Genomic DNA, 230,686 nt, shown 5'->3' with positions numbered 1-230,686 from the left:
AGATTTAAAGCCAGTTCTTGCGTTTGAAGTAGAGATAAGGTGCCAGCCCTGCCACGATCATCAGTGCAATCGCCCCCGGGTAGCCGAAGGACCAACGCAGCTCAGGCATAAACTCAAAGTTCATCCCATAGCTTGAGGCCACCAGCGTCGGCGGCAGGAACACTACCGATACCACCGAGAAGATCTTGATGATGCGGTTCTGTTCGATGTTGATAAAGCCCATCGCCGCCTGCATCAGGAAGTTGACCTTCTGGAACAGCGATTCGTTATGCGGCAGCAGGGATTCGATATCGCGCAGCACTTCCCGCGCCTGCTCCAACTGGCTGGTTGGCAAACGCGCCTTGCGCACCAGGAAATTCAGCGCGCGTTGGGTATCCATCAGACACAGGCGTACCTTCCAGCCGATATCTTCCAGTTCCGCCAGCGTGGACAGCGCTTCATCATATTCGTCGCCCTGGTGTCCTTCCATAATCACCCGGCTGAGCTTTTCCAGATCGCTGTAGACGTTTTCAATCTCGTCGGCCAACTGCTCAATTTTGGTTTCAAACAGATCCAGCAGCAGCTCGTAGGCGTTGCCGTCCACCATTCTTAGGCTGCGCGCACGCATTCGGTAAAGCCGGAAAGCGGGCAGTTCGCGTTCACGCAGGGTATACAGGCGGCCATCGCGGATGGTGAATGCCACGGTAGAGTTGCCCGCGTGATCTTCGGCGTCTTCGTAGTAGAAAAAGGAGTGGATATGCAGGCCGTCATCGTCTTCGAAGAAACGGGCCGAGGCTTCGATATCATCCAGTTCGGGGCGTGTCGCCAGGCTTTGGCCCAACTCATTTTGCACGCGCTCGCGTTCGCCCTCCTCCGGCTCGACCAGGTCAACCCACAGCGACGAGGTCAAATCATCTGAGTCATCCAACTCCAGACGGGATAAGCGGCTGTTATCTAATTTAAAAGCGCTTAGCATGTGCCAAAACTCCCTAATGGTAACGGGGTAGACAACGCATTGAAGCACAGAAAGCGAGGGAAGTATGCAATACCGGCTCGTTCCAGACCATGAAGAGATCTGACTCGGAGCGACGCTGGGGAGGGTCGCCGACAACCACGAAGGGTATCAGCGCAATGGGATAGCCTTAGAAGTTGTACCTGGTGTCCAGGTCTGTGAGCCAGTATCTACTGGGTGTGTCCAAGGCGTGTGTCCTCATTGATATTCGTGCGCGCATGTTACGCCGAGAAGAAAAAGCCTGTCAACCGGTTAGGGTGGATAATCGCGCAACAATTCAGCACGCTTGAGGCCGGTTTGTAACACTCCCGCAACCTGGACCACGCCTGAAGGAAAACCGCGTCGCGATCTCTGACCGCAGCCACGAATCTTGCTAAGATTAGCGCACAGAAATATTGCGGATTGACGAAATGAAACAGATTACCGCCCACGACTTGACGACCATGAGCGAACAGGCAGCCACACTGCCGCGCCTGCGTGCCCACCGTACCTTACATGAAGAGCTGAGCGATACGGTGCAGCGCCTGGCAATTGCCATGGAGCCTGGCACCTATATTCGCCCACACCGCCACCCGCAGACCTGGGAGTTACTCACCCCGCTGCGTGGCCGTTTCGTAGTGTTGCAGTTCAATGACGAAGGCGTGGTCACCCAACGTACCCTGCTGGGTGAAGAAACCAAGGTGCTGGAGATGCCGGCGTTTACCTGGCACGCCGTGCTGTCTGTCGATCCGGGTGGCGTGGTGTTTGAAGTGAAGCAGGGCCCTTATCAGGCGCTCGGCGAGGAAGACTGTATGCACTGGGCTCCGCCGGAAGGTGGCGAGGGGATCGAAGCAGTGATGCGCTGGTATGCGACGGCCAAAGTGGGCGATCGTTTCGCACACTGAACCCCTCACCCTAACCCTCTCCCAAAGGGCGAGGGGATCGATCGAGCTGGCCTGAAAGAACGGTGATCCACCATGAGCTTTTGTTGGCTCACCTTGGATGAAGGGAGGCTCAAGTTTTGCTGAGATTATCTTCTTGCTTCCAACAGAGCAGGGGCTATCAGCTCCCTCTCCCAAAGGGCGAGGGGACCGATCGAGTTGGACTGAAAAAACGGTGATACATCATGGACTTTTGTTGACTCACCTTAGATGAAGGTAAACTCAATTTTTGCTGAGATTATCTTCTTGCTTCCAACAGAGCAGGGACTTTGAGCTCCCTCTCCCTGTGGGAGAGATACCGTCTTGTCGGCTATCCGGCAAGCGGTATTTCCGCATTAAATGTCTTTCCTGATTTCACCACACCATAGGCCAGTTGCAGCAACTTTCGCATCGCCGCACACACTCTTTCTTTGCCCGACTTCCCACGCAACTTCAGCCTTTCTGTTAAGTCTTTAACCACAACATTGTATTGGCCTGCCACTACCGCGGGCATGTATAACGCACTTCGCAGCTCACCGTGCCCCACTTTCGATAACCGGCTTTTCCCTTTAAACATCCCCGACTCACATCGCTGTGGATTCAGTCCTGCGTACGCTACCAGGGCCTTGCTGCTGGTGAACCGACGCAGGTTTCCTGCGAAGGCCAGCAGGCTGGAGCTCAGCATCTCTCCCACTCCAGGGATACTTTTTAGCAACTCGCTGTCCCGTTTCAGGTCAGGGTTATCATCGATGTGCTGACTGATTTTCTTTTTCGTTTCTCGTATCAGTTCATCCAACGTGGCGATGTGCTCATTGAGTGAAGGGACGATGACTGCTTCGGCCACCTCCAGGCGATTTTCTTCCATCTGACGCATCTCTTCCAGGTTCTTAAGATGCCTGACCAACGCGGTCAACTGGCGCTCGCTCAACGGGGCTGGGAACCACGGGGCAGGCTGATGCAGTGCGCAGTAGCGGGCTATCATCGCTGCATCGCTTTTGTCCGTTTTGTTCCGGGCCAGTTCTGTATTGCCGAAGGAATGGATACACGCCGGGTTCATCAGACTGACGTGGTAGTTGTTGTCTGCCAGATAAGTGGCCAGTTCCGTGCTGTAGCTCCCGGTGGCTTCCATACAGACATGACAGTCGCCAAAGCGGCTCAACCAGGCTGCGAACTCGCGGCATCCAGAAGGGGTATTGGCAAACTTTTTGGTTTTATACTTCTGATTGTCCAGCAGTACGGCGACATCAAATTTGTGTTTAGCGATATCAACGCCGACAGGGGTTCTACGCATTATGGCACTCCATAACCATGTCTGAAATTTATCGCCGGACCATCCTTATATGTAGGTGCTCATAGGCACAGGATACCGTTCGGTCTACAAGGCGACAGGGAAATAGACAGCCGGGGCACAATCTCTCCCACGGGCTCATAGGCACTAGGGTTAGGGGGAGCTCACCGGCTATCTCCCGATGATCAGTCGGGGATCTTCTCCGCTAAGGCGGAGAAGATCAAGACATAAGGGTTGGGGTGAGGGGATGTTACACCGTTTCCAGCTTGGCGTAGGCGGCTACCAGCCACTTGATGCCTTCACCCTGAAACGCGATCTGCAACCGGCTGTGTTCACCGCTGCCTTCCAGGTTGACGATGGTGCCCTCACCAAATTTGGCATGGCGCACGCGCTGTCCAAGCTTGTAACCAGTGTCGTTTTCACTGATCGGCGTCCCCATCCGGCGGTGGCTTACCGAGCGGGAGACGCTGGCCCGCAGGCGCACCTCTTCCACACAGTCTTCCGGGATCTCACCGATAAAGCGTGATGGCCGGTGATACACCTCTTTACCATACAGGCGGCGGGTTTCCGCATAGGTCAGCGTCAGCTTTTGCATTGCACGGGTCAGGCCAACATAGGCCAGGCGGCGCTCCTCTTCCAGGCGGCCACCTTCGTCCAGCGACATCTGGCTTGGGAACATCCCCTCTTCCATGCCGACGATAAACACCTGGCGGAACTCCAACCCTTTGGCCGAGTGCAGGGTCATCAGCTGCACCGCGTCCTGATAGGCATCTGCCTGCCCTTCCCCTGCTTCCAGCGCGGCATGGGACAGGAAGGCCTGCAACGGCATCAGATCCTGATCTTCATCCTGGTAGCTGTATTGCCGCGTGGCCGTGACCAGTTCCTCAAGGTTTTCGATACGCGCCTGACCCTTCTCGCCCTTTTCCTGTTCATACATAATGAACAGCCCGGAATCGCGGATCACCCGGTCGGTTTGCACATGCAACGGCATTTCAGCGGTTTCGTGGGCCAGTGAGTCCACCAGCTCCAGAAAACGCTGCAGGGAGGACGCTGCACGGCCCGCCAGCACCTTATCTTGCAGCAGCGCACGCGTAGCCTGCCACAGCGTCAGTTGGCGGTCTCGTGCCGCCTGGCGCACTACGTCGAGGGTACGATCGCCAATGCCGCGCGTTGGGGTATTCACAACGCGCTCAAAGGCCGCATCATCGTTACGGTTGGCGATCAACCGCAGATAGGCCAGGGCATCCTTGATCTCCTGACGTTCGAAGAAGCGCATGCCGCCGTAAATGCGGTATGGCATGGCGGTTTGCAACAAGGCCTCTTCCAGCACACGCGATTGGGCGTTGCTGCGATACAGGATGGCACAATCATTCAGCGCGCTGCCGTTGTCCTGCCAGGCCTTGATGCGGTTAACCACAAAGCGGGCTTCATCCAGCTCGTTGAACGCACAGTAAATCGAGATCGGCTCGCCTTCGGCCCCTTCGGTCCACAGGTTTTTGCCCATGCGCCCGTCGTTATTGGCGATCAGGGTGTTGGCAGCCTTCAGGATGGTGCTGGTCGAACGGTAGTTCTGCTCCAGACGCACCGTTTCTGCACCGGGAAAATCCTTCAGGAAACGCTGGATGTTTTCCACCTGCGCACCACGCCAGCCGTAGATCGACTGGTCATCATCCCCCACGATCATTACGTTGGCCTTACCCCCGGCCAGCATGTGGATCCAGGCGTACTGGATGCGGTTGGTGTCCTGGAATTCGTCCACCAGGATATTGGTGAAGCGCTCACGATAATGATTGAGGATATGTGGTTTGTTCAGCCACAGCTCATGAGCGCGCAGCAGCAATTCGGCAAAATCGACCAGCCCTGCACGATCGCAAGCCTCTTGATAAGCCTGATAGATCCGCAACCAGGTGGCTTCCACCGGGTTGCCGTAGCTTTCGATATGCTGTGGACGTAGGCCATCGTCTTTCTTGCCGTTGATGTACCACATCGCCTGGCGCGGCGGCCATTGCTTCTCGTCAATGTTCAGCGCCCGCACTATGCGTTTCAGGAGGCGCAGCTGGTCTTCACTATCCAGGATCTGGAAGTCCTGCGGCAGGTTGGCATCCATATGATGAGCGCGCAGCAGGCGGTGTGCCAAGCCGTGGAAGGTGCCGATCCACATGCCGCCCTGGCTGGTACCAATCAGGTGTTCGATACGGTGGCGCATCTCTGCCGCCGCCTTGTTGGTGAAGGTCACCGCCATGATGGAGTACGGCGAGCAGTTCTCCACCGCCAGTAGCCAGGCAATGCGATGCACCAGCACCCGGGTTTTGCCGCTGCCTGCACCGGCCAGCACCAACAGGTTGCTGCGTGGCGCAGCCACGGCTTCACGTTGTTTATCATTCATGCTGTCGAGCAGGTCGGAAACGTCCATAGGCACCATTGATTGGTAAAGGGAAAACCCGCTTCCACGCGCTTTCCACTGGGAATTTATACAGAGTTCTGCTGGGATTATAACAATGCTGTCAGCGATGCCAACTGCGAAATCTCAATATGTGGTAGCAGGCGGCTGTCAGCTACCTGCATCAGGCTCCGCTGACGGTCGTTGATCCAACAGGCTTGCAGGCCCGAACGCAGCGCCCCGGCAACGTCGGTGGTCAGGTCATCCCCGACGTGCAGGATTTGTTCCGGTGCCACGCCCAACCTTTCGACCGCCAGTTGATACATATCCTGATACGGCTTGGCGCGGCCATCTGGCCCGGAGCGCAGCACAAACTGGAAGTATTGCTCCAACCCGCACTGGGCCGGATCGGCATTACCATTGGTGATCGCCACCAGCGGATAACGTTGCCCCAGCGCCCGCAAGGTCGCGTGAGTGGCTTCTGGCACATCGATCCGGCTACGCCACAGGGCAAAGTTCTGCATGGCGGCATCGGCACCGATGGACGCTTCAGCATCGCGCAGCCCCTGACGGCTCAACGCCAAGTGGACCGCCCGCCAGCGCCATTGGGTAACGTCGTGGTAAATCTCCGGATCCTGTTCACGCAGTTCCTGCCGCAAACGGTGGAAGTCCGCCGACTGAAAGTGGCTTAATCCCGGATGGTAGTTCTGCAAAAAGGCCACCGACTCATGCTCGGTCTGCTTGATCACCGGGCGGTTGTCATACAGCGTGTCGTCCAGATCGAAAGTCAGCGCGGCCAGTGGGCGTAACGGACGGTAAAAGTGCATCAGGATTTCCCTCGTTTGGCGCGTGGATGCGCGGCATCGTACACGTTCGCCAGATGTTGAAAGTCGAGGTGGGTATAAATTTGCGTGGTGGTCAGGTTGGCGTGCCCCAGCAACTCCTGCACCGCGCGCAGATCGCCGCTCGATTCCAGCATATGGGTGGCAAAAGAGTGGCGCAGCTTGTGCGGATGGATATGGCTGTTGACGCCCTGCTTGACGCCCCACTCGGCAAAACGTTTTTGCACGTTGCGCGCCGAGATGCGCTTGCCCTGATTGGAGAGGAACATGGCATCATCCTGCGGTGCAAACAGATCGCGCAGCGCCAGCCAGTGCTCCAGCCAGGTAACCGCCGTACGGCCTATCGGCAATTTACGTTCTTTGCTGCCTTTCCCCAGCACCCAGATCTCACCGCCGCCCAGATCGACATGGCGGCAATCCAACCCCACCAGTTCGGCCAGACGCAGCCCGGCCCCGTACATCACTTCCAGCATCGCACGATCGCGAACCGCTAGCGGATCGTTGAGATCGATGTTCAGCAGTTGGTTCATTTCGTCGACGTCGATATTCTTCGGCAAATGACGGCCACTGCGCGGCGTGCGGATGCCTTTGGCGGGGTTGGCGCTTATCACGCCCTGGCCGACCAGCCAGTCCAGAAAACTGCGTAATGCGGAGAGGCGTAGCGCCAGGCTGGAAGACTGTAACCCGGCGCGCTTACTGCGGGCTGCCAGCTGACGCACTCTGGCGGCATCCAGCATCGGCCATTCGCTGATGCCCAGCTCGATTGCCATGGCGATCAACGCCTGCAGCTGGCGCGAATAGCTGATCTGAGTCAGTGGGCTGAGTTGCCGCTCCACCTTTAAATAACGCAGGAAAGCGTCCACCGGCGGTTGCAGGTTGGCCGCGACGCCGGTCATGCGCGTTCTATCCAGCGTTCCAACAGTTTTGGCAACATACGCGCCAACTGGCCGAGCATCACGGTGCCCATCCCCTGTTGATAATGTTGAGTATCGCGGCTGCTGAAGATCACCATGCCAAGATCGCCCTGATCCCCAAGCAATGACAGCGCCACGGAGCCAACCTGTTTGGCCTGCGGCAGCAACAGCAGCAGTTCGGGGCCATTGAGGTTGCCGAGGTAGTGATAGCGATCGCCCAGGCGTTGAATACGCAGCGGCTCAAACGCCGAGCGCGTCAGGCCAAGATGGGTGAAATCCGACGGTGCGCCAATATTCCAGCGATCGGCAAACAGGCGGATATTCGCCCCTGCCAGCCCAAACCCGCGCGCCCAACGCTGCAAGCGGTTGAGCATATCCTGCAGGCTGCTGGCGGTGGCCAGGTCAGCCTGTAGATGCAGCAGGCGGCCAAACAGCGATTCGTTGGCACTGGCCTGCTCCATCAACAAGGTGATCTCTTCTTCCAACTGGGTGATCTGGTTGCGCTGACGCGCCAGATGCCACTCCACCAAAGATACCGTGCCCCGCACCGGGTGAGGCACTCGCATCTGTTCAACCAGCCGTGCATTGCGCATAAAGAAGTCCGGATTCTGCATCAGAAATTGCATCACCGTGTCATCATCAAGCTCAACGCCCATGGCTATCCGATCGTCAACCTGCTTCATAAGTGAATAAATCCGTCATAAACATGGGTGGCCGGGCCGGTCATGAATAACGGCTCCCCTGGCCCCTTCCAGCGAATATGCAGGCTACCGCCAGGCAGTTCGACATGCACCTCTTCCGCCAGTAGCTCTTGTTGAATGCCCACCGCCACGGCAGCACAGGCACCACTGCCACAGGCCTGCGTTTCACCGGCACCACGCTCATAAACCCGCAGTTTGATGTGCTCACGGTTCACAACCTGCATAAAGCCGATGTTGGCACGTTCCGGGAAGCGATCGTGTCCTTCCAGTACCGGCCCCAGCAGTTCCACCTTGGCGGTTTTCACGTCGTCCACCTGCAACACACAATGTGGGTTACCCATTGAGACCACGCCGCACAGCACCGTATGTTCCGCCGCGCGCATGATGTAGGTCTTTTCCGCTTTGGTGGCGCGAAACGGCACGATCTGCGGATCGAAATTCGGTTCACCCATATTGACGCACACCAGGTCATCATCGGTAACGCTAAGGATCATGCGCCCGGTCTGGGTACTGACGCGGATATCACGTTTGTTGGTCAAGCCTTTCAAGCGCACAAAGCGGGCAAAACAGCGGGCGCCGTTGCCACACTGGGCCACTTCGCTACCGTCAGCATTGAAAATACGGTAATGGAAATCGAGTTCGGGATCGTACGGCGGTTCTACCACCAGCATCTGGTCAAAACCCACGCCCAAATGCCGGTCGGCCAGACGGCGGATCAGCTCAGGTGAAAAATAGACGTTCTGTGTAACGGCATCGACCACCATAAAGTCGTTGCCTAAACCGTGCATTTTGGAGAACTGCATATCATACTCCGCTATCTGGACGACGTACCGTCTGATATTTATGGTGGCATCAACCACCATAAAGGCTCATTACTGATTGCTCATCGACGGTTGCTGCTGAGTGCCAGCGGGTTCTTGTTGGTTTTTGCTAACGGTGCCAGCACTGGTTACCGGTTGCTCTGCCGGTTTGTCCTGCGGTGGAAAATACAGCGGGCCCTTCAGGCCACAGCCAGAGAGCCCGGCCAGCAAAACGGCCATCAGCGCATAGCGTAGTTGTTTTTTCATTTGCATTAATGCCTGTAATTCATGCGTCCAAGCTCACTATAATCGCAGGTGGATCATGAAAAGCAATAGGAATCGAATATGAACGATAGCGAGTTTCACCAGTTGGCCGACCAACTGATGCTGAATATTGAACAGACCCTGGACGATTTTGATGGTGATGCGGATATCGATTACGAAACTAACGGCGGGGTGATGACGCTAAGCTTCGAAAACGGCAGCAAGATTGTGATCAACCGTCAGGAGCCGTTGCACCAGGTGTGGCTGGCCACCAAGGCCGGTGGCTATCACTTTAGCTATCGTGACGAGAGCTGGCATTGCGATCGCAGCGGCCGGGAATTTTATGAGTTGCTGAGTGAGGCGGCCAGCACACAGTCCGGCGAGACGGTCAGTTTTAGTTGAGTTTTGCTGAGGGGCGCAAGCTACTGCGCCCTCAAGCATTAATGCAGCTGGAACTGTTGCTTCAGAGGCTGTGCGGCATTGCCGTCGGCGACCGAGATACACAGATTCGACAGCGCATTGCTGCGGAATGGGATCACCTGGGTACGGCCATCGATATGCACAATCTGATAGAACTGCGGCAGGTTGAAGTTGATAAAGCTGGAGCCGTAGGTAAAGCGATCGTGTGAGGAGGAATAGAAGCGGCTGACGTCGCGCACCAACTCCTCTTTGCTCCCTTCACAGTGGTGATAAACCTCAACCCGGTTCGACTCATCCAGAATGTAAATGTTGAAGCCTTTATCATCCGTGGTGTCTTCAAAGAAGAACTGGATGATCCCCTCACTGGCAAAACCATCAACCACCGGTGGCAAATGCACCTGATCGGTTTCCACCTTGATCGACAGGCCATGCAGTTTGTTGTTGGAGATCGCCCCGTAGAACTCCACGGCGTTTTCCAGCTTCTGCACCGACACGCTCAGGCGTTCGAAGAACAGGCCCCAGGTTTGCCCGGCCACACGCACCGCTTTAAACCGGCCCGGCTCCAGGCGAGTGCTGGAAAGACGCAGCTCGATACACTCGGAAACCAGTTGTTGAATGCGGGTACGGATCAGGCCACGTAAGTGCTGGCTGTAACAGAACACCTCCACCGATTCCGGCGGTGCCGCATCCTGATGCATCTTGCCCAGAATGGTCTTCAACGCTTCAAGCACCGACTGCTCACCGCTGAAATGCAGGGTACGCACTTCGTTCCATGAGTTGCGATACAGCAGATCGATACTGCCAACCAGGCATTGTTGCTGCTGGCCAAAGCTGAACACGTCCAGCTTACGGAAATCGAAATGCACCACCTGATTACGGAAAGCCGCCGTCGGGTCGTTTTCCAGGTTGACGATAATCGCCAGATGGCGGATTTCACACGGGCTGTAGAGCGCTTTCGGCGTCGGAGCGGCCAAGCGCAGCGGGAAATGGTGCGACACGTCGGTAACCAATTCCTGCAGTTTGGCGGTGTCGCAGATATTGCCACTCTTGATATGCAAGCGGGTGCGCGAAGTGAGCAGGCCGTTGAAATAGGCCCAGGCCACCAGCTTGTTGAGATAGCGGTTATATTCCAGCGGCTGATGGCTGACGATCGAGCTCATCTCCGGTGCCTGGTTATACAGGTACCAGCCGGTGCGGTTGGCGCGGCCAATCGGCACGTGAATAAAGGTCAGGTCGTTTTCTGACAGGTCGGGTGAAATCTGCGGGTTCACCAGCGTCACCTTACCCGGCAGTGCCTCAAAGGCCGCGTACAGTTTACGGGTCAACACTCCGATATCCTGCGGGCTGGCACTGACGCTGAGGTTGTTGCGGCGAGCGAAGCGGATCAGGTTGCGATAGCTTTGCATCATCGCATCCAGCAGTTCGTTGTGGGCTTCGCGCACCCGTTCGATCTTCCAGTTAGCCCGATTATCGAGGATCTCCAACCGCTCTTCGTCCCAGCCCCACTCACTGACCAGTTGGCTGAGGATTTCCCGCCGCCAGCCGATAGTGGCGTTGTTGGACTGCGACAGCTTCTCGCAGACCTTCAGATAGAAGCAGCGGCGAACCAGGTCAAGGCGGGTGGTATCGTTGATTTCCGTCAGATAGTGGGTGACGCGCTCCAGCATCATGCAATAGGCATCAAGGCCAAAGCAGACGATCTCCCCCTGGTGCAGACGATGTTTGATCCCCATCGCCAGCAACTGAGTTTTCGGATATTCCCATGAATAGGCTTCAAGCAGCAGCGTTTTCAGCACCGCCTTGTAGGGCGAATCAATGCTCTTATACAGCTGCCACAGGCTGGCACCGAAGTACTCTTCAGCGGAGAGCGTGCTCAATCCGCCGAGATCCAGCCACTCATTCGGGGTTAGTACCCCCTGGGAATAGAGCGAAAGCACATATTCATCGTAATGCGCTTCCTCTTCGCCCGGCACCATGTTCCACAGGATACGTTTCCCTGCCAGACGCACGGCCGTGCGGTAGAACTCATCGAGCAACAGAATATGTTGGGTCGAGCCGCAGTCTTCTCCGCCCAGGCTGCCGCTTTCGTTATGGCGGAAACGGTTTTCGTCGATCAGGAAGAAGCTGACTTCCACCCCCATCGAGGCCGCCCATTTCTCCAGCAGGCTGCATTTTTGCTGCAGGCGGCTGCGTTCTTCGTTGTCTAGCCAAGATTGGTGGCAGACCCAGATATCCAGATCCGAAGTGCAGCTCTGGCCGATCGAGGAGGTGCTGCCCATGGAATAAAGCGCCGTAATCGGCAGTTCACCCGTGGCCATTTTTTCAAACGGGCTACCCCATTTGTCTTCTAGATCATTGAGATAGGCTTGTTGGGTTTCATCAGGCGTGTAGATACAGATGCCATGGGGAACGTTACCGTTGAGGTAGCCCGGCATCAGTGGATGATGGTGGTGCAATAAGGTAGGCAGCAGACTGTAGACCCGTTGGAACGCGGGCTTCATGGCCGCCAGGGCACGATCGACACGTAGTTGGTTGATCGCATCCAGTCTTTGTTTCAGTGTCTCGATGTAGAGGTACAAGACGTCTCGCCTGATTATCCCGATGCTTGAAAAAAACCCGTATTCCCGCTGCGTCTTTAGTTTAGAAGAATTTTTGACGACTTATTGCTGGAAACGTGATCAATCTAACACCTTGCTGATTGACCGTAAAGGAGGTAAAGCGACACACTTATCCTAGCACTTCTATAAATGATTTACCCGCTGTGTGAACTGCCGCCAACTTCTCCTCACGCCCCTTTGATTCCGTTGTCCTTTCTCCGCCTGTGGCTTCTTGCACTGACAGTTTTGATCCTCAGTGGTAGGATGGACGGCGAATTATAAAAACGGTAACCAGCATGTTAGACAAAATTATTCGAATTGCCACCCGTCAGAGCCCACTTGCCCTATGGCAAGCACACTACGTTCAGCAGCGTCTGATGGCTAGCCACCCTGGCCTGCAGGTGGAACTGGTGCCTATGGTCACGCGCGGCGACATCATTCTGGATACGCCGCTGGCCAAGGTTGGCGGTAAGGGCCTGTTCGTCAAAGAACTTGAGCTGGCTCTGCTGGAAGGCCGGGCAGACATTGCCGTGCACTCGATGAAAGACGTCCCCGTCGACTTCCCCGCTGGCTTGGGGCTGGTCACCATCTGTGAACGTGACGACCCGCGTGACGCTTTCGTCTCCAATAACTTTGCCTCGCTCGATCAACTGCCGCTAGGCAGCGTGGTCGGTACCTCCAGCCTGCGCCGTCAATGCCAGCTGCGTCGCCGTCGCCCGGATCTGATCGTACGCGATCTGCGTGGCAACGTCGGCACAAGGTTGGGTAAACTGGATAACGGCGATTACGACGCCATTATTCTGGCCGTGGCCGGGCTAAAACGTCTGGGTCTGGAACAGCGTATCCGCTGCCCGCTGAGCGCGGAAGAATCCTTGCCCGCCGTCGGCCAGGGCGCAGTCGGTATCGAGTGCCGCCTTGACGATGACGTCACCCGAGCTTTGCTGGCCCCTCTCAACCATCGCGAAACCGAAATTCGTGTCCGCGCAGAACGGGCGATGAACACCCGCCTGGAAGGAGGCTGCCAGGTTCCCATCGGCAGCTATGCCGAACTGACAGGCGATGAGCTGTGGTTACGTGCGCTGGTCGGTGCCCCCGACGGCAGCCAGATGGTCTGCGGTGAACGCCGTGGCCCGTCGGCACAGGCTGAGCAAATGGGTATAGAACTGGCAGAAGAACTGTTGGCTGCCGGTGCCCGTGAGATCCTGCATGACGTTTATCAGGGAAATCCTCCGGCATGACCATTCTGGTAACCCGCCCTTCTCCCGCCGGGGAACAACTGGTGAGCCGCCTGCGCGCACTTGGCCGGGTTGCCTTTCACGCGCCGCTGATCGACTTCGCCCCCGGTAACGATCTTGTCCGCTTACCTCAGGGGCTGGCAGAGTTGCAGGCGGGCGATCTGGTGTTTGCCCTGTCGCAGCACGCCGTCAGCTATGCCAGTTCGGTCATCAATCGTGCCGGGCTTCAATGGCCTGGCCAGTTATCCTATTATGCTATTGGCCGCACCACCGCACTGGCAATGCATCGCATCAGCAGCCTGCCGGTAGACTATCCGCGTGAACGTGAAATCAGCGAAATGCTTTTGCTGCTACCCGCGTTGCAACAGCTCACCGGTAAACGAGCGTTGATCATGCGAGGTAACGGCGGCCGCGAGCTGCTAGGCGAGACGCTGGCTGAGCGAGGGGCAGTGGTAAGCTATTATGAATGTTATCAACGCAGCCCGGTGCATTATGATGGCAGTGAGCAAAGTGCCCATTGGCAACGCGCCGGTATCGATACGCTGGTAGTGACCAGCGGTGAAATGTTACAACAGCTCTATACTTTAGTTCCTGATTACTATCGCTCTTCCTGGCTGTTACGTTGCCGCCTGATAGTGGTCAGTGAACGTCTTGCTACCCTTGCCCAGGAGCTGGGTTGGAGCACGATTCGGGTAGCTGAAAACGCAGATAATGACGCGCTGATCCGCGCGCTACAATAACCTGACTATGGGATGTGCCACTATGACGGAACAAAACACTCCATCCGCCGCGGTTGAAGAATCAAACCCAGCGGTTGAGAGCCCCCAGCAGCCAGCCGCTGACCACCGGAAAGGCAAGAACACCGGCCCGGTATTAGGTGCGATTGCCATCGTGCTCGTCATCGCTCTGGGTGCTGGCGGCTATTATCACACGCACCAGCAGGCGCAGACATTGATTGCCGCCAACCAGGCTTTACAGCAACAGTTGGCAGAACTGAAGCAGAGCCAGCAGCAGGGAAAGAGCGCACTGGAAGGCTTGCTGCAACAGCAGGGTAAAACGCTGGAGGCCACCGATCGCGAGCAAACTTCGCTGGTGCGTCAGCTCAATGAACTGCAAGATAAGGTTGCCACCATTTCCGGCAGCGATGCCAAAACCTGGCTGCTGGCACAGGCGGACTTCCTGGTGAAAATGGCAGGCCGTAAACTGTGGAGCGATCAGGATGTCACCACCGCGGCTGCGCTGCTGAAAAGCGCCGACGCCAGCCTGGCAGAGATGAACGATCCGAGCCTGATCGATATTCGCCGCGCCATCACCGAAGATGTCGGTACCCTTTCCGCCGTGGCGCAGATAGATTTTGACGGCATCATCCTGAAGGTCAACCAGCTGTCCAATCAGGTCGACGACCTGCGTCTGGCGGATAACAACCGTGATGAACGGCCAATGGATGAAGACGACGGCGAACTGTCCAGTTCGTTGAGCGAATGGCGTCAAAACCTGACCAAGAGCTGGCACAACTTTATGGCGGACTTTATTACCGTCCGCCGTCGTGATAGCAGTGCTGAACCGCTGCTGGCGCCGAATCAGGATGTCTACCTGCGTGAGAATATCCGTTCGCGCCTGCTGGTTGCCGCACAGGCTATCCCTCGTCATCAGAACGAAGTGTATAAACAGTCGCTGGAAACGGTATCAACCTGGGTACGCGCCTACTTCGATACCACCGATCCGGCTACCAAGGCGTTCCTGGAAGAGTTGGACAACCTGAGCCAGCAATCGATCTCCATGGACGTACCGGGCCAGCTGAAAAGCCAGCCGATGCTGGAAAAACTGATGCAGACCCGGGTGCGTAATCTGTTGGCCCAGGCCCCTGCCACTCACCAGGAGGGATAAGCCATGTTACGCGTGTTATTCCTGTTTCTGGTGCTGATTGCCAGCCTGGTGCTGGGGCCGATGCTGGCCGGGCACCAAGGCTATGTGCTGATCCAGACCGACAATTACAACGTCGAAACCAGCGTCACCGGTCTGGTGATTATGGCGGTGCTGCTGTTCCTGGCGCTGTTTGTCATCGAATGGATCCTGCGCCGCGTCTTCCGCACTGGCGCGCGCACCCGTGGCTGGTTCCTTGGCCGCAAACGCAGCCGCGCCCGTAAACAAACCAAAGCGGCGCTGATCAAACTGGCGGAAGGGGATTACAAGCAGGTAGAGAAACTGCTGACCCGCAATGCCGATCATGCCGAGCAACCGGTGGTGAACTACCTGCTGGCGGCAGAAGCTGCACAGCAACGTGGCGATGATTTCCGCACCAATCAGTATCTGGAGCGTGCCGCAGAGGCTGCCGATACCGACCAGTTGCCGGTAGATATTACCCGCGTGCGTATTCAGTTGGCTCAGGGTGAAGCCCATGCGGCACGGCACGGCGTCGATAGCTTGCTGAACCAGGCACCGCGTCACCCGGAAGTGCTGCGGCTGGCGGAGCAGGCCTATCTGCGTACCGGAGCTTATGCCTCACTGCTGGAAATTCTGCCTTCGATGAGCAAAATCAACCTGCACAGTGAAGAAGAGCTGCAGGCTTTACAGCAGCAGGCCTATATCGGCCTGATGAATCAGGCCATGGCCGATGAAGGCAGTGAAGGGTTGAAGCGCTGGTGGAAAGATCAGAGCCGTAAAATCCGCCACGAAATCCCGCTACAGGTAGCGATGGTGGAACATCTTATTGAGTGTAATGACCATGAACTGGCACAAAGCATTGTGCTGGACGGTCTGAAACGCCAATACGACGAGCGGCTGGTGTTGTTGATCCCACGTATCAAATCTGGCAACCCGGAGCAGTTGGAAAAAGCGTTACGCCAACAGATCAAGCAGCATGGTGCGACACCGTTGCTTAACAGCACGCTGGGTCAGTTACTGATGAAACACGGTGAATGGCAGCAAGCCAGTGATGCGTTCCATGCAGCACTGCAACAGCGGCCAGATGCCTATGACTACGCCTGGCTGGCAGATGCGTTGGATAAGCTGCACCGCAGCGATGAAGCCACACAGATGCGCCGTGAAGGGCTGATGTTAACGCTCAAGCAAAACGGCGAGTAACTTCCCCGGTTGGCTTGTCAGGGCTCAGCATGCCGTGCTGGGCCCTTTTTTTTGCCTGAAACTTTCCTTGGGGCAAAAAAAACACTTGCCGCGAGACAAGTGTATAAAAGAAGCAATCAGGTCTAGGACAACTGGGGTGGTGCCTCACTCAACGTTTTGCCCGGAGTGTGATGAAGCCGTTGCAAGCAACCCTTTCATCGTTCAGGTGGGCAATAGGCACCCTAAAATCGGCTCTGCATCATTCCTGGGTTTATGAGGCCTAAGGCGAACATAAGAAGTGGAATGAGCATCTACGATAGAGGTATTGCACTTGGCGTGCCAACTTTTAACTGCTGAGTGCCAACAGGCAAAAAATTAACTCATCATTTTGAATTTAAACGATTTTAAATTATCTCCATTGACCCCTCTGATTTTTCCCTCCCGTTCGCTGCGATTTGCCCCTCTACGGATCCTGTCGCCTTAAAACGACGGGTTAATGAGAAGTCTCTTTTATTGATTAAAATCATCAGGTTAAATGTCTCAAACTGACGACAACAGGCATGCCCATAAAGGACAAAAGGAGACAGGTTGAAATTTCGCAGGGTTTGCCAAGATAAAACCGCTCGATAAAACGACTCGCGATAAAATAAAACGCTGGTTTAATATTTTTGCGAGGCACATCACAAAATACTTGATCGATTTGGCGGCCAGGTGTAGCCTATTTGTGTGACGTGAGTCACACTATTAATAACTCTCTGGGGACTGCCACTATGAAACTGATTAACAAAATCATCACCGCTTTCAACAACGTAGACTTCTCATTCGGCACCATCAATCTCTGATTGCCGACGTAACGCCTGCCTGAAATAAAACGACTGTTATCTGGGGCAAGAACGGCATGATGCCGATATGCTCCAGAAGTCGTTGCATTGTTTATCCTCCATTTTTGCACCCTGCCATTTTGCCAGCGCTTATCTCTGCTTCCTTCTGATCATTCCCTTGTAAGGCCAGCTCTAAAGTTGTCTGCTTCCCCTCACCCCAACCCTCTCCCACAGGGAGAGGGAGCTGCCCTGAGCCCTTGATTAGCCCGTACCGCTTCGGAGAGTGATGAGTTAGAAGAAAGACAGGGTTATACGCAGAGAAATCAACGAACTCGATCGGTCCCCAAAAGAAAGGAAGTTGTCCGGATCGCCCGATTAGCACGTACCACTTCGGAGAGTAATGAGTTAGAAGAAAGGCAGGGTTATACACAGAGAAATCAACGAACTCGATCGGTCCCCAAAAGAAAGGAAGTTGTCCGGATCGCCCGATTAGCACGTACCACTTCGGAGAGTAATGAGTAAGAAGAAAGGCCGGGCATTACTCAGAGAAATCAACGAACTCGATCGGTCCCCTCTCCCTGTGGGAGAGGGTTAGGGTGAGGGGCCAGCACGATATCTCAGGTATCGGACGCCCACCCTTTCCGCCAGTATAAAAAGCAAAAAACCCGCTCATTGCTGAACGGGCTACACAAATCCTAGACGTAAAAAAGCCCGCTTTTAAAGCGGGCTTTCTTGAAATTGGTCGGCGAGAGAGGATTCGAACCTCCGACCCACTGGTCCCAAACCAGTTGCGCTACCAAGCTGCGCTACTCGCCGATTTCTTGTTGCTGATACTACCGAACTTTCCAGCCTATGTCTATGTAAATATTAAATTTATCAGACATTTTGTGTGTGGTGCGAAGAGAGGGACTTGAACCCTCACGTCCGTAAGAACACTAACACCTGAAGCTAGCGCGTCTACCAATTCCGCCACCTTCGCACAGTCACAAAACAGCTTTCAATTCTTGTACTTTACCCTAGGTAAAGTGGGGTGGCTAATGGGGCTCGAACCCACGACAACTGGAATCACAATCCAGGGCTCTACCAACTGAGCTATAGCCACCATAACTACTTTATCTACTGCTTACTTCACGCGGTAATCATACCACCGCAGCTCCTGCGCACAAAATTAATGGCGCGCCCGACAGGATTCGAACCTGAGACCTCTGCCTCCGGAGGGCAGCGCTCTATCCAGCTGAGCTACGGGCGCGTAGCGCCGTTGCGGGTGGGGATACTACGGTTTTATGCCCATCCTGTCTAGTGCTTTTTCTCAGAAATGTTGAGTTCGCTGACCCTTTGCTCACTCTTGCAGCAGAAAGAGCCCGACAGGGCCCTTTTCTTAAGCTTAGCGCTGACTTTCTGTCCGCTTTTCAGGCTCATGATGGACTTTGTGCATACCGAATACAAAGTAGCACAGGCTCACCGCAGCCAGGAAAATCATCCCCACCACCAACGAAATCCGCGTATCCGGATTGATCCCCATGCCAACCAGCACACAAATCAGGAAAGCGATGGTCAGGTAGTTCATGTAAGGGAACATAAATGACTTGAAGCTGTGAGTCTTCATCGCTTCTTTGTGGGCTCGGCGGAAGTAGATCTGGCTGATCAACACCACGAACCACGGCATCATGCCCGGCAGCACGCTGGCGCTATAGACATAGACGAACACCTGCTGAGGATTGGGAATAACGTAGTTCAGCGCCGACCCCACCAACAGGCAAATGATGGTGATGGCAATACAGTTGACCGGCACGCCGCTGGCAGAAAGCCTGGTCAATGCCGCAGGCAGTTGACGGTTCTTGGCCAAGGCATAGAGCATGCGGCCGCCGCTATACATGCCGCTGTTGCAGCCGGAGAGTGCGGCGGTCAGCACCACAAAGTTGATGATACCCGCAGCGGCAACAATACCAATCTTGGCAAAGGTCAGCACAAACGGGCTGCCAGCGGTGCCGATACCGTTCCACGGGAAGATGGTGACAATCACGAAGATGGCACCGACATAGAAAATCAGAATACGCCACAGGATGTTGTTGATCGCCCGTTTGAGCGTTACCTGCGGGTTTTTGGCTTCCCCGGCGGTAATACCGACCAGCTCAACTCCCTGGTAAGAGGCCACCACGATACACAGCGCAAACAGGAAGCCTTTCCAGCCACCAGCAAAGAAGCCGCCGTGAGCCGTCAGGTTGGCAAACCCGGTCGGCTGCCCGCCGTTGCCGAAGCCGAAGAAGATCACCCCCAAGCCCACCAGGATCATCACGATAATGGTGGTAACCTTGATCATGGCAAACCAGAACTCCAGCTCACCGTACAGACGCACCGCCGCCAGGTTGGCTAACGCGACCATGGCGACCGCAATTAACGCTGGCAGCCACTGCGGTATCTCAGGGAACCAGAACTGTACATAGACGCCGATAGCCGTGATTTCCGATATCCCCACGGCAAGCCACATAAACCAGTAGCCCCAGGCGGTGAGATAGCCGAAAAAGGGGTTCATGTATTTGTGCGCATAGACGGCGAAAGAGCCCGCTACCGGCTCCAGGAACAGCATCTCCCCCATCGAACGCATGATGAAGAACACAAACAGGCCGGCGATGATATAGGCCAGCAACACTGAAGGCCCTGCCCATTTTAGCGTACTGGCCGATCCCATAAACAGACCCACGCCAATCGTCCCACCCAGGGCGATCAGCTCTATATGTCGCGCTTCTAACCCGCGATGTAAACCTTGTGGTTTTTCTTTGCTTGCCATAAATCCTCAGTCATATCTTTTATGATGTTGTTTGCCTGCCGATCGGTGCCGGTCATTATTGTTTTAGACAAGTTGAGTGTAATTCATCCCCCACCCGCGCAAAACGCTACTTGGCGAGCAATCCGCACCATGTAATGACGAGGAAGTGACACTAGGGCCTGGGGAAATTTGCGGGCGTTATGGTTTCGCATTTTGCCGCTATAAGCAAACCGCGAATTAAAACCTTATGGAATAAGTGACGAGGGAATGATTGACCGAGGTTATAGCTTTGACCACGTTATGGCCGACAGGGAGATTATTTGCGCAAAACAGACGCTGGAGCAACAGATGGGCTGCTCCAGCCGGAGGATCACATCTTGCCGGTATAGTAATAGCCGACGAACTTGAGTAGCCGAAGCTGGCGGCGTATACGGCTCGGCTGGCTGAGCAGGCGATAGAGCCACTCCAGGCCCAGATTCTGCCACACCTTGGGGGCACGCTTCACATGGCCGGTAAACACGTCATAGGTGCCGCCAACCCCCATATACAGCGCCTGTGGATGTACCTTGCGGCAATCCCGCATCAGGATTTCCTGCTTGGGCGATCCCATTGCCACTGTCACGATAGCCGCGCCGCTGGCACGAATGCGTTCAAACAAGGCATCCCGCTGTTCTGGTTTGAAGTAGCCATCCTGGCTGCCAACCAGATTCACATTCCACTGACTACGCAGCTTCTGCTCGGTCTCTGCCAGCACCGAAGGCTTGCCGCCAACCAGAAACACCGGCGTACCTTCCTGCCCGGCACGCTGCATCATGGCTTCCCACAGATCGGCCCCAGCCACACGCGACACCTCCGCGCCAGGATACTTGCGGCGGATGGAGCGCACCATGCTGATGCCATCGGCATATTTATACTCCGCCTCATCCAACAGGGCATGCAGCGCCGGATCGGTTTCTGCATTGAGGATTTTCTCGGCGTTCATCGCCACCAGGGTGCCTTGCTTGACCCTGCCACCGTCGAACAGAAAATCCATGCACTGCGCCATGTTGCGAAAGCCCCACAGGCTGAAACCACGCAGCTCATACTTGGGAACCGAAATGTTTGCTTCCATTGTCACTATTACCTTGGCACAAGGGAGTTGGCTGCTGGAGCCAACGCGCGCTTGCGCATAATTCGAGTCTTGATAAGCCCGGCAGCATCAAACAGCCAGTACAGTAATTTTGCCAATATCAGGCAGGCACCAAAAATAATGCAGAAGAACACCACGCGTGAGACAAACGAATCGACCCCCTCACGCGCCAGCACGATGATATTAAACACCGCACCAAAGCAGAACCCTTGCAAAATCGCCGCCTTAAAGCGGTTCTGTTCACTTTTGCCAAGCTCATACAGCCAGTCGAACCACTTGATGATCAGGCCCACCACAATGGCGCCCAGTGGGATAAACAGCACTCCACCCATCACCACCAGCGAGCCAATCAGCGTTGGGGAAATCGCCAGCCCGGAGTGGTTGTCCAGCACTTCCCAGGTAAAGTAGTTGGCAGTATTCAGCACCAGATCCGGCCGCCCCGGCCACAGCCAGGCAGGGATGAAGACATAGAAATCACGCACGATCGGGGCCAACCCCTGGAAATCGATCTTGTCGTAATTTTGCAGCAGTAGCCCCAGGTTCTCCCACGGCGAGAAGGTATCACGGGTCAGATACAGGAAAGTGTAGAACGCTTCCGGGCCGCTGACATCCAGGCTATAGCGTTTCAACGCCAGCCAGAACATGCCGACGATGCCGAACACCCCGGCGGCCACCAGCATCCACAGCGAGATCCAGCCGCGCACAATGCCGATAAACAGGAATAGAGCGAACGCGATGATGATGTTGGCACGGGTGCCGCCCACGATCACGTAGGTCAGAATGCCAAACGCCACCGTGGCCGCCAGGAAGAAGAACCAGGCGCGCAGATCCTGTTTCAGGAAATAGACCACCAGCATCGCCGGGATAAAGAAGTAGAAGAAGCGCTTGAGCGCCACCCCTGACACATCGCTGGAGAAGATTTGGCTGTAGGAGTTAAGCTTGAACAGCAGGAAACCGTTCTGCATAAAGAAGATGCCCACGGTGCCGATCGCCACCAGCGCCAGCAATATCCAGGTGATATGCGTCTCAACCCGGTTCATGGTGAACACCGGCTTATGCGGCTGGCCAGTGCGTTTACGCAACCGCGTCTTGTAGCTGACGTAGTAAATCGCGTAGAAGGCGGTAGCCGAAAGGATGGCGTAAAGCAGGAACTCTACCGGCACCACGGCCACGTCAAACTGGAATACCAGCAGGCAGGTCAGCGGGAAGCCAAAGTAAAACGTCAGCAGATAGAGCAGGGAAAAGAAGACGTTAAAGTTGAAGCGGACGCGCCGAAACTCCTGATAGGTCAGGGTCAGCACAAATAGCGCCCCGATCAGATAGACGACAAACAGCCCGCCAAACTGTGCCAGCGTCATGGGTTTTCCCCCGCCGCCAGCGCCAATGCCTGCTGCCAGCCATCCACGTAGTTCGGATTGAAAAAGGCGATAGACTGCTTATCCAGCGTTGCCAGTTGGCGCTGTGATTCGCGCACCACGGCTTCATCCAGCGAGTCGCCATAGAACAGCACCGGCAGATGCTGCTCAGCCAGATCCTGCCAGAACGGGTTCTTGCGGCTCAGTACAAAAGGCACGCCAAACTGGATCAACAGGCACAGCGTACCGATCCCCTGCTGACGGTCGAAAATGAAGTAGCCGAGATCGCACTCACGCAGAATATTGAGATAATCGTCAAACGCCACCTGTTGGGTCAGCAGTTGCAGATTCTGTTCGGAGAACAGCTTCAGGCCCGCCGCGCGCACCTGGGCAATATAGGCGTCGTTATTGGCCGGATAGCCCATCGGCAAAATCACCCGCACCTTGTCACCAAATTGCTGATGGATCGCCTGCAACGCCTCAATATGGCGGTTGGTGGTATCACCAGAATTGCCCACCAGGATAGTCATCGGCCCAGCCAGGTTCTTTTCAACTTCGATACCCGTCAGGGCAGGATCCATCCGCGTTGGGAAATACAGCAGCGAGGCCGGAACGCGTGCGTGCCGCTGCTGATAGTGGATCAGGTCGCCTCGGGTAGCAAACACGTGGCCCACCCGCCCTTGGGCAATGCGGCGCAGCACGTAGAACAGGCGGTATTTCCAACTGGTGGCGTTTTCATACAGATCGGCCCCCCAGATATGCCAGCTCACCTGGCGCGGCTTGATCTTGCCGCTCAGCAAGGCCAGCCACAACGTTGCGTTAAACTGGCCATGCAGGAACAGGCGAGTGTCACGGTTGGCCTTGGCACGGGCAATCACTGCCTCTGCCAGGCTCTTCTTGCCAGGGAAAGCCTCGATGGTCAACTTTGGAAAGTGGCCCAACGCGGCCACGTCTTTGGCTGCCACCATGAAGTGACACACTTGTTCTGCGGGCAGGCGGTCAGCCAGCACGTCATTAAAGAAGCGCAGCACCGTCTGATTATGATGCGGGATATCAGATCCCAGTACGTGGATTAGTATGGTCATACTCGTCTACGATAAAGAATAAATACGCAGCTACAGAGCGCAAAATACACGATGTAGGTTGCCATATAGGCCTGTGCCGCCCCTAATGCGCCGTGCAGCGGGATCAGCCAGTGCGAGAACAGCGTCAGCAAGGCAAACTGGCTGACCTCTGTCAGAATATAAAAACGGAGCGACGCCTTGGCGATCACCAGGTAACCGAAGACGTAGGCCCCGACTTTCAGCACGTCCCCCACCAGTTGCCAGGCAAACAGATCGCGCATGGCAACGAATTTCTCAGAGAACAGCAGCCAGATGGCGAAGTCACGCAGCAGCCAGACGGTAAAGCTGGCAGCGGCGACCGCAGGCAGCACAAACTTCAGCGAGCGCACGATCTCCCGCGAAATGGCGCTTTTCTCTTGCAGGCGCGACAGCGTTGGCAGCAGGTAAACGGTGAAAGAAGCGGTAATAAACTGCAGGTAGGCATCGGAGATACTGCTCACCCCTTGCCAGATCCCCACTTCGTCCCAGCCGTAATGTTCCGCCAACAGGTTACGCATCATTACATAGGCAACCGGCAAGGTCACGGAGGTGATCAGCGCCATCAGGGTAAACTTACCGAGATGGCTGGCCAGCGCCTTATCCCAGGCCAGCGCCAGATAACGCAGCGGCAGCGCCTTGCGCCGCCACAGCATGAAACCAGCAGGCAACACCACCAGGGCAGGAACCAGAGCCAACCCGGCCAACGCGCCTTCATAACCGCCCAGCTTAAAGCATAGCGTAAAGGCCACCACACCTATCAGGCTACCGGCGATCACCGCCAGCGCGTTACCCATCGCATCGCGATAACCTTTGAGGATCGCCAGGAACAGGTTGGCGTAGGCAATCCCCATCTGGATAAACGCCACCGCCCGCACCACGTTCACATAGTCACCATGGCCAAACAGCCCACGGCTGATCGGCTCGGCAGCAAACAGGAACACCAGCGCCAGCAGGGTTGAGAAACCCAGCACGATGCTGGACGCGGTGCCCACCGCCATACGCAACCGCTGCGGATCCTGATGGTATTCCGCCACATACTTGGTGATACCGTTAAAAATTCCGGCACCCGACAGCACGCCCAGCACGGTGATCAACTGGCGGAAGTTACCCGCCTGCCCGACCCCGCTGGGGCCGAAGGCCACCGCCAGCATTTTTACCACCAGCAACCCCACGCCGATCTTGATCAGCGTGGAGCCCGCGGTCCAAATCGATGCTTTTGCCAGCGACATATCAGGCGAGGAAGCTCAGAATGGTATTGATCACCGTACGTTGATTGACGTCTGACATGTTAAAGAACAGCGGCAGACGCACCAGGCGCTCGCTCTCTTTGGTGGTGAAGCGGTCTTCGCCGGAGAAACGGCCAAACTTCTCACCCGCCGGGCAGGCGTGCAGTGGGATGTAGTGGAACACCGACATGATTTCGGCTTCTTTCAGGTAGTCGATAAACGCGGTACGATCCTGCACGTCTTTCAGCTTGATGTAGAACATATGGGCGTTGTGCACGCAGTTGGCCGGAATGACCGGCAAGGCGATACGCCCTGAGTCTGCCAACGGTTTCAATGCATCGTAATAGTTCTGCCACAGCTTCAGGCGGCGCTGGTTGATCGTCTCGGCGGCCTCCAGCTGTGCCCACAGATAAGCGGCTTGCAGATCTGACATCAGATAGCTGGAACCAATATCGCGCCAGGTATATTTGTCTACCTGACCACGGAAGAACTGGCTGCGGTTGGTGCCTTTTTCACGGATCACTTCGGCACGATCGATCAGGGCCGGGTCGTTAATCAGCGTCGCGCCACCTTCACCGCCAGCGGTGTAGTTTTTGGTCTCATGGAAACTGAAGCAACCGATATGGCCGATAGTCCCCAAGGCTTTGCCTTTATAGGTCGACATCACGCCCTGCGCGGCATCTTCCACCACCATCAGGTTGTACTTCTTCGCCAGCGCCATGATGGTGTCCATTTCACAGGCTACGCCAGCGTAATGCACCGGCACGATGGCACGGGTTTTATCGGTGATCGCCGCTTCGATCTTGGTCTCATCGATGTTCATGGTGTCTGGACGCAGATCGACAAACACCATCACCGCCCCGCGCAGCACAAAGGCGTTAGCGGTGGATACGAAGGTATAGCTCGGCATGATCACTTCATCACCCGGCTGGATATCCAGCAGGATGGCGGCCATTTCCAGTGACGCGGTGCAAGACGGCGTCAGCAGCACTTTTGGGCAGCCAAAATGCTGTTCCATCCACTGCTGGCAGCGACGGGTAAAACCACCATCACCACAGAGTTTGCCGCTGCTCATCGCAGCCTGCATATAATCGAGTTCCGTGCCAACAACCGGTGGAGCGTTAAATGGGATCATGTAAACCTCTATAGAACCAATACGCGGTGCTTTCTAGGGTGGCACCGTGCCGTTGATAGAGCCGTAACGCGGCAATATTACTTATTTGAGTCGCGATCCGCAGGCGCTGCAGCCGTTGCTGCTGGCACCAGGCGATCGCGGCAGTCATCAGCCGAGAACCGGTCCCTTTACCTTGTACACCTGGAAATGCCGCCAGCAGGCCGATACGCGCCTCTTGCTGGCCAATATCACGCAGGCTGACAAACCCTTCTGGCTCCCCATCGCTACCCAGCACCAGCAGGCACTGATGGTCAAACGTCCCCAGCACCGCTTTTTCAATCCAGGTGGCGTAAAAACGCCCGCTGTCCTGCGGCTGATACCAAGGCGCGCGAAAACGGCTGGCGGCAAAAACCTTGGCCGCCACCGAACGCAACAGTGGAATATCTTCGAGCTGGGCGATGCGGATGGCCGGTAAATTCAATGCACAATCTGTGCCAATTGCCAGGGCAAAGTCCACTTCGCCCTCTACCAGCCGAAACCCCGCGGCTGCCAAACCATCGGCCAAATCCAGACGCTGGGCCGGGATCTTGGCCTGAACCAGCGCAAACGCATCCAGTTCAGTTGCCGTAAGCGCAGGAGCCGCCTCGTCAAAATGCAATTTGGCGCTGGTGAGTTGGAAATACTCGCTTTCCCAGCCCAAAGGCTCAATATTGGCGTGGACGGACATGCAGTAAATCCAGTAAGTATTTGCCATAGCCGGTTTTGGCTAACGCCTGCGCCGAGCGTCTTACGCCATCATCATCCAGCCAACCGTTACGCCAGGCGATCTCTTCCAGACAGGCAATCTTGAACCCTTGGCGCTTCTCTACCGTCTGCACAAAGGTACTGGCTTCGATCAGGCTGTCGTGGGTGCCGGTATCGAGCCAGGCAAAACCACGCCCCAGCAGCTCGACGCTCAGTTCGCCACGCTCCAGATACATCTGGTTGATGCTGGTAATTTCCAACTCGCCGCGTTCGGAGGGCTTCACCTGCTTGGCGAAATCCACCACCTGGTTGTCATAGAAATAGAGACCGGTGACCGCCCAGTTGGACTTCGGCTTCAGCGGTTTTTCTTCAATCGACAGCGCGCGGAAGTTATCGTCGAACTCCACTACGCCAAAGCGCTCTGGGTCCATGACCTGGTAACCGAATACCGTGGCACCTTTCAGACTCTGGACCACGCTTTTCAGTTTCGGGCTGAAGCCCTGGCCGAAGTAGATATTGTCGCCCAGCACCAGGCAGCACGGCTCGCCGCCGATAAACTCTTCGCCAATCAGGAAGGCCTGTGCCAACCCGTCCGGGCTCGGTTGTTCGGCGTAGCTGAGGTTGATGCCAAACTCTTCACCGCTGCCCAGCAAACGGCGAAACGAGGGCAGATCTTCAGGCGTAGAGATAATCAGAATATCGCGGATCCCGGCCAGCATCAGCACCGAGAGCGGATAGTAAATCATCGGTTTATCGTAAATGGGCAGCAACTGCTTGGAGACGCCGCGGGTGATCGGGTGCAAACGCGTCCCCGAACCGCCGGCTAGAATAATACCTTTCATCATGACTCCTGAACTTCCGCTAGCCGCACGGCGCTTATAGCCTTCCGTGCGTTTATCTAGATAGGATTATTGGTTTAGCCCTAAACGCTCGCCTGCATAGGAACCGTCTTGCACGCGGCGCCACCAGGTTTCATTGTTCAGATACCAGGAAACCGTTTTGCGGATGCCGCTTTCAAAGGTTTCCTGTGGGCGCCAACCCAGTTCACGTTCAATTTTGCCCGCGTCGATGGCATAACGCATATCATGGCCTGGGCGATCTTTAACGTAAGTGATCAGATCGCGATATTTCGCCACGCCCTGCGGTTTGTTCGGTGCCAGTTCTTCCAGCAGATCGCAGATGGTCTGTACCACTTCGATATTTTTGCGCTCGTTGTGGCCGCCGATGTTATAGGTCTCCCCAATCACACCTTCTGTCACCACCTGATATAACGCCCGCGCATGGTCTTCCACAAACAGCCAGTCACGCACCTGCGCACCATCGCCGTAGACCGGCAGCGGTTTGCCGGAGATGGCATTAAGGATCACCAGCGGCACCAGCTTCTCTGGGAAGTGGTAAGGGCCGTAGTTGTTGGAGCAGTTGGTCACGACGGTAGGGAAACCGTAGGTACGCAGCCAGGCGCGCACCAGGTGGTCGCTTGAGGCCTTGGAGGCAGAATACGGGCTGCTTGGCGCGTAAGGCGTGGTTTCGGTAAACAGATCGTCGGTACCGTGCAGGTCGCCGTACACTTCATCGGTAGAGATATGATGGAAACGGAAAGCCTGCTTTTTCTCTGCCGCCAGCGCCTGCCAATAATGGCGGGCAGCTTCCAGCATGGTGTAAGTGCCCACTATGTTGGTTTCGATAAAGGCCGCCGGGCCGTCGATCGAGCGGTCAACGTGGCTTTCTGCCGCCAGGTGCATCACGAAATCCGGCTGGTACTGCGCAAATACGCGGTCTAGTGCGGCGCGGTCGCAGATATCTACCTGCTCGAAAGCATAGCGCTCGTTGTCCGCTACACCCGCCAGCGACTCCAGGTTACCGGCATAGGTGAGCTTATCAACCACCACCACGCTATCGCGGGTCCCCTCGATGATATGTCTTACCACGGCAGAGCCGATAAATCCGGCCCCGCCGGTGACCAAAATACGTTTCAACGCCAAACTCCTTTGGTGTCCACGATCCAGGACTGCTTAATCTCTTCCGGCCTGATGGCCTTGAATTCTTTATGATCGACCAGCATGACGATCACATCCGCCTGCTGTAAGGCCTCAGGCAGTTTTTTCAGCGTAACGAGGCCCGCCAGTGACTTCGGCAATTGCTCAACGTTAGGCTCGACCGCCAGGGTTTCACCTACGTGCCAGTCGGCAATCAGGTGGGCTACTTCAACCGCCGGGCTTTCACGCAGGTCGTCGATATTAGGTTTGAACGCCAAACCGAAGCAGGCAATTTTCACTTCAGAAGCGCGCTTGTTGGTGGCCGCCAGGCAATCTGCCACGGCTGCCTTGACCTGATCGACCACCCAGAGCGGTTTGCCGTCGTTTACCAGGCGCGCAGTATGGATCAGACGAGCCTGCTGCGGGTTCTGCGCCACGATGAACCAAGGGTCAACGGCGATACAGTGCCCGCCCACGCCTGGGCCAGGTTGCAGAATGTTGACGCGCGGGTGGCGGTTGGCCAGGCGGATCAGTTCCCACACGTTAATGCCCTGCTCGGCACAGATCAGCGAAAGCTCATTGGCAAACGCGATGTTAACGTCGCGGAAGCTGTTTTCCGTCAGTTTGCACATCTCGGCGGTGCGCGAGTTGGTGATCACACACTCACCTTCGAGGAAAATCTTGTACAGCGCGCTGGCGCGCTCGGAGCATTTTGGCGTCATCCCGCCGATCACGCGGTCATTCTGGATCAGCTCAACCATTACCTGCCCAGGCAGCACGCGCTCAGGGCAGTAGGCAATGTTCACGTCGGCCTGCTCACCGGCATCCTGCGGGAAGCTCAGATCGCTACGCGCCTCTGCCAACCACAGGGCCATCTGCTCGGTAGCGCCCACCGGTGAAGTAGACTCCAGGATCACCAGGTCGCCTTTTTTCAGTACCGGTGCCAATGACTTGGCGGCGGCTTCAACGTAGGCCAGATCGGGTTCGTGATCGCCTTTGAACGGCGTTGGTACGGCAATCAGGAACGCATCGGCCGCCAGCGGTTTAGTCACCGCCTGCAGGTAACCGCCTTCTACCGCTTCTTTTACCACGCGATCCAAATCAGGTTCGACGATGTGGATGGCACCGCGGTTAATGGTATCTACCGCGTGCTGGTTAACATCTACGCCCACCACTTTCTTCTTGCGGGAAGCAAACGCCGCCGCCGTTGGCAAACCGATATAGCCCAGGCCAATAACTGAAATAGTGTTAAAACTCATAGTGTCACCTGATGATTCTTTAAAGCTTCGAGGATACGTTGGCAGGCATGCCCGTCACCGTATGGGTTATGCGCCCGGCTCATGGCGTGGTATTCGCCTTCGTCTGTCAATAACCGGGTTACCGCATCAACAATTTTAGCTACGTCCGTTCCCACCAGCTGTACCGTGCCGGCATCTACCGCTTCTGGCCGCTCGGTGGTATCACGCATCACCAACACCGGTTTCCCCAGCGATGGCGCCTCTTCCTGAATGCCGCCCGAGTCGGTCAGGATCAGATAAGATCGCGTCATCAGATAGACAAACGGCAGGTAATCCTGCGGATCGATCAGAATGATGTTATCGATCCCCTTCAAAATACGGTTAACCGGCTCGCTGACGTTCGGGTTGAGATGCACCGGATACACCACCTGCACGTCAGGATGCTGAAGAGCAATCTCGGCCAAGGCGCTACAGATGCGCTCAAACCCACCGCCGAAGCTTTCGCGACGGTGCCCAGTCACCAGGATCAGCTTTTTGTTGGCATCCAGGAAAGGATAACGCTGGTCAAGGCTGCTGCGCAGCTCTGGGTTGTGCATGATGCGGTCGCGCACCCACAGCAACGCATCGATCACGGTGTTACCCGTGACGAAAATATGGTCGTCCCGCAGCGATTCACGTAACAGGTTCTGCCGTGAATTTTCGGTTGGCGAGAAGTGATACATCGCCAAATGCCCCGTTAACTTGCGGTTGGCCTCTTCAGGCCAGGGAGAATAGAGATTACCGGTACGCAGGCCCGCTTCCACATGCCCCACCGGGATACGCTGATAAAACGCCGCCAAGCTGGTCGCCATGGTGGTCGTCGTGTCACCGTGAACCAACACCACGTCCGGCTTGAAGTCCTCCAGTACGCCTTTGATCCCTTCCAGAATGCGGCAGGTGATTTCACTCAGCCCCTGGCCCGGTTTCATAATATTCAGGTCGTAATCCGGTACGATTTCAAACAAACGCAGTACCTGATCCAGCATCTCGCGATGCTGTGCCGTAACGCAGACTCTTGACTCAAAGGCATCATCCTGAGCCAGAGCATGTACCAGAGGTGCCATTTTGATGGCTTCCGGTCTGGTGCCAAAAACAGTCAACACTTTCACAGCGAATCTCTTTTGGTCGGTGAAGTGCAGGCGAACCTGCAAAGTTGGGCACTCAGTGCCCAACAGCGAAATTTTTATATTATTAGTTAACTACGTGGCCGGCGTACCAAGGCGACGCCCGCACCAATCAGGCCACCGATTGCGCCCCACATAATCAGCCAGAATACCCGGCGTGGACTATCACGTTTCACCGGCTCTTCCGGCGTACGTAAATAGCGGTAGGTCTGGAATTTGGCATCCAACGTCGGGCCAACGTTCAGAGTTGCCAGCATCGCCCGGTTCTGATCGTAACTCACATCGTAAGCCGGGCCGGAGGCCTGTAAACCTTCCAGACGCGCCTGCAGCATAGGTTTGCCCAGCAGGAACAGATCGGAGTCTGGCAGCTGTTCGGCTGGCGTATCGGTCTGCGTACGGCTAATCCCCTGCTGCTCGGCGATTTTCAGCGCCTGCTGCACGGTCTTGAGCTCACGCTGATAAACCGCATCGGCTACCGCTTCCTGGCGTTTGACCTGTGCACTCATCGAGGTGGTACGCGCCGCCCAGGCTCCCTGGATCTCTTCATTCAGATGCTGCGCCGCGCGGTGGCTGGCAAAGGCAACATACTGACGCAGCAGATGGTTGGAGTCTGGCGCGGTCTCGGCGGTGAGTTTCACGCTATCATTCAGCACTTTTTTGTCGTCGCGCGGCGTGAACTGGATATTGTTAATCAGGTCATCAAGCAACGCCGCATCGGCACGGGCATCCCCTTCCTGGCGCTGCTTGTAGTAATCGCTTTGCAGCCAGAAATCACGGCGCGTGTCATAGGCGGCCAACTGCATGATAAATTCATTATAGGCTTCATCGGCGATGCCTGGCTGATCGCTGGCAACCGCAGGCAGCGTGCGCTGATCCAGGTTACGCAGGAACTGCTGCTGAGAGTAATATCCCCCCAGCGCATTCACCGTTGGCTTATCGGTGATCGCCGTAGCGCTCCACTCCTGTTTCACCAGGTAGGAAACGATCAGCGCGACGGCAGCAAACAACACCGCAAAACCGATAATCCATTTTTTGCCGCGCCACAGGGTGCAGCACAGACCGCGGATATCGAGTTCGTTATCGACCACCGGGGTATTCTTGTCAGACGTTGTTTCAGGATTCATCACTGCCCTAAAGCCTCAGTTAAGGTACTTGCTTATTGTTCGTTGCATTCCGCAGGCGGCGCTTGAGACGTTTGATATAGCGCGCGACCCGCCATGCACGTTTAATGCAATAGCCATACAAGAAGAATGCAAGCAAGAATAATGCCAACATAACCCATTCAGGTATGAAAGTCAGACGTTCGCCTATCACACCAACCGCCGCCAGCAGCGCTGCGGCTAGGGTGATGAGCACAAAAGCCTGACGAGGCGTAAAGCCCGCTCGCATAATCAAATGGTGGATGTGTTGACGGTCTGGCGAAAACGGGCTCATGCCCTTACGCAGACGGCGATACATGATGGCAATCATATCCATCAACGGAATGGCGATAATCCACAGCGCGGTGACCGGTTTGATCGGATGATTTGGCCCTTGCGAGCTTTGCACCAGCAGCCAGATGGCGGTAAAACCGATCAGCGTACTCCCGGCGTCACCCATAAAGACTTTATAACGACGGCCAAGGATGCCGAGGTTGAGCAGAATATAGGGAACAATGGCCGCCAGCATCGCGAAGCACCAGAAGGCAAGCTCGCTATGGCCGCCTTGATACAGCAGGATCCCCATCGCGCCGAACGACACGCAGGAGAGACCGCCGAGCAGGCCGTCGATACCGTCGACCATGTTAAAGGCGTTAATCGCCGCCCAAACGGCAAACAGCGTCACCAAATAGCCAAACGGCCCCAACTGCATTTCCCAGCCACCAAACACATAGCCGAGGCTGCGCAGATAAAGGCCAGCAAATACCATCATGGCGATGCCGACCAGTGCCTGAATGGTGGCGCGGATCTTGACGCTGATATCGAAGCGATCGTCCAGCGCCCCGACGAAGACCAGGACACCGGCGCAGGTGAGATAGAGTTTGCTGTGCGCAATCGTCTGGTCGGTGATCAGGAAGGCAAAGCAGATGCCAGCGTAAACAGAAATCCCACCCACCAGCGGGATCAGCCCCTGATGACGTTTGCGATAATTAGGCTTATCAACCAAACCAATAGGTTTTGCTGCCTTGCGAGCAACAAATAAAAAAGCCAGAGAAAACAGAAAAACAAAAAGAATTTCAGTACTCATGGTGAGTAAGTTCACGGTTAACAAATCTCTGAAGAAGATGAGGCAGCTTAACATGGGTAAAAAACCGCGCCACATGACCAAGCGACCTTTCAGTCATTTCCTATGACATAGACACTTATCAATGCCCAAAACGTGTCTTGCTTCAACGCATTAATGCAAAAACAGGCACAAATAAGATAAGTTCTCAATAAGTCACAAGAATAACTTACTTTCCTTTACTGTTACTTATCGTATCCGCCAAAAGCAAAAAACGCCACGACTAGGCGTGGCGTTCCTCGAATATTTTACTTATTTATGAGCGTTTCATCATGTCGAAGAATTCATCGTTGGTTTTGGTCATCGCCAACTTGTTAATGAGGAACTCCATCGCGTCGATCTCACCCATTGGGTGAATGATCTTGCGCAGGATCCACATCTTCTGCAGTTCTTCAGAGGTAGTGAGCAACTCTTCTTTACGCGTACCGGAACGGTTGTAATCGATAGCAGGGAACACGCGCTTCTCGGCGATTTTACGCGCCAGATGCAGTTCCATGTTACCCGTACCTTTAAACTCTTCGTAAATCACTTCGTCCATCTTCGAACCGGTATCAACCAGTGCGGTAGCGATGATGGTCAGGCTGCCGCCTTCCTCAACGTTACGAGCCGCACCGAAGAAGCGCTTCGGACGATGCAGGGCGTTGGCGTCCACACCACCGGTCAGCACTTTGCCTGAGGCAGGTACTACGGTGTTGTAGGCACGCGCCAGACGGGTGATGGAGTCCAGCAGGATGATCACGTCTTTTTTGTGTTCGACCAGGCGCTTGGCCTTCTCGATCACCATTTCGGCAACCTGTACGTGGCGGGATGCGGGTTCGTCGAAGGTAGAAGCGATCACTTCGCCTTTTACCAGACGTTGCATCTCGGTCACTTCTTCCGGACGTTCGTCGATCAGCAGCACCATCAGCACGCAGTCTGGATGGTTGTATGCAATGCTCTGCGCAATGTTTTGCAGCAGCATGGTTTTACCGGCTTTCGGCGGTGCCACAATCAGGCCACGCTGGCCACGGCCGATTGGCGCTGCCAGATCCAGTACGCGAGCCGTCAGATCTTCGGTAGAGCCGTTGCCGCGCTCCATACGCAAACGTGAGTTGGCGTGCAGCGGCGTCAGGTTTTCGAACAGGATCTTGTTACGGGCGTTTTCCGGTTTGTCGTAGTTGACTTCGTTAACTTTCAACAGGGCAAAATAGCGCTCGCCTTCTTTTGGCGGACGAATCTTACCGGAAATGGTGTCACCTGTGCGGAGGTTAAAGCGGCGGATTTGGCTGGGAGAAACGTAGATATCGTCGGGGCCTGCGAGGTAGGAACTGTCTCCGGAACGGAGGAAACCAAATCCATCCTGCAATATCTCCAGCACGCCATCACCGAAGATATCTTCTCCGCTTTTCGCATGTTGCTTGAGTATAGAGAAGATAATGTCCTGTTTGCGCAGGCGGGCCAGGTTTTCCAGCCCCATATTTTCGCCGAGAGTAATCAGCTCAGAAACCGGCGTATTCTTTAATTCGGTAAGATTCATAGTGGGGGTTCTTAAACTCGGGGTGTGTCTCGAACTAGTATCGTGAATGGTATGGCAGCGTGTTATACCCATAACCTTTCAAGCTACAACGTGAAATTCATAGGGTATGCGTGCCTGTTACTGGACGTTCGATCGCCGGGCTGCTGGGCCGCCGCAGTAAGAAATGGCTTAGCTGGGGCGCACACGCTGACGGTTTAAGATCGAAGGTGCCTTAAAACTGATTTTTTTGTAAAACCGCTTGATCGTCAAAACACGGGCTCGGTTCACAGTAAAATGCTAGTGCCGATGGTTCAACGTAGAGTAACGCTTAGATTCAGACTCTTTAGATTTAATACTTATGGCAAGTTCAGAATGCAGTATGGTTAAACTTAACACGCTTCTTGGCAGGCGTCTAGCGGTGAATGAAAATCCCCCTCCAGACGCCCGTCACGGGGCTTCCCGCCCTAATTACAGATTCGCGTCCAGGAACTCTTTGAGCTGGCCCTTGGACAGCGCGCCGACCTTGGTCGCTGCCACTTCACCGTTCTTGAACAACAACAGCGTCGGAATACCGCGGATGCCGTACTTAGGCGCGGTAAGCGGGTTTTGATCGATGTTCAGTTTGGTAATGGTCAGCTTGCCGGCGAACTCTTCGGCAATCTCGTCGAGGATCGGAGCAATCATCTTGCACGGACCACACCATTCAGCCCAGAAATCGACCAGGATTGGCCCTTCGGCTTTCAGCACATCGGAATCGAAGCTGTCGTCAGTCAGGTGAATAATTTTATCGCTCATGTTCTACTCCACAGGATTAGGTCTACCTTGTTGGTGTAGCATCAAACCAACTCAGGTGATTTTATTTCACCGCTTTTATTTCAACGGATATGCTTTCGTAAAGCAATAGTTAGCTGATATTCTACCACACTATGAGCAAAACACACTTGACCGAACAGAAGTTTTCCGACTTCGCCCTGCACCCGTTAGTCCTTGAAGCCCTTGAGAAAAAAGGGTTTCACAACTGCACGCCCATCCAGGCGTTGGCATTGCCGCTCACCCTCAGTGGGCGCGACGTTGCAGGTCAGGCGCAAACCGGTACCGGAAAGACGCTGGCATTTTTAGCGTCTACTTTTCACTATTTGCTGTCCCACCCGGCGAAAGAAGGTCGCCAGACCAACCAGCCGCGCGCCTTGATCATGGCGCCTACGCGTGAACTGGCGGTGCAGATCCATTCCGATGCAGAAGCGCTGTCGCAGTCTACCGGGTTGAAGCTTGGCCTGGCCTACGGCGGTGATGGCTATGACAAACAGCTGAAAGTGCTGGAAAGCGGCGTAGATATTCTGGTGGGGACCACCGGCCGTTTAATCGACTACGCCAAACAAAATTATATCGATCTGGGTGCTATCCAGGTTGTGGTGCTCGATGAAGCCGACCGCATGTACGATCTGGGCTTTATCAAAGATATCCGCTGGCTGTTCCGCCGTATGCCTGCGGTCGATCAACGCCTGAACATGTTGTTCTCTGCCACCCTGTCCTATCGCGTACGCGAGCTGGCCTTTGAGCAGATGAACAATGCCGAATATGTGGAAGTTGAACCGGAACAGAAAACCGGCCACCGCATTCAGGAAGAGCTGTTCTACCCTTCCAACGAAGAAAAAATGCGCCTGCTGCAGACGCTGATCGAGGAAGAGTGGCCGGACCGCTGCATCATCTTCGCCAACACCAAGCACCGCTGTGAAGACATCTGGGGCCATCTGGCTGCCGATGGTCACCGCGTAGGCCTGCTGACCGGCGACGTGGCGCAGAAAAAACGCCTGCGTATTCTGGACGACTTCACCAAAGGTAACCTGGATATCCTGGTCGCCACCGATGTCGCCGCACGCGGCCTGCATATTCCGTTGGTGACTCACGTCTTCAACTACGATCTGCCGGATGACTGCGAGGACTACGTGCACCGCATTGGCCGTACAGGCCGCGCGGGCGAAAGCGGTCACTCCATCAGCCTGGCCTGTGAAGAGTACGCGCTGAATCTGCCAGCCATCGAGACTTATACCGGCCACAGCATTCCGGTGAGCAAGTACAACAGCGATGCGCTGCTGAGCGATCTGCCAGCACCGAAGCGCCTGGTGCGCCCTCGTGGCAACAACGGCCCACGCCGTAACTCTTCCGCGCCACGTCGTGGTGGTGCGCCGCGTAACAACCGTAAACGTTCGGGCTAATAGACGACTATGCCAGGTTCCAGCACCCTCTATGCCGCCATCGATCTGGGTTCCAACAGTTTCCATATGTTGGTGGTACGTGAGGTGGCTGGCAGTATCCAGACGCTAGCTCGCATCAAGCGCAAAGTGCGCCTGGCGGCCGGACTGGATCAGCACAATCACCTGTCACAGGAAGCCATGCAGCGCGGCTGGCAATGTTTGCGGCTGTTCTCGGAACGCCTGCAGGATATCCCGCGCGATCAAATTCGGGTCGTCGCCACCGCAACGCTGCGCCTGGCCAATAACGCAGCCGAATTCCTGCAAACCGCCGAAACTATCCTTGGCTGCCCCGTTCAGGTCATCAGCGGCGAAGAAGAAGCCCGCCTGATTTACCACGGCGTTGCCCATACCACAGGCGGCCCGGATCGGCGTCTGGTGGTCGATATCGGGGGTGGCAGCACGGAGTTGGTCGTAGGGACAGGGGCGCAGGCCGCGCAGCTGTATAGCCTTTCAATGGGCTGTGTCACCTGGCTCGAACGCTTCTTCAGCGATCGTAATCTGGAGCGGGATAACTTCGAAGCCGCCGAACAGGCCGCGCGTGAAATGGTACGGCCGATCGCCCCACAACTTCGTCAACATGGCTGGCAGATTTGCGTCGGCGCTTCCGGTACCGTGCAAGCGCTACAGGAAATCATGGTGGCGCAGGGGATGGACGAACGTATTACCCTGCCCAAGCTGCGGCAGTTGAAACAACGAGCCATTCAGTGTGGCAAGCTGGAAGAGCTGGAAATCGAAGGGCTGACGCTGGAACGTGCTTTGGTGTTCCCAAGCGGCCTGTCGATACTGCTGGCCATTTTCCAGGAGTTAGGCATTGAAAGCATGACGCTGGCCGGTGGCGCTCTGCGCGAAGGGCTGGTGTATGGCATGTTGCATCTGCCGGTCGAGCAGGATATCCGCAGCCGCACGTTACGCAACCTGCAACGCCGTTACCTGCTGGATATCGAGCAGGCCGAACGCGTCAGCCAGTTGGCCGCGAACTTCTGTTTGCAAACCACCAACGAATGGCAATTGGATACGCGATGTCGTGAGCTACTGCATGCGGCCTGCCTGATCCACGAAATTGGCCTGAGCGTCGATTTCAAACAGGCTCCTCAACACGCCGCCTATCTGGTCAGCCATCTTGATTTACCCGGCTTTACCCCGGCGCAGAAAAAACTGTTAGCCACCCTGCTGCAAAACCAGAGCAATGCCCTCGATCTGCCGCTGCTGAGCCAACAGAACGCCGTGCCACCCCGCGTGGCACAGCGCATGTGTCGTCTGTTACGTCTGGCCATCATCTTTGCCAGCCGCCGCCGTGACGATACCCTGCCCGCGGTACGCCTGCGTGCCAACGATGAAGAGTTGCATGTGATTTTGCCGCGCGGCTGGTTGGAACGACATCCGCTGCGCGCAGAGGCGCTGGATCAGGAAAGCCACTGGCAGAGCTATGCCCACTGGCCTCTGTTTTTGGAAGAGCAGTCTTAAGAGCATTTCCCCCTTTTCTGCAACCGTCTCTTTAACCGTTTTATGTGAAAGCGCAACTCAATGGCTGGCTCTGTCCTAAGAGGTTGCGTGATAACAAGGCTAATTAAAGAGACTTTTAATGACCTCCTATGTTATTAAAGAATAGTTTAATAACGCACAATCTTATTAAAGGGGGTTTTAATGAAGCGTATTTCTGGTCGATTTGTGACAACTCAGAGTCATCAGGAAACAGTCAATGCCTTCGTACCAGCGCCTTTACCACCAACTGCTCCGCCCATTGTTGCCAAATCCTATCAGGAACTCAATAATCGAGCTGAATTGGCTTTAGCTAGACTATCGGCTATGTCCGGTCTGGTTACATCTGGAGAATAGTTAATTTACAGTGCAATACGTAGAGAAGCTTTACTCACCTCCCAGCTTGAGGGGACACAGGCAACACTGACTGACGTTTTTGATGAGGAAGCAGGGCTGGCCGTAACAAACGTGAATGATGTTGAGGAGGTCACCAGGTACCTGCAAGCATTCAAGTTTGTGCGTGAGCAGATACTCTCGCCAACAGGATTACCTGTATCAGTCCGGTTACTAACACAAGCCCACAAAGTTCTTCTGGCTGGTGTTCGGGGTACAGATAAGCAACCCGGTAGTGTACGGACCAGTCAAAACTGGATTGGTGGCACGCGGCCAGGTAACGCGTCGTATGTCCCTCCTCCCCCAAAGGAAATTACCAATTTACTCGCAGAGCTGGAGCTTTTTATTCACGACGAGCAACCAACATTACCCCCGTTGGTGAGGATAGCGCTGATACATGCCCAGTTCGAAACCATTCACCCTTTTCTTGATGGTAACGGACGCATAGGTCGTCTGTTGATTGCCATGTTACTCGAAACGTGGAAGCTTCTGCCTGAACCACTATTGTATGTATCAGGATATCTGAAGGCCAATCAGGCTGAGTATTATCGCTGTTTATCTGAAACAAGGAGAAATGGTGATTGGGAGTCTTGGGTATCATTCTTCCTTGAAGGCGTTGAAATTGCCGCAGGGGAAGCACAACAGAGCATCATTCAGATAGCCTCACTGATTGCTGTCGATCGGAAAAAAGTTCTCGATACGGCATCCAGTACATTACAAACGTTGCGTCTTTTTGAATTACTACCAACAATGCCAAAATTAACGGTAGAAAGAGCCCAGGCAGAGTTAGATGTCACGTTTCCTACAGCGAGCACGGCCATTAAAGCACTAGAGAATGCGGGGATACTGGTGGAAACTACAGGTCGAGTGAGAGGTAAAAGCTATGTCTATCAAGCCTACGTAGATACTTTACGTAATGAATAATAGCAACAGGGCGTTTTCGCGCCCAGACCCTCAGCTACCGCCCTTAGCCTTGGCCAGCATCGCCTTCACGCTGGCCAAATGGCTCTGGCCCTTCTCCATCCGCTCCTGCGGGCTAACGACTTTGCGTTCCGACTCCCAGGCCAGATCGTCCTGCGGCAGTTCCAACAGGAAACGGCTGGGTTCCGGCCGCACCAACTCACCGTATTGGCGACGTTCGCGACACAGGGTAAAAATCAGCTCTTTCTGGGCGCGGGTGATCCCCACATAGGCCAAACGCCGCTCTTCATCGACATTATCCTCGTCAATGCTGCTCTGATGCGGCAATAACCCCTCTTCCATCCCCACCAGGAACACATAGGGGAATTCCAATCCCTTGGAAGCATGCAGGGTCATCAGCTGTACCTGATCCAGCTCTTCATCGCTTTCGCCACGCTCCATCATGTCACGCAACGTAAAGCGCGTGACCACCTGGGTCAGCGTCATCGGTTCATCCAGATCGTTGCCTTCCAGCATCTCGGTCATCCAGCCAAACAGCGTGTTGACGTTTTTCATGCGCATTTCGGCCGCTTTCGGGCTGGGCGAGGTTTCAAACAACCAGCTTTCATAGTCGATGCCGCGGATCAGATCGCGCACCGCTGCCACCGGCTCACGCTCCACCATTTGGATGATCCCTTCCATCCAGTGGGTGAAACGCTGTAAAGACTCCAACCCCCGCCCGGTTAGATACTGACCAAGGCCAAGATCGAAGCTGGCGCGGAACAGGCTCTTGTTACGCTGATTGGCCCACTCCCCCAACTTTTGCAGCGTCGCCGGGCCAATTTCCCGCTTCGGCGTGTTGACGATACGCAGGAAGGCGCTGTCGTCATCCTGGTTGGTCAAAACCCGCAGATAGGCCAGCAAATCCTTGATTTCCGGGCGCGAGAAGAACGAGGTGCCGCCAGAAATCTTGTACGGAATGCGGTTCTGCATCAGCATTTTTTCAAACAGCCGCGACTGGTGGTTTCCGCGATAGAGGATCGCATAGTCGCCGTAGTTGGTTTTCTTCACAAAGTGATGAGCGATCAGTTCCCCCACCACCCGCTCGGCCTCGTGATCTTCATTGTTGGCCGTGACCACCTTCAACTCTTCGCCGTAGCCCAGCTCAGAGAACAGGCGTTTTTCAAAGACGTGCGGGTTGTTGGCAATCAGGATATTGGCAGCTTTCAGAATACGTTCGCTGGAACGGTAGTTCTGCTCCAGCTTGATCACCTGCAACGCCGGGAAATCTTCCTTTAGCAGTACCAGGTTCTGCGGACGAGCACCGCGCCAGGAGTAGATCGACTGATCGTCATCCCCCACCACGGTAAAGCGTGCGCGGTGACCCACCAGCAGTTTCACCAGTTCGTACTGACTGGTGTTGGTGTCCTGATATTCATCCACCAGCAGGTAGCGGATACGGTTCTGCCAGCGCTCACGCACCTCCTCATTACGCTGTAGCAACAAGGTAGGCAGCAGGATCAGATCGTCAAAATCCAGGACGTTACAGGCCCTCATGTGATCGTGATACAGCCCGTAGCAGTGGGCGAACAGTTTGTCCCGCTCGGAGCGCGCCAGCCCCATTGCCCGCTGCGGATCCACCAGATCGTTCTTCCAGTTGGAAATGGTCGAGATCAGCTGTGCCACCAGAGTCTTGTCGTTTTCCAGCCACTTCTCGGTCAGTTCCTTCAACAACGCGAGCTGGTCTTGATCGTCAAACAGCGAGAAGTTGGACTTCATCCCCAACGCGGCATATTCGCGTTTGATCACTTCCAGCCCCAGCGTATGAAACGTGGAGATCATCAGGCCACGCGACTCTTTGCGCCCCATGGTTTGCGCCACACGCTCTTTCATCTCACGCGCCGCCTTGTTGGTAAAGGTTACGGCGGCAATATGCCGCGCCTGATAGCCACATTGGTGGATCAGGTGGGCGATTTTATTGGTGATCACACGCGTTTTGCCGGAACCGGCACCGGCCAGCACCAGGCAAGGCCCGGTAACGAATTCGACGGCTTGTTGTTGGCTGGGGTTTAATCGCATGGCGCTTTGTTGCTCAATATTGGAGTGCTGGGGAGAGGGATTGTAGCAGAAAGCGCCAAACAGATTTAACAGGTATAATGGCGGCAAATTCTACACGACTGATTGGATTATTAAGATGGCAAAGACCGCTAGCGCGCTGCACATCCTGGTGGATAACGAAACACTGGCCAACGAACTGTTGGCCAAACTCAAGCGCGGTGTCAGCTTCGATACGCTGGCGCGCAAATACTCGAGCTGCCCGTCCAAGCGCAACGGCGGCTCCCTGGGTGAGTTCAACAAGGGGACTATGGTCGCAGCCTTCGATAAGGCGGTGTTCAGCATCCCGTTGCTCAAGCCCTATGGCCCGGTGAAAACCCAGTTCGGCTATCACATCATCAAGGTACTTTATCGCAACTAGGCCCCTCACCCTAACCCTCTCCCACAGGGAGAGGGGACCGATCGAGCTAGCTATCAGTTACAGGGAATTACCTCGCCACAGTACCCAATCAGCTCCCTTTACGTAGGGAATTGAACGATCACGGCACCAATTAAGGCCCCTTTTACCTAGGGACAGATCGATCACAATACTTGACCACAACACCGGACCAGCTCCCTCTCCCTGTGGGAGAGGGTTGGGGTGAGGGGTCAATGATTACTGTGCACTGGCTTCCGGTGCTGCGGTAGCCGCTTCCGCCGGTTTTGGCTCTTCGCTCACTACGGCCGGTGCTGGCGCCATGATGCCGTTATAGGTTTCCTGTAGCTGCTTCATATTCATCTCCGGCTCCCCCTTAGGCTGTAATAGCACCAAGGTGGCATCCTGCGACAGTTGCAGCTTCAGTTCCTGATTCAGCGATTCCAGCGTCAGCGACGACAAGAAGGCCTGACGCAGCTTCTGGTATTGCTCCGGAGCGATATCCACTACGCCACTTTGCTGTGAACGCAGACGCTGGCTCATCAGCACGTCGGTATCAGTGCGGGCATAGGTGGCAAACAGTTTGCTCAACTGATCGGTTTTCTGTGCCAGCAAGGCATTGAACTCATCCTGAGACAGGCCGTTGTTACGCACATTAGCCAATTCGCGGGCAATAAAGGCCAGTCCGCTGTTCAGATTATCATTCGGTGAATTCAGATGGATCGCACACTGGGCGCGTTGGTACTGCACCCGGCAGTCAAAGCCCAGCTTGATGTTTTTCTGCTCGCTCTTTTGCAGCACCTGCTGAATGTGCCAGAACAGGGCTTCACGGGCCATATCACTGCGCCAGTAACGGCTCAGGCTTTGCGAATCGCGAATCGGATGCCATGGCGTATCCCACATGATCGACAGCGTATCCTGCTTCACCTGATCGCTGATCAGACTGACTGGCTGCGGCGGCAGAGGAGTCAGGGTTGGCATAGTTGCCGGCGCTTCGCGCTTGCCTTGGAGAGGCGAGAACGCCTTGTTGATCTGTTCGGTCAGGCTACGGCTATCAACTTTACCCACCACGTATAACGTCATGGCATCTGGGGTATACCACTGCTGATAAAATTTCTGCAGTTGCTCGATATTGACAGGCCGCTTGACCGATTGGCCCGGATCGTGTGCCAGTAACGTTGAGCCTTTCAGGCGATAACGCCACCAGCTGTCTTTGGGATCCGGCGGGAAGATACCGATAGGATCCATATTGGCATTCATCACCGCCTCTACCGTTGGCTCATCGATAGCCAGCTTACCCGTGGTATCCGCCAGCCAGGCCAGCGCCTCTTTCAACAGATCGGGGCGGTTATTGGGCAGGCTAAGGTTGTAGATGGTGAAATCATAAGAGCTAATGGCTGGCGGCAATGGCCGTTCACTGTCCACGCTCTGTTGCCACAGCGACTGTAGCTGCGGCTGGGTAAAACTCTCGCTGCGCGTAATCGCAATACGCGGCAGCAAATGGGCAAAACCGATCTGCTGGGCCGACTCCACCAGCGATCCGGTATTGACCATCAACCTTAACTCAACGCGATCGCTCGGGCGCTGTGGTGTATCAAGGATCTGCCAAGAAAAACCGTTATTCAGCTGCCCCTGCTGCCAGGCAGGATCAGGTTGTAGCGCTTCAGCGTGCACGCTGCCGTTGGCCGCAACCAACAGCAGCCCACCCACTAAAAGACGAATTCTGGTGCCCTGCATGTGAACCCCTACTTAATGACTAGCCAATTTTTATGCAAATACGGATATTCCGTTCATTGGAATATAAGGCATCGTCTCGCCGCGATGTTGACGAGTACGGCCTGAACTGTGCGTGGCACAGCAACGATCACACCCTGAGTTTCACCGTAGGGCGGAAAGCGCAAAGTGTACCATTCTGTTAGACCGCGCGCCTTGGCGGATGTCACTCATCACAGTGAAAAATAATAGCTGTAGGGTGTTATGGAGAAAAAATGAACAAGAAGCAAGGGGGAATGACATCGGCTGCCATGGCAGCCGATATTGAAGATAGGAAAAAACTTAGGCAGAAGGCAGCTTTTTGTCAGTAGCAACCTTATCTGTTCTGTTATTCAGCACGTCTTGCAGCTGCTTCTCATCCAGTTGGTTACACCATTTGGCCACCACTACCGTTGCCACACCGTTTCCGACCAGGTTGGTCAAGGCGCGGGCTTCGGACATAAAGCGGTCGATACCGAGGATCAGCGCCAGACCGGCCAGCGGTAAATGTCCTACTGCCGAAATGGTCGCCGCAAGTACGATAAAGCCACTGCCTGTCACCCCTGCAGCCCCTTTCGAGGAGAGCAGCAGCACCACCAACAAGGTCACCTGATGCATGATGTCCATATGGGTGTTGGTTGCCTGGGCGATAAACACCGCCGCCATCGTCAGATAGATCGAGGTGCCGTCAAGGTTGAACGAGTAACCCGTCGGGATCACCAGACCTACCACCGATTTCTTGCACCCCAGATTTTCCATTTTATCGAGCATGCGTGGCAGCACCGATTCGGAAGACGAAGTACCCAGTACGATCAGCAGTTCTTCTTTGATATAGCGAATAAATTTGAAGATATTGAAGCCGTTGTAACGGGCAATCGAGCCCAGCACCACCACCACAAACAGCACACAGGTGACATAGAAGCAGACAATCAGCTGGCCCAGTTGCAACAGGGTGCCCACACCGTATTTACCGATAGTGAACGCCATGGCACCAAAGGCCCCCAGCGGCGCCAGGCGCATAATCATATTGATGATGCCGAAAATAACGCGGGAGAAGCTGTCGATGACGTTAAAGATCACCTGGCCCTTCTCACCCAGGCGATGCAGAGCAAAACCGAACAGCACCGCAAACAGCAGCACCTGCAAGATGTTGCCGCTGGCAAAGGCACCGACCACGCTACCCGGGATAATATCCAGCAGGAAAGGCACGATGCCCTGCTGCGAAGCCTGCTCGGCATAGACTGCCACCGCTTTGGCATCCAGCGTTCCCGCATCAACGTTCATCCCGGCACCGGGTTGCACCACGTTAACGATCACCAAGCCGATCAGCAATGCAATGGTACTGACGATTTCAAAGTACAGCAGGGCAATCGCCCCGGTACGGCCCACGGCCTTCATGCTTTCCATGCCCGCGATGCCGGTCACCACGGTGCAGAAGATCACCGGAGCGATAATCATTTTGATTAATTTAACAAATCCATCGCCCAGGGGTTTCATCTGGGCACCGAGTTCAGGGTAGAAATGGCCAAGCAGGATCCCCAGCGTAATCGCTGTTAACACCTGAAAATAGAGGCTCTTAAATATAGTTGTTTTCATTAGCACATCCTTTGGGGGGGGACAACGCGGCAGGCGGGCAATCACTCGTCCGTCCTGTTTATCGCTTGCGCGGAAAATAACACCCCCATAACAACATGGAAATAACTTGATGGAAAAATCCAGGCCTAATGGTGTGAATTTAAGAGCTGAAACGCGTCAGTCAGTGTACAAGTTCCGGCGTTACGTCAACTTTCCTTTGCATTAACTCAGATTGGGTAGCAGTAGAAACTAGTTTTTGACTGGGGAAATAAAGCGGCCTCTCCCGCCTGAAAAGTACCAGAGGGAGGATAAAAATTCAGCATCAGGTCAACCAGGTCACGCTTTGGCAACCGAGGTAAACTGCGCTTCAAACTCATGACGGGGCAAGGGTTTGGCAAACAGGAAACCCTGGCCAGTACGAATACCGTGCTGTAATAGCCAGTCTCGCTGCGCCGCGGTTTCCACCCCTTCCGCCATTACCGGCAGGTTAAGCACCTCGGAAATCGAGCTGACGATCCGCACCATCGCATCGTCCTCTGGCAGGCCATCGATAAAGCTTTTGTCGATTTTAATCAGATCGATCGGCAAGGATTTCAGACGATTGAGGTAATTCAGGCTGGCATAGCCCATGCCAAAATCATCCAAGGCGATCAACACGCCTAAATCATGCAACTGACGTAGTAATTCCAACGCCTCATCAAGGTCGTGGATACGCACCGTCTCGGTGATTTCCAGCAGCAGCTTATGCGGGTCGATCTGGTGCTCGGCCAGCAGCCGTTTCAACTGGGGCACAAAGTCTTTATGCTGCAGCTGGATCGGCGAAATATTTACCGCCAACGGCAACGTGATGCCCTGGGATTGCCACGCGGCCAGAATACGGCATGACTCTTCCAGCACCCAGTTACCCAGTGGCACGATCACGTCCAACTCCTCCGCCAGCGGGATCACATCCGCCGGGAGAATAATCTGCCCGTCTGGCAGTTGCCAACGCAGCAGGGCTTCCGCGCCGGTCACCTGATTGGTTTGCATATCCCACTGCGGTTGCAGGAATAGCGCAAACTGACCTTGCTCCAAGGCCTGCAGGATCTCGCTTTCCTGCGTCAGACGTTTTTGGGTTTTTTCGGTCAGGCAAGGTTCGAAGAACAGGATCTGATTTTTACCCTCACGATGCGCCGACATCATGGCCGAGGTGGCACTACGCAGCAGTTGCTCCGCGCTTTCCCCCGAATTGGGATAATGGGCAATGCCGATACTGGCGCTTGGCCGCAGCGGCATCTTCTGTTGCAGGTTCAGTGGCGCGTTGATGGCCGCCATCACTCTTCTGGCCAACTGCATGGCGTGAATGGGTTGCTCAATATTTTTCGCCAGGATGGCAAACTCGGCATTGCTCAGCTGTGCCAGCACGCAGTCCACGCCGATAACCTGACGCAGCTTTTTCGCCAGCGTCAGCAACAGCGCTTCACGCATGGATGGGTTCAGCGCGCCGGAGGCTTCATGCAGGGTTTCGATCCCCACGACCAACAGATTAAAGCGCGGTGGCCGCATACTGGCAGCAATATGCTCTTCAAGCAGCGCAGCAAACAGCACCGGATTGGGTAATTCGGTCATCGAGTTATGGGTGCTCAGGCGGCTCATGGCGGTATGCGCCTTGGCCAGCGTTTGCTGGTTGCGGTTGTAATTGCGCACCAGCAAGCCCAATTCATCGTCCTGATGTTGGGCTGGCAACATCAGTTGATGGTAAGGGAGATCTTCCTGAGGGACATTTTCCAGTTCGCGCGCCATGGCTCGCAATGGATAAACCAACAGCCGGTTCATGCACCAGCTAACGGCAATCGACAGGATCAGCGCCAACAGCAGATAGGTCGACAGCATGGTCGATAACGTGCTGAGGATAAACTGATACATGCGGTACGAATCGGCCTGCAACACCAGATAGGCCAGAGGCTGAGGGTTGGCAGGCACCCGCTCAAGCGAATAGAGCGGCACAGAAATCTGTACCGGCAGCTCAAAGATACGCGCCACTAGCGCAGGGACCGGGCGTTCCGGCGGGAAATTGGCATGCAGCGCCTGAAACTCGTTCGGCAGGACGATATCCGCTCGGGTGAGGATCCCCACTGGCTGCAGAGAGTTGAGCACGCGTTTGGTTTCCGGCACATCCATCCGCAGCACGGCTTCTGCCAGAGGCTGACGCACGGCCTGGGCTACATTCTCCAGTTGCTGAGCGTAGTCATCCCTGCGCTGATGCACAAAGTGGAATAACTGGATCACGATGAAGATACAGATCGTCACCAGTGCCACACCAGACACCGCCGCCATCTGCTTAATCGTTAATGAACGCCTGACCCGCAAAAACCTGCACTCCTAGATTGATAAGGACGGATAGAGAGTTATGCCCCCCTCACCCTAACCCACTCCCACAGGGAGAAGGGATTGAATGCTCTAAAACCTGACTCTTGTGCCTGACCGCAGCTCCATATCAGTTCCTGCAAGGAGGGACTGGGGTAAGGGGAAAAATTGCTTGCTGGATAAGCGGCTTGAGTATACTCGATTGCCCCGCGTGTTTTCCTTACCAACCGCCTGGTGGCAGCAGGAAAAGCGCGGGTTTCGGTATTATCCTAGCCGGAATAGCCACAGGGTAGCAAAACTACCCTGTGGGCGACACCACGAATCGACCAATTTCACGTTACTTGAAGTCGGCGTAAGGCGTCAGCGGCTGCGGTGGCAGATCGAGATCGCCCTGCCAACCGGCGAGCGAGTAACGCAGATAAATCAACGCATGGCTCGGGGTATAGTCTTTAGCCTGTTGAATATCGATGCCGGCCCCCAGCGTCCAATGGGAACTGAGGCGGCGTTCGATCAGAGCTCGCAGCGTGTAGCCCACGCCAGAGGAGGAGCCACCACTTTCCACTGCGTCCCTGTCTGGCAGGGAGCTTGGGATCAGTCCTTGCAGGGGATAGCGTTTTTCATCGTTGGTTTTCGAGTGCGAGATCGACACCGATCCCCCCACTTCCCACGACCAGTTTTCCGTGCGCTGGCGATAGTTCACCGGCACCGCCAGCGAAACATATTGCTGCGGGCTGTAATAGCCCCCCTGCCCAAGAGAGTAACCGCTCAAGTCCTTCTGATAGTGCCAGAGCATGGTGCTCAGCCCAACGGTGGCACGGCGGTTATCTTCGTTTATCACCTTATAGTAATAACCGGCCATCAAGCGCTGGCGCTGGTTATCCTCGACATTCTGGCCGGTAAGCTGATGAGCACTGAGATCGGCCCACACGCCGTTGGCTTCACCGCGATCGTAGCTGGCGCTCAGGTTGATACCGGTAGCACGTACGCCGCCCCAGGTAGTGCCGGTGTTCGGATCGCGCGTCCCGCCGAAGGCCAACAGCGAGCTGGTAATCGGCCGCCGCGAGGCGCCCAGCGTCCAACCGATATGATTCCAGTCACCGCTATAGGCCACGCCGCCGACCCAATCCACCACCTCAAATCCCATCGGGGTAGTGCCGATATCGGTTTGCCAATGGTCGTTGGCCCAACCGGCCGCCACGCTAGTGCCGGTGGTTTTTTGCCGTTCGTTACCGCTGCAACCCTGCGTGTTACAGGTGCCAAAGGTTTCGAAGTACTTGCCGTTATTATCGGTCGAGAAGCTGCCCGCGTTCAGTTGGACGGTGTCGGTACGCAGGAACGCCCGGCCGTCATACAGCGGCATATCCAACTGCAACATGGTGTCATGTGCCTGATAATCCGAGATGCCACCGGTACCGCTCGAACGCCAGTAGTCATGATCGAGCGTGACCCTGACGTCCTGTTGGCGATAAAGATCGGCGGCATCGGAGCGAATGCCGCGTTTTAGCCAGTCATCCGTCGCGTTATTGCGGGTCAGACGGGTATAACCGTCATTATCCTCAGGAACCGTTGGCGCAATGCCGCTGGCCACCATCGCCTGGCGATAATCCTGCTGCGCCGGTTGCGGTTGCAACTGCTTTTGTTCCAGCCTGGCAGCATCACGATACACCAAGGCTTTGGCCTGTCCCGGCGGCTCTTGCTGGGCAGCCACTTTTAACCGTGTGAAGATATCGGTCGCTTTCTGCGGCTCACCCACCGCCGTCCAGGCATTGGCAACACGGCGCTGGCCATTGATCGACTCGTCCGGTTGCACCGGTGCCGTTTGCAGCCGTTGGCGGGCCTCGCTCAGCTGACCTTGAGCCACATAGGCTTCAATCTCCCCCAAACGCGCATCCGGATTATTCGGCTCACGAGCACGCACCCGCTGATAATCCGCCAGCGCCTCGTCATACTCTCCCCGCTCCAGCGCCCAGTCAGCCAAGGTCAGGTCGATGCGCGTTGCCGGGGGCTGCTGGCGCAGATAGGCGATGGCTGCGGGTTCATCACCAGCAGTTCGGAGCCGTTCAGCATGATCGAGCGTGGCCTGCATCTGCAAACGCTGGGCCATCTCACGCATCCCGTCGTTCCACTGCGCTTTGGGCAAGGTATTCAACTGGGCCAACGCCTGGTTATCACGATCGCTGCCAGCCAGGTACAGCGCATAAGCGTAAACCTGCTGCGGATCGCCGGACTTCTTCGCGGCCAGTTGACGCATCAGCACGTCGGCCTGCTGCGGTTGCCCGGCCTGACGCAGAGTTTGCGCATAGTGGTAAGTCAGCCAGACGTCATCAGGATCCTTCTGGTGCGCCTGCCGGTACTTTTCCGCCGCCTCTGGCCACTGCTGTCGCTGGGCCAGTTCGTCGGCCTGCTGTTTGAGCATATCCAATTGCAGCCCGTCGAGGGTGCTGCGCAGCTTGTTCTGCTGCACGCGGGGCAGACCATTAAGGTAGGCCAGCGCTTTTTGTGGCGACTGCCGCTGGTAGATATTCACCAAACCCCGCACCGCGCTACCGCTGCCCGGATCCAGGCGCAGAGCCTGCTGATAATAGCGCTCGGCGGCAGCATCATCCTTACGGGCGACGGCAACGTCGCCCAGGCCGATCAACGCATCGCTGTCACTGTTATCAATCTGCCGTGCCTGCTGGTATTGTTGCTGTGCCAACGGCAGGTTATTGGCCTTTAACGCCTTGTCACCCGCATCGATCGCCAGCCAGTAACGGGTGGTTTTGATCAGGCTCTGCCATTTGCTGCTGTCGTAGTTATCCTTGTCTGCCTTCTGCGCCTGTTGGAACAGGCTCAACGCCTGCTGCCGGTTACCGGCGCGGGAATAGGCCAAGCCAAGTGCGCCAAGCACTTCGGCATCATTAGGCGCACTCGATAGCGCTTTTTTCAGTTCCGGGATTGCCGCACGACCGCCGCCTTTATTCACCTGCGCCAGCCCGGTCATGCGCGCGCGATAGGCCGGATCGGCCAACAGCGTCCGCTGGCGCGCCAGTTCCTGTTGCGCGCCAAGCGCCTGCTCACCGCTTTCAAACACACCGAGGAAGCGGTTCAACGCCGCCACGCTCTGCGGGCTGACGGGCAACGCTTTGACCTGTTCCAACCACAAGTCCGCCGCAGAACCGCGGCCTGCGGGATCGGCCGCCACTTGCTGTAACAGTTCATAGGCCTGAGCGTCGCGATCCTGGCTGAACAGCATCCGCGCCAGCGCCATGCGCAGCGTGATGTTGCCGGGATATTGCCGATCCAGCGCCTGTAGTTGCTTTGTCGCTGCTAATTCCTGGCCGGGTAGCCTGGCCACCAGACGCCAATACTCCACCGCCAGATCGAGCGTTGGCAGATTGCCGTGAAACAGCTCGTCGTACTGGGCTTTAGCCTCCGGCAAGCGCCCTGCGGCCGCCATCAGGCGTGCCTGTTGCAGCTTCTGGCGGGTTTCCGGCTGGGTCAGCAGCATGTTCATTTCTGCCTGGCGGAACACCGGCGATTGTGGTGCCACCCCCTTCAGCTTATCCAACTGTTGCTGCGCCAAGACCTGATTCCCCTGCCGCAACGCCAGGCGCATACGCGCCGCTATCACATCAGGATTATTCGGATCCATCAGCTCAAGACGATACAGCGATTGACGTACCAGTTCATCTTTGTTGCTGGCTTCGCCGATGCGTACCTGCTCAAGCAGCCATTGCTCCGGGGCAACGCTCTCGGCACTCTGCGCCTGCGGCAGCAAAGCCAGACTTAAAGGAAACAGGCTTAGCCAGCCTAGTGTGAAGTTGCGCATTGGCTACTCCAGGCGGGTTGAAGTTCACCCTGACGATTGAAACGATAGCGTTGCTGATCCCATCCCTGGCCGAACAGCAGCAAAGAGGCGCTGAAATAGGCATCATTACCCAGAGGGTTATCCTGAATACGTTGGCGTTGCACCGCCAGGGCATCAGGCTGTGCGGCCAATAACGGCAACATCGCGGCGGAGAAGCCTACCGGGCCAGTACCGTTGGCTTTTCCGCTAGCTGTATCGACCGTCTCCGGCACTGCACCAAGCTGGGCGGTAAGGCGTACCATCGGTTGGAACTGCTTCATCAGCGCCGCTTTATGAGGATCGTCGTCCGCCAACATCCCGGCCCAGAGATAAACGCGGATGGCGTCATAGCTGCCGACATCAGGTTTGACGGGATCGGGCTGCCAGCCTTTGCCCGCTTGCCACTCGGCCCAGTCTGGTGAAAATCCTTGCGGAGCCGTTTCCAACAGCAACCGCTGGCTGGTTTTCTGCATCGCTCGCCACGGCCCGTTCAATTGGGCAAAACGGGCCAGCAACTGCGGCGGTAAATAGCTAGGGTTCAAGCGCCAGCGGTCCTCGGCCACAAAACCCATCTTCCCCGGCAGCAGCATCAGCCCCAAACCGGGGATACTCGCCACCTCTTCACGGCCAATCCGTTGCAACAACAGCGTGCCCAATGTTTGATAGCGGCGGCTTTGCCACAGCCGCCCCGCCTCCAGCAGGTTATACGCAATCCACAGATCCGCATCGGCAGCCGAGTTGCTGTCCAGCACCTTCCAGGCCTTGTTATCATCCTGCCCCCACAACCAAGCCGGCAGATGTGCGCTCAGGTCACCAGAGGCGAGATTGTTCTCCGTCCACGCCAACAGCTTATCGAAGGCAGGCCGATCGTTGGCCACCAGCGCGAAGAACATGCCATAGCTCTGCCCTTCGGACGTGGTAATGCGCTTCGGGCTGCTGGGATCGATTACCCGCCCTTCCTCGCTAAGATAAAACCGTTGGTACTGCTGCCAGGCAGGCCAATCACAGCTTGCCGCCGTGCTGAACGCACAAAGCAGCATCAGACCAGGCAGCAGGCGGCGCAGGCAAATCCCCATCATGGCAATTAATCCCGATCTTCCGGTGACAGACGACGACGGCTAAAGGCCTTCAGACCACGCCGCAGCAACAGGGCCACCATTACCACCACCAGCGCGGCTATCGCGCCCAGCAACAGTGGATGCGTCGACAACGCGAACCAGATACGTTCCCACCACGGCAGATGGCCAACGTAGTAAACATCCCCCACACGCAAACTATCGACGCCGGACTCACGGATCACAGCCACGGAACCAAACATCGCCGCACGCTTACCGCTGTCTAACTGCGCATTGTTCAGTAACTCATAACCCCGTGGGCTGTCTGCCAGCAGGGCCACAATACTGCGCTGATCGTGGAACGGGGACTGCACGCCGATCACGGCCGCCATCGCTCCTTCCGAGCTGATGGTGGTTTTACTGCCCGGTGTGGCGTCGTCCTGCTGCACATCCATACTCGGCAGCGGCAGTTGGCGCATCGGCATTTTCACCCAGCTCAGCGTCGCCTCTACCAGCAGATTGATTTTCTTGTCATCACGCAGTTCCGGTGGAATGGTGCCGATCAGCAGGATATCGGCGTCCTTATCCTTGGCCTGCGACCAGTCATCGGACAGCGAGAAAGCCAGCGCCGGATAACCGGTTTGCGCCCCCATGTTACCCATGGCGTTGAGCAAGGCGCTCACTTGAGCGGGTTGTGGCTGTTTGTTCACCAGCACCAACGTTTGCGACAGATCTGCCAGGCGGCTGAAAGGGAAACCGGCGTTGGCAAAGGAGCGTAGATCGGGCATGGTAATAAAGTGACGATAGCCGGAGAAATCGATGGTGGAATTGCCGTCGATCACCGCATGGTTCGGCGCCAAGGAATAGGTTTCGCAACGCCCTTCGGCACCGCTGGCCAGCAGCGTGGTGTAATCGAAGTCAAAGCGCAACTGGTTGGTCGCCCCCAACTTCAGTACCGGAATATTGACCACCTTGTCAGAATCTAGCAATCCCTGGGCCAGCGGCAGGCGCAACAGCTGTGCGCCCTTCTCATGCTCCGGCACCAGGGCATAGGACTGCACAAACTGATTGTTCAGGCTGATGCTCAGGCGGGAACCATCTTCAATACGCGGCGAGGTATAGCGGTATTTCAGCTGCATATCGATGCCGTTGCTGTGGATCAGGAACAGATCCGGCGGCAGGTTCATCGACAGTGAGATCGGCCCAGGTTCGACGCCGTTAGTCTGCAACTGCTCGGCATATTGCTGCAGTTCGCTGAACTTCATCGCACGATCGGTACGCACCCAGTTTGGCGCATCGTACGGCTGGCGAACGGCCAACTGTTCAATCTTATCCACGCTCAGATTCTGGCCACGGAACAGAATATTGCCCTGGGCGATGCCCTTCACCGCCGTGATCAGGTCGTTATCATCACGGCCCTGCACCAACAGCAGCTTCACATAGGGGTTATCCGGGTGGCTGATCATCTCCACCGTCGGCCCGTTGACCGCCGGATAATCTTTCAAGAAGTCCGGGCGCTGTTTATTGGTGGCAAACACGATGGCGTGCTGGCTTGGCAAGCGGTTAAACAGCGTCGGGAAAGACTGGCCGCGCCATTGCGCCTGAGTGCCGAACCAGGAGGCCAGGATCCCCGCCGCCCGCTGTTGTTCCAAATCCGGCTGCCCGGCAAACACCATCGGCAGCGTTAATGGCCGATCGTCGCGGCTGTCAAAGAAGGGTTCCGGGAAGTGGGAAAGCTCATTTTTCACCGGCAGCGTCTGGTAACGCAGGCTCAGCGAACTGGATTTGCTGACGTCCAGCCACAGCGTGCTGTTGGCCGGGTTCTCACAGATGTTCTGGTAATGGCCGACAAACACCAGGCGAATGCGGTTAAAATCGGTGATATAGCGCGGATCGATCGGCAACTGGACACGATTCGGCTTACCCAACTGCTCCTTGGCGATGGTGATGACCCCCATCAACTCATCGTTGAGGTAGATCTTGACGTGCGACTCCACCGGGATCAGCGACGGTGAAGGGGTAAACTCCAGGTCCAGCAGCGCCTGCGAAACTACTTCGTCACTGCGCACGCTAAACTCAATCTGGCCTTCAGGGCGGGTGCCACGCAGGATAAAGGTGCCAGGCGGTGGTGCTACCTCGGTAAACGGCAGTTTTACATCGCGCACCGGCGCATCGGGTGCTTGCGGCACCACCACTCCCATAGGTTCAGTGAGCGGAGCTTCGGCCACGGTACTCGGGGGCGAAGTCACGCCAGCCGCTGGTGTGGGGGCCGTTTCCGCCTGAGATAAGCTACTGATGCCTAAGGCCAGCGCGGTAAACCAGTTTATTTTTCTCGTCATCGTATCATCATCAATGTTGGGGCCGGTTCGCCGGGCTTGCGAACGGGCAGTTACGATACACAGCCTATGCCACAGCCTCTGGGGCCGTAGGAGCGCGGTCTCTTCCTACGCCATGCGGAATAAATGACAGGATCCAGGTGGCCAGCGAGGTCAGGCCAAGCAGGATCTTGCGCAACGTTGGCGGCGCATAGTCCGCCATGCGCCGGTAGCCGTGAAAACCTAGCATCAGTACGTCCCGCAGGCTGTCCACTGGCCGGTCTTCCGGGAATGCGTCTTGCCACAGTGCCCAGGTATCCGCCCGGGCAAAGGTGCATTGAATAAATTCGATATGTTGGCGGGTCGAGAGTTCGACCAAGCGGACCCCCACCGAGCGGCCATGAGATCGTGTCACCACGCACGGGAAGCTGAACTCCTGCTGGCCACGTTTAAGCAGCAGCGCAATCTGGTCATGCTCTTGCAACCGATCCGCTACACGCATTTCGATACCCACGCCACCATCGGAGTAATCACGCAACGTACAGGGGAACAGATGTCCGTCAGCCCGGGCTATCGCGGCAGGCATGGCGATCTCTACGCGATGCGATTGCCGTACCTGCCTGGCCTCCACCGCCACGGCCACCGCTCCACCGAGGATGGTCATGTTATAGATCACCCAAATCAGGCTGATCACCACCGTCATCATCTCGTCCGTCGGGCCGTAGAAAAAGCGCCACACGCCAAAACCCAGGCCTGCCAGATTGAGTGTCACCAACAGCAGGTAAGGCCGGGTGATCACCCAATCAACGTGCTCTTGCGTAACCAGCCCGCCTTTGGCGGTGACGTTGAACTTGCCTTTATGCGGGTTGAACAAGGCCACGGTGGTCGGTCGAGCGATATACCAGGCCAGCACGGTTTCGTAGATTTCACTCCAGAAGGAGTGGCGGTATTTACCCTGAATACGTGAGTTGGTCAGGCTGGCGTGGATCATGTGGGGCAGCACATACAACGCAATCGCCAAGGCTGGCGCGAAGATGATGTAAGCATGCATCAACAAAAACGCCAGCGGCGCGGTCAGGAAGATCAGGCGCGGAATACCGGACAGGAAATGCAGCATCGCGTTGGCATAGCACAGGCGCTGGGCAAACTTCAGCCCTTTGCCCAGCAGGGGGTTATCCAAACGGAAGATCTGCACCATGCCGCGCGCCCAACGAATACGTTGGCCGATATGGGCAGACAGGCTTTCCGTTGCCAGCCCGGCGGCCTGCGGAATACGGATATAGGCAGAGGTGTGGCCAAGACGGTGCAGACGCAGCGAGGTATGGGCATCTTCGGTCACCGTTTCCACCGCGATACCGCCGATCTCATCTAATGCCGTCCGGCGCAAGATGGCGCAGGAGCCGCAGAAGAAAGTGGCATCCCACATATCATTGCCGTCCTGCACCAGCCCATAAAACAAAGTACCTTCATTCGGCGTCTGGCGAAAACGCCCCAGGTTGCGCTCAAACGGGTCGGGCGAAAAGAAGTGGTGCGGCGTTTGCAGCATCGCCAGCTTCTTGTCTTTAAAGAACCAACCCATGGTCAGTTGCAGGAAAGAACGCGTGGGAACGTGATCGCAGTCGAAGATGGCAACAAAATCACCGCTAGCGTGCTTGAGCGCATTGTTGATATTGCCCGCTTTGGCGTGTTCATGGGTCGGCCGGGCGATGTATTTCACCCCGACCTCGGCGGCAAAGGCTTTAAACTCTGGCCGGTTACCGTCGTCGAGGATATAGATGTTGATTTTGTCTTTCGGCCAGTCGATACCAAGCGCCGCATACACGGTGGGTTTCACCACGCCCAGATCTTCGTTGTAGGTCGGCACCAGCAGATCGACGGTCGGCCAGGTGTTACTGTCGGCAGGCATCGGCACCGGCTGGCGATTCAACGGCCACACGGTCTGGAAGTAGCCCAGCACCAACACGACCCAGGCATAGGTTTCCGCTGCCAGCAATAGCAGGCCGCAGGTCAGGCTGAGCGGATCGTCCCAGTTCAGCGTTGAGGTATAGCGCCACCATAAATAACGGCAGGAAACGGTCAGCGACAGCACAATCAGCATCAGGCTGGGTAACCGGCCCGGGATACGCCGCACCACCATGGCAATACACCACAACAGCAGCACAAAAATAAACTGGGCGGGCAGTTCAAAGGGCTGGGAAATGCACAGCAGAGCCAGCAGCCCGGCCAATAGGCCAGCAAAGATAAACAGCACCCGACGCACCCGGTGATTCATCCGATTAAGGCGTTGTACCGTACGCTCCTCCATTCCGGCACCCTGCAAGCGTTGCGGCAAGCTTTGCAACCAGTTGGCATAACGCAGTTGCAAACGGTGCCAACCGGCAAAGTAGGATCGTCCCATCGGTGCCGGACCGCTGTGGGTCACTAGCAGCCAAAACCCCTGTAACAAATAACGCAGTGCATCTGCCGGGCGTGGACGATGAGGAGAAATATGGGGGAACCAATAGCTTTGGCCTGCCTGCACCTTTTGCCAACTAGGGGACTCAAACCGCAGCAACAGCCAGCCGATGGCCACCATCAGGGTCGTGAGGCCAGCGGTAAATGCCGGAGCCCCCGCATGGCGATAAGCGCGGTAGCGTTGTTGCACCGCCCGGTGAACGGGAGGCACCAGCAGCAGGCTCAATACCCTGCTCATACCTCGGCGTCCTGCAGGTTGAGCAGACACCAGTTGGCCAGCGTCAGCACTTCGTCGGCCGCCAGACTTTCCGGTCGATACTCTCCCAGCGGCTGCTTGACCGCCATCGCTTCCGCCAGCGCTTCATCACGATGGATCACCAGCGGTAACAGACCTGCCAGCGTTTGCAGCCACAGCTGGTGCAGATCTTGTTGCAACGGACTGGCCGAGGAGTAGTGATTAATCAGCAGGTGGCACCCCGTAGGCAACGGTTGCTGATGTAGGCGCGCATGGCAATTCGCATCGGGGTTAAGCAACAGGAAAACCTGGTCGGCCAACGCCAGCTGCTGTTCAATCTGGGGACCGTCACCCGCCGGAATATCCAGCAAGATCCAGCGATACTGCCCAGAAGCACGCAGCTGAGCCAGAAAATCATGCCAACGTTGTGGAGTATCACTCTGTTGCTGCCGGGCTTTGACCCGTTCGGCTACGCTTAACTGGCCAAACGGCAGAAAATCGAGTTTTTTACCGTAACGCATTGCCCCTTGCTGCCAACCGATGCCATCCAGCTCTGCACGAGCCCAGCCCCGGTTCAGTTCGAAGGGCATATTAAAGTGTAATCGCAGCAGGTTGTCCGGTGACAGGTCAATCGCCAGTACCGACTCGCCCAACTGCTGTAGCGCCCAGGCTAACGCCGCAGTGATTGACGTGGTGCCAATACCGCCTCGAACCCCTTGCAGTGCAATGACCGGCATGACTCAAGCACTCCCCGTCTTGTTGGCCAGCTCCGCCAACAGCGGCCAGCGGACCATCATTTGTGCTAGCCGTTCCTGGCGTGCAATATCGATGTAGTTTAACTTGGGCAACGAAAAAGCGCGGCTCAAAGCCTGCAGATCGTCCTGAAGTTCTACCGAAGCTTTCTCCCGAAGCCCTCTTAACGCATCATTATTCATCTTGCCGCCTCATAAAATAGGCTAATGTTAAATGACTATAGCAACGTTCGGAAAAAATTGGGCCAATAAGATGAATCTTAACGGGTATTATCCCTCTAATGGCTAGATTTGCTATGCTAACTGTGACATTACGCTTTTAAAGTGACCCGATCGGGTTTGGTCTACGCCACTTTCAACAAAAGTAGAATAAATCTATGGCGCACTCTTTTTCATTAGGCATCCGACGGATTTGGCAAGAATTGTCGGCTATGCAAACCCCAGGCTTTTACTGGGTGAATATCGATCGCCAGAACGATGCCAATCTGTTTTGCCGGCAGATCATCGCCGCCCAGGAAGAAAATGCCCAGTTGGCACTGATTTGTAGCGGCAATCAGGCAGACATCTTATTGGCCACGCCTCTTTCCCCTGCGATTAAAAAATTCCCTTTATATAGCCTGCCAGAAAAAAAGGCGGCGCTACTGCATTTGGCTGACGATCTGATGCGTGAGCTAAAACCCAGCAACCGCTTACTGATCCTGTTGGCCCACGCTAGCCTGTGGCAAACTTTTACCAGCGATGAATTGCGCAACTGGGCCGCTCAACTCGGCCAATGGTTACACCAGCGGCAGTGTACGCTGGTGATACTCAGCCACGGCAGCGGCGTGAGTAAACTCAAAGGCCAGCTAGCCGCCGAGCACCGCATTCTCAACGGCCTGGCCAGCCTGCAGGGGCTGCAAGGCAGTGCCCAGTATCTGGTGCACTGGTGGAGCACGGCAAACGGCATCAATGCCAATCAGTTGTTCACCCTGACCGAAGGCCCGGAAGGCTGGCAAGGGGCAGACGACAGTAACCAACCCTCCCCTACCCCGGAACGCAACGACGAGGGCCTGTGCCTGGCGGAACAACGCATTCTCGAGGGCGCCCCGCCGCTATCGGCCAGTTGGCAACTGTTTGAGGACAATACCAAGTTGATGCAGCGTGGCATGCTGACCATCGCCGCCACGCTGATCTTCGCCCTGTATCAAAGTGACGAAATTGACGAGTTGGCCCATCAGATCCATAGCCTGCGCCGCAGCAGGGGCGACGGACTGAAGATTGTGGTGCGCGAGATGAGCGCCAGCCTGCGCTACAGCGACGAACGCCTGCTGCTGGCCTGCGGTGCCAATCTGATCGTGCCCCACGTGGCACCGCTTTCCAATTTTTTGACCATGCTGGAAGGTATCCAGGGCCAGCGACTATCGCGCCATATTCCGGCGGATATCGATAACCTGCTCGCCGGTTTGCGGCCAATGCAACTGAAAGGCTACCTGCCGCTGGAGGAATTCAGCCGGGCGGTGACTTCCCTTATGGAAAATACCCTGTTGCCGGAAGATGGCAAAGGGGTGATGGTCGCCCTGCGCCCAGCACCGGGGTTGAGCGCCCGCCAGTCGATGACGCTGTGCCATTTGCGGCGTTTTGGCGACATCATGACCGTGGCGCAGAATCGACTGTTCCTGTTCCTTTCCACCTGCCGGATTAACGATCTGGATACCGCACTGAAATTCGTCTTCCGCCTGCCAGTGAGTGAGGCGTTCAGTAACCGAGTAGTGTGGCATCTGGATGTAGATATTATCGATAAAATCAGGCTGATGCGGCAGCATATCGAGTTTTCGCTCCCCGCCAGCAAGCTGCAATCGGCCGCTGTCACCACCCACGCCGTAGAAACGGAACACCAGACCGAACGCCGGGAACCCATTCCCTTCACCCTGATGAGCCTCGGGCAGGAGGAACAGCCATGAACGCACTTGACGATATCGTGCAACTGGTGATCCTGTGCGCCATAGTGTTTATCCCTACGGGATACCTGCTGCATCGCCGTTTCCCTAACTGGCACCGATCTTGGCAGAATTTGTTGTTATCACCGCGCTATTTAAAGTCGGCAGGGCTATGGGTGCGCGCAGGTTCCACCTCTCAAATCAAGCGTAAAAAATAACCATGAGTGACGATAAAATAACGCAACCTAACAATACCTTATGGCGATACTGGCGCGGTCTTGGCGGCTGGAACTTCTATTTCCTGGCCAAGTTCGGCCTGCTGTGGTTCGGCTATCTGAACTTCCATGCGCTGCCCAACCTGGTGTTTATGGCCTTTTTACTGATGCCGATCCCGTCGCCGCGCTGGCACCGCTGGCGTCACCTGATCGCCATTCCTATCGGTATCGGTTTGTTTTACCACGATACCTGGCTACCGGGGATTAACAGCATCCTTAGCCAGGGCTCGCAGCTCACCGGTTTCAGCGCGGATTATCTACTGGAGCTGACCAACCGCTTTATCAACTGGCAGATGATTGGCGCCGCCTTCGTGCTGCTGATTGCCTACCTGTTCCTGGCCCAATGGATACGCATCACGGTATTTACCGTGGCGGCATTGGTGTGGTTGAACGTGGTCAATATTGCTGGCCCGGCGGTCTCCTTGCTGCCTGCCACCCATACCGCTACGGTGACGGATACCCCGTCTACACCGGCCACGGCGAGCACGCCAGGCGGCAATCTGCCTGCGGCCAATGGCCCACCGACCAATGCCAACCTCACGGCCTACCTGGAGCAGTTCTACCAGCAGGAAAAAGCCCGAGCGACCACCTTCCCGGCCGCCTTACCCGCCGATGCCCAACCGTTTGACGTGCTGATCATCAACATCTGTTCGCTGGCCTGGGCCGATCTGGATGCCGTCAATCTGCGCAACCATCCGCTGTGGGCCAAGATGGACATTATGTTCACCAACTTCAACTCGGCCACCGCGTACAGCGGCCCAGCGGCCATCCGCCTGCTACGCGCCAGCTGCGGCCAGCCTTCGCATCACGATCTGTATCAACCCGCCAATCAGCAGTGTTATCTGTTTGACAACCTGGCCAGGCTGGGCTTTAAACAACAGCTGATGCTGGATCACTCTGGCGTGTTCGGTAATTTCCTGAAAGAGCTGCGTGAGCAAGGTGATATGCAGGCTCCGCTGATGTCCCAGGCAGGGATCGGCAATGAGCTGGCCTCATTCGACGGTGAACCAATCTATAACGACCTGCAACTGCTCAACCGCTGGCTCGATCAGCAGAAACAGGGCGGCGATGCCCGCACCGCCACCTTCTTCAACCTGATCCCGCTGCATGACGGCAACCGCTTTGTCGGGGGTAAACAGACCGCCGATTATCAGCCTCGAGCGCAAAAGCTGTTTGATCAGTTGAACACCTTCCTTGATGAGCTTCAGAAATCCGGACGCAAGGTGATGGTGGTGATCGTGCCGGAGCACGGTGCGGCGCTGGCGGGCGACAAAATGCAGATGTCTGGCCTGCGGGATATCCCAAGCCTGAACATTACCCATACGCCGGTTGGTATCAAACTGGTAGGGATGCAGGCCCCGCACCAGGGCAGCCCGGTGGAGATTAAAACGCCGAGCAGCTATCTGGCGCTGTCTGAGCTGATTTCCCGTCTGGTGGATGGCAAGGTATTCAGCGCGCCAAGCGTCGACTGGCAAGTGCTGACGCAGAACCTGCCGCAGACTGCGGTGATCTCGGAGAATGACAATGCCATCGTGATGCAGTATCAGGGTAAGGCGTATATTCGCCTTAATGGCGGGGATTGGGTGCCTTATCCCCAGTAACTGGTGAAGGGAGTTTTGCGGTTATAGACTGAAACTGCAGACATTCCCTCACCGGGCTCAAAATATAGGGGCGCGGCATGTGAACTGAACCCCAAATGTTGGACAAACATCTGACATTTGGAGGTACAGTTCTGATGAAGTATTCACTTCAGTTCAAACTTGACGTTGTCCGGTACTATCTTGCCGGACTCGGCGGTCAAAAACAGACCGCTAAGAAGTTTTCTATTGCCCATGTCCAACTACGCAGATGGATTGCCGCTTATCAGCATCATGGGGAACAGGGGCTGCGGTTAGGACGCAAGCAACATTACACACCTGACTTCAGGCTCTCTGTTGTCGAATTCGCGCTTTTAAATCCGCTCTCTTTAGCGACAGTCGCCGCTAAATTCAATATTCCTTCTTACCTTACTGTGGAACGCTGGATTAAACTCTATCGGGAGAATGGGGCTGAAGCCCTCAACCTGAATAAGCGTAGTCGCCAAATGCGTCAGCATCCCAAAACCCCCCATGCCGATAAATCGCCTGATGAGTTGACCCCCGAAGAGATGCGGGAGGAAATCGAGTTTTTACGTGCGCAGAATGATTACATAAAAAAGTTGAGAGCCTTGATGCAACAGAAGGAAGCCCAGACTCGTCGAAAAGGGCAAAAATAATCAGAGCATTGAGGTCAGAACACCGTTTGGAGGTTTTGCTGTGGGCCGGAAAACTGCCGCGCAGTACGTATTACTATTGTTGTAAAAGCCATCAAGCACCGGATAAGTATGGTGAAACCAAGCAGCAAATAATGGCTGTTTTTAACGAGCATAAAGGCCGTTACGGCTATCGCCGGGTGACCAGTGTTCTTCGAAAGATGGGGGCTGTGCTAAATCATAAAACCGTGCAAAAACTGATGGTTGAGCTGCAATTGAAATCGCCCGTTCGCCGTAAAAAATACCGTTCGTACAAGGGACATGTCGGTAAAGTGGCCCCGAATACCTTGCAGCGCGATTTTACCGCTCTGGAGCCTAACCAAAAGTGGGTGACCGATATCACGGAGTTCCGGGTGGCGGATAAAAAGCTGTATTTATCGCCGGTACTCGACTTGTTTAACGGTGAAATCATTGCCTATGAGATGTCCCGTAAACCTGTGTTCAGTCTGGTAAAAACGATGCTGGATAAGGCGCTCAGTACGCTAAAAACGGAAGAAAAGCCGTTGCTGCACAGTGACCAAGGTTGGCACTATCAGATGGCGGCTTATCAGCATCAGTTGCAGGAAAATGGGATAGAACAGAGCATGTCTCGCAAGGGTAACTGCCTGGATAATGCGGTAATGGAAAACTTCTTTGGCCATCTGAAAGCTGAACTGTATTATTTACAACGCTTTGAGAGTGTGGAACAGCTGTCTGAAGAGATAGACATGTACATAGATTACTACAATAACCATCGTATCAAACAGAAGCTCAAAGGCCTGAGCCCTGTGGAGTACAGAACGCAGGCTTTGATGGTTGCTTAATTTTAAACCGTCCAACTTCTTGGGGTCAGTTCACATGCTGCGCCCCGTTTTGAGTTGATTGGGGAATTTTTGCAATCTTCGGTTAATTAGACCTGGCTCGAGACCAAAGCACCTTCGATCAGATATGGAAGACTCGCCCACCGCCTTCCGGCATCTCTACAGTCAGACTCAACTTCCCACCCATAGCTTCAATATAGCGTTTTAGCGTCGCTAACTTTACGTCATTACCACGCTGCTCTATTTGTGCAACCGCGGATTGGCTTACGCCCATAGCTTCGGCCAGGCTTTTCTGTGACAGTTGCAGCTCATCACGCATCAGTTGCAAACCTGTTTCTAGCATCATTTCGTCGGCCATTTCCTTGATACGGGCTTGGCTCTCAAGAGAACGGGCAGCGACTGCATCACGTAACGTTTTCATTTGGATACCTCTTGTGTGGCTAAATACGCCGTAAATTCATCATCCGCTATTCGGATCATTGTCTCGTAAAAACGCTTATCATTACTTTTATCACCAGCGCACAACACAATGGCTTGGCGTTTGGGGTCGAAAACAAAAAAGGCACGGATTGGGCGGCCCGAATACTGAACACGCAGCTCTTTCATATTCTTGTATCTTGAACCTTTTACCGTGTCAGCGTAAGGACGTGGCAGTTGAGGCCCATACGTCTCCAGGTTCATCAGGTCAGCCAGTACCTTCTCCTGCATCCCTTCTTCCTGCTCTTGCAACCAAGAATCAAATGTCGAGGTAAAAATAACAGTCCACAAAGCCCTCTCCTTTATAAGCTACAACTTATAATTAATTCTATAAGTCATAACTTATAGCGTCAACAATATCGACTAAAAAGTAATCACCATGGGATTTGCTTCGCATCTATAAGTAAAAAAACGCCGGTATCGCTACCGGCGTCAGATTGAAGATCGAGTGTTAATGTCGCTGAGGTAACCAGGCGCAGCACGCAGAGTATCTACGCTGCGAGCCCGGTTAGTAGTCTCAAGACCCGGTAGCTTCATCCTGGTCAACGGCAAAGCAGGCCACCATCTGATCGCCATACTGCTTGAGCTGCGGTTGCAGCTGGGTGCAGGTGCCAAAGGCACGGCGGCAGCGGGCGTTAAACGCACAACCCGGCGGTGGATTCATCGGGCTTGGTAGCTCGCCGGTCAGCTTGATACGCTCCCGGCGCATGTCCGGGTTCAGGCGCGGCGTAGCGGAAAGCAGTGCCTGAGTGTACGGATGGCGCGGATTGTTGAAGATGGCGTCTTTACTGCCCTTCTCCACGCAGCGGCCGAGGTACATCACCATCACTTCATCAGCAATGTGCTCCACCACCGACAGATCGTGGGAGATGAACACGTAAGACAACCCCAGATCCTGTTGCAGATCCATCATCAGGTTCAATACCTGCGCACGCACGGACACGTCCAGCGCAGAGACCGGCTCATCGGCAATCACCACGTCCGGGTTGAGCATCAGCCCACGCGCAATGGCAATACGCTGACGTTGGCCGCCGGAGAACATATGCGGGTAACGGTCGTAATGCTCGGTTTTCAGGCCGACCTTCGCCATCATCTCCAGCGCTTTCTCACGCCGTTCGGCGCTGCTCAACGAGGTGTTGATCAACAGCGGCTCCTCGAGGATCTGCCCCACCTTCTTACGAGGGTTAAGCGATCCGTAAGGATTCTGGAACACGATCTGGATCTTCTGGCGGCGCAGCTTCTCTGCCGTCACGTCCGGCTTAAGCAGATCTTGCCCCTGATAGTACAGCTCACCACCGGTAGGGATTTCGATCATGGTCAGCAGGCGGCCCAGCGTGGACTTGCCACAGCCAGACTCCCCAACCACCGCCAGGGTTTTACCACGCTCAAGGGTAAAGGAAACCCCGTCCAGCGCCTTCACCAGTCGTTCCGGGGCAAACAGCCCCTTCTTGACCGGGTAGTGTTTTTTCAGGTCAATGGCCTGCAATAAAGGGTGGTTCTGGCTCATACGGTCGGCCTCCCCGCATCATCCAGCGGTGTGTGACATTTAACCTGACGGCCGGGAATGCTGCGCAATTCCGGCTCTTCTTCGCGACAGTGTTGGGTAGCATACGGGCAACGCGGGTTCAGCAAGCAGCCTTCCGGCCGATCGTACTTGCCCGGCACCACACCAGGCAGCGAGGCCAAACGAGCCTTGTCGGTAGCAAACTCCGGCAACGCACGCAGCAGCGCCTGGGTGTACGGGTGGCGCGGCGAACGGAAAATTTCTACCGCCTTGCCAGATTCCACCACTTGCCCGGCGTACATCACGATGATGTGGTGCGCCGCTTCCGCCACCAGCGCCAGATCATGAGTGATCAGCAGCAACGCCATGTTTTCACGCTGTTGCAGCTCGAGCAGCAGCTCAATGATCTGGGCCTGAATGGTCACGTCGAGCGCGGTCGTCGGTTCATCCGCAATCAGCAACTTGGGCCGGCAGGCGATCGCCATGGCGATCATCACACGCTGGCTCATCCCGCCAGAAAGCTGATGAGGGTAAACGTCCAGCCGCGAGGCCGGATCGGGAATGCCTACCTGATTGAGCAGGTCGATAGCACGTTGGCGACGAGTGCGGCGATTACCGCCCTGATGCACCTTCAGCGCTTCCATAATCTGGAAACCGACGGTATAGCACGGATTCAGGCTGGTCATCGGGTCCTGGAAGATCATCGCGACTTCAGAGCCCACCAGCTGGCGGCGCTCTTTTTCCGAGATTTTCCGCAGATCCTGGCCGTTGAACTCCAGCTTATCGGCCATCACCTTGCCGGGGAAATCGATCAACCCCATGATTGCCAGCGAACTGACGGACTTACCGGAGCCGGATTCGCCGACGATGCCAACCACCTGCCCCTGTTCTACGCTGTAGCTGATTCGGTCTACCGCGCGGAACGGCGCACCTTCGTCACCGAAGTGCACCGAAAGCTTGTCTACATTTAATAACGCCATTCTCTCTTCCTCTGTTACTGCTTGAGTTTGGGGTCGAGAGCATCACGCAAGCCGTCCCCCATCAGGTTAAAGGCCAAAACCGTCAGCAGAATGGCCACCCCTGGGAAGGTCACAACCCACCAGGCACTTTGCGCGAACTGCAACACGTCGGAGAGCATAGTGCCCCACTCCGGCGTTGGCGGTTGCGCACCCATACCCAGGAAGCCGAGAGCGGCCATATCCAGAATGGCGTTCGAGAAACCGAGAGAAGCCTGCACGATCAGCGGTGCCAGGCAGTTTGGCAGGATATTGACGAACATCTGACGCGCCGCCCCAGCCCCCGCCACGCGCGAAGCCGTCACGTAATCGCGGTTCACTTCCACCAGCACCGCAGCGCGGGTCAAGCGGACATAGTGCGGCAAAGCAACGAAGGTCAGCGCCAGCGAGGCGTTAACGATCGAGGGCCCAAACACCGCCACCAGCACCAACGCCAACAACAGGCTTGGCAGTGCCAGCATGATATCGACCACGCGCATGATGATGGCATCGACTACGCCGCCGAAATAACCGGCCAACAGGCCGAATACCACGCCCATCACCAGCGAAAGCACCACCACCAGGCAGCCGACCAGCAACGAGAGCCTGGCACCGTACATCAGGCGCGACAGCACATCACGGCCGACATCGTCGGTACCCAGAATAAACTTCCAGCTGCCGCCATCCTCCCAGACCGGCGGTCTAAGCAGGGCATCACGGAACTGTTCGGCAGGCGCATGTGGAGCCAGGAACCCTGCCCCCACGGCAACCACCAGCATGACCACGATATAAACCAGGCCAACGACGGCCCCTTTGTTGCGCTTGAAATAGTGCCAAAACTCCTGGAACGGGGTCATTGGCTTCGGCGCACCTTTCACTACAGACTCGGTCATTTGAGACATCAGAGCGCCCCTTATTTCTTGTGGCGAATACGCGGGTTGACCACGCCGTAGAGCACGTCTACCAGCAGGTTAACCAGAATAATCATACAGGCGACCAACAATACGCCGCCCTGAACAACCGGATAATCACGGCGTTGCAACGCATCCATCAGCCAGCGGCCAAGCCCCGGCCAGGAGAAGATGGTTTCTGTCAGGATCGCCCCGGCCAGCAAGGTGCCGACCTGTAGGCCGATCACCGTCACCACCGGCAGCAAGGCGTTACGCAACGCATGCACCACGATCACCCGCATACGGCTCACACCCTTGGCGCGCGCAGTACGGATATAGTCTTCACCCAGTACTTCCAGCATGGAGGAACGGGTCATACGCACGATAACCGCCAGCGGGATGGTGCCCAACACGATGGCAGGCAGGATCATATGCATCACGGCGTCGATGAAATCACCCGGCTCACCCCAGAACAGGGTGTCGATCAGCATAAAGCCGGTCAGCGGTAGGCTGTCATCGAGGAAGACCGTATCGCTTATTCGCCCCGATACGGGCGTGAGGTTGAGCTGTACCGAGACCAGCATGATCAGCATCATGCCCCACCAGAAGATCGGCATTGAATAGCCGGTCAGGGAGAGACCCACGGCGGTATGGTCAAACACCGAACCTCGCTTGACGGCCGCCAGCACCCCCACCGGGATACCGACAATCACCGCGAAGAGCATCGCGCACAGGCCCAGTTCCAGGGTGGCCTTAAAGCGCGGCACAAACTCTTCCCACACGGAGATACGGCTTTTGAGGGACGTCCCCAAATCGCCATGCAGCACGTTGGTGACGTAATTGAAGTATTGGTGATAGAGCGGTTTATCCAGCCCCATCTCTGCCATGAGTTGTGCATGGCGCTCTGCGGAGATCCCGCGTTCCCCGGCCATAATGGTCACCGGATCGCCGGGGATCATATGGACGAATGCAAAAGTCAGCAACGTTATGCCGATAAACGTTGGGATAACTAACCCCAAACGTCGGAGTATGAACTGCAACATATCCCGAACTCTCTGTATAAAGTGCCTGGCAGCTCATCGTCCGCCAGGCTTATTAAAACTCACACGCTTCACGACATTCTTCTGGGGACGGGAATGCAGGGGCGCAACGTATTGCGCCCCTGCAGATTAACTATCCCAGTCCTTCAACCCGCCTTGGTAGGCTTAGTCCAGAGAAACGTTCTCAAAGTGATGTTTACCAAGCGGATCGACCACATAGCCCTTCACTTCTTTACGCACTGGCTCGTAAACGGTGGAGTGGGCAACAATCAGCGCCGGGGCCTGATCGTGCATGACTACCTGAGCCTGCTTGTAGAGTGCGACGCGTTTGTCGTGGTCTGCTTCGGCACGGGCCGGTTGGATCAGATCCTCAAACGGCTTGTAGCACCAACGGGAGTAGTTGGAACCATCTTTAGCGGCCGCACAGCTGAACAGCGTGGCGAAGAAGTTGTCTGGATCCCCATTGTCACCGGTCCAGCCCATCATGACCGTCTGGTGCTCACCGTCTTTGGCACGCTTGAGGTACTCGCCCCACTCGTAGGTGACGATCTTGGCATTGACGCCAATCTTCGCCCAGTCGGACTGGATCATCTCAGCCATACGACGTGCGTTCGGGTTATACGGACGCTGTACCGGCATCGCCCACAGATCGATGGAGAAGCCATCTGGCATGCCTGCTTCTTTCAGCAGCTCTTTGGCCTTGACCGGATCGTAAGTGTAATCTTTGATCTCGTCGTTATAGCCCCACATGGTTGGTGGGATCAGGTTCTTGGCAGGTTGACCCGCCCCCTGATACACCGCATCCACGATGGCCTGCTTGTTCACCGCCATGGTCAGTGCCTGACGCACCTTCACGTTATCCAGCGGCTTCTTCTCGGTGTTGAACGACAGGTAGCCGACGTTCAGGCCAGGCTGTTCCATCAGGTTGATGGTTTTGTCCTGCTTCATGCGAGCGATGTCTGCCGGGTTCGGGTACGGCATGACCTGGCACTCGTTTTTCTGCAGTTTGGCGTAACGCACAGAGGCATCTGGCGTGATGGAGAACACCAGGCGATCGATCTTCGGTTTGGTGCCCCAGAAACCGTCAAAGGCCTTGTAGAGGATTTTGGAGTCTTTCTGGTACTGCAACAGTTGGAACGGCCCGGTACCCACAGGGTTCAGGTCCACTTTCTCTGGCGTACCGGCTTTCATCATCTTGTCGGCATATTCTGCAGACAGAATAGAAGCGAAGTCCATGCCCAGGTCAGCCAGGAATGGCGCTTCTGGACGGGTCAGCGTGAAGCGAACGGTGTTGTCGTCCACTTTCTCGACTTTGCTGATCAGATCCTGCATGCCCATACCCTGGAAGTATTCATAGCTGCCGCCAGAAACCTTGTGGTAAGGGTGGTTTGGATCGAGCTGACGCATGAAGGAGAACACCACGTCGTCGGCATTCAGTTCACGGGTAGGTTTGAAATCTTTGCTGTCCTGCCACTTCACGCCTTTGCGCAGGTGGAAGGTATAGGTTTTACCGTCTTCGCTGACGTCCCACTTCTCTGCCAGGCCGGGTTCCAGTTCGGTGGTGCCCAGTTTGAACTCAACCAGACGGTTATAGATTGGCACTGAGCTGGCATCATAGGTGGTGCCGGAGGTGAACAACTGCGGGTTGAACCCTTCAGGAGAGCCTTCAGAACAGTAAACCAGCGTCTTTGCCTGCACGCTGGCCGCAACGGTCAGCGCAATCAGGCCGATACCGAATTTCAGAATCCCTGATTTACCCAAGGAACTTGTCATCGCTAGTGCTCCGTATGTGATGTGGTGTGTGTATTACCGCCAGAGCCTAATATTTTTTGTTACGCGGCCTGTGCGGTCAGTGCCCGAAGGCAGGAGGAATAAAAAGCGCGAGAATGCCGGATGGAACGCATCACGGCAGGGCGTTTGAGCGAGTGAATTCCACTCATACACCTCTCACTCTTATCCCTGAGGGTACCAAATTGCCAACTGTTTGGGGTGCCGTCAATATAACCAGTAGGGATTTACCTAGACTGTGAGAAACAGCAAGCAAACATAAAAAAAACCTTTCAGCAACATTTACAGCATTAAAACTTGTGCTACGGGTTAAATCTTGGCGTCATGAACCGGCTATCAGGTTCTATCCAGCATTAACCTCCAATAAAAAACCAAAAAAGATTATTGCTGAATGATGAATATCTGAGCGGTTATTTTTGTGATCCCGGTAAAAGACAGGAGGAAATGCTGGGGCACTACCCGAAAGAGGGAGCTGGGTGGAGGGGTTGTGCGTGAGGGATTTCTTACCATTTCGCTGGCTACTTGACCCCACGTTGCGAGTGGACTCGCAACCATTAAAAGAGCCCTCTTGCCAGCCTCTACTTCCCCTCACACTATTGATGCCTAGCTAGAGGTAGACATTTTTTGCCATACGGGCAGGAGTTGCTCGTCGCGTTGAGCGGGATGTCAAAGCTGTGCATACGGATCTTCAGGCGTTGTTGGCTTGCGGCATCGTTGATAAGGGTACAGCCGGGGTGATTTTCCCCTACGACCAAATCCATTTCGATTTTGTCATTGGCAAGGCAGCCTGAGCGATAAACTCCAAACGTAAAAAAGCCCGCTTAAAAAAGCGGGCTTTCTTGAATGTACTCATCGAGAGAGGATTCACTCGTATCGTCCATGATACTCGCCCCTTCGGGGTATCGCTGACGCGATATGCAAATCTGTTCCCGACAGATTTGTCGACCTCCGCGGAGGTTCTCATCCTCATAAACTCCAGACGTAAAAAAGCCCGCTTAAAAAAGCGGGCTTTCTTGAATGTGGTCGGCGAGAGAGGATTCGAACCTCCGACCCACTGGTCCCAAACCAGTTGCGCTACCAAGCTGCGCTACTCGCCGATGCGGGGCGCATCTTACTGCCGGGCCGTATACGCGTCAATCTCTTTTTCACCACCGCACACCAAGTGGCGCTAAAAGCGCCAAACAGGCCAGTATCTGAGCGGATACGGCCCTTCTGGTTCGGTTTACAGCACTTTGGCGTCCGCTTTACTCTGCGGCAGACGACACCAGTTATTGCTCTCAACAATACCACCGTCTGGCGAGGTGTAACCCAGGCAGCCGAGGATAGAGTCAAACAGTTCTACGTGACGGTGCGGCTGGCCCACACGCTGTTGGGTCTGCAACTGCTCAAACGCACTCTTGTGCTGTGGGTCTTCGAGGTATTTATCGGAAGCCCAGACGATCATCGGCACACGGAACTGCTCCGGCGGGGCCATTTCACGTGGCGTACCATGCAGGTGCGAGTTTTCACCAATGGATTCGCCATGGTCGGCCGCGTAGAACACGATAGCCTTCTTATCGCGCACCTGGTCAATCACGCTGTCGATAAAGGTATCGGTGTACAGCACCGAATTGTCATAGGCGTTAATCAGGCGCTCTTTGGAGCAGAACTCATCCACGCCCATACATTCCGGCTGATAACGAGCAAAACTGCGCGGATAGCGCTGTGAATAGAGGTAATGCGACCCTTTAGTATGCAGGATCACCAGATGCTTACCGTTGGGATGGCGGGCCAGCGACTCTTTCATCTCATCCACCAACAGCATATCGTCCACCGATTTACCGTCGTTACGCTTCTCTGAGGCGATCATTTCACGGAATGAATAATTATCTACATCAGTATTGTTGTAGAACCATACCTCGCTCTGCATCGCGAACAGTTCGGAACTGAAGCCCAGCTCTTTCAGTACGGCAAAGATATTCTGCTCTTTCAGGGTTCGCTGCGGGTTATCCGAGGTACCATGCTCGCGCACGAACATACAGCGCAACGAAAGCTTGGTAGAGGTATCACAAGATTCCCCACGAAATGCCACCAGGTTTTTCTCCTGCGACAGCTTTGGCGTGGTATCACGCTCATAGCCCAGGATGCCCATATGATCCCAGCGGGTGGTTTCACCGATGATAAACACCACGTAGGTGTCATCAATGCCCTCTGGCGCAACATAGGTAAAGTTCTTGCTGGGATCGAACATGTTGGCTGCATCCGAGCTTTCATCATAACGGGTATAGGCAAACAGCCCCAGTGCCGAAAGCCAGTTGGAAGGCAGATAAGAGTGCGCAACCACCCCCCCATAGCTCGGCAGATCGATATTGGTGATCTTTTCCTGTGCGCTTTGCTCTTTATCCAAGGTACGCAACGGCAGCCACACCAGCGCGACCACCGTCAACATGATCAACAGTGGCTTAATCCGCTGCCCTGGCGTTTTCATCTGTTCGATCAGGGTATCGCGCAGGTTATTGCTCCAGATGCACAACAGCGGCAAAGCGCTGACCACGATCATCCACAGCACAAAATTCAGCCCGACCACCTCTTTGGAGAGATCGATATCGGTGGTCATCACCGAAACGATAATCCCATAGCCAATCACCACGTTGAAGAACGTCATGTAGTAACTGGCAGCGACGGAGATCAATACCAGCAAAGAGGCGACGATGCGGTAAAACAGCCGGCCCCCGAGGGATACCAGCCGCATGATAAAGAAGGTGAACAGGACAATGGCAATGACTTCTGTCACCGCAGAAACCACCTTGATCCCCTGAATGCCGTGCGCAAAAGAATCAAAACGACGATAGAAAACGGAAAGGTTTAAAAAGATGCCGATATAGATCGCTAACAATAACGATAAATTCTGCTGTGATAGCGATTTAACTTTGTTCATGTAACGCAGTGGCTCCGGGCTTCAAGTTCTGAAACCATCAGACAGTCGATATGCCCTCAGGTTCAGCCGATGGGCAATAAGCATCATTCTGCAGAACAGAATCAAGAAAAATCTCAGTAAACGAGCATTTTTTGCCAATTTTGTGAGAAAAATAGCGGGGAGACAGGACTTGTGAATGGGGGAGCACTGTCCCCCTCTTTCACCGGTTATTGGCAGAGAACATTATTTAATGTTAAGGGTTACATCGATATTGCCGCGCGTGGCGTTGGAGTAGGGGCAGACCACATGGGCTTTCTTCACCAAGTCTTCCGCGACGCTACGCTCAACGCCCGGCAAGCTGATATCCAGCTGAACCTCAATGCCAAAACCGTTGGGGATCTCACCGATACCGACGGTGCCCTCGATGGAGGCTTCAGCAGGGATTTTCACTTTTTCCTTCGAGGCGACAAACTTCAGTGCCCCCAGGAAACAGGCCGAATAGCCCGCGGCAAACAGTTGCTCAGGGTTGGTAACCTCCCCACCGGCGCCGCCCATCTCTTTCGGCACGCCTAATTTCACGTCCAACACGCCGTCGGATGAGGTTGCACGGCCGTCTCGGCCACCGGTTGCCTTGGCATGGGCGCGATAAACCACTTTCTCAATAGACATAGATCGTTCCTTTTCGGGTTGGTGACCCGATCCAGTGTAGACCATTCTGCGCGTAGCCCAGGCTCGCACAACCGACGTTAAGCACGGTATGCTAAGTTCTATCTATCGGATGCCACAGGGAAATCAAAGCATGACTGACACCTTGGCCGAACGCGCCCGCCGCTATGCCACCAAAGCGCATGGAGCGATCGATCAGCGCCGCAAATACACGAACGACCCGTATATTGTGCATCCACAGGCAGTGATGGAGATTGTCAGCAGCGTGCCGCACAGCGAAGAGATGCTGGCTGCGGCCTGGTTGCATGACACTGTGGAAGATACTCCCTCTACGCTGGCCGATATCGAAAGCCATTTTGGCCTGCAGGTTGCCAGCCTGGTCGCTATGCTGACCAACGTCAGCGTCGGCAGCGCGGAAAATCGCTATCAACGCAAGAACCGCGATCGTCGCCACAGCGCCAATGCCTCCCCACAGGCCAAAACCATCAAGCTGGCCGATTTGATCGACAACACCCGTTCCCTGCTGCAATACGATAGCCACTTCGCCAAAACCTACCTGGTGGAAAAACAGCGCCTGCTGGAAGTGCTGACCGAAGGCGATCCACAGCTGTGGCGGCAGGCTAGCTATATCATCGAACAGGGCTTGCAGGCGCTGCAGCTGCCTCCGCATAACGTCCCGGCCCGTTGGTTTGACCATGCCCGGCAGCGATATCAGGCAAACGAGGTGGTATAAGCTTGAGATAGGAGGGAGACATAAGCACTGCTATGGCCCCTCACCCTAGCCCTCTCCCACAGGGAGAGGGGACCGATCGAGTTGCCTATCAGTTACCGAAATTACCTGGCCATTGCCCCCAATTAGCTCCCTTTTAGGCAGGGAACAAAACGTTCGCAGCCCCCAACCGCAACACCGTGGCAGCTCCCTCTCCCTGTGGGAGGAGACCGATCGAGTTGACTATCATTTGCAGAAATTACCTGGCCATTGCCCCCAATCAGATCCCTTTTAGGCAGGACAAAGCGATCGCAGCACCCGACCGCAACACCGGGGCAGCTCCCTCTCCCTGTGGGAGAGGGTTGGGGTGAGGGGCCTGTTTTCCTGAGTAATTACTTGATCTTCAAGCTGCTGCCGTTGCTGTGGATCACATCACGATACCAGTAGAAACTCTTCTTGCGACGGCGCTCCAGGCTGCCGTTACCTGCATCATCGCGATCGACATAAATAAAGCCGTAGCGCTTCGCCATCTCCGCTTTGGAAGCACTGACAAGATCGATCGGCCCCCAACTGGTGTAACCCATCACCTCAACTCCATCGTCGATCGCTTCCGCAACCTGCACCAGATGATCGTTGATATAGTCAATGCGGTAATCGTCGTTGATGCTGCCGTCGGCCTCGATGCAGTCTTTCGCCCCCAGGCCGTTCTCGACGATAAACAGCGGTTTCTGATAGCGGTCATACAGCACGTTGAGCAGATAGCGCAGCCCCACCGGGTCAATCTGCCAGCCCCATTCCGAGCTTGCCAGATGCGGGTTAGGCACCATGTTGAGGATATTGGCCCGGGCGGTCTGGTTCTTTTCTTCGTCGGTGGTGACACAGCCACTCATATAGTAACTGAAGGAGATAAAGTCGACGGTTTCGCGCAGCGCCTGCTTGTCTTCCTCGGTGATCGTTACCTGAATGCCGTTCTCACGGAAGAAGCGCTTCATATAGGCCGGGTACGCACCGCGCACCTGCACGTCACCAAAGAACATCCAGTCGCGGTTCTGGCGCTGGGTTTCCAACAGGTCTTCCGGCTTGCAGCTCAGCGGATAAAGAATACCGCCCAGCAACATATTGCCGATCTTACCGTCCGGCACGATCTCATGGCAGGCTTTTACCGCCTTGGCGCTGGCTACCAACTGATGGTGGATCGCCTGGTAAATCTCGCTTTTGCTGCTGTCTTCCGGCAGACCCACGCCGGTGAACGGCGCATGCAGCGACATGTTGATCTCATTGAAGGTCAGCCAGTGTTTGACCTTGTGCTTGTAACGCTCGAACACCGTGCGGGCGTAACGCTCGAAGAACTCAATAAGTTGGCGATTGCCCCAACCGCCATACTTTTGCGTCAATGCATAGGGCATTTCGTAATGCGACAGGGTGATCAACGGCTGAATGCCGTATTTTGCCATCTCGTCGAACAGTCGATCATAAAATGCCAGCCCGGCTTCATTCGGCACTTCTTCGTCCCCTTGCGGGAAGATACGCGTCCAGGCGATCGAGGTACGCAGGCACTTGAAACCCATCTCGGCAAACAACGCGATATCTTCAGGGTAACGGTGGTAGAAATCGATCGCCACATCCTTGATACCGCTGTCTCCGGCAACGCGCGGCGTCAGCCCGCCAAAGATCCCTTGGGGTTGCAGATCTGACGTCGAAAGGCCTTTGCCATCCTCCAGATACGCGCCTTCTACCTGATTTGCCGCGACCGCGCCGCCCCATAGAAAATGCTGTGGAAATTTGCAACTCATCGCTTTCTCCTCAATAAACCTGATTAACGTAATAGTGTCAGCAGCGGTGCCTGTTCCTGCACCGGGCTTTGGCCGCTGGTGAGCACATCGACATAGTCGTCACTGTTGCTGATGATGATCGGCGTGGTGGTATCGAAACCTGCGGCACGGATCGCCTCTTGGTCAAACTCGATCAGCAGATCGCCCTGTTTAACGCGATCGCCCTCTTTGATGTGGGCGGTAAAATTCAGGCCGTTAAGCTTGACGGTATCGATACCCACGTGGATGAGCACCTCAGCCCCCTCATCCGATTCAATGCCGATGGCGTGCTTGGTTTTGAACAGCGATGCCACATAGCCATTGACTGGGGCCACCACACGGCCCTGGTGCGGCATAATGGCCACGCCTTTACCCAGCAGGCCGCTGGCAAAGGTGGCATCCTGAACCTGTTCCAACGGGATGATGTCGCCAGCAATCGGGCTGGTGACCTGCTGCTTGCGGTTGAGAGATGCCTGTGGAGCTGGGGCCAGGGCCGCTTCAGCCGGTTGTTCCGCTGGCGGTACGAGGCCGAACAGATAGCTGGCAATGGTCGCAAACACAAACGATACCAAGGTACCGGCAATCGCCCCCAGGACCGTCGCATCAAAGCCGCCCGCCGGAATGATCTGGGCAAAGGTGAAAATACTGACCAAACCAAACGAGTAGGTTGCCGTGTGGAAGTAACCGATCACCGCACCACCCAGCGCCCCGCCAATACAGCCGAAAATAAATGGCCGTTTGTTTGGCAGCGTGACCCCGTATACAGCAGGCTCAGTAATACCGAAGATACCGGCGGTAACGGCAGAGCCCGCCATCACCCGCAGCTTGGCATCGCGGGTACGCAGCATCACGCCCAACGTAGCCCCCACTTGCCCCATCACCGCAGGCAGCAGTAGTGGAGACAGAGTGTCACGGCCAAACACGCTCATATTGTTGAGCATCAGCGGTATCAGCCCCCAATGCAGGCCGAAGATCACACAGACCTGCCAGGCCGCGCCCATAAAGGCACCGGCCACGATCGGGTTGAAGGCATAGATAGCCTGATAGCCATTGGCCAACATCAGGCTCAGCCAGGTAGCCGCCGGGCCAATCAGCAGGAAGGTGAGCGGCACGGTGATCACCAGGCACATCAACGGCGTCACGAAATTACGCAGTGCGCTGTGCAACACGCGGTTAAATAACGGCTCCAGGCGGCAGGATACCCAGGCGGCAAAAATGATCGGAATGACCGACGAGCTGTAGTTGATAAAGGTAATAGGGATGCCGAGGAAATACTCCGGCTGGGCACCCGGAAGCTGAGCCGCCTCAAAAGCCCCCATCATCAGCGGATGCGTCAACGCTCCACCAATAGCCATGGTGACAAAAACGTTACCGCCAAATTTCTTACCTGCGGTGTAACCCAGCATGATCGGTAAGAAATAGAACAGCGCGTCACTCGACGCAAACAGCAGCTTGTAGGTGCCGCTACTCTCCAACAGCCAACCACAGGCCAGGCTCAACGCCAGGAAGCCCTTCAGGATCCCCGAAGCCGCCATCACACCAAGCAACGGGGTAAAAATGCCGGAAACCACGTCGATAAAGCGGCTGAGCAGGTTTTCCTGTTTATCTTCTTGTGCATTGGCGGGCGTTTCCTCACCCGCACCAAGCTGCGCATTCAAGGCGTTATAAACCTCCCCGACGTGGTTACCTACCACCACCTGAAACTGGCCACCGCTTTCCACGACCATGATGACGCCCGGATTTTTCTTCAGCGCCTCCGCATCCGCCTTACCGTGTTCTTGCAGTTTAAAACGCAGGCGGGTGGCGCAATGCACCAGGCTTTTCACATTGTCGCGGCCACCGACGCCGGCCAAGATCTCACTGGCTAATTCCTGATATTTCATGGTTGCATCCTTAACGCTTAACCTTGCTGCTCCCCAGACACGGTGATGGCCAATCGTCGTGGAGGAATTCAGCGCAAAAAAAAACCTAAACCTCGCGGCCTCTGATCCCAACATGGGGAAACAGAAACTCGAGGTTTAGGTTTTGCCTGCCAAAGCAGTGACAACCCTAAATCGGTTGAGCTATGACGGTAACATTCTGTTTTTCAGTGCGGCAAGGCTTTCCGCCACAAAGTTGCCGAAGTGTGATCCGGTAGACAAAATCCCCTGTCATCCCTTCAGCACTTTTGTAGCGCTACCCAGCCACAAAAAACATTACATAATTTAACCTATTTCCGGAGTGTAATTTACAGTAAAGACATGTCTTAACACGCAACAAAACATAATCAATAAAGACTAAAACCATTAAATAACATCGAATTACGATTTATTTTCGACCTGTTTGTTTCATCATCCTTATCATTATACTCATTTTTGAGTAGCCTAAAAACCCTCTTAAAACCCGTATAAATACTAAGTAAAATCTTAATTAGCCCAGAAAACACATCAGAAGCACTAACTAAAGATGGACAAATATAGTTCGGAGTATTATTACTAGACTCCAGAAAATTTGTTTTAGGGAACGTAGTCGCCATGGCATTACGTACAGAGCTTGGGCGGGTGTTGATTACCGGTGCCGGTGGCCGAGTGGCTACCGTGTTCAGGCAGTTCGCTGGCCATCGTTACGATTTTCGCCTGGCGGAAAAAAAAGCTGGCCTGATCTCTCATTTGCGGCCCAATGACGAGGTACTGACGTTCGATATCACCGATATCGACGCTTGCCGGGCAGCCTGCGCCAACATCGATACCGTGCTACATTTGGCTGCCGATCCTTCGGCGGATGCCGATTTCTGTTCTTCACTGATGAACAACAACATCCTTGGTACATTCAACATCTTCCGGGCAGCGAAAGACGCAGGCTGCCAACGCGTGGTGTTTGCCAGCAGTGCACAAGCGGTGGAAGGCTATCCATTGGATTACCAGGTGCGCCCGGACGATGCGCCGAAGCCGAAGAATATGTACGGGGCCAGCAAGGCGTTTGGCGAAGGGATCGCCGCCTATTTTGCCCATCAGGAGGGGCTTTCTGCACTGTCGGTGCGGATTGCCAACTTCACGACGTTGGAAGCGGGGCAACAGATCAGCGCGCGGGATATGAGCGCCTTCCTGAGCCACCGGGATGCCGCCGATCTGCTCGATCGCTGCATCCGCGTTACCAACGTGCAGCATGCAGTGGTGCATGGCATCTCTAACAATCGCTATAAGCGACTGTCGTTAGAGGAGACCACTCGACTGCTGGATTACTACCCCGAGGACGATGCGTTTACCCTGCTCGGGTTTAGCTGAGTGGGCGCAGTACGCTGCGCCTCTGCGTTGTGAGCCCGGTGAGGAAATGTCTGCCGTTCACCACATTACGGCTTTTCAGCAATCTTGCGTAGGTACTCGTTATTTTTGAAGGCGATGATCACCATTTCAAAACAGACACGGGTAAAGACACCGCCAATGATCATGGCCAGTAGCCCACGGAAAAACTCACCATAGAACATCGACCCGATGCCACCGACCAGGATGCCCAGCAGGCAAAGCCAATAAACGCCGGTAATGATTTTCGGCGTCAGCATCGCATCAAAAAAGAAAATATTTTTCATTGTGTATCCCTTCATTCGTTAAGGTTGACCATTCCTGAGCGGCAAAGTGCCCTCAAGCTGGAATTAAGTATACTGGCCAAAGATGACAAAAGGTAAGAAGATGTGATGGATTGTTATCCCTACGTTTAAGGGCGTAGCGATGCTCAAATCTGATGTTACCTGGGAAAACTCCCGAGCCAGGTCAGATGAGCTACCCTTTCTGAATGCTAATCTGCCAGCGAGCATCAGCAGGAATGGGCAAGGTTTACCGGTGGTAGCTAGATTGCTGGTTTTCATAGCCCTTGAACCCCATATGCTTTAATGGGGTGACATGCCCGTCACTAGGGTTAGCGCCACCGCCGCAGGCTTGGCTGGCAAAAATTCAACCTGCGGGGGAGTTCTGCTATCATCCACAGGATTGGGGGGAATGCCCTGTGTTGCACAGTAGAGGTATGATTTAAAAATGGATACAGAGGCAAGTCGGACAACGCAAGTTTTGTCGGTTTTTGATTTTGACGGAACGCTGACTCACCACGACAGTTTTATCCCATTCCTGCGTTTCGCTTTTGGCCGGCGCGTATTTGCCCGTCGCTTATTGCGGCTGGCGCAGCCTGCATTTAAGCATATGCGCAAAAAACTCACCCGCGACGAGCTAAAAGAAACCCTGATTAAGGTTTTCCTGACCGGGGTTGATGAGCACTGGTTCCGCCAGCAGGCGGAAGCCTTTTGTTCGGCCTATTGGACCAAGCTGATGCGCCCTTCCGGGCTGATTGCGGTTGCCATGGAGGTCAGCTCCGGCGCTGAAGTCACGATTTGTTCTGCTTCACCAGCCCTGGTGCTACAGCCGTTTGCCGATCGTTTGGGCATCAAGCTGATTGGTACTCAGTTGGAAGTGGTCGACGGTAAACTCACCGGGCGCATCACCGGCCATAACTGCCGCTGTGGGCAGAAGGTTGAACGCCTGGAAAGTATCTACGGCCCATTGGGGAACTATCATCTCAGAGCCTGGGGCGATACCCGTGGGGACTACGAACTGTTGGCGGCTGCCCAGGATGCGCACTGGCGGCATTTCCATCCGGCCTGGTCAAAGCGCCGCTCTGCGATCAAAAGGTTGCGCGTGGCGGAGCCTAATGTCATCGGCAAGACGAACCAACAACGGTAACCATTACCAGCCCCAGCAACACTATTTCCCCCTAGCCCTTCCCTTGTGGGAGAAGGGCCAGGGCTCATGGCTACACAATAATCCGGTCCGCCTTGGCCGCGTCATGCCACTCTTTAAACTCTTCCAGCAGCAGATCGTACAAACGGTCTTCCTTCATCGTGGCAAAGTCGTCAATCGCGAAGAAGTTGGTGTTATCCACCCGGCGATCGGTGAAGGTATCCAGCTTTTCCAGCACGCCGTAATTCGAGCCACCCAGGCCGACAAACTTCCAGAAAATCGGATAATTGGCCGAACGCTTGATCGCCTCTTTGATCTGGCGCGTTTTGCTGATGCCACCGTCGGTAATAAACACCACATACACCGGCATATCGCTATGCTTAAACGTATCGATCAGCTCCTCCATCACCGGCGGCTCATTATTGGTGCCACCCAGTTTTGGCAGGATCTCCCACATTGAGCGCTTGCCGCTGCCCTGGATCGCCTTGATATAGCCATCAAGATTATCCAGCGTCACATCGGGATATTTGGCATGTTTTTCGGCAAAGCCCCAGACGTCCATCGAGCCGTCATCATCAAACTGTACGGCCAGCACGGCGATGCGATCCAGTACCGCCTGCACATTGCCCTTTTTGAACTGCCCGGTCATCGATCCTGAAGCATCCAGCACGAACGCAACCTTGGCTTTTAGCGACTGCAGATTGAATTTAGCCAGGCTGACAGTGACGTTCTTCGCCAGGCTCACCAAATGCGGGGCTTTATCCTGCAGTTTTTTCTCTAGGCTGACGGTCGGAGGCGGAGTAGCAGGCGCCGCTGGCTGAGCCACATCAACGCCATAGTTTAACGCCAGCGGCTCCAGGCCACCGTTAAACCCTTGCCCCAGTGCGCGCAGCTTCCAGTTACCAGCATGGCGATAAATTTCAGCGACAATCAGCGCCTTCTCCTGACGACCCGGGGTTTCTACGCTGTATTGGGCAACGTTCTGCGCATCCATTTTCAGGTGTTGCAGCCCAGAGATCGCGTCCAAGCCATCAATCACCAAAGTGATGGCAATTTTGCTAACATCGGCGTCAATTTTGCTTAGATCTAACGAGAGGGTGCTGCTTTGGTGGGTGGTTTGTAAAATGACGCTGCGGTTGGGGGTAGCGGTTTGATTGAAGAAGATAAAATCGGCATCGCCACGGACTTTGCCCTCGGCATTCAGCAGGAATACTGCGGTATCAGGCTCACTCTTAAAACCAGGGCTGGCGGGGTACTGCAGGGTCAGGTTGAGCTGGGTGCCATTGACCACCAGATTCTGGCCGGACTGTAAAATCATCAGGATAACCTCCTGTTAAAATAGCTTTTCCATAACGGGGATATTGATGGTGGGACTGGGCAAGGGGAGCGTGTAATCCCCCTCACCCCAACCCTCTCCCACAGGGAGAGGGAGCTGATGCGGAGCCATAATCAGATGCAGGGGTTAATCTGTAGCCCCTGACCTCGGTTCTCACACTGGCAACGAGCCTATCTTAGATATTCACGCCATGCTGTGAAGCCAGAGCGGACAGGCCACCGGCAAAACCTTGGCCTACTGCCTTGAATTTCCACTCGGCACCGTTGCGATACAGCTCGCCGAACACCATCGCGGTTTCGGTAGAGGCATCTTCAGACAGGTCGAAGCGGGCGATTTCGGTGCCGTTATCGTTGTTGAAGATACGCATGTAGCTGTTGCTGACCATGCCAAAGTTCTGTTTACGCGCTTCGGCATCATAGATGGTCACGGCGAAAACCAGTTTCTTGACTTCAGCAGGCACTTTGCTCAGCTCAATTTTGACCTGCTCATCGTCGCCATCGCCTTCACCGGTGCGGTTGTCGCCCTGGTGCTCAACGGAACCACAGGCACTCTTCTTGTTGTTGAAGAAGATAAAGCTGCTGTCGCCCAGCACCTTACCGTCATCACCAACCATAAATACGGAGGCGTCCAGGTCAAACCCTTGGCCATCGGTGACACGCGCATCCCAACCTAAGCCAGCCATGGCAATGTTCATGGTTGGTGCTTCTTTGGTCAGGGATACGTTACCGCCTTTTACGAGAGAAACTGCCATTTTAAAGCTCCTGCTTTGTAGGGGATGATACGGGCAGTAGTGTACTGCCCGTCATATTAACTAGCTTATCGATCAGGACGCGTTGATGCCGTACTGAGCACACACGGAAGCCAAGCCACCGGCATAACCCTGACCTACCGCGCGGAATTTCCACTCGGCGTTGTTGCGATACAGCTCACCAAACAGCATGGCGGTTTCGGTGGACGCATCTTCTGTCAGGTCGTAACGGGCCACTTCGGTCTGGTTGTCATCGTTCACCAAACGGATAAAGGCACCGGATACCTGGCCGAAGCTCTGACGACGAGCCTGCGCATCGTGGATAGTGACCACAAACACGATTTTGTCGACATCCGCTGGGATCATATCCAGTTTGATTTTCAGAGATTCGTCATCACCGTCGCCTTCACCCGTACGGTTGTCACCGGTATGGGTAACGGAACCGTCAGAAGAAGTCAGGTTGTTATAAAAAATGAAGTCAGCATCACCGCGCACTTTCCCGTTTGCGGCCAGCAGGAATGCAGAGGCATCCAGGTCAAAGTCTTGACCATCGGTGGAGCGTGCGTCCCAACCCAGACCAATCAACACATTCTTCATGGTTGGGGCTGCTTTACTCAGGGAAACATTACCGCCTTTAGATAAAGAAACACTCATTGTTCTAACCTCTCAAAAAAGTAAACTCATGCGAATTGATTTCAGCTGGATAGGAGATCAGCTCTCCTTTTTCTCCTCGGCGTCGGGTTTGCCTGGGAACATGACGCTCGCGATAATACCCACCGCAAGAACGCCCAGCACGACAAACAGGCTCGCCGTTGCTGAAATGCTGTACCCATGATGCCAGATGTGGTCGGTGGCATTAAGACCCAGTTTCACCGCAATGAAGAACAGCAACACAATAACGGCTTTTTCCAGATGCGTCAGGTACTGCTTCAGGGCTTCCAGCACAAAATACAACGTACGCAGGCCGAGGATGGCGAACATCATGGCGCTGTAGACAATCAGCGGCTCACGGCTCACGGCGATGATGGCCGGTACCGAGTCAAACGCAAACATCACGTCGGAAAGCTCAACCACAGCCACACACAGCATCAGCGGTGTAGCGTACCGCCAGGCTTTGGCACCACGGCCAATCGTCACATCTTTGTTTTCCGGTTTAGCCAACTCTTCATCAACTTCTTTCTGGCTTAACAGGAAAGCGTGGCCTCTGAGCTTCGGCCAAATCGGGAAGAACCGTTTCACCATGCGATACGCCAGGTGCTGCGAGTAGTCTTCGATCTCATCACCGTCATCGCCGCTGCGCAACATCATCACCGCCGTCCAGGCCACGATTAGTGCAAAGACAATTTCAACGTATGGCCCGAGGCTGAGCAAACCGGTACCGATGGCAACGAAGATGCCGCGGAACACAATAGCCCCGATAATGCCCCAGTAGAGCACGCGGTGACGGAAACGATCCGGCACGGCGAACCAGGAGAAGATCGCCATCATGACAAACAGGTTATCAACCGACAGCACTTTCTCTAAGGCATAACCGGTGACAAACAGGCTGGCCACTTCGGCGCCGTGGTGGATATACAGGAAACCGGCAAAGGCCATCGCTATGGCAACCCAGAACACAGACCATAGGGCTGCGCTCTTCAGCGAAATAGGCTTGTCATCGCGGTGCATAAACAAGTCGATAAAAATGGCCCCGACAGCCAATACAATGAAAACAATGACGGTTTCGGTCGGGAAGCCGATGTGCGTGGATACCATATTAACCTTCTGAAGATATTACATTAAAGACCGAATTCGGCCGCATCAAAGCCCAGAGCAGCCACGATTTCGCGTACCGCTTTTTGCTCATCCTGGTCGAAGTCACCGTCGCTTTTGGCTACGGCAATACCCACACGGATGGCCAGTTGGGCCGCTTCCGGCTGATCTTTCAGCGCCAGGATGTACTTCATGGTTTCGCCTTTGCCGATTTCGACATCGAACTCGAAGCTGGCGATCAGCTTGTTAAAGAATTCGATGACTTCAGAAGTCTCGAACACTTTCAGCTCATCAGATGCCTGGAGGAACCCAATCATCTTCTGTTTTTCTTCAGTGCTGACACCGCCGCTGGCCACGGAGATACGGGCACACACGGCCACGGTACCCTGCATGAACTTTTTATTCTTGAAACGGCTGACCTGCTTGGTCAGTTCGTCGCGGCTGGCATTGAATGCCCCTTTAACCTTGTTGAAAAAACTCATGGTGAAATCCTCTGTGAAATTGATTACTTTGACCCTGCTCTCCAGCTGAAACCCCAGCCGAAAGCCTGATCCATGTCACTGTGACCGTTAAAGAAGCGGTTAACACGCTCAACCTTGATGCTACCGTTCTCGTTAACCAGGCGCGCAATGGCGCACATGTTGCGGTTGTTCTGGCCTTCCGACATGCGGGTTTCAATCGGTGGCTGATCTGGCACATGCAATGTCACCACGCCGTCCGTTTTATCCCAGCTCGCGACCCCTTCGTAGATGAAGGCATAAACCAGCACTTCGCGGATATGTTTCCATTCGCGCCCGTTGATGTGCAGCCATTCGCCGTCCGAGATATCACCGGTGCGGTCATCGCCTTGCAGTTGGACAAACGGCTCGCGGTTGTAGTCACCAAAACGCTTACCGAGCGCCTGGATCACCGTTTTTTCCCCGTTGGCCATTTCAACAAACGCCCCGAGATCGAGATCGACGCCTTTGTTCGAACTGAACATCGCCCGTAAACCCGTCGGGCCGCTGCCGCGATGCCAGTTCAGGTTGATACGGATTTCCCCAAAGTTATCCCGCTTAGTCAGGCTGATAGCCGGTTTTTCTTTGGTTAACGATACTTTGCTCAGGCTGATTTTGGCTGGCTCCGGCGTTGGCGCAGGAGCCGCTGCCGGGGCATCCGCCACATCCACACCAAAATGTTCAGCCAGCGGTTTCAGCCCGCCGTTGAAGCCCTGAGCGATAAAGCGGAACTTCCATTCGCTGTTGCGACGGTAAAGCTCACCCAGGATCAATGCGGCTTCCTGGCGGCCATTCAGCTCAACGGTACCCACCAGCAGCACTTCGTTATCCGCTTCAATCTGGATCAGCAAACGTTGCAGGCCCGCGACGGTCTGAGCCCCTTCACAAGTCACTGTAAAGGCGACTTTCTGCACGTCTGGGTGCAAGCGGCTGACGTCTACCGCGAAGTTGGAGTTATGACCTTCATTGGTCAAAGACACCGTGGCGTCATCGCTCTTGGGCTGACCATAAAAGATCATGTCCGCGTCGCCCTTCACTTTGCCATCGGCATACAGGCGGAAAGCGGAGGCATCAACCGGTGCGCCGGAAAGCACGCGCACCTTCAGTAATTTAGATGGAACTGGGGCATTGGCCCCCGGAGTCATATTCATTAGCGCACCACGGTAGCAACGATGTCTGCATGCATGTCATCAATGGTTCTGCCACTGCAGGCTTTGCCATGCGCGGTAAAATCCCATTGGCCATTGTTACGACGAAGTGAAGCAATCACGATACCGGTATGAGCGCCCTGCTCTTTCAGCTCATAACGCGCCAGTTCCTTTTTGGCCTGATCGACCACGCGGCAAAACGCGTTTTCCACATCGTTGAACGACTGCCCACGGAAGCTGTTGACGGTAAAGGCCAGGTATTCCACCTGAGCAGGCAGTTTTGCCAGCTCGACCAGGATGACTTCGTCATCGCCATCACCTTCACCGGTCAGGTTGTCGCCGCTGTGCACCACAGCGCCGCAGCGAGACTTAAGCTGGCGGAACCAGATTGTGTCGAGGGTATTGCCATCTTTATCCAGCAATACGCAGCCAGCATCGAGATCGATGGCATCACTGCCGCCGCCGAACATCTTGCTCAACAGGCCGCCTTTCTTCTTGATCGGATCCCACCCCAGGCCGAAGTGCAGCTGGTTGATGGCAGATGACTGCTTGCTGAGCGAAACGGTCTGGTTCTTGGTTAATGACACCATGGTTTAAGTTCCTTCAAGTTGGTATTGAAAACAGTGATTTTTTTACACCAAATTCCATGAGTAAAAAATCATATCATGATGTTGTTCTTGCACAACCCATTTTTGATGCCCAACGGCTTTATTTTAGTTAATTCGATGTTTTAAATGGATTTATTTTTTTCACGCTTGGTAAAAACTTGGCTATAACATTCATTTTATGTGACTTTTTCACGTATATTTTCACTTCCAGACTGACATCATGTTATGATTGACATCGCCATTGGGTGGCCTCACCCCACAGCGATCCTTTTAACCATCAAGCCTTGAACGGAAAAAAACAAAAATGACACTCAAAATGTGGCTTATGGAAGGTTTATCTTCCCAGCGGGATATTATTCAGGGCATCGTTTCATTGGTGAAAGCCAAGCAAACTGCCGTGACGGTGGTTGCCTCACACCGTAATGAACGTAACGAGATCCTCTCCCAGGCAGACGTCGCCTTGTTCGAACCGAAAGAAGACGAACAGCGGCTACCCTTCATTCTGTCTACGGTGGAACAGTGCGGCATCAATGCCATCCACACGGGCCGTAACACGCAGTGGTTCGAAGCTCATCGCCAACAGATCGAGGCTGCCGGAGTCACACTGACCACCGGTGCCACCAGCCAGGCGATGTTTGAGCTGGCCGATGACAAAGTGGCATTTGCCCAGGCCATGGAGCGGCATGGCTTGCCGGTCGTCCCCTCTCTGCGCATTGAGTCAGTGGCCGAGCTGCGCGATCTGATTAGCCGTTCCCCTTTCTCTGGCGCGCAGCTGTGCGTCAAACCGGTGAAGGGTATTTATGGCATGGGATTTTGGCGTTTTGATGAAAGCGTAGGCCCGATGGCCGCCTTTACCCATCCGGAAAACCGCAAAGTGAACCCACAGCGCTACCTCAGCGCGCTGGCAGACGCTGGCGAGTTTGAGCCATTGGTGCTGATGCCTTACCTGCCTGGCCCTGAATACTCCGTCGACATGTTGGTTGATCGGGGCACCGTGCTGGCTGCCGTCGCACGTAGAAAAGAAGGGGCGCTGCAATATCTGGAAAACCACGGCGAGGCGTTTGAACTGGCTAAAGCCTGTGCTAACGCGATGCAGGCCGATGGCCTGGTCAACGTGCAAACCCGCAACGACACCAGCGGGCGCCCGGTACTGCTGGAAATCAACCTGCGCCCGTCTGGTGGTATCGGCTATACCCGTTTTAGCGGCGTCAATCTGTCGGGCCTGTTCGCCCTGTATAAGCTTGGCGTAATGAGCCAGCAGCAAGTGATTGATGAGGCTAAATCTGCATTCTCCCCAGCGATCGTCCGTTCTATTACCGATGTCGTCAGATATCACCCCGAGCTCGACAACCTGCTGGTGAAGGACTAACCCATGCTAAATACCTATTCCCGCACGCTGTCCTGCGGCACGCTGAAAGTAACCCCAACGGGCGGCACGATCGCGCTGGATGAGCTGTTTGACGTAGCCGAAAGGCGCAACCCGAAACGCGCGTTTCTGTTCGTCAGCAAAGTGTTGGGCCGCCATATTCCGGTGAAGCCGAGCGTCATGCGCGCCGTCTATCAGCAATTGGCCGCGTTGTTCCCGGCCTGCGATCAAGGCCCGGTGCTGTTTATCGGCATGGCGGAAACCGCCGTCGGATTCGGTGCAGGTGTGTTTGACGAAGTCCGGGGCAGCGTTAGCGATCCGGTATACCTCACCTCCACCCGCCATCCGGTAGAGGGGGGTGAGCTGCTGTGCGAATTCAAAGAAAATCACAGCCACGCCACGGACCACCAGCTTTATCTGCCACAGGATGCCGAACTGCGCCGCCGCGTGCTGGAAGCCAAAACCGTGGTGCTGATCGACGATGAGGCCACCACTGGCAACACCTTCATCAACCTGCTCCAGGCTTTACAGCAGGATGCCGGGTTACACAACATTGCCCGCGCCATCACCGTCACGCTGACCGACTGGAGCGGCGATGCGCTCGCCCAACGCAGCCCAATCCCGATCCAGTATGTGTCACTGGTTCAGGGTGACTGGCACTGGGAAAAAAATCCCGATGCTCCGGTGCCGGTGATGCCCGCAGTCAACGTTACCGCCACCGGCAGCGTGCCGATCACCGGTAAACAAAGCTGGGGCCGCTTGGGCATCTCATCGCCAAGTGCGGATCTGGGGCGCGATATTCAGACGCATCCAGGGGAGAAATTGCTGGTGCTGGGCAGCAGCGAGTTTGTCTGGGAGCCCTTCCTGCTGGCTGAACGCCTGGAAAAACAAGGGGCCGAGGTTAAATTCAGCTCCACCACCCGTTCGCCGATTGCCACCGGGTTCGCCATCCAGTCCGCCATCGCCTTTGGCGATAACTATGGGCTCGGCATCCCCAACTTTGTCTACAACGTGGCCCACCAGCAGTTTGACCGGATCCTGTTGTGCATCGAAACTCCTGTGGCAAGCGTTGATCCCGCGTTAATTGAGGCGTTAAAACAGGTCGCCCCAACCGTTGAGGTCGTAAGCTATGAATAAGCCGGTCATTTTCTCCGATCTGGACGACACCCTGTTCCAGACGCGCCGCAAGATGGTCGATGAGCTCGACCTGGCCCCGTATCGCACCGGCGCCTTGGATCGTAGCCTGGAACCCCGCAGCTTTATGACCGAAGAGCAGTCAATGCTGGTGGACTGGATGCTGGAACATGCGGAGCTGATCCCGGTCACCGCACGTGGAACGGAAGAGATTGCCCGGGTGAGTATCCCGTTCAAGTCATGGGCGGTTACCACACACGGTGCAGTGATCCTCACCCCACAGGGGCAGGCAGACCCGGCATGGCAGGCGCTGATGCTGGAAAAACTGCAACCTTATGCCGCTGACCTGCTGGCGATGCAGCGCAAGATCACCGAGCTGATGGCCGAACGCAACATCAATGGCTGGGCGCGTATCAACTATGAATACGGCGACACGCCGGTCTATCTGGTGATGAAGCACCGCGACAGCACCCGCCTGGACGAGCTTTACGCCATCGCCGATGAGATTGAGCAGTTGTTCCCCACCGAAGGCTATTACGTCCACCGTAACAGCAACAACGTTGCCTGGTTGCCGACCGTGGTAGAGAAAGGGCTGGCCGTCACCTTCTTGCTGGAAAAACTGCGCCTTGAACGCGGCGTGTTCCCGGTTATCGGGTTGGGCGACAGCCTCAGCGATCATCGTTTTATGAAGCTTTGCACCTGGTTTGGCCTGCCGCGCCAGAGCCAGTTTGCCGAAGCGATCTCCCGCCATATTTTCGGAGAGCAGTAATATGTCTGATTTTGTGCCCTTTTCCGGCTCATACCTGCCCGAGGACGTTCACTTTCTGCTGCAACCGGTAGAAATGGAAATGACGCCGGTCGATCAGAAAGAACAGCTGATCCAGTCCGGTGCCCGTCACTACTCGGAGATGTTGAGCCAGGAACCGGAGCCGACCCCTTCACACCTCGACCTGTTTGCCCGCGCACTCGATCAGGGTGCAGGACGCCTGGCAAAAGAAGTCTCGATGCTGGCCCTTGCGCTGATTGAGCGGTTCGGCGATACGCCGATAGTTCTGGCCAGCCTGGTGCGTGCCGGGGTTCCTCTAGGGGTGATGCTCCAGCAAACGCTGCGGGCCATGGGTAAAGAGTCGTATCACTACGGCATCAGCATCATTCGTGACCGGGGCATTGACTCGGTCGCGCTCGACTGGATTGAAGCGCGTCACGGCACCGAAGGGATAGTCTTTGTCGATGGCTGGACGGGCAAAGGAGCCATTACCGGCGAACTGATCCGCTCCCTCAACAACCGGCCTGGCTATCCTGCCCAGCCCCGCCTGGTGGTGCTTGCCGACCCGTGTGGGTGTTCGTGGCTGGCCGCCAGCGACGACGATTGGCTGATCCCGTTTGGCATTATGGGTGCGCCGGTTTCCGGCATGATTTCACGCTCCATCTGGTCAAACGAAGGCCTGCACGGCTGCGTACAGTGCGATCATCTCGCCCAGTTTGAATGCAGCCGTCTGCTGGTAGATACCGTGGCGCAGTATCGCGCGACGCTAGACACAGCGGCGCTTGAGCCCTGCACACAGAATGCAGAGAGAAAGGCTTACCTGAAACAACAAAGTGAGAGGGTGGTTAACCACCTCGCCGAAAAATATCAGGTTGCCAGCATTAACCGAATTAAACCAGGGATCGCAGAGGCTACGCGCGCTGTGCTACGCAGAGTACCGGATCACGTCTTGGTCCGTGCGGTAGACGATCCCGACGTCGCGCTGCTGGTCTATCTGGCACGCGAAAAGGGGCTGACCATTACCGAAGTCGGTGATGAGATCGGGCAGTACCGTGCGGTGACCATTATCAAGAAGGTGCTCTAATGAACCAACGTCTTTCCCCTTGGCGGCTGGGTGCTTCACTCTATATGCCCGCCACCAGAACGGATATCGCCGAGACGATCCTCAATAACAAGATCGCCGGTTTACGCTCTCTGATCGTCTGCCTGGAAGACGCGGTCAGCGACGAAGATCTTCCCCAGGCGCTGGACAACCTGCGCGAACTCACCCAGACGTTGGCCCAAGCCAAGGCAGCGGAGGGCAATGACCACTGGCCACTGCTGTTCGTGCGGCCACGTCATAAAGAAATGGGTAAACAGCTGCTGGCGAGCATGGATTTCAGCGCGGTGGACGGCTTGGTACTGCCCAAATTCACGCTGGCTTCGCTGCCTTACTGGTGGAACATGATGCAGGACTCGCACCTGTGCATGATGCCCACGCTCGAGACAGAAGAAGTGTTTGATGTAGTGCAAATGCGTGAGTTAGCCAACACCCTGCATCACCACCCGTGCTATCGGCGCATCATCGCCCTGCGTATCGGTGGCAACGATCTGATGAACGTGGTGGCGCTCAGAAGGCCGCGGAACCTGACGCTGTACGACGGCCCGATGGGCTATGTGATAAAAATGCTGGTTGCCGTATTTTCCCCACGTGATTTCGCCCTGACGGCACCGGTTTGTGAGCATATTGACGATCATCAGATTATGGATCGAGAATTGGCGCTCGATATCGCCCATGGCCTGGTCGGCAAGACGGCGATCCACCCGAATCAGATCGGCAAGATCGAAAAGGCGCTGATGGTGCAGGCCAACGATCATACCGATGCGCTGCGGATCCTCAACTCCTCACAGGCGGTGTTTAAATCGCAGGGAACCATGTGCGAACCGGCAACCCATCGCCGCTGGGCGTCAGAAATTCTGGCGCGTGCTCAGGTATATGGAATTGCCAACGAGTCATCTCAGGAAAGCCACCGGTTTAGCATCAACGCAGGCAGTCATTAATCATGCAACTCAATACGCGACAGGCACGGATTTATAAGCTGGCCATTTTACTCAGTGCGGGTAAACCCGTATCCGCTGACAAGATCATCACTGAGTTAGACTGCTCGGGGCCAACCCTGACACGCGTGCTTAAGGAACTGAGAGAGTCCTACGAGGCGGAGATCAAATACCGCAAGGCCACCCATTCCTATCAGTTGACGCAACCTGGGCATCTGGACAAGAAGAACTTTCGCCGTATGCAGGATGCGTTAGCGGCCAATTCTGAGCTGAAAACCGGTGAAGTCATCAGCCGTGTCTATCTGGATAAAGAGAAGAAGAAAGCCGTGTCGCTGTCATTAAAAATGTCGGTGCTACGCAAAATCGATCGCTTATCCAGAGTGACGGAAACGACCCGCAGCGAAGCGGTGGATATGATTGTTGAGCGCTGTATCGACGACCTGGTGCGCAGCATTCAGGCCAGCAAGCAAAAACCGTAATACCTTCCCCTCACCCTAACCCTCTCCCACAGGGAGAGGGGACCGACCGAGTAGATCTGAAAGCTCGGTAACGCACCTTGGGCAAGGGGACGATCGAGTTCACTGAGGCTCCCCACTTCCAGAAACAGCACAGACTAATCCACAACGCAGGACAGCTCCCTCTCCCTGTGGAAAAGTGCTACAACTCAACGACATCCACTCTATCAGCCCTGTTACAGATCAACTCCCGCCCCGACCACGACTCCGCGCTGGCTCCCTCTCCCTGTGGGAGAGGGTCGGGGTGAGGGGATAAAGCGATCGCAAAATCAACAAATCTACTCCTGCAAACATGGGTATTTCTGTTGAGATAACGACCAGAACACTTATTATGTAAACTCGGCACTCAATAAGGGAATACGATGAGAAGACTTCCGGTCTATCTGTTACTTGATACTTCGGGCTCCATGACGGGCGAACCCATTGAAGCGGTCAAAAATGGGGTGCAAACGCTGCTCTCCACCCTGCGACAAGATCCCTACGCCCTTGAAACCGCCTATGTTTCCGTGATCACCTTCGATTCTTCCGCACGCCAGGCTGTTCCCCTTACCGATCTGCTGAGCTTCAAGCTGCCAGAACTGGTGGCCAGCGGCACCACCGCGCTGGGTGAGGCTCTCTCACTGGTTGCCACCAGCATCAGCAACGAAGTGCAGAAAACCACCGCCGAGACCAAAGGCGATTGGCGCCCGCTGGTGTTCATCATGACCGATGGCTCACCCACGGATGACTGGCGCAAAGGCGTCAGCGACTTTAAAGCCGCCAGAACCGGCGTGGTCGTTGCCTGTGCCGCTGGCCACAGCGCCGAAACCAAAGTACTCCAGGAAATCACCGAGATCGTCCTCCAGTTGGATACGGCTGACTCCACCTCGATCAAAGCCTTCTTTAAATGGGTGTCGGCCAGCATCTCCGTCGGCAGCCAGAAAGTCGAGTCAGGCAAAAAGGAAGTTATTGGCCTGGACGATTTACCGCCACCACCACCCGAAGTTAACGTTGTTCTATAAAACATTTTCAAGGAGATTTTATGTCAGTCAGTTTGCGTAAAGGACAAAGCGTCAGCCTGCGTAAAAACGAACACGACCTTTCCTCAGTCACCATTGGGCTCGGCTGGGATATCAATGAAGAGAAGAAAGGTTTGCTGGGTGGTCTGTTTGGCAAGAAAGAGCCGGAGTATGATCTCGACGTTATCGCCTTCCTGTGTAATGCCCAAGGCAAAGTCGCCGACCTGGGCGATGTGGAAAACGGCCGGCCTTCGCTGGTTAACGGAGACATCATTTTCTTCAACAGCCAGCGCCATAAGTCTGGCCACATCTGGCTGACCGGCGATAACCGCACCGGCGCGGGTGACGGTGATGACGAGCAGATTATCGCCCAGTTGAACTCCCTCGATCCCAAGTACGAAAAAATCGTCTTCATCGTGCAGATCTATAACGGCCAGGAGCTGAAGCAGCACTTCGGCAAGGTGCAAAACGCCTTTATCCGCGCGGTGGATGCCAAAAACGTGGAAATGGCGCGTTTCGATCTTTCGGGCGGGGCCGCCTTTGATGGCCAGCGTTCCATGCTGTTTGCCGAGTTGGTACGTGAAAGCACCGGCTGGAAGCTGAACGCCATTGGCGAACCTTCCGAGTCCGACTCCTTCGTGTCCCACTTGAAGAACTACCTGCAATGAGAAGATTACCCGTTTACCTGCTGATTGATACCTCCGGGTCGATGCGCGGGGAATCTATCCATGCCGTTAACGTGGGCATTCAGTCAATGATGAGCGCGCTGCGCCAGGACCCGTATGCGCTGGAAAGCGTGCATATCTCCATCATCACCTTTGATAACGAAGCCCGTGAGTTTATCCCGCTAACCTCATTGGAAGAGTTCCAGTTCTCCGACATTGTCGTCCCCAGCGCGGGTGGCACCTTCACCGGGGCCGCGCTTGAGTGCCTGATCAAATGTGTCGATCGGGATATCCACCGCTCCGATGGCGATCAGAAAGGCGATTGGCGGCCACTGGTATTCCTGATGACCGATGGCACCCCGTCAGACAGCTATGCCTATGGCGAGGCGATCAAAGAAGTCAAAAAACGTTCCTTCGGCTCCATTATCGCCTGTGCGGTCGGGCCGAAGGCCAAGCATGAACACCTCAAGCAACTGACCTCTCAGGTTGTGGCCCTCGAAACTCTGGATTCAACGGCCTTTTCCGGCTTCTTCAAATGGGTGTCGGCCAGCGTCGCGTCAGGCAGTTCCAGTGCGGGTGTTAACGCCGGGCAGGATAACCTCCCGCCACCACCACCGGAAATACAGCTGGTTCTGTAGCCAACAGGCAAAGCCTCTACCCGGAGCTTTGCCTGTTTTTTCATTGCCCCATGACACGCATTGCAAGAAGCATCCGCCTGACGAGGTTTTTAACCATGAGAAGACTGCCCATCTTCCTGGTCTTGGACTGCTCAGAGTCCATGATCGGGGAAAGCCTGAAGAAAATGAATGATGGCCTGCAAAGGATCGTCAGCGACCTGAAAAAAGACCCCCACGCGCTTGAAACCGCCTGGATATCGGTGATCGCCTTCGCCGGAGTGGCAAAAACCATCGTACCGCTGGTAGAGGTGGTGTCATTTTATCCCCCTCGCCTGCCGATCGGCGGAGGCACCAACTTGGGCGCGGCATTGCGGGAACTGACCCGTCAGTTGGATCAACAGGTCAGAAAAACCACCCAGGAACGCAAAGGCGACTGGAAACCGGTGGTGTACTTACTCACCGATGGCCGCCCAACGGATGATACCGCCCCCGAAATCAGGCGCTGGAAAGAAAACTACGCCAATAAGGTCAACCTGATCGCCATCGGCCTTGGCCCTTCGGCGGATATGAACATCCTGCGGCAACTGACCGATAACGTCTTGCTGTTCACCGACAGTCAGGAAGGGGATTTCGCCCAGTTCATTAAGTGGATCACCGCGTCTGTCTCTGCCCACAGCCGCAGCGTGGGGGAGGATGCACCTCCGTTGCTCACCCACACCGATCACATTGTGCGGCTGGCCAAAGACGATATTGCCAGAGCCTACGACGAAAACTGCGTCACCCTGACGGGCCGTTGCAGCAAGTCACGCCGCCCTTATCTGATGAAATACGAACGCCCGGCCATTAACCTCTCCACGCTGGATTTCAAGCTCAATATCAACGGCTTTAACCTCAACGGCTGCTTCCCGATCGATGAGGATTATTTTGCCTGGAGCGATGAATCGGCATCTGCCATTCAGGTCAATACCAGCGAACTGCACGGCGTGCCGGGTTGCCCGTACTGCGGCAATGCCAGCGCCTTTGCGATGTGTACCTGCGGCAAACTGCTGTGCGTCAACGGGCCCGATGACGTTATCTGCCCGTGGTGCGATAAGGGGCTGACGTTCAGGGAAAACGGCGGCGACTCCGATTTCGACGTGACGCGAGGGAAAGGCTGATGCAAGACGTGGATAAACTGCGCCAGAACGTACTCATGCTGATCCTGGCTGAAACGGGCGCAACGACGGATGACGCCCAGCTTGCCAGCCTGCAAGCCGATGATGAGATCGGCACCTTGCTGACCAACCTCATCACGAAAGTGACGGCCAAGACCCCCGCAACGCTTGAGACAACAGAAGCTCCGCCGTTGGTTGCCAATGACGATACCTTGGCCGACGAGCCAAAAGTGGTCCTCACCAAGGACGATGACAACCCTGTTGCCTCGCCAGATACCGCAGATCTGCCAACACCAGACGACTGGCAGAAAGCACAGTTTGATCCGCTGGACGTGCAAGGAGATGCCGCATTGCCTGAAGAAACCGCCAAAGAAAACCTGAAGCCAGGCCAGATACCGTCCGGCACCGCTATCCCGATTAGCACGCCGCAGAACATTCAGCCGCAGGCAAAAATCAACGTAGCCAATGCCCGTACCGGCGTCCCCTTCCACTCTGAAATAGATATCGTGCTTGATGATGGAACGACCGCCGAAGTACTGGCCGTCGCGTTCTCCAAAGATATCGGTATCACCTTTGATCCGGCGACCTCTTCACTGGCAGGAACCGCTACCGAAAGCGGCGACTTTGACATCACGGTCACCTGGTCTTGCCCTACTGCGCCGCAATGCTCAACCCAGGTGCCCTTTATCGTTAACCCAGACCCACGCAGCCTGTGGAAAATCCTCGAGCCGCCTGCCGATTCGCGCTATTTCAAACCGCATGTCGCCCATCAGCAGATCCAGGGGCCTGGGGTGAACATCGTGGCGGCCAGCCGCAGAGGGCGTTCACACGAGCATGCGGGCACCTTCCGGGATGATGACTTTTATATCGCCAGCAATAGCGATACCGGTTGGAACATCCTGCTGGTAGCCGACGGAGCCGGTAGCGCTAAAAACTCGCGCGAGGGCTCGCGCATCGCAACTCAAACCGTTGGCGACTACCTGACTACCCTGCTGAATAGCGACAAAGGGCTGGAACTCAAAGCCTGCGTTGAAAACTGGGGAACCGACGATCAGCGGATAGTCTGGGAGGCGTTTAATCGCCTGTTCCGCCAGGCCGCGATCATGGCCGTTAACAACATCAGCAATGAATCCATCCGGGCCGAAGAGAGCGCCAAATCCTATTCGACCACGCTGCTGGTCACCGTTTCCTTCCGTACCGGGGCCGAGCTGTTCGCCGCCTCATTCTGGTTGGGTGACGGTGCCATTGCGGCCTACGGGCCGGTGGGCAAAGTGCGCATACTGGGAACGCCAGACAGCGGTGAGTATGCGGGCCAAACACGCTTCCTGGATGCCGACGCCGTGAACGATGCGAACTTCAGTAAACGCATCAGCATCGGTAAATGGACCGAGGTCTCTCATCTGGTGCTGATGACCGACGGCGTCTCCGATCCCCGGTTTGAAACGGATAATGGCCTGCAAAATAGCCAGAAGTGGGATGACCTGATCGCGGAGCTGACGCCCTGCCTGAGCGATCCCTCGCAGCCCGCAGAGCGGCTGGCCGAATGGCTGAACTTCTTCTCCCCGGGCAATCACGACGATCGGACCCTGATCGTGGCGTGGTGAATGGATTGGACTACATAGCGGGTGAGTAAAATGGCAAATATTGTTACCTGTACCACCAGGGATGGCGAAACCATCCAGTATGTCGATGAGATCATCGGCTCCGGCTCCATGAAGGACGTCTACTTTTCGCCGGATAAGTCATACGTAGTGGCGTTCTATAAAAAGCCGCAGAACGAGCAGGCGAAAGAGCGCATCGAGATGATCACTGGCCGCTACCGGCAGAACATCTTTGAGCAAGCCGGTGGCGATTACTGGCAAGGGCTGTTTTGTTGGCCCACCAGCATAGTGGAACACGACGGCAAAATCGGCATCGTGGTGCCTACCTACCAGAGCCACTTCTTCTTTAAGTACGGTTCCAAGAATAATGACTTCCTGGGGATTAAAGGCCGCGAGAAGGAAGGCAAATGGTTCGCCAGCGCCAATAACCAGAACAAGTTCCTGGATCCGCGCGAACGCGGCAACACGCTGAATTACCTGAAGGTGTGCCTGCTGCTGACCAGAGCTGTCCGGCGTATGCACGCCGCGGGCCTGTGCCATAGCGATCTGAGCTATAAAAACGTGCTGATCGACCCCGAGCAGGGCCACGCCTGCATCATTGACGTCGACGGGCTGGTGGTGCCAGGCAAATATCCCCCAGACGTGGTCGGTACGCCGGACTTTATTGCTCCGGAAGTGGTGAAAACCAGCCATCTGCCGAAAGAAGATCCGCAGCGCATACTGCCAAGCATCGCCACCGACAGGCATGCGTTATCCGTGCTGATCTACATGTATCTGTTCTTCCGCCACCCACTGCGCGGCGGCAAGATCCATGACATGGACGATGAGATGCGCGACGAATCCCTGGCGATGGGCGAGAGAGCGCTGTTTATTGAGCACCCGACCGACCACAGCAATGCGGTCAAACTCAACCAGGTCAGCCCTTCTTCGCTGCCTTGGGCCGATCCGCAGAAAGTGCCCTACACCATTATGGGCCCTTACCTGACGCCGCTGTTTGAAAGGGCGTTTATTGAGGGCCTGCACGAACCTGCAAGGCGACCAACTGCCGATGAGTGGGAAACGGCGTTGGTGAAAACGGTCGATCTGATCCAGCCGTGTCAAAACACGGCCTGCGAACAGCAATGGTACGTGTTCTCCGGTAAAAATCGCCCGGCTTGCCCATATTGTGGTACGCCGTTCAAGGGCAAACTGCCGATCCTCAACCTTTACTCCTCGCGTAAAGCCGGGAGCTTCCGGCCCGACGATCATCGCCTGATGGTGTGGAGCGGCCAGTCGATTTATGCCTGGCACGTTAACCGCCTGATCGCCCCCAACGAACGTACGCCGGACGCGCAGAAAAAACGCGTGGGCTATTTCGTGTTCCATAACGATCAATGGTGGCTGGTGAATGAAGGCATCAGTGGGCTGCTCTCCTTGCCGGATAAGACCCCGGTGGCGATCGGTGACAAGCTGGCGCTGAACGACGGTGTCCAGTTCGTGCTTTCTACCGAGGAGGGCGGCAGGTTGGTGGTGGTGCAGTTGGTGGAGAACTAAGCGTTGGTGAGTGCGGGGTGCGGCGCGCCTCGCACTGGATTATGGAGGAAAGGAAGATCCACACCTGCGCCCCACAAAAAACAACCATTAGTGCTTTTCACCCTTAGGTAGTATCATCCCTCTCCCACCGTGCTCCTCAATATATCCGGGCTGCCTTGCCACAACCAATGGTACAAATCGTGACTGCGCTGGAATCCCAATTTTCGCATGGATGCCTGCTTATGGGCGCTGACGGTCTTGGTGCTGATCTGCAACTTTCTGGCGATCTGTGTAGGCGATAAGCCTGCTGCTATCGCCTGCAAGACCTCTCGCTCTCGCCGAGTGATCTTTTCGTAGTCAGGTACGCAGGTGGCATTATTATTGAGTTGCACGTCGAACAGCCTATCCAGCAGTTGCATCACCGCCTCGGGTTTATCATTCAGGCCGATTTCTCCCTGTTGATAGGTGACCCCTTCTATATTTTTTTTCCGTATGAGGATTTGGTAGCGTTGATATCCATCTCCCCGCCAGCTGACGTTGCTCCTGACAATCAGATCCGCAACTTTCAGATGAATAATATCATTGCAATCTGCATGGACAAATAGAGGAGATACTCCCCGGAGATAAAAATACCGTTCAAAAAGGTGGCGAATGCCTTGTAAGAAATAGAAATTTTTGCCCCACAGAGCAATAACGATGCGTGAGTTCATATTGACACCTTAACAGCCTGATTTTTTAAATGACACCGTTGATTAGGTGATACATCATTGGGATAAATCCCCACCTCAGGTAGGTGTTGCAATACACCAGCGTAGGCTCTTTTGGTCTGGTACCGATGAGACATGCGCCTTCTTTTTCTTCACCAGTTTCATCAGGTAGTAGCGGGACACATAAATGTTGGTATCACAGTAGTCGGCAATATCCCGGGTCTTGGGCCATTTATCTTGCGGGGGCAATGTGCCCAGAGGGCAATCAACACGGCTCAACACCTGCAGCGCCGTCAGAACCTTGTCGCAGGCTGCATTATGTTTTTTATATTTCATGAGGTTAAACCTTTTCTCTTACGAGCTTTAGTGATGCGTCAGCCCGCGCTACAGGCCAAAGCCCACCGATCAAAACGGCAAACGGCATGCAGGTCCCGTCTGCTTGGCTTTCTGAGCGTATTTAATACCACATCGGAGTAAAGTATTTATAAACGTTACAATAACGAGTTTTAAATCTGCCTAAATTAAATTTGCGATATAACATATCGTAAACATAATGATACATACGATAATAACTCGCAATTTGACCATAAAAACCATCTGCCAAGGCATTTATTGCGAAATTGCTTTTCCTATCAAAAAACACTTTTCAAAAATAAGGTTGACCGTAATAATTCCGGCCTAAATCGATGGGTAGGAAAAATCTTAAGAACATAGACAATAAATCGCGAGATTAATCTTAATAAAAAATGAAATATCTAGCTTTCGATTTAGGAAATCATTGGATCAGGAAAGCCCTCCATTTCCAGCTCAGTCAAACTGTGTCTCCAGTGATGGGAAGACAGCCGCACACTAAAACTTAACAAGTCTTTCATGTTTGATGGATAGCCAACCGCTCTCAATCCATTAGGCACAGAGCCTTGGCATAAAAACGCATGAAAATAGCATCAGGATGCCTTACTCACGTCTAAAAAAATTGACGGCATCAGGAGTGATGATTTTATTGAAGATACTTTGTCTGTTCGGACTGTTCAGATAAATGATGGCTCGTGGCTAATAATCAGCTACGAAATGATTGTATTCACCTTTTTAATACGTAAATAAGGAATTCATTATGCGTAAGTCTATTTTTACTCTGGCTCCGGTGGTTGCGGCTCTGTTGGCAGGATCTGGCGTGGCTCAGGCCGCATCTAACGCCCAGATGACCATTACCGCCAACGTTGTAGCGGCGACCTGTGACGTTTCTCTCTCCAACCCTAGCCTGGACCTGGGTAACTATTCCAAGTCCGCCTTCACCGCAGTAGCCACCCCGGTTGCCAGCAGTATAAAAACCTTCACCGTGGGTCTGAACAACTGTGAAACCCCGGCAGCAGCAGGTGATACAGCAAGCCTGATCGTCACCGGCCAGACACTAGGGGGCAACCAGAACATCTTTAACAGCACCGGCACCAATACCGGCGTTATGTTAAGTGAAGTGACCTCACCAACCACCTACATTAGCGCCGGCCAGAAATTATTGGTAGCCAAAGCAGGTGAGACTCCGGAAGCAGCCGATTTCAACACGAAATCCTTGAGCCTGCAGGCTGGTTTAGCCTCTACGTCTCTCACGCCAGATATCGGTATGGTTAGCGCGCCGATCCTGTTCAGCTTTGCCTACAACTGATGTGTTCTAGCGGGCCGATGGCCCGCCTTTTCAGGATCCGCAATATGACGCGCTTTATCTCCCTGTTTTCGCTGCTAGTGGCCCTGCTGGGTACGCCGTTGGCAGGCTGGTCCGCCGGGTTTGGCATTAATGCCACACGCCTGATTTACCCTGAAGGGGCTAGCAGTATCAACGTCGCGGTACGCAACACCCTTAACCACGAACCGTATCTGGTGCAAACGGCTGTCAGCGGTAAACAGGATGCACAGACCACGGCCCCGTTCACCGTAACGCCGCCGCTGTTCCGTCTGGAACCGCAAAGCACCAATCAGTTACGTATCGCCTTTACCGGCCAGCCGCTACCCGGCGATCGGGAGTCGGTGTTTTATTTGCATGCCACCGCTATTCCAACCAGTACGCAAATGGATCCGACTCAGCAGCGTAATGACGTGCAGGCCCAGCTGCGCTTCGGCGTGGGCAACATTATCAAGCTGTTCTACCGGCCTGCGAGCCTGAGCGGTTCCTCTGCCGCCGCCCAAAAAGAGTTGCAGTTCTCCCGCGTGGCTGGGGGGCTGAAGGTGACCAATTCCTCTCCCTATTTTGTCAGCCTGGCCGGCTTGACGGTGAATGGGCAACAACTGGCTTTGGACACGCCGGCTGCACTCATGATCCCCCCTTTCGGCAACCATATCTGGCCGGTTAAAACACCGTTGGCAACCGGCAAGCGGGTGCAGTGGCAGACCATTAATGATACCGGAGGCACCGATGCGTTCAGCGCAACGTTACCTTAAGGCCGTGCTGGCTGTAGTGCTGGCAGGTGGTGGAGCGGTATCCGCCCCGGTACAGGCCGTAACGCTGGATTTCTCAGCCGTGCTAACCAATGGCACCTGCACGCTCAGCCTGGATAGAAGCACTCTGCCTTTGGGTGTCATCGCTAAATCACAGCTGCGCCCAAACCAGCTGGTTGCTCCACAGCCCTTTACCCTCTCCGTGCAGGACTGCACCGGTTCAGCGGGCGGCAGCCTTAAACCTGTCGTGACTATCGCCGGCACTGGCACCACCCAAGACGGTAAATGGCTGTTTCGCAATGCCGGATCGGCGGCGAATACCGGGATTTTGGTGATCCAGAGTGCCACCGTGCCGGATTACAGCCAGCCCGAAGTCAAAAACAACAGCGTGCTGTCACTGGCTAATCCCGGACAGATACCGGTCAACCAGGCGTTCACCTTTTATGCCGGTGCCAGTTGTGGCGGCAGCACCGGGTGTGCCACGGTTGCGACCGGTGACGTGACGGCCACGCTGATGTTTACGTTTCTCTATCAGTGAGGGCCCGATGACACAGCAATTTCATCAGGTGCTATCAAGCCTGCTGCTCACTTTCAGCCTGTCTGCACAGGCCGGGAGCGGCGGCATCAGCCTGGGGCAGACACGCGTTATTTTTTCTGCCGCGGATAAAGCGCAAACCCTCACCGTCAGCAATAGCGGGCAACAGGCTTATCTGGTCCAAGCCCGAGTACAGAACGGCCTGGACGATACGACCCCCGCGCCGTTTATCGTTACGCCACCGCTGTTCTCGCTGCAAGGCGATAGCCGCCAACTGCTACGACTATTGCCGCAGGACGCCACGCTGCCCTCCGACCAGGAATCGCTGTTTTATCTCTCTATCTCGGCCATTCCTGCACAGGCTGAACCCGTAACGGCGGCCGATCGGCTGTCAGTTGGGGTACGTTTCGTGCTCAAGCTGTTTTATCGCCCGCAAGGTTTGGCGTTACCTGCGGACAACACCCCATGCCTGCTGACGTTCAAGCGTGAAGCGCACGGCGTGCGGGCCATTAATCCCACTGGCTATTTTCAGACCCTGGGGATGCTGGCCGTTGACGGGCATACCGTGGCATTAGTTCAGCAACCGGCGATGGTGCCTCCGCACAGCAGTATCATCCTGGCCGTTGACGGGCCGGTGAATAAGGTGGCCTGGCAGACGCTCACCGACTATGGCGGACTCTCCAAGTCCTGCCAGCAGACAGGCTCAGCCTCCACGGAGACCACACCATGAAATACCCGATTTATCTTCTGATGGGCCTATGCCTGTTGGTCAACAAAATGGGCCTGGCACAGGCTCAGGACAACGCCTCGCCGGGGATTTCTTTTTACGTGCTGCGGGTGATTTACCCGGAGGGCGAAAAGCAGGGCGTAACGCTGACCGCCTACAACAAAAGCCCGGCACCGTACCTGATGCAGTCATGGATCCGCCCGGTCGATCCGGCCACCGGGGACGTCGATCTGAGCTGGCATGGCACCCCAGTGATGCCGTTTATTGTCACGCCGCCGCTGGCTCGCCTGGAAGCGAACGGTGAACTGGCGCTGCGAATCCGGCGCAACGATATGCCGCTGCCTAACGACCGTGAATCGGTGTTTTTTATCTCCATGAAGGCGCTGCCCACTCAGCAACCCGACGGTAAGCAGATGGTGATGACGGTCGTGAGCAATATCAAACTGTTTTACCGCCCGGCGGGATTAGTGAAACGCGCTGTGGCAGACATGGCCCCGAAGCTGACCTTCAGCCGGGCAGGCGACCAATTGACAGCCACCAACCCGACCCCCTACTGGCTCACCTTCTCCCGCCTGTCGGTGGGGAATATGGCGTTGGACAAACCGGCTCTGCGCCTGATGGTGCCCCCTTTCGGCAAGCAGTCTTACACCCTGCCCGCCACCGCGAGCGGGAAAGTCAGCTGGCAGCTGATCGATGAAGATGGCTGGGATACTCCGGTTGCCCAACAGGACTGACGATTTCTCCCTTCCTGGCTCGTTACGGGGAGCCACGTTCTTTCAGACGGATAGGATAATAATGAAAATTCACCCTCTTGCCCTTGCGCTTTCCCCACTCCTGGTGGGCAGCGCATTGATTGCAGGCACGTCTCCAGCCTGGGGCCGCGACTACTTTGACCCGGCGCTGTTGTCGCTGGGTGGTGGCCTGGAAGCCGTCACCGACCTGAGTGCGTTTGAAAGCGCCGGACAGACCCCGCCGGGGACTTATCTAGTGACGGTGTTGGTCAACCGCAGCGAGCGTGGCCAATACCGCGTCGTATTCACCCCAGGTGACAAGGGCCAGGTCAGCGCGGAATTGACTCCGGCCTTCCTGGCGGAGATGGGGATCAATACCCCCGCATTGCCCGCTTTTGGCGGATTGCCGGTCGACAAGCCAGTCCGTGACCTGGCCACCCTGATCCCTGATGCCAGGGTGCACTTTGATTTTCAGCAACAGCGCCTGGAACTCAGCATTCCCCAGGTGGCGATGAAGCCAGACGCCAGCAGCGTGGTAAACCCTGCGCTATGGGACCAGGGCATGACTGCGTTTTTACTCAACTATACCCTCAACGGCGGGCGCAGCCGCCAGGACGGACAGTGGGGCCAATCCAACAGCGAACAGACCAACCTGTTCCTGGGGCTGCACAGCGGATTAAACTGGCAGGCCTGGCGCCTGCGCAGTGACATGACCTACACCTACAATAACAGCCGCAGTGGCTATGCCGACAGGCAAAGCAACCAGCAAACCCGTTTCTCAAATACCTATCTGCAACGCGATATCCAGGCCTGGCGTTCGGATGTGCTGGCTGGGGAAAACAACACCGGCAATGACGTTTTCGACAGCATTCCGTTTCGTGGGGTGAAATTGAGCTCCAGCGAAGACATGCTGCCGCTCAGCCTGCGGGGATTTGCCCCGGTGATCAGCGGCATTGCACAGAGCAACGCCCGGGTGACCGTCAGCCAGAACGGTAACGTGGTGTACCAGGCGTATGTCGCCCCGGGGCCGTTTCGGATTAATGACCTGTACCAGACCGGACAAGGGGGAGACCTGACGGTCACGGTGACCGAAGCGGATGGCAGCGTACGTACCTGGACCCAGGCCTTCTCGGCTCTGCCGGTGATGCAACGTCCGGGTGGGTTGAAGTACGAACTGACCGCTGGGCGCTACAACGGCGGCATCACCACCGGCTCCAGAGAGGCCCATTTTGCGTTGGGCACCCTGATTTACGGGCTGCCCCATGACATCACGTTGTACGGCGGCGGGCTGATAGCGGAGAAATACGCCTCGGCGGTGGCGGGCAGCGGGATTTCGCTGGGGGATTTCGGCGCCATGTCGGCAGACGTGACCCTCTCATCGGCCCGTATGTATGACGAAAGACAGAGCGGCCAGTCATACCGGGTACGTTATGCCAAAAGCCTGCTCAGCACGGGCACCTCGGTGGACCTGACGGCTTATCGTTACTCCACCCGGCACTATTACAACTTTGCCGACTTCAACAACAGCGGTTATCAGCTCAGTGAAGGCCAGGTGCCCTGGGCACTGGCCCGACAGCGTTCGGATTTCCAGGTGCGGGTAACCCAGCAACTGGGGGATTTTGGATCGCTGTACCTGTCGGGTGCGCGCAGTGATTACTGGGGCGATGAGCGGGTGAACAATACCCTGTCGGCAGGTTACAACGGCAGTTGGCACGGCGTGAGCTATGGCCTGGCCTACAGCGTTGACCGGATAAAATCCGACGGGGATTGGCCGCAGAACCGCCAGTTGGCGTTCAATATGCAGGTACCCTTCAGCCTGTTCAGCGCGCAACCCGCCCTCAACCGCAGCTACGCCAGTTATCAGATGACGCACGACAGTGAAGGTCGTGTACGGCAACAAGTGGGGGTGAGCGGCTCGGCGGCGGAAGACCGCCTGTCCTACAGCCTGATGCAGGGGTGGAGTAACAACAATCAGAGTGGCAACGGGGGTAGCACCAGCAACCTGAATCTGGGTTGGCAGGGGAGCCAGGGCATGGTCAGCGCCGGGTACAGCCACAGCAGCCGCTATAACTCGCTGAATGTGAGTGGTAACGGGGGTCTGGTGGTACACCCCAACGGGGTGACGCTAAGCCAGCAACTGGGCACCTCGGTGGCCGTGGTCCGCGCACCGGGCGCTGCCGGGGTGAGTGTGATGAACGGCGGAGTCCGTACCGACAGTCGCGGTTATGCGGTAGTGCCGTACCTGTCGCCTTACCAAAACAACACGGTGAGCCTGAACCCGTCGACGCTGCCGGAAGATGTCGACCTGCCGCAGAGCAGCACCAATGTCTATCCCACCAAAGGGGCGGTGGTAGCAGCCACGTTTACGCCACGCACCGGCTATCAGGCGCTGATAACCCTGACCCAGGCTGGCATGCCGGTACCCTTCGGCACGCTGGTGACACTGGCCGGGGAAGGAGCGGAGATCAACAGCGGCATCGTGGGTGATGCCGGCCAGGTCTACCTGAGCGGGTTGCCGGAACAGGGAAAATTGCGCGCGGCGTGGGGCCGTGGGACTGCACAGCAGTGCCTGGCCCACTTCAGCCTGAGCAAGGCAGCAGTATCAGCAAATAATCCGGTGCGCATGCTGAATGTGCAATGTGAGGAAGGACAGTGATTAAACAACGATTAATAAAGACCGCATCATGCGGTATCGCCAGCATGGCGTTAATGATGCCCCTTGCGGCCCCCGTTCTGGCGGAAACCATCACCATCGGCAAGGGCACGGGGATCCTATGGGAGGGCATGCCGTTTAACGCGACATTAAGTGGCCCTCTCGATCATCCGAAACTTGATCCCATATACGGACTCTTGTCAGTCTCCAAGTCAATGACCCGGTGTATGGCCTCAAATGAATTGAAAAGCATTGGTGGCTATTTGGCCTTCCCGCTGACCGGGGTACCTGGAGTCGGATTGATGCCTCGGGCCTCGGGTAGCGCCACTTATACCCTAAGTAACAATTCACAGGGGAAGTTGACTGGCACCATTGGCCAGCCAGAAACCAGAGGCTCCTCAACGTCACAAGGGAATATTACCTCACCGCCAGACTATACATGGTGCCTGCCCCCTGCCATGTCGTCGAATGATACATTTTACTCAAGTTCCGGTACTCGTACGGCGACGCTCTCAGGCACCTGGGTACTGGTGGCAGACGGCAGCCAAAAAGCTGGAGAGGGTTCAGTTCCCCCCATGTATTTTGGTAGCTTTTCCGCCACTACCTCAGGGGATAGAAGGACCTCTATACTGCCCACCAATATTTCCCTGCGCATCTCCACGCTGGAATGTAGTGTGAATACCCCGACGGCCATTAACTTCGGATCGGTCATTCGCAATACCCAGGCCAATGCAGAACTGGCGGTGAAGCCCGTGCAACTGGTTGCCACCTGCGGGCAGCCTACTGACCAGATAAATGCCAATATCAATCTGCAGTTCCGCGCCATCAGCGGTCTGTACAACAGTGCACCCTCACGGCTGGCATTAAACCAGAAGGGAGGCTATATCACCGGGGAAATTGATAACGGGGTGACCGGCAGTGGCGACTGCAAGGCCACAACCGGCTTGCGCTTTGATAACTCCCTCATAAAACTGGGCAGTATCACCAGTGCAGAAAGCAGCAAAACCTTGACCAATCAGCTCACCTGGCGACTGTGTTCAGGAGGCAGTAGCGTGCCATTCGGTGCGGTCACTGCCTCTACAGAAATGCTGGTGACGTTTAACTGAGCCGCATTTGGCGCTGCAGACGGTTGGGTAGTTTTCCAGCCGTCCAGCGGTTTGGGGTTAACAAGGTCGAACATTCAAATTTTGCAAAATTCCAGGGCATTCAAGACTACTTTTTAGCGTCGGTTTTTAACTGCAGCAAACCGGCAATATCCTTTTCCCCTTCGGCCTCTTTTAAACGGCGCTGCTGCTCGGCAAACTGGACATATTCGGCCTGTGCTTTTTCATCTGCCTCTTTCTTGCTGACACTACCTGCGCCCTGTAACACATCGCGGTCGTTAAATTGCAGGAACTGATCCAGCTTTTCCTGCCAGTCACGCAAGAACACCTGCTGGCGACGCCGGGCCTGGTCTTCGGCAAAATCCAGCCACATGTTGACCACGCGGTTGAGCTCACCAACTTCGTCCTGATTGAGGTAGTTTTTCGCCACCGTCACATCGCTTTTACGCACCTCTTCACCTTTATAGCTGCTCAACCCCATATGAGGCTGGCTGGCATCGGCACGCTGATGGATGAGTTCTGCAGCGGTATGGCCGGTACAGGCAAAATGCAGCTTGTTCTGGATGGTTTGAAAAAACTGCGTGGTCTCTTTGAGTGAGGGCTGGTAGTCGGCGGCTAGCGCAAAGATCTCCCGCACCCGCAAATAAACCCGGCGCTCGCTGGCGCGGATATCGCGGATGCGTTCCAGCATCTCGTCGAAATAGTCAGGCACAGCCGATGCGCCAACGGGCGGATTTTTCAACCGCTCGTCATCCATCACGAAGCCTTTGATCAGGTATTCCTGGAGGGTTTGGGTGGCCCACTGACGGAATTGGGTGCCTCGGGCTGAACGGACGCGGTAGCCAACGGCGAGTATGGCCTCAAGGTTGTAGTGTTCGATCTCCCTGGAGACCTGGCGAGTACCCTCCTGACGAACTATCCGGAATTTCCGGATGGTTGCATTTTGCTCAAGCTCGCCTTCTTTGTAGATATTAATAAGGTGTTCATTGATGGTTCGAACGTCTTTATCATACAGCTCGGCCATCGACGCTTGGGATAGCCAGAGGGTTTCCGCTTCAAACCGACATTCAACCCGGGTACTCCCATCTGCACTTTTAAACAGCAGAAATTCCCCGACAGGAGCCAGAGGTAAATGTTCATTTGTCATGCAGCCTCCGTTTTTATCTGACTGACACTACGGCCATTCGCTTAGTATGCCAGATATACAGATGGAGGCTCATTACGCGAATGGCGTTTATTTTGCGGGCAGTCACGCAGAAACAAATAAACGCTTCATCAATGCCCCCAGATTGATGCTAAAAGATCCCCTTTATTCCTATGCTGCTCACAGATTCATTACTCACCGTTATATTTCAACTTTTTTCCATTCTAAACATCCTGTAATCTGATAAGAAAATACTAACTATGGTGGGCGTATGGCAGGGAAGGCCGTGATTTTACAAGGCGACAAAACCTCTCATGGTGGGGTCGTGTTACAGGGATCGTCAATGATGCAGTTCTGCGGAACAAACGTAGCGCTGGTAGGGCATTTGGTGTCCTGCCCGCAATGCAAAGGGGTCTTTCCGATTGTCAGTGGTGCAGAAACCGCGCTGGTCGGCGGGGTGCCAGTGGCGCTGGAAGGCATGAAAACCGCCTGCGGGGCCGCTCTGATTGCTTCACAACATGAATGTAATGCCTGACGGCAACGTCGTTCAGCGCTAATCACTCCGCCAGAACCGGCAGAGTCGCAAAATAATGGACAAGACGCTTTACCAGGGAGCAAGGATGCCGTGGCTACGTTAGATACGCTACAGACCGATTCAGACATTTTCCCACCGCGCACCTCACTTGCCGCCGGGCTGCTTGCGACGCTGAACGGCAGTGAATTTGCGGTGAGCCACGCGGACATCGCATTGTTGCTGCGCGCCCTGCCGGAACAAGGTCGTGGCGTCACTCTCAATATTCTGCTGATTGATCGCCTGCTGCGGGAACTTGATCGGCGCCTGAGTGCCCAGATGGATGCGATCCTGCATGCTCCGGCGTTTCAGCGCCTGGAATCAACCTGGCGCGGGCTGGCCCTGCTGGTCGATAACATCCCGTTTCACGAGAACATTCAGCTGACGCTCCTCCATGCCACTCAGGAAGAGCTGCTGGCGGATTTCGAATTCTCCCCAGACATTACCTCCTCGGGCTATTACCAGCATGTCTATTCGGCAGGCTACGGCCAGTTTGGTGGAGTGCCGGTAGCGGCGGTGATTGGCTGCTATGATTTCACCCCCGGTGCCGCCGATATCAAACTGCTGCACTACCTCAGCGTGGTCAGCGCCATGGCGCATGCGCCGTTTCTGTCGGCGGCAGACGCCACCTTCTTCGGCGTTGATTCATTAGCCGACCTGCCCGCCATTCTTGATTTGGATGCGGTCATGGCTGCACCGACACATATCCGCTGGCAGGCGCTCCGGGCTACCCCTGACGCCCGCTATCTGGGGCTGACCGTGTGCCGTTTTTTGCAGCGTGAGCCTTATACCCCGGCGTCACAGCAGGTCCGGCAATTTGTCTATCAGGAACAGATTGCCACACATCAGCACCTGCTGTGGGGCAACAGCGCCTTTTTACTGGCGCTCTGCCTGGCGGGCAGCTTTGCCCGTTATCGCTGGTGCCCGAATATTATCGGGGCGGAGAGCGGCGGAGCGTTCCGTAACCTGCCCGCTCGCTACTATGCGGCGCTGGGGCGTTGGCAAGAGAAGATCCCAACCGAGACGCTGTTGTCGGACCAGTGGCAGTACCGCTTGTCGATGGCCGGGTTTATTCCACTTGGGGTGCGCAAACAAGGGCAGGACGTGGTGTTTTATTCGGCCAACTCAATCCAGTCGCCGCAATATACCGACCTCACGCCTGAAGGGATGAACGCCCGGATCAATGACCAGTTGGGGGCGCAACTGCCTTACCTGTTTATCATTACCCGGCTGGCGCACACCATCAAAGTGCTGCAGCGTGAGCGGCTGGGTAGCTGGCGCAATCGGGGAGACCTGCAGCATCAGCTCAACAACTGGTTAAAACGCTTTGTCTCCGATCAGGAGAACCCACCAGCCAGCGTACGCAGCCGCCGCCCATTACGCGCTGCACGTATTGAGGTGCAGGAAGTCGCGAATGATCCCGGCTGGTATCTGACACAGCTGCATGTGCAGCCGCATTTCAAACACATGGGCTCCAACTTCGTCCTCGCCTTGACCGGGCGCCTGGATAAATAACCTCCAAGACAGGAAGTCTTGCGCATGAACCAGAACAAACATCGGCCATTCCCTCCAGCCCGTCGGCGCAAAGCGCTACACCAGGCTGCCGAGGTGCTGCAACAAACACATGCCCCGCTGGTTTCCTTCCTGACCGCACCCAACCACGATCCCGATGTGGAGCGGCAATTGGAGGGGATGGCCTGGATGACCGGGCAGTTAGAGGGGCAGTTGGCAGACCAGCTACCGCACCTCACCCACCATATGCTGGCCCTGCTGTGGCCCTATTTTCTGCGGCCCACTCCCAGCATGACCGTACTGGAATGGCAGCAGGATTACCTGTCGGATCCCGCGCAGGCTTGCCCCCAGATCGCCAAGGGGGCCACGGTGGTCAGTATTCCGTTGCCAGTGACAACCGGTGAGGAAACGCTGCGGTGCCATTTCCGCACCTGCCGTGATACCCGGCTGTGGCCGTTACAGGTGCAGGCGGTAAGCCGCGAGCAACGGCACGGCCATGACAGCCTGTGTCTGCAACTGGTCACCACGGCGGATCGGCCCCTGGATCTCACTACCCTGAACGGCCTGCGGCTGTATCTGGGGGAAGACCTGCACACCGGGCAACAGCTGCATTTGTGGCTGAGTGAATACCTGAGCCACGCCACGCTGGAAGTGGAGGGAAAGACGTGGCCGCTGCCTGAACTGGCGCTCACCCCGGTCGGTTTCAACGACGAAGAGGCCCTGCTGCCCTGGCCACAGAATGCCGATCCCGGCTATCGCCTGCTGCAAGAGCACGCCTGCTTCCCCAACGCCTTTTTATTCATGGACGTGACGGGCTTCCCTAGCCTACCTCCGCTATCAGCCTCTCACGGCTTTACCCTGCGGTTCACCTTCTCCCGGCCTTTGCCGTCGGCCCTGGTTATCAACCGCCAGACGGTGCGCCTGCATTGCACGCCCGCCATCAACCTGTTTAGCCATTACGCTGACGGGATCAGCCTCAATGGTAGGCAGTCAGAGCTGCCGTTATTCCCCAGTGTGCGCCATCCTGAGGATTACGACGTGTTCTCGGTGGATGAAGTGACCGGCGTATCAACCCTGAGTGATGTCCCCCGCCGCTATGCGCCGTTTGAACGTTTCAGCCAGCAACAAGACGCAGGGTATTACCACGTACGGGTCACTTCGTCGCCCGTGGGGGGCTTGAACCATCACCTGGCGTTGATCCGCCACGGAGAAAATCTGGACAACCTGCCGCCGGAATCGGTGTCCGTACGGCTCACGTGCAGCCACCGTCGCTTGCCGTTGCACCTGAAAGTAGGAGAACTCCGCCAACCGGCCACCGGCTGCCCGCCAGGGGTGCGCGTACACAATATCACCCGCCCGTCGGTCCCCCTGAGCCCAAGGTTGGATGCCACCTTGCAGGCGGCCCTGCTGCGCAACCTCTCATTGAACAGCCGCTCACTGCTGACGCTGACGGCACTGCGGCAGGTGCTGAGCGCCTGCGATCTGCCCGCCTGGCACAGTGAACTGGCGGCAGGGGTCTCCCGGCGGCGCAGGGCGGGGTTACTCAGCCTGACCGTACGCCCGGCTGAGCGTCATATCGACGGTGTGCCGATCGATGGCCTGGCCTCGGTGCTTACGGTGCGGCTCCAAGGGGCGTTTGACTCGGAAGGCGAGCTCTATCTGTATGGCCGGGTACTGGCACGGTTCCTGGCCCAGCGCGCCAGCGTCAACCATTTCCATACCCTCACCGTGGTTAACCAAGATAATCAGGAGTCTTACCGCTTTCTATGATCCCTAGTGCAGAGCAGGAGCAGCAGCTCCAGGTTATCGCCGATAACGTTAGCCAGTATGACTTCTACCGCCTGGTGGAAGGGCTGAACCGGCTGGCAGGCATCGATCCGGCCCGTACGCTCGGCCTGCCGCCGAACCGGGAAGCGTTGCGCTTTACCGCCGCGGCGGGATTGGGCTTTGCCGCCAGCGATGTGGTGGCGTTGCAACATGAGCCGGGTGGGCCGCTGCGTCTGGAGGTGAGCTTTCTGGGCCTGCAGGGCAGCCAGTCGCCCTTGCCCTATTACTACCTGGACGACATTGCCGGGAGCACGGCGCAGGGAGAAACGCGGCTCAACGATTTTCTGGCGGTGTTCAACCATCGCCCCCTGTCGTTGGCGCACCAGATTTGGCGCAAATACCGCTATGAGATCACTTTCAAACCGGGGGGCCGCGATGCCACCTCGGGGCGTATTTTTGCCCTGATAGGCCTGGGCCACCCGCAGACGCGAGAGCAGTTGGGTATTAACGCCGAAGCCATGCTGGCCTACGCCGGTCTGCTGGCCTCACCGGGCCGCTCGCCGGAGGTGATCGCCCGCCTGGTCGGCCACTTCTTTTCACTCCCCGACGTGACGGTGCAGTCTTGTATGCCCCACGTCATGACGTTGAGTGACGAGCAGCAAAATCGCCTGGGGCAGGTCACCGCCGTACGCGGGCAACGCCATCAACCCCGTTCGCTGCTGGGGGGCAACTTTGTGATCGGCAGCCGGATGCGCGATCGCAGCGTCAAATTTCAGCTGTCGATCAATGAGCTCACGCAGGAACAGTACCTGTCGTTTTTACCTGACGGTAAGCAGCATCGCCTGCTGGTCAATTTTGTCGAGTACATCCTGCGCGAACCGCTGGTCTGGGATCTGCGCCTGACGCTGGCACGGCATCAGGCCGGGGGGCTGAAGCTCGGCGACACACAGCGGACCCAGTTGGGGTGGACCACCTTTGTGGGGCAACCCGAAGAGAAACCCTACACCCTGTTGCCTGTGCGCAGGTAGCCAACGTCAAGGATTGATATGAACTTTACCGATCATCTCAGAGAGGAACATGCCTACCTGCGTGCGCTGGCGGACAAGGTGGGGCAGGAAAAACCCGCACTGGCCGCGCAACTGGGCCGCCATGCGGGCGATCCGGATGTGGAGTGCCTGATCCAGGGGGCGGCAATGCTGAACGCCGGGCTGCGCCAACGCCTGGAGGACGGCTTCCCCGAGGTCACACAGGGGCATCTTGAGCGTACCTGGCCCTTCCCCTTGCGGCCTATTCCGGCCTGTGGCGTGGTGAACGTCAGCGCCAAAGCCAGTACGCTGGATGCGCCGTTGACGTTGCCCGCGGGAGAATCGCTCTCCCTGTTATCCGACGGACGTACGCAGGTGTTCCAGACCTGCCATGCCTTGACGCTGCAGCCGCTGGCCCTGATTGACCGGCAGTTGCTGGTCACCAACTCCCACAGTGAGATCCGCCTGACGTTTCAGTACCAGGGGCCGGGTGACACTTGGCCAACCCAGCCACTGTCGCTGTTTCTGGGCGACGATCCACAGGTGGCGGCGACGCTGACCCTGTGGTGTGAACAGCATCAGGACCGGCCCGTGCTACAGGTGGAAGGACGACAATGGGTGTTGGAGACGGTGTTATCTTCCCCACGGCCAACTGCGGATAACCGCATCCTGCCACACGAGGGGGAAACCACCTGGGCGCTGCAGAGCCTGGCCGAATACCTGTACCTACCCCATGTGAATGATTTCCTGACGCTGGATTTTGGCCCGATGCACTCAGGGCTGACGTTGGGGAAAAGCCGCACCTTTACCGTCATCCTCACGTTCAACGGGGAGATCCCGCTCACCCAGGCCCAACTGGCGTCGGCCTTTATGCTGCACTGCGTCCCGGTGATCAGCCTGGCGGCACAAAAAAGCGCCCCCATACGGCTGCTACCCGGGCAGAGCGTTTACCCGCTACCGTATGCCGACGATCGCTGGGTGTATGCCATCACCGGCGTCAGCATGCTGGAAGAGCCGGATACCCTGCGGCGGGGCCGACGGGTGCACTTCCAGCCCGACAGCGAACTGACGCCGGAATCGCGTTATGCACCCGACGCCGCGTTGGCACTGTTTTACACCGTCCGGGTCAGCGGTGATGTCCTGGGGCGGATGCAGCATGAACTGGTGCTGTGCAACAGTGCCGGGGAGCCGCTGACCGAGCCCCCTTGCCGGGCCGTGGTCTGCGATTTGCTCACCACCTCGGCGCAATCTCCCACGTTACCGCTTGGCTCCCCTTTCCTACTCGGCATGGCGGTGACCGACACCTTGGACGTCACTACCGTCACCAGATTTTCGACCCCGTACCCGGCGGTGGTGGACAGCCATCACCATTGGCGGCTGATGGCCTGCCTGTCGTTCAGCCCCGCGCTCCTCAACCACCGGGAAACGGTGCAGCGGGCGATCGACGATTTCTGCCTGCACGCCCGACATAACCTGCCGCAAGTCCGGCACATTCGCCGGGCGGTGGAGGGCATCACCGCCGTCAAGACCGAACCGGTGAATACCCTGATGGGGGAACGGCTGCGGCGCGGTTTGCAGATGACCCTGACGCTCGACGATCAGGCGTTCGACAGCCCCGGCGAAGCCTACACCTTTGCGGCGGCGCTGAGCGTCTTCTTTACCCATTGCCTGACCACCAACAGCTTCCTGCTGCTGGATGTGATAACCGAACCTTCACAGCGGCGCTGGGCATTGCCCCTGGCGCGCGGCCAACGAGCCATGATGTGAGACACCACAAGGAGTGAACGATGGACAGCGGATTATTTTTCAGCAGCCAACTCGGTGAACTGCCTCCGGACACCTTTGACGTGGCCGGTTTTACCCTGGAAGAAGGGTTGTCGACCCTGTTTACCTTGACGGTAAACCTGGTCAGCACCCGGTCAGACATCGAACTGGAAGCACAGTTGCTGCAGCCGGGGGCATTGACCGTCACCGTCAGTGGCAAGGAACAGCGCACGATCCCAGGGCTGATCGCCAGCCTGACTCAGGGAGAAAGCGGTTTTCGCCGCACCTACTATCAGGCGGTGATCCGCCCGGATGTCTGGGTACTCAGCCTGAAACAGGACAGCCGGATCTTCCATTTCCTATCCGTGCCAGACATCGTCAATCAGGTACTGGACGAACACCGCATCCCTTACCAGAGCCATATCCAACAGACCTATCCACCGCGTGAGTACGTGACCCAGAAGCGTGAAAGCGACCTGGACTTCATCCTGCGGCTGATGGCCGAGGTGGGGATCAGCTTCTGGTTTGAAGATAACGAACTGGTGTATGGCGATTCGCACCTGAGCATGACGGAAGGTATCCCGCTGACCTTCAACCCGCATATCCAGTCGCCAACCCAGGGCGACATCGCCCATCGGCTGACCCTGGGGGCGTTCATGCAGTCACGGGAAAGCGTGCTCAAGGACCGCGAACACCGGCGGCCCGACCATCCTCTGCAGTTTAAGCAGAGCGACCCTGCATTGGGTGGTGAAGCCACCCAATACTCGGTATTTGAAAGCTATGGCCGTTATCAGGATGACCAGACCGGGCCGCAGCTCAGCACCGTGCGGCTGGAGGCCATGCAAGCGGGCACACAACAGGGCGCAGCAGAAACCAACAGCATCCGGCTGATGCCGGGCACGATTTTTACCTTGCAGGGCCACCCGGTGCAGGCGCGTAACGATCGCTGGCAGGTGATCACCGTCAGCCACCGTGGGGAGCAGCCTGCCGCGCTGGAAGAAGAGAGTAACGGCAGCGGCACTACCTTCACCAACTCGCTGACCTTTGCGCCGGGGAATATCGACTGGCGGCCAAGCTACCGTTACAAACCGCTGGCCGATGGGGACGAGGTGGCCACGATCGTCGGGCCAAAGGGCGAAGAGCTGTACGTCAACGAACTGGGCTGGGTGCGGGTGCATTTCCACTGGAACCGTTACGACCCGGCGGATGAAAAAGCCTCCTGCTGGGTACCGGTCTCCAACCAGTGGGCGGGGGACGGCTTTGGCTCGGTGACGCTGCCAAGGATTGGCCAGGAAGTGCTGATCAGCTACCTGAACGGCGATATCGATCGGCCGGTGGTGAGCGGGCGTTACTACAACGGCCTGAACAAACCGCCCTACCCGTTACCGGCCAACAAGACCAAATCGGTCTGGCGCACCAAATCGCACAAGGCCGAGGGCTTTAACGAACTGTCGTTTGAGGATGAAGCGGGCAGCGAGGAGATTTACCTGCACGCACAGAAAGACCTCAAGGCCCTGGTCAACAACGATGCGCACTGGGACATTCGCGCCAACCAGAGCAGCAAGATTGGCGGCAACAGCCTGAGCGAAATCGAGGGCAACCGGGAAAGCCGCATCAAGGGCGAACTCACGCTCCACACCAGCGGCAAAAAGTCCGAACTGGCCGATGGCGAATCGCATTTACAGGTCGGCAGCGCCTATGTGGTGAAGGCCGGGCAGGAAGTATCGGTTGAAGCCGGGGCCAAAATCACCCTTTCGGCGGGCAGTGAGCTGACGCTCAAGGCCGGGGGCAGCTTTATCAAACTGGCACCGGGGGCCATTTTCACGTCGTCGTCGTTGCAGGTGGGTAGCGGTTCAGCGGGCAACGGTCAGGGCGTCAACTTGAAGATGCCGGGTGTGGTGCCTTTGTTGGCCGCTCCCACGCTGATCCAGCAGGGTGTGCTTAGTAGTGATGCTCCTTATTGCGAAGAGTGCGAGAAATGTAAAGAGGAAGGGTGCGCAATTTAATTGGCCACTCATCGTCAAGGAGGAATAAAGATGCAACAGACCGTACAGGACTGGGCAAGAAACACGTCGGGAACGCCGTTGTACGCCGTCTTGGCCAATACCAACGGTGCGCAAGGTATCAAGGCCTATTACCGGGAGGATGGAAGCCGCACGCCGTACGGGCTTTATGCCAATACGCCGTATGCCAACTGGTTCGAGGTGATGCCGGTGCTGGTGCCGCTCACTGACGGCTGCCCGTTTCTGCGCTGGGTGGCAGAAACGCCCCTGCGCAACTGGGGCTGGTTGGCACGTTCACCGTTGCCGCAGGTTGCCATTACGGACCATCTTCGTGGTCTGACCCAGGTGATCATGCCTGGGGGTAAAGCGGTGTTTTTCCGCTACTGGGATGGGCGTTTTCTGCCAGCACACCTGCGTTATATGGGAGAGCACTGGATAGATGTTCTGCCGGTGTTCTCGGATTACTGGATAAACGGCGAGGTGCTTACCTGCCCGGTAGATCCCACGGCGCAAGCCCAGGTCAGCCCCTGGTGGCAGGTGCCGCAACGTCTGATTGACCAACTTCTGAAAACGGATCCTGGGCCGGTGATTGCCCAGGCATTACAGCAATTGCAGGTAACCCGTGCCGATCTCTATGGGCGTTTTTCCCCTGCCTTACTGGAGATGAAGATCCGACATTTACTGGTGCAAAGCCATGGGCAGCGTGAAGGGCTGATGGCTCGCATCGTCACCACATTGGAGAGTGAGTGATGAGTTATTATGGGTATGGCAACAACTCGACGACGTATACCAGCAGCGCATACGGGAATTACAACAAACGGGTGACGATCCCTTCTGCCCCCATCGACCCTGAGAGGCTTTTCCAGAAGACGCTGAACAATTTTAAATCCTGCCTGACGCGTTACCACGATACGACAGAGTTTCCGCTATTGGGCAGCTTGCTGTTGATGGATCAAGAGGTGAAGGTCGGGGACTTTGTCATTGCCACCAAGCGGATAGACAAGGGCACGCTTAACGGCGTCATGCAGTGCACCCTTAATCAACCCATTACCCTGACGCACGCCTTTGAAGCCAAGGGGTATATCCCAATCGCGGGTTCGCCCTTCAAGATCATCAAACGTAAGAAAAAGACCCCGGAGCAATTTCGGCAGATAGCCTACATGAGTGTCAACCAGGCGTACGGGCCTTATTACAACAACATGGCGTCCTCGGACTTTGAGGACATCACCGTGCTAGATGGCCTGGCTTTCGATGACAACGGGATGGCCACCATTAATCTGCCCGAGTGCGACGATGCGTATACCTATCACGTTGTCGTCAACGCCCAGGCCAGCAGTGAAAGTAACCTCCAGCGGCTGGATGAATCCTACAGCGAGCTGATCGTCAAGTGTACCAACCTGCTGGAAACCCAGTGGAAAACACACCAGCAGGCAGCCTGGAAGGATTTTACAGACAGAGGCGCTCAGGTGGACTTTACCCAGGCGTTCAAAGCGTTTTTTGCCGGGTTACGCGACAAAATCCTCGAACTGTACGAGACAGCCAAAAAGATCGTGCAATGGGTCACCAGCGAGAACCTGGACGCCATGCTGGCTTATATCGGCAAAAAGGGGGTGGATAAAATGAAAGAGCTGTATGACACCGGTAAAAAAGAGATTGCCGATACGTTGGTGATCCTCTCCGATGAGATGCTGATGTTTATCTGTGCCCACGCCCTGTACAGCTACTTTTGCCTGCTGACACCGCAACAGATCGCCGATTTTGCCGGGGGAGCGGCAGGCGAATTGGTCATGATGCTGTTGCTTTACATCGTGCTACCCGGTGCCGTAGCCAAATTAGCCCTGGATGGGTTGGATAGCTTAGCCGGTATTAGCCCGGCCCGATAATCAAGGAGAGTCAATGAAACCGTTATTTCGTGCCAATGCCGGTGCAGGGAAAGCGATCATGGGGGGGATAAAAGAAATCATTTCCCTGATCAATGAACACGTCCCCCATTATTTGGCCAAGAACCCTATTCGGGCAGGGGCTGTTCCGTTAAATATCAAAAAAACCGCGAATATCGACTCCGCTGGCTTGGGCAAGAGCCTGGAAAATCAGAGCAGTCTACCCACTGGGTCCAATAACCTGCATGAAACCAGGTTTGAATCGCCGGTCACCCAAGCCAACAGCAGCGGTCAAAATCCGCAGGGCAAGGCGACGCCAAGAAGCGAGCACACTGATAAGGACGGCGATCCGGTTTCGTTGTGCACCGGCGAAGAACTGTTGACGATCAGCGAAGGCAGCCTGCCGGGGCTGCTGCCCTTCACCTGGCAGCGTTTTTACCGCACCAGCGCCTGTGAGTTGGATCTGGGTTTGGGGTACGGCTGGAGCCATAGCCTTTCCCACCGCCTGCATTTTACCGACGACACCATTGTCTGGCATAACGATGAAAACCAGCGGACCCCCTTCCCCTATCCGAATGCCGAACACCCAATCCTGACCAATGTGCTCGGGGGCGCGGTGCTGGCCCTCGGTAGCCACGAGAACGAATACAGCCTCACCTTTGGCGGTGGCGCAGGGGTGTATACCTTTGTGCGTGAGGGAGAATGGGGGCAGTTGACCGCCCTCAGCGACAAATATCACAACCGTCTGCAACTGGAATACGATCGCCAGCAGCGCCTGATCCACCTACAGCATGCGCAGGGCCGGTTGTTGTTCCAGTACACGGATGATGACTCGGCGCACATCGCGCAGGTCCATTTGCAGGCACTGATCCGTGAAGAGGCCTATCGTGATGCGGTCTGGGTGACGCAGCAAGTGCTAGCACATTACACCTACAACGCGGCCGGGCAACTGGCCAGCGCCCTGAACGCCTGTGGGGAGCAAGAGCACTACCAGTACAACGAGGCCCATGTCATCACACAGCGCCAGTTGGCGGGCGGCGCCTGTTTTAACTGGGCCTGGGAAGGCGTGGGGCCAGCATCACGCTGTATCCGTCAGTATGGCAATTTCGCCCAGTTAGATACCCGTTACCTGTGGGACGATAACCAGCGGCAGGTGACGCTAAGGCGCTGCGACGGCAGCCAGGAGATCTATCAATACGACGGCCAGGCCCGGCTGATTTTCCGGCGGGCAGCGAACGGTGCGGAAACCCGCCATACGTACAACGAAGAGGGGTTACGCGTCAGCACCATCGATGCATTGGGCCAGCAGACCCGTTATTTTTATGACGACGCGGGTAACCTAGTGCTCGAACTGAGCCCGGATGGCAGCATGACGCGCTACACCTATCTGGACGGTCAGCTCAAGCGGGTGGCCAAGGGTAGTGGCCGCCTGGAGCAAGTGTGGCTCAATAGCATTAATGAACATGGGGATATCTACGCGGCGCGCTCACCCGGGGAACAGGTGACTGAGTACGACTATTTCCCGAACGGGCAGATGCGCGCCGTTACCCATCCTGACGGGGTGACACAAACGTATCGTTGGGATAACGTAGGGCGTTTACTGGAGAGTACCACCAGTGGCGGTAGCGTGCGCCGTTACCGTTATACCCCCCTTGGCACCCAGCCGATCGCCGTCACCGATGAAGCAGGTAATACCACCCATTTTGTCTGGGATGCGTTGGAACGGTTGCTGGAGCAGACCACGCCGGACGGCCGCACCCAGCGATACCGTTACAATGCCTATGGCAAGGTGACCGAATCGCGCGATCCGGCCGGTTTGGTTACCCGCTACGAGTACGCAGCCCCCCTGCATCTGCTGACGCGCAAGATCCTGCCAGATGGCAGTACGCTGGAGTATCGTTACGACAACACGCACCTGCAGGTCAGTGAGATCCTCAACCCGAAAGGGGAAAGTTACCGCCTGGCTTACACGGCGACGGGGCTGCTGAGTGAAGAGATCGGGTTTGACGGGGTTAAAACCGCGTATGCGTACGATCTGAACGACAGGCTGATTGAAAAGCGAGAATACGGTAATCAGCCAGATGCGGAGCCGCTGGTCACAACCTACCAGCGAGACTGGCAGGGAAAACTGCTGCGTAAGACCCTGCCGGATGGGCAGGTAGAGCAGTACGACTATGATGCCCTGGGGCGGTTAATTGCCGTCAATGACGGGCAGATGCCGCTGGCCTGGGAATACGACATCGCCAATCGCCTGGTGGCAGAGCACCAAGGGTGGGCAACGCAACGTTATCAGTACGATCCACATAGCGGGTTGCTGAAAGGCAGCCGACTGCCGGACGGCCAACAACTGGGCTACCACTATCAGCATGGCCGGGTACAGGGGATCACGCTAAACGAACAGCCGCTGCTGGCGTTCAACCACGACAACGCCGGGCGCGAGCAGGAGCGGCGGCAGGGCAACGGGCTGGTCAACCGCTACCAGTACGATAGTCTGGGGCGTATGGTGGAACACCGCTTGCAGGGGCCCGGCGAGATGGGGCTACAGCCACTGTGGGAGCAGCATTACCGTTACCAGGCGCAGGGTGAACTAGCGAGCATTACGGGCAATGCCCCACGGGAATACGGCTATGATGCGCGGGGGCAGTTGCTGAGCGCCCAATTCCCTAGCAGCCACACGGCGATAGATCGGCACAGCGTGGCAGGGGAAAACTTCCTGTACGACGGGGCCGGTAACCGGGTCAGTGAACATGGCGAGCGGGACAGCGCCCCTGGCAACCGGCTGGCGTTTTTTGGTGACAGGCACTTCGAGTACGATCGCTTTGGTAACCTGGCGGTAGAGCGGCGCGGCAAGGCCCACAAATTGGTGACCACCTTCGCCTATGACTGTCGGCACCGGTTGATAAAACGGACCGATCCGCACGGGCAAGTAACCACCTACACCTATGATGCGTTTAACCGCCGGACCAGTAAAACCGAAGAGGGCCAGACCACGGAATACCTGTGGCAGGGCAATAAGCTGATTGCGGAAACGGACAATCAACAGCACTGGCAGACGTTCTTGTATGAGCCGGGCAGCCACCGACCGATGGCGACGATAGTAGGCTCATCACGGGTGAACAGCCCGAAGGTCAGGACCTATTGGTACCAGAATGACCACCTTGGCACGCCGCACAGCCTGACGGACAGCCAGGGCAACACCGTATGGCGGGGGCAGTACAGCGCCTATGGGCAGTTGACGGAGGAATGGACACCGCCGGATACTCGGGATGAACACCCACAACCGAAGGTGAACAACCCACTGCGTTTTCAGGGGCAGTACGAAGATGCGGAGAGCGGGCTGTATTACAACCTGAACCGGTATTATGATCCGGGGATTGGGCGGTATTTGACGGCGGATCCGGTAAAACTCGATGGTGGGTTGAACTCTTATCAATATGTTGATGGGAACCCGATTAGCTGGGTGGATCCTCTAGGTTTATTCAAGGAGACGCCAGCACCTCCCAAACCACCATTTTACAAAAATAAGCCTGATGAAAAGGATGGAAAAATAAATATTGGTGCTGGCCAGACACCACTGGATGATTATTATAATATCGATTTGAATCCAACTGTTCCGGGGGTTCATAAAGGCGATGCTATGCACTTGCCAGAAGTTAAGACTGGTTCTCAAAGTTCAATTAATATTGATAACCCATATGGTTACAACCCTTTAAATCCAGAAGTATTAAGAATTTTGTCGCCGAATGGAGAAATTAGAATGGTTGGAAACCTCAAGGCAAACAAGTATTTTAGGAACTCTCTTAATTCACTAGACGACTTAAATCTTACATTAGTTAGCAAGAATGACATTAACTCTTCTGGCTATAAACTATCAGATGGAACTTTGATGAAAGACAATAAAGCACTGACGGAAGTTATCATAAGAAGGCAGAAAAATGATGATTAAATTAGACTTAACTAGTAAGTTTAACGTTGCAGTTGATTACACTGGTGTAAGTGACTTACATACGTATATTGATGCAGGACTGACTGATAACCTGAGTGGTTTTTTTGAGCTTTCATTAATTAATTTTGTCTTTAATCTTGATTCTGAATTTATTTCAATATTGAAAGATAAAGGTTTTTCACATAACAATGATTTAGTAGAAGATGGTTTTTTAATAATAAAAAAAGCCAAGATTAAATTTTTAAATATCAAAGGCGGAGATGCGGAATTTTCTGATTCCAAAGGCAGAGAGGATCGAGCTAGTGTTTATAAGACTTGGCCTTGCAAATTATCAGATGGTGACAGAGTTTACCAGATCGGTGGTGGATTGAAACTTTTACCTGAAATTAATGTTTTTATGTACCTTTTATCAAATGACTGGGTGATTATGGATTTTTATCTTGATGATGCGATTTATTTAGACTCATATAGTGAGTTTGTACATAAGGTCAAAGAATTGAATGATGAGACGAAAAATCTCGTCCAAAACAATAAGCCAGGCTTATTTTTTGAGAGTGCTTTCAGAGAGCAATACATCATTAATAATATTGACAGTGATGAGTTAGTTGTAAAAATCAAAAGGGAGTAGAGTTTTTATATAAAATGGATGGAGTTGTAGGTGCCTTTCCCATTTTCAGCAACGGTATCGGTACAATGCCTATGACATGACGCAACTTATCGATGAGAAGGGGGGGCACGAAGATGCCCCCAAAATTAACCAACCTCTGCAGTTTCAGGGGAAGCATGCATATAAGGAGAGCAGGACTGGTATTATGATCTGGGGTTGGCCGGTATCTGAAAGGGGATCCGATCAAACTTGCCAGTATATTGATAGAGATCCGATTGGTTGGGGCTCTTTAAACAAGATGGAAAGGGATTCGATGATGCCGTTATAAAAATAGATACCTATCCTCACCAACGGTTTTTCTAATTAGAGTATTATAAGGAATAACATGTAGTTATTACCCTATCTTGATGGATATTATTGGGTGATTTCAATACATGGGAATTTGCAAACGACATGGAGAAAAATTATGTTAATCAAGTTGAAGAAAATAAGCCCATCTAATTCAGTGTATGTATATCACTGGGTTTTATTTTTTTATCATTAGTTTTCATGATTCCTTTTGACTCAACGGTGATTCCATTTTTTATATTTACAGGCTCTGCTATTATTATTTCCTTAATAATAAAACCTAATTTATTGCACTTGGGCGCGCGATTTAGAAATAAAAGAAAGAATGTCAATGTAATTAGAAGGTTTAGTAAATATAGTTTATCTATACTGTATTCGTTGCTATCATCACTATTAACACTTACCATTATAACCGTTTTTAAGTATAGAGAACACATAGGATCACCTGCCTTTTTTATCTTTTCATTTCTTTATGCAATTACTTTTTCCATATCTATTTCAATGTATATGAATAATTCTTCGGATTATTTAGTTAAAGAAAAAAACATGTTTTTCTGGGTTGTGCGTATTGTTGGGGTTGTAATCTCTTTCTTTATATTTTCCTTAGCAAGAAATTGGGTTATGCGTTATATGGATATCACAATTTTAGAGGCATCATCTAAAGTAACTGTGTTCGCATATGCAATAATTTTTTTCTTTATAGTTTTATATTTTTTCATGGCCATAGCTAAAATACCCATGTTGATGTATGAGGGTAAAGAGGTTAAACTAAAAAGAAGAAACAGCTTAAATGGGAAACGGCATTTCTTTCTTGTTAGGTATGATGTTACTCCCATCGTTTTTTCTTTGGCCGCCTCCTTTTTTATTTTAATGATTTTTTGTTTTCTTAACAAAAATGTAATTGTCGGATTTATTATAAAAAACACATTAAGTATGGATACGGTTAACAGTTTTTATTGTAATGGTGGCTATAAAATATTAAGTAAAGATAAGGACGCTAGATACCTCCGAGTTTCTGATGGTAACTATAGAGTATTTTTCCCAATCGATGGAGATTGGAAGTCATATCGTCTAAAATGTACTAATGAGCATCCTTACTATATTCTTCAGCCTGTACTGACTAATATCAACAGAATTGAACTGCAAATGAAAGCAGATGAGTTAATTAATGATTTAAAGAATAAAAATTAAATTTTTACTTGCCTATTAACGGTGTGATAAATTAGGGTGGGATTCAACTCGTGAATGTAAACAAGTTATCTTTAGAGCACAAAGTACGGTATTTTATCTGTGATGCTGCAACGCGTGCATTTGTACTAGACTTAAACTGCAGGTCGTTACTTTTAGCATAGCCTTGAACAGGCGGAAGAGAAGACATTAGCCAACTGTCATTACTTACTTTCGCTATCGCCCCGCTCGTACAGGAAGTTTAGGATACATTGCATCAAGACGGTCCTTTCTTGAAATTTCCGAAACAACAACACTTCCATTGTTTGATCTAACACTATGATTATGATGATTTTAAAATATTCCCACTGTGTTAAAATCCAATGCATACCTCCGGGGGTAACGAATCTGGACGCGAAAACCGCCCCCCAAGAATTTGCTAGGTAAATTGGTAAAAAATTTACTTCGTTAGTAAAATAATGAAACCGTGATAGCCATCTAAAAATACTCTGCGAATTAAGAGTACAATATTACATCTTTAAGCGTTTTAAGCAGTACTATGGATACTAATATGCCTTCACGGTATAATCACAAGGAATAGCCAATGGCAACAGCACTAGTATCAGAAACCTTAGAAGGCGATAAGTTATATCAGCAACGTGCGCGGATGGCACTACCATTATTGATACGCCAAGCTCATGCTGGCGAACCTATCACTTACGAAAATCTTGCTGCTGAATTAGGCATGCCGAATCCACGTAACCTCAATTACGTTCTTGGTTGTATAGGCCAAAGCATGATCGCAGTGGAAAAAAGTTGGGGCACGGAAGTCCCTCCAATTCAGTGCCTTGTCGTCAATAAAAATACAGGCCTTCCAGGTGAGGGTATAAGCGAGTTTCTTGGTAACCTTTCCAGTTATAGCAAACTTTCGAAAAGACAACGTCGGCAGATTGTGGATACTGAGCTGGCAAAAATTTACAGTTTCCCAAGTTGGCACAAAATACTAACACTATTTGACCTTTCCCCAGCCGCTTCCGATTTCACCAAGCTTATACATAAAGCACAAAAGTTTAGAGGTGGTGGTGAAAGTAAGGCCCATAAAGCACTGAAAGAATACGTTGCTAGCAATCCAATAAATATTGGTCTAAAAGGAGATGCTATAGGACATCAAGAATATCGGTTACCATCGGGTGATTCTATAGATGTCCTTTTCGAATTTAGAAGTGAATGCGTTGCGATTGAAGTAAAGTCTGCTTCATCGAATGATGCGGATCTAACACGCGGAATTTATCAATGCGTAAAATACCAGGCCGTTCTAGAGGCAATGCAGCGCGCTACTGATAGCAAAAGAAATGTAAGGACAATCCTCATAATTGCAGGTGAATTATCAAGCCCTTTAATTGCGCTCAAAAACATGCTGGGGATCGAGGTAATTGAAAACGTAACGTGTTGAACCACTGATGCATGTCAATTATTAACTCAAAGTAAGAAGAACGCACTCTTTTATAGCAGTTAACGTAAACTGCAATTTTGACTGTAAAATTAGATGCCTTTAAAACATTCACATTAGGAGCAGATGCAGAAGCAGAAGCAGAAGCAGAAGCAGAAGCAGAAAAACGATAAAAGAAAGAGCCCCAAACAAGGTACGAATATTCAGCGGTTGATCATCCATATTGAGCGTAGCAGTCAAAATAAAAACGAAGGAGACTATAAAGTCAACACCAACCGGCTGAAGGGGTGAATAAGCTCCCTGAACTGGATGCGTCCGCGGGTGTTTGGGACGACAAATACCCGCAACATGTGCATAGGGAAACTGGCTTAGGGAGTTAAATGCCATCCAACCATTTTGAAAGTTGAGCCGCCGTCCCATAACCAGAAGCTCTAAGCAGTTGAACTATATCAATAGCTGTAACAAATATTACTGGATGTCCATCATCAACAACTTCTTGATACGCCTGTTTATTAACAAATGAAGTTGTTATAAGTATGCCGAACTCGCGATGTTTTATACGGCTAATCAGCCTAGAAACCTCACGGACCCCAATAGAGTTGCCTATACCATAACATTTGGCTTCTAATGCAAACATAGCTTCAATCGACGATGCTCCTCGCCCGAGTCTGAGGGCACCAAGGGCATCTCTACCCCCATCACGCCAAGGTCGAGTCAAATCCAGGCGAGAAACATTACCCAGTAAGAGTCGAGCAAGCTCTCCTGCACAAGCCTCAAATCCATATGAATTGTTTGCGTAGTGTGTCCGAATAGTATCAATCAGTACCAGGTCTGCCTCATCAGATGGAAGTTGCTCTTCCCTAGTTCTAATTAATTGAGTTCTAGGTGCTATCAAAGGTTTAATAACCCCTGTTTCAACCCATGTACGCCATGCATCAGGCGCCTTTTCGATATCCATTGCTCCAGTTTTAATGGAGTCTATCCAACCACGACTAATGACCGATGCATCTAAAATGGTAAATGTAGCTCTGTAGTTCTGGAATCGAATTCCGCCAGTGGATTTCCAGATCGCCACCAAATCTTCTGTTGCAGGCATCGAAGGATGGCCAGGGACAGCCAAACCACGGAACCGATACGCACGACCAGCACCTGCTGAAGTAAAAATCAAAATAGGTGGAATATTGGCACGATCGCCAGTATGTGCTATTTCAAAAAGTTTGATCAGCAACTCGTTTCCAAAACGCTGAGTGTCATGAAGCTTTTGGCCTGGCTTTTTGTTGTCGCCGTAATAGACGAAACGGCCTGTAGTCGTATCCAGTTCATCCGGCCAATCTGGATCAGATTGAGTGGAGTACAGAACTAGTACAGTCGGTCGATCACGAGTTCCTCTATACCGAAATCCCCCCTGTCGACTGACACCAACCAGTCGAACTAAAGGATCAGCATACCCACCATTTTCGGTCTTGTAGCCGTGATAAACCGCATCAATAACTAGATCACTAGTAAGTAAATATAGTTCCTTTGCGTTTTCCATTATTTCCACTTCCTACATACTTATTTAATTACCGATATAAAACTAACAGCTATAATTTCTATGTATTTACGGAGTAAAAGTATCATTTAAAGAAACAAAATCAAGACCAATTCTGCTTTTTGTCCGCCCTGTAACTTGCAATAAGTGCAAGGCATATTCATACCGTAATTGCGCAACAACTTTCCCTTTAATTTCTTTAAACGTAGGAGCTTGCTCTTCTTCAGCTGTAGGTTTAAAAAATACTAGAGTGCGATCGCCATTGGTAAAACGTCCCTGATTACCAACTAAAAAATTATCACTCACCGGATTTGCTGAAGAATAGATCCTGGGAACCGAGCTGAAAATATTTATTTTTTCACTATCCATTAAAGAAATGAAAATGAGATCATTTCTCGTAGCCATTGATAATGCTCGAACAATTTGCTCTTCTCCTAGCAAAGCTGGTTCTTTATCATCTTTTTTCGCTGCCTCTGACAGAGTAAATAGCCTAACCAAAGTAACAGGCATATTTTTCCCTGTCTTACTCCTCTTCTGACCAGGCTCCAAATCGCAAGCAGGTGTCATACAAACCCAGTAACTATTATCATCTAGCTGAAGAACATGCCCTGTATTTAAATGGTATCCAGCGATAGGTATAGAACAATTAAATTTATTAACATGCTGAAGGACTTCTTTCATATCAGAAACAGTCCATTTAGACATGAATTCTGATAAATCACCCTCAGGAAGGTTCTTAATATATTGGCTTATCCTTGATGAAAAATCAATCATAGCATCCTTTGTCGATACGGCAATTTCCTCCCAGTGTTTTGACAAAACGTTCCATATTTTTGATTCTAAAGCATACTCGTCGTCAGCATCCAAAATTTCCTTTAACCAGTATGATTGTAAATATCTTTTATTTACAATCTGGTTTGCAATCATAAATCCATTTTCATCAATCTCATGACGTAGCTTAGCTAACAATAATTGATGAGGATGAGGACACCAGTCAAAAAGAGCATCGCATAATTTACTTGGGATCTCAGTAGGACGAATACTTTTCCCTATTATTGTAACAAATAAATTATCAGTCTTTATCCAATTAACACCATTCTCAACCTTCCAACTAAGGCCATTTATGTCCTCATTACCATATAAGGCTTCTAAAGATATATTCTTCTTATTACATAGCCACTGAATCATCGGTTTCTTGCTGTATTTAACATTACTTTCTTCGCATAACCGAATAAATTCATCAAATTTTTCTGATTCAAAACAAGCTGATAAATTACCATTAAATTCATTTATAACAGATAAAAACTCCAAGTCAGTTATGGAATTTATTAATTTTCTTTCAATATCATCATCCTCAAGAGACGCATCATCTAAAAATTGAAGAACTACTTTTTCAGCGCCGTTATTTAGAATGATATTGGCAGGTTTTTGTAAATATGTAATCACATCAATAATAATTTTTTCCACATCATTGCCATCGCCATGATAGCCACTTGTATGGATAACAGTTAAATTAAAATGAGTTTTCTTTGCCAAACTTTTTATTACATTTAATGCTTTTAAACTTCTATCTCCATCATTTCCTTTTTCAAGATGATAATCCAGTATCAATAGATCACTGTTTGTATAAGAACCAACATCACCATCAAAAGGTTCTGGAAAACTCTGGCCATCATCGATATCAACCAACCAATTCCTCGAGGGATCTTGGCAAAAAGAAATCACATCTTTCAATCTATCTTCATTAATTTTCGTATATTCATTTTTATTCAACAAGCCGGATATAGTAGGATATTCGTCATCAATAACCGTAACAGAGCGAATAGGTTTAATAAATGCTTCATTAATTAACGCACCAAAGGTTAAGCCATTTGACATCAATTGATTATTCATTTTTTTATTCCATTAAATTTTATAACAAAATTAGCCCCTGAAAGCTTTTTACCACTTTCATTAATTTCATATCGAATAGAATGCCCTCCAGGTTGCAAATTTGTCCGGCAAAGATATAATCCTACACCACGACCGCCACGATGCTTACGAGTAAAGAATAGCGTGAATAATTGCTCAAAGTCGTCAGAATCCACGCCTGGACCATTATCTGAAACAAAGACCTCCCCTTCACTAAAATCTAATAGTATTTTTTTATCTTCCATATCTTGTTGACATACCCAGTACCTTGAATTATTTACCAAGTTAATAAATACCGGGTATATCCTTGATGGGAACTCATTTATAGAAAAAAACTCGAATGCACTTGTCATTTCAAAACTAATACCGTGAAGTAAAAATGCATCACCAAAGAAATTATTTATATACTCATAAATATCTTTGCCAGTAATATTTTTCTTAACTTTCTCACCAGAGAGTTTTAAAGGGGACAGGAAACGCCATTTATCACTTAAACTCTGGTGAGCATAATGTACATCGTCAAATATTCTTTTTTCTTGTTCTGAGAATGGTACATTACGAAGTTGACTTAATCCTCTTGAAATAGTAGAGTCCAGCCCTTCAATTTCATGACCAATAATTTCTACAGTTATACCCAATTGAGCTAATGAGTTCAAACGCTCAGCTTCCTGTTTCCATTTTGCAGATTCGTTCAAACTATGTATAGCTAAACCCTCCAAGTCAATTTGTTCGCGTATGTTCTGTATAGCAGTTATATAGGGTATTAATCTTTGGTTATTTTCAACAATCTGCTTCTGGTATTCATCGTCAATCTTTCTCAGTACTAAAGATAGAGGAATCCTTTCTAAATTTAGATCTTCAAGTAAATCAGTGAGTGAATTTTGAAAAATCTTACTTTGAGCCTCGATAAGGTCACTAAATCTACTAAGTTCATCTTGAAGTAGGTCTTTACCTAGAGACGCAGTTTTTCTAATTGCAGAGTTAATCGAACGCTTTTTCTCATTAAAGATATCAATTGCGATATCATAATCTGTTTTGTTGCTTAGGTTGCTCAGAACAATATTTGCCGACTCATCTAGAAGTTTGATTATCCCTTTAGCTTCTAGCTCTACCCGTCTATAGTCTTTATAATCACTCTCAATTGAACCAAGATTATTGGGAACAGGGCTCAGCGAAAAACTTTGCATTTCATCATTATACCTACTTACAATGCTTTTAAATTCCTTAGCATCCTCAATACTAGAGATTTCTTCAACTCTTGTGTATCGGTGTTGCAGATCCTTTAAATCTTGCAGTTTGCACTTCAATGTACCAATATTAGAAACTATCGAACTCTTTATTCTTTTTCTTTCTTTAACAATCAACTTCTTCCTATCTGCCTCAGCCTTCTGTACCGATTTTAATGCTGCAACATCCTCCAGATGTTCTTTTCGTATCTCTGAGTTTCGCCCCAAATATTTATCGGCTGACAATATCAAAATATTTTCAACCACCTCTCTAAATAATTTAGATGCGGTATTATCTAATAACCCCTCACGTCCAGCCTTATCCTTTAAATTAGGGTTGCATTCTCTTGTTATCGCAATTCTACCAAACGTTCTCCTGTTGGACCAAAAATATCGACCAGCATTTAAAGTCCTTCTTTTCTCTATTTCAAAATAGTCATTATCTTCACGTCCATATGGCATAACTCTTAAGCCATCTCTATATATACGAACACCTCCATACAACTCACTTTGTTCCGTAAAAAAAGTATTCAGTTCTTCAGGCAATGTTGACTTCTCTTTTCTCCATTCATATGAACCAATACGAACATTGAACTTTCCAAACTTCGCATTTGATTTATTTTTATAATTCCTAACTGGTTTAATTATTACATTATCAATTATTTCTCCAAATGCCTTTATACTGCCATGAAAGTATCCGTCATCATCAACAACCCCGTCAACAATATGCTCCAGTAGTTCTAAGTTAGACAAATCAAAACTTCTTACATCATCGATAATAACTCTTTGGATATGACCATTCCAAACAATAACAGATGTGGAAAAATCATCAATCTTAGGCTCACCATCTTTAGAAAATGGATCAGTAAAGTTTATTAATGTTTGCTTTAAACTATTTCTTGCTTTAATTGAAGCAGTATCACCATCATTATAGCTATCAAGAGATATTTGTGCTTTTAAATCATCATGAATCTCAGCCATAAACATAGCTGTACCGTGAATATCATCGCCAGACCAAACACTCCAGGTTGAGAACATTCGCTCATCAAAAACATCTTTAATCGCTGTTTTTAAAACTTTTTCTTTAGTAGAAACATTTCCTTCATAAGTTTCTTGTTCCTCTAATCGACTCCATGCGTTTGCCAAACGCAAGGTCCTAGCCGCCGAAGAAGGATCTATTAAATCTTTATCCTTGCCTCCATATATATTACTTAATAACGAATCGAACATTTCTGGTAGACGCTCTGGCAACTCTCTCTTATTGTCAAACTCTATTATTGGTATATAAACGTCATCCAACATTAAAAATGGATTTTCAAAAAAACGCCAATCAATTAATGCTGCAACAAATGATTCATTTTTTCTCTTAGAAATAATTAGCAGCAAAGAGCCAAGGGCAGCGCAAGAAAGTCGACCAATTCCTTTCTGTCCTTGCTTAACCCTCTCAGGGAAGCCTAATCTATCACTTTCTTGTGTAAGTGAGCGGCTAGCCTTTGATTCCGTTCCAATCACTAACCATTTAGATTTGAACTCTTCGAGGTTCATTCCATGCCCATTATCAACTAATGTAGCAACAGGAATTTCCCCATTAAAAATATTTAACTCAACTTTACTTGCATATGCATCATAAGCATTCTTCCATAGTTCGGAAATCGCTGTTGGACAATCAGCTATTTGCTCTCGCCCAAGATGATCAATTGTTCTCGCTCTAGTTTTAAAGGAAATCGAATCCATCTCAAACATATCCTCTTCTATTTTGTATAGGTTTTACCTTTTACCATCTGTATTACAGTTTTAATAATAACCTCTCCCATTTTTACTGGCACTGCATTACCAACTTGCTTTCCTTGGTTAGTTATACCACCAGTAAATGTAAAGTCATCGGGGAAAGTTTGTAACCGTGCAGCATGGCGTATTGTTATTCCATGATTTTTCCAAGGGTGTAAAAACCGACCTTTCGAAGGGTTGAAACAACCAGTCGTAATTGTAGGCCCAGGTTGAGCTAGCCGAATTCGGCCATAGACATCTTTATGACCTACATATCCATCAGAATGGCATGGTAATCTAAAATCTATATCTCCACGGCTACCATTGATAGGGGTTAGCTCAAAACGCTTAGTTAGGTCTGTTGTATGGTTCATGTGAATGGCAGAAGAATCGTCAGCGCTCAGCGGTAGTTCAGAACCAAATTTAAGCTCTTTCACAACATTTTTACCGAGTATATTCTCAATCTCATTGAGTTCACTCTCATTTGGTTGCTCGAATACCTCCGATGCATTTCGCCATATAGGTGAACTTAACGATGACTGAAAGTGCGTTGGTTTTGGAGGCCACAGCGTTTCGTCGATATCTAAACTATTTTTCACACCAAGGATAAAGACCCGGTTTCTATTTTGAGGAACACCATAGTCCTTTGCATTAAGTTTTACTGGACCCAAAATTTTATAACCGCTATCTTCACTGATTGCTTTAAACCGGTCCAAATAACTTTTATGGCGCTCCCATAATAATCCTGGTACATTTTCAACAATAAAAGCATCAGGCATTAATTTTTTAACAAAGTCAAAGTACCTAATAAGTAATTCATTCCGAGGATCATCTACTCCCTGATCGTTTATTCTATGAGATGAGAATCCTTGGCAGGGAGGCCCACCTATTAACAAATCCAAGTTACCGTCATTAAGAGATAATGAACTAGAAAATGACTCAATATCAACCTTTAGGATATCTTCATTAAACAATTTAGTTTTGCATGAGCGTTGCTCGATAATATTTTTCTTATATGTTGCGCACGCGTCAGCATCTAACTCTACTGCGGCCAGTAAAGTCACATCGGAGTTAAGGGCTGCCAATGAAAATCCACCGGCCCCACAGAACAAATCCACCGCCGTAATTTTTCCCATTTAATCTCTTTAAATCAACAACTTATAAAAAGAACATCTTCCAATTATACATTGTTTTTATAGTTTTCGCAGCTAATTTGTTTAAATTGTTTAAATTTTAGACATTGCAATAACATCTAAACCGAAGTTGAGTTATTTATTTTCTTAAAATAAGGCATTGGGAATATTAATTTAAGCTAATGCTCAACCTCTAAAAAATCGGGCTTCCTCCAAACTTAATGAAAAGACTGCATGCGATCATCCTTAAGCTAGGCTCGCAGATTTCAACCTAAGCGCGAAGTACATCACGCATTGGCGGTGTTCCCGCATCAATTTTAAAGAGTTGTAACCATCAATGAAGGTCGGTGAAAGTTTCTATTTCATTCATCAAAAAAGACAAATGAATAAGTAACAGCAGCACCAACAGCACTGCTGGCGCTGCCGTTCCCCTCAGAAAATCCACCTCATCCTAAGCACGACCTCCAAGTTATCCATATAGTCGGCATACCACTGCAGCATCTCACGCCGTCCATCCAGATACTTCGCATGGTTGTAGGTGCCACGGATGCTGTTCTTATCCACGTGAGCAAGCTGTGTCTCAATCCAGGCCGAGTTATAGCCTTGCTCATGCAGGATGGTGCTCATGGTGTGACGGAAACCGTGGCCAGTCAGTCGTCCCTTGTAACCCAACAGCTCAATGACCTGATTGATGCTTTCCTTGCTGATTGGCTTACGCTGATCGTTTCGGCCAATGAACACCAGGGGATAGCCACCAGTAATTGGCTTAAGAGAGCTGAACAGTTCGATAACCTGCGTTGATAATGGAACGACATGCGGTCGCTTCATTTTCATCACCTCAGGCGGGATGCTCCATACGCCCTTATCGAAGTCGATATCCTGCCAACGTGCAAATCTCAACTCCTGGGTTCTTACGCCCGTCAGCATGATGATCTTAGTTGCAGTTTTAGTTATTACACTGCCGGTGTAACCAGATAAGTCTTTGAGGAAAAATGGCAGTTCCTGAGCCGTCAGGAAGGGGAAGTGCTCCTTCTTCGGCGTTGCCAAAGCGCTGGCGAGATCGGGGGCAGGATTGTAATTAGCTCTGCCGGTGATAATGGCAAAACGAAAGACTTCTCCGCAGCGTTGGCGAACCTTACGCATTTTCTCCAACGCCCCGCGCTTCTCCATTTTGCGCAGCGCTTCCAGCAACTCCATCGGCTTGAGATCGGCAATAGGCCGCTTGCCGATATAAGGGAAGATATCTTTCTCGAAGGTATCAATGATTTCATCACGGTAGCGTAGTGACCAGCGGTCAGCTTTAGTCTGATGCCACTCTCGGGCGATAGCCTCAAAGGTGTTTTCCGCATTCAGCTTCTGAGCAAGCTTCTCGGCTTTTTTGGTTTCACTAGGGTCACCGCCTGCCGCCAGGATCTTTTTGGCTGCATCGCGCTTTTCACGAGCATCTGCCAATGAAACATCGGGGTAAACACCAAAGGCGAGACGCTTCTCTTTACCGGCAACGCGGTATTTCATGCGCCAGTAACGCGATCCATTCGTTGCCACCTCAACGTATAGCCCTCCGGCGTCACCTAAGCGGTACGGCTTATCTCTGGGCTTTAATGCCCGAACTTTTGCATCAGTTAATGGCATCGTTGTTTCCTCCTGAAAGCAAGAATGCTTTGACGGCCTGAGTTTGCTCTGGCGTGAGCGATAGGGTTTGTTTAGTTGTTTTGATGATCAGCCCGCCGGGTTCGGTGAGCGAAAGCTGGAAAGCTTGTTTGGCCCGTTCCTGACGGCGTTGTTCTCTCTCTAGGGTTTTATCAATCGCGGGATCGTAACCATCTTTGATCTTCGCTCTGGCTTCTTCCCTTAGCATGATGGCTTCGCTAATCGTGACAGCAGGGTATGTCCCGAATGCTAGGCTCTTCTCTTTTCCATCTATGCGGTACTTCAAACGCCAGTATTTTGAGCCCGTAGGCACTACCAGCAGATAGAGCCCCCTACCGATAGAAAACTTGTAGGGTTTACTACGGGTATCAAGTGACGCTATTGTTTGATTGTTAATGGTTTTTATCTGTTTTGGTGGCATGTGATTTTACCCACAGTGGTCGGTTTGCCCAATAGTGCCCCCAGGGGCATATTGATACCAGTAGACTCCTGTTGACTTCGGAATACAAGGAAGGCTTGATACACAAGGGTTTAACGGGGGTTTAGTTGACGTTGGGAGAGTTCAGAAGAGGTCGAATGGCGGAAGATCACAGGAGTCGAACCTGCCCAGGACCGCTGGCGGCCCCAACTGGATTTGAAGTCCAGCCGCCCCACCGGGGACGAGGATCTTCCTCTAGAGCTAGGAAGCAAGTCGCAGATTATAGCGCGAATCCCCCTAGCTGCTAAGAGGGAATTCAAGTTTCCGCGATCCCCTTCGTACACTTGCTCTCCCGCACAAAACTCCCGCCTTTTATCTGCTACCCTAGCCGAGCCCGGGTTATTAACCCGTACATTGCTGGAGATGCTATGACCAAGAAAGTTGCCGTCCTGCTGAGCGAAGGATTTGAAGAGGCCGAGGCGGTTATCGTGATCGACGTGTTACGTCGTATGGAGATAGAGGTAGAGCTGCTGTCCTGCCAGGATAGGCTGGAGCTACGCAGCTATCACCAGATACGTATGTTTGCCGATGCTCTGTTGGAACGCCGCATGGACCAACTGTACGATGCCGTGGTGATCCCCGGTGGGCCGCAGGCTACCGCCGCAATGGCGGAAAACGAGCTGGTCGTGGAGTTTATCCGCCGCCACGATCGTGCTGCCAAGCTGATCTGCCCGCTGTGTTCTGCCGCTGCTCGCGTGCTGGCTGCCAACAAACTGCTGCAAGGCCGCCGTTATGTCTGTTCTGGCGATCTGCATCAGGAGATCGAAGATGGTACCTACGTGGCTGAAAGGGTTGTGGAAGATGGCAATCTGATCAGTGGCCAAGGGTTGGGGGCAGCGTTTGATTTTGCCTTCACCGTGGCCTACCGCCTGACCGGCGATCGCACTACCACGCAAGAGCAAGCCGTACATATCTATCACGAAAACTGGCAAGCCCCACAGGCAGTGCATTAATCGCGACTGCTGCTAACTAGGCGCGGCACAGTTTGCGTTTTCCGGCTCCGATGCCGAAAGCGAAAATTGTTACCGCGCTTTCTGTTTTTTACGGCTACTCCTCGCTATCCAGGTACAACGTTTTGATCCCGCTTTTGCTACGTTTAGCAGCAACCAACGCATAACAATGACCTGTAACTGTTTTGCCAGATTAGGTGAAGCCGTGGTCAGTAATACCACGGTCATTAGCACGCCAGTAACCCCCCCTAACCGGCCCATCATTTTTGTTAACCACACAATAGAAGTGCGGGAATAAGCTGCATCTTTGGCGAAGATTATTCATATTGATGATAACATGACTATTCTTATGAATTTTTCGGGGCAAATATATTCGACCGTAGGGTCTAAGTCAGTTGAAGTAACCATGACGTCGCCAATACCTCTTCCCCTGTAATAGTCGGTAGTCCATAATTACACCATGCAATGCCTTCACGGGCTCTATTCTAAAAAAGAGAGGGAATTCTTTATGGGTATGCCACAAACAAAATCTGAATTGATTTCATATTTTAATAAAAACCTCGGTGAATTAATAAATATCCTGAATATAGGTTAGCCGGAGCTTGCCTCAGATAAATCAATGGAGAGACATGCGAAAAATAATAACGTCAGCTTAAAATCAGTATCGGAGTGAAATGATTATGATGAAAAAGAAAAACAACACGCCAACGCCCCACGATGCCACATTCAGACAGTTCCTGACCCAGCCAGAGGTTGCCCGTGATTTCATGGAACTACACCTCCCGGCAGAGCTGCGTGCCATCTGCGATCTTAACACCCTGAAACTGGAATCAGGCTCCTTTGTGGAAGATAACCTCCGCCAGTACTTCAGCGACGTGCTCTACAGCCTGAAAACCACTGCTGGGGATGACGGTTATGTCCACGTGCTCATCGAACACCAGTCCACGCCGGATCGGCACATGGCTTTCAGGCTCATCAGGTACGCAGTAGCGGCCATGCAGCGCCATCTGGACGCGGGCCACAAAAAGCTGCCACTGGTAATACCGATGCTATTCTATACCGGTAAGCGCAGCCCATACCCCTATTCCACCCGGTGGCTGGATGAGTTTGCTAACCCAGAGCTGGCCGGTAAACTTTACAGCACTGCTTTTCCGCTTGTCGATGTCACCGTCATCCCTGATGACGAAATCGCAGGCCATCGCAGCATGGCGGCTCTGACACTACTGCAGAAGCACATTCATCATCGGGATCTGGCAGAACTGGTGGATAGGCTCGCTCCCATCCTACTGGCCGGATATCTCTCTTCATCCCAGGTAGTATCGCTGGTACACTATATTGTACAGGCGGGCGAAACGTCAGACGCCGAAGCCTTTGTACGCCAACTGGCACAGCGAGTGCCGCAACATGGGGACACACTGATGACCATCGCACAACAGCTTGAACAGAAGGGTATTGAGAAGGGCATTCAGCTTGGTCGGCAGGAAGGGCATTCAGAAGGCGAGCGTGATGCTACGCTGAAAATTGCCCGTACCATGCTGCAGAACGGTCTCGATCGCAACACCGTCATGAAAATGACCGGTCTGACTGAAGACGAGCTGGCACAGATCCGCCACTAATCTTATTAGAACAATGTTCTAGCCTTACTGTCGGACCTTGCCAGTAGTCTGAATAGTCGCAAAGGGACTATTTTAGGGTGGGACTATTACCTGATGATATAGCAAGGTTTGGCAAATAACGGCGAAATGTAGAATTGCCGTGTAGTCGCACCGCCAGGATATTACACAAAATTGAACGTAACGCGTTTAATTAAAATGAACAACTAATAATAGCAGGGTCTTATATCTTTCCGAAAAGGGGTGATTCGCTGTATTTTATTTGTCACCGTCATAAAAAAGCCTCCCCACCAAGGAGAAGGCTTTGAGATAAAAGAGCCATTCACTGTTGCAGTAATGCCTTCATTGTTACCGCGCTTTCTGTTTTTTACGGCTACTCCTCGCTATCCAGATACAGTGTTTTGATCCCGCTTTTGCTGCGTTTTGCCGCAACCAGTGCATACAGCGGGATGGTGAGCATCATCATCAATACCCCCCAGAACATGGCATTGCTTCCCGATCCGAACAGGGCAAACAAACTGTAGAGAATGCCAATCACCGCCAACGTGCAGTAGAAAATGAAGCCCCCGCCCTTATTCAAGGATTTGGCCACCATGATGATCGGTAGCGCGACCAGCGCATAGATATAGGGCAGTAAAGAGGCAAACACCGACATCAGCACAATCACCTGAAACTGTTTTGCCAGATTAGGCGAAGCCGTGGTCAGTAATACCACGGTCATCAGTACGCCGGTAAAAATCAGCCCCTTCATCGGTACATCGTTTTTGTTCACCACGGCAAAGAATTTCGGGAATAACCCCTGCTTCGCGCCAGCCTTGGGGGCTTCAGACTGCAAGATCAACCAGCCAGAGATCGAACCGAAACAGGCGATAATGCTCAGTGCGGAAACCACTTCCCCGGCGAATTCACCAAACATATAACGGGCAGCATCGGCAAAGGGGGCGGCGGAATTCACCAGTTCGCTATGCGGTACTAACCCCATGATCACCGAACAGCTGGTGACATAGCACACGGCGGCAATCAGCAACCCCAATACCGTCGCCTTGGGCACCGTGGATTCGGGGTTTTCCACCTGTCCGCTGGACACCACTGCGGATTCCACTCCCAAAAAGCCCCATAAAGCCAAAGACGCGGCGGAGAGGATTGCCGAAACGTCACTACCCTTGGTGCCATTATAAACTTCGGTGAATAACGCGGGTTTGAACCAGAACCAGCCAATAAAACCGATCCCCAGCACTACAACCAGCATGCAGCAGGCGGTGAATGATTGGGAGCGCCCGGCCACCCTTGCCCCCAAAGAAGCCAGAGCGATAAATGCCCAGAGGATAACAATGGCGGTGATAGAGCTGACCAGCGGATCTTTGAGAATAGGGAAGAAATAACTCAGGTAACCCACACCCGCCACCAGCAGCGCCACGTTACCCACCCAGGCGCTGATCCAGTAACAGATGGTGGTCTGAAAGCCAATAAATGGCCCAAACGCGTCGCTGGCATAGGCAATAATGCCGCCGTCACGCGGTGTCACCATGCTGTTTTTCGCAAACACCAGCGCCAGGGCAATCACGCCGACAATGGTAATCACCCAGCCAAATAAAGAGATAGACCCGATGCCTGCCAGATTGGTTGGCAGCATAAAGACCCCGGATCCCATCATGTTAGAGGCGGTCACCAACGTCAGGGCGACCAACCCCATTTTTTTCACGGAGGCAGTATTAACAGAAGCCATGATATTTCCCATCATTATTGCGTTGATACACATCTTGAAGAGGGTGCGGATCGCACCCATGGGGATAAAGCGCGGGCCGATTAACGTATGGAAGCGCTGGCTGGCGTTTCTTTTATGCACCGCACCCAATAAGTGCCGTTCTCATCCACTTCCACACCCTGCAGTTCATGTTCAAAGCCGGGGAAGCGCTGGCCGAAGGTCTGCAAGGCCACCAGGTAATCGACAATGGCCCGTGATTCTGACGTCACCTTTTCACCTGGCATGATGAGCGGAATGCCCGGTGGGTAAGGGGTTATCATCACGCCCAGCGTGCGGTTGCTTATGTCGGCAGCCTTGACCTGCTCGGTTTGGTCGGAGATCAGGCATTGATAGGCCTGGGAAGGGGTAAGAACAGGGATGGCCTCTGCAGAACAGGCAAGCTCCAAAAGCTCGGCAATTTTCAGTTCAATATTCGCCTGATGGATCGACCGGCATAAATCGCCGATGCCCATGTTGCGATAGGCGGGAGAGCTGGCCGCAACCTGCGGAAGCACCGAGGTCAGTGGGGTATTCTCGTCATAGTGATGTTTAAATATCATCAGCATGTCGATCAGGGTATTCCATTTACCCTGGGTAGAACCCAATGCAAATAACACCAGAATGGTGTAGTCGCCGTTGCGGGCCGGGATAATGCGCTGGGTATCCAGGAATTTTGCCACTACCGGCGCGGGGATGCCGAAAACATTCATCTTTCCTTGCGCGTTCAGCCCAGGGCAGGTAATGGTGACCTTGATGGGATCCAACATCGCATAACCCTCCGGCAAGTCGCCAAAGCCGTGCCATGCCTCTCCGGCTCGCAACTGCCAGCAGGTGGGATCGTTGGCTAGCACCTCGTCGGCCACCTGGGTGAAAGGAACCTTTTTGCCCTCCTGCAGCAACGTGCTCGGCTGCCAGACATCGAAGAACCATCCCTTGTCACTTTTTTCCGCTTTGAGCTTGTCTGCGACGGTCACCAGCGTCTTGCGGAAGCTGATAGCATCGTGAATAGCTTCATCGACCAATGTCTTACCGGCTTGCCCTTCCATCATGGCGGTCGCCACATCCATTGAGGCAATGATCGGATAGAACGGTGACGTGGTGCCGTGCATCATAAAAGCCTGATTGAAAATGTCGTAATCCACCGGGGCACGTTTGGAATTGCGGATATGTATCATCGAGGCCGAAGAAAAGGCCGCCAACATCTTGTGTGTCGATTGCACGGCATACAGCGTTGGGCCGTTGTCTTTATCTTCGGGGACATCCATGGCGAACCGCCCCTGATACAGGGGGTGGAATTTCGCATAGGCATACCAGGCTTCGTCAAATTTGATCCGGGGTACCGACTTGGCCAGCTTTTGGGTGACGGTAGTGACGTCATAAATCAGACCGTCGTAAGTGCAGTTAGTGATGATGGCATAAGCGGGGCTGCGGTCTTCTGCCTGATAAGCCAGCACGCTGTCATCGATTTTTTGCTGGATCGCGCTGGCCTCAAACTGATCGGGAGAGATCAAGCCAATAATGCCGAGCCCATTACGCGCAGGCTGGAAATAGACGGGTTTAGCCTGGGTGATGGTCAGCTCATGGTTGACGGACTTGTGGCAATTGCGGTCTACCAGGATGATTTTATCTTTTAAATCAATTGAGTGGCCCACTATCTGGTTAGACTGGGAAGATCCGCCTGTCACATAGAAGGTTTTGTCCGCGCCAAAGAGTTTGGCGGCTCGCGTTTCCGATTCTCCCGGCGCTCCCTTATGTTCAAGCCAGTCCCCCATTTCCGGCGTTGAGATGCCGATGTCTGCCCGCATCAGGTTTTCGCCAAAGTAATTGATAAACTCACGGCCAACCGGGTGCTTAAGGTAGGCAACGCCCCCTTGATGCCCCGGGCAATCCCAATAGTAAGGGCTGTCTAGCGCGTAACTTTTTAGCGCGGCGAAGTAAGGCGGCAGCAGGTTCTCAATATACTGACGTATCGCCAGATGAATGCGGCCAGCAATAAACCTGGGCGTATCTTCGCTGATGTTGATGTACTCATGGATCTCTTGAATCACCTCCGTCGATAAACGCCCTAACAAAGGCACACTTGACGAAAAGAAGATGGGCACCCGGCTGTTTTTAGCGCGGATCACGCGAATAATCTCCTTGATAATGGGAGAACCCCCGCCCAAGTTAGCCCCCTCGCACTCATTAATAATGATACAGCCGATGCCCGCTTCTTTTCTGGCCATCGCCAGGGCCGTTTCATTGCTTTCCGCGTGGATAAAATGGTGGTTATTTAATGCCAGCACCTCCTTAATCGCATGATAGCCATCATCGACCTGTATTTTATTATCGCGTACAGAAATAATTAATATTGGAAAATCAAGATTGCTTGCGTAACTCATTGTATGACCTCTTCTCATCCATGTCATTGAGATATCAACTGGAATGCCAGATGATGAAAGCGAGCATACTCTTGAAGTACAAACAATAAACTGTACCAAAGGTACAGTTTTGTAGTGAGGTGATTAGCGGATGATATAACAGGGTTTAGAAAATAATGGTGGAATATAAAATTTCCATTGCTGCTTTCTGGCAAAAAATATAAATTCCCGGGTAGTTTGACAATGGACCTTCGCCAGAATATTACTTTTATGGAACTTTATCGTTCTCAACGTTCTGTTGAGAATACCGGCAATCTCTTTCTCCGCCATGCCTTGTAACAACAGAAAAGCCACGACCCACTCCTTAGCGGATAAAATCTCGGAGGGACAAGCAACGGTTAATTTACCGATATCATCACCAGAGACAAAAAAACGTGCGGTGATGGAGTGCAGGGGTTTGATATGGCTGATAATACCAGAGCAATGAGCCTGTTTGTCGTAGTAGGGCATGCGTTCACAATAAAACACGCTGAATATGCGTTTGCTATCGATAGGGAGGATCCCTACTGCCTCAATCTTCCTCATCTCATCAATAACGCGTTGGTCATGGATGGAGATAAAGGGCTTAAAAGGGGCTAGTGCAGAAGGCCTCCCATTTTCTTCCGGCTTCAGCAATAGGCCATATCTGGCATTGGCATACACGGGCTTTTTATGAACGTCCTTTAAACACCAGGCCTCATCACTTGACTCCCACGCAATCAGGATCTCCAAAGGAATAGCAATAGCTAACGAATTTAATTTCGCAATAATACTTTCGGTACTGACACGAGACATTTTCCCACCTTCAATCCTTGGTGCCATTATTCGCAATACAAATGGCGACATAGTGTAAAACGCCTAGAGCAGACTACCAGAAAGCCAACCTGAAGCGGCAAGATTGAAAGTAACGTTTTATTAATATGCTGATCTGAAAATGTTCGTGTCCTATATCTACGATGCGCCCCAAAAATGGGGTCACTTAACGTATTTCTTCATCACCGGAATAAGAAAGCCTTGACCCATCAGGAGAAGGCTTGGCGATAAAGGAGAGTTTTACGGCTGTAGCAGGGCTTTCACATCCAGCAAAATAAATTCGTTATCATCCGCCACGTTAGGTTCGCGGCTGGAAGAGAACGGGAAGTTATTGTCGTTCCCCACGATGATATGGCTGCCATCCACCACGTCGACATTCTCGATAGTAAAGAACGGGAAGGTCAGCACGCCGTTATTCAGCGTTTTACGCGCCAGCTTCTGTGGGTCCTGAATGTTCAGCAAATCGATATATGCCCGTTTTTCTACCGGTTTGCCGACGTTAGCGTCAGAAAACGCTATTTTGTACACCCGTTTGAATTTGGCGATCTGGCTGAAGCAGTTATCCGTTGGCGCGCCTGCCACACAGGCTTTATCGGCGGTACCTTCACCATTATCACGTTCGATCACCAGCCCGTGGGTGGCGTCGATCATATTGAAATCACCGATGGCATTCTGATTGTCTTCCAACACGTACTGCCAGCTACGGCCTGTCCATGCCTGCTGTTTGACGTCAAACTCCAGCACCCGCAGGTAGCGTTTGCCCGCCACGTTCTCAAACTGTTCGCCGTCCCACAGCGCCCCTTCCAGCAGGGGATACAGCTTGCTGCCATCCGGTGATACCGCCATTCCTTCAAAGCCCTTGGAGCGCGCGACCTGGAAGTTCTGCTTGCCGTCCGGCGCACCTGGCAGCGTCAGCGTCGGGTTATCCGGCGATTTCACGACCTTGCCGTCAACCTGGGTATCAAACACCGCCAGCACCTTGCCGTTCAGATCCGCTTTAATCAGGTAAGGGCCAAATTCATCGCCGATCCATAGGACATCGTCGGCAAACTGGAAGCTTTCCGGGTCGAAATCGCTGCCGGTCAGGTAACGTTTGTCGGTGCTTTCATTGACGATATGGAACGGGACTTTTTTATCGGGATCGTGCAGGAACAGCGTTTTTAGCGGCGTTACCGTACCTTCCTTGAAATCGATACGGTAATGGTTGAGATACAGCATGGCGTCCGGCGAGTTAGCTTTACTGCCAAATCCGTTATCGGTCAGCACCCAGTAGGTGCCATCCGGCATGTGTTTGATACCGGAATGCCCCTGCAACGGCTGACCATTGATGGGTAGCCCGATGCCGGTCAGCCGATCCGCAGATTTCCCCGCTACGCTGCCCAGTTCGGTGATGCGTTTACCGCTGGTGTATTTACCGCTCTGTTGCAGATCGATTGGTGCATCCTGGGGAGCCGTGACGCTGGACTTCACCGGTAATACGGCGTGCCCGGCCAGCACGGCGGGAACTTCCTGAGCCTGCGCCCATAGCGTGGTGCTGAATGCCAAGCAACTGGCCAGCAGTGCCAGGCGGGAGGGTAATTTATGCATATAATGAATTCCCTGGTTATGGTTTTGCCCAAAGGTAAAAAGCAACGCCACTATAGGGAGCCGTAATGACAGAAATATTATCTGCCACGTAACAAACAATGCCCACGCTGCGGTTTCAATAGCCAGCCTCCCCAAAACGGTCGCGGCACTCTTTGGGCGTCATGTCATAGCCCTTCTTGAACACCGAATAGAAGTACTGCAACGATGGGTAGCCACACATCTGGGAAATTTCATTGATGGGTAACGAGGTCGCGGTGAGTAAATTGCGGGCGCGATCGAGCTTCTCTTGGTGGATGGCATTATGGATCGTCTGGCCGGTTTCATCCTTGAAGCGCTTTTCCAGATTGGAACGGGACATGCCCACCGCATCCAGTACCTGCTCCACCTTGATCCCTTTGCAGGCATGGTAGCGGATATAGTGCATGGCCTGGATCACCGCCGGGTCACGCAGTGAACGGAAATCGGTAGACCGCCGTTCAATCACCTTCACCGGTGGCACCAGAATGCGCTGTAGCGGCAGCTCGCGCTGATCAAGCAGTTGATGCAACAGCTTGGCGGCACGATAGCCCATCTGGCGTGTCCCCTGCACCACCGACGACAACGCCACGCGCGACAGATAGCGCGTCAGCTCTTCGTTATCGATGCCAATCACACAGAGTTTTTCCGGCACAGGAATATCCAGGTGCTCGCACACCTGTAACAGGTGGCGCGCCCGCGCATCGGTAACGGCTATGATCCCGGTCTGCTGGGGCAAGGTCTGCACCCAGTCCGCCAGGCGGTTCTGGGCGTATTGCCAGTTCTCCGGCGCGGTTTCCATCCCTTGATACACCACCCCTTGATACTGTTCTGCAGCCACCAACTGGCGGAAAGCCTGTTCACGCTCCTGCGCCCAGCGCTTACCCCCCTCCACCGGCAGGCCATAGAATGCAAAGCGGTTCAGCCCTTTTTCTTTCAGGTGCATAAACGCCGCTTCCACCAGCGCATGGTTGTCGGTAGCGATGTAATGCACCGGCGGGTAATCCGCCTCCCGATGGTAAGAGCCCCCGACGCCAACCAGCGGCACCTGGACGTTACGCAACAGCTGCTCAATATTCCGGTCGTCGAAATCGGCGATCACGCCGTCCCCCAGCCAGTCCTTGATATTATCGATGCGGCAACGGAAATCCTCTTCGATAAAGATATCCCAATCGCTTTGCGACGCCTGTAAATACTCGCCAACGCCCTCCACCACCTGGCGGTCGTACACTTTATTGGCGTTGAACAGCAGCGTAATACGGTAGCGCTTCTTAAACATGGGGGCTCCCCAGCAATAAATACGGCCACAGCTACAAGTGTGAAGCCACGCCTATACCCGGCGTTTGGTCGCGGAATCCATCCACACCGCCAGCAGCAAGATCGCGCCTTTGACGATATATTGCCAGAACGTCGGCACGTCCAACATGCTCATGCCGTTATCCAATGAGGCCATGATAAACGCCCCCATCACCGCTCCCGCCACGCTACCGATCCCCCCGGCCAGGCTGGTGCCACCGATCACGCAGGCGGCGATAGCATCCAGCTCGGCAATGTTACCGGCAGAGGGCGAACCGGCCCCCAGGCGCGAACTAAGGATCAGCCCGGCAATCGCCACCATCAGGCCGTTGATGGCAAACACTGCCAGCTTGGTACGTTCAACGTTAACCCCGGAAAGCCGCGCGGCATCGATATTACCGCCGATGGCATAAATACGGCGGCCAAAGGCGGTACGCGACGCCATAAAGATCCCAGCCAGCATCAATGCGGTCAGGATCAGCACCGGCGTTGGTACCCCGCGATAGTCGTTCAGCAGGTAAATCGCCCCTAATACCAGGATGGCCATGATGCTCTGGCGGGTGATATCGCCACTCGCTGTCGCTACCAGCAAGCCCAGTTGCGTACGTCTACTGCGCCGCCGCCACTGCCAGGCCACAAACAGCATCAGGCCGACCGCGCCAATGCCAAAACCCACTCCGTTAGGCAGGTAGCTCTGGCCAATCTGCGACATGGCATTGCTGGTGGGTGACACGGTGGTGCCATTGGTAATGCCGATTAGAATGCCGCGAAACGCCAACATCCCCGCCAGGGTGACGATAAACGAAGGAACTTTACGATAGGCGACCCACCAGCCATTCCAGGCCCCCAGCAATAGCCCCGCCAACAGCGTGACCACGATGGTCAACGGCAACGGCCAGCCGAACCAGACGTCAAATATCGCCGCCGCGCCCCCCAATAGCCCCATCATTGAGCCAACGGAAAGGTCGATCTCCGCCGAAATAATCACGAACACCATGCCCACCGCCAGAATGCCGGTGATCGCCGTCTGGCGCAGCAGGTTGGAAATGTTACGGGCACTGAGATAGGCCCCTTCGGTGGTAAAGGTAAAGAACAGCATGATGACGGCGATCGCCGCCAGCATCACGAACACCTGCAGATTGACGGTTTTCAGCCCGAACAGCGGTTTTTTCGCCCCCACTGGCGGCAGGCTGGCTTCAGATTGCGTGCTTTTCAACATGTGTTTCACTCCTTAAGGCCGCTTCCATTACCTGTTCCTGGGTCAGATCGCGGTTCACCAGATCGGCTTTGATCTGCCCCTGGTGCATCACCAATACCCGATCGCTTAACCCCAGCACCTCCGGCAATTCGGAGGACACCACAATCACCGCGAGCCCCCGCTGTGCCAATTGATTGATTAACTTGTAAATCTCTTGCTTGGCACCGATATCAATGCCGCGCGTTGGCTCATCCAGAATGAGGATTTGCGGGTTCAGCAACAGGCACTTCGCCAGGATGGCTTTCTGCTGGTTACCCCCGCTGAGACGGGCAATAGCCAGCTCCGCAGAAGACGTTTTTACCCGCAACCGTGCAAGCGACTGTTGGATGGTTGCCTGCTCCTGCGCATCATCCAGCACCGTCAATGCGCCACTGAAATCCCCCAGCGCCGCCAACGTCATGTTGGCCCCCACGCCCATCACCGGCACGATGCCATCGCGCTTGCGGTCTTCTGGCACCATGGCGATGCCATATCGCATTGCCTCACGACAGTTGGTGATGGTGGCGGCCTGCCCTGCGATGGTGATGTTGCCCTGCCAACGCCCCGCATAGGCGCCAAACAGGCACTGCATGGTTTCGGTACGCCCGGAGCCAACCAGCCCGGCCACGCCGAGGATCTCCCCACGCCGTAGGGTAAAAGACACATTATCGGCCCGGCGGATATGGCGGTTGACCGGGTGCCAGGCAGTGAGGTTTTCCACCTGCAGGACCACCTCACCGATGGTATGGGGTTCCTGCGGATACAGCTCGGTCAGCTCACGGCCAACCATCATGGCGATGATATCGTCCTCGCTCATCTCCGCCGCAGGCCGGGTGCCAATGTGCTTGCCATCGCGGATCACACAGATAAAGTCCGAGATCGCTTTCACCTCGTTGAGCTTGTGCGAAATATAGATACAGGCGATCCCGTGATCGCGCAGATCCGCAATGATCGCCAGCAACGTGGCGGTTTCACTTTCGGTCAATGAGGCGGTGGGTTCATCGAGTACCAGCAGGCGCACCTGTTTGTTCAAGGCCTTGGCAATCTCCACCAACTGCTGTTGGCCCAACCCCAGTTCACCCACGCGGGTATTAGGGTCAACCTCCAGCTTGACCTGCGCCAGCATGCGCTGGCAGCGCAGGTACATGTTGTCGTAATCCATCACCCCATAGCGGCCCCACTCGTTGCCGAGAAACAGGTTCTCCAGCACCGTCATCTGCTTCACCAGGGCCAATTCCTGGTGAATGATGGCGATGCCTTTCTGCTCGGTATCGCGAATGGTTTTCGCCGTAACAATCTCGCCCGAAAAATAAATATCGCCCTGATAACTGCCGTGCGGATATATTCCGCACAGCACTTTCATCAAGGTGGATTTTCCTGAGCCATTTTCACCGCACAAGGATAATACCTGCCCCGCCTCCAAGTGCAGGCTGATATTATCCACGGCTTTCACTGCGCCGAATTGTTTAGTGATATTTCGCATTTCTAACAGGCAGGGCATTATTCACTCCCCCCAGATGGCATTGCCATTAATTAAGATCGGATTGCTTATGGAAACCATCGGCAATAACCGTACTGTCGATATTCGTTTTATCCACCTGTACCGGGGTTAATAACCAGGCCGAAACCTCTTTACTGCCATTATTTAATTTGGCATTGGACTTGGGTTGTTCCCCTTTGCCCAGTTGCACGGCGATATCCGCCGCTTCGTCGGCCAGCTTGCTGATCGGTTTATAGACCGTCATGGTTTGGGTGCCCGCCACGATGCGTTTTACCGCCGCCAGATCGGCGTCCTGACCAGAGATCGCCACCTTCCCCGCCAGCCCTTGTGCAGCCAGTGCCTGAATGGCTCCACCGGCGGTGGCATCGTTGGAGGCCACGACCGCGTCGATATGGTTATTGTTGGCCGTCAGGGCGTTTTCCATGATCTTCAGCGCGTTTTCCGGCAGCCAGCCGTCGGCCCACTGATCGCCCACCACCTTGATCTTGCCGCTGTCGATCAGCGGTTGCAGCACGGTCATCTGCCCCTTGCGGAACAGCTTGGCGTTATTATCCACCGGCGAGCCGCCCATCAGGAAATAGTTGCCCTGCGGCACGCGCTGCACCAGGCTTTCCGCCTGCATCTCGCCCACTTTCTCATTATCAAACGAGATGTAGAAATCGATATCGGCATTGTTGATCATCCGGTCATAAGCCAGGACCTTGATGCCTTCGCGCTTCGCCTCGCTGATCACGTTGCTCAGCACCTGGCCGTTATAGGGGATGATCACCAGGACATCGACGCCGCGGTTGATCATATTCTCGATCTGCGCCATTTGGGTTTCTTCATTGCCGTTGGCCGACTGAACAAACACATCGGCCCCCAGAGCGTTAGCTTTCTTGACAAAAATATCGCGGTCTTTTTGCCAACGTTCCAGACGCAGGTCGTCGATAGCCATACCGATTTTAATCTGTTGGCTGTAGCCCGGTTGGCTGGCCAGTAGCAGCAATGCGCAAGCTGAAAGCAAGAGTGGTTTGAATTTCATTTTATAACCCTTGAGTTGTGTAGGGAAATAGTTATCCGAGGCTTTCAAACGGCAAAATTGAAAGGTAACGAGATAAAACACGAAACTTCCAGTGGATTGTTGTCGCTTATGCGGTGTTCAGCAATTACAGATTTTCACCAGTGAATTACGGTTTTTGGTTTAATGTTGATTTTATGATGGCGGTCATGTTTTAAACCTGTGAAATAACCCGCGGCCAGTAAAACCGGCCCTTCGTTGAATTATGAGATCCCGCGCACATTTAATAATTCTGTGAATTTAAGTGTGAAATAACGTAATTGAGCATTCCGCCGCTTACTCCGAAGATGAGCGCATCCCGCATCCCTTACGCCGGGCACCGTTACCAAGGAGTCACTCATGCAATCCTATTTTGATCAGCTAGAACAGGTTCGTTACGAAGGCACCAGCAGCAATAACCCGTTGGCTTTCCGCCACTACAACCCCGATGAAATCATCCTCGGCAAACGTATGGCCGACCATCTGCGCTTCGCCGCCTGCTACTGGCACACCTTCTGCTGGAACGGGGCAGACATGTTCGGCATTGGGGCCTTCGATCGCCCTTGGCAACAACCGGGCGAAGCGCTGGAGCTGGCTAAACGCAAGGCCGATGTGGCGTTCGAGTTTTTCCATAAGCTGAATGTGCCTTACTACTGCTTCCACGATATCGACGTGTCACCGGAAGGGGCCACGCTAAAAGAGTATCTGAACAACTTTGCGGTCATGACCGACGTGCTGGCAGAGAAACAGCAAAGCAGCGGCGTGAAGCTGCTGTGGGGCACCGCCAACTGCTTCACCCATCCGCGTTACGGTGCCGGGGCAGCGACCAACCCGGATCCGGAAGTTTTCAGTTGGGCAGCGACTCAGGTGTTCACGGCCATGAATGCCACCCACAAGCTGGGCGGTGAAAACTATGTGCTGTGGGGCGGGCGCGAAGGCTATGAAACCCTGCTCAATACCGATCTGCGCCAGGAGCGTGAACAGATTGGCCGCTTTATGCAGATGGTAGTTGAGCACAAACATAAGATCGGCTTCCAGGGAACGCTACTGATCGAGCCCAAACCCCAGGAGCCGACCAAGCATCAGTACGATTACGACGTCGCCACCGTGTACGGTTTCCTTAAACAGTTCGGTCTGGAAAAAGAGATCAAGGTGAACATCGAGGCCAACCACGCCACGCTGGCCGGGCATTCGTTCCACCACGAGATCGCCACCGCCATCGCGCTGGGGATTTTCGGCTCGGTCGACGCCAACCGGGGCGATCCACAGCTAGGTTGGGATACCGATCAGTTCCCGAACAGCGTGGAAGAGAACTCGCTGGTGATGTTCGAAATCCTCAAGGCCGGCGGCTTCACTACCGGCGGGCTGAACTTTGACTCCAAGGTGCGCCGCCAAAGTACCGACAAATATGATCTGTTCTACGGCCATATCGGCGCTATGGACACCATGGCGCTGGCGCTGAAAGTGGCCGCCCGCATGATCGAAGATGGTCAGCTACATCAGCAGGTTGCCAAACGCTATGCCGGTTGGAACGGTGAATTGGGCCAACAGATCCTGCAAGGGAAACTGTCGCTCGAAGCGCTGGCACAGCACGCCGAGCAACAGGTGCTGGCACCGCAACATGCCAGCGGGCATCAGGAAAAGCTGGAGAACCTGGTCAACCGCTACCTGTTCGGCTAACTCTCTACGGTGCGGTGGGTCCGCTCACCGCGCTTCAAAGGATCCCTGCTCATGTATATTGGAATCGATCTCGGTACTTCCGGCGTGAAAGTCATCCTGCTAGGCGAGCAAGGCCAACTGCTGGCCAGCCAGAGTGAACCACTGCCCATCTCACGCCCCCATCCCCTATGGTCTGAACAAGACCCGCAAGATTGGTGGCAAGCCACCGACCGCGCCATGTTGGCATTGGCTAAACAGCATAGCCTGCAACAGGTCAAAGCCATTGGCCTGACCGGCCAGATGCATGGCGCAACCTTACTGGATAAACAGCAGCGGGTATTACGCCCGGCCATCCTGTGGAACGATGGCCGCAGCTTTGCGCAATGCCAGACACTAGAACAAACCGTACCCAACTCACGGGAAATCACCGGCAACCTGATGATGCCCGGCTTCACCGCCCCCAAGCTACTGTGGGTCAAGGAGCACGAGCCACAGATTTTCCAGCAGATCGATAGGGTGTTATTGCCGAAGGATTACCTGCGTTGGTGCATCACCGGCGAGTTTGCCAGCGATATGTCCGATGCCGCAGGGACAATGTGGCTAGACGTCGCCAAACGTGACTGGAGCGACGCCATGCTTGATGCCTGCGAGCTGACGCGTGAGCAGATGCCTGCGCTGTTTGAGGGTAACCAGATCACCGGGCAAGTGGATAGCGAACTGGCCCAACGTTGGGGGATGGCGCCGGTGCCGGTGGTAGCTGGCGGGGGTGACAATGCCGCCGGGGCGATCGGCGTTGGGCTGTATCAGACCGGGCAGGCGATGCTGTCACTGGGTACCTCTGGCGTCTACTTCGCCGTCAGCGACGGTTTCCTCAGTAACCCGACCAGCGCGGTGCACAGCTTCTGCCATGCGCTGCCGCAGACCTGGCACCTGATGTCGGTGATGCTCAGCGCGGCGTCCTGCCTGGACTGGGCCTGCCAGTTAACCCATGTCGACAGCGTTGCCACCTTGCTGCGTAACGTTGAGCAGGCCGCTCCTGCTGAAACGCCGTTATGGTTCTTGCCCTATCTTTCCGGCGAGCGTACGCCACACAACAACCCGAACGCCAAAGGGGCCTTCTGGGGCTTTACTCATCAACATGGGCCGAACGATCTCGCACGGGCAGTGCTGGAAGGCGTGGGTTTTGCACTGGCGGATGGCATGGACGTGCTGCATGCCAGCGGCCTGCAACCCACGGCTATCACCTTGATTGGTGGCGGCGCACGCAGCCCGTTCTGGCGCCAGATGCTGGCAGATATCAGCGGCCAGCGGCTGGAATACCGCACCGGCGGCGACGTTGGCCCGGCATTGGGAGCCGCGCGTCTGGCGCAGATTGCGCTGAACCCTGGGGTATCTTTGAGCACCCTACTGCCTGAATTGCCGTTAGAGCAGGTGCATGAGCCGGATGCTGAACGGCATCAATATTACACCGCCCAACGCAATACTTTCCGCGAGCTTTACCGCTGCCTGCAGCCGCTGATGTAATTCACCAACGCCTCTGCCAGGTACATACATATCCAACACCTATGTATGTACTTGGCTGCTCCCGTTGGCATTAGGCTTTAAATCGCTCAGTATTAAGGGCTAAATCGAGCCGGCCGCGATCTCAAACAGCATCACCATTTCCCCGGTATACAAACCTTGGGTGTCGGCATTGCCGTTGCTCTTAGGCGCATTAGCGTTCACCTTCAACTGATAAACGCTTTGATAGCCATTGCCCACCTGAACTTTCTGATCGAAGGTTTGCGCCGCGCCACTAGCACCAAGATCTTTGCCATTGCTGCCTTCACCGGCAAACTTAACCTTCACCCCATCCATTTTATAAGCCGAATCGGTGCGGGCGATCTCAAGTGGATGAACCAGCGACACGTTGAACTGCGGCGTAGTGCTCCAAACCTGTACCGGTATACTGCTGGCGAAAGATTGCTGTGTACCATCGGTGGCCGCTAAATCCACCGTCTGATACCAATCCCCACCCTGCGGGCGAGAAACAAAAATACTGTCTCCGATAGTGGCGGTGATAGTGATGGTTTTGGTGACCGAAGCGTTGTGTTCTTGTGCCTGACTCATCCCTGAAAAAAACAGCAGTCCACCCGCGATAATTACTGCCAACTGACGTTTTTTCATGTTTGGTTGCCCATTCAGATAAGTTAATCGTTACCGATATGGCTGCCAACAATTCGGTTTCTTATTCCTTTGCTATTGCCCTCCAAAATCGACGATAAATGAAACCTGCACATCATTTGCAGACCAGCGGTTGGGGTCATTACCCTCCTCGTTCCAGTCAAAGGACGGTCAATCAATTATAGTAATCAATACCGCGTTCACCGGGATTATTATCGGTAACCGCCCGCAAACTTCATCCCGTCCGTTGTTGTCATCATGATGGCCGTTTTTGACCTTCTTTCTAGCCTACCGCAAGCGCAGTATGGTCTTACACCAAACTGAGGAGGGCCGAAAATGTCACGTAGCGCACTATTGATCATCGATGTTCAACAATCCTTTCAGCATCGTCCGTTCTGGCAGGAAGACGATCTGCCTGCGTTTCAACAGGCGCTGACACGCCTGATTGCGGGTTGTCAGCAGCAAGAGGTGCCGCTGGTCGACGTATTCCATGTCTCGCCTGAGGGACCGTTCTCCTTGGCATCTGGCTACGTGAAACGCCTGCCGTTCCTGAACCATCAGGCTGACGTTACGGTGCAAAAGCGAGTACACAATGCGCTGACTGAATCTGGCCTGGATGCCTGGCTGCGTGAACGCCAGATCAACCATCTGATCATCAGCGGTATCCGCACCGAGCAATGCTGTGAAACCACCACCCGCGTCGCCTCCGATCTGGGTTATAAAGTGACGTTTGTGACCGAAGCCACGCTCACTTTCCCAATGCATCACCCGGACGGCAGCCTCTTTACCCCCGAGCAGTTAAAGCGGCATACTGAAACCGTGCTGGTCGACCGCTTTGCCACCATTGCCAGCGTCGATCAAGCATTGGCGCAACTTTCGCAGGAATAATCATGCCCAAGGCCGTTTACTTTCTGATGCTCCCCAACGTGCTGTTACTGGATGTCAGCGGCCCGGCAGAGGTATTGCGGCTAACCGGGCAGTTCCAGCTGCACTATGTCAGCCCGGTGCCGCAAATTTCCTGCTCCATCGGCATGACCATCGGCCAGCTAGCCCCCTTGCCACAGCGGTGGAACGAAGGGGATATTCTGGTGATACCGGGGGTGGCAGACTCAACGCATTACTTTGCTAGCGAGGAAGCGGCTCTGGCGCGCAATTGGCTCCAGGCATTGCGCCCGGCTTTGGCCCAGCGGCAGATAGATCTGGTATGCGTCTGTTCCGGTGCGCTGTTGGCCGCCCAGGCCGGATTGCTCGACGGCTATCATTGCACCACTCACCACGCCGTGATCGAGCGCTTGCGCCAGCAGGCACCGGCAGCACAGGTGAAGGAAAACCGTATTTTTGTTGAGGATCGCGGCGTGTTTACCAGCGCAGGCATCACCGCCGGTATCGATTTGGCCCTGCACCTGGTCAATCAGCACTGTGGGGCTGACCGCGCGCTAGAGATTGCCCGTGAGATGGTGGTGTATTTCCGCCGCTCCGGCGACGATCCGCAGCTCTCCCCGTGGTTACGCTATCGCAATCATCTGCATCCAGCCGTGCACCGGGCGCAGGATGTGATGGCCGCCGAGCCGGAGGCCGAGTGGTCGGTCCCTCAGGTAGCGGAGAAAGCCCACGTCAGCAGCCGCCATCTGGCCCGGCTGTTCCGTCTGCATATCGGCCTCAGCGTTCGGGAATATCATGAACAGCTGCGGCTGGCGGTCGCACAGCAGCGGCTGCAGCAGGGCTACGGCCTGGAAAAAGCCGCGCTAACCGCAGGCTTCTCCTCTGGGCGCCAACTGCGGCGGGCACAGCAGCGCTGGCAGGCTTAAGACACCAGCCGCCGGGTATCCACTTTCTGTAACCCCATCGACAACAGCAGGCTCACACCAAGCGCCATGCCAAACACCCAGAAGATATCCAGCAGCGGGTAGGCCGGAAACTCCCAGTGGCGATTACGCATCACGTTAACGATCAGGGCATGAAAGCCGTAGATCGCCAGCGAGTGGCGGGAAATCACGCCTAGCCAGCCGATTGGATTCGGCAGGCAGTTTTTGCACCACACCAGCAGCGAGACCGCCGCCACAAATACCAAGGGGCCGGTGTACATATAAAACGTATCGGCAAAGCTGCCGTTGATAAACATCTGGCTTTTGGTGCCACGGATAATCAGGACCACGCTAGCAACAAAGCACAGCACCGCCAACAGGCTCATACCGCGCCGTTGGGTAGCCATCACGCCGATCGCTCGCCCTGCCAAGGCATACAGCAGGTAATAGAAGGTATCGCCAAAGATGTACAGGTTCACCGGTAGTAGCTGGACATTATCCAGGGTCAGCTTGCTGGTATTAGGGTTGGCGATAATCGCCAGAATGACGATCACCCCGGCCAGATAGCGGCCAGAAACCGGTTTGACGCTGATCAGCGGCGAAAGCAGGTAGACCACCGCAATGGCATAAAAGAACCACAGGTGATAAAACACCGGCTTTTGCAGGATAGCGCGCAACGAGGGCCAAAAGCCGATGCGGGTAAAGCAGGCAATATAAATCAGGGCAATGGCGCTGTAGAACAAAATACAACAGGTAATGCGGATAAAGTGTTTTTGGTTGGCACTGCGCTCACCAAAAAACAGAAAGCCGGAAATCATAAAGAACAGCGGCACCGAAGCCCGTGAAAGCGAGTTCAATACGTTGGCCATATCCCAGTTATGTTCACCCACAGCCACACCGTTGGCGACGTAGTAGGTGGTCGCGTGGATCATCACCACCATCATGCACGCCAGCGCACGCAAGTTATCTATCCAACCAATTTTATTGCTCATTGCTGCCCGTCAGTTGCCTATAATTCTGTCATAACGAAATGTTAATCAGAGGTTATAGCTCAGGGGGGCGCAGCACAACGCTTAAACGCGCTATTAAGAATGAGCCTAAAATCACCTTATGATTGCCAAGGTGAACAATTGGCGGCAAAATAGCCGCCACAACTCGCTCAGTTTGCGCTCTCCCGCCCTGGCAGTTCCTTATTTCTTCTTTACTATCAGTAAAATAAAAATGAAAACATCATTACCCCCTGCGGCACTTCTGGGCCGACAGGCGCTTTTATTCCCACTTTGTCTGGTACTGTTCGAATTCGCGACCTATATCGCCAACGATATGATCCAGCCCGGTATGCTGGCGGTCGTGGCCGATTTCAACGCCGGTGTGGAATGGGTGCCCACCTCAATGACCGCCTATCTGGCTGGCGGTATTTTCCTGCAGTGGCTACTTGGCCCGCTGTCAGATCGCCGTGGCCGCCGCCCGGTGATGCTGGCCGGGGTGCTGTTCTTTATCGTCACCTGCCTGGCCATTCTGCTGGTCACCAATATCGAACAGTTTATCGTGATGCGCTTCCTGCAAGGGATCGGCCTGTGCTTTATCGGTGCGGTGGGCTATGCCACCATTCAGGAGTCGTTTGAAGAGGCGACATGTATCAAAATCACCGCGCTGATGGCTAACGTGGCGTTGATCGCCCCGCTGCTGGGGCCGTTGGCCGGGGCTGCCTGGGTTCACGTCGCCTCCTGGCAGAGCATGTTTGTACTGTTTGCCGCCCTGGCCGCGATTGCCTTTGTCGGCCTGTGGAAGGCCATGCCTGAAACCGCTACGCTGCGAGGGGAAGCCTTCTCGGCGGCCAACCTGTGGCGGGACTATCGTCAGGTGCTGGTCAATCGGCGCTTTATCTGTGGTTCATTGGCTATCGGCTTTGCCAGCCTGCCGCTGTTGGCCTGGATTGCCCAGTCTCCGGTGATCCTGATCAAGGGTGAGTCACTCTCGGCGCTGGACTATGGCCTGTTGCAAATTCCGGTGTTTGGCGCGCTGATCCTCGGCAACCTGACGCTGGCCCGCGTGACTGGCAAACTCAGTATTGAACGCCCGATCAAGCTGGGCGCATGGCCGATGCTGCTGGGCCTGCTGCTCGCCGCGCTGGCCACGGTATTTTCCGCCCATGCCTACCTGTGGATGACCGCCGGGCTGAGCCTTTACGCTTACGGCATTGGTTTGGCGAACGCCGGTCTGTATCGCCTGACGCTATTTTCCAGCAACGTGAGCAAAGGTGCCGTTTCGGCCGTGATGGGGATGCTGAGCATGTCGGTGTTCACCATCGGGATCGAGTTGGCCAAGGTGGCCTATGTCTGGGGCGGTAACGGATTATTCAGCCTGTTCAATCTGGTCAGTGGCCTGTGTTGGCTGATGTTGACGGCGCTGTTCCTCAGCAAACACCGTGGTGGCGCCACTCCCGCACCGAGTGCCACAGTGTAATGGTTAATCAACCCTCTCCCTTTGTGTACAGACCGGGGACATGGTAGACAGGTGTTCAAGGTCATGGTGAACACTTTTTAACATCCTTTACCCATGATGATCGACCTATTTCTCAGGTCGATCATCCCCACTTTCGTGCTGTACCACCATATCTCGTAGTAGCCCTCTCTCTCACTTTCCTTCAGCCCGACATATTCACCGATAAAGGCCTTGCCCACTTTCAGACCCATCCCTTTCAGGCTTAGTTTTCCACTGACATCCACTTTCCTGACCAGGACCCCCTCGTCATACTCGGCTGCCGCCGGATTGCCATTGTACTGTCGCGATGAAGGCTGATAACGGGACGCTGGCACCGCCATTGACAGGGCTTCGTGTGGGCGTTCCAGGTTGTAGGTATCTCGCCAGGCGTCGAACACCTCCTGCAACTGCGCGGCATGGGTAAACCACCGTCCCTGCAGGAGCTCTGCCTTCAGGCTGCGGTGGAAGCGCTCCAGCTTACCCTGAGTCTGAGGATGATAAGGCCGAGAGTGACCCACCCGGATACCCTGACGCATCAGCCACAGTTCCAGCGCGGTCCAACTGCCCGTCGTGTCGCCCCAGGGGGCACCATTATCCATGGTCATTCTCTCCGGCAAGCCATAACGTTCGAACACCGCTATCAACTGTGACTGCACGGTGACACGTCGCTCGTCCGGGCAGTGCGCCAGACAGAGCGAGAAGCGCGAATGGTCATCCAGCAAGGTCAGCGGATGACAACGCCCTTCGGCGAAGGGGAAGTGGCCTTTAAAGTCCATCTGCCAGAGTCGGTTCGGGGCGTTATGTTCAAAGCGTCCGACGGTGGGCGCCGGTGACGGACCGCCCGGTAGCAGGTCATGGCGGCGCATGAGGTTATGCACGGTGCTGGCGGCCGGTAACGTATGCCCCTGCATCTCGAGCCACCGCTTGAGCTTGCGTGCGCCCCACATCGGATGGGCCAGGTGTGCAGCGCGGAGATGTTGGACAACGGTGTCAGAGGTTCTGCTGGGGGAATGGTGTGGCGCTCGAGAACGTTCGTTCAGACCGGCGCGCCCATCAGAGTGCCAGCGATGTAACCACTTGTATGCGGTAGCAGGCGCTATGCCGAACTGACGGCATAGCGCACGGATATTAGCGCCTTCTTGCGAGGCGAAAAGCACAAACTCGGTACGTAATGACATGGCAGATCTCTCATCCCACGGCATAAGCAACTCCACTCAGAAGTACTCATACCTATGTTGTAAGTGTCTACCATGTCCCCGAACCCCCTGTGTCAGCATAGTTGTCGCTTACTTTCTGAAGGAGAATGACTATGCCTGCGCATGCAGTACCGATTGATGTGAAAGAAAAGGGAGTGATGTGGCTCCAGCCTCCTTATAGCTGGTCAGTCAGACACATTGCACAAAAACTGGCTCTGAGTTCTTCCGTTGTTGCAAAATGGCGACTTGAACTGGTGGCACAAGGCTTATTGCCAAAAAATGAAAGGATTTCCTCTGTGGATGGTGATGAATGGACTCCTGAGCGTCGCTTTTCGGTTGTTCTTGAAACAGCTTCATTGTCTGAAATGGAACTTGCCGATTATTGTCGCCGTCAGGGGCTTTTTGTTGAGCAGGTAAAAGAGTGGCGGGTTATTTCGATCAAAGCTCATGAAATGAAACTGACGGAAAATCGCCGCGCAGATAAAGAGTTACGCGATATCAGAAGCCGGTTGCGTGAACTTGAGAAGGAGCTGACCCGCAAAGATAAAGCGCTGGCAGAAGCGGCTGCGCTCCTGATGCTGCGGGAAAAGTTCAATGCCCTCTGGGACAACAGCGAGGAAGGCTGACACCTCTTCCGGAGCGGCAGAAAATTATTTCTCTTGTCCGTGAAGCTGTCGATCACGGCGCCCGTAAGATCCAGGCCTGTCAGTGTATCGGGATTTCGATCCGAACGCTGCAGCGCTGGATTGATGGTGATGGTGGAGTGATCAGTGCAGACAGAAGGCCCGGTGTAACAGACCGTGTCCCCCGAAATAAATTATCGGAAACAGAAAGGTTGCAAATTCTGGAGTTATGCAACTCTCCGGAATTTGCCTCTTTGCCTCCAAATGTGATCGTACCGATGCTGGCGGATAAAGGTGTTTATATTGCTTCTGAATCAACCTTTTATCGCGTATTAAAATCAGCCAGTCAACTGACGAGGAGGTCCCGGGAATGCCAGTATAAACGGCCTGATGTGCTTAAGGCGGTTGCACCGAACCAGGTCTGGAGTTGGGATATCAGTCATTTACCGTCCTGGGTCAGAGGTCAGCACTTTTATCTCTATATGATCATGGATATTTATAGCCGTAAAATTATTGCCGCAGAGGTATTCAGCAGTGAAACCGGGGAACATGCAGCAGAACTGCTACAACGAGCGGTGTGGAATGAAAAATGTTCATCCCGTAACCTGGTGCTGCATTCCGACAACGGAAGCCCAATGCGCAGCTTTACGTTGCTGGCAAAAATGTATGCCCTTGGCGTACTGAGTTCTTACTCTCGCCCCCGGGTCAGCAATGATAATCCGTATTCAGAATCATTGTTCCGCACACTCAAATATTGCCCCTGGTGGCCAGAGAACGGCTTTCACACAATAGATGACGCACGGGCCTGGGTAAGTCGTTTCGTAAACTGGTACAACCTTGAGCATAAGCACAGCGGGATCAAATACGTTACGCCGGATGAACGCCATCGGGGTCTCGATATGAAAATACTGGCAGCCAGAAAGTCTGTTTACCGGCTAGCCCACCAACAACATCCAGAACGCTGGAGTAAGCAGCTACGCAACTGGGACTATATTCCGGAAGTTTACCTTAACCCGGAAAAAGAGACGGCATAACGTAATTTTATTACATTAAGCGACAACTACCTTGAAAAACGCCGCGAACAAGTGTTCATGATGTCCCCGGTCTGTACACTTTGGGAGAGGGTTGGCGTCAGGGGTCAGAACAGCCCCATCGGTTTCTCAGAGTAGCTCACCAGCAGGCACTTGGTCTGCTGATAGTGCTCCAACATCATCTTATGGGTTTCCCGCCCGATCCCCGACTGTTTGTAGCCGCCGAACGCCGCATGCGCCGGGTAGGCATGGTAGCAGTTGGTCCAGACGCGCCCCGCCTGAATGTTGCGCCCCATCTGGTAAGCAATGTTGCCGTTGCGGCTCCACACACCGGCCCCCAGGCCAAAATCGGTATCATTGGCCAACGCCAGCGCTTCATCCATATCCTTGAAAGTGGTCACCGCCAGCACTGGGCCAAAAATCTCTTCCTGGAATACCCGCATGCTGTTCTTACCGAACAGAATGGTGGGTTCCATGTAGTACCCCTGCGCCAAGCCGCCATCCAGCGCCTTACGTCGGCCACCGGTCAGCACCTTGGCTCCTTCCTGCTTGCCGATCTCGATGTAGTTGAGAATGGTCTTCATCTGCCCTTCGGAAACCTGCGCCCCCATTTGGGTACTGGCATCCAGCGGGTTGCCGCTACGGATGCTCTCCACCCGTTTGATCGCCCGCTCCATAAAGCGCTCGTAGATCGATTCCTGCACCAGCGCCCGGCTCGGACAGGTACAGACTTCCCCCTGGTTAAAGGCAAACAGCGCAAAGCCTTCCAGCGCCTTGTCGAAGAACGAGTCCTCTTTGTCCATCACGTCGGCAAAGAAGATGTTGGGTGACTTGCCGCCCAGTTCCAGCGTCACCGGAATGATGTTCTGGGTGGCGTAGCCCATGATTTGGCGGCCCACTTCGGTCGAACCGGTAAAGGCCACTTTAGCGATGCGCTTGGAGGTGGCCAGATATTCCCCGATTTCACCACCTGCGCCGTTGACCACGTTGATCACCCCTGGCGGCAGGATGTCCTGGATCAGTTCCATCAGCACCAGCACCGATAGCGGCGTCAGCTTGGCCGGTTTCAGCACGATGCAGTTACCCGCTGCCAGCGCTGGCGCCATCTTCCAGCACGCCATCAGCAGCGGGAAGTTCCACGGAATGATTTGTGCCACCACACCCAGCGGTTCGTGGAAGTGATAGGCGACAGTTTCGGAGTCGATCTCGCTGATGCCGCCCTCTTGCGCTCGTACGCAGGCAGCAAAGTAGCGGAAATGGTCGATAGCTAACGGAACGTCGGCATTGACGGTTTCGCGGATCGGTTTGCCGTTATCCCAGGTTTCTGCCGCCGCCAGCAGATCGATATTCTGCTCCATGCGATCGGCGACCCGGTTGAGCAAATTGGCGCGCGCCTGCACCGACATTTTCCCCCATGCCCCTTTGGCATCGTGGGCCGCATCCAGCGCCAACTCGATATCCTGGGAGGAGGAGCTGGCCACTTCGCACAGCGTCTGGCCGGTGATCGGCGTCAGGTTGGTGTAATACTCGCCCTGTACCGGCGCCACCCAGGCACCACCGATAAAGTTGTCATAACGTTTTTTCAGCTTGAGAGGAAACCCGGTGTTTTCAGGCGTGAGGTGACTTGCCGTAGTGGTATTCGCCATTTGTATCTCCTTTTAACGTGGCTGCAACCTTACCGCCCGCAGACGGTAAGCAGGTTCACGGCACCATGGCCGCAGATCAAACTTAAGAAGCGGTGAACGATCTCTAGCCGGAATGATAGGGGTTTATGAGGAGAAATGGCGAAAGAATGCTCAAACGCATGAGGGGTGTCACAATCTTTTAAACTGGGCGCAACAATATGCACCCATAATTTCAACTACCAAACAGCCCGCGATCCCGTAGCAGGTGCTGATTCCCCTTGCGCCGGGTAAAGCCGCTACGATCGAAGAATTCCAATACCTGGATCGCCAGCTTGCGGCCAATCCCCAGCCGATCGCGGAAATCACCGGCATTGGTGCTGCCTTGCGTGGCGTCCAGCTCGCGGATCATTGCGGCAAACTGTTCGATACGCTGGCTGAGGTAGTAGCGATCGACCACCACGGCGGTGACGTAGCCAAGCTGTGCCGCCTTGCGCAACGCGGCGCGAACGCTGTTTTCCTCTTCGCCCAACGAGGCGGCCAGATCGCGCACCCACCAGGGATCGTCACTAAACAGCGGCTCAATGCGGCTCCACAGCTCCTGTTGCTCGCTGCTGAATGCCAAACCGTGGTCCGGCAGGTGCAGCCAGCCGCGCGTATTGCGCAGCAACCCCGCCGCCAGCAGCCGATCGATCATCATAAATACCAGCGGCTCATGCAGCGCCGGTAACGCCATTCGGCGCAGACGAGCCCGCCCCAGGCCTAGCTGATCGGCATGTTGCTGATGGTATTCGGCCAACACCTGCAACAGGCGTTGCTCATGCGCTTGCACGTTGGTTGGGGCTAGCGCCATGTCGCCGGAGATCATCAGGGCATAGCCCGCCAGCAGTTCCTGCAGACCGTCATCCGTCAGTTGTCGCGCCCAGGCAAACGCGGCCAAATCCAGTGCGCCACCCGGCAAGCGCAAATCCAGCACCTGCCCATCGCTGGATGCCTGAGCCAGCGCGGCCAGCCAGGCCAGATATTCCGGCTGACGCTTGCCCCGTTTCGGCGAGGAAAGCCCCAGCACGCGTGCAGCGCCCAGCGTTTGGCGTGCGCTGATATCCCGCAGTACCAACCGATCGTTTTCCACCAGCCACAGCGGACGATCGAGGATCAGCTCCGCCAGGTTATCGGCCAGTAGCGCAATACGCCCGGTGATATGGCTGGCGGCATGGTGAATATGCAGCGACTGCCAGTGCTGTATCGGCGCATCGGCCTCTATCACCACCAGAATACGTTCTACCGCCGCTGGCGGTTGTTGCGCCAACAGCCAGTCGCCGCGCGTTAGCTGGTCTTTGCTGACGTCACCGCTGATATTCAGCGCAATGCGCTGTCCGGCAACCGCCTGTTCTGTCGCCTGATTCTGCGCATGCAAGCCGCGCACCCGCACTGGCACGTCCGCACCGGTCAGCCACAGCGTATCGCCTACCGCCACGCTGCCGCCCAGCGCCGTCCCTGTCACTACCAGCCCGGCACCTTTAACGCTGAAGGCGCGATCCACCGCTAGCCGAAAACGCCGGGAGAGTAAGTGCTCACCGGGTTGCAGCGCCAACAGATGCTGGCGCAGCTCATCAATACCTTTCCCCAGGGCCGCCGCAGTAACAAACACCGGCACATCATGCCAGCCCTGCTGTGCCAATTCGGCCAACACTTGGGTTTGCACTTCAGCGATTCGTGCAGGATCTACACGGTCAGCTTTGGTTAACGCCACCGTCAACTGCGCCCTGCCGCTCAGGCGCAGGATCGCCAGGTGCTCACGGGTTTGCGCCATTACGCCATCGTCACAGGCCACCACCAGCAGCGCATGGTCGATGCCGCCAATGCCCGCCAGCATGTTAGCGAGGAATTTTTCATGGCCGGGAACGTCGATAAACCCCAGCACGCGGCCATCGGGCTGCGGCCAATAGGCATAACCAAGATCGATGGTCATGCCACGGCGTTGCTCCTCCGGCAGGCGATCGGCATTGATGCCGGTGATCGCCTGCAGCAGGGTAGTTTTACCGTGGTCGACATGGCCAGCGGTGGCGATAATCATGCGCTCAGCGCCTCAACCAGTGCGCCCTCCTGTTCCAGGCAACGTAGATCGAGCCACAGTTTGCCGTCGTTGATACGGCCAATGACCGGCTGCGGCAAGCTACGCCACTGCTGGGCCAAGCCTTCTAAGGTTGCGCCCCGGCCATCGAGTGGGGTAAAGGTCAATGCGTAGCTCGGCAGGCGATCTACCGGCAACGAACCGCTGCCAATCTGTGACCAGCACGGCTCGCTACGCAGCTCGAAACGGCCAGCAAACCGCGAAGCCAACTGGCTTTGCAAACGTTCGGCGGTTTCCTGCATCTGTTGCTGTGGGCGGGTCAGTAAGCGCAAGGTGGGTAAGTGTTCTGCCAGTAACTCTGGCTGTTGATACAACCGCAGCGTGGCTTCCAGCGCCGCCAAGGTAATTTTGCCGACGCGCAGAGCGCGCTTGAGCGGATGCTGTTGCAAACGGGCGATGAGATCTTTTTTACCGACGATAATCCCGGCCTGCGGCCCGCCCAGCAGTTTATCACCGGAGAAGGTCACCAGATCGACACCTGCAGCGATCAGGCGTTGCGGCATCGGTTCGGCTGGCAAGCCGTATTGCGCCATGTCGATCAGCGAGCCACTGCCCAAATCGGTCGCCACAGGAATGCCCTGTTCGTGGCCCAACACCGCCAGTTCGCTTTCATCGACCGCAGCGGTAAACCCTTGAATGCTGTAATTACTGGTGTGCACCTTCATCAACAGGCCGGTTTGCTCGTTGATGGCGGCACGATAATCTTTCAGATGTGTACGGTTGGTGGTGCCGACTTCCACCAGTTGGCAGCCAGCCTGGCGCATGACGTCCGGGATGCGGAACGCGCCACCAATCTCCACCAGCTCGCCACGTGATACCACCACCTGCTGACCTGGAGCAACCGCCGCCAGCATCAGTAGCACTGCCGCCGCGTTATTGTTGACGATGCAGGCATCTTCCGCCCCGGTGAGCTGGCAGAGCAAGTCCGCGATGGCCCGATCGCGATGTCCACGGCCTGCGCCATCCAAATCGTATTCCAGCGTCACGGCACTGCTCATGGCACTGACCACCGCATCAACTGCCGGTTGCGCCAACAGCGCTCGCCCCAGGTTGGTATGCAAAACGGTGCCGCTGAGGTTAAACACCGGTTGCAACGCCGGGCGCTGCTGTTGTTCCAGGCGGGCATGTAGCGCCTGCGGCCAGTCCTGACACCAGGCGGGCAGCTGTTGCTGCGTCTTGATGGCTTCACGCGCCTGTGTCTGCATCTGGCGCAGTAGTTCGCTGATAAGCGTCTGGCCGTGTTTGGCGACGGCGGGTTCAACCGCAGGATCGCGCAGCAGGCGGTCAATGGCAGGTAACTGGCTGTATAGGTGCTGGGATTCAGTGCTCATGGTCACTCGATTTTTCAGTGTCCGGTTATCGGCAAACTGGCTTATTGGCGTGCCGAGCTAAACCAGTCAGGTTATTTAACCTGCATGGTATCAATAATTCGCTGTACCAGGGCATGATGTAGATCCGGTGTTTTAGCTGGTGTTAACAGCTGCAACGTCACGACCCGTTTATTGAACACCGTCAACACGATGGTGGAAACCAGTTTTTGCCCGTTGACCGTCTGTTCAGTATCCAAACGATGGAACTTCTGCTTACCGACGGTGAAATTCTCTTCTTTGGTTTTCTTGATGTTCTGATAGCGGTCGGACAGCTCAGTAATGATGCTTTGCGTCAGCTCTTTGAGCATCGCATCGCTGGTATTGATCTTCATGTCTGCTGGCGGGATCACTTCCGAAGCGACAGTGCGCTGGCGTGATTTGCTGTCGAGAAACAGCTGAATGGTCGACTTGTCGTCGTTGATGATGCCGCTCAGCTTGGTCTGATCGCTGAAGCCCGGCGGCAGTTCAAAGGTGATTTGGCCTTTTTGCAGCGAGACGTTCAGGCCAGGGACGGGCTTGGGTTCTTCCACCGGCGGCGCTGGAGCTGGCGTTACGGGTTGTGTCACTACCGGTTTTGGCGCGGGGGCGGGGACTTCCGGCTTTTTGCTGTCCTGATTATCGCAGGCTACCAGCCCGGTAAGCAGCACGGCTAACGCCGCGCCTTTGGCAAGGGTCTTCAACATCATGTCTTCCTTTCGCGTTACGCGTCTTGACGTAACGGTAGCAACTCGCTTGCCGGTTTGCCAGATGTCTAATCCGAAAGTCGCTGCGGCCCCCTCATGCCCCCTCTCGCTAGGGAGAGGGGGCTGCAAAAGTGATGGAGTTGAGTTGAGCAATTACCGTGGCAAGGGTCGAATAAAAAAACCCAACTGTCATTATTCCCCAGGGAACAGGAACGGGTTGATACTGCTGCGCGCAAAGCCTTCCTCTTCCATCTTGGCATCGAGGATAAGCGAAGCCAGATCGTCGGCCACCGCCTCGACCTTCGGGTCCTTCTCCTGATAGAGGATCTTCAGGTAGGTGCCGCAATCGCCACAGCTTTCCGCTTTCACCGCCGCCTGCTCACTTTCCAGTGACCAGTAGTTGAGATCGCCGGTTTGCTCGCAGTTGCTGCATTTCACCCGCACCACGTGCCATTCGCTCTCGCACAGGTTGCAGTGCAGATAGCGCAGGCCGTTCACGGTACCAAGATGCACCACGCTGGAAACCGGGATACTGCCGCAAACCGGGCAGAACTGGCGATGCTCGCCGTACTCGGCCCGGGCCTTGCCAGGGATCTGGCTGGCCATCTGCGCCCAGTACAACGACAGCGCGGCCCAAAGGAACGGGGCTTTGTCGCTACCTACTTTGGCAAACTCGCCTTTCAGCAGGGCGCTGGCCAACAGCTCCAGCTCATGGGACGAGGATTTCTCCAGGTTATCCAACACCGCCAGCACGTGTTCCGGTGCCTGCGGACGCAGTTCTGCGATCAGCGATGCCAGCAGCTTGTGCCAATGTTCGCTGCGCGGATAAACGCTGATGTCCAACGGCGGCTTGCCGCTGGCGGCACTCTGGGTCAGCGTTTCGCCGAGATCCAGCTCCAGCGGATTATCGTGGCAGGCGTTGTTCTGCGCCTGCGCAATGCTGGCAGCAAAGTTGAGATAGTCACCCAGCGGATGGTCTGCGGCCAGTTGCTGCAGACGTTCGGCTCGGCGGGTATAAAGGCTCTTCAAGTTGGCGAAAAGTAACGGCGGAATAGTTTCCGCCGTTGAAGACTTTTCACGCTGTGCCCCTAACTGCTCTTTAGGAACGATGCGGATACTCATCTGGGTTTGTCTTCCTGTTGTTTCTCGCGGACCTCACGGTACCAGCGCGGGTGATGCTTCTTGGCCCAGGCAGCCGGCACCCAACCTTCCACCATCGCGGTAATGGTGCCTTTTACCCACAACGCGGCGTAAATGTGCACCATAATCACGATGATCAACCCCACCGCTGCCAACGAATGCACCACCAACGCGATACGGATCAGCGGAATGGAGAAGGAGGGGGCAAAGTATGGCCGCCAGATAACGATACCACTGGCCAGCAACAGCACCAGACTGATAATCGCCGCCCAGAATACGCACTTCTGACCGAAATTATAACGCCCAGTGTCACCCACTTCCTCATTCATGGCGATTTTGTGGATGTTTTTCGCCCAGACGATATCTTCCCGGTTGATCAGGTTGTGCTTCCAGTAGCGCAGGAACATCAGCAGGAACGCAACGAACATCAACACCCCGGTGAAGGGGTGAAGGATGCGTGCCAGCTGTGGCGTACCAAAGATATTCATCAGCCAGTTAAAGGACGGGAACAGGAACCCCAGCCCGCTGATGGCGGCAAAAATAAAGCAGAACGCCACAATCCAGTGGTTAATCCGCTCCGGCGCGCTGTAGCGCTGAATTGGCTTTTCCTTCCTCATTTGCGCGTCTCCTCATCATGATGCTCGTCCTTCGGATCCTGCTCTTCCTCTTCTTCAACGCGGTTTGGCCCCACGCCAACGTAGTGGAAGATACTGGCCGCGAAGGTGGCAGCAAACCCGATGGCAGCCAACGGTTTCCAGACCCCTTTCCAGAAGGTCACCGCAGGGCTGATGGTCGGGTTATCCGGTAAACCGTGATACAGCTGCGGTTTATCGGCGTGATGCAGTACGTACATCACGTGGGTGCCGCCCACGCCTGCCGGATCGTACAGACCGGCATTCTGGTAGCCACGGGTTTTCAGTTCATCGACACGTTCCGCCGCGACGTTTTTCATCGCTTCTTTGGTGCCGAAGTGGATCGCCCCGGTCGGACAGGTTTTCACACAGGCCGGTTCCTGGCCAACGCCAACACGATCGACGCACAGGGTACATTTGTACACCCGGTTGTCTTCCGCATTCATGCGTGGCACGTCGAACGGGCAACCGGCGATGCAGTAGCCACAGCCGATACAGTGTTCGGACTGGAAATCGACGATGCCGTTGGCGTACTGGATGATGGCCCCTTCCGATGGGCACGCCTTCAGGCAACCCGGATCGGCGCAGTGCATGCAGCCATCCTTGCGGATCAGCCACTCCAGCTTGCCGTGCTCCTCAACTTCCGAGAAGCGCATCACCGTCCACGATTTGGCGGTCAGATCGGCGGGGTTATCGTAAACCCCGACGTTGTGCCCCACTTCATCGCGGATATCGTTCCATTCAGAACAGGCTACCTGGCAGGCTTTGCAGCCGATACAGGTAGTGACATCGATCAGCTTGGCCACTTCTTCCTGGTGATCGCGCGCGCGCGGTGCCGGGGTGAAGCCATTGGTGGCGGATTTACGAATGATGTCTTGAGATTGCATTGCCATAATTCGTCTCCGTTACACCTTTTCCACGTTAACCAGGAACGCCTTGAACTCTGGCGTTTGCGTATTGGCGTCGCCGACAAACGGCGTCAGCGTGTTGGCGATAAAGCCTTTCTTCGCCACCCCTTCGTAACCCCAGTGGATCGGGATGCCGATGGTGTCCACGTCCTGGCCATTTACCTGCAGAGTCCGAATACGTTTGGTCACCACCGCCTTGGCCTTGATATAGCCGCGGTTGGAGCTGACTTTGACCGTATCGCCCTGCTTGATGCCTTTTTTCTCAGCCAGTTTTTCACCTATCTCGACAAACTGCTCCGGCTGGAGGATCGCATTGAGCAACGCATGTTTGGTCCAGTAGTGGAAATGCTCGGTCAGACGATAGGTCGTGCCGACATACGGGAACTTGTCGGATTTGCCCATCGCGGCCAGATCGTCTTTGAACACGCGCGCCGCCGGGTTGGACACCACGTTCGGGTGCAACGGGTTGGTGCCGAGCGGCGTTTCAAACGGCTCGTAGTGTTCAGGGAACGGTCCTTCCGCCATTTTGTCGATGGCAAACAGGCGGCCCATGCCTTCCGGCTGCATGATAAACGGCCCAACGTCACTGCCCGGTGCGGCGGCGCTGTAGTCCGGGATATCCACCCCGCCCCACTTGGCACCATCCCATTCCAGCAACTGGCGTTTGGCATCCCATGGTTTACCCGCTGGATCCGCAGACGCACGGTTATACAGGATGCGGCGGTTCAACGGCCATGCCCAGGCCCAGCCCAGCGTGTTGCCAAGGCCAGAAGGATCGGCGTTATCACGGCGCGCCATCTGGTTGCCCGCTGGCGTCCAACTGCCTGCGAAGATCCAACAGCCACTTGCCGTGGTGCCATCATCACGCAGGTGCGCGAAGGTACTGAGTAGTTCGCCTTTCTTCACCAATACTTTGCCGTCTGGATCGAGAACATCCGCCAGCGCCCGGCCATTGCTCTCCATCGCCACTTCTTCTGGCTTCGGATTTTCCGGGGTCAGGTAATCCCAGGACATGTTCAGCAACGGCTCAGGGACCGCACCGCCGTCACGGGTGTACATTTCGCGCAGGCGCATCAGCAGCCCCGCCAGAATTTCACCGTCGTTCAGCGCTTCCCCTGGGGCATCGGCCCCTTTCCAGTGCCATTGCAGCCAGCGGCCAGAGTTAACGATCGAGCCGTTCTCTTCGGCAAAGCAGGTGGATGGCAGGCGGAACACTTCGGTCTGGATTTTCGATGGATCAACGTCGTTAAACTCATCGTGGTTCTGCCAGAAGTTGGAAGTTTCGGTGTTCAGCGGATCGATGGTCACCAGGAACTTCAGCTTGGCCAGTGAGGCCACCACTTTGTTCTTGTTCGGGAACGACGCAACCGGGTTAAAGCCCTGGCAGATATAGCCATTCACTTTCCCCTGCGACATCATCTCGAAATACTGCAGCACGTCGTAGCCTTTGTCCCACTTCGGCAACCAGTCAAAGCCCCAGTTGTTATCTTTCTGCGCTTTGTCGCCGTAGAAGCTCTTCATCATGCTGACGAAGAATTTCGGGTAGTTGCTCCAGTAGTTGACCTGGCCCGGCAGCAGCGCCTTCGGCGTGTTGGCTTTCAGGTAGGTTTCCAGATCGGCCTGCTTCTCGGAAGGTAGCGTCATGTAGCCCGGCAGGCTTTGTGACAGCAGACCCAAATCGGTCAGACCCTGGATATTGGAGTGACCACGCAGGGCGTTCACGCCACCACCTGCCATGCCCATATTGCCAAGCAGCAGTTGGATCATCGCCATGGTGCGGATGTTCTGCGCACCGACCGAGTGCTGTGTCCAGCCCAGGGCGTAGAGGAACGAGGCCGTCTTGTCGTTGGCGCTGGTTTCAGCGATATATTCGCACACCTTGATGAAATCTTCGGTTGGCGTGCCGCAGATGTTGGTTACCACCTCTGGCGTATAACGGCTGATGTGTTTTTTCAGCAGGTTCCACACGCAGTTCGGATCCTGCAGCGTTGTATCACGCTTGGCGAAGCCGTTCTCGTCGAGCTGGTAGTTCCAGGTGGTTTTATCGTATTTGCGATTTTCCGCGTCGTAGCCGCTGAACAGGCCGTCGTCGAAAGTGAAGTCTTCCCGCACCAGCAGGCTGGCGTTGGTGTAGGCGTCCACGTATTCGCGGTTAATCTTGTTATTGGTGATCAGGTACAGCAAGACGCCCGACAGGAAAGCAATGTCGGTACCTGAACGGATAGGCGTGTAGAAATCCGCCACGGATGCAGTACGGGTAAAGCGCGGATCGATGACGATCAGCTTGGCTTTATTATGAATTTTGGCTTCCATCGCCCAGCGGAATCCCACTGGATGCGCTTCTGCCGCATTCCCACCCATGACAATAATTAAGTCGGCGTTCTTGATATCAACCCAGTGGTTGGTCATCGCACCGCGACCAAATGTTGGAGCAAGACTTGCTACCGTTGGTCCGTGTCAGACACGCGCCTGGTTGTCTACGGCAAGCATGCCGAGAGCGCGACTAAATTTTTGGGTCAGCATACCGGTTTCGTTGCTGGAGGCCGAAGCACACAGCATCCCGGTGGAGAGCCAACGGTTTACCGTTACGCCAGCGGCGTTGGTGGCTTCGAAGTTGGCATCGCGGTCTTCTTTCATCAGTTTGGCGATGCGGGTGAAGGCGTCGTCCCAGCTGATGCGTTGCCACTTGTCTGAGCCTGGAGCGCGATATTCAGGGTATTGGAGACGGCTTTCGCTGTGGATGAAATCCACCAGACCTGCCCCTTTCGGGCACAGTGCACCACGGTTTACCGGATGGTCTGGATCCCCTTCGATATGGAAGATGCTCTCTTTGGCGTTTTTGGCGCCATCACCAAGGCTGTACATCAACAGCCCACAGCCGACGGAACAATACGTGCAGGTATTACGGGTTTCACGGGCGCGCAGCAACTTGTACTGCCGGGTTTCCGCCAACGCCACCGCCGGGCTAAAGCCCAGTGCAGCTACCGTGGTTCCTGCCATACCGCCAGCGCAGATCTTAAAGAACTGCCTTCTGCTGACCTGCATGGGGGTCTCCTTTCTCTCTCGTGTTGTCACATTGTTTCAAATGACGCTTTCCCCCTCAAAGCGGGAAGCGCTAAAATCACTATCCTTATGTGGGTATTGGCCAAATGGGCCGCAACGGCGCCGCAATAATACCATAGCAGGCGTAGGGTTGTTACAAACAGGTGCCAGGAAAGTGAACAAAATTAACCAAGAGCAGCCCACAAATGTGAACGCGCTCACGGGCCTGATCCAGGCTCCGGTGTACCAGCGCGGGCAACTGACCACCAAAGAGCAAGATTGGCTCGCCGAAGAGGTGCCGGTCGCGCTGGTGTATAACGGTATTTCTCACGTGGTGATGATGTGTACGCCAAAGGATCTGGAGGCGTTCGCCCTCGGTTTTTCCCTTTCGGAAGGGATTATCGACTCACCACGGGATATCTTCAGTATAGAGGTTAATCCCACCTGCAACGGCATGGAAGTACAAATCGAGCTTTCCAGCCGCCGCTTTGCCGGGCTTAAGGAGCGCCGCCGGGCGATGGCGGGCCGCACAGGGTGCGGCGTTTGTGGCATCGAACAGTTGGCGGATATCTTCCGGCCGGTCACACCGCTGCCCTTTACCCAAACCTTCTCATTGGCCAATCTCGATCGCGCCCTTGACCAGCTGCGTCAGGTGCAGAACGTCGGCCAGTTGACGGGTTGTACCCACGCGGCAGGTTGGATCTCACCGCAGGGTGAACTGCTGGGCGGTTGCGAAGACGTTGGCCGCCATGTGGCGCTGGACAAAATGATCGGCATACGCGCCAAACAGGGCTGGCAGCAAGGGGCGATCCTGGTTTCCAGCCGGGCCAGCTATGAGATGGTGCAAAAATCCGCCATGTGCGGTGCCGAGATCCTGTTCGTGGTGTCTGCCGCCACCTCGCTGGCGGTGGAAATCGCCGAGCGCAGCAACCTGACATTGGTTGGTTTTAGCAAGCCAGGCCGGGCAACGGTGTTTACTCATCCGCAGCGTATTACCGATTAATCCCTAAACCACACAGTCTGTAGGGCATTGATAATCATTTTCAATATCATTTAATTAATTATAATGCATCATACTGCTTACGCGGTGCTCACATTTTGCGCCGCCCTACACTACTGGAGATGATGATCATGAGTTATTCACTGCCATCCCTACCTTATGCTTACGACGCACTAGAACCGCATTTCGACAAGCAGACGATGGAAATCCATCACACCAAACACCACCAGACCTACGTCAACAACGCCAACACCGTGCTGGAAGCTTACCCTGAGCTGGCTTCGCTGAGCGTAGAAGAGCTGATCCAGGATCTGGATAAAGTCCCTGCAGACAAGCGCACCTTTATGCGCAACAACGCAGGCGGCCACGCTAACCACAGCCTGTTCTGGAAAGGCCTGAAAACCGGCACCACGCTGGGTGGCGATCTGAAAGCCGCTATCGAGCGCGATTTCGGCAGCGTAGAGAAATTCCAGGAAGAGTTCGAGAAAGCCGCCGCCACCCGTTTCGGTTCTGGCTGGGCTTGGCTGGTGCTGAAAGGCGACAAGCTGGCCGTAGTCTCTACCGCTAACCAGGACAGCCCGCTGATGGGCGAAGCCGTCTCTGGCGCTTCAGGCTTGCCAATCGTTGGCCTGGACGTGTGGGAACACGCTTACTACCTGAAATTCCAGAACCGTCGCCCTGACTACATCAAGGCATTCTGGAACGTAGTGAACTGGGACGAAGCGGCCAAACGCTTCGCCGAAGCCAAGAAATAATTTGGCTTATCTCCGATGATGCCCGCTGATGCGGGCATTTTTTTGCCCATTTCCCGCTAAAGTTTAACCGCCCCTTGCCGATGCTTTGTTCAATTGACCAACGCCTAAAGAGGGATAAATCATGGCGGCATTGCAAGCTTTGGCAGGAAAAATCGTTCATCTCACCGTAGGTAAAAAGCTCGGACTCGGGTTCTCTCTAATGTTGATACTGGCGATCGTTATCGCTGGCACCGGGATAACCTACCTCAATCTTATCGAATCACGCAGCGACCGCATCGATTTCAGCTATCAGTTAACGGGCGAAATCAGTCAGGCTAAATACACCCGTGCCATGTTTAGCCAAAATTACAACACCGACTACCTTGAACGTAACCGCAAACATATCGAGAACGCGTTGCAACTGGCCAGCCACGCGCAAAACCTGAATTGGGATGCGCAAAGCCGCAAGGATCTGGAGCTGTTGGTGGTGTTGCTGGGTAACTATGAGCAACAACAGAAAATGTTTGCCAAAGCCGTGGTGGATAAAGACGCGGTACGAGCCAGCTGGAACATGTCCGAAGTTCAGGACAGCCTGAGCCAGGTTGAACGTCAGTTGGGGGCTACCGATCTGCAACTGGCGTTTATCCAGTTGAACCAGAAGCTGACCCAGATCCGCTACTATGCCCGTGGCCTGGTGCTGCAACCCAACCGCGACTCCGAAATCCCATTGCTCAGCGCCATCGACGACGCCCGCAGCGCCGCCAACACGCTCAGCCAACGCCTGAACGAGTCACAGCGCCCGTTGCTCCAACCTCTGTTGACCGTGCTTGACGAGTATAAAGGCCACATCGCGGCCTACCTGCCCGCCGTTGAGAATGAGATCAAGATCAGTAAACAGCTCGGCGGTTACGCTGACGAGATCGGTACGCTGGTCAATAATTTCATGAAGGATGAGCTGACGCAGACCCATAACAATATCAATACCGCGCAATGGCAGATGGGGATCACCACGGCGATCGCCATTCTTGCTGGCCTGCTGATATCATGGCGTATCACATTGCAGATCACTCGCCCACTCAACAGCACCCTGGAACTGGCAGAACGCATTGCCAAGGGTGATCTACGCCAGGCACAAACCAGCACTCGCCGTGATGAACTGGGCCAGTTGCTTAACGCCGTCGCCGCCATGAGCCAGAACCTGCGCGATATGATTGAGAAAATCCAGATGGGGGTCAGCCAGGTCTCCACCGCCGCCGGAGAAATCGCTGCGGGCAATACCGACCTCTCTTCACGCACCGAACAACAGGCCGCCGCGGTGGAAGAAACCGCCGCCAGCATGGAGCAGCTCACCGCCACGGTGAAGCAAAATGCCGACAATGCCCATCACGCCAACCAGCTGGCGACCGATGCCTCACAAACCGCACAGCAGGGCGGCAAACTGGTTAACAACGTCGTCAGCACCATGCGGGATATTTCCAACAGTTCGCAGCGGATCGCCGAAATTACCACCCTGATCAACGGCATTGCCTTCCAGACTAACATCCTGGCCCTGAACGCCGCCGTAGAGGCCGCCCGTGCGGGTGAGCAAGGGCGCGGTTTCTCGGTTGTCGCCAGCGAAGTCCGTAATCTGGCCCAGCGCAGCGCCCAGGCGGCGAAAGAAATCGAAGGGTTGATTACCGAGTCGGTCAACCGGGTACAGAGCGGTACCGCACTGGTGGAAGACACCGGCAACACCATGGAGCAAATCGTCCGTTCGGTCACCCACGTGCGCGATATCATGGCTGAAATAGCCGCCGCCTCCGATGAACAGACCAGAGGCATCGCGCAGATCGGCCAGGCCATCGTGGAAATGGATCACACCACGCAGCAAAACGCCGCGCTGGTGGAAGAGTCTGCCGCCGCCGCCGATTCACTGGAAGAGCAGGCTGAGATGCTGCTGCAAAGCGTCTCGGTCTTCCGTCTGGCGGACAAGGCTGCGCCAGTGGAAACCAAAACCACCCAGCTCAAATCACCGCCTATGGCTAAACCGAGCACCAGCGCCGAAGATAACTGGACAACCTTCTAACCCCTCCACCCGCCCGGTGATTTCCGGGCGGGTTATTCTGTTCCTCCCCCTCGACTCAGGCTATGCTAGACGGCATTAACGAGTGTGAATGGAGGCTAGCATGCACCACCCAGACGTCTATCTCGGTTCGATTCAACCTTATGAAGGTGGCCGCCCCAGCGCTATCGCCAAACACCTGGTGGAGGGTACGCTGAAGCTCACCCCCTTGGGTCTGGCAGGCGATGAGCAGGCAGAAAAAAGCTACCACGGCGGGCCTGACCGCGCCCTTTGCCACTACCCGCGCGAGCATTACGACCACTGGCGTGAACAGTTCCCCGCTCAGGCAGAACAGTTCTGCGCACCCGCCTTTGGTGAGAATATTTCGACCCTCGGCCTGACCGAGCATAACGTGTTTATGGGGGATATTTTCCGCTGGGGAGAAGCGCTGATCCAGGTAACCCAACCGCGTTCTCCGTGTTTCAAACTCAATTACCATTTCGCTATCGGCGATATTTCGGTGCTGATGCAGCAAACCGGCCGCTGCGGCTGGCTGTACCGCGTGGTGTCGGCCGGATCGGTCAGTGGCGACCAACCACTGGAACTGGTGACCCGCAATAGCGATGTTTCCGTCGCACAAGCGATCGGCATCGCCTGGCACATGCCGTTCGATGAAGAGCAATACCGCCGTTTACTGTCGGTCGCTGGGCTGTCGACCAGTTGGAGCAAAACCATGCTGACGCGCATCACCAGCGGCAAAATCGAAGACCTCAACCGCCGTCTGCTTGGCCGTTAACCGGCGCCAGGCAAAAGACACCCATCGAGCTGGATTAGGGAGTTGCGTTATGACTACATCACCTCATTCTATTCATCACGCGGCTGCGGCGGGCTATCAGGCCAATGCGGATCGCTACGTTTTAGGCCGCCCGGATTATCCGGCGGAGATCGCCGATTGGCTGCGTGAAGTACTCGAGCTACAGCCCGGTAAGACCGTCATCGATCTGGGCGCAGGCACCGGCAAGTTCACTCCGCGCCTGCTGGAGACCGGTGCCAACGTCATCGCCGTTGAGCCGGTGGCGCCGATGCTGGGAAAGCTGGCGGCAGCGTTCCCTCAGGTGAAAACGCTGGCAGGTACCGCCGAATCACTCCCGCTGCCGGATGAGTCGGTGGATGCCGTGGTGTGCGCGCAATCCTTTCACTGGTTTGCCACACGTCAGGCGCTGGCGGAAATTCAGCGCGTGCTGAAACCCGGCGGTAAGCTTGGCCTGGTGTGGAATATGCGCGATGCGCGGGTTGGCTGGGTACGTAAGCTCAACCAGATAGTCGATCGCCACGAAGGGGATGCGCCGCGTTTTTATACCGGTGAATGGCGCAGGCTGTTCCCTTACCCGGGTTTTGCCCAGCTACAGGAGCAAGTGTTTATGCTGGGGCATAGCGGAGCGCCGGAAGATGTGATTTATAACCGTGTGCGATCCACCAGCTTTATCGCCGCGTTGCCGCAACAGCAGCAGGAACGGGTGATCGAACAGATCCGCCAGTTGGTGGCAGAGGAAGAGGAACTCCGGGGAAAAGAAACGCTTACGGTGCCTTACCAGACCTGCGCGTTCTTTACGACCAAGGCCTGAGCATGCCCCTCACCCTAGCCCTCTCCCACAGGGAGAGGGGACCGATCGAGTTAGGCTGAAAGTATCGTGACTCTTCATCAGCACCGGTTGATTCACCTTGGTTGAGGGGGGCGATCGCGGTTGCTGAGATTACCACCGTTCTCTCAACAGAGCAGGAGCTATCCGCTCCCAAGGAGAGGGGACCGATCGAATTCGTTAATTGCTTTGCGTAATACCTTGCCTTTCTTGTTCTGCCCCCCTACTTTCCGAAGTTACGCGGACTAACTACGCACTCGGGACAGCTCCCTCTCCCTGTGGGAGTGTACAGACCGGGGACATCATGAACACTTGTTCGCCCCCTGTGTCAGCATAGTTGTCGCTTACTTTCTGAAGGAGAATGACTATGCCTGCGCATGCAGTACCGATTGATGTGAAAGAAAAGGGAGTGATGTGGCTCCAGCCTCCTTATAGCTGGTCAGTCAGACACATTGCACAAAAACTGGCTCTGAGTTCTTCCGTTGTTGCAAAATGGCGACTTGAACTGGTGGCACAAGGCTTATTGCCAAAAAATGAAAGGATTTCCTCTGTGGATGGTGATGAATGGACTCCTGAGCGTCGCTTTTCGGTTGTTCTTGAAACAGCTTCATTGTCTGAAATGGAACTTGCCGATTATTGTCGCCGTCAGGGGCTTTTTGTTGAGCAGGTAAAAGAGTGGCGGGTTATTTCGATCAAAGCTCATGAAATGAAACTGACGGAAAATCGCCGCGCAGATAAAGAGTTACGCGATATCAGAAGCCGGTTGCGTGAACTTGAGAAGGAGCTGACCCGCAAAGATAAAGCGCTGGCAGAAGCGGCTGCGCTCCTGATGCTGCGGGAAAAGTTCAATGCCCTCTGGGACAACAGCGAGGAAGGCTGACACCTCTTCCGGAGCGGCAGAAAATTATTTCTCTTGTCCGTGAAGCTGTCGATCACGGCGCCCGTAAGATCCAGGCCTGTCAGTGTATCGGGATTTCGATCCGAACGCTGCAGCGCTGGATTGATGGTGATGGTGGAGTGATCAGTGCAGACAGAAGGCCCGGTGTAACAGACCGTGTCCCCCGAAATAAATTATCGGAAACAGAAAGGTTGCAAATTCTGGAGTTATGCAACTCTCCGGAATTTGCCTCTTTGCCTCCAAATGTGATCGTACCGATGCTGGCGGATAAAGGTGTTTATATTGCTTCTGAATCAACCTTTTATCGCGTATTAAAATCAGCCAGTCAACTGACGAGGAGGTCCCGGGAATGCCAGTATAAACGGCCTGATGTGCTTAAGGCGGTTGCACCGAACCAGGTCTGGAGTTGGGATATCAGTCATTTACCGTCCTGGGTCAGAGGTCAGCACTTTTATCTCTATATGATCATGGATATTTATAGCCGTAAAATTATTGCCGCAGAGGTATTCAGCAGTGAAACCGGGGAACATGCAGCAGAACTGCTACAACGAGCGGTGTGGAATGAAAAATGTTCATCCCGTAACCTGGTGCTGCATTCCGACAACGGAAGCCCAATGCGCAGCTTTACGTTGCTGGCAAAAATGTATGCCCTTGGCGTACTGAGTTCTTACTCTCGCCCCCGGGTCAGCAATGATAATCCGTATTCAGAATCATTGTTCCGCACACTCAAATATTGCCCCTGGTGGCCAGAGAACGGCTTTCACACAATAGATGACGCACGGGCCTGGGTAAGTCGTTTCGTAAACTGGTACAACCTTGAGCATAAGCACAGCGGGATCAAATACGTTACGCCGGATGAACGCCATCGGGGTCTCGATATGAAAATACTGGCAGCCAGAAAGTCTGTTTACCGGCTAGCCCACCAACAACATCCAGAACGCTGGAGTAAGCAGCTACGCAACTGGGACTATATTCCGGAAGTTTACCTTAACCCGGAAAAAGAGACGGCATAACGTAATTTTATTACATTAAGCGACAACTACCTTGAAAAACGCCGTTCGGGGACATGGTAGACACTTACAACATAGGTATGAGTACTTCTGAGTGGAGTTGCTTATGCCGTGGGATGAGAGATCTGCCATGTCATTACGTACCGAGTTTGTGCTTTTCGCCTCGCAAGAAGGCGCTAATATCCGTGCGCTATGCCGCCAGTTTGGCATAGCGCCTGCTACCGCATACAAGTGGTTACATCGCTGGCAGTCTGATGGGCGCGCCGGTCTGAACGAACGTTCTCGAGTGCCACACCATTCCCCCTGCAGAACCTCTGACACCGTTGTCCAACACCTCCGCGCTGCGCACCTGGCCCATCCGATGTGGGGCGCGCGCAAGCTCAAGCGGTGGCTCGAGATGCAGGGGCATACGTTACCGGCCGCCAGCACCGTGCATAACCTGATGCGCCGCCATGACCTGCTACCGGGCGGTCCGTCACCGACGCCCACCGTCGGACGCTTTGAACATGACGCACCGAACCGACTCTGGCAGATGGACTTTAAAGGCCACTTCCCCTTCGCCGAAGGGCGTTGTCATCCGCTGACCTTGCTGGATGACCATTCGCGCTTCTCGCTCTGTCTGGCGCACTGCCCGGACGAACGACGTGTCACCGTGCAGTCTCAGTTGATAGCGGTGTTCGAACGTTATGGCTTGCCGGAGAGAATGACCATGGATAATGGGGCCCCCTGGGGCGACACGACGGGCAGTTGGACCGCGCTGGAACTGTGGCTGATGCGTCAGGGTATCCGGGTGGGTCACTCTCGGCCTTATCATCCTCAGACTCAGGGTAAGCTGGAGCGCTTCCACCGCAGCCTGAAGGCAGAGCTCCTGCAGGGACGGTGGTTTACCCATGCCGCGCAGTTGCAGGAGGTGTTCGACGCCTGGCGAGATACCTACAACCTGGAGCGTCCACACGAAGCCCTGTCAATGGCGGTACCGGCGTCCCGTTATCAGCCTTCATCGCGACAGTACAATGGCAATCCGGCGGCAGCCGAGTATGACGAGGGGGTTTTGGTCAGGAAAGTGGATGTCAGTGGAAAACTGAGCCTGAAAGGGATGGGTCTGAAAGTGGGCAAGGCCTTTATCGGTGAATATGTCGGACTGAAGGAAAGTGAGAGAGAGGGCTACTACGAGGTATGGTGGTACAGCACGAAAGTGGGGATGATCGACCTGAGAAATAGGTCGATCATCATGGGTAAAGGATGTTAAAAAGTGTTCACCATGTCCTTGAACACCTGTCTACCATGTCCCCGGTCTGTACAGGGAGAGGGTTGGGGTGAGGGGTAATCAGAACGCTTTTTTGGCGTAGCCGGTAACCACTTTCAGGCCCATCTCACGGCCAAGTGCGGTCATTGGGTGTACCACGATCAGGCCACGAACGCTTTTCTTCAGCGTACCCATATCCGCCTGCTCTTTCTTGGTGATCTCGCGGCTGAACGGCAGCTGGCTCAACTTCTGCGCTTCCGCACTCAGTTTTTCCACGCGCACGTTTTTCAGGCGCTCAATCTCGGTCTTTAGCTTCTCTTTTTCTTTGAGATGTTGCGCAATCAGGTCGGTGTTACCCTGCTGGATCACCACGGTGTCTTTGTGGTTCAGTGCGTCCAGCAAATCGCTCAGGCGCTTAATCTCGGCTTTTTCTTTCTCTTTCATCGTCTCTGGCCTGTTTTGTTCTATGGCGTAAAAAATATTTCGCTAGTGTAGCAAAATGCACGGCAGGTTACTCCTCACCTTGCGCAATTCCCGCAGGCAGGCCGCTCATCTCGCAGGCTTTTGCCCCCACCCGCGCCAGCGCCTGGGTATAACGGGCGTTAAAGGGATAGCAGCAGGAGAGCCGCAGCCCATTATGGTAACGCCCACTGGGAGAATATAGCGTACCGGGCGTCAGGCAGATCTGCTCATCCAGCAACTGATGGAATAGCGCCACCGTGTCCACCCCTGCTGGGAACTCCACCCAGAACACAAACCCACCGGCAGGCTGAGTCGCTCTTGTCCCGCGCGGGAAATGGCGGGCAATCAGCGCTCTGGCCTCTTCCACCTGCGCCGCATAGCGTTTGCGCAAATTACGCAGATGATGATCGTATCCCCCCGCCTCCAGGAACATGGCCAGCGTTTCCGACAGCAAGTGCGACTCCGACATCGAAGACACCGCCTTCAGCTTACGCAGCGCATCACTGAACCGGCCACCAACCACCCAACCGATGCGGAAATCCGGTGCCAGCGTTTTGGTAAAGCTGGAGCAAAACAGCACCCAGCCGTCGCTATCGAACGCCTTCACCGCCGGGCTGAGCGCACTGCCAAATTGTAGCTCAGCATACAGCCCATCTTCGATCAGTGGCACTTGATGATCGTTCATCAGGCGTGCCAGCCGTTTTTTCGACGCCAGCGGCATGGTACAGCCCAGTGGATTCTGTATCGTCGGCATAGCGATGACCGCATTCAGCCGTTTCTCCTGCAACAGCAACTCCAGCGCATCCAGCGACAGGCCATGCTGCGGGTCGGTGGGAATTTCCAACGCTTTCAGCCCCAGGCTGGCGAGCAACGGCAACAGGTAAAAATAGGTCGGCGACTCCAACCCCACGCAGTCGCCGGGCTTGGTGGTCACCCTGAGCGCCAGCTGCAAGGCTTCCATACAACCGTGCGTCAGCGTGATGTCACTCGGCTCCAGCAACATGCCCAACGTCATCGAACGCCGGGCGATCTGCTGGCGCAACCGCAGGCTGCCCGGCGGCAAAGCGTATTGGCCAATCAGATTCGGCTGGCGGCGTAACTGTGATGACAACATCCTCCCCAGCTTGCCACCGGGGTAAAAATCCACGGTTTGCGGACAGGCGAGCGACAAATTGGTGAAGGCCGGGTTCTGTTGGGCGGCAAAAACCGTATCGATCAGGGCCAGCACATCATCCGCTGGCTGTTCAACCCGGTTGCTGGGTGCCGACGCCGTTTTCAACGCAGGCAAGGTCGCCCGCACGTAAAACCCAGACTGTGGCCGCGCCTCGATCAGCCCCCGGTCTTCCAACTGGCGATAGGCTGCCACCACGGTATTGATGCTGACGCTGTGGCTCTGTGCGCAACGGCGCACCGAAGGCAGGCGGCTACCGGGCGGTAAAGTGCCACGATGGATAGCCGCCGCCAATGTCTCCGCCAGTTGCAGGTAGCGGGTTTCGGGGATTTCGTCGAGCAGGGTCACAATTTCTCTCCAGGCAATGGGTACAGTTTGAAATTAGCGAAACTGTAACCATGACAATAGCTGATTTCTGGTTCTGTCACCATCACCCCACAGCCCTTATGCTGGTGATCACTCCCAATCATGTATGGAAAACCTTATGCTGGACTCTGCTTTTATCAGTTACGTGACCGTGATGTCGATTACCCCTGGCCCCAATAACCTGCTGCTGGCTTCGTCCGGCGTCAATTTCGGCCTGCGGCGTACCTTACCGATGATGTTTGGTATCAGTCTGGGCTGTGCGACACAGTTAGCCCTCACCACGCTATTGCTGGCGTTGATCCTTAACTGGGCCGATACCATCCGCTTTCCGCTGGCGGTAATGGGCTGTGCGTACCTGTTGTGGCTATCGTGGAAACTGTATAAGGCGGCTTCGCCGGATGCTAAACAGCAGGCGCGGCCAATGCGCTTTATCGGCGGAGCCTTGTTCCAGGCGGTGAACCCGAAAGCCTGGCTGATGGCCATCAACGTGGCGATCCTGTTCACACCCCATGAAGGGGCGACGCTGCATCAAACGCTGTTAACTATCGCAGGCTTCACTGCGGTGAATGTTCCATGCATCTTGATCTGGGCGTTGATGGGCGATCGGCTACGCCACGCTCTGCGTGTGACCTGGAAACTGCGGTTATTTAACGGCGTGATGGCGGGCTTGATGGCAACAACCGCATTATGGCTGCTGTTTGACGAGTGGCGTGCGCTGATGGCTTAAGGCTTTTGAACACCGAGCGGGGAGAGCCGGGAGGGCTGCTTGGCGCCAATTTTCGCCAGCAGCTCGGTGATCGACAGCACCATGGTGGAACGCACCATCTGCTGGTAACGCTGGTGTTGCATGGCGATCAGCGATTCATCGGCCTCGCCGGGCTGTAGAAACGTGGGGACCGGCGGCAACGCGCTGACGCAATGGAGCTCACCGAAGGGGCCGAGTATCTCATCATCAATAAAGCGATATTCCGAACCGTCGTGGTTCAGCTCTTCACGCATCGCCATCAGCAGTTCGGCATCTTCGTATTCATGGCGGGAAATCACCCCCAGCCCGTACATCAGCTTCAGACGTACCGAAAGTTCACCGAGCGGCCCGGCACCGGACAACAGAGGTTCTACGGCATATTTCACCGCATAGTCATCTTTACGGAAAACCTGTACCACCAGGACGTTAAGCGCTTCTGCCAACAGCTCGACCGCTGCGATCAGAAAACTGCGCACCGTCTTGCCAGCGTTCAGCTTTTCCAGAACCTTGTTTTCGAATGCCTGTGTCTCGATCATCTTCGCTTTTCGAATCGCGTGGGTGGTGTGGTCACTCAGGCGCTCCCCTTTAACCGCAAGGAGTGAACCCGAACGGGGGGCAAAGACGCCTTGCCCCCTCACCCTACCCCTTATCCGTGGGGAAAGGGAATGAGTTTGCTTACACTGGTTTGATATCACAGCGTTTACTGCAAGGCGTTATACACAGCAACCGCCTCTTCCACAACCTTGCTGTCGGCCGGTAAACCGGAAATTTGCGCCAGCGCGGCTTTTGGCCCCAGTTTGCTCAGCAAGTCTACCAGTTCTTGTGCCTGTGGGTCCTGCTCGCTGCGGTAGCTCATGGCGGCGGCAACCCCCTTGATCAGGTTGGCGTGCGGCAAGCCGTATTCCAACGTGCCCAACAGCGGCTTGATCAGGCGATCTCCTGCGCTCAGTTTGCGCAACGGCTGACGGCCTACGCGCTCAACGTCATCGTGCAGATACGGGTTTTCGAAGCGGGACAGGATTTTGTTGATATAGGCGGCATGCTTGTCGGCGTCAAAACCGTAGCGCTTGATCAGCACCGCACCGCTCTCTTCCATCGCCCCTTTGACCACCTGGCGGATGACCGGATCGAGGATTGCATCACGAATAGTCAACAGCTTGGCGCGTTGACCCAGGTAGGCAGTGATCGCATGGCCGGTATTGAGGGTAAACAGCTTACGCTCCACAAACGCCATCAGGTTGTCAGTCAGTTCCATACCGGCGATGGCTGGCGGTTGCCCTTTGAATTGGGTCTGATCGACAATCCACTCGCTAAAGGTTTCCACCGTCACTTCCAGCGGATCGTTGCTGCCCGCCTCTGCTGGGGGCACGATACGGTCTACGGCGGAATCGACAAAGCCGATATGCTGCTCAACCCAGGCCTGTTCATCCTGCGGCAGTGCGTCGAACACGTGCTGTTTGAGCTGGCTGGTGCCGCGTACCATGTTTTCACAGGCGATGATATTCAGCGGTTGATTATTGCCTTGCTGATGGCGCAGGATCAGGCCTTTGGCGATAGTCCCGGCAATTCTGGCGAGGATCTGCGGGCCAACGGCGGTCGTGACAATATCGGCCTGGGCTATCAAGGCCACCGCCTCTTCGCTACCGCTGTTAACGGCACTGACGTTGTTCACCTCTTCAACGCGCGCCTGCTCACCCACCACATGTACCTGGTAGCTTTTGCGTTGGTTCAACGCGTCCAGCACCGTCTGGTTAACGTCAGCAAAAGTCAGTTCGGCGTGCGCGTCGGCAAGCAGTTTGCCAATAAAGCCACGGCCAATATTGCCAGCTCCGAAGTGTAATGCTTTCATATTCCACCCTTTCTTAATGTAGAAAGGTGCAGCAAGCTGCACCCTTTAAAAAAATTCTGCTATCAGGCCTTTTTGCCGCCCAGCAATTCCAACACTTCCTGGACGCTGGTGGTATTCGCCAGCCGCTCGATGACGGTTTCATCATCCAACGCATTGGTCAGGCTGGTGATCACCTGGATATGCTCGTTATTACGTGCCGCGATACCGATAACCAGGCGTGCCACCTCATCCTCTTCGTCACCGAAACGTACGCCCTGCGGATACTGGCAGAACACCACGCCGGTACGCAGCACGCGGTCTTTGGCTTCGATGGTGCCATGCGGCACGGCAATGGATTCGCCCAGATAGGTAGAGGTCAGCTTTTCACGCTCCAACATGGCTGGAACATATTCTGGCTCGACGTAGCCTCCCTTCACCAGTTGCTCACCAGCAAAACGAATCGCCTGCTCTTTATCAATGGCCTGCAAACCGAGGAACACGTTGTTTTCACCCAGTTTGAACAGGTTCTGTTCGCTGGCGTCAAAGCTGTCATCCAGGGTAGAGATAACCTTCTGCTCGGTTTCGCTGGTCTTGTTAGCAGCCACCAGGCGAGCGGTCAAATCACTGTACAGATGGCTGTCCAGGAAGTTGGTCAGCGAAATGTGCTGAGCCTGCGGCGCATGGCGCATCGCACGCTCGGTCAAATCGCGGTGAGTGATCACCAGATCCACATCTTCCGGCAGGCTGTTGATCGCACTATTGGTTACCGAGATATTCTTCAGCCCCGCGTCCGCCACTTTCTTGCGCAGCACGCCAGCACCCATGGCGCTGGAACCCATACCCGCATCGCAAGCCACGATGATTTTACGCACGGTGCTCAGATCGCCGTCTACCGCTGCGTTTACCGCGGCACCGCCTTTAGACTGGGCTTTCATGTCCTGAATACGGCGGGTCGCCTCTTCCAGATCGTCTTCCTCTTTCACTTTTGAGGTTTTCAACAGGAAAGATGAGACCACGAAGGAGACCAGGAACGCCGCAAATACCGCCGCCAGGTTAGCGAAGTAGGCGCCTTTTGGCGTCATCGCCAACACCGCCAGGATAGAGCCTGGGGAGGCAGGGGATACCAGGCCACCGTTCAACAAGGTCAGGGTGAATACGCCGGTCATACCGCCCAGAATAACCGCCAGGATCAGGCGTGGATTCATCAGCACGTATGGGAAGTAAATTTCGTGGATACCCCCCAGGAAGTGGATGATCGCCGCACCGCCAGCAGACTGCTTGGCATTGCCACGGCCGAAGAACATATAGGCCATCAGCACGCCCAAACCTGGGCCTGGGTTGGCTTCGATCAGGAAGAAGATTGATTTACCGGTTTCCGTCGCCTGCTGGATACCCAGCGGTGAGAAGATGCCGTGGTTGATGGCGTTGTTCAGGAACAGGATTTTCGCCGGTTCAACGAAGATCGAGGTCAATGGCAGCAGGTTGTTGACCACCATGATATGCACGCCAGCCGCCAACACTTTAGACAGCGCTTCGACCAATGGCCCGATACCCATAAAGGCCAGGATCGCCAACAGCATACCAATGATGCCAGCGGAGAAGTTGTTGACCAACATCTCGAAGCCGCTCTTGATCTTGCCGTCGACCCAACGGTCAAAATGCTTGATCGCCCAGCCGCCCAGCGGCCCAACAATCATGGCGCCGAGGAACATCGGCATATCTGCACCGACGATCACACCCATGGTGGTGATGGCACCGACCACGCCGCCACGCTCGCCGCCCACCAGTTTACCGCCGGTATAACCGATCAGCAGTGGCAGCAGATAGGTGATCATTGGCCCAACCAGCTTGGCTAACGTCTCGTTTGGCAGCCAGCCGGTAGGAATGAATAGCGCAGTGATGATACCCCAGGCGATGAATGCGCCAATGTTGGGCATCACCATGTTACTCAGGAAACGGCCAAAGTTTTGCACTTTAACCTTGATGTCTGGTGAAAACATAAACACACCCCTATTGTTACGCGCTGACAATAAGAGCGCGCGATAATTGTTGTAACGTTCTAGCCCTGTTGATGCTGTTTGCGAAACGGACTCTACCACGCTCCTTTTACTACGCGAACTTCACGGAATTTTTGTGATCGCCATCACTAACATTGCCCCTACACCCCGGTGTATTTAGTGATACACATCACACTTATCCGGTGTAAAAAAAATACAACGAGAAGATATACCGGCTAAAAGCACCTAAAACGTGACCTTAATCACACTTTAAACCTTGATGTTTGTTTTTAAAATGTGACAAGAATCACAATTTATTTTACATCCGACCACCGGGCCGTGACCTGAAATGACATCTTCCCTGTGAGCATCCACACCGTCGGGAAATAACCATGGCGTGGATGAAAGAAAACTACATTAAGAGATGTGATGAATAAGTGAAGTGTAGTACAGAAAATACGTGGGGGAGGGAGGGGTAAGGAGTTGGAAAAAAGCGGAATAATGTATGTGGTACCAAACGCTGGCCCACATACATTGTTTAGAACGAAGGTTATTGCATTACCGCCAGCACGGTTTTCTGTGCGTTCAGCAAGTCCTGCTGCTTGGCCACCAGATTGGACATCATGGTGTTGTACTGCGTCGCCTGCTGCTGGGTGCGGAACTGCACGCCACCGTTGTTGAAGCTGACCTGATTGCCCTGGGCCTGTAGGAAATCCCCTACCTGTACCAGGTCTTGGACAAAACCGGCTGTGGTTGGGATCGCTGGCATCAGCGCATTGGCCGGTGCGGTAACGATCTTGTCATACGCCTGGTTGTACACCGCTTTCAGGTCGTCCGGCTGTTTCAGCGCCGCACGAGCGGTATCCGCCTGCGCCTTGGCAGTCTGGATCTGCTGGCCCAGCAGGTTTAACGCGCCGATCGACTGTTGCAAGCTATCGCGCTTGCTCATGTAGTCCTGCGCGGTGCGGATCTGATTAACCTGCTCCAGCGCCGGGGTCAGGCTGGCGTCCACCGACTTGGTCAACTGCTGGGAAAAGCCCACCAGAATGGCGTAATCGCTGGTATAAGCACCGAATTTCTGTTTCTGATCTTCGCTCAACGTCGGGATATGTACGCCACTGCGCATGACCGTATTCTGTAAGTAATCAACGAATGCCTTGCGCTGCTCCGGCTCTTTATCGCCGCAGGCGGTCAGTTGCATAACCACCAACAATGCCAACACCGGTGCCAGCCAACGCGCGAAACTTCTGCTCTGGATCCCTACAGCCATGTGACATAACTCCTGTTATAAACGTGTCTTTTATCGGATTCCATGCCGTCTGCCGCCCTCCGTGCGTCTACAAGAATAGATCAACTGCCAGCGATACGAAATGTGATTGTGCGAGGCTCGCAGAATAACTCACCGTTGCGCGGCCGCCATCAGAGAAGAAAAAGCGCCCGCAGGCGCTTTTTCTTGGGCTTTACACCATTATTGCAGTACGGAGATATCCGCGACCTGCAAGAACAACTCACGCAGCTTGCTCAGCAGAGTCAGGCGGTTCACGCGCACCGCTTCATCTTCTGCCATCACCATCACGCCGTCGAAGAACGCATCCACGGTTTCACGGAGTGCGGCCAGTTCTACCAGTGCTTCCTGGTAGCGGCCTTCGGCGAAGAACGGTTGCAGCTTATCGCGCAGCACCACCAAGTGGGTTGCCAACTTCAGTTCGGCCGGTTCTTTCAATACCGATGCGTGGACCTGGTCCAGCAGCGTATCGTTGGATTTAGCCAGGATATTGGAAACGCGCTTGTTGGCAGCCGCCAATGCCGCTGCTGCTTCCAGCGTACGGAAATGCGTCACCGCTTTTACCCGCGCATCGAAGTCTGCTGGCTTGGTTGGGCGACGAGCCAACACGGCCTGGATGGTATCCACCGCGTGACCTTCTTCCTGATACCAGGCGCGGAAACGGCCCAGCATAAAGTCGACAACCTCATCTACGACCTTGGCGTTGGTCAGCTTGTCACCATACAGGCGGACAGCCTCTTCGGTCAGGGTTTGCAGATCCAGCGGCAGGTTTTTCTCAACGATAATACGCAGTACGCCCAGCGCAGCACGGCGCAGTGCGAACGGGTCTTTATCGCCTTTTGGATGTTGCCCGATGCCGAAGATCCCGGCCAGGGTGTCCATTTTGTCGGCAATAGCCAACGAGCAGGCCACCAACGATTGCGGCAGCTCATCACCGGCAAAGCGTGGTTGATACTGTTCGTTCAACGCTACCGCCACGTCTTCGGCTTCACCGTCATGGCGCGCATAGTGCATGCCCATGACGCCTTGGGTGTCGGTGAATTCGAACACCATGTTGGTCATCAGATCGCACTTCGACAGCAGCCCCGCACGCGTGGCGTGGTTGACGTCAGCCCCGATCTGGCCAGCGATCCAGCCAGCCATGGCCTGAATACGGTCGGTCTTGGCGCGCAGGGTGCCCAGTTGCTGTTGGAACAGCACGGTTTCCAGACGCGGCAGGTTGTCTTCCAGGCGTTGCTTGCGGTCGGTATTGAAGAAGAATTCGGCATCCGCCAGACGTGGGCGCACCACTTTCTCGTTACCGGAGATAATTTGCTGCGGATCTTTCGATTCGATATTGGCGACAAAGATAAAGTTCGGCAGCAGTTTGCCCGCGGCGTCATACACCGGGAAATACTTCTGATCGCCCTTCATGGTGTACACCAACGCTTCCGCCGGCACCGCCAGGAATTTCTCTTCGAACTTGGCGGTCAGCACCACTGGCCATTCGACCAACGAGGTGACTTCTTCCAGCAGGCTCTCGCTCAAATCGGCTTTACCGCCAATCTGCTGTGCAGCCAACTCGGCATCACGCTTGATCAAGGATTTACGGGTTTGATAATCCGCCACCACTTTGCCGCGCTCCAACAGGATCTGCGGGTATTGATCGGCATTATCGATGGTGAATTCGGCTTCACCCATAAAGCGGTGGCCGCGAATAGTGCGGGCAGAGTCGATACCCAGCACGGTGCCAGGGATCAGTTCAGCACCCAGCAGCAGGGTCACGGTATGCACAGGGCGGACGAACTGGGTTTCTTTATCACCCCAGCGCATCAGTTTCGGGATTGGCAGCTTGGACAGCGCGGTGCTCACCATACCGGCCAGCAGTTGCTGGGCAGATTGGCCAGGCACATGGGCGCGATACAGCAGCCATTCGCCTTTATCGGTCACCAGGCGCTCGGCCTGATCGACGGTAATACCGCAGCCACGCGCCCAACCTTCGGCCGCTTTGCTCGGTTTGCCTTCGGCATCGAACGCCTGGGCAATGGCTGGACCGCGTTTTTCAACTTCACGATCGGCCTGCGCAGCACTCAGATCCGCCACTTTCAACGCCAGGCGGCGCGGAGCGGCAAACCACTTCACTTCGCCATGTTCCAGGCCAGCGTTGTCCAGTTCAGCGGTAAAGTTGGCGGCAAAGGCTTCTGCCAGTGAGCGAAGAGCCTTCGGCGGCAGCTCTTCCGTGCCGATTTCCACCAGGAAAGTCTGTTGTGTCATAGCTGCCTCTACTTCTTGTTACACATTGGGAAGCCCAGCGCTTCGCGGGAAGCGTAGTAGGCCTCGGCAACGGCTTTGGTCAGCGTGCGAATACGCAGAATATAGCGCTGACGCTCGGTAACCGAGATCGCCTTGCGTGCATCCAACAGGTTGAAGGTATGAGCAGCCTTGAGGATACGTTCATAAGCCGGCAGCGGCAGCGGTTTCTCCAATGCCAGCAGCGTTTGTGCTTCCTTCTCATACTGCTCGAAGCAGGAGAACAGGAAATCGACATCGGCGTATTCGAAGTTATAGGTGGACTGCTCCACTTCGTTCTGATGGAACACGTCGCCGTAGGTGGTAACGCCCAATGGGCCATTGCTCCACACCAGATCGTAGACGCTGTCCACGCCCTGGATGTACATCGCCAGGCGTTCCAGACCGTAGGTAATCTCACCGGTGACCGGTTTGCACTCCAAACCACCAACCTGCTGGAAATAGGTAAACTGCGTGACTTCCATGCCGTTTAACCACACTTCCCAACCCAGACCCCAGGCACCGAGCGTCGGGTTTTCCCAGTTGTCTTCCACAAAGCGGATATCGTGGATGGTCGGATCCAGACCCAGTTCCTTCAAGGAACCCAGGTAGAGTTCCTGAATGTTTTCTGGCGATGGCTTAATCACCACCTGGAATTGATAGTAGTGCTGCAGGCGGTTCGGGTTTTCCCCGTAACGGCCGTCGGTTGGGCGACGAGACGGTTGCACATAGGCGGTGGCCATTGGCTCTGGGCCCAGTGCACGCAGGCAGGTCATCGGGTGGGATGTCCCCGCGCCAACTTCCATGTCCAGCGGTTGCACGATGGTGCAGCCCTGGCGCGCCCAATAGTCCTGTAGTGTCAGGATCAGACCCTGAAAGGTCTTGGTATCAAACTTTTGCATGTTGATTTCGCACGCGATACAAGTGGATTTAACAGAATGGGCCAGTATACCCGTTGACCGTAAGATATACAGCCAGAATCCCGCAGCAAGTGTCAATCTTCGTGAAAAAATCGCGCTGCGCGGCCAGTTAGGAAGGGATCGAGTCGATAGCTGTTGCCTGAACGAGATTGAGCCAGGCGATAAGCCTCAATGAATAGGGGCGGCCTAAGCAACCGCTACACCATCCGACATTGATCATCGATACGTTCAAGCCGGAAGGCAACGTTGAGCGCTTGGCCACTCTCATTCCCGCTCGTAAAGCACCGGCCTGATGAGCTTCAGTTCGACGCCAAGCCTGATGGCATGTTTGGCATTGGTAACGCCTAATTTTTTGACCACGTTGCCGATATGATATTTTACGGTGGTGAGCTTGATCCCCAAAATCAGCGCGATTTCCTGATAGGACTTTCCCATGCTTGCCCAGTAAATCACCTCATTCTCGCGCTTGGAGAACAGCTCTTTTTGGTTGATTTGGTCATCATCGCTGGTGTTATTCAGTTCGTGATAAAGTGCGGTTAATTTATCATGCACGGTGATCAACAGCATTTGCAGTTTATGTTGATTCTCTTTGATAATCTCTTCTATATTTTCGTCACAGGAGTCATCCATAAAAAGAGACAGCACCACCAGATTATTATTATGATCGTGCAACACAAACGTATAGCCATTGATGATGTTATAATTCTTGGCCATCTCAAAAATATTGGGGTGTTTTAACCCAGAGCCGTTCTTAATATTTTCATCCCAGACGAAGGGAGTCACTCGCCGGGATGTCGTAATCAATACCGGATCGATAAACTGGTAGTTATTTGCGGTGTAAAACTCAAACCATTCTGTTTTGTTAGAAATGATGGCGAAATCGGCAGGGTTTATTTTGCTCATGATCGCATAAGCGTACTTTATGCTGTTATACTCTTGTAAGTTTTCCTCCAAATAACTCTTTATGACTGAGTTAATAAATTCATTATTAAAGAATAAACTCGACACGCAAAGCCTCCTTATTGAAATTCCCGTTACAAATTTCAGAGGACAGCATAGAGGTAATATTTTATCATAAAAAAAACAGAAAATTCATAGTGAGTAAAAAAATTCCGTGATGATTTTAATGCTTGATATATTTAATGAAAGAACTGTGTTTTTTAACCACGTTCACCCCAAGATATCAAAGCCTGATTTTTTCACTGCGCTAATAACGGGTTTACGACAGTCTGCGTGATAAATTTTTTAGTTGCTGAAGTGTTTTTCATTGGGTGTTTTTTTGCCAAAAATGTTAACATTCGGCAAAAAACACCACGTCATATCTGATAATAGCTCACTTTCTGATTGTTAATAACAGGTTAAAGCTAAAAAACTAATGATAGGGGCTGAGATTGATACGTTTTTTATATATTTCAGGCACGCAAAAGCGCTCCCACTCGTTGATTGGCGAGCGAGAGAACAATTGACAGACAACCTGTTATTTATAATAATGACAACAAAATTTCCCTGGTGTTGGCCGAATTGGCTCCTGATCCTTTAAACGGGATCAGTTTTTTTTATTTAAATCTTTTGCTCTTATGCCGTAACGATAAAGTCTTTTAGGAGCAAATGATAGTTATACTAAAGTACAGTCAGACACTGTACTTTTTCGGTGAAGGGCTTGGGCAAGGCGATGGCTAACAGGGCTGACAGCCCCTGATGTCAGGCACTGTCCCGTAATAATGGTAAGCACAACTCCCTCCTATTCTTCCCGGCACCAAACCGTCTGGCACCGGGCAATTAAGTTTAAAGCCATTCTTCAAAAACGCGCACTGACCCCCACATTGTACATAAATTGCTCACCACTGCTCAAGCCGCTGGTTTGCGAAACCGTCGCAAAGGCCGCCACCCGATCGCTCAATGGCATATTCGCCCCCAAGGTGATATCCATCCAGTTTTTATCCTGGCTGGCGCTGTCGCGGGTGAATGAGGTCTGGGTCGATTTCAATCCACCGCCTGCCCGGTAAACGCCATCACCGAACTGATGCTGATAGCTCACCTCCGCGTAGGGATTAACTACCCCAAGTTGGCTATCCAATCGCCATCCTACAGCGCCGATCTGCGAATGATAGGTCTGATCGTTGAAACGCATGGCCGTACTGTCGTCGCCATTCTCGCTATAACCGGAGACGTTGCTGTAATCCCAGGCAAACTGGGCCATCGGCCCAGTGGTGAGGTACGAAGCGATTGGGAAGTCATACCCCGCAGTAACGCGTGCGCCCCACTGCTTACCATCGGTATCGCCGGTTTCTGTGCGAGTCAGCGAACCCAGCTGCATACTGCGGTTAATATCGTCGTAATTCACGCTGGCATAGTGCAAATCGGCATTGACCCATCCCTGCTCAAACAGCGTTACTGAGCTGAAGGCCGACAGCAGCACGCCACGCGCCTTATAATCGTAACGGCTGGAAGGTTGCTGATTGTCGTTGGAACCTGAGATCAACGCACCTATCAGCCACTTATCCGTCAGTTGATAATCTACGCCCAGCGTTAGGTTATGCGTGGTGGCGTCGCCATCCCCGGAAACCGTATTGGCAGAATAATCGTAACGTTGCCCGGCATAGCCGCCGAACACGCCAAATGACCCCTGCGGATTGCTGTTGGTGCGTAGCTGCTGAAAACGGCTGTCCAGGGTAGCACGGCTATCACGCGCGAAGGCGGCGGTTGCCTGGTTGAGTGCCACTGCCTGCGCCGGGCCATCCAATACCGCCTGAATATAATCGGCGATCAGTTGGTGAGCCTGTGGGCTAGGGTGGAAATGATCGGCAAACAGATAAGCCTGCTCGCTGTTAAAGCCTGGCATGGACGAACTGCATACCGCCGAAGAAACTCCCGCTGGGCAGGCCATACCGGCGGTGTTGGTAAAACCAAACTGGCCCGGATTGGCGATCGCCTCACCGAACAGTTTGTTGACATCTACGCGCACGATATTACCGCCGCCCTGAGCCAACAGGCGATCTTCGCTCTGGTTATAAAAATCGGTAAGCTGGGCCGCCTGGGCGCTGAAACTGTCAAAAGCCGCGCTCAGTTGGGCAGCGATGGCCTGTTGCACCAGAGGATTGCTGCTGGCCTGCTGTGCCGCGGCACCTAAAGCCTGATGGATCGCCTGCTGGCGCGAAGCGTTATCCGGCGTGGCGAGAGTATTAAGCTTGCCGTACGCCGCCAGTATGGCCGCGCCCTGCACTGGCCCCAGCGCCTGCTGGATAATCAGTTCCATCAACTGCGGGGTTGAGCCGATATTGGGTACCGTTGGCACTATCACCGTCCCGGCACCGGCGTTCAATAAAGCGTGCACCTGCGTCGCCGCCGCCAAGGCGCTGGTATAGGCCACCTCCGGTGCGGTTGCCACATTCATCGCCGCGGCGGCCAGATCGTTACCGCCAATCCAGTGAATATACAGACCGTCGCCGTCGGCCCTGCCGTTAACCCGCGCAAGGTAGCTTTGTAGCTGATCCTCGGTATTGTCCGCCGGGTTTAGCGCCGGTACGGCCACGCCACCACCGGCAGCATAGTTGTAGCCACCGTTATCGGACGCCACCAGCGCGGCACCAATGCGCTGGCCTAGTATTTCGTCATACAGCCGATGTTGGTTACTGTCATAAGTGAAGCGGCCGTTATTGCCGGTATCACTCAGACTGTCGCCAAACACGTACAGTTGATCGTAAGCCTGTGCCGTAGCACTGAGGCAAAAAGCTAACGCCACGGCAAGCACCTTTGGGGTGTGCTTGACCTTTCTTTTCAGAGGCATAAATAGACTCCTAGTCATAAATAGAGGAAATCCTGTTCTTATCGTTGGCAGTTATCGCCATAGCCGTGTAGTAAATATTGCGGGGATTCACATAACGTCAAGTTAACTGACGATAAATCGTGCGAAGGGTTGCCAAGCAGGCAACTTACGGCGATGATTACCTGTAAATAAATACAGCAAAAGGAATCCTCGTATGGCCATCGAACGTTGCGGTTGGGTTACCGCCGATCCGCTATATCTTGAGTATCATGACCAGGAATGGGGCGTATCCACCACCGACGCACGCGAGCTGTTCGAAATGCTGTGCCTGGAAGGCCAGCAGGCCGGTCTTTCCTGGATCACCGTGCTGAAAAAACGTGAAAACTACCGCCGTGCCTTCCACAATTTCGATCCGCAGCGCATCGCAGCCATGACCGAACAAGACGTGGCAACGCTGATGCAAGACAGCGGCATCATCCGCCATCGCGGCAAGATTGAGGCGATTATCAACAATGCCAAGGCCTATCTGGCGATGGAAGCCGCCGGAGAGGATTTTGTCACCTTTATCTGGCAATTCGTCACCGGCAAGCCGCTGATCAATCACTGGCAGGCGCTTGGCGAAGTCCCAGCCAAAACCGAACAGTCCGATGCCCTGTCCAAAGCGTTGAAAAAGCGCGGCTTTAAATTTATCGGCTCAACCACCTGCTATGCCTTTATGCAGGCCAGCGGCCTGGTGAACGATCATGTTACCGGGTGCTTCTGCCACCCAAAGCAGCGCCAGGCATGATCCGCACCGCCGTCCCGGCAGATATCGAGCCGCTTATGACGCTGTGGCAGGCAAGTACCACCCAAGCCCATCCGTTTATCGCGGCCGATTATTGGCAGCAAACCGCCCAACTGGTGCGTGAAAGCTATCTGCCACGCGCCAAAACCTGGGTTTATCTGCACCACCAGCAGATCGCCGGTTTTATCAGCGTGCTGGATGAACGCTTTGTGGGTGCGCTGTTTGTCGATGAAAGCTTCCACGGCCAAGGCGTCGGAGCAGCGCTGATGGAGCATGTGCAGCAACAGCACGGCTGGCTGAGCCTGGAGGTATACGAGCAGAATCTGCGGGCCTGCGCCTTTTACCGCAAGCATGGGTTCAGTGAAGTACAACGCCAGTTCAACCAGGAGACCCAGGCCCATACGCTGATCATGAACTGGGCCGCAACCGAACTGCGCTACCCCTGAAGAAGCGGCGGGCGGGCTTTGTCATCCCTGCCCGCTTCTGGTACTTTGGCAGCCAACCTTGTCAACGAGATCCAGCATGTTTACCCATATCGCCTTATCCAAGCTCAACGGTCTTGAATTGATGGTGTACAACTACGTCATCAAAAATAAGGACAAGGTTATGTATATGACCATTCGCGAGCTGGCGGACGGTGCCAAGGTCTCCACCACCACGGTATTACGCTTTTGTAAGAAAATGAATTTCAGCGGCTATTCGGAATTCCGCATTCGTTTTAAACTCTTTCTGGAACAGGAAGACAAGCTGCTGCTAACCTCCGGCGTCAGTGAAATTGTCAGCTTCTTCAAGAGTATTAACAATGAAGAGTTTGAACAGTTAATTACGGATGCGGCAGCGCACATTGCCAACGCGGAACGGATCATCTTTGTTGGAGCAGGAACATCCGGCACCTTAGGTAAGTACGGCGCCCGTTTTTTCTCTAACGTCGGTAAATTCAGTAATTATATCGATGATCCTTATTATCCCATCAGCAGCGATATGTATAAAAACGCGGTAGCCATTATTTTATCGGTTTCTGGAGAAACGCCGGAAATTCTTAAACTGGCCAGCCAGTTTAGCCTGCATAACTGTAAGATCGTCAGCATTACTAATAGCGAAACCTCTTCACTGGCGCGCATGGCGGACTTTAATCTCTCTTATCACATGCCGCAAATCCGCATTGCCAGCGAATACGATATCACTACCCAGGTACCGGTGATGTATATGTTGGAGGCGATAGGGAAAAAGCTGGCTAAAAGCCTCGGCCATTAATGTTATTAGTTAAAGCACGTTAAATAACACCCTGTTTTTTGCATGTGACAAATCACTATTTTGCCATTTTGTTATATCGTGACATTCTCTTGCCGTTTGCTACTATCCATTTAGAAATCACCTTCGACCTACAATAAAGCCCGATATTTCTGTACCCCACAGATGGAGTTACGTTGATGGCAATTAATTATGCTGACTCGGCAAAAGAGATCGTGCGCCTGATTGGTGGCGATAATAATGTGATTAATGTCACACATTGCGCCACCCGTTTACGATTTATTTTAAAAGACGGTAGCCAGGCCGATAAAGACACGCTGAAACGCGTCAAAGGCGTTATTACCGTTATCGAATCCAGTGGCCAATTGCAGGTGGTGATCGGCAACCACGTCGGCGATGCCTATCGGGAAGTGCTGAAGCTGGTCAATATGGATGAGAACGTGGCGGTCAGCGCGCCGAACGTCGGCATCGTCAGCCGCCTGATGGACATTATCTCCAGCATCTTCGCCCCCTTCCTGTATCCGCTGGCAGCCTGCGGGGTGTTGCAGGGGCTCATCTCGCTGTTTGCTGCCTTGGGCTGGATGGATCCGGCCAGCGGCACCTATCGTATCCTGAACTTCGTTTCCTGGACCGGCTTCACCTTCCTGCCGGTGATGGTGGCCTTCACCGCCGCGAAAAAATTCAACGTCAACCCGTTCACCGCAGTGATCGCGGCCTGTGCGCTGGTCTCTCCAGACTATATGAACATGCTCACCGCCAATAAAATCCTGTTGGTGAACTCTGCCGATCCGGCCATGCAGGCTTTGATGCAGGAAGCCGTCAATAACCCACAGATTGCCAGGGTGCTGGCCGAGGTGGCCGGTATCCCGATTAACGCCGATCCCCTCACCTTCCTGGGCATGCCGGTGCAGTATCTCAGCTACACCGCCTCGGTGATCCCGATCATATTGATGGTCTGGATCATGTCTTATGTGCAGCGTTTCTTTGAACGCATCCTGCCGCTGGTGATCCGCAACCTGTTCACGCCGATGTTCTGTATCGCGATCATGGTGCCGCTGACGCTGCTGGCCTTTGGCCCGATCGGCAACATGATTGGCGGTGCCATCGGTGGCGTCTATAACACGCTGTATCACCTCAGCCCTTCCATTGCCGGAGCGGTGGTAGGCGCACTGTGGATGCCGTTGGTCACGCTGGGCGTACACTGGGGGATCACGCCGGTCACCGTGGGGAACTATGCCACACTGGGTTATGACACCTTTACCGGCCTGCAAGCCTCGCCGGTGTTTGCCATGGCGGGTGCCGTGCTGGGCGTCTATTTGAAATCCAAAGACCCGGAGATGAAGCGCGTTTCGCTGTCTGCGGGCATGACCGCCCTGTTTGGCATCACGGAGCCCGCCATCTACGGCGTGGCGTTGCGTCTGAAACGCCCAATGATTTGCGGCTGTGTCGCCGGTGCGGTCGGCGGTTCCATTGCCGGAGCCTTCAACGCGGTGTCATGGAGCTATTGCCTGCCAGGGATTGCCGTGCTGCCGGTGTTCTTTAAAGAAGGCCATATGCCGCAGTTCCTTGGCTTCCTGTTGTCCATCTGCGTGGCATTTGTGCTTGGTGCGGTACTAACCTATATCGTCGGCTTCAAAGAAGAACAGCCTGCGCCAGCGGCACCACTCAACAAGCCTGAAATGGCCTAAATTCATCTACCAAAAGAAGCAAAGTTATGAAAAAACAGTTACCGGATAATTTCCTGTGGGGTGGCGCGGTAGCGGCACATCAGGTTGAAGGCGGCTGGGATCAGGGCGGTAAAGGCCCAAGCATCGTCGATGTGCTGTCCAGCGGTGCCCACGGCGTCGATCGCGTGATCACCGACGGCATTGAGCCAGGCTACCTCTACGCCAACCACGAGGCGGTGGACTTCTATCACCGTTATCAAGGCGATATCGCGCTGTTTGCCGAAATGGGCTTCAAGTGCTTCCGTACCTCTATTGCCTGGTCGCGCATCTTCCCGCTGGGGGATGAGCTGGAACCGAACGAAGAAGGATTACAGTTCTACGACAACCTGTTTGACGAGTTGCTGAAATACGGCATTGAGCCGGTGATCACCCTTTCCCACTTTGAGATGCCATGGCATCTGGTGAAAGCATATGGCGGCTGGAAGAACCGCAAGGTAGTCGATTTCTTTGTGCGCTTTAGCGAAGTGGTCATCTCCCGTTACCAGCACAAAGTGAAGTACTGGATGACCTTCAACGAGATCAACAACCAGCGCAACTGGAAGACCCCGCTGTTCGGCTACTGCTGTTCAGGGGTGATTTTCACCCAGGAACCGAATCCGGAAGAGTGCATGTACCAGGTACTGCACCATCAGTTTGTCGCCAGCGCACAGGTGGTCAAACTGGGGCATGCCATCAACCCGGCCCTGCAGATTGGCTGCATGATCGCCATGGTGCCGCTGTATCCGTTCTCCTGCAATCCGGACGACGTGATGTACGCCCAAGAGGCGATGCGTGAACGCTTCCTGTTTGGCGATGTGCATATGCGCGGCTATTACCCGTCCTACATCCTGCATGAATGGGAGCGCAAGGGTTACCACATCCAGATGCAACCCGAGGATGAGCAGATCCTGCGTGAAGGCTGTGCAGACTATATCGGCCTGAGCTACTACATGAGTAACGCGGTGCAGGCAGACTCCATCGGCACGGGCACGGCCCTGGCCGGTTTTGAAGGCAGCGTGCCGAACCCTTATGTGAAAGCGTCCGACTGGGGCTGGCAAATCGATCCGGTTGGGCTGCGCTATACGCTCAACATTCTCTATGAACGCTATCAGAAGCCACTGTTTATCGTCGAGAACGGCTTCGGTGCACTGGATAAGCCCGAGGCCGATGGCCAGATCCACGACGATTACCGCATCGCCTATCTGCGTTCGCACATCGAGCAGATGAAAAAAGCGGTGATCGAAGACGGCGTTGAGCTAATGGGCTTTACCCCCTGGGGCTGTATCGACTGCGTATCCTTCACCACCGGGCAATACAGTAAGCGCTACGGTTTTATCTACGTGGATAAGCACGACGACGGTAGCGGCAGCTTTGACCGCTCGAAAAAACAGAGCTTCGACTGGTATCGCCGCGTGATCGCCAGCAATGGCGAAACGTTAGCCTAATCGCATCTCATCGGGGCGAAATTCTTCGCCCCTTTGTCCGAAAGATCAACCACTCCCACATCAATTCAGTTTGTTCTGGTTCCCAAGCGGCGATTTGGCGGCTACCTTCCTGCCTGGCTTACAGGTTTATAATTTGTCACGATTTTTATCGGAACTGCTGGCCAAAAGGTACGTCATAGTTGCGCGGCCCGTTTGGGGCTGGCGGCTGAATGCCGACGATTTAGCGCCTCCAGTTTGGAGTAGCGCACGCAGATATCCCTGCTTTTAAAGGAACTAACAATGAAAAAACGCATTGCGATAATTGCTGGTGCAGTAGCCGTTGCCATGACGCTATCGGCTTGTACCACCAACCCTTACACCGGGGAGTCAGAAGCCGGCAAGTCCGGTATTGGCGCTGGCGTTGGCGCTGCCCTGGGTGCCGGTATCGGTATGATCTCTTCATCGAAAAAAGACCGTGGCAAAGGCGCGCTGATCGGCGCCGCAGCCGGTGCCGCATTGGGCGGTGGCGCCGGATACTACATGGACGTGCAGGAAGCCAAACTGCGCGACAAAATGAAAGGCACCGGCGTTAGCGTTACCCGTCAGGGCGATAATATCGTGCTGAATATGCCGAACAACGTGACCTTCGATACCGACAGCAGCACGCTGAAACCGGCGGGCGCCAACACCCTGACCGGCGTGGCGATGGTGCTGAAAGAGTATGAAAAAACCGCCGTCAACGTGGTGGGTTACACCGACAGCACCGGGGCCCGTGCGCATAATATGACGCTGTCCCAGCAACGTGCAGACGGTGTGGCCAGCGCGCTAATCACCCAAGGGGTAGCCGCCAACCGCATCCGCTCAACCGGTGCTGGCCCGGATAACCCGATCGCCTCCAATAGCACCACCGCAGGCAAGGCGCAGAACCGCCGCGTCGAGATCACTCTCAGCCCGCTGTAAGCCCACAGTGCGGGGCCTTTGCCCCGCCAGTTCGCATTTCCTGCCCTCACCTCTCCCGCCGGTTCCTCTGCCTGTGTTACTCTCGCCCGGCATCCCAACACCTTCTGTAGAGTGAAATATGTCCCTGAAAGCGATTGCCAAAGCATTGGATCTCTCCGTTACCACCGTGAGTCGCGCCCTGAATGGCTACGGCGACGTGGCCCAAGATACGCGCCAACGGGTAGAGGCTGAGGCAGAGCGTTTGGGGTATCGCCCCAATACCCTGGCACGCCGCTTAAAAATGGGCAAAATCGACGCCGTTGGTCTGGTTTTCCCCTTCAATAACTACACGTTAAGTAACTCTACCTTGATGGAGATGATCGGTTGTATCAGCAATGAATTGGTACGCCACGAGATCGATCTGCTGCTGCTGGCAGATGATGCGCCCCATCAGGCCTTTACTCGTCTGATTGCCAGCAAACGTGTTGATGCGTTGATTGTTGCCCATACGCTAGACAACGATCCGCGTCTGCATGAATTACAGCGGCTTAACTTCCCGTTTCTGGCGCTCGGCCGCAGCCAACTGGTGAAAGATTACGCCTGGTTTGATTTTGATAATCGCGCTGGCAGCCTGATGGCCGTGGACTATCTGGTGGCGCTCGGCCACCGGAAAATTGCCTATCTGGGCGAAAATAACCAGCAGTCATTTATCAGCCAGCGCCGCCAAGGTTATCTGGATGGATTGGCCAACCATCAACTGCAACAACGTGACGATTATCTGTGCAGTATCACGCCAAGCCGTCGCGCGGGTTATCTGACCACCCAAGCGTTATTGGCGTTAGCCGATCCACCAACGGCAATCATTACCGACTGCAACGGTCACGGCGAGGGGGCAGCAATGGCGCTTCGTGATGCCGATAAACTCGGCCCCGGTGGAGTTTCTCTGGTGGTGTATGACGGATTACCAGCGGAAAGCCTGCTCGATCTTCCTGTAGCCTCCATCGTCCAAGCCACCCGCGCAGAAGTCGGCCAACAAATCGCACAAATGACTCTTGGCCTGATCCGTGGTGAACCCCTGCAACAATTACAGGTACTGTGGCAACCGGTGCTAAAACCCAACCCTGACGAGCTCCCCCTTACCTCCTGATCGTTTAAAACAACGACGTTTTTTGCCCGACCAGATCACAGTTCCGAAACGTTTAGGTTTTAATCCGAAACGTTTCGGATCAATGATGAGGCCACTGAGTTGAGCCAAAGATCGTAAAGGAGTCAAAACATGGAACCCACCATTGTGCGGTTAACCAGCCCCATGACCGACGTCATTGTTCGTTGCCAGCCGTTTGCCGAAATTCTCTATTGGGGCCCTCATTTAAGCGGGTTTATGCCGGAAGATGTCCTGACGCTGAGCCGGGCGGTGCCCAACGGCAGGCTGGATGTCGATGCGCCACTGACGCTGGCGGCAGAATCTGGACGCGGTCTGTTTGGCTCACCGGGAGTGGAAGGCCATCGTGACGGCTACGATTGGTCACCCGTATTCACCACCAGCGAAATCACGCATCAAGACAATCAGTTACTGATCCTGGCAGAAGACCCACAGGCTGGGCTGCAACTACGCAGCGAACTGCAATTGGACAGCGCCAGCGGCGTGCTAAAGATGCGCCATACGTTGATCAATCATCATGCTGCTCGTTACTGGGTTAACCGATTGGCGTTAACACTGCCCTTGCCTGAGCGTGCTGGTGAAGTGATGGCGTTTCATGGCCGCTGGATCCGCGAGTTCCAACCGCACCGCGTCACCCTGGAGCATGGTGGATACCTGCAGGAAAACCGCCGAGGGCGCAGCTCTCATGAATACTTCCCCGGCATGATGGTAGGTAGCCGTGGCTTCAGCGAGCAACAAGGGGAAGTCTGGGGCATTCATCTCGGTTGGAGCGGCAACCATCGCCTGCGCGCCGATGTGAAAACCGATGGCCGCCGCCTGTTGCAGGCAGAGGCCCTGTATCTGCCAGGCGAGCAGGAGCTGGAAGGCGGAGCCAGCCTAAGCACGCCCTGGCTGTATGCCGCCAGCTCTCGCACGGGTCTGAATGCGCTCAGCCAGCAGTTTCACCGTTATGTCCGCCAGAATATCCTGCACTTCCCTGAACACAAGCCACGTCCCGTGCATCTCAATACCTGGGAGGGCATCTATTTCGACCACCAGCCCGAGTACATCATGCAAATGGCCACCAAATCGGCCGAACTTGGCGTAGAACGCTTTATCATTGATGACGGCTGGTTCCGTGGGCGCAACCACGATCGCGCCGCACTTGGCGACTGGTATCTGGACGAGAAAAAATACCCGAACGGGCTGGCACCGGTGATCGAGCATGTTAAACGGCTAGGCATGGAATTCGGTATCTGGGTGGAGCCAGAGATGATCAATCCAGATTCCGATCTGTTCCGGGCTCACCCCGACTGGGTGCTAGGTTTACCGGGTTATCAGCAACCTACCGGGCGTTTTCAGTACGTGCTCGATCTGTGCAACCCACAGGTCTTCGAATACCTGCTGGAGCGCATGAACTGGCTACTGAGCAATCATGATATCGACTACATCAAGTGGGACATGAACCGCGAGATCGTGCAACCCGCTCACCTTGGCCGCGCCTCGCTGACAGCCCAGACCGAGCAATTCTATCGCCTGTTGGATAGTTTGAGGGAACGCTTCCCGCAGGTGGAATTCGAATCCTGCGCCTCCGGTGGGGGCCGTATCGATTATGAGGTCCTGCAACGCTGCCACCGCTTCTGGGCCTCCGACAACAACGACGCGCTGGAACGCCAAACTATTCAGCGCGGCATGAGCTATTTCTTCCCCCCGGAAGTGATGGGCTCACACATCGGCAACCGACGTTGTCACGCCACCGAACGTCAGCACAGCATCGGTTTTCGCGGCCTGACGGCGCTGTTCGGTCACATGGGTATCGAACTCGACCCGGTCAAAGAAGGTGACGCCGAACAGCTTGGCTTCGTCCGCTATGTGGCGTTGCACAAATCTCTCCGGCCGCTGCTACATAGCGGCGATGTTATCCGTATCGATCATCACGACCCAAGCACCCAGATTAATGGCGTGGTTGCCCCAGGACAGGAGCGAGCAGTCATTCTGGTCAGCCAGTTGGCGATGCCGGATCACCAGTTGCCGGGTAATTTGCGCATTCCAGGGTTGAGGCCGGATGCACGTTATCGGATCACCCTGCTGGATACCCCGCCGCTGATTCACCAACAGCAGGGTGGCCATACCATGCGCCAGTTACCCGCCTGGATGAAACAGCCCTGCGACGTTAGCGGGGAATGGCTGGCACAGGTCGGCCTGGCGTTACCGGTACTGGATCCGGAAAGCGCCATGCTGATCGGCCTGGAACAGCTCTGAGTTATCCCATAGATTTGCAGGTGCAGCGCTCACCACGGCGGGCCGCTGCACACCCAAAGCTCGTCGTGGAAGGACAATCACCATGAACGCCACCGTCTGTACCTATAAAAATAACCGTAACTTCTGGATATTTGGCGCTTTCTTTTTCCTCTACTTTTTCATTATGGCCACCTGCTTTCCGTTTCTGCCGATCTGGCTGTCTGAAGTCATCGGGTTGAATAAAACCGAAACTGGCCTGGTATTTTCCTGTCTGTCTCTGTTTGCCATTCTCTTCCAACCCATTTTCGGCATTATTTCCGATAAGCTCGGGCTGAAAAAACATCTGCTTTGGGTGATTACCCTGTTGCTGTTTTTCTTTGCCCCCTTCTTCCTCTACGTCTTTGCACCGTTATTGAAAATCAACGTCTTGCTCGGAGCCATGGTGGGCGGGGCCTATATCGGATTTGCTTTTTCAGGGGGCGCGGGAGCCGTTGAGGCTTATATCGAGCGAGTCAGCCGCAAGAGTGCCTTCGAATACGGCAAGGCAAGGATGTTTGGCTGTTTCGGCTGGGGGATCTGTGCGTCTACCGCCGGGGTGTTATTCAACATCAATCCGGATATCGTCTTTTGGATGGGTTCTGGAGCCGCAGTGCTACTGATGCTACTCCTGATCCTGGCCAACCCGCGCGAAAATCCTAACGCCATGGTCATGGGCAAACTGGGTGCCAACCAGAGCCAGTTCAACCTGAGGATGGTGGTAGCGCTGTTCAGGATGCCGAAGATGTGGATGTTCATCCTGTATGTGGTCGGCGTAGCCTGCGTCTATGACGTGTTCGATCAACAGTTTGCCAACTTCTTCAAAACCTTCTTCAGCTCGCCCCAGCGCGGTACCGAAGTCTTCGGTTATGCGACCACCGCCGGAGAATTGGCCAATGCGCTGATCATGTTCTGCTCGCCGTGGATTATTAACCGCATCGGGGCGAAAAATACGCTGCTGCTGGCCGGTACCATCATGTCCATACGCATTATTGGCTCCGCCTTTGCCACAACGGCACTGGAAGTCATCATGCTGAAAATGCTGCACGCGCTGGAAGTGCCTTTCTTGCTGGTCGGCTCCTTCAAGTACATCACCGCCAACTTTGATACCCGCCTTTCCGCCACGATCTATCTGATTGGTTTCCAGTTTGCCAAACAAGGGGCCGCCATCTTCCTCTCTGCCTTTGCAGGTAGCCTGTATGACCGTATGGGGTTCGCCGACACTTACCTGATCCTTGGCTGCCTTGCCTTGGGTGTCACGCTGATTTCTGTCTTCACCCTCAGCAGCCCCGGCAAGAAAATCCAGACGCAGGCTAAAGCGCAGGAGGCCACCTCCTGACAAGGGTCATTCCCGGCTTTGGGCTTGGTGTGTTAGTCTCCTTGGCATTGAACCGCAGGGGAGATTGGCTGTGAGCAGTGATAAAGCAACGCGTGCCTCAGGGCGCGCCACCATCAGTGATGTGGCAAAACACGCCCAAACCGGCAAAACCAGCGTGTCGCGCTATCTCAATGGTGAACAGCACCTGCTCTCCGACGCCCTCAAGCAACGTATCGACATCGCGATCCAGCAGCTCGACTATCGCCCAAGCCAGATGGCACGCAGCCTGAAAGGCGGACAAACGCGGCTGATCGGCCTGATCATCGCCGATATCACCAATCCCTATTCCGTCGACGTGATGCGCGGTATCGAAGCCGCCTGCCGTCAACATGGCTTTACCCTGCTGGTCTGTAACACCAATAACGAGATCAATCAGGAGCAGCACTATCTACAGTTGCTGAGCAGCTACCGGGTGGAAGGGATTGTGGTGAACGCCGTCGGGATGCGCGAAGACGCGCTCTCCATGCTGCAACAATCGATGCTGCCGATGGTGCTGATCGACCGTAAAATTCCCGATTTCGCCTGCGACGTAGTGGGCCTGAATAACCACGAGGCCACCACCACCGCGACGGAGCATTTGTTACAACAGGGATTTGAGGCGATCCTGTTCCTCAGTGAGCCGATTGGCTCCGTGAATACCCGGCTCGAGCGTCTGCACGCCTTTCGCCAGACCATGGCCAAACATCCCGATTTATCCGCCGAACAGGCTGAAACTCCGCTCAACGACGCCGAAAAGCTGGCAACGGTATTACAGACCTTCAACACCCGCCATCGCGGCATGCGCAAAGCGGTGATCTCGGCCAACGGTGCCCTAACGCTGCAAGTTGCGCGCGCTATGCGCCACCTGGGCATGCAGTGGGGCAACGACATTGGCCTGCTGGGGTTTGACGAACTGGATTGGGCCGAGCTGGCCGGGGTGGGGATCACCACCCTGAAACAGCCCACCTACCAGATAGGGCATGCCGCGTTGGAGCTGCTGGTGCAACGTATCCAGGGCCTCGATGATCCCGTTAGCGAGCAGCTATTCTCCGGTGAGCTGATCGTTCGTGGCTCCACCCAGCGTTGACCCCTCACCCTAACCCTCTCCCACAGGGAGAGGGGACCGATCGAGTGCGTTGATTGCTTTGCGTAATACCTTGCCTTTCTTGTTCTTTCTCCTTACTTTCCAAAACTGCACGGGCTAACTATGTACTCTGGATAGCTCCCACAGAGGCCCCCTGAAAGTACGGAGACTCATCATGTGCATATGTTGACTCTCCCTGGATAACTGGAAGCTCAAGCCTTGCCGAGATTATCTTCGCTCTTCCATCAGTGCAGGGGCTATCAGCTCCCTCTCCCTGTGGGAGAGGGTTGGGGTGAGGGGCCGTTTTTTAACCAACTCCGTGATTGCGATCATAATTCTGCATGCTGCTGCTTTTCAATGGAACCGGTTCCATTTACCGTGGCAATAACAGTCGCGGTGGTGATAGGTCACCTCAGGAGCCAAAAGATGAAGCAACAGATTATTGTAGTAACCAGCGCCTACGGCAACGACAAGGTACAGCAGCTAGGGGGGCAGGCGGCGTTATTACCCCTGATCGCTCAGGCAGGCGCAGACGGCGTGGAAATCCGCCGTGAACTGCTTTCCCCGCAGGAACTGGACGCTTTACCCACTCTGGCAAAAGCCCTGCAGCAACACCAATTGGCCGCCGTGTATTCCGCTCCTGAGTCACTGTTTACCCCACAGCACACCCTGAACCCGAATCTGCCCGCCTTTTTGGCAGAGGCGAAGATCCTGCAAGCCAGTAGGCTCAAACTCGCTTTAGGCCACTACCGGCCAGGCTTTGACTTTACCGAGTTAAAAATCGCGCTGGGGCAATCCGCAGTCCAACTGGTGGTCGAGAACGATCAAACGCCAGACTGCGGCATCCTGTCGTTGATGAACGCCTTTTTCCTTGCGGTGGAAGAGAGCCAGTTGCCGGTCGGGATGACGTTCGACATGGCCAACTGGCATTGGGTGGGGCAAGACGCCCTGGCCGCCGCCAATCTGCTGGCCGCACACGTCGGCTATATCCATGTTAAAGCCGCCACCCTTGGCCCACGCGGCTGGCGCGCCATCGCCCTGGATGATACCGACGGTAGCTGGCGTGAAGTACTGGCCCGCTTGCCGCAGGACGTACCACGCGGCATCGAGTTCCCGCTACAGGGCAGCGATCTGGAGGCGGTAACCCGCCATTACGTGGATATGTTACGTGGGGAGCAGGCATGATGAGCACGCAAAATTCTTTAGATGTCGTCACGCTGGGTGAAGCCATGGCGATGTTTGTCGCAGCGCAAACTGGCGATCTGGCCGAGGTTGAAAGCTTTACCAAACGCATCGCCGGTGCCGAGCTGAACGTAGCGATCGGACTGGCCCGCCTGGGTCTGAACGTCGGCTGGGTCAGCCGGGTAGGTAATGACTCGTTTGGACGCTTTACCCTGCAACAGCTGGCGAAAGAAGGGGTTAATGCCCAGCGGGTCACCGTTGATGGCCGCTACCCAACCGGTTTTCAGCTGAAATCTAAAAATACCGATGGAACCGATCCCAGCGTAGAGTATTTCCGCAAAGGCTCCGCCGCCAGCCATCTTTCCACCGCCGACTTCGATCGTGACTACTTCGCCGGGGCGCGCCATCTGCACCTGAGCGGAGTAGCCGCCGCGCTGTCTGCCGAGTCGCTGGAGCTGTGCCATTTCGCCGCCGCCGAGATGCGCGCCCTGGGCAAAACCATCTCCTTCGACCCCAACCTGCGCCCAGTGCTGTGGTCTAGCCGGGAGCTGATGATCGAACAGCTCAACAAGCTGGCCTGCGCGGCCGACTGGGTGCTGCCAGGGTTAAAAGAGGGCCAGATCCTGACCGGACAATCCACCGCGGAAGGCATCGCCGATTTCTATCTGGAGCGCGGCGTACAGGCCGTGATCATCAAAACCGGGCCAGAGGGTGCCTGGTTTAAAACCGCCGCCGGCGACCAGGCTGCGGTACCCGCGGTCAAAGTCACCAACGTGGTTGATACCGTCGGTGCCGGAGACGGCTTCGCGGTTGGGACGCTGAGCGCCCTGCTGGAAGGCAAAACGCTGATCCAGGCGGTACAACGCGGCAACAAGATCGGTTCGCTGGCCATCCAGGCCATCGGCGACAGCGAAGGGCTGCCAACCCGTGCCGCACTGGCGGAATAATCATTTGCTCCAATGAGCGCCCACCTCTGTCCCTACAACCGAGGCACGCCGGGAGAGCACAAGCCCCAGCGGATGGCTGCAAGCCACCGCTGGTGAGAAGACTCCACTGAAGGGTTCTGCACATGACTAAAGCAACTATTGCGGCCAAACGCTGGTGGTACATCATGCCCATCGTGTTTATCACCTACAGCCTGGCCTATCTGGACCGCGCCAACTTTAGCTTTGCCTCTGCCGCCGGGATTAATGACGATCTTGGCATCACCAAAGGGATGTCATCCCTGCTGGGTGCCCTGTTTTTCCTCGGCTATTTCTTCTTCCAAATCCCCGGCGCCATCTACGCCGAACGCCGTAGCGTCAAGAAGCTGATTTTCTGGTGTTTGATCCTGTGGGGCGGCTGCGCCTCGCTGACCGGCATGGTCAGCAATATCCCGATGCTGGCAGCGATCCGCTTTATCCTCGGCGTGGTGGAGGCGGCGGTGATGCCCGCAATGCTGATTTACATCAGCAACTGGTTTACCAAGTCTGAACGCTCTCGCGCCAACACCTTCCTGATCCTCGGCAATCCAGTCACGGTGTTGTGGATGTCGGTGGTTTCCGGCTACCTGATCCACGCCTTTGGCTGGCGTGAAATGTTTATCATCGAAGGGGTTCCTGCGGTGATCTGGGCATTCTGTTGGTGGGTGCTGGTCAAAGACAAACCGTCACAGGTCGGCTGGCTGAGCGATCAGGAAAAGCTGGCGTTGCAACAGCAACTGGCCGAGGAGCAGAAAGGTATCAAGGCGGTACGCAACTACGGCGAAGCCTTCCGCTCGCGCAACGTGATCCTGCTGTGCATGCAATATTTTGCCTGGAGCATCGGCGTGTATGGCTTTGTGCTGTGGCTGCCTTCGATCCTGCGCAGCGGTATGCAGATGGGGATGGTTGAAGCGGGCTGGTTGTCGTCGGTACCTTATCTGGCCGCCACCATTGCGATGATCGTGGTTTCCTGGGCATCGGACAAGATGCAGAACCGTAAGCTGTTTGTCTGGCCGCTGTTGTTGATTGGCGCGCTGGCCTTCTTCGCTTCCTACGCCATTGGCCCGAACCATTTCTGGATCTCCTATGGTCTGCTGGTGGTCGCCGGTGCGGCCATGTATGCGCCTTACGGTCCGTTTTTCGCCATCATTCCGGAGATGCTGCCAAGAAACGTCGCCGGGGGTGCCATGGCGCTGATTAACAGCATGGGTGCGTTGGGCTCCTTCTTCGGCTCCTGGTTTGTCGGTTACCTCAACGGGGCAACCGGCAGCCCGGCGGCCTCCTATATGTTTATGGCTATCGCGCTGCTGGCCTCAGTGGGGCTGACGCTGATCGTCAAGCCAGCACGTAATGAAGCTCAGCCCCAGGTGGCCTGATCTTGCGAGTGAGGGGCTCAGCCCTTCACTCTCCTGCAATATGTTATGTTGAACATCTCGTTCGCCAGATGGAGTTATTTGATGAAGCCTGCAATCGTGTTGTACAAACGTATTCCTGCCGACCTGCATGCCAAGCTGGACCAGCACTTTACCGTTCATGCCTTTGACGGTCTGCAACTGGACAACGCCGCCTTCGATCAGGCGCTACAACAGGCCGAAGGCATCCTCGGTTCCGGCGGCAAGATTGACGAAGCCTTTTTGCAACGCGCCCCCAAACTGCGTGCGGCGTCCACCGTCTCCGTCGGTTATGACAACTTTGACGTTGCAGCGCTCAACGCCCACCGGGTGCTGTTGATGCATACCCCAACCATCCTGACCGAAACCGTGGCCGATACCATCATGAGCCTGGTGTTGGCCACCGCACGCCGGGTGGTCGAGGTGGCTGAGCGGGTCAAGGCAGGGGAATGGCAGAGCAGCATCGGGCCTGACTGGTACGGCGTTGACGTGCATCATAAAACCATCGGCATCCTCGGTATGGGCCGCATCGGCCTGGCGCTGGCGCAGCGCGCGCATTTTGGCTTTGGCATGCCGGTGCTGTACAACGCACGCCGTACACATGAAGAAGCAGAGCAACGCTTCAATGCCCGCCGTTGCGATCTCGATACGCTGCTGGCCGAGTCGGACTTCCTGTGCATTACGCTGCCGCTCACTGAGCAAACCTTCCATCTGATTGGCCGCGAACAGCTGGCGAAGATGAAGCAGAGCGGAATTTTGATTAACGCGGGGCGTGGCCCGGTGGTAGATGAGCAAGCGCTGATTGAAGCCTTACAAGACGGTACCATTCATGCCGCTGGATTGGATGTGTTCGAGCAAGAGCCGGTCGCGGTCGATTCGCCGCTGCTGAAAATGGCCAACGTGGTCGCTTTGCCGCATATCGGTTCCGCTACCCATGAGACTCGCTACGGCATGGCCGAGTGCGCCGTGGATAACCTGATTGCCGCCTTGACCGGTACGGTCACAGAAAACTGCGTTAACCCGCAGTTGCTGAAGAAATAAGTTTGACTGAATGAGACTGCTCCGGCTCGCTATGTAGCTACATTTTGAACCTGTGGAGTGAGCAGCAGTCTCCCCCTTCCCCCTCCGCCCCCAAATTCTTACCCAGGGATGAGGCGATTTTTTCTCCATCCAGCACACTAGGTTACCCTACGATAAAAACGCTTCCTGCCACGAGTAAGGAGAGCCATGAAACGCCTGACCCTTCCCCTGCTGATGCTGCTTTCACCCGCAGCATTGGCCAACTGGACGCTGCAAGGCTTCCCCGCCTTCAGCGAATCCACCAGTGGTTTATTTACCAGCCAGGCAACCCTGGCCAAAGGCCAACTGCCGTTGCGGCTGTATCAGAACCAACAGTGCTGGCAGCCCAGCGACGTGGTTAAGCTGAACCAGACGTTGTCGCTGCAACCCTGTAGCGATAGCGAGCCGGTCAACTGGCGGCTATTTCGCGATGGTGATTATCAGGTACGTATAGACACCCGCAGCGGTACTCCTACCTTGCAGCTCAGCCTGAAGGCCGAACCGGAAAAAACCGTCGCCGCCGTAGCTCGCACCTGCCAACGCTGGGATGGCCAGCCGATCACGATCGCGGTGAAGGACACCTTTGCCGAAGGCGAAACGGTGCGCGATTTTTACTCCGGCCAGACCGCCACGGTGGTTCAGGGCCAGATCACCCTGCAACCGGCAGCCAACAGCGGGGGTCTGCTATTGCTAGAGTCAGCCAATACGCCGCCACAGGCGGCTTTCAACTGGCACAACGCCACGGTCTATTTCGTGCTGACCGATCGCTTTGAAAACGGCAACCCAGCCAACGATCACAGCTATGGCCGCCACGGCGACGGCATGCAAGAGATCGGCACCTTCCACGGCGGCGACCTCGCCGGGTTGACGAAAAAACTGGATTATCTGCAACAGCTGGGGGTCAACGCCCTGTGGATCAGTTCCCCGTTGGAACAGATCCACGGCTGGGTCGGCGGCGGAACCAAAGGGGATTTCCCGCATTATGCCTACCACGGTTACTACCACCAGGACTGGACCAAGCTCGATGCCAATATGGGCAACGAGCAGGATCTGCGTAATCTGGTGGAGCAAGCACATCAACGTGGGATCCGCATCCTGTTTGACGTGGTGGTGAATCACGTCGGCTATGCCACGCTGGCCGATATGAAGCAGTTTCAGTTCGGCTCGCTGTACCTGAAGAGTGACGAAGCCGCAAAAATCCTCGGCAAAAACTGGGGCGATTGGCAACCGGGGCCTGGCCAGAGCTGGCACAGCTTTAACGACTACATTAACTTCAGCGATAAAGCAGGCTGGAGCCAATGGTGGGGGAAAAACTGGATCCGCACCGATATCGGCGATTACGACTCACCGGGCTTCGACGACCTGACCATGTCACTGGCTTTCCTTCCGGACATCAAAACTGAAGCGCCAGGAGCCAGCGGCCTACCGCTGTTCTTCCGCCATAAATCTGATACCGCCGCGCGCGAAATCCCAGGGGCCACCACCCGCGATTATCTGACGGCCTGGCTCAGCCAATGGGTGCGCGACTACGGCATTGACGGTTTCCGCGTTGATACCGCCAAGCACGTCGATAAACCCACGCTGGACCTGCTAAAGCAGCGTGCCACCGAGGCGCTGGCAGAGTGGAAAGCGGCTAATCCCAAGCAGGCACTGGATAACGCGCCGTTCTGGATGACCGGTGAAGCCTGGGGCCACGGGGTGATGAAAAGCGACTATTACCAGCACGGCTTCGATGCGATGATCAACTTCGATTTTCAGGATCAGGCCTCGCAGGCGCTGGGCTGCTTCTCCAATATCGATGCCACCTATCAGCAAATGGCGGACAAGCTGCTGGGCTTCAACGTGCTGAGCTATATTTCCTCGCACGACACTCGCCTGTTCTTCGCCAGCGATGCCAAAGGTTCGTTGCCTTTGCAGCAACGAGCAGCAGACCTGCTGTTATTGGCTCCGGGCGCGGTACAGATTTATTACGGTGATGAGAGTGGCCGGCCGTTTGGCCCTACCGGTTCCGATCCTTTACAAGGCACGCGCTCGGATATGAACTGGGGTGAACTGCAAGGAGCCAAAGCGCCGTTGTTGGCACATTGGCAGCGACTAGGCCAGTTCCGCGAGCGCCACCCGGCAGTCGGTGCCGGTACGCAGCAATCCCAGCAAACGCCTCATTACTATGCCTTTAGTCGCCAACATGGGGGTGATAAGGTGATGGTGGTGTGGGCTGGCGATCGGTCACAATAATTCAGCGCGTTATGCTGTAAAAAGCCCGCCGAGCGACATCTATGCCCGGCGGGTAAGATATCAGCCGCATTGCACCCGCTTTTATCTGGCGGTATGGTGGGCGTCTACCCGCTTACAACCATATTGCAGCAGCTATGAATTTTTCACTTTTCGGCGACAAATTTACCCGTTACGCGGGCATCACCCGCTTGATGGACGATCTGAACGAAGGCCTGCGCACGCCAGGTGCCATCATGCTTGGCGGCGGTAACCCGGCGCAGATCCCAGAGATGGCCAGCTACTTCAAACAGCTGTGCCAGGAGATGCTCGATCAGGGCAAGCTGACCGAGGCACTGTGCAACTACGACGGCCCGCAAGGCAAAGACGCCCTGCTGAAAGCGCTGGCCACTATGCTGCAGGAAGAGCTTGGCTGGCAGATCGAGCCACAGAATATTGCACTGACAAATGGCAGCCAGAGCGCGTTTTTCTACTTGTTTAACCTGTTCGCTGGCCGTTACGCCGACGGCACTCGCCGCCGCGTGCTGTTCCCGCTGGCGCCAGAATATATTGGCTATGCCGATTCCGGACTGGATGAAGGGCTGTTTGTCTCTGCCAAACCCAATATCGAGCTGCTGCCAGACGGCCAGTTCAAGTATCACGTCGATTTTGAGCATCTGAACATCGGTGACGACATCGGCATGATCTGCGTATCGCGCCCCACCAACCCGACCGGTAACGTGATCACCGACGAAGAGCTGATGAAGCTCGATCTCTTGGCGCAACAGCGTGATATCCCACTGGTGATCGATAACGCTTACGGCGTGCCGTTCCCCGGCATTATCTTCAGCGAAGCCACGCCGCTGTGGAACCCGAACATCATCCTGTGCATGAGCTTGTCCAAGTTGGGTCTGCCTGGCTCACGCTGTGGCATCGTGATTGCCGACGAGAAGGTCATTACCGCGCTGACCAATATGAACGGCATTATCAGCCTGTCCCCAGGCAGCATTGGCCCGGCGCTGGCCACGGAGATGATTGAGCGCGGCGATCTGCTGCGTTTATCCAACGAGGTGATCCGCCCGTTCTACAAGCAGCGGGTCGAGCAGACCATCGGCATTATTCGCCGTTACCTGTCGCCGGAGCGCTGCCTGATCCATAAACCGGAAGGGGCTATCTTCCTCTGGCTGTGGTTCAAGGATCTGCCCATCACCACCGAGCTGCTGTATCAACGGCTGAAAAAGCGTGGCGTATTGATGGTGCCTGGCCACTACTTCTTCCCGGGATTGGAGCATGAATGGCCGCATACGCATCAATGTATGCGCATGAACTATGTGCCTAATCCGGAAGATATTGAGCGTGGCGTGATGATCCTGGCCGAAGAGGTTGAGCGCGCCCACCAGGAAGCGTAGCCGGTTGAGATTTTGTCAGCAGTATCTTGGGGCTCCGCAAGTGGAGCCCCTTTTTGCAGGCTACATCGCCCAGAACAGCACCGCCAGCAGCTGCGGTGACATGATGCGCAGGAACATTGCCAACGGGTAGACCGTGGCATAAGAGAGCGCTGCAGCGCCGCTGGTAGGGTGCAGGCCATTGGCAAAGGCAAGCGCCGGTGGATCGGTCATTGAGCCAGCCAGCATACCGGAGAGCGTCAGGTAGTTCATCTTACCCACTACCCGAGCCAGAATACCTACGCTGATCAGTGGTATGAAGGTGATGAGTGCCCCGTAACCGACCCACGCCAGCCCATCGCCATGCAGCAGGGTATCGACAAAGTTGCCACCCGACTTCAGGCCAACCACAGCCAGGAACAGCACGATACCCAGTTCACGCAGCGCCAGGTTGGCACTGGGCGGCATAAACCAGTACAGCTTACCGATGCTACCAATACGCCCCAGGATCAGCGCCACCACCAGCGGACCACCGGCTAACCCCAACCGCAATGCTGCCGGGAAGCCGGGAATAAACAGCGGGATAGAACCCAACAGCACCCCAAGGCCAATGCCGATAAATACCGGCAGCATCTGCACCTGTTGCAGCTTCTGCTGGGCGTTGCCGACAATCGCGGCCACCGCCTCAATGGATTCTGGCCGCCCCACCAGGTTGAGGATATCCCCGAACTGCAGCGTAACATTGCTGCCCGCCACCAGCTCGACCCCGGCACGGTTGAGGCGAGAGACCACCACCTCATATTTTTGCTTCAGCTCCAGATCGCGGATTTTTTTACCCAGCACCTTTTCGTTGGTCACTACCGCACGAACCACTTGCAGTGAAGTCCCCCGGGTGGAGAGCGATACGTCGACTTCCTCGCCAATCACCAGCCGGGCATTTTCCAGCTTTTCGCGCTTGCCGACCAGGTGCAGGAAATCCCCCAGTTCCAGCGTCTCATGCGGGGCGGGCACCATCAGTAAATCGCCGCGCTTGAGGCGCGAACAAATGATCTCATCACTGTTGAGCAACGGTACGTTCTTGATGGCCATGCCTTGTAGATTGGGGTTACGCACCGCCACGTTCATGGTCTGCAACAGTTCGCGATTGCTCCCCAGACTGTCTTCAAATTCCTGCGCTTCCTTATCGATATTGATGCGGAAAAACAGCCGGATCAGCCACATCACCAGCAGAATGCCGCAGATACCGAACGGATAGGCCATCGCATAGCCCATCCCCATGCGGTTAACCAGCGCCGGATCGGAACCCAGATCGGTGAGTATCTGCTGCCCGGCACCGAGCGCCGGGGTGTTGGTAACCGCGCCGGAGAACACGCCGAGAATGATCGGCAACGGCACGGCAAACAGCTTATGGACAATCGCCGCCACCACGCCGCCCACCAGCACCAACAGAATGGCGAAGCCATTGAGCTTGAGGCCGGAAACGCGCAGGGACGAGAAGAAACCAGGGCCAACCTGAATACCGATGGTGTAAACAAACAGGATCAGACCGAACTCCTGAATAAAGTGCAGCATGTCGCCGTTGAGAGTGATCTGGTAAGTCTGTGCAAAGTGTCCGACGATGATGCCGCCGAACAAGACGCCGCCTATCCCTAAACCCACGCCATACACTTTCCAGTTGCCAATCCATAACCCGAGAATAGCCACCAACGCCAACATGCTGACGGTCAGGGCGATATCACTCATACGTCACATCCTTACCATAAGTTTAACAATCGGTATGCGATTAAATGCCTGCAATTAATAGGGATTCTGACATAAGGCGTAGGGGGGTAATGTGGGGTATGCCACAGAATGCGACGGGGGAGGCCCGAATGGACCTCCCCCGCAAGTTTTTGTGTTTTTTCAGCCGGTTATTTGGCTTCCAGCTCCGGAGTGCTACCGATGCTGATGCGTTGTGGCTGCAAGGCTTCCGGCACGTGGCGTACCAGATCGATGTGCAGCAGGCCGTTTTCAAATTTGGCTTCGGACACCTGCAGGTGCTCTGCCAGGGTAAAGGTCAGGCTGAACTCTTTGCACACCAGCCCCTGATGCAGATACTCCACCTGTTTTTCCGGCGGTGTGGGGTTGCCACGCACGGTCAGGCGCGGGCCTTCCACTTCAATATCCAGTTCGCTTTGTTTGAACCCGGCTAACGCCAGGGAAATGCGATAGTGGTTATCGTCGCTTTTCTCAATGTTATAGGGCGGGAACCCTTGTGGCTCCTGGCCTCCCATTGAGCTGGCCAGCTTGTCAAAACCGATCCATTGACGCAGAAGTGGGGATAAATCGTAGTTACGCATAATACTCTCCTTCCAAGAAGCGAGGTTTAAAGTTTGCCCCCTAACGGCAGGCACGGTGATACAACAACAATTACTTAATTTCGATCCGACGCGGCTTTAACGTTTCCGGCACGATACGTTCCAGATCGATATACAGCAGGCCGTTTTCCAGTTTGGCGCCTCTAATTTGAATATGCTCGGCAAGCTGGAATTTGCGTTCAAAGTTACGCTCGGCAATGCCTTGATATAAATAGGTTCTCTCAGCAGGTTCGTTGGTGTGAGCCCCGCGCACAATCAACAGATTGTCTTGCGTGGTGATCTCCAGTTCCTGCTCGGCAAACCCGGCCACCGCGATGGCAATGCGGTAATGATTTTCATCAACCAGCTCAACGTTATACGGCGGATAGCCACCGTTACCCTGGCTTTGGCCAGCCTCAAGGGCGTTGAACAGACGATCAAAACCGATCGCGGAACGGTACAGCGGGGAAAGATCAAAGTTGCGCATAAAACAGCCTCCTAAGGCACTTCAGCGAGGTTGATAATGAAGCCTTCCATCATGGACAGGCTATAAGGCTTGAATTCCCTTACGGCAAATTCTTAATTTGGCCTTGTAAAGAAGATGGGGTTTGCTTTCCACATTTCAACTGGTGATGATTAAATAATTGCCAATGGAAACGGCGAAAATTTGTTTATCACATACACTCAAAGTGAGATAGCCGCCACAGTGCGGAATGTTGCATCTTTCAATGCTTTGGCTGGATGTTATAAATCAGCAAATTTCAGGGGATGTCTCCCCTCAGGATGGACGAATGAAACCAATAAAAAAAATGATAGCGACCGGTTGCCTGCTGCTGACCACTAACGGTTGCTCCAGCGTAGCCAGCCACACCGGGGCCGACCAGGGTTATTACTCCGGTACGCGCGCCAATGTCGATATGATGAAGAGCGAAGATACCAGTTGGGCCATGATGCCCCTGCTGGCGATCGACCTGCCCCTGTCGGCGGCGATGGACACCATTTTGCTGCCTTACGACTACCTGCGTTCTGGCAGCGATAAAGCGGCAGCCTCACCCAAAGCCCGTATCCAGCATGATGAAGAACGAAATCTGGCTGTCAGCGGCAATCCAGGCCAGGGCATGGCAACCTCGCCAGCACCGGCCGGGTTGTAGTTAAACCGCCACCACAAAAATCTGGTTAAATCCGGCGACTTCACGCATAAAGGCCACCTGTTTGCCATCTGGTGAGAACACCACGGCGTCCCCCAGTGGTGGTTGCGTAGTCCGTTTGGTCAGGCGCTGCATATTGCCGTTGGCGATATCGCACAGCATCACGCTGTTATCACACACCAGCGCAATCTTGCCCCCCTGCGGATGCCAACTGAAGGCCGACTGGATGCTGTGATCCGATTGTGTCACCTGATTCGCCTCCCCGCCATTGGGGGAAACAGTCCACAGTTGCACTATGCCCCGATCGTCTTGCATCAGGAAGGCGATGGCCCTGCCGTCTGGCGAACTCCGCAACCAATGACGTGGCGTGGTGGCAACCCCAGGATAGTTGCGTTGGCCGGTATAGGTTAACCGCCGTTGTCGAACGCCTAACGGTGGCGCAGGTAAGGTCGTTGCCGTTCCCTGCAAGGGAGCCTCCCCGGCTTTGGCATAGTCGGCATCGTTTTCAGGTAAATCCACCACAAACACTTCCGGCAACTTTTCCCCCTGCGGCGAGAGGGTATCGCCGATAAACGCCAACGCCCAACGCTGGCGGCTGCCATCGGGTTTGCTATAACCTTGCAGGCCAATCCAACCTTCTTCATAAGCCCGATTGATTTGATCGCTGCCCGGTTGCGGGGTTGGCGTGGTTGCGCTGACCAGTACGCAATAATGGCTTCCGTCGTATTCACGTGGGTGCTGCTTGGGGGGATTTACCCCTTGCAACGGCACCGCTACGCCAACGTTACGCAAATCCAGTGCGGGATCGAGTTCATGCATCACATGGTCGTTATAGGTGAAGCTCAGACGGCTACCCTCTGGGCTGAAGACATGCACGTGGGTGCCGCCACGCAGCGCACCTGGGGTATAGGGGGCGGTAATGTCCAATGCGTCCAGGGTGATCGCCAATTCACGATCCGGCTCGCTGACGATCACGCCACGGCGATGGTGGAAGTCATAATGCCAGAAGCTGTCTGGGTGTTCCGGCCCATGGATAAACGCGTAGCGCGCTGGCGCATCCGGGCTCACCGTCACCACGCCGACATGGGCTCCATGCTGCGCCCGATAAACCACCTCCACCTGACCGCTGGCAACGTTCACCCGTTCAATACTCAGCCCGGTAAAGGATGCACCGCTTGGCCGTACATCATATGCCAGCCATTGGCCGCACGGCGTCCAGACATTAATGTTGGTGAGTTGATGACCTCGCGGATCAAAAGTCAGCTGTCGTTCCTGATGGCTCATGGCGGCTCCTGTATACCGGCTGGCATAGAACCGCCATAGTACCCGATCGGCCTGGCTGTTTCACACCACCCAGGTTTAAGGCGCTTTTGCTAATCGCAGGTATTCAGCCTTGGCTTTTTGTAACTGGTCAACAAACGTTGGCTCGGCGTGTAAACGTGCCACGATAGCCGCCCCAACCAGGCGCCCGGCGGTAACGTCACTCTGCCAATGATAGCCGCAAATCACGCGGCTTTGCCCCATCTCATAACCCCGTTTGAGGATCTCCCCTTGGCGAGCAGGATTGATCTCCGCCAGCACGAGTGCAGTAGCCCAACCGATACTCGTATGGCCAGAAGGGTAGGAACCGTTGGTTGATAGCACACTTTCTTCTTCCGGGCGGCAGGTCGCCTGATGATAAAAAGCAAAAGGCCGGGTCCGCATATAATGCTCCTTGGCGCTGCGGGTCGCCAAATCACCGGTATCCTCACGCATTTTGGTTACCAGGCGATATAACTCTGGCGTTTTCTTGCGTGTTATTTCCATGCCGAAGGCGTTGAAAAATGCCAGTGGTATGCCATCGCCGTAAATCTGCGCATCGTTATAAGCTTGCTTGCCTCTTGGCGTATTCCTCAGCAACTTACCGGCGTCATACTGAGCTTTGTCATTGAGGAAGTCGATGCTGTCAACGGCCGGTGGCGGGGGCAATAAGGAGAGGCTATCAATAGACTGCGCTTCCTTAAGATAGTAGAAATCCGGTGCCGTCGTCACGTCTCTGGCGGCAAAGGATATTTGCGCCAAGGCAATATAAGCCAATGATGATATTATAATTTTTTTCATATTATCTCCTAACGAACTTTATTAGTTGTTTTGCAATATAGTGAGTAAGCTAAAATGAAAGATGATGTGATAAATAGCTATTTCGTCATTTAAAATACAATAAAAAATACAGATCGCAAAAATAATTTTTATTTATACCATTTAAATTAATGCAATTAATTAACGCGAACATTTATATTAATAAAACATGAAATCACTACAAATATTCTTTTAGGAGCGACTTAATTATTTCAGTAAAGAAATAACACCAGCAGGCCATCAGCCATACCTGATTTACGTGGAAGCATCTTAAGCCCCCAGGGAAGGGGGCTGGCAGACATTAAACGTTCAGCACAAACTTCTCAATGGCCAGTGCGACGCCGTCTTCGGTATTGGTGCCGGTCACGTGCTGGGCAATTTCCTTTAATTCTGCAATAGCATTGCCCATCGCCACGCCCAGCCCGGCATACTCGATCATCGCAATATCATTAGCCTGATCGCCTAACGCCATCACGTTTTCCTGCTTGACGCCCAAATGCTCGGCCAGCATTCTGACGCCCGCGCCCTTATCAACATTCTTGTGCAGGATCTCCAGGAAGTAAGGGGCGCTTTTCATAATGGTGTAGCGATCCCAGGCCTCTGCGGGCAAGCGGGCTATCGCGCTATCCAGCAACTCTGGCTCATCAATCATCATCACCTTCGGGAAGCGCATGGTGCGATCCATCTCTTCCACGCTGCGGTATTTCAGCGGGATACCGGTCATTTGCGATTCATGGACGGTATATTTGCCAATGTCTTTATTTGGCGTGTAGAGGGTATCGAAATCAAAGGCGTGGAAATGTACGCCAAACTCCCGTGCCAACTGCTCAAAATAGAGGTAATCGTCAAAGCCGAGCGTTTCTTGCAGCACGCAGGCCCCGTCCGTCGCCTTCAGCACCAGAGCACCGTTATAAGTGATGCAGAAATCGCCCTCCCCCTGAATATCCAACTGACGCAGATAGTCCTGCACGCCGACATATGGCCGCCCGGTAGCCAGTACCACATGCACGCCTTTAGCGCGCGCGGCGGTCAGAGCCTGCTTTACCGCGGGCGTAATCTGGTGCTGCGGATTGAGCAGCGTGCCGTCCATATCAATTGCAATCAGTTCAATAGCCATTCGAGCGTCTCCCAGTGGTTTTTTCTCATGCTAACGCGTTTCAGCTTGCCTTGTTAGTGCTAAAAACGGCATAAAAAAATCCGCGCGGGCGAACCGGCGCGGATTGTTAATAGCCAAATAAGGCGTTAGATATCGATATTCGCCGCTTTCAGGGCGTTTTCTTCGATAAAAGCACGGCGTGGTTCAACCGCATCGCCCATCAGGGTGGTGAACAGCTGATCGGCCGCAATAGCGTCTTTCACCGCTACGCGCAGCATACGCCGCTGATCGGGATCCATGGTGGTTTCCCACAGCTGGTCCGGGTTCATTTCGCCCAGCCCTTTATAGCGCTGGACCGACAGGCCACGGCGCGACTCTTTCACCAGCCACTCCAACGCCTGTTCGAAGCTGTCTACCGGCTGGCGACGTTCGCCACGTTCGATATAGGCATCTTCTTCCAGCAGGCCGCGCAGTTTTTCGCCCAACGCACAGATCCTGCGGTATTCACCACCGCGGATAAATTCAAAGTCCAGCGGGTAGTCTGTATCAACACCATGGGTACGGATACGCAGCACCGGTTCGAACATCTGGCGTTCACGGTTTTCAACCAGCACAGAACTGTAGCTGCTACCGTGCTGCTCGTTATCGTTGAGCAATTTCACCAGCGATTCGATCCAGCTTTCCACCTTGGCACGGTCGCTCAGATCGTCTTCGTTCAAGGTTGGCTGGTAGATCAGGTTGTTCAGTAACGCACGCGGGTAACGGCGTTCCATCCGGCCAATCTGCTTCTGCACGGCGTAATGTTCAGCCACCAGCTTCTCTAACGGCTCACCCGCCAAGGCTGGTGCAGAACCGTTGGTGTGCAGGGTCGCGCCGTCGAGGGCGATGGAGATCTGATACTGATCCATCGCTTCGTCGTCTTTGATGTACTGCTCCTGCTTGCCTTTTTTCACCTTGTACAACGGCGGCTGGGCAATATACACATGGCCACGCTCGATGATTTCCGGCATCTGACGATAGAAGAAGGTCAACAGCAGCGTACGGATGTGCGAGCCGTCGACGTCGGCATCGGTCATGATAATGATGCTGTGATAACGCAGTTTGTCCGGGTTGTATTCGTCACGGCCAATGCCGCAGCCCAGCGCGGTGATCAGCGTGGCAACTTCCTGTGAGGACAGCATCTTGTCGAAGCGGGCTTTCTCAACGTTGAGGATTTTCCCTTTCAGCGGCAAGATTGCCTGGTTCTTACGGTTACGGCCCTGCTTGGCTGAGCCGCCCGCGGAGTCCCCTTCCACCAGGTAGAGTTCGGACAACGCCGGGTCACGTTCCTGACAGTCCGCCAATTTGCCTGGCAAGCCAGCCAAATCCAGCGCGCCTTTACGGCGGGTCATTTCACGCGCTTTACGCGCCGCTTCACGAGCACGGGCCGCATCGATGATTTTACCGACCACGATCTTGGCATCCGCTGGGTTTTCCATCAGGTAATCCACCAGCTTCTCGTTCATCAGCGATTCGACCGCCGTTTTCACTTCCGAAGACACCAGCTTGTCTTTGGTCTGGGAAGAGAATTTAGGATCGGGCACTTTCACCGAAACCACGGCAATCAGGCCTTCACGCGCATCGTCACCGGTGGCGCTTATTTTGGACTTTTTGCTGTAGCCTTCTTTATCCATGTAGGTGTTCAGGGTACGGGTCATCGCGGCACGGAAGCCGGCCAGGTGAGTCCCCCCATCACGCTGCGGGATGTTGTTGGTGAAGCAGTAGATGTTTTCCTGGAAACCATCGTTCCACTGCAGCGCCACTTCCACACCGATATCGTCTTTCACGGTTGAGAAGTAGAACACCGTTGGGTGGATCGGTGTCTTGTTCTTGTTCAGGTATTCCACAAACGCACGGATACCCCCTTCGTAATGGAAGTGGTCTTCTCTGTCGTTGCGCTTGTCTTTCAGGCGAATAGAGACGCCCGAGTTGAGGAACGACAGTTCACGCAGGCGCTTGGCCAGGATGTCGTACTCAAACTCGATGTTATTGGTAAAGGTCTGGAAGCTCGGCCAGAAGCGCAGGGTAGTACCTGTCTGGTCGGTTTCACCGACGACTTTCAGCGGGGCCTGTGGTTCGCCATGCTTGTAAGTTTGCTCATGGACCTTGCCTTCGCGGCGGATCACCAGTTCCAGCTTTTCTGACAGGGCGTTAACAACAGAAACGCCCACGCCGTGCAGACCGCCGGAAACCTTATAGGAGTTGTCGTCAAACTTACCGCCGGCGTGCAGTACGGTCATGATGACCTGTGCCGCAGACACCCCTTCCTCTTCGTGGATACCGGTTGGGATACCACGGCCATCATCCTGCACCGAGACGGAGTTGTCGGCGTGGATCGTCACCTGAATGTCGCTACAGTGGCCAGCGAGTGCTTCGTCGATAGCGTTGTCCACGACCTCGAATACCATGTGGTGCAGACCGGTGCCGTCATCAGTATCACCGATATACATGCCCGGACGCTTACGTACCGCATCCAGCCCTTTTAATACCTTGATACTTGAGGAGTCATAAGAATTCGACATCAACGTTTCTCGCTCATTTTAGTCCTGTGGTTGAACCTCTATTTTACCTTGTTCCACGCGGAACATCTTGCCCTTTTCACCCATCATGTCGGTTACTTGTTCAGCGCTTACCGCACTGACAAAAACCTGTGCCTGGGTGGCTTTCAGGCGATCGGCCAGCAACCGGCGACGGCCGGTGTCCAGCTCGGAGGCAAAATCATCAATCAGATACAGGCAACGCCGCCCGCTCTGGCGGGTGAGAAACTCACCCTGCGCCAAGCGCAATGCGCACATCAGCAGTTTAAGCTGACCGCGCGATAACAAATCCTCTACCGGCGTACCTTCGGCACGAATGCGGAAGTCCGCTTTATGCGGCCCCACCGCGGTATAGGTTAACGCCCTGTCGCGCTCAAACTGGCGCTCCAGCAGCTCTCCGTAGTCACTCTCTTTGTCCCAGCCGCGCTGGAAAGAGAAACTCAGGGCAAATTCGGGCAAAAACTGCGCGCAGGTCGCGGTGATATCCGCGGCAATTGCATCGCTGTAAGCTGCCCGCCACTCGCTGATACGCTCGGCCAACGGGATCAGTTCTTGATCCCAGGCGCGGATCTGCGCATAGCGATTGACCTGGCGCAGCGCGGCATTGCGCTGCTTCAGTAACCTTTTCAGGTTGCTCCAGGCGGTGAAAAAACCGGGTTCATTATGAAAACAACCCCAGTCCAGGAAGGCACGCCGATACTTCGGCCCGCCATTAAGCAGGGTAAAACCTTCGGGGGTGATCAACTGCATGGGCAATAGCTGTGCCAGCTCTGCCACCTTATGGCCATCGCTGCCATCGATGCGCACTTTGCTGTCACCCTGACGGCTTTTACTCAGTCCTACCGATAATTCGCGCCCGCTGCCTTCGATCCGGCCATGCAACACAAACTCCGGCTGATCGTGGCGGATCACTCGCCCGGCCTGCAGGCTGCGAAACGCGCGCCCATGACCAAGGGTATAAACCGCCTCCAGCACGCTGGTCTTGCCGCTGCCGTTGGCCCCCACCAGGAAGTTAAACCCCGGTGCAGGCGCCAGATCGGCAGCTTCGATATTGCGGAAATCTTTAATCAGTAAACGCGTTAATGCCATGCCATCTCTTTACCGAAACGGTATTTATAAAATTACAACCGCATTGGCATAACCACGTAGGCGGCGGACTTGCTGGCACCGTCCTCGATCTGCACGCTGGAGACGGAATCGGTCAGCAGCAGGCGCACATCTTCACACTTGAGCGCGTTCAGCACGTCCAGCACATAGCTGACGTTGAAACCAATTTCCATCTCGGTGCCATCATAGCTGACATCGAGGATCTCTTCCGCCTCTTCCTGTTCCGGGTTGTTGGCGGTGATCTTGAGCTGGTTCTGGCTGACGTACAGGCGCACACCACGGAACTTTTCGTTCGACAGAATGGCCGCACGAGCAAACGCCTGCTTGAGCAGATCACAGCCCGCTTCCAGCGTTTTGTCCGGGTTCTTCGGCAATACGCGGCGATAATCAGGGAAACGGCCATCAACCAGCTTGGAAGTGAAGATAAAGTCACCGACGTGGGCGCGAATGTTGTTGCTACCAATCTGCACCCGTAGCGGCGTATCGCCACCGTCAAGCAAGCGGACCAGCTCCATCACCCCTTTACGCGGCACGATCACCGAATGGGTAGGCAACTGTTGGCCAATCGGCATTGAACACACCGCCAGGCGGTGGCCATCGGTGGCGACGGTGCGCAGTTCTTCCCCTTCGGTTTCAAACAGCATACCGTTCAGGTAATAGCGCACATCCTGATGAGCCATCGAAAATTGGGTGGCTTCAATCAGGCGCTTTAGCGTCGCCTGCGGCAAGGTGAACTCCACCTCGCTCTGCCAATCATCCAGATTCGGGAAGTCTATCGCCGGCAGCGTCGACAGCGAGAAACGGCTGCGGCCAGAACGCACCAGCATACGGTCGCCTTCGAGGATCACCGTAATCTCCGCCCCTTCCGGCAGGCCACGGCAGATATCAAAGAATTTACGCGCGGGGACGGTCGTCGCGCCCGCTTCATGGGGCTGAGACAGGGCAACGCGGGCCACCATCTCCATCTCCAGATCGGTCCCTGTCAGTAACAGGGAACCTTCCGTCACCTGCAGCAGCAGGTTACCCAGAATTGGCAGCGTCGGGCGGCCACCCAGTGGGCTGCTCACCTGTTGCAGCGGTTTTAGCAGATGCTCACGTTCAACGATAAATTTCATATGGGCTATGACGACAATGTTCTGATTAAATTGGAGAAATCTTCTTTGATGTCGTGACTTTCCTCACGCAGCTGCTCGATCTTCCGGCAGGCGTGCAACACCGTAGTATGGTCGCGGCCACCAAACGCATCGCCGATTTCTGGCAGGCTGTGGTTGGTGAGCTCTTTTGCCAATGCCATCGCCATCTGGCGCGGGCGGGCAACCGAGCGCGAACGCCGTTTAGACAGCAGGTCCGCGATTTTGATTTTGTAGTACTCGGCCACCGTCTTCTGGATATTGTCGATGGTGACCAGCTTTTCCTGCAACGCCAGCAGATCCCGCAGCGCTTCACGCACGAAATCGATGGTGATGGCGCGGCCAGTAAAGTTGGCGTTGGCGATCACCCGGTTCAGCGCCCCTTCGAGCTCACGCACGTTGGAACGCAGACGTTTGGCGATAAAGAACGCCACTTCGCCCGGCAGACGGATATCGTTCTCGTCGGCCTTTTTCATCAGGATCGCCACGCGGGTTTCCAGCTCCGGCGGCTCGATCGCCACCGTCAGGCCCCAGCCGAAGCGGGATTTCAAACGATCTTCCACCCCATTGATCTCTTTTGGATAGCGATCCGAGGTCAGGATGATCTGTTGATTACCTTCCAACAGGGCGTTAAAGGTGTGGAAGAACTCTTCCTGTGAACGCTCTTTGTTGGCAAAGAATTGAATATCATCGATCAGCAACGCATCCACCGAGCGGTAGTAGCGTTTGAATTCTTCAATGGCGTTATTTTGCAACGCCTTGACCATATCCTGCACAAAGCGTTCCGAGTGCATATAGACCACTTTGGCATTGGCCTTACGCGCCATGATGCCGTTGCCTACCGCATGCAACAGGTGCGTTTTACCCAGGCCGGTACCGCCATACAGGAACAGGGGGTTATAAGCGCCCCCCGGATTGTCTGCCACCTGCCGCGCCGCAGCACGAGCCAGCTGGTTAGACTTACCCTCAACGAAGTTATCGAAGGTGTGCTTGGGGTTGACGTTGGAACGATAGGACAGCTCAGGCGGCGGTGCCGCGTTGTCCCAGCTTGGGCGGGACGGTGCAGCCGTGCGCACCACCGGGGCTACCGGAGCGCTGTTGACGCTGGCCATTACGGGCTGGCTGAGGGTTTGTGTCAGTGGCTTGCTGCCCACCTCGAAACGCAACAGCGGCGCATCCGTACCGCAGAAATCATTCAACAGGCCATTGATATTGTTTAAGTACTTATCGCGAACCCAATCCAGCACAAAGCGATTGGGCGCATACAGCGCCAGGGTATTGTCACTCAGTTCCGCCTGCAATGGGCGTATCCACATACTAAATTCTGTGGCAGGTAACTCATCCTGCAATCGGGCAAGACACTGCTGCCAAAGCGAAAGTGACAC

185 protein-coding genes, 6 tRNA genes and 1 pseudogene are annotated in these 230,686 nt (G+C 54.6%); 84 read left to right on the top strand and 108 right to left on the bottom strand.

What is annotated here, in order from left to right; all coding sequences use genetic code 11:
- Nucleotides 1-4: 4 nt before the first annotated feature.
- Both corA and ysgD read right to left on the bottom strand, forming a co-directional pair.
- A complete protein-coding gene (gene corA / locus KGP17_RS00955; RefSeq protein WP_021807767.1) occupies nt 5-955 on the bottom strand; it encodes a magnesium/cobalt transporter CorA in 951 nt (316 codons plus the stop codon).
- A gap of 166 nt (nt 956-1,121) precedes the next feature.
- Nucleotides 1,122-1,193 (bottom strand): YsgD/CorL family protein, encoded by a 72-nt coding sequence (gene ysgD, locus KGP17_RS27950; RefSeq protein WP_363136375.1) that lies wholly within the window; start codon nt 1,191-1,193, stop codon nt 1,122-1,124.
- Nucleotides 1,194-1,401: 208 nt separating this feature from the next.
- Here ysgD and KGP17_RS00950 point away from each other — a divergent pair, with 208 nt between their 5' ends.
- Entirely contained in the window at nt 1,402-1,875 is a 474-nt protein-coding gene (locus KGP17_RS00950; RefSeq protein ID WP_059199106.1) for a WbuC family cupin fold metalloprotein, read from the top strand.
- 346 nt (nt 1,876-2,221) lie between these two features.
- Here the strand turns inward: KGP17_RS00950 and KGP17_RS00945 are convergent, their stop codons facing one another.
- The 7 genes from KGP17_RS00945 to KGP17_RS00915 form a co-directional block, all read right to left on the bottom strand.
- Entirely contained in the window at nt 2,222-3,181 is a 960-nt protein-coding gene (locus tag KGP17_RS00945; protein ID WP_059199085.1) for an IS110 family transposase, read from the bottom strand.
- Between the two features lie 247 nt (nt 3,182-3,428).
- Entirely contained in the window at nt 3,429-5,591 is a 2,163-nt protein-coding gene (uvrD, locus tag KGP17_RS00940; RefSeq protein ID WP_223498709.1) for a DNA helicase II, read from the bottom strand.
- 77 nt (nt 5,592-5,668) lie between these two features.
- Nucleotides 5,669-6,385 (bottom strand): 5-amino-6-(5-phospho-D-ribitylamino)uracil phosphatase YigB, encoded by a 717-nt coding sequence (gene yigB, locus KGP17_RS00935; RefSeq protein WP_021807765.1) that lies wholly within the window; start codon nt 6,383-6,385, stop codon nt 5,669-5,671.
- A complete protein-coding gene (gene xerC, locus KGP17_RS00930) occupies nt 6,385-7,296 on the bottom strand; it encodes a tyrosine recombinase XerC (protein ID WP_021807764.1) in 912 nt (303 codons plus the stop codon). The genes yigB and xerC overlap by 1 nt, the downstream gene beginning before the upstream one ends.
- Entirely contained in the window at nt 7,293-7,997 is a 705-nt protein-coding gene (locus tag KGP17_RS00925) for a DUF484 domain-containing protein (protein WP_021807763.1), read from the bottom strand. The genes xerC and KGP17_RS00925 overlap by 4 nt, the downstream gene beginning before the upstream one ends.
- Nucleotides 7,994-8,818 (bottom strand): diaminopimelate epimerase, encoded by an 825-nt coding sequence (dapF, locus tag KGP17_RS00920; RefSeq protein WP_021807762.1) that lies wholly within the window; start codon nt 8,816-8,818, stop codon nt 7,994-7,996. The genes KGP17_RS00925 and dapF overlap by 4 nt, the downstream gene beginning before the upstream one ends.
- Nucleotides 8,819-8,887: 69 nt before the next feature.
- Nucleotides 8,888-9,082, bottom strand: a complete 195-nt coding sequence (locus KGP17_RS00915; protein ID WP_301178823.1) for a lipoprotein — start codon at nt 9,080-9,082, stop codon at nt 8,888-8,890.
- A gap of 78 nt (nt 9,083-9,160) precedes the next feature.
- On the opposite strand from KGP17_RS00915, the gene cyaY reads away from it, so the two are divergent.
- Nucleotides 9,161-9,481, top strand: coding sequence for an iron donor protein CyaY (cyaY, locus tag KGP17_RS00910; RefSeq protein ID WP_021807760.1), 321 nt, complete (start codon nt 9,161-9,163; stop codon nt 9,479-9,481).
- A gap of 38 nt (nt 9,482-9,519) precedes the next feature.
- Here the strand turns inward: cyaY and KGP17_RS00905 are convergent, their stop codons facing one another.
- Complete coding sequence (locus tag KGP17_RS00905; protein ID WP_021181540.1) at nt 9,520-12,078, bottom strand: class I adenylate cyclase; 2,559 nt, start codon at nt 12,076-12,078, stop codon at nt 9,520-9,522.
- A gap of 314 nt (nt 12,079-12,392) precedes the next feature.
- Here KGP17_RS00905 and hemC point away from each other — a divergent pair, with 314 nt between their 5' ends.
- From hemC to hemY, 4 genes are read left to right on the top strand one after another with little or no spacing between them, the layout of a single operon-like run.
- Nucleotides 12,393-13,334 (top strand): hydroxymethylbilane synthase, encoded by a 942-nt coding sequence (gene hemC / locus KGP17_RS00900; protein WP_021807759.1) that lies wholly within the window; start codon nt 12,393-12,395, stop codon nt 13,332-13,334.
- Nucleotides 13,331-14,071 carry a uroporphyrinogen-III synthase gene (gene hemD / locus KGP17_RS00895; RefSeq protein ID WP_059199108.1) on the top strand — a complete coding sequence of 247 codons (741 nt, stop codon included), beginning with the start codon at nt 13,331-13,333 and terminating at the stop codon, nt 14,069-14,071. Before hemC ends, hemD begins: the two co-directional genes overlap by 4 nt.
- Nucleotides 14,072-14,093: 22 nt before the next feature.
- On the top strand, nt 14,094-15,218 hold the full coding sequence (gene hemX / locus KGP17_RS00890; protein WP_021807757.1) for a uroporphyrinogen-III C-methyltransferase: 1,125 nt from the start codon (nt 14,094-14,096) through the stop codon (nt 15,216-15,218).
- A gap of 3 nt (nt 15,219-15,221) precedes the next feature.
- Nucleotides 15,222-16,415 carry a protoheme IX biogenesis protein HemY gene (hemY, locus tag KGP17_RS00885; protein WP_021181545.1) on the top strand — a complete coding sequence of 398 codons (1,194 nt, stop codon included), beginning with the start codon at nt 15,222-15,224 and terminating at the stop codon, nt 16,413-16,415.
- A 1,539-nt stretch (nt 16,416-17,954) separates the two neighbouring features.
- Here hemY and KGP17_RS00880 read toward each other — a convergent pair.
- The 19 genes from KGP17_RS00880 to trxA all read right to left on the bottom strand — a co-directional run bounded on the left by KGP17_RS00880 (nt 17,955) and on the right by trxA (nt 35,582).
- A tRNA-Pro gene (locus KGP17_RS00880) sits at nt 17,955-18,031 on the bottom strand.
- Nucleotides 18,032-18,107: 76 nt separating this feature from the next.
- Nucleotides 18,108-18,194: transfer RNA gene (locus tag KGP17_RS00875), tRNA-Leu, on the bottom strand.
- Between the two features lie 47 nt (nt 18,195-18,241).
- A tRNA-His gene (locus KGP17_RS00870) sits at nt 18,242-18,317 on the bottom strand.
- A gap of 70 nt (nt 18,318-18,387) precedes the next feature.
- Nucleotides 18,388-18,464: transfer RNA gene (locus KGP17_RS00865), tRNA-Arg, on the bottom strand.
- Nucleotides 18,465-18,599: 135 nt separating this feature from the next.
- Entirely contained in the window at nt 18,600-20,003 is a 1,404-nt protein-coding gene (locus KGP17_RS00860) for an amino acid permease (RefSeq protein WP_021807755.1), read from the bottom strand.
- 349 nt (nt 20,004-20,352) lie between these two features.
- A complete protein-coding gene (gene wecG / locus KGP17_RS00855) occupies nt 20,353-21,093 on the bottom strand; it encodes a lipopolysaccharide N-acetylmannosaminouronosyltransferase (protein WP_021807753.1) in 741 nt (246 codons plus the stop codon).
- A gap of 8 nt (nt 21,094-21,101) precedes the next feature.
- Nucleotides 21,102-22,469 (bottom strand): ECA oligosaccharide polymerase, encoded by a 1,368-nt coding sequence (gene wzyE / locus KGP17_RS00850; protein ID WP_021807752.1) that lies wholly within the window; start codon nt 22,467-22,469, stop codon nt 21,102-21,104.
- Entirely contained in the window at nt 22,466-23,551 is a 1,086-nt protein-coding gene (locus KGP17_RS00845) for a TDP-N-acetylfucosamine:lipid II N-acetylfucosaminyltransferase (protein ID WP_037376579.1), read from the bottom strand. The genes wzyE and KGP17_RS00845 overlap by 4 nt, the downstream gene beginning before the upstream one ends.
- On the bottom strand, nt 23,548-24,798 hold the full coding sequence (wzxE, locus tag KGP17_RS00840; RefSeq protein ID WP_059199111.1) for a lipid III flippase WzxE: 1,251 nt from the start codon (nt 24,796-24,798) through the stop codon (nt 23,548-23,550). The genes KGP17_RS00845 and wzxE overlap by 4 nt, the downstream gene beginning before the upstream one ends.
- Before the next feature lies 1 nt (nt 24,799).
- Nucleotides 24,800-25,930, bottom strand: a complete 1,131-nt coding sequence (rffA, locus tag KGP17_RS00835; RefSeq protein ID WP_037376578.1) for a dTDP-4-amino-4,6-dideoxygalactose transaminase — start codon at nt 25,928-25,930, stop codon at nt 24,800-24,802.
- Nucleotides 25,917-26,636 carry a dTDP-4-amino-4,6-dideoxy-D-galactose acyltransferase gene (rffC, locus tag KGP17_RS00830; RefSeq protein ID WP_094982250.1) on the bottom strand — a complete coding sequence of 240 codons (720 nt, stop codon included), beginning with the start codon at nt 26,634-26,636 and terminating at the stop codon, nt 25,917-25,919. Before rffC ends, rffA begins: the two co-directional genes overlap by 14 nt.
- Nucleotides 26,614-27,495, bottom strand: a complete 882-nt coding sequence (gene rfbA / locus KGP17_RS00825) for a glucose-1-phosphate thymidylyltransferase RfbA (protein ID WP_021807749.1) — start codon at nt 27,493-27,495, stop codon at nt 26,614-26,616. The genes rffC and rfbA overlap by 23 nt, the downstream gene beginning before the upstream one ends.
- A 66-nt stretch (nt 27,496-27,561) precedes the next feature.
- Nucleotides 27,562-28,629, bottom strand: a complete 1,068-nt coding sequence (gene rffG, locus KGP17_RS00820; protein WP_021807748.1) for a dTDP-glucose 4,6-dehydratase — start codon at nt 28,627-28,629, stop codon at nt 27,562-27,564.
- Nucleotides 28,626-29,888, bottom strand: a complete 1,263-nt coding sequence (gene wecC, locus KGP17_RS00815; protein WP_021807747.1) for a UDP-N-acetyl-D-mannosamine dehydrogenase — start codon at nt 29,886-29,888, stop codon at nt 28,626-28,628. The genes rffG and wecC overlap by 4 nt, the downstream gene beginning before the upstream one ends.
- Nucleotides 29,885-31,015 (bottom strand): non-hydrolyzing UDP-N-acetylglucosamine 2-epimerase, encoded by a 1,131-nt coding sequence (gene wecB / locus KGP17_RS00810; RefSeq protein WP_021181555.1) that lies wholly within the window; start codon nt 31,013-31,015, stop codon nt 29,885-29,887. Before wecB ends, wecC begins: the two co-directional genes overlap by 4 nt.
- Before the next feature lie 86 nt (nt 31,016-31,101).
- Entirely contained in the window at nt 31,102-32,154 is a 1,053-nt protein-coding gene (gene wzzE, locus KGP17_RS00805; protein ID WP_021181556.1) for an ECA polysaccharide chain length modulation protein, read from the bottom strand.
- A gap of 19 nt (nt 32,155-32,173) precedes the next feature.
- Nucleotides 32,174-33,271, bottom strand: coding sequence for a UDP-N-acetylglucosamine--undecaprenyl-phosphate N-acetylglucosaminephosphotransferase (wecA, locus tag KGP17_RS00800; protein ID WP_024484187.1), 1,098 nt, complete (start codon nt 33,269-33,271; stop codon nt 32,174-32,176).
- 277 nt (nt 33,272-33,548) lie between these two features.
- Entirely contained in the window at nt 33,549-34,808 is a 1,260-nt protein-coding gene (rho, locus tag KGP17_RS00795) for a transcription termination factor Rho (protein WP_021181558.1), read from the bottom strand.
- Nucleotides 34,809-35,255: 447 nt separating this feature from the next.
- Entirely contained in the window at nt 35,256-35,582 is a 327-nt protein-coding gene (gene trxA / locus KGP17_RS00790; protein WP_021181559.1) for a thioredoxin TrxA, read from the bottom strand.
- 131 nt (nt 35,583-35,713) lie between these two features.
- On the opposite strand from trxA, the gene rhlB reads away from it, so the two are divergent.
- The 5 genes and pseudogenes from rhlB to KGP17_RS00770 all read left to right on the top strand — a co-directional run bounded on the left by rhlB (nt 35,714) and on the right by KGP17_RS00770 (nt 39,838).
- Nucleotides 35,714-37,003, top strand: a complete 1,290-nt coding sequence (rhlB, locus tag KGP17_RS00785) for an ATP-dependent RNA helicase RhlB (protein ID WP_024484189.1) — start codon at nt 35,714-35,716, stop codon at nt 37,001-37,003.
- A gap of 9 nt (nt 37,004-37,012) precedes the next feature.
- Nucleotides 37,013-38,506, top strand: a complete 1,494-nt coding sequence (ppx, locus tag KGP17_RS00780) for an exopolyphosphatase (protein WP_186486906.1) — start codon at nt 37,013-37,015, stop codon at nt 38,504-38,506.
- A 180-nt stretch (nt 38,507-38,686) separates the two neighbouring features.
- Complete coding sequence (locus tag KGP17_RS00775; RefSeq protein WP_223498708.1) at nt 38,687-38,878, top strand: hypothetical protein; 192 nt, start codon at nt 38,687-38,689, stop codon at nt 38,876-38,878.
- 3 nt (nt 38,879-38,881) lie between these two features.
- Nucleotides 38,882-38,974, top strand: a pseudogene (locus KGP17_RS27895) (Fic/DOC family N-terminal domain-containing protein); the annotation flags it as partial.
- A gap of 15 nt (nt 38,975-38,989) precedes the next feature.
- A complete protein-coding gene (locus tag KGP17_RS00770; protein ID WP_245398321.1) occupies nt 38,990-39,838 on the top strand; it encodes a Fic family protein in 849 nt (282 codons plus the stop codon).
- A 30-nt stretch (nt 39,839-39,868) separates the two neighbouring features.
- Here the strand turns inward: KGP17_RS00770 and rep are convergent, their stop codons facing one another.
- A complete protein-coding gene (gene rep, locus KGP17_RS00765) occupies nt 39,869-41,893 on the bottom strand; it encodes a DNA helicase Rep (protein WP_021181562.1) in 2,025 nt (674 codons plus the stop codon).
- A 115-nt stretch (nt 41,894-42,008) separates the two neighbouring features.
- Between rep and ppiC the strand changes: the two genes are divergently transcribed.
- The gene (gene ppiC / locus KGP17_RS00760; RefSeq protein WP_021181563.1) at nt 42,009-42,290 is read left to right on the top strand and encodes a peptidylprolyl isomerase PpiC; all 282 of its coding nucleotides are present in this window, start codon (nt 42,009-42,011) and stop codon (nt 42,288-42,290) included.
- Nucleotides 42,291-42,524: 234 nt separating this feature from the next.
- On the opposite strand, the gene KGP17_RS00755 is transcribed toward ppiC, so the two are convergent.
- From KGP17_RS00755 to bcsR, 9 genes are all read right to left on the bottom strand, one after another.
- A complete protein-coding gene (locus KGP17_RS00755; RefSeq protein WP_021807741.1) occupies nt 42,525-44,021 on the bottom strand; it encodes a pitrilysin family protein in 1,497 nt (498 codons plus the stop codon).
- Between the two features lie 318 nt (nt 44,022-44,339).
- Nucleotides 44,340-45,632, bottom strand: a complete 1,293-nt coding sequence (locus KGP17_RS00750; protein WP_021807740.1) for a dicarboxylate/amino acid:cation symporter — start codon at nt 45,630-45,632, stop codon at nt 44,340-44,342.
- Between the two features lie 315 nt (nt 45,633-45,947).
- Nucleotides 45,948-47,960 (bottom strand): biofilm formation regulator HmsP, encoded by a 2,013-nt coding sequence (gene hmsP / locus KGP17_RS00745; protein ID WP_021807739.1) that lies wholly within the window; start codon nt 47,958-47,960, stop codon nt 45,948-45,950.
- 334 nt (nt 47,961-48,294) lie between these two features.
- Nucleotides 48,295-51,768, bottom strand: a complete 3,474-nt coding sequence (gene bcsC / locus KGP17_RS00740; RefSeq protein ID WP_223498707.1) for a cellulose synthase complex outer membrane protein BcsC — start codon at nt 51,766-51,768, stop codon at nt 48,295-48,297.
- A complete protein-coding gene (bcsZ, locus tag KGP17_RS00735; protein WP_223499735.1) occupies nt 51,750-52,862 on the bottom strand; it encodes a cellulose synthase complex periplasmic endoglucanase BcsZ in 1,113 nt (370 codons plus the stop codon). The genes bcsC and bcsZ overlap by 19 nt, the downstream gene beginning before the upstream one ends.
- A gap of 8 nt (nt 52,863-52,870) precedes the next feature.
- Nucleotides 52,871-55,180, bottom strand: a complete 2,310-nt coding sequence (gene bcsB, locus KGP17_RS00730) for a cellulose biosynthesis cyclic di-GMP-binding regulatory protein BcsB (RefSeq protein WP_021807736.1) — start codon at nt 55,178-55,180, stop codon at nt 52,871-52,873.
- Nucleotides 55,181-55,244: 64 nt separating this feature from the next.
- Nucleotides 55,245-57,848, bottom strand: a complete 2,604-nt coding sequence (gene bcsA, locus KGP17_RS00725) for a UDP-forming cellulose synthase catalytic subunit (RefSeq protein ID WP_059199121.1) — start codon at nt 57,846-57,848, stop codon at nt 55,245-55,247.
- Nucleotides 57,845-58,582, bottom strand: a complete 738-nt coding sequence (bcsQ, locus tag KGP17_RS00720) for a cellulose biosynthesis protein BcsQ (RefSeq protein WP_021807734.1) — start codon at nt 58,580-58,582, stop codon at nt 57,845-57,847. The genes bcsA and bcsQ overlap by 4 nt, the downstream gene beginning before the upstream one ends.
- 3 nt (nt 58,583-58,585) lie before the next feature.
- Nucleotides 58,586-58,780 carry a cellulose biosynthesis protein BcsR gene (gene bcsR / locus KGP17_RS00715; RefSeq protein WP_021807733.1) on the bottom strand — a complete coding sequence of 65 codons (195 nt, stop codon included), beginning with the start codon at nt 58,778-58,780 and terminating at the stop codon, nt 58,586-58,588.
- Between the two features lie 194 nt (nt 58,781-58,974).
- Here bcsR and bcsE point away from each other — a divergent pair, with 194 nt between their 5' ends.
- The 4 genes from bcsE to KGP17_RS00695 all read left to right on the top strand — a co-directional run bounded on the left by bcsE (nt 58,975) and on the right by KGP17_RS00695 (nt 63,881).
- Nucleotides 58,975-60,537, top strand: a complete 1,563-nt coding sequence (gene bcsE, locus KGP17_RS00710) for a cellulose biosynthesis protein BcsE (protein WP_037376576.1) — start codon at nt 58,975-58,977, stop codon at nt 60,535-60,537.
- On the top strand, nt 60,534-60,731 hold the full coding sequence (gene bcsF / locus KGP17_RS00705; protein ID WP_021807731.1) for a cellulose biosynthesis protein BcsF: 198 nt from the start codon (nt 60,534-60,536) through the stop codon (nt 60,729-60,731). Before bcsE ends, bcsF begins: the two co-directional genes overlap by 4 nt.
- A gap of 2 nt (nt 60,732-60,733) precedes the next feature.
- A complete protein-coding gene (gene bcsG / locus KGP17_RS00700) occupies nt 60,734-62,389 on the top strand; it encodes a cellulose biosynthesis protein BcsG (RefSeq protein WP_021807730.1) in 1,656 nt (551 codons plus the stop codon).
- A gap of 131 nt (nt 62,390-62,520) precedes the next feature.
- Nucleotides 62,521-63,881, top strand: a protein-coding gene (locus KGP17_RS00695; RefSeq protein ID WP_371822183.1) for an IS3 family transposase whose coding sequence is annotated in 2 segments (ribosomal slippage) — nt 62,521-63,036 and nt 63,039-63,881 — 1,359 coding nt in all. Because the reading frame shifts where the segments join, the coding sequence is not laid out codon by codon here.
- Between the two features lie 118 nt (nt 63,882-63,999).
- Here the strand turns inward: KGP17_RS00695 and KGP17_RS00690 are convergent.
- The 10 genes from KGP17_RS00690 to KGP17_RS00640 form a co-directional block, all read right to left on the bottom strand.
- Nucleotides 64,000-64,299 (bottom strand): helix-turn-helix domain-containing protein, encoded by a 300-nt coding sequence (locus KGP17_RS00690; RefSeq protein WP_021807729.1) that lies wholly within the window; start codon nt 64,297-64,299, stop codon nt 64,000-64,002.
- Nucleotides 64,296-64,586, bottom strand: coding sequence for a type II toxin-antitoxin system RelE/ParE family toxin (locus tag KGP17_RS00685; protein ID WP_371822216.1), 291 nt, complete (start codon nt 64,584-64,586; stop codon nt 64,296-64,298). Before KGP17_RS00685 ends, KGP17_RS00690 begins: the two co-directional genes overlap by 4 nt.
- Before the next feature lie 286 nt (nt 64,587-64,872).
- Nucleotides 64,873-65,862, bottom strand: coding sequence for a dipeptide ABC transporter ATP-binding subunit DppF (gene dppF / locus KGP17_RS00680; RefSeq protein WP_021807727.1), 990 nt, complete (start codon nt 65,860-65,862; stop codon nt 64,873-64,875).
- The gene (gene dppD, locus KGP17_RS00675; RefSeq protein ID WP_021807726.1) at nt 65,859-66,839 is read right to left on the bottom strand and encodes a dipeptide ABC transporter ATP-binding protein; all 981 of its coding nucleotides are present in this window, start codon (nt 66,837-66,839) and stop codon (nt 65,859-65,861) included. The genes dppF and dppD overlap by 4 nt, the downstream gene beginning before the upstream one ends.
- Before the next feature lie 14 nt (nt 66,840-66,853).
- Nucleotides 66,854-67,756, bottom strand: a complete 903-nt coding sequence (gene dppC / locus KGP17_RS00670; protein WP_037376575.1) for a dipeptide ABC transporter permease DppC — start codon at nt 67,754-67,756, stop codon at nt 66,854-66,856.
- 11 nt (nt 67,757-67,767) lie between these two features.
- The gene (dppB, locus tag KGP17_RS00665; protein ID WP_037376574.1) at nt 67,768-68,787 is read right to left on the bottom strand and encodes a dipeptide ABC transporter permease DppB; all 1,020 of its coding nucleotides are present in this window, start codon (nt 68,785-68,787) and stop codon (nt 67,768-67,770) included.
- Nucleotides 68,788-68,949: 162 nt separating this feature from the next.
- Nucleotides 68,950-70,557, bottom strand: coding sequence for a dipeptide ABC transporter periplasmic-binding protein DppA (gene dppA / locus KGP17_RS00660; RefSeq protein ID WP_059199128.1), 1,608 nt, complete (start codon nt 70,555-70,557; stop codon nt 68,950-68,952).
- A gap of 1,035 nt (nt 70,558-71,592) precedes the next feature.
- Nucleotides 71,593-71,669, bottom strand: a tRNA-Pro gene (locus KGP17_RS00650).
- Nucleotides 71,670-71,794: 125 nt separating this feature from the next.
- A complete protein-coding gene (eptB, locus tag KGP17_RS00645; RefSeq protein ID WP_223498706.1) occupies nt 71,795-73,489 on the bottom strand; it encodes a kdo(2)-lipid A phosphoethanolamine 7''-transferase in 1,695 nt (564 codons plus the stop codon).
- A 222-nt stretch (nt 73,490-73,711) separates the two neighbouring features.
- Nucleotides 73,712-74,137: an organic hydroperoxide resistance protein gene (locus KGP17_RS00640; RefSeq protein WP_024486966.1), complete on the bottom strand. Its 426-nt coding sequence runs from the start codon at nt 74,135-74,137 to the stop codon at nt 73,712-73,714.
- Nucleotides 74,138-74,267: 130 nt separating this feature from the next.
- Here KGP17_RS00640 and KGP17_RS00635 point away from each other — a divergent pair, with 130 nt between their 5' ends.
- The gene (locus KGP17_RS00635; protein WP_059199131.1) at nt 74,268-74,867 is read left to right on the top strand and encodes an HD domain-containing protein; all 600 of its coding nucleotides are present in this window, start codon (nt 74,268-74,270) and stop codon (nt 74,865-74,867) included.
- A gap of 368 nt (nt 74,868-75,235) precedes the next feature.
- Here the strand turns inward: KGP17_RS00635 and KGP17_RS00630 are convergent, their stop codons facing one another.
- Nucleotides 75,236-76,636, bottom strand: coding sequence for a glycoside hydrolase family 1 protein (locus tag KGP17_RS00630; RefSeq protein WP_223498705.1), 1,401 nt, complete (start codon nt 76,634-76,636; stop codon nt 75,236-75,238).
- A 23-nt stretch (nt 76,637-76,659) separates the two neighbouring features.
- Nucleotides 76,660-78,537, bottom strand: coding sequence for a PTS beta-glucoside transporter subunit IIABC (bglF, locus tag KGP17_RS00625; protein WP_223498704.1), 1,878 nt, complete (start codon nt 78,535-78,537; stop codon nt 76,660-76,662).
- A 630-nt stretch (nt 78,538-79,167) separates the two neighbouring features.
- On the opposite strand from bglF, the gene KGP17_RS00620 reads away from it, so the two are divergent.
- Nucleotides 79,168-79,917, top strand: a complete 750-nt coding sequence (locus tag KGP17_RS00620; protein ID WP_094983249.1) for an NAD(P)-dependent oxidoreductase — start codon at nt 79,168-79,170, stop codon at nt 79,915-79,917.
- A gap of 65 nt (nt 79,918-79,982) precedes the next feature.
- Here KGP17_RS00620 and KGP17_RS00615 read toward each other — a convergent pair whose 3' ends face one another.
- On the bottom strand, nt 79,983-80,219 hold the full coding sequence (locus KGP17_RS00615; RefSeq protein WP_021807719.1) for a DUF4282 domain-containing protein: 237 nt from the start codon (nt 80,217-80,219) through the stop codon (nt 79,983-79,985).
- Nucleotides 80,220-80,661: 442 nt separating this feature from the next.
- On the opposite strand from KGP17_RS00615, the gene KGP17_RS00610 reads away from it, so the two are divergent.
- On the top strand, nt 80,662-81,360 hold the full coding sequence (locus KGP17_RS00610) for an HAD family hydrolase (protein WP_037376573.1): 699 nt from the start codon (nt 80,662-80,664) through the stop codon (nt 81,358-81,360).
- 70 nt (nt 81,361-81,430) lie between these two features.
- On the opposite strand, the gene KGP17_RS00605 is transcribed toward KGP17_RS00610, so the two are convergent.
- From KGP17_RS00605 to KGP17_RS00575, 7 genes are all read right to left on the bottom strand, one after another.
- Nucleotides 81,431-82,675 carry a VWA domain-containing protein gene (locus KGP17_RS00605; RefSeq protein WP_223498703.1) on the bottom strand — a complete coding sequence of 415 codons (1,245 nt, stop codon included), beginning with the start codon at nt 82,673-82,675 and terminating at the stop codon, nt 81,431-81,433.
- Nucleotides 82,676-82,868: 193 nt separating this feature from the next.
- Nucleotides 82,869-83,444 (bottom strand): TerD family protein, encoded by a 576-nt coding sequence (locus KGP17_RS00600; RefSeq protein WP_021807716.1) that lies wholly within the window; start codon nt 83,442-83,444, stop codon nt 82,869-82,871.
- Nucleotides 83,445-83,516: 72 nt separating this feature from the next.
- Complete coding sequence (gene terD, locus KGP17_RS00595) at nt 83,517-84,095, bottom strand: tellurium resistance membrane protein TerD (RefSeq protein WP_021807715.1); 579 nt, start codon at nt 84,093-84,095, stop codon at nt 83,517-83,519.
- A 57-nt stretch (nt 84,096-84,152) separates the two neighbouring features.
- On the bottom strand, nt 84,153-85,196 hold the full coding sequence (locus KGP17_RS00590; RefSeq protein WP_021807714.1) for a TerC/Alx family metal homeostasis membrane protein: 1,044 nt from the start codon (nt 85,194-85,196) through the stop codon (nt 84,153-84,155).
- A gap of 23 nt (nt 85,197-85,219) precedes the next feature.
- Entirely contained in the window at nt 85,220-85,675 is a 456-nt protein-coding gene (locus KGP17_RS00585; RefSeq protein WP_059199156.1) for a tellurite resistance TerB family protein, read from the bottom strand.
- A gap of 23 nt (nt 85,676-85,698) precedes the next feature.
- On the bottom strand, nt 85,699-86,841 hold the full coding sequence (locus KGP17_RS00580) for a TerD family protein (protein ID WP_223498702.1): 1,143 nt from the start codon (nt 86,839-86,841) through the stop codon (nt 85,699-85,701).
- A complete protein-coding gene (locus tag KGP17_RS00575) occupies nt 86,841-87,428 on the bottom strand; it encodes a TerD family protein (RefSeq protein WP_024485074.1) in 588 nt (195 codons plus the stop codon). Before KGP17_RS00575 ends, KGP17_RS00580 begins: the two co-directional genes overlap by 1 nt.
- 322 nt (nt 87,429-87,750) lie before the next feature.
- On the opposite strand from KGP17_RS00575, the gene KGP17_RS00570 reads away from it, so the two are divergent.
- The 12 genes from KGP17_RS00570 (at nt 87,751) to KGP17_RS00515 (ending at nt 99,832) form a co-directional block, all read left to right on the top strand.
- Entirely contained in the window at nt 87,751-88,815 is a 1,065-nt protein-coding gene (locus tag KGP17_RS00570; RefSeq protein ID WP_223498701.1) for an ATP-grasp domain-containing protein, read from the top strand.
- Nucleotides 88,816-88,818: 3 nt separating this feature from the next.
- Nucleotides 88,819-89,949 carry a phosphoribosyltransferase domain-containing protein gene (locus KGP17_RS00565; protein WP_223498700.1) on the top strand — a complete coding sequence of 377 codons (1,131 nt, stop codon included), beginning with the start codon at nt 88,819-88,821 and terminating at the stop codon, nt 89,947-89,949.
- Nucleotides 89,942-90,715 (top strand): hypothetical protein, encoded by a 774-nt coding sequence (locus KGP17_RS00560; protein ID WP_223498699.1) that lies wholly within the window; start codon nt 89,942-89,944, stop codon nt 90,713-90,715. The genes KGP17_RS00565 and KGP17_RS00560 overlap by 8 nt, the downstream gene beginning before the upstream one ends.
- Before the next feature lies 1 nt (nt 90,716).
- Complete coding sequence (locus KGP17_RS00555) at nt 90,717-91,796, top strand: cysteine protease StiP family protein (protein ID WP_094983304.1); 1,080 nt, start codon at nt 90,717-90,719, stop codon at nt 91,794-91,796.
- Nucleotides 91,796-92,752, top strand: coding sequence for an HpcH/HpaI aldolase/citrate lyase family protein (locus tag KGP17_RS00550; protein WP_223498698.1), 957 nt, complete (start codon nt 91,796-91,798; stop codon nt 92,750-92,752). The genes KGP17_RS00555 and KGP17_RS00550 overlap by 1 nt, the downstream gene beginning before the upstream one ends.
- A gap of 2 nt (nt 92,753-92,754) precedes the next feature.
- Nucleotides 92,755-93,228, top strand: a complete 474-nt coding sequence (locus KGP17_RS00545) for an HTH domain-containing protein (protein ID WP_059199163.1) — start codon at nt 92,755-92,757, stop codon at nt 93,226-93,228.
- A 398-nt stretch (nt 93,229-93,626) separates the two neighbouring features.
- Nucleotides 93,627-94,265 carry a VWA domain-containing protein gene (locus KGP17_RS00540; RefSeq protein ID WP_021807361.1) on the top strand — a complete coding sequence of 213 codons (639 nt, stop codon included), beginning with the start codon at nt 93,627-93,629 and terminating at the stop codon, nt 94,263-94,265.
- Nucleotides 94,266-94,285: 20 nt separating this feature from the next.
- A complete protein-coding gene (locus KGP17_RS00535; protein WP_021181609.1) occupies nt 94,286-94,930 on the top strand; it encodes a TerD family protein in 645 nt (214 codons plus the stop codon).
- Nucleotides 94,927-95,565 (top strand): VWA domain-containing protein, encoded by a 639-nt coding sequence (locus tag KGP17_RS00530; protein ID WP_021807360.1) that lies wholly within the window; start codon nt 94,927-94,929, stop codon nt 95,563-95,565. Before KGP17_RS00535 ends, KGP17_RS00530 begins: the two co-directional genes overlap by 4 nt.
- A 95-nt stretch (nt 95,566-95,660) precedes the next feature.
- Nucleotides 95,661-96,701, top strand: coding sequence for a TerY-C metal binding domain-containing protein (locus tag KGP17_RS00525; RefSeq protein ID WP_071682766.1), 1,041 nt, complete (start codon nt 95,661-95,663; stop codon nt 96,699-96,701).
- On the top strand, nt 96,701-98,302 hold the full coding sequence (locus tag KGP17_RS00520) for a PP2C family serine/threonine-protein phosphatase (protein ID WP_223498697.1): 1,602 nt from the start codon (nt 96,701-96,703) through the stop codon (nt 98,300-98,302). Before KGP17_RS00525 ends, KGP17_RS00520 begins: the two co-directional genes overlap by 1 nt.
- A 30-nt stretch (nt 98,303-98,332) precedes the next feature.
- Nucleotides 98,333-99,832: a helix-hairpin-helix domain-containing protein gene (locus KGP17_RS00515; RefSeq protein WP_179249427.1), complete on the top strand. Its 1,500-nt coding sequence runs from the start codon at nt 98,333-98,335 to the stop codon at nt 99,830-99,832.
- A 113-nt stretch (nt 99,833-99,945) separates the two neighbouring features.
- Here KGP17_RS00515 and KGP17_RS00510 read toward each other — a convergent pair whose 3' ends face one another.
- Both KGP17_RS00510 and KGP17_RS00505 read right to left on the bottom strand, forming a co-directional pair.
- Nucleotides 99,946-100,521, bottom strand: a complete 576-nt coding sequence (locus KGP17_RS00510) for a LuxR C-terminal-related transcriptional regulator (protein WP_223498696.1) — start codon at nt 100,519-100,521, stop codon at nt 99,946-99,948.
- A 75-nt stretch (nt 100,522-100,596) separates the two neighbouring features.
- Nucleotides 100,597-100,854: a FaeA/PapI family transcriptional regulator gene (locus KGP17_RS00505; RefSeq protein WP_021181614.1), complete on the bottom strand. Its 258-nt coding sequence runs from the start codon at nt 100,852-100,854 to the stop codon at nt 100,597-100,599.
- Nucleotides 100,855-101,629: 775 nt separating this feature from the next.
- Between KGP17_RS00505 and KGP17_RS00500 the strand changes: the two genes are divergently transcribed.
- The 7 genes from KGP17_RS00500 (at nt 101,630) to KGP17_RS00470 (ending at nt 108,697) form a co-directional block, all read left to right on the top strand.
- A complete protein-coding gene (locus KGP17_RS00500; RefSeq protein WP_094982572.1) occupies nt 101,630-102,178 on the top strand; it encodes a fimbrial protein in 549 nt (182 codons plus the stop codon).
- 44 nt (nt 102,179-102,222) lie between these two features.
- Entirely contained in the window at nt 102,223-102,948 is a 726-nt protein-coding gene (locus KGP17_RS00495) for a molecular chaperone (RefSeq protein ID WP_021807354.1), read from the top strand.
- Nucleotides 102,923-103,483, top strand: a complete 561-nt coding sequence (locus KGP17_RS00490) for a fimbrial protein (RefSeq protein ID WP_021807353.1) — start codon at nt 102,923-102,925, stop codon at nt 103,481-103,483. The genes KGP17_RS00495 and KGP17_RS00490 overlap by 26 nt, the downstream gene beginning before the upstream one ends.
- Before the next feature lie 7 nt (nt 103,484-103,490).
- Nucleotides 103,491-104,210, top strand: a complete 720-nt coding sequence (locus KGP17_RS00485) for a molecular chaperone (protein WP_059199169.1) — start codon at nt 103,491-103,493, stop codon at nt 104,208-104,210.
- Complete coding sequence (locus KGP17_RS00480) at nt 104,207-104,941, top strand: molecular chaperone (RefSeq protein WP_021807351.1); 735 nt, start codon at nt 104,207-104,209, stop codon at nt 104,939-104,941. Before KGP17_RS00485 ends, KGP17_RS00480 begins: the two co-directional genes overlap by 4 nt.
- 61 nt (nt 104,942-105,002) lie before the next feature.
- Entirely contained in the window at nt 105,003-107,594 is a 2,592-nt protein-coding gene (locus KGP17_RS00475; protein ID WP_223498695.1) for a fimbria/pilus outer membrane usher protein, read from the top strand.
- A complete protein-coding gene (locus KGP17_RS00470; RefSeq protein WP_223498694.1) occupies nt 107,591-108,697 on the top strand; it encodes a hypothetical protein in 1,107 nt (368 codons plus the stop codon). Before KGP17_RS00475 ends, KGP17_RS00470 begins: the two co-directional genes overlap by 4 nt.
- A 106-nt stretch (nt 108,698-108,803) precedes the next feature.
- Here KGP17_RS00470 and KGP17_RS00465 read toward each other — a convergent pair whose 3' ends face one another.
- Complete coding sequence (locus KGP17_RS00465; RefSeq protein ID WP_223498693.1) at nt 108,804-109,841, bottom strand: virulence RhuM family protein; 1,038 nt, start codon at nt 109,839-109,841, stop codon at nt 108,804-108,806.
- Nucleotides 109,842-110,109: 268 nt separating this feature from the next.
- On the opposite strand from KGP17_RS00465, the gene KGP17_RS00460 reads away from it, so the two are divergent.
- The 13 genes from KGP17_RS00460 to KGP17_RS00400 all read left to right on the top strand — a co-directional run bounded on the left by KGP17_RS00460 (nt 110,110) and on the right by KGP17_RS00400 (nt 128,169).
- On the top strand, nt 110,110-110,373 hold the full coding sequence (locus KGP17_RS00460) for a PAAR domain-containing protein (protein ID WP_037376478.1): 264 nt from the start codon (nt 110,110-110,112) through the stop codon (nt 110,371-110,373).
- 90 nt (nt 110,374-110,463) lie between these two features.
- Complete coding sequence (gene tssC, locus KGP17_RS00455) at nt 110,464-111,924, top strand: type VI secretion system contractile sheath large subunit (protein ID WP_223498692.1); 1,461 nt, start codon at nt 110,464-110,466, stop codon at nt 111,922-111,924.
- 24 nt (nt 111,925-111,948) lie between these two features.
- Nucleotides 111,949-113,691 (top strand): type VI secretion system baseplate subunit TssF, encoded by a 1,743-nt coding sequence (gene tssF, locus KGP17_RS00450; protein ID WP_223498691.1) that lies wholly within the window; start codon nt 111,949-111,951, stop codon nt 113,689-113,691.
- Nucleotides 113,688-114,716: a type VI secretion system baseplate subunit TssG gene (tssG, locus tag KGP17_RS00445; RefSeq protein ID WP_059199175.1), complete on the top strand. Its 1,029-nt coding sequence runs from the start codon at nt 113,688-113,690 to the stop codon at nt 114,714-114,716. Before tssF (KGP17_RS00450) ends, tssG begins: the two co-directional genes overlap by 4 nt.
- A gap of 18 nt (nt 114,717-114,734) precedes the next feature.
- Nucleotides 114,735-116,480 carry a type VI secretion system baseplate subunit TssF gene (gene tssF, locus KGP17_RS00440; protein WP_209529077.1) on the top strand — a complete coding sequence of 582 codons (1,746 nt, stop codon included), beginning with the start codon at nt 114,735-114,737 and terminating at the stop codon, nt 116,478-116,480.
- 20 nt (nt 116,481-116,500) lie between these two features.
- The gene (gene tssI / locus KGP17_RS00435; RefSeq protein ID WP_223498690.1) at nt 116,501-118,483 is read left to right on the top strand and encodes a type VI secretion system tip protein TssI/VgrG; all 1,983 of its coding nucleotides are present in this window, start codon (nt 116,501-116,503) and stop codon (nt 118,481-118,483) included.
- A 30-nt stretch (nt 118,484-118,513) separates the two neighbouring features.
- Nucleotides 118,514-119,230 (top strand): DUF4123 domain-containing protein, encoded by a 717-nt coding sequence (locus KGP17_RS00430; protein WP_223498689.1) that lies wholly within the window; start codon nt 118,514-118,516, stop codon nt 119,228-119,230.
- The gene (locus tag KGP17_RS00425) at nt 119,230-120,363 is read left to right on the top strand and encodes a hypothetical protein (protein ID WP_179252652.1); all 1,134 of its coding nucleotides are present in this window, start codon (nt 119,230-119,232) and stop codon (nt 120,361-120,363) included. The genes KGP17_RS00430 and KGP17_RS00425 overlap by 1 nt, the downstream gene beginning before the upstream one ends.
- A gap of 13 nt (nt 120,364-120,376) precedes the next feature.
- The gene (locus tag KGP17_RS00420) at nt 120,377-124,306 is read left to right on the top strand and encodes an RHS repeat-associated core domain-containing protein (protein ID WP_223498688.1); all 3,930 of its coding nucleotides are present in this window, start codon (nt 120,377-120,379) and stop codon (nt 124,304-124,306) included.
- Nucleotides 124,296-124,934, top strand: a complete 639-nt coding sequence (locus tag KGP17_RS00415) for a hypothetical protein (RefSeq protein WP_223498687.1) — start codon at nt 124,296-124,298, stop codon at nt 124,932-124,934. Before KGP17_RS00420 ends, KGP17_RS00415 begins: the two co-directional genes overlap by 11 nt.
- A gap of 873 nt (nt 124,935-125,807) precedes the next feature.
- A complete protein-coding gene (locus KGP17_RS00410; RefSeq protein WP_223498686.1) occupies nt 125,808-126,452 on the top strand; it encodes a hypothetical protein in 645 nt (214 codons plus the stop codon).
- Nucleotides 126,453-127,032: 580 nt separating this feature from the next.
- Nucleotides 127,033-127,881: a hypothetical protein gene (locus KGP17_RS00405; RefSeq protein ID WP_223498685.1), complete on the top strand. Its 849-nt coding sequence runs from the start codon at nt 127,033-127,035 to the stop codon at nt 127,879-127,881.
- Between the two features lie 123 nt (nt 127,882-128,004).
- Complete coding sequence (locus tag KGP17_RS00400; protein WP_223498684.1) at nt 128,005-128,169, top strand: hypothetical protein; 165 nt, start codon at nt 128,005-128,007, stop codon at nt 128,167-128,169.
- A gap of 85 nt (nt 128,170-128,254) precedes the next feature.
- Here the strand turns inward: KGP17_RS00400 and KGP17_RS00395 are convergent, their stop codons facing one another.
- The 7 genes from KGP17_RS00395 to KGP17_RS00365 form a co-directional block, all read right to left on the bottom strand.
- Entirely contained in the window at nt 128,255-129,412 is a 1,158-nt protein-coding gene (locus KGP17_RS00395) for a restriction endonuclease (protein WP_223498683.1), read from the bottom strand.
- Nucleotides 129,413-129,478: 66 nt separating this feature from the next.
- Nucleotides 129,479-131,302, bottom strand: a complete 1,824-nt coding sequence (locus KGP17_RS00390; protein ID WP_223498682.1) for a response regulator receiver domain — start codon at nt 131,300-131,302, stop codon at nt 129,479-129,481.
- On the bottom strand, nt 131,299-134,280 hold the full coding sequence (locus KGP17_RS00385; protein WP_223498681.1) for an ATP-binding protein: 2,982 nt from the start codon (nt 134,278-134,280) through the stop codon (nt 131,299-131,301). Before KGP17_RS00385 ends, KGP17_RS00390 begins: the two co-directional genes overlap by 4 nt.
- A 17-nt stretch (nt 134,281-134,297) precedes the next feature.
- A complete protein-coding gene (locus KGP17_RS00380; RefSeq protein ID WP_223498680.1) occupies nt 134,298-135,449 on the bottom strand; it encodes a DNA cytosine methyltransferase in 1,152 nt (383 codons plus the stop codon).
- A 429-nt stretch (nt 135,450-135,878) separates the two neighbouring features.
- Nucleotides 135,879-137,078 (bottom strand): integrase arm-type DNA-binding domain-containing protein, encoded by a 1,200-nt coding sequence (locus KGP17_RS00375; protein ID WP_223498679.1) that lies wholly within the window; start codon nt 137,076-137,078, stop codon nt 135,879-135,881.
- Nucleotides 137,065-137,517 carry an Arm DNA-binding domain-containing protein gene (locus tag KGP17_RS00370; protein ID WP_223498678.1) on the bottom strand — a complete coding sequence of 151 codons (453 nt, stop codon included), beginning with the start codon at nt 137,515-137,517 and terminating at the stop codon, nt 137,065-137,067. Before KGP17_RS00370 ends, KGP17_RS00375 begins: the two co-directional genes overlap by 14 nt.
- Before the next feature lie 156 nt (nt 137,518-137,673).
- Nucleotides 137,674-137,768, bottom strand: a tRNA-Sec gene (locus KGP17_RS00365).
- Between the two features lie 174 nt (nt 137,769-137,942).
- Between KGP17_RS00365 and KGP17_RS00360 the strand changes: the two genes are divergently transcribed.
- The gene (locus KGP17_RS00360) at nt 137,943-138,527 is read left to right on the top strand and encodes a DJ-1/PfpI family protein (protein ID WP_021181316.1); all 585 of its coding nucleotides are present in this window, start codon (nt 137,943-137,945) and stop codon (nt 138,525-138,527) included.
- 680 nt (nt 138,528-139,207) lie between these two features.
- Nucleotides 139,208-140,140: an Rpn family recombination-promoting nuclease/putative transposase gene (locus KGP17_RS00355; RefSeq protein ID WP_223499734.1), complete on the top strand. Its 933-nt coding sequence runs from the start codon at nt 139,208-139,210 to the stop codon at nt 140,138-140,140.
- Nucleotides 140,141-140,510: 370 nt separating this feature from the next.
- On the opposite strand, the gene KGP17_RS00350 is transcribed toward KGP17_RS00355, so the two are convergent.
- The 8 genes from KGP17_RS00350 to xylF all read right to left on the bottom strand — a co-directional run bounded on the left by KGP17_RS00350 (nt 140,511) and on the right by xylF (nt 151,753).
- On the bottom strand, nt 140,511-141,863 hold the full coding sequence (locus KGP17_RS00350) for an amino acid permease (RefSeq protein ID WP_223498677.1): 1,353 nt from the start codon (nt 141,861-141,863) through the stop codon (nt 140,511-140,513).
- Nucleotides 141,864-141,943: 80 nt separating this feature from the next.
- On the bottom strand, nt 141,944-144,262 hold the full coding sequence (locus KGP17_RS00345; protein ID WP_223498676.1) for an Orn/Lys/Arg decarboxylase N-terminal domain-containing protein: 2,319 nt from the start codon (nt 144,260-144,262) through the stop codon (nt 141,944-141,946).
- 123 nt (nt 144,263-144,385) lie between these two features.
- Nucleotides 144,386-145,075: a helix-turn-helix transcriptional regulator gene (locus KGP17_RS00340; RefSeq protein WP_223498675.1), complete on the bottom strand. Its 690-nt coding sequence runs from the start codon at nt 145,073-145,075 to the stop codon at nt 144,386-144,388.
- A gap of 258 nt (nt 145,076-145,333) precedes the next feature.
- Nucleotides 145,334-146,680, bottom strand: a complete 1,347-nt coding sequence (locus KGP17_RS00335) for an esterase-like activity of phytase family protein (RefSeq protein WP_223498674.1) — start codon at nt 146,678-146,680, stop codon at nt 145,334-145,336.
- 115 nt (nt 146,681-146,795) lie between these two features.
- On the bottom strand, nt 146,796-147,974 hold the full coding sequence (gene xylR / locus KGP17_RS00330; protein WP_059199223.1) for a D-xylose utilization transcriptional activator XylR: 1,179 nt from the start codon (nt 147,972-147,974) through the stop codon (nt 146,796-146,798).
- Between the two features lie 51 nt (nt 147,975-148,025).
- Nucleotides 148,026-149,210: a xylose ABC transporter permease XylH gene (gene xylH / locus KGP17_RS00325; protein WP_223498673.1), complete on the bottom strand. Its 1,185-nt coding sequence runs from the start codon at nt 149,208-149,210 to the stop codon at nt 148,026-148,028.
- Nucleotides 149,188-150,729: a xylose ABC transporter ATP-binding protein gene (locus KGP17_RS00320; protein ID WP_223498672.1), complete on the bottom strand. Its 1,542-nt coding sequence runs from the start codon at nt 150,727-150,729 to the stop codon at nt 149,188-149,190. Before KGP17_RS00320 ends, xylH begins: the two co-directional genes overlap by 23 nt.
- 28 nt (nt 150,730-150,757) lie before the next feature.
- The gene (xylF, locus tag KGP17_RS00315) at nt 150,758-151,753 is read right to left on the bottom strand and encodes a D-xylose ABC transporter substrate-binding protein (protein ID WP_021807304.1); all 996 of its coding nucleotides are present in this window, start codon (nt 151,751-151,753) and stop codon (nt 150,758-150,760) included.
- Nucleotides 151,754-152,128: 375 nt separating this feature from the next.
- On the opposite strand from xylF, the gene xylA reads away from it, so the two are divergent.
- Both xylA and xylB read left to right on the top strand, forming a co-directional pair.
- Nucleotides 152,129-153,448 (top strand): xylose isomerase, encoded by a 1,320-nt coding sequence (xylA, locus tag KGP17_RS00310; RefSeq protein ID WP_223498671.1) that lies wholly within the window; start codon nt 152,129-152,131, stop codon nt 153,446-153,448.
- 51 nt (nt 153,449-153,499) lie between these two features.
- Nucleotides 153,500-154,951 (top strand): xylulokinase, encoded by a 1,452-nt coding sequence (gene xylB, locus KGP17_RS00305; RefSeq protein ID WP_223498670.1) that lies wholly within the window; start codon nt 153,500-153,502, stop codon nt 154,949-154,951.
- Nucleotides 154,952-155,050: 99 nt separating this feature from the next.
- On the opposite strand, the gene KGP17_RS00300 is transcribed toward xylB, so the two are convergent.
- Nucleotides 155,051-155,593, bottom strand: a complete 543-nt coding sequence (locus KGP17_RS00300; protein WP_223498669.1) for a CS1 type fimbrial major subunit — start codon at nt 155,591-155,593, stop codon at nt 155,051-155,053.
- Between the two features lie 333 nt (nt 155,594-155,926).
- On the opposite strand from KGP17_RS00300, the gene KGP17_RS00295 reads away from it, so the two are divergent.
- Together KGP17_RS00295 and KGP17_RS00290 are read left to right on the top strand one after the other, a co-directional pair.
- Complete coding sequence (locus KGP17_RS00295; RefSeq protein WP_223498668.1) at nt 155,927-156,478, top strand: cysteine hydrolase family protein; 552 nt, start codon at nt 155,927-155,929, stop codon at nt 156,476-156,478.
- A gap of 2 nt (nt 156,479-156,480) precedes the next feature.
- Nucleotides 156,481-157,398, top strand: a complete 918-nt coding sequence (locus tag KGP17_RS00290; RefSeq protein WP_179248601.1) for a GlxA family transcriptional regulator — start codon at nt 156,481-156,483, stop codon at nt 157,396-157,398.
- Here the strand turns inward: KGP17_RS00290 and KGP17_RS00285 are convergent.
- Nucleotides 157,395-158,387, bottom strand: a complete 993-nt coding sequence (locus KGP17_RS00285; protein WP_218520058.1) for an acyltransferase — start codon at nt 158,385-158,387, stop codon at nt 157,395-157,397. The two genes, KGP17_RS00290 and KGP17_RS00285, sit on opposite strands and share 4 nt — an antisense overlap.
- A 229-nt stretch (nt 158,388-158,616) precedes the next feature.
- Here KGP17_RS00285 and KGP17_RS00280 point away from each other — a divergent pair, with 229 nt between their 5' ends.
- Nucleotides 158,617-159,861, top strand: a complete 1,245-nt coding sequence (locus KGP17_RS00280) for an MFS transporter (RefSeq protein WP_071682770.1) — start codon at nt 158,617-158,619, stop codon at nt 159,859-159,861.
- 77 nt (nt 159,862-159,938) lie between these two features.
- On the opposite strand, the gene KGP17_RS00275 is transcribed toward KGP17_RS00280, so the two are convergent.
- Complete coding sequence (locus KGP17_RS00275; protein ID WP_223498667.1) at nt 159,939-161,093, bottom strand: IS481 family transposase; 1,155 nt, start codon at nt 161,091-161,093, stop codon at nt 159,939-159,941.
- A gap of 140 nt (nt 161,094-161,233) precedes the next feature.
- Here KGP17_RS00275 and KGP17_RS00270 point away from each other — a divergent pair.
- Nucleotides 161,234-162,732 (top strand): IS3 family transposase gene (locus KGP17_RS00270; RefSeq protein WP_371822214.1). Its coding sequence is split into 2 segments (ribosomal slippage): nt 161,234-161,666 and nt 161,666-162,732, totalling 1,500 coding nucleotides; the frame shifts between segments, so codons are not numbered across the junction.
- A gap of 104 nt (nt 162,733-162,836) precedes the next feature.
- Here the strand turns inward: KGP17_RS00270 and KGP17_RS00265 are convergent.
- The 8 genes from KGP17_RS00265 to fdnG all read right to left on the bottom strand — a co-directional run bounded on the left by KGP17_RS00265 (nt 162,837) and on the right by fdnG (nt 174,263).
- Nucleotides 162,837-164,375, bottom strand: a complete 1,539-nt coding sequence (locus tag KGP17_RS00265) for an aldehyde dehydrogenase family protein (protein WP_021181331.1) — start codon at nt 164,373-164,375, stop codon at nt 162,837-162,839.
- Nucleotides 164,376-164,586: 211 nt separating this feature from the next.
- The gene (selB, locus tag KGP17_RS00260; protein ID WP_223498666.1) at nt 164,587-166,428 is read right to left on the bottom strand and encodes a selenocysteine-specific translation elongation factor; all 1,842 of its coding nucleotides are present in this window, start codon (nt 166,426-166,428) and stop codon (nt 164,587-164,589) included.
- A complete protein-coding gene (gene selA, locus KGP17_RS00255; protein ID WP_223498665.1) occupies nt 166,425-167,816 on the bottom strand; it encodes an L-seryl-tRNA(Sec) selenium transferase in 1,392 nt (463 codons plus the stop codon). Before selA ends, selB begins: the two co-directional genes overlap by 4 nt.
- A 71-nt stretch (nt 167,817-167,887) precedes the next feature.
- Complete coding sequence (locus tag KGP17_RS00250) at nt 167,888-168,538, bottom strand: DcrB-related protein (protein WP_059199233.1); 651 nt, start codon at nt 168,536-168,538, stop codon at nt 167,888-167,890.
- A gap of 192 nt (nt 168,539-168,730) precedes the next feature.
- Complete coding sequence (gene fdhE, locus KGP17_RS00245) at nt 168,731-169,660, bottom strand: formate dehydrogenase accessory protein FdhE (protein ID WP_094982492.1); 930 nt, start codon at nt 169,658-169,660, stop codon at nt 168,731-168,733.
- Nucleotides 169,657-170,295 carry a formate dehydrogenase cytochrome b556 subunit gene (fdoI, locus tag KGP17_RS00240; protein WP_021181336.1) on the bottom strand — a complete coding sequence of 213 codons (639 nt, stop codon included), beginning with the start codon at nt 170,293-170,295 and terminating at the stop codon, nt 169,657-169,659. The genes fdhE and fdoI overlap by 4 nt, the downstream gene beginning before the upstream one ends.
- A complete protein-coding gene (fdxH, locus tag KGP17_RS00235; RefSeq protein ID WP_021807291.1) occupies nt 170,292-171,203 on the bottom strand; it encodes a formate dehydrogenase subunit beta in 912 nt (303 codons plus the stop codon). The genes fdoI and fdxH overlap by 4 nt, the downstream gene beginning before the upstream one ends.
- A gap of 12 nt (nt 171,204-171,215) precedes the next feature.
- Nucleotides 171,216-174,263 carry a formate dehydrogenase-N subunit alpha gene (fdnG, locus tag KGP17_RS00230; protein WP_147281026.1) on the bottom strand — a complete coding sequence of 1,016 codons (3,048 nt, stop codon included), beginning with the start codon at nt 174,261-174,263 and terminating at the stop codon, nt 171,216-171,218.
- A 172-nt stretch (nt 174,264-174,435) separates the two neighbouring features.
- Here fdnG and fdhD point away from each other — a divergent pair, with 172 nt between their 5' ends.
- The 7 genes from fdhD (at nt 174,436) to KGP17_RS00195 (ending at nt 182,832) form a co-directional block, all read left to right on the top strand.
- Nucleotides 174,436-175,263: a formate dehydrogenase accessory sulfurtransferase FdhD gene (gene fdhD, locus KGP17_RS00225; RefSeq protein ID WP_039996103.1), complete on the top strand. Its 828-nt coding sequence runs from the start codon at nt 174,436-174,438 to the stop codon at nt 175,261-175,263.
- A 128-nt stretch (nt 175,264-175,391) separates the two neighbouring features.
- Nucleotides 175,392-176,015, top strand: a complete 624-nt coding sequence (gene sodA / locus KGP17_RS00220; protein ID WP_024483271.1) for a superoxide dismutase [Mn] — start codon at nt 175,392-175,394, stop codon at nt 176,013-176,015.
- Nucleotides 176,016-176,136: 121 nt separating this feature from the next.
- Nucleotides 176,137-178,059: a methyl-accepting chemotaxis protein gene (locus tag KGP17_RS00215; protein ID WP_223498664.1), complete on the top strand. Its 1,923-nt coding sequence runs from the start codon at nt 176,137-176,139 to the stop codon at nt 178,057-178,059.
- Between the two features lie 100 nt (nt 178,060-178,159).
- Complete coding sequence (yiiM, locus tag KGP17_RS00210; protein ID WP_218520061.1) at nt 178,160-178,831, top strand: 6-hydroxyaminopurine reductase; 672 nt, start codon at nt 178,160-178,162, stop codon at nt 178,829-178,831.
- Between the two features lie 49 nt (nt 178,832-178,880).
- Nucleotides 178,881-179,660, top strand: a complete 780-nt coding sequence (locus KGP17_RS00205) for a class I SAM-dependent methyltransferase (RefSeq protein ID WP_223498663.1) — start codon at nt 178,881-178,883, stop codon at nt 179,658-179,660.
- Nucleotides 179,661-180,087: 427 nt separating this feature from the next.
- A protein-coding gene (locus KGP17_RS00200) for an IS3 family transposase (protein WP_371822214.1) occupies nt 180,088-181,586 on the top strand; the annotation gives its coding sequence in 2 pieces (ribosomal slippage) (nt 180,088-180,520 and nt 180,520-181,586; 1,500 coding nt in all).
- A 91-nt stretch (nt 181,587-181,677) separates the two neighbouring features.
- Nucleotides 181,678-182,832, top strand: coding sequence for an IS481 family transposase (locus KGP17_RS00195; protein WP_218519072.1), 1,155 nt, complete (start codon nt 181,678-181,680; stop codon nt 182,830-182,832).
- Nucleotides 182,833-182,910: 78 nt separating this feature from the next.
- Here the strand turns inward: KGP17_RS00195 and KGP17_RS00190 are convergent, their stop codons facing one another.
- Both KGP17_RS00190 and KGP17_RS00185 read right to left on the bottom strand, forming a co-directional pair.
- Nucleotides 182,911-183,273: a YibL family ribosome-associated protein gene (locus tag KGP17_RS00190; RefSeq protein ID WP_021181343.1), complete on the bottom strand. Its 363-nt coding sequence runs from the start codon at nt 183,271-183,273 to the stop codon at nt 182,911-182,913.
- A gap of 67 nt (nt 183,274-183,340) precedes the next feature.
- Nucleotides 183,341-184,810, bottom strand: a complete 1,470-nt coding sequence (locus tag KGP17_RS00185; RefSeq protein WP_115160317.1) for a PLP-dependent aminotransferase family protein — start codon at nt 184,808-184,810, stop codon at nt 183,341-183,343.
- Between the two features lie 136 nt (nt 184,811-184,946).
- Here KGP17_RS00185 and KGP17_RS00180 point away from each other — a divergent pair, with 136 nt between their 5' ends.
- Entirely contained in the window at nt 184,947-185,555 is a 609-nt protein-coding gene (locus KGP17_RS00180) for a LysE family translocator (RefSeq protein WP_021181345.1), read from the top strand.
- On the opposite strand, the gene KGP17_RS00175 is transcribed toward KGP17_RS00180, so the two are convergent.
- The 8 genes from KGP17_RS00175 to KGP17_RS00140 form a co-directional block, all read right to left on the bottom strand.
- Nucleotides 185,552-186,109 carry an MltR family transcriptional regulator gene (locus KGP17_RS00175; RefSeq protein ID WP_223498662.1) on the bottom strand — a complete coding sequence of 186 codons (558 nt, stop codon included), beginning with the start codon at nt 186,107-186,109 and terminating at the stop codon, nt 185,552-185,554. The genes KGP17_RS00180 and KGP17_RS00175 overlap by 4 nt on opposite strands.
- A 164-nt stretch (nt 186,110-186,273) precedes the next feature.
- Entirely contained in the window at nt 186,274-187,422 is a 1,149-nt protein-coding gene (locus tag KGP17_RS00170; RefSeq protein ID WP_223498661.1) for a mannitol-1-phosphate 5-dehydrogenase, read from the bottom strand.
- Nucleotides 187,423-187,484: 62 nt separating this feature from the next.
- On the bottom strand, nt 187,485-189,401 hold the full coding sequence (locus KGP17_RS00165; protein WP_223498660.1) for a PTS mannitol transporter subunit IICBA: 1,917 nt from the start codon (nt 189,399-189,401) through the stop codon (nt 187,485-187,487).
- A gap of 547 nt (nt 189,402-189,948) precedes the next feature.
- Entirely contained in the window at nt 189,949-190,668 is a 720-nt protein-coding gene (locus KGP17_RS00160) for a DUF3053 domain-containing protein (RefSeq protein ID WP_059199242.1), read from the bottom strand.
- A 198-nt stretch (nt 190,669-190,866) separates the two neighbouring features.
- Entirely contained in the window at nt 190,867-192,936 is a 2,070-nt protein-coding gene (gene glyS / locus KGP17_RS00155; RefSeq protein ID WP_059199243.1) for a glycine--tRNA ligase subunit beta, read from the bottom strand.
- 8 nt (nt 192,937-192,944) lie between these two features.
- Complete coding sequence (glyQ, locus tag KGP17_RS00150) at nt 192,945-193,853, bottom strand: glycine--tRNA ligase subunit alpha (protein ID WP_021181351.1); 909 nt, start codon at nt 193,851-193,853, stop codon at nt 192,945-192,947.
- 282 nt (nt 193,854-194,135) lie between these two features.
- On the bottom strand, nt 194,136-194,879 hold the full coding sequence (locus KGP17_RS00145; RefSeq protein ID WP_218520064.1) for a LuxR family transcriptional regulator: 744 nt from the start codon (nt 194,877-194,879) through the stop codon (nt 194,136-194,138).
- 790 nt (nt 194,880-195,669) lie between these two features.
- Complete coding sequence (locus KGP17_RS00140; RefSeq protein ID WP_223498659.1) at nt 195,670-197,658, bottom strand: autotransporter outer membrane beta-barrel domain-containing protein; 1,989 nt, start codon at nt 197,656-197,658, stop codon at nt 195,670-195,672.
- A 193-nt stretch (nt 197,659-197,851) separates the two neighbouring features.
- On the opposite strand from KGP17_RS00140, the gene KGP17_RS00135 reads away from it, so the two are divergent.
- From KGP17_RS00135 to KGP17_RS00060, 16 genes are all read left to right on the top strand, one after another.
- Entirely contained in the window at nt 197,852-198,424 is a 573-nt protein-coding gene (locus tag KGP17_RS00135) for a DNA-3-methyladenine glycosylase I (protein ID WP_223498658.1), read from the top strand.
- Nucleotides 198,421-198,867: an N-acetyltransferase gene (locus tag KGP17_RS00130; RefSeq protein WP_094982479.1), complete on the top strand. Its 447-nt coding sequence runs from the start codon at nt 198,421-198,423 to the stop codon at nt 198,865-198,867. The genes KGP17_RS00135 and KGP17_RS00130 overlap by 4 nt, the downstream gene beginning before the upstream one ends.
- A gap of 76 nt (nt 198,868-198,943) precedes the next feature.
- The gene (locus KGP17_RS00125) at nt 198,944-199,675 is read left to right on the top strand and encodes a MurR/RpiR family transcriptional regulator (RefSeq protein ID WP_094982478.1); all 732 of its coding nucleotides are present in this window, start codon (nt 198,944-198,946) and stop codon (nt 199,673-199,675) included.
- Between the two features lie 176 nt (nt 199,676-199,851).
- On the top strand, nt 199,852-201,360 hold the full coding sequence (locus tag KGP17_RS00120; protein WP_115160324.1) for a PTS transporter subunit EIIC: 1,509 nt from the start codon (nt 199,852-199,854) through the stop codon (nt 201,358-201,360).
- 26 nt (nt 201,361-201,386) lie between these two features.
- On the top strand, nt 201,387-202,823 hold the full coding sequence (locus KGP17_RS00115) for a 6-phospho-beta-glucosidase (protein ID WP_223498657.1): 1,437 nt from the start codon (nt 201,387-201,389) through the stop codon (nt 202,821-202,823).
- Nucleotides 202,824-203,102: 279 nt separating this feature from the next.
- Nucleotides 203,103-203,762, top strand: a complete 660-nt coding sequence (locus tag KGP17_RS00110; protein ID WP_071682684.1) for an OmpA family lipoprotein — start codon at nt 203,103-203,105, stop codon at nt 203,760-203,762.
- Between the two features lie 118 nt (nt 203,763-203,880).
- The gene (locus KGP17_RS00105; protein ID WP_223498656.1) at nt 203,881-204,888 is read left to right on the top strand and encodes a substrate-binding domain-containing protein; all 1,008 of its coding nucleotides are present in this window, start codon (nt 203,881-203,883) and stop codon (nt 204,886-204,888) included.
- A 129-nt stretch (nt 204,889-205,017) separates the two neighbouring features.
- Complete coding sequence (locus KGP17_RS00100; RefSeq protein WP_223498655.1) at nt 205,018-207,144, top strand: alpha-galactosidase; 2,127 nt, start codon at nt 205,018-205,020, stop codon at nt 207,142-207,144.
- 82 nt (nt 207,145-207,226) lie between these two features.
- Complete coding sequence (locus KGP17_RS00095) at nt 207,227-208,498, top strand: MFS transporter (protein WP_223498654.1); 1,272 nt, start codon at nt 207,227-207,229, stop codon at nt 208,496-208,498.
- Nucleotides 208,499-208,568: 70 nt separating this feature from the next.
- Nucleotides 208,569-209,603: a LacI family DNA-binding transcriptional regulator gene (locus KGP17_RS00090; RefSeq protein WP_223498653.1), complete on the top strand. Its 1,035-nt coding sequence runs from the start codon at nt 208,569-208,571 to the stop codon at nt 209,601-209,603.
- A 423-nt stretch (nt 209,604-210,026) separates the two neighbouring features.
- The gene (locus KGP17_RS00085) at nt 210,027-210,785 is read left to right on the top strand and encodes a sugar phosphate isomerase/epimerase (protein ID WP_179248621.1); all 759 of its coding nucleotides are present in this window, start codon (nt 210,027-210,029) and stop codon (nt 210,783-210,785) included.
- On the top strand, nt 210,782-211,729 hold the full coding sequence (locus KGP17_RS00080) for a sugar kinase (RefSeq protein ID WP_172413971.1): 948 nt from the start codon (nt 210,782-210,784) through the stop codon (nt 211,727-211,729). The genes KGP17_RS00085 and KGP17_RS00080 overlap by 4 nt, the downstream gene beginning before the upstream one ends.
- Nucleotides 211,730-211,851: 122 nt before the next feature.
- The gene (locus KGP17_RS00075) at nt 211,852-213,120 is read left to right on the top strand and encodes an MFS transporter (RefSeq protein ID WP_024483300.1); all 1,269 of its coding nucleotides are present in this window, start codon (nt 211,852-211,854) and stop codon (nt 213,118-213,120) included.
- Nucleotides 213,121-213,201: 81 nt separating this feature from the next.
- A complete protein-coding gene (ghrB, locus tag KGP17_RS00070) occupies nt 213,202-214,176 on the top strand; it encodes a glyoxylate/hydroxypyruvate reductase GhrB (protein WP_223498652.1) in 975 nt (324 codons plus the stop codon).
- Between the two features lie 186 nt (nt 214,177-214,362).
- On the top strand, nt 214,363-216,429 hold the full coding sequence (locus KGP17_RS00065) for an alpha-amylase (protein ID WP_223498651.1): 2,067 nt from the start codon (nt 214,363-214,365) through the stop codon (nt 216,427-216,429).
- Nucleotides 216,430-216,563: 134 nt separating this feature from the next.
- Nucleotides 216,564-217,814: a valine--pyruvate transaminase gene (locus KGP17_RS00060; RefSeq protein ID WP_059199262.1), complete on the top strand. Its 1,251-nt coding sequence runs from the start codon at nt 216,564-216,566 to the stop codon at nt 217,812-217,814.
- 60 nt (nt 217,815-217,874) lie between these two features.
- Here KGP17_RS00060 and KGP17_RS00055 read toward each other — a convergent pair whose 3' ends face one another.
- The 3 genes from KGP17_RS00055 to ibpA form a co-directional block, all read right to left on the bottom strand.
- Nucleotides 217,875-219,533, bottom strand: a complete 1,659-nt coding sequence (locus tag KGP17_RS00055; RefSeq protein ID WP_071682676.1) for a putative transporter — start codon at nt 219,531-219,533, stop codon at nt 217,875-217,877.
- 167 nt (nt 219,534-219,700) lie between these two features.
- Entirely contained in the window at nt 219,701-220,129 is a 429-nt protein-coding gene (gene ibpB / locus KGP17_RS00050; protein ID WP_021181373.1) for a small heat shock chaperone IbpB, read from the bottom strand.
- Nucleotides 220,130-220,199: 70 nt separating this feature from the next.
- On the bottom strand, nt 220,200-220,613 hold the full coding sequence (ibpA, locus tag KGP17_RS00045) for a small heat shock chaperone IbpA (protein ID WP_021181374.1): 414 nt from the start codon (nt 220,611-220,613) through the stop codon (nt 220,200-220,202).
- 304 nt (nt 220,614-220,917) lie between these two features.
- Between ibpA and KGP17_RS00040 the strand changes: the two genes are divergently transcribed.
- Nucleotides 220,918-221,277, top strand: coding sequence for a YceK/YidQ family lipoprotein (locus KGP17_RS00040; protein WP_021181375.1), 360 nt, complete (start codon nt 220,918-220,920; stop codon nt 221,275-221,277).
- Here the strand turns inward: KGP17_RS00040 and KGP17_RS00035 are convergent, their stop codons facing one another.
- From KGP17_RS00035 to dnaA, 7 genes are all read right to left on the bottom strand, one after another.
- The gene (locus KGP17_RS00035) at nt 221,278-222,558 is read right to left on the bottom strand and encodes a DUF3748 domain-containing protein (protein WP_223498650.1); all 1,281 of its coding nucleotides are present in this window, start codon (nt 222,556-222,558) and stop codon (nt 221,278-221,280) included.
- Between the two features lie 75 nt (nt 222,559-222,633).
- Entirely contained in the window at nt 222,634-223,374 is a 741-nt protein-coding gene (locus tag KGP17_RS00030; RefSeq protein WP_223498649.1) for a phosphatase PAP2 family protein, read from the bottom strand.
- A gap of 319 nt (nt 223,375-223,693) precedes the next feature.
- Nucleotides 223,694-224,509, bottom strand: a complete 816-nt coding sequence (gene yidA, locus KGP17_RS00025) for a sugar-phosphatase (RefSeq protein ID WP_179248626.1) — start codon at nt 224,507-224,509, stop codon at nt 223,694-223,696.
- Between the two features lie 125 nt (nt 224,510-224,634).
- Nucleotides 224,635-227,049: a DNA topoisomerase (ATP-hydrolyzing) subunit B gene (gene gyrB / locus KGP17_RS00020; RefSeq protein ID WP_059199267.1), complete on the bottom strand. Its 2,415-nt coding sequence runs from the start codon at nt 227,047-227,049 to the stop codon at nt 224,635-224,637.
- Nucleotides 227,050-227,067: 18 nt separating this feature from the next.
- Complete coding sequence (gene recF / locus KGP17_RS00015) at nt 227,068-228,153, bottom strand: DNA replication/repair protein RecF (protein WP_021181392.1); 1,086 nt, start codon at nt 228,151-228,153, stop codon at nt 227,068-227,070.
- 32 nt (nt 228,154-228,185) lie between these two features.
- On the bottom strand, nt 228,186-229,286 hold the full coding sequence (dnaN, locus tag KGP17_RS00010) for a DNA polymerase III subunit beta (RefSeq protein ID WP_021181393.1): 1,101 nt from the start codon (nt 229,284-229,286) through the stop codon (nt 228,186-228,188).
- 5 nt (nt 229,287-229,291) lie between these two features.
- Nucleotides 229,292-230,686, bottom strand: a complete 1,395-nt coding sequence (dnaA, locus tag KGP17_RS00005) for a chromosomal replication initiator protein DnaA (RefSeq protein WP_021181394.1) — start codon at nt 230,684-230,686, stop codon at nt 229,292-229,294.

Source organism: Serratia sp. JSRIV001 (assembly GCF_019968745.1).
In the GTDB taxonomy this organism is placed as follows: Bacteria; Pseudomonadota; Gammaproteobacteria; order Enterobacterales; family Enterobacteriaceae; genus Chania; species Chania fonticola_B.
The sequence above is the reverse complement of the archived record's forward strand: the minus strand, read 5'-3'. Positions and strand labels throughout refer to the sequence as shown.

Coding starts and splice junctions, on each gene's coding strand:
- KGP17_RS00570 (WP_223498701.1), top strand. CDS start 87,751: ATGACACTCAAAATGTGGCTTATGGAAGGTTTATCTTCCCAGCGGGAT.
- KGP17_RS00630 (WP_223498705.1), bottom strand. CDS start 76,636: ATGAGTTGCAAATTTCCACAGCATTTTCTATGGGGCGGCGCGGTCGCG.
- wzyE (WP_021807752.1), bottom strand. CDS start 22,469: ATGACGCTGGCACAGTTTGGCGGGCTGTTTGTCGTCTATCTGATCGGG.
- KGP17_RS00755 (WP_021807741.1), bottom strand. CDS start 44,021: ATGCAGGGCACCAGAATTCGTCTTTTAGTGGGTGGGCTGCTGTTGGTT.
- rep (WP_021181562.1), bottom strand. CDS start 41,893: ATGCGATTAAACCCCAGCCAACAACAAGCCGTCGAATTCGTTACCGGG.
- KGP17_RS00530 (WP_021807360.1), top strand. CDS start 94,927: ATGAGAAGATTACCCGTTTACCTGCTGATTGATACCTCCGGGTCGATG.
- KGP17_RS00415 (WP_223498687.1), top strand. CDS start 124,296: ATGATGATTAAATTAGACTTAACTAGTAAGTTTAACGTTGCAGTTGAT.
- wecG (WP_021807753.1), bottom strand. CDS start 21,093: ATGGAAGCAAACATTTCGGTTCCCAAGTATGAGCTGCGTGGTTTCAGC.
- KGP17_RS00105 (WP_223498656.1), top strand. CDS start 203,881: ATGTCCCTGAAAGCGATTGCCAAAGCATTGGATCTCTCCGTTACCACC.
- KGP17_RS00580 (WP_223498702.1), bottom strand. CDS start 86,841: ATGAATATGACTCCGGGGGCCAATGCCCCAGTTCCATCTAAATTACTG.
- KGP17_RS00180 (WP_021181345.1), top strand. CDS start 184,947: ATGCTGGACTCTGCTTTTATCAGTTACGTGACCGTGATGTCGATTACC.
- KGP17_RS00860 (WP_021807755.1), bottom strand. CDS start 20,003: ATGGCAAGCAAAGAAAAACCACAAGGTTTACATCGCGGGTTAGAAGCG.
- tssG (WP_059199175.1), top strand. CDS start 113,688: ATGATCCCTAGTGCAGAGCAGGAGCAGCAGCTCCAGGTTATCGCCGAT.
- KGP17_RS00395 (WP_223498683.1), bottom strand. CDS start 129,412: ATGGAAAACGCAAAGGAACTATATTTACTTACTAGTGATCTAGTTATT.
- tssF (WP_209529077.1), top strand. CDS start 114,735: ATGAACTTTACCGATCATCTCAGAGAGGAACATGCCTACCTGCGTGCG.
- KGP17_RS00085 (WP_179248621.1), top strand. CDS start 210,027: ATGAAGCAACAGATTATTGTAGTAACCAGCGCCTACGGCAACGACAAG.
- hemX (WP_021807757.1), top strand. CDS start 14,094: ATGACGGAACAAAACACTCCATCCGCCGCGGTTGAAGAATCAAACCCA.
- KGP17_RS00135 (WP_223498658.1), top strand. CDS start 197,852: ATGGCCATCGAACGTTGCGGTTGGGTTACCGCCGATCCGCTATATCTT.
- KGP17_RS00600 (WP_021807716.1), bottom strand. CDS start 83,444: ATGGCAGTTTCTCTCGTAAAAGGCGGTAACGTATCCCTGACCAAAGAA.
- KGP17_RS00420 (WP_223498688.1), top strand. CDS start 120,377: ATGAAACCGTTATTTCGTGCCAATGCCGGTGCAGGGAAAGCGATCATG.
- KGP17_RS00915 (WP_301178823.1), bottom strand. CDS start 9,082: ATGAAAAAACAACTACGCTATGCGCTGATGGCCGTTTTGCTGGCCGGG.
- tssI (WP_223498690.1), top strand. CDS start 116,501: ATGGACAGCGGATTATTTTTCAGCAGCCAACTCGGTGAACTGCCTCCG.
- KGP17_RS00950 (WP_059199106.1), top strand. CDS start 1,402: ATGAAACAGATTACCGCCCACGACTTGACGACCATGAGCGAACAGGCA.
- KGP17_RS00125 (WP_094982478.1), top strand. CDS start 198,944: ATGTTTACCCATATCGCCTTATCCAAGCTCAACGGTCTTGAATTGATG.
- KGP17_RS00165 (WP_223498660.1), bottom strand. CDS start 189,401: ATGTTTTCACCAGACATCAAGGTTAAAGTGCAAAACTTTGGCCGTTTC.
- KGP17_RS00925 (WP_021807763.1), bottom strand. CDS start 7,997: ATGAAGCAGGTTGACGATCGGATAGCCATGGGCGTTGAGCTTGATGAT.
- dapF (WP_021807762.1), bottom strand. CDS start 8,818: ATGCAGTTCTCCAAAATGCACGGTTTAGGCAACGACTTTATGGTGGTC.
- dnaN (WP_021181393.1), bottom strand. CDS start 229,286: ATGAAATTTATCGTTGAACGTGAGCATCTGCTAAAACCGCTGCAACAG.
- KGP17_RS00845 (WP_037376579.1), bottom strand. CDS start 23,551: ATGACCATACTAATCCACGTACTGGGATCTGATATCCCGCATCATAAT.
- KGP17_RS00170 (WP_223498661.1), bottom strand. CDS start 187,422: ATGAAAGCATTACACTTCGGAGCTGGCAATATTGGCCGTGGCTTTATT.
- KGP17_RS00285 (WP_218520058.1), bottom strand. CDS start 158,387: ATGAGCAATAAAATTGGTTGGATAGATAACTTGCGTGCGCTGGCGTGC.
- KGP17_RS00495 (WP_021807354.1), top strand. CDS start 102,223: ATGACGCGCTTTATCTCCCTGTTTTCGCTGCTAGTGGCCCTGCTGGGT.
- KGP17_RS00610 (WP_037376573.1), top strand. CDS start 80,662: ATGGATACAGAGGCAAGTCGGACAACGCAAGTTTTGTCGGTTTTTGAT.
- KGP17_RS00030 (WP_223498649.1), bottom strand. CDS start 223,374: ATGAAAAAAATTATAATATCATCATTGGCTTATATTGCCTTGGCGCAA.
- KGP17_RS00355 (WP_223499734.1), top strand. CDS start 139,208: ATGAAAAAGAAAAACAACACGCCAACGCCCCACGATGCCACATTCAGA.
- bcsA (WP_059199121.1), bottom strand. CDS start 57,848: ATGAGCAGGGTATTGAGCCTGCTGCTGGTGCCTCCCGTTCACCGGGCG.
- KGP17_RS00110 (WP_071682684.1), top strand. CDS start 203,103: ATGAAAAAACGCATTGCGATAATTGCTGGTGCAGTAGCCGTTGCCATG.
- KGP17_RS00390 (WP_223498682.1), bottom strand. CDS start 131,302: ATGAATAATCAATTGATGTCAAATGGCTTAACCTTTGGTGCGTTAATT.
- xylA (WP_223498671.1), top strand. CDS start 152,129: ATGCAATCCTATTTTGATCAGCTAGAACAGGTTCGTTACGAAGGCACC.
- KGP17_RS00100 (WP_223498655.1), top strand. CDS start 205,018: ATGGAACCCACCATTGTGCGGTTAACCAGCCCCATGACCGACGTCATT.
- corA (WP_021807767.1), bottom strand. CDS start 955: ATGCTAAGCGCTTTTAAATTAGATAACAGCCGCTTATCCCGTCTGGAG.
- xylF (WP_021807304.1), bottom strand. CDS start 151,753: ATGAAATTCAAACCACTCTTGCTTTCAGCTTGCGCATTGCTGCTACTG.
- KGP17_RS00400 (WP_223498684.1), top strand. CDS start 128,005: ATGCAGAAGCAGAAGCAGAAGCAGAAGCAGAAGCAGAAAAACGATAAA.
- KGP17_RS00160 (WP_059199242.1), bottom strand. CDS start 190,668: ATGGCTGTAGGGATCCAGAGCAGAAGTTTCGCGCGTTGGCTGGCACCG.
- KGP17_RS00430 (WP_223498689.1), top strand. CDS start 118,514: ATGCAACAGACCGTACAGGACTGGGCAAGAAACACGTCGGGAACGCCG.
- KGP17_RS00485 (WP_059199169.1), top strand. CDS start 103,491: ATGACACAGCAATTTCATCAGGTGCTATCAAGCCTGCTGCTCACTTTC.
- KGP17_RS00035 (WP_223498650.1), bottom strand. CDS start 222,558: ATGAGCCATCAGGAACGACAGCTGACTTTTGATCCGCGAGGTCATCAA.
- KGP17_RS00335 (WP_223498674.1), bottom strand. CDS start 146,680: ATGCATAAATTACCCTCCCGCCTGGCACTGCTGGCCAGTTGCTTGGCA.
- ppx (WP_186486906.1), top strand. CDS start 37,013: ATGCCAGGTTCCAGCACCCTCTATGCCGCCATCGATCTGGGTTCCAAC.
- ghrB (WP_223498652.1), top strand. CDS start 213,202: ATGAAGCCTGCAATCGTGTTGTACAAACGTATTCCTGCCGACCTGCAT.
- KGP17_RS00560 (WP_223498699.1), top strand. CDS start 89,942: ATGAATAAGCCGGTCATTTTCTCCGATCTGGACGACACCCTGTTCCAG.
- bglF (WP_223498704.1), bottom strand. CDS start 78,537: ATGAAATATCAGGAATTAGCCAGTGAGATCTTGGCCGGCGTCGGTGGC.
- bcsQ (WP_021807734.1), bottom strand. CDS start 58,582: ATGCCGGTCATTGCACTGCAAGGGGTTCGAGGCGGTATTGGCACCACG.
- KGP17_RS00585 (WP_059199156.1), bottom strand. CDS start 85,675: ATGAGTTTTTTCAACAAGGTTAAAGGGGCATTCAATGCCAGCCGCGAC.
- KGP17_RS00295 (WP_223498668.1), top strand. CDS start 155,927: ATGTCACGTAGCGCACTATTGATCATCGATGTTCAACAATCCTTTCAG.
- KGP17_RS00525 (WP_071682766.1), top strand. CDS start 95,661: ATGAGAAGACTGCCCATCTTCCTGGTCTTGGACTGCTCAGAGTCCATG.
- xylH (WP_223498673.1), bottom strand. CDS start 149,210: ATGTTGAAAAGCACGCAATCTGAAGCCAGCCTGCCGCCAGTGGGGGCG.
- KGP17_RS00460 (WP_037376478.1), top strand. CDS start 110,110: ATGGCAGGGAAGGCCGTGATTTTACAAGGCGACAAAACCTCTCATGGT.
- KGP17_RS00215 (WP_223498664.1), top strand. CDS start 176,137: ATGGCGGCATTGCAAGCTTTGGCAGGAAAAATCGTTCATCTCACCGTA.
- wzxE (WP_059199111.1), bottom strand. CDS start 24,798: ATGTCGCTGGCAAAAGCATCGATTTGGACCGCGGGCTCCACGCTGATC.
- eptB (WP_223498706.1), bottom strand. CDS start 73,489: ATGAACAAAGTTAAATCGCTATCACAGCAGAATTTATCGTTATTGTTA.
- KGP17_RS00555 (WP_094983304.1), top strand. CDS start 90,717: ATGTCTGATTTTGTGCCCTTTTCCGGCTCATACCTGCCCGAGGACGTT.
- rffA (WP_037376578.1), bottom strand. CDS start 25,930: ATGATCCCATTTAACGCTCCACCGGTTGTTGGCACGGAACTCGATTAT.
- KGP17_RS00475 (WP_223498695.1), top strand. CDS start 105,003: ATGAAAATTCACCCTCTTGCCCTTGCGCTTTCCCCACTCCTGGTGGGC.
- glyQ (WP_021181351.1), bottom strand. CDS start 193,853: ATGCAAAAGTTTGATACCAAGACCTTTCAGGGTCTGATCCTGACACTA.
- KGP17_RS00130 (WP_094982479.1), top strand. CDS start 198,421: ATGATCCGCACCGCCGTCCCGGCAGATATCGAGCCGCTTATGACGCTG.
- KGP17_RS00480 (WP_021807351.1), top strand. CDS start 104,207: ATGAAATACCCGATTTATCTTCTGATGGGCCTATGCCTGTTGGTCAAC.
- KGP17_RS00405 (WP_223498685.1), top strand. CDS start 127,033: ATGGCAACAGCACTAGTATCAGAAACCTTAGAAGGCGATAAGTTATAT.
- KGP17_RS00205 (WP_223498663.1), top strand. CDS start 178,881: ATGACTACATCACCTCATTCTATTCATCACGCGGCTGCGGCGGGCTAT.
- hemC (WP_021807759.1), top strand. CDS start 12,393: ATGTTAGACAAAATTATTCGAATTGCCACCCGTCAGAGCCCACTTGCC.
- dppA (WP_059199128.1), bottom strand. CDS start 70,557: ATGACAAGTTCCTTGGGTAAATCAGGGATTCTGAAATTCGGTATCGGC.
- KGP17_RS00685 (WP_371822216.1), bottom strand. CDS start 64,586: ATGCAGGAGAAGGTACTGGCTGACCTGATGAACCTGGAGACGTATGGG.
- ppiC (WP_021181563.1), top strand. CDS start 42,009: ATGGCAAAGACCGCTAGCGCGCTGCACATCCTGGTGGATAACGAAACA.
- dppD (WP_021807726.1), bottom strand. CDS start 66,839: ATGGCGTTATTAAATGTAGACAAGCTTTCGGTGCACTTCGGTGACGAA.
- cyaY (WP_021807760.1), top strand. CDS start 9,161: ATGAACGATAGCGAGTTTCACCAGTTGGCCGACCAACTGATGCTGAAT.
- yiiM (WP_218520061.1), top strand. CDS start 178,160: ATGCACCACCCAGACGTCTATCTCGGTTCGATTCAACCTTATGAAGGT.
- bcsR (WP_021807733.1), bottom strand. CDS start 58,780: ATGAATAATGATGCGTTAAGAGGGCTTCGGGAGAAAGCTTCGGTAGAA.
- KGP17_RS00300 (WP_223498669.1), bottom strand. CDS start 155,593: ATGAAAAAACGTCAGTTGGCAGTAATTATCGCGGGTGGACTGCTGTTT.
- KGP17_RS00535 (WP_021181609.1), top strand. CDS start 94,286: ATGTCAGTCAGTTTGCGTAAAGGACAAAGCGTCAGCCTGCGTAAAAAC.
- KGP17_RS00360 (WP_021181316.1), top strand. CDS start 137,943: ATGACCAAGAAAGTTGCCGTCCTGCTGAGCGAAGGATTTGAAGAGGCC.
- bcsE (WP_037376576.1), top strand. CDS start 58,975: ATGGCGCACTCTTTTTCATTAGGCATCCGACGGATTTGGCAAGAATTG.
- KGP17_RS00640 (WP_024486966.1), bottom strand. CDS start 74,137: ATGTCTATTGAGAAAGTGGTTTATCGCGCCCATGCCAAGGCAACCGGT.
- rho (WP_021181558.1), bottom strand. CDS start 34,808: ATGAATCTTACCGAATTAAAGAATACGCCGGTTTCTGAGCTGATTACT.
- gyrB (WP_059199267.1), bottom strand. CDS start 227,049: ATGTCGAATTCTTATGACTCCTCAAGTATCAAGGTATTAAAAGGGCTG.
- KGP17_RS00500 (WP_094982572.1), top strand. CDS start 101,630: ATGCGTAAGTCTATTTTTACTCTGGCTCCGGTGGTTGCGGCTCTGTTG.
- KGP17_RS00540 (WP_021807361.1), top strand. CDS start 93,627: ATGAGAAGACTTCCGGTCTATCTGTTACTTGATACTTCGGGCTCCATG.
- KGP17_RS00040 (WP_021181375.1), top strand. CDS start 220,918: ATGAAACCAATAAAAAAAATGATAGCGACCGGTTGCCTGCTGCTGACC.
- recF (WP_021181392.1), bottom strand. CDS start 228,153: ATGGCATTAACGCGTTTACTGATTAAAGATTTCCGCAATATCGAAGCT.
- KGP17_RS00565 (WP_223498700.1), top strand. CDS start 88,819: ATGCTAAATACCTATTCCCGCACGCTGTCCTGCGGCACGCTGAAAGTA.
- KGP17_RS00380 (WP_223498680.1), bottom strand. CDS start 135,449: ATGGGAAAAATTACGGCGGTGGATTTGTTCTGTGGGGCCGGTGGATTT.
- ibpB (WP_021181373.1), bottom strand. CDS start 220,129: ATGCGTAACTACGATTTATCCCCACTTCTGCGTCAATGGATCGGTTTT.
- uvrD (WP_223498709.1), bottom strand. CDS start 5,591: ATGGACGTTTCCGACCTGCTCGACAGCATGAATGATAAACAACGTGAA.
- KGP17_RS00280 (WP_071682770.1), top strand. CDS start 158,617: ATGAAAACATCATTACCCCCTGCGGCACTTCTGGGCCGACAGGCGCTT.
- KGP17_RS00265 (WP_021181331.1), bottom strand. CDS start 164,375: ATGGCGAATACCACTACGGCAAGTCACCTCACGCCTGAAAACACCGGG.
- rfbA (WP_021807749.1), bottom strand. CDS start 27,495: ATGAAAGGTATTATTCTAGCCGGCGGTTCGGGGACGCGTTTGCACCCG.
- KGP17_RS00410 (WP_223498686.1), top strand. CDS start 125,808: ATGTTTTTCTGGGTTGTGCGTATTGTTGGGGTTGTAATCTCTTTCTTT.
- fdhE (WP_094982492.1), bottom strand. CDS start 169,660: ATGAGTATCCGCATCGTTCCTAAAGAGCAGTTAGGGGCACAGCGTGAA.
- KGP17_RS00775 (WP_223498708.1), top strand. CDS start 38,687: ATGAAGCGTATTTCTGGTCGATTTGTGACAACTCAGAGTCATCAGGAA.
- dppC (WP_037376575.1), bottom strand. CDS start 67,756: ATGTCTCAAATGACCGAGTCTGTAGTGAAAGGTGCGCCGAAGCCAATG.
- trxA (WP_021181559.1), bottom strand. CDS start 35,582: ATGAGCGATAAAATTATTCACCTGACTGACGACAGCTTCGATTCCGAT.
- KGP17_RS00750 (WP_021807740.1), bottom strand. CDS start 45,632: ATGAAAACAACTATATTTAAGAGCCTCTATTTTCAGGTGTTAACAGCG.
- bcsC (WP_223498707.1), bottom strand. CDS start 51,768: ATGCGCAACTTCACACTAGGCTGGCTAAGCCTGTTTCCTTTAAGTCTG.
- KGP17_RS00140 (WP_223498659.1), bottom strand. CDS start 197,658: ATGCCTCTGAAAAGAAAGGTCAAGCACACCCCAAAGGTGCTTGCCGTG.
- KGP17_RS00115 (WP_223498657.1), top strand. CDS start 201,387: ATGAAAAAACAGTTACCGGATAATTTCCTGTGGGGTGGCGCGGTAGCG.
- KGP17_RS00545 (WP_059199163.1), top strand. CDS start 92,755: ATGCAACTCAATACGCGACAGGCACGGATTTATAAGCTGGCCATTTTA.
- xylR (WP_059199223.1), bottom strand. CDS start 147,974: ATGTTTAAGAAGCGCTACCGTATTACGCTGCTGTTCAACGCCAATAAA.
- KGP17_RS00120 (WP_115160324.1), top strand. CDS start 199,852: ATGGCAATTAATTATGCTGACTCGGCAAAAGAGATCGTGCGCCTGATT.
- KGP17_RS00175 (WP_223498662.1), bottom strand. CDS start 186,109: ATGATCGAGACACAGGCATTCGAAAACAAGGTTCTGGAAAAGCTGAAC.
- terD (WP_021807715.1), bottom strand. CDS start 84,095: ATGAGTGTTTCTTTATCTAAAGGCGGTAATGTTTCCCTGAGTAAAGCA.
- tssF (WP_223498691.1), top strand. CDS start 111,949: ATGAACCAGAACAAACATCGGCCATTCCCTCCAGCCCGTCGGCGCAAA.
- KGP17_RS00350 (WP_223498677.1), bottom strand. CDS start 141,863: ATGGCTTCTGTTAATACTGCCTCCGTGAAAAAAATGGGGTTGGTCGCC.
- KGP17_RS00515 (WP_179249427.1), top strand. CDS start 98,333: ATGGCAAATATTGTTACCTGTACCACCAGGGATGGCGAAACCATCCAG.
- hemD (WP_059199108.1), top strand. CDS start 13,331: ATGACCATTCTGGTAACCCGCCCTTCTCCCGCCGGGGAACAACTGGTG.
- KGP17_RS00340 (WP_223498675.1), bottom strand. CDS start 145,075: ATGTCTCGTGTCAGTACCGAAAGTATTATTGCGAAATTAAATTCGTTA.
- KGP17_RS00075 (WP_024483300.1), top strand. CDS start 211,852: ATGACTAAAGCAACTATTGCGGCCAAACGCTGGTGGTACATCATGCCC.
- bcsZ (WP_223499735.1), bottom strand. CDS start 52,862: ATGGGGATTTGCCTGCGCCGCCTGCTGCCTGGTCTGATGCTGCTTTGT.
- rhlB (WP_024484189.1), top strand. CDS start 35,714: ATGAGCAAAACACACTTGACCGAACAGAAGTTTTCCGACTTCGCCCTG.
- KGP17_RS00320 (WP_223498672.1), bottom strand. CDS start 150,729: ATGCCCTGCCTGTTAGAAATGCGAAATATCACTAAACAATTCGGCGCA.
- KGP17_RS00550 (WP_223498698.1), top strand. CDS start 91,796: ATGAACCAACGTCTTTCCCCTTGGCGGCTGGGTGCTTCACTCTATATG.
- KGP17_RS00190 (WP_021181343.1), bottom strand. CDS start 183,273: ATGAAAGAGAAAGAAAAAGCCGAGATTAAGCGCCTGAGCGATTTGCTG.
- KGP17_RS00290 (WP_179248601.1), top strand. CDS start 156,481: ATGCCCAAGGCCGTTTACTTTCTGATGCTCCCCAACGTGCTGTTACTG.
- dppB (WP_037376574.1), bottom strand. CDS start 68,787: ATGTTGCAGTTCATACTCCGACGTTTGGGGTTAGTTATCCCAACGTTT.
- dppF (WP_021807727.1), bottom strand. CDS start 65,862: ATGAGCCAGAACCACCCTTTATTGCAGGCCATTGACCTGAAAAAACAC.
- xylB (WP_223498670.1), top strand. CDS start 153,500: ATGTATATTGGAATCGATCTCGGTACTTCCGGCGTGAAAGTCATCCTG.
- KGP17_RS00345 (WP_223498676.1), bottom strand. CDS start 144,262: ATGAGTTACGCAAGCAATCTTGATTTTCCAATATTAATTATTTCTGTA.
- KGP17_RS00615 (WP_021807719.1), bottom strand. CDS start 80,219: ATGAAAAATATTTTCTTTTTTGATGCGATGCTGACGCCGAAAATCATT.
- bcsG (WP_021807730.1), top strand. CDS start 60,734: ATGAGTGACGATAAAATAACGCAACCTAACAATACCTTATGGCGATAC.
- hemY (WP_021181545.1), top strand. CDS start 15,222: ATGTTACGCGTGTTATTCCTGTTTCTGGTGCTGATTGCCAGCCTGGTG.
- KGP17_RS00635 (WP_059199131.1), top strand. CDS start 74,268: ATGACTGACACCTTGGCCGAACGCGCCCGCCGCTATGCCACCAAAGCG.
- fdoI (WP_021181336.1), bottom strand. CDS start 170,295: ATGAGGAAGGAAAAGCCAATTCAGCGCTACAGCGCGCCGGAGCGGATT.
- KGP17_RS00250 (WP_059199233.1), bottom strand. CDS start 168,538: ATGTTGAAGACCCTTGCCAAAGGCGCGGCGTTAGCCGTGCTGCTTACC.
- KGP17_RS00080 (WP_172413971.1), top strand. CDS start 210,782: ATGATGAGCACGCAAAATTCTTTAGATGTCGTCACGCTGGGTGAAGCC.
- yigB (WP_021807765.1), bottom strand. CDS start 6,385: ATGCACTTTTACCGTCCGTTACGCCCACTGGCCGCGCTGACTTTCGAT.
- wzzE (WP_021181556.1), bottom strand. CDS start 32,154: ATGAATCCTGAAACAACGTCTGACAAGAATACCCCGGTGGTCGATAAC.
- KGP17_RS00065 (WP_223498651.1), top strand. CDS start 214,363: ATGAAACGCCTGACCCTTCCCCTGCTGATGCTGCTTTCACCCGCAGCA.
- KGP17_RS00060 (WP_059199262.1), top strand. CDS start 216,564: ATGAATTTTTCACTTTTCGGCGACAAATTTACCCGTTACGCGGGCATC.
- KGP17_RS00375 (WP_223498679.1), bottom strand. CDS start 137,078: ATGCCATTAACTGATGCAAAAGTTCGGGCATTAAAGCCCAGAGATAAG.
- KGP17_RS00385 (WP_223498681.1), bottom strand. CDS start 134,280: ATGGATTCGATTTCCTTTAAAACTAGAGCGAGAACAATTGATCATCTT.
- KGP17_RS00520 (WP_223498697.1), top strand. CDS start 96,701: ATGCAAGACGTGGATAAACTGCGCCAGAACGTACTCATGCTGATCCTG.
- KGP17_RS00370 (WP_223498678.1), bottom strand. CDS start 137,517: ATGCCACCAAAACAGATAAAAACCATTAACAATCAAACAATAGCGTCA.
- bcsB (WP_021807736.1), bottom strand. CDS start 55,180: ATGACGAGAAAAATAAACTGGTTTACCGCGCTGGCCTTAGGCATCAGT.
- KGP17_RS00095 (WP_223498654.1), top strand. CDS start 207,227: ATGAACGCCACCGTCTGTACCTATAAAAATAACCGTAACTTCTGGATA.
- KGP17_RS00505 (WP_021181614.1), bottom strand. CDS start 100,854: ATGAAATATAAAAAACATAATGCAGCCTGCGACAAGGTTCTGACGGCG.
- yidA (WP_179248626.1), bottom strand. CDS start 224,509: ATGGCTATTGAACTGATTGCAATTGATATGGACGGCACGCTGCTCAAT.
- selA (WP_223498665.1), bottom strand. CDS start 167,816: ATGAGCACTGAATCCCAGCACCTATACAGCCAGTTACCTGCCATTGAC.
- xerC (WP_021807764.1), bottom strand. CDS start 7,296: ATGACCGGCGTCGCGGCCAACCTGCAACCGCCGGTGGACGCTTTCCTG.
- KGP17_RS00425 (WP_179252652.1), top strand. CDS start 119,230: ATGAGTTATTATGGGTATGGCAACAACTCGACGACGTATACCAGCAGC.
- wecC (WP_021807747.1), bottom strand. CDS start 29,888: ATGAGTTTTAACACTATTTCAGTTATTGGCCTGGGCTATATCGGTTTG.
- bcsF (WP_021807731.1), top strand. CDS start 60,534: ATGAACGCACTTGACGATATCGTGCAACTGGTGATCCTGTGCGCCATA.
- KGP17_RS00945 (WP_059199085.1), bottom strand. CDS start 3,181: ATGCGTAGAACCCCTGTCGGCGTTGATATCGCTAAACACAAATTTGAT.
- KGP17_RS00605 (WP_223498703.1), bottom strand. CDS start 82,675: ATGATTTTACAGTCCGGCCAGAATCTGGTGGTCAATGGCACCCAGCTC.
- KGP17_RS00620 (WP_094983249.1), top strand. CDS start 79,168: ATGGCATTACGTACAGAGCTTGGGCGGGTGTTGATTACCGGTGCCGGT.
- ibpA (WP_021181374.1), bottom strand. CDS start 220,613: ATGCGCAACTTTGATCTTTCCCCGCTGTACCGTTCCGCGATCGGTTTT.
- KGP17_RS00510 (WP_223498696.1), bottom strand. CDS start 100,521: ATGAACTCACGCATCGTTATTGCTCTGTGGGGCAAAAATTTCTATTTC.
- fdxH (WP_021807291.1), bottom strand. CDS start 171,203: ATGGCAATGCAATCTCAAGACATCATTCGTAAATCCGCCACCAATGGC.
- KGP17_RS00490 (WP_021807353.1), top strand. CDS start 102,923: ATGCGTTCAGCGCAACGTTACCTTAAGGCCGTGCTGGCTGTAGTGCTG.
- selB (WP_223498666.1), bottom strand. CDS start 166,428: ATGATTATCGCCACCGCTGGCCATGTCGACCACGGTAAAACTACCCTG.
- KGP17_RS00590 (WP_021807714.1), bottom strand. CDS start 85,196: ATGGTATCCACGCACATCGGCTTCCCGACCGAAACCGTCATTGTTTTC.
- KGP17_RS00055 (WP_071682676.1), bottom strand. CDS start 219,533: ATGAGTGATATCGCCCTGACCGTCAGCATGTTGGCGTTGGTGGCTATT.
- KGP17_RS00465 (WP_223498693.1), bottom strand. CDS start 109,841: ATGACAAATGAACATTTACCTCTGGCTCCTGTCGGGGAATTTCTGCTG.
- sodA (WP_024483271.1), top strand. CDS start 175,392: ATGAGTTATTCACTGCCATCCCTACCTTATGCTTACGACGCACTAGAA.
- glyS (WP_059199243.1), bottom strand. CDS start 192,936: ATGACACAACAGACTTTCCTGGTGGAAATCGGCACGGAAGAGCTGCCG.
- KGP17_RS00575 (WP_024485074.1), bottom strand. CDS start 87,428: ATGGTGTCATTAACCAAGAACCAGACCGTTTCGCTCAGCAAGCAGTCA.
- rffC (WP_094982250.1), bottom strand. CDS start 26,636: ATGTCCGTCCACGCCAATATTGAGCCTTTGGGCTGGGAAAGCGAGTAT.
- KGP17_RS00690 (WP_021807729.1), bottom strand. CDS start 64,299: ATGAAAACGTTACGTGATGCAGTCGCTGCCCGTTCTCTTGAGAGCCAA.